Annotated in this window: 200 protein-coding genes and 9 tRNA genes (1 of these 209 cut by a window edge); 120 read left to right on the plus strand and 89 right to left on the minus strand. The window is 66.7% G+C overall.

Annotation, left to right across the window (positions count from 1 at the left end):
• The 29 genes from AC5P9F_RS10005 to AC5P9F_RS10145 all read left to right on the plus strand — a co-directional run.
• Positions 1-529, plus strand: the 3' portion of a protein-coding gene (locus AC5P9F_RS10005) for an isopenicillin N synthase family dioxygenase (protein ID WP_005410467.1). It extends 449 nt beyond the left edge of the window; 529 of the gene's 978 nt are visible here — the last part of the coding sequence; its start codon lies off the left edge, out of view; the stop codon is at positions 527-529.
• Positions 530-1,309: 780 nt separating this feature from the next.
• Positions 1,310-2,065 (plus strand): triose-phosphate isomerase, encoded by a 756-nt coding sequence (gene tpiA / locus AC5P9F_RS10010; protein WP_005410466.1) that lies wholly within the window; start codon positions 1,310-1,312, stop codon positions 2,063-2,065.
• 31 nt (positions 2,066-2,096) lie between these two features.
• On the plus strand, positions 2,097-2,534 hold the full coding sequence (gene secG / locus AC5P9F_RS10015) for a preprotein translocase subunit SecG (RefSeq protein WP_005410465.1): 438 nt from the start codon (positions 2,097-2,099) through the stop codon (positions 2,532-2,534).
• A 51-nt stretch (positions 2,535-2,585) separates the two neighbouring features.
• A tRNA-Leu gene (locus tag AC5P9F_RS10020) sits at positions 2,586-2,670 on the plus strand.
• A gap of 111 nt (positions 2,671-2,781) precedes the next feature.
• Entirely contained in the window at positions 2,782-3,138 is a 357-nt protein-coding gene (locus tag AC5P9F_RS10025; protein ID WP_005414075.1) for an NADH-quinone oxidoreductase subunit A, read from the plus strand.
• Positions 3,129-3,683: a NuoB/complex I 20 kDa subunit family protein gene (locus AC5P9F_RS10030; protein WP_005410463.1), complete on the plus strand. Its 555-nt coding sequence runs from the start codon at positions 3,129-3,131 to the stop codon at positions 3,681-3,683. Before AC5P9F_RS10025 ends, AC5P9F_RS10030 begins: the two co-directional genes overlap by 10 nt.
• Before the next feature lie 33 nt (positions 3,684-3,716).
• Positions 3,717-4,466 (plus strand): NADH-quinone oxidoreductase subunit C, encoded by a 750-nt coding sequence (locus AC5P9F_RS10035; RefSeq protein ID WP_005410462.1) that lies wholly within the window; start codon positions 3,717-3,719, stop codon positions 4,464-4,466.
• Positions 4,463-5,770 carry an NADH-quinone oxidoreductase subunit D gene (locus AC5P9F_RS10040; RefSeq protein WP_005410461.1) on the plus strand — a complete coding sequence of 436 codons (1,308 nt, stop codon included), beginning with the start codon at positions 4,463-4,465 and terminating at the stop codon, positions 5,768-5,770. Before AC5P9F_RS10035 ends, AC5P9F_RS10040 begins: the two co-directional genes overlap by 4 nt.
• 97 nt (positions 5,771-5,867) lie before the next feature.
• A complete protein-coding gene (gene nuoE / locus AC5P9F_RS10045) occupies positions 5,868-6,395 on the plus strand; it encodes an NADH-quinone oxidoreductase subunit NuoE (RefSeq protein ID WP_005410460.1) in 528 nt (175 codons plus the stop codon).
• 4 nt (positions 6,396-6,399) lie between these two features.
• On the plus strand, positions 6,400-7,740 hold the full coding sequence (nuoF, locus tag AC5P9F_RS10050; protein ID WP_010486436.1) for an NADH-quinone oxidoreductase subunit NuoF: 1,341 nt from the start codon (positions 6,400-6,402) through the stop codon (positions 7,738-7,740).
• The gene (gene nuoG / locus AC5P9F_RS10055) at positions 7,737-9,971 is read left to right on the plus strand and encodes an NADH-quinone oxidoreductase subunit NuoG (RefSeq protein ID WP_076739789.1); all 2,235 of its coding nucleotides are present in this window, start codon (positions 7,737-7,739) and stop codon (positions 9,969-9,971) included. The genes nuoF and nuoG overlap by 4 nt, the downstream gene beginning before the upstream one ends.
• Entirely contained in the window at positions 9,968-11,062 is a 1,095-nt protein-coding gene (gene nuoH / locus AC5P9F_RS10060; protein ID WP_005410457.1) for an NADH-quinone oxidoreductase subunit NuoH, read from the plus strand. The genes nuoG and nuoH overlap by 4 nt, the downstream gene beginning before the upstream one ends.
• Before the next feature lie 4 nt (positions 11,063-11,066).
• Positions 11,067-11,555: an NADH-quinone oxidoreductase subunit NuoI gene (nuoI, locus tag AC5P9F_RS10065; protein WP_005410456.1), complete on the plus strand. Its 489-nt coding sequence runs from the start codon at positions 11,067-11,069 to the stop codon at positions 11,553-11,555.
• Positions 11,556-11,564: 9 nt separating this feature from the next.
• Positions 11,565-12,221, plus strand: a complete 657-nt coding sequence (locus AC5P9F_RS10070) for an NADH-quinone oxidoreductase subunit J (RefSeq protein ID WP_010486441.1) — start codon at positions 11,565-11,567, stop codon at positions 12,219-12,221.
• Positions 12,218-12,523: an NADH-quinone oxidoreductase subunit NuoK gene (nuoK, locus tag AC5P9F_RS10075; RefSeq protein WP_005410454.1), complete on the plus strand. Its 306-nt coding sequence runs from the start codon at positions 12,218-12,220 to the stop codon at positions 12,521-12,523. The genes AC5P9F_RS10070 and nuoK overlap by 4 nt, the downstream gene beginning before the upstream one ends.
• A gap of 7 nt (positions 12,524-12,530) precedes the next feature.
• The gene (nuoL, locus tag AC5P9F_RS10080) at positions 12,531-14,690 is read left to right on the plus strand and encodes an NADH-quinone oxidoreductase subunit L (RefSeq protein WP_076739788.1); all 2,160 of its coding nucleotides are present in this window, start codon (positions 12,531-12,533) and stop codon (positions 14,688-14,690) included.
• 23 nt (positions 14,691-14,713) lie between these two features.
• Positions 14,714-16,222 carry an NADH-quinone oxidoreductase subunit M gene (locus AC5P9F_RS10085; protein ID WP_005410452.1) on the plus strand — a complete coding sequence of 503 codons (1,509 nt, stop codon included), beginning with the start codon at positions 14,714-14,716 and terminating at the stop codon, positions 16,220-16,222.
• 15 nt (positions 16,223-16,237) lie between these two features.
• Positions 16,238-17,698, plus strand: a complete 1,461-nt coding sequence (nuoN, locus tag AC5P9F_RS10090; RefSeq protein ID WP_005410451.1) for an NADH-quinone oxidoreductase subunit NuoN — start codon at positions 16,238-16,240, stop codon at positions 17,696-17,698.
• A gap of 129 nt (positions 17,699-17,827) precedes the next feature.
• Positions 17,828-17,904, plus strand: a tRNA-Met gene (locus AC5P9F_RS10095).
• 82 nt (positions 17,905-17,986) lie between these two features.
• Positions 17,987-18,063, plus strand: a tRNA-Met gene (locus AC5P9F_RS10100).
• Positions 18,064-18,429: 366 nt separating this feature from the next.
• Complete coding sequence (gene rimP, locus AC5P9F_RS10105) at positions 18,430-19,020, plus strand: ribosome maturation factor RimP (protein WP_005410450.1); 591 nt, start codon at positions 18,430-18,432, stop codon at positions 19,018-19,020.
• A gap of 4 nt (positions 19,021-19,024) precedes the next feature.
• Complete coding sequence (gene nusA / locus AC5P9F_RS10110; RefSeq protein ID WP_005410449.1) at positions 19,025-20,536, plus strand: transcription termination factor NusA; 1,512 nt, start codon at positions 19,025-19,027, stop codon at positions 20,534-20,536.
• 92 nt (positions 20,537-20,628) lie between these two features.
• Entirely contained in the window at positions 20,629-23,274 is a 2,646-nt protein-coding gene (gene infB / locus AC5P9F_RS10115) for a translation initiation factor IF-2 (RefSeq protein ID WP_062606468.1), read from the plus strand.
• Between the two features lie 132 nt (positions 23,275-23,406).
• Positions 23,407-23,790 (plus strand): 30S ribosome-binding factor RbfA, encoded by a 384-nt coding sequence (gene rbfA / locus AC5P9F_RS10120; RefSeq protein WP_495231937.1) that lies wholly within the window; start codon positions 23,407-23,409, stop codon positions 23,788-23,790.
• 107 nt (positions 23,791-23,897) lie between these two features.
• A complete protein-coding gene (gene truB / locus AC5P9F_RS10125; protein ID WP_308678889.1) occupies positions 23,898-24,806 on the plus strand; it encodes a tRNA pseudouridine(55) synthase TruB in 909 nt (302 codons plus the stop codon).
• A gap of 172 nt (positions 24,807-24,978) precedes the next feature.
• Positions 24,979-25,239: a 30S ribosomal protein S15 gene (gene rpsO / locus AC5P9F_RS10130; protein ID WP_005410445.1), complete on the plus strand. Its 261-nt coding sequence runs from the start codon at positions 24,979-24,981 to the stop codon at positions 25,237-25,239.
• A gap of 151 nt (positions 25,240-25,390) precedes the next feature.
• A complete protein-coding gene (pnp, locus tag AC5P9F_RS10135; RefSeq protein WP_076739785.1) occupies positions 25,391-27,499 on the plus strand; it encodes a polyribonucleotide nucleotidyltransferase in 2,109 nt (702 codons plus the stop codon).
• A 287-nt stretch (positions 27,500-27,786) separates the two neighbouring features.
• Entirely contained in the window at positions 27,787-28,977 is a 1,191-nt protein-coding gene (locus tag AC5P9F_RS10140; RefSeq protein ID WP_060380654.1) for a glycoside hydrolase family 18 protein, read from the plus strand.
• Between the two features lie 90 nt (positions 28,978-29,067).
• The gene (locus AC5P9F_RS10145; RefSeq protein ID WP_076739784.1) at positions 29,068-29,460 is read left to right on the plus strand and encodes a VOC family protein; all 393 of its coding nucleotides are present in this window, start codon (positions 29,068-29,070) and stop codon (positions 29,458-29,460) included.
• Positions 29,461-29,589: 129 nt separating this feature from the next.
• On the opposite strand, the gene AC5P9F_RS10150 is transcribed toward AC5P9F_RS10145, so the two are convergent.
• From AC5P9F_RS10150 to AC5P9F_RS10160, 3 genes are read right to left on the minus strand one after another with little or no spacing between them, the layout of a single operon-like run.
• On the minus strand, positions 29,590-31,149 hold the full coding sequence (locus tag AC5P9F_RS10150; protein ID WP_043035728.1) for a PepSY-associated TM helix domain-containing protein: 1,560 nt from the start codon (positions 31,147-31,149) through the stop codon (positions 29,590-29,592).
• Between the two features lie 10 nt (positions 31,150-31,159).
• The gene (locus tag AC5P9F_RS10155) at positions 31,160-31,423 is read right to left on the minus strand and encodes a hypothetical protein (RefSeq protein WP_033835141.1); all 264 of its coding nucleotides are present in this window, start codon (positions 31,421-31,423) and stop codon (positions 31,160-31,162) included.
• A complete protein-coding gene (locus AC5P9F_RS10160) occupies positions 31,423-31,713 on the minus strand; it encodes a hypothetical protein (protein ID WP_495231938.1) in 291 nt (96 codons plus the stop codon). Before AC5P9F_RS10160 ends, AC5P9F_RS10155 begins: the two co-directional genes overlap by 1 nt.
• 429 nt (positions 31,714-32,142) lie before the next feature.
• Here AC5P9F_RS10160 and thrS point away from each other — a divergent pair, with 429 nt between their 5' ends.
• The 9 genes from thrS (at position 32,143) to AC5P9F_RS10205 (ending at position 39,968) form a co-directional block, all read left to right on the plus strand.
• Positions 32,143-34,044 (plus strand): threonine--tRNA ligase, encoded by a 1,902-nt coding sequence (thrS, locus tag AC5P9F_RS10165; protein ID WP_005410438.1) that lies wholly within the window; start codon positions 32,143-32,145, stop codon positions 34,042-34,044.
• Between the two features lie 48 nt (positions 34,045-34,092).
• Complete coding sequence (infC, locus tag AC5P9F_RS10170) at positions 34,093-34,635, plus strand: translation initiation factor IF-3 (RefSeq protein ID WP_005410437.1); 543 nt, start codon at positions 34,093-34,095, stop codon at positions 34,633-34,635.
• Between the two features lie 265 nt (positions 34,636-34,900).
• Positions 34,901-35,098, plus strand: a complete 198-nt coding sequence (gene rpmI, locus AC5P9F_RS10175; protein ID WP_005410436.1) for a 50S ribosomal protein L35 — start codon at positions 34,901-34,903, stop codon at positions 35,096-35,098.
• A gap of 11 nt (positions 35,099-35,109) precedes the next feature.
• The gene (rplT, locus tag AC5P9F_RS10180; RefSeq protein WP_005410435.1) at positions 35,110-35,469 is read left to right on the plus strand and encodes a 50S ribosomal protein L20; all 360 of its coding nucleotides are present in this window, start codon (positions 35,110-35,112) and stop codon (positions 35,467-35,469) included.
• Between the two features lie 192 nt (positions 35,470-35,661).
• Complete coding sequence (locus tag AC5P9F_RS10185) at positions 35,662-36,657, plus strand: phenylalanine--tRNA ligase subunit alpha (protein WP_005410434.1); 996 nt, start codon at positions 35,662-35,664, stop codon at positions 36,655-36,657.
• A gap of 120 nt (positions 36,658-36,777) precedes the next feature.
• Complete coding sequence (gene pheT, locus AC5P9F_RS10190) at positions 36,778-39,159, plus strand: phenylalanine--tRNA ligase subunit beta (protein WP_099497999.1); 2,382 nt, start codon at positions 36,778-36,780, stop codon at positions 39,157-39,159.
• A 27-nt stretch (positions 39,160-39,186) separates the two neighbouring features.
• Positions 39,187-39,486 carry an integration host factor subunit alpha gene (locus AC5P9F_RS10195; RefSeq protein WP_005410432.1) on the plus strand — a complete coding sequence of 100 codons (300 nt, stop codon included), beginning with the start codon at positions 39,187-39,189 and terminating at the stop codon, positions 39,484-39,486.
• Entirely contained in the window at positions 39,467-39,823 is a 357-nt protein-coding gene (locus AC5P9F_RS10200) for a MerR family transcriptional regulator (RefSeq protein ID WP_005410431.1), read from the plus strand. Before AC5P9F_RS10195 ends, AC5P9F_RS10200 begins: the two co-directional genes overlap by 20 nt.
• Positions 39,824-39,891: 68 nt before the next feature.
• Positions 39,892-39,968: transfer RNA gene (locus AC5P9F_RS10205), tRNA-Pro, on the plus strand.
• Between the two features lie 64 nt (positions 39,969-40,032).
• On the opposite strand, the gene AC5P9F_RS10210 is transcribed toward AC5P9F_RS10205, so the two are convergent.
• The 3 genes from AC5P9F_RS10210 to AC5P9F_RS10220 are packed head-to-tail and all read right to left on the minus strand — an operon-like array spanning position 40,033 to position 41,419.
• The gene (locus AC5P9F_RS10210; RefSeq protein ID WP_005414059.1) at positions 40,033-40,473 is read right to left on the minus strand and encodes a GNAT family N-acetyltransferase; all 441 of its coding nucleotides are present in this window, start codon (positions 40,471-40,473) and stop codon (positions 40,033-40,035) included.
• Complete coding sequence (locus AC5P9F_RS10215; RefSeq protein ID WP_241899284.1) at positions 40,470-40,913, minus strand: DUF6713 family protein; 444 nt, start codon at positions 40,911-40,913, stop codon at positions 40,470-40,472. Before AC5P9F_RS10215 ends, AC5P9F_RS10210 begins: the two co-directional genes overlap by 4 nt.
• Positions 40,910-41,419, minus strand: a complete 510-nt coding sequence (locus tag AC5P9F_RS10220) for a DUF3011 domain-containing protein (RefSeq protein WP_005410428.1) — start codon at positions 41,417-41,419, stop codon at positions 40,910-40,912. Before AC5P9F_RS10220 ends, AC5P9F_RS10215 begins: the two co-directional genes overlap by 4 nt.
• A 243-nt stretch (positions 41,420-41,662) precedes the next feature.
• On the opposite strand from AC5P9F_RS10220, the gene AC5P9F_RS10225 reads away from it, so the two are divergent.
• A complete protein-coding gene (locus tag AC5P9F_RS10225) occupies positions 41,663-42,058 on the plus strand; it encodes a hypothetical protein (protein ID WP_099497996.1) in 396 nt (131 codons plus the stop codon).
• Positions 42,059-42,082: 24 nt separating this feature from the next.
• Here AC5P9F_RS10225 and AC5P9F_RS10230 read toward each other — a convergent pair whose 3' ends face one another.
• Complete coding sequence (locus AC5P9F_RS10230) at positions 42,083-42,775, minus strand: aspartate/glutamate racemase family protein (protein WP_308678881.1); 693 nt, start codon at positions 42,773-42,775, stop codon at positions 42,083-42,085.
• A 156-nt stretch (positions 42,776-42,931) separates the two neighbouring features.
• Here AC5P9F_RS10230 and AC5P9F_RS10235 point away from each other — a divergent pair, with 156 nt between their 5' ends.
• Together AC5P9F_RS10235 and AC5P9F_RS10240 are read left to right on the plus strand one after the other, a co-directional pair.
• Positions 42,932-43,573: a LysE family translocator gene (locus tag AC5P9F_RS10235; RefSeq protein WP_005410425.1), complete on the plus strand. Its 642-nt coding sequence runs from the start codon at positions 42,932-42,934 to the stop codon at positions 43,571-43,573.
• 94 nt (positions 43,574-43,667) lie between these two features.
• Positions 43,668-43,841, plus strand: a complete 174-nt coding sequence (locus tag AC5P9F_RS10240; protein WP_005410424.1) for a DUF1328 domain-containing protein — start codon at positions 43,668-43,670, stop codon at positions 43,839-43,841.
• A 22-nt stretch (positions 43,842-43,863) separates the two neighbouring features.
• Here AC5P9F_RS10240 and AC5P9F_RS10245 read toward each other — a convergent pair whose 3' ends face one another.
• The 4 genes from AC5P9F_RS10245 to AC5P9F_RS10260 all read right to left on the minus strand — a co-directional run bounded on the left by AC5P9F_RS10245 (position 43,864) and on the right by AC5P9F_RS10260 (position 45,401).
• Positions 43,864-44,196 carry an SMR family transporter gene (locus AC5P9F_RS10245; protein WP_005414055.1) on the minus strand — a complete coding sequence of 111 codons (333 nt, stop codon included), beginning with the start codon at positions 44,194-44,196 and terminating at the stop codon, positions 43,864-43,866.
• A 13-nt stretch (positions 44,197-44,209) separates the two neighbouring features.
• The gene (locus AC5P9F_RS10250) at positions 44,210-44,782 is read right to left on the minus strand and encodes a TetR/AcrR family transcriptional regulator (protein WP_012480869.1); all 573 of its coding nucleotides are present in this window, start codon (positions 44,780-44,782) and stop codon (positions 44,210-44,212) included.
• Between the two features lie 88 nt (positions 44,783-44,870).
• On the minus strand, positions 44,871-45,104 hold the full coding sequence (locus tag AC5P9F_RS10255; protein WP_005410421.1) for a DUF1653 domain-containing protein: 234 nt from the start codon (positions 45,102-45,104) through the stop codon (positions 44,871-44,873).
• A gap of 12 nt (positions 45,105-45,116) precedes the next feature.
• Positions 45,117-45,401 carry a hypothetical protein gene (locus AC5P9F_RS10260; protein WP_005410420.1) on the minus strand — a complete coding sequence of 95 codons (285 nt, stop codon included), beginning with the start codon at positions 45,399-45,401 and terminating at the stop codon, positions 45,117-45,119.
• A gap of 403 nt (positions 45,402-45,804) precedes the next feature.
• On the opposite strand from AC5P9F_RS10260, the gene AC5P9F_RS10265 reads away from it, so the two are divergent.
• The 3 genes from AC5P9F_RS10265 (at position 45,805) to AC5P9F_RS10275 (ending at position 47,074) form a co-directional block, all read left to right on the plus strand.
• On the plus strand, positions 45,805-46,011 hold the full coding sequence (locus AC5P9F_RS10265) for a hypothetical protein (RefSeq protein WP_005410418.1): 207 nt from the start codon (positions 45,805-45,807) through the stop codon (positions 46,009-46,011).
• Between the two features lie 130 nt (positions 46,012-46,141).
• A complete protein-coding gene (locus tag AC5P9F_RS10270) occupies positions 46,142-46,702 on the plus strand; it encodes a DUF3011 domain-containing protein (RefSeq protein ID WP_005410417.1) in 561 nt (186 codons plus the stop codon).
• 168 nt (positions 46,703-46,870) lie between these two features.
• Positions 46,871-47,074, plus strand: coding sequence for a hypothetical protein (locus tag AC5P9F_RS10275; RefSeq protein ID WP_005410416.1), 204 nt, complete (start codon positions 46,871-46,873; stop codon positions 47,072-47,074).
• Positions 47,075-47,169: 95 nt separating this feature from the next.
• Here AC5P9F_RS10275 and dxs read toward each other — a convergent pair whose 3' ends face one another.
• From dxs to AC5P9F_RS10310, 7 genes are all read right to left on the minus strand, one after another.
• Positions 47,170-49,077: a 1-deoxy-D-xylulose-5-phosphate synthase gene (gene dxs, locus AC5P9F_RS10280; RefSeq protein ID WP_012480865.1), complete on the minus strand. Its 1,908-nt coding sequence runs from the start codon at positions 49,075-49,077 to the stop codon at positions 47,170-47,172.
• Between the two features lie 105 nt (positions 49,078-49,182).
• Positions 49,183-49,848, minus strand: coding sequence for an HNH endonuclease (locus tag AC5P9F_RS10285; protein WP_005410414.1), 666 nt, complete (start codon positions 49,846-49,848; stop codon positions 49,183-49,185).
• A gap of 387 nt (positions 49,849-50,235) precedes the next feature.
• Positions 50,236-52,026: an acyl-CoA dehydrogenase C-terminal domain-containing protein gene (locus tag AC5P9F_RS10290; RefSeq protein ID WP_043035599.1), complete on the minus strand. Its 1,791-nt coding sequence runs from the start codon at positions 52,024-52,026 to the stop codon at positions 50,236-50,238.
• A 64-nt stretch (positions 52,027-52,090) separates the two neighbouring features.
• A complete protein-coding gene (locus AC5P9F_RS10295; RefSeq protein ID WP_043035600.1) occupies positions 52,091-52,567 on the minus strand; it encodes an LEA/WHy family protein in 477 nt (158 codons plus the stop codon).
• Positions 52,568-52,736: 169 nt separating this feature from the next.
• The gene (locus tag AC5P9F_RS10300) at positions 52,737-53,285 is read right to left on the minus strand and encodes a lipocalin family protein (protein ID WP_012480863.1); all 549 of its coding nucleotides are present in this window, start codon (positions 53,283-53,285) and stop codon (positions 52,737-52,739) included.
• Positions 53,286-53,479: 194 nt separating this feature from the next.
• Positions 53,480-53,555: transfer RNA gene (locus AC5P9F_RS10305), tRNA-Phe, on the minus strand.
• Positions 53,556-53,628: 73 nt separating this feature from the next.
• Positions 53,629-53,704: transfer RNA gene (locus tag AC5P9F_RS10310), tRNA-Phe, on the minus strand.
• Between the two features lie 336 nt (positions 53,705-54,040).
• On the opposite strand from AC5P9F_RS10310, the gene curA reads away from it, so the two are divergent.
• Entirely contained in the window at positions 54,041-55,066 is a 1,026-nt protein-coding gene (gene curA / locus AC5P9F_RS10315; protein WP_043035601.1) for an NADPH-dependent curcumin/dihydrocurcumin reductase, read from the plus strand.
• Positions 55,067-55,139: 73 nt separating this feature from the next.
• Here the strand turns inward: curA and AC5P9F_RS10320 are convergent, their stop codons facing one another.
• The gene (locus tag AC5P9F_RS10320) at positions 55,140-55,982 is read right to left on the minus strand and encodes a bifunctional transcriptional activator/DNA repair enzyme AdaA (RefSeq protein WP_005410409.1); all 843 of its coding nucleotides are present in this window, start codon (positions 55,980-55,982) and stop codon (positions 55,140-55,142) included.
• A gap of 132 nt (positions 55,983-56,114) precedes the next feature.
• Here AC5P9F_RS10320 and AC5P9F_RS10325 point away from each other — a divergent pair, with 132 nt between their 5' ends.
• Positions 56,115-56,876: an SDR family oxidoreductase gene (locus AC5P9F_RS10325; protein WP_005410408.1), complete on the plus strand. Its 762-nt coding sequence runs from the start codon at positions 56,115-56,117 to the stop codon at positions 56,874-56,876.
• Between the two features lie 6 nt (positions 56,877-56,882).
• On the opposite strand, the gene AC5P9F_RS10330 is transcribed toward AC5P9F_RS10325, so the two are convergent.
• A complete protein-coding gene (locus tag AC5P9F_RS10330; RefSeq protein WP_024958085.1) occupies positions 56,883-57,368 on the minus strand; it encodes a hypothetical protein in 486 nt (161 codons plus the stop codon).
• Between the two features lie 161 nt (positions 57,369-57,529).
• On the opposite strand from AC5P9F_RS10330, the gene AC5P9F_RS10335 reads away from it, so the two are divergent.
• Positions 57,530-57,700, plus strand: a complete 171-nt coding sequence (locus tag AC5P9F_RS10335) for a hypothetical protein (protein ID WP_005410406.1) — start codon at positions 57,530-57,532, stop codon at positions 57,698-57,700.
• Between the two features lie 61 nt (positions 57,701-57,761).
• Here the strand turns inward: AC5P9F_RS10335 and AC5P9F_RS10340 are convergent.
• A tRNA-Ala gene (locus AC5P9F_RS10340) sits at positions 57,762-57,837 on the minus strand.
• Between the two features lie 237 nt (positions 57,838-58,074).
• On the opposite strand from AC5P9F_RS10340, the gene AC5P9F_RS10345 reads away from it, so the two are divergent.
• The gene (locus AC5P9F_RS10345) at positions 58,075-60,405 is read left to right on the plus strand and encodes a TonB-dependent receptor (protein WP_164225469.1); all 2,331 of its coding nucleotides are present in this window, start codon (positions 58,075-58,077) and stop codon (positions 60,403-60,405) included.
• Positions 60,406-60,493: 88 nt separating this feature from the next.
• Here AC5P9F_RS10345 and AC5P9F_RS10350 read toward each other — a convergent pair whose 3' ends face one another.
• The 3 genes from AC5P9F_RS10350 to rnd all read right to left on the minus strand — a co-directional run bounded on the left by AC5P9F_RS10350 (position 60,494) and on the right by rnd (position 64,186).
• Entirely contained in the window at positions 60,494-62,566 is a 2,073-nt protein-coding gene (locus AC5P9F_RS10350) for a DUF4034 domain-containing protein (RefSeq protein WP_043035607.1), read from the minus strand.
• Between the two features lie 118 nt (positions 62,567-62,684).
• On the minus strand, positions 62,685-63,038 hold the full coding sequence (locus AC5P9F_RS10355) for a hypothetical protein (RefSeq protein WP_052504367.1): 354 nt from the start codon (positions 63,036-63,038) through the stop codon (positions 62,685-62,687).
• A gap of 68 nt (positions 63,039-63,106) precedes the next feature.
• On the minus strand, positions 63,107-64,186 hold the full coding sequence (rnd, locus tag AC5P9F_RS10360; protein WP_164225467.1) for a ribonuclease D: 1,080 nt from the start codon (positions 64,184-64,186) through the stop codon (positions 63,107-63,109).
• Positions 64,187-64,270: 84 nt separating this feature from the next.
• Here rnd and AC5P9F_RS10365 point away from each other — a divergent pair, with 84 nt between their 5' ends.
• Entirely contained in the window at positions 64,271-66,163 is a 1,893-nt protein-coding gene (locus tag AC5P9F_RS10365; protein WP_164225466.1) for a formylglycine-generating enzyme family protein, read from the plus strand.
• 88 nt (positions 66,164-66,251) lie between these two features.
• Positions 66,252-67,148, plus strand: a complete 897-nt coding sequence (locus AC5P9F_RS10370) for a M48 family metallopeptidase (RefSeq protein WP_005414033.1) — start codon at positions 66,252-66,254, stop codon at positions 67,146-67,148.
• Positions 67,149-67,672: 524 nt separating this feature from the next.
• Here AC5P9F_RS10370 and xseA read toward each other — a convergent pair.
• Together xseA and queG are read right to left on the minus strand one after the other, a co-directional pair.
• Positions 67,673-69,004: an exodeoxyribonuclease VII large subunit gene (gene xseA, locus AC5P9F_RS10375; RefSeq protein ID WP_114618889.1), complete on the minus strand. Its 1,332-nt coding sequence runs from the start codon at positions 69,002-69,004 to the stop codon at positions 67,673-67,675.
• Positions 69,005-69,048: 44 nt separating this feature from the next.
• Positions 69,049-70,119 (minus strand): tRNA epoxyqueuosine(34) reductase QueG, encoded by a 1,071-nt coding sequence (gene queG / locus AC5P9F_RS10380; protein WP_033834693.1) that lies wholly within the window; start codon positions 70,117-70,119, stop codon positions 69,049-69,051.
• Between the two features lie 23 nt (positions 70,120-70,142).
• On the opposite strand from queG, the gene AC5P9F_RS10385 reads away from it, so the two are divergent.
• The 6 genes from AC5P9F_RS10385 to AC5P9F_RS10410 all read left to right on the plus strand — a co-directional run bounded on the left by AC5P9F_RS10385 (position 70,143) and on the right by AC5P9F_RS10410 (position 77,720).
• A complete protein-coding gene (locus tag AC5P9F_RS10385; RefSeq protein ID WP_164225485.1) occupies positions 70,143-71,627 on the plus strand; it encodes an NAD(P)H-hydrate dehydratase in 1,485 nt (494 codons plus the stop codon).
• Positions 71,624-72,106 (plus strand): tRNA (adenosine(37)-N6)-threonylcarbamoyltransferase complex ATPase subunit type 1 TsaE, encoded by a 483-nt coding sequence (tsaE, locus tag AC5P9F_RS10390; RefSeq protein WP_024958295.1) that lies wholly within the window; start codon positions 71,624-71,626, stop codon positions 72,104-72,106. The genes AC5P9F_RS10385 and tsaE overlap by 4 nt, the downstream gene beginning before the upstream one ends.
• An 82-nt stretch (positions 72,107-72,188) precedes the next feature.
• Positions 72,189-73,751 carry an N-acetylmuramoyl-L-alanine amidase gene (locus tag AC5P9F_RS10395; protein ID WP_065183456.1) on the plus strand — a complete coding sequence of 521 codons (1,563 nt, stop codon included), beginning with the start codon at positions 72,189-72,191 and terminating at the stop codon, positions 73,749-73,751.
• A gap of 165 nt (positions 73,752-73,916) precedes the next feature.
• The gene (gene mutL / locus AC5P9F_RS10400; RefSeq protein WP_012480846.1) at positions 73,917-75,821 is read left to right on the plus strand and encodes a DNA mismatch repair endonuclease MutL; all 1,905 of its coding nucleotides are present in this window, start codon (positions 73,917-73,919) and stop codon (positions 75,819-75,821) included.
• An 11-nt stretch (positions 75,822-75,832) separates the two neighbouring features.
• Positions 75,833-76,762, plus strand: a complete 930-nt coding sequence (locus AC5P9F_RS10405; RefSeq protein ID WP_065183457.1) for a DUF1684 domain-containing protein — start codon at positions 75,833-75,835, stop codon at positions 76,760-76,762.
• 1 nt (position 76,763) lies between these two features.
• On the plus strand, positions 76,764-77,720 hold the full coding sequence (locus AC5P9F_RS10410; RefSeq protein WP_005410392.1) for a TraB/GumN family protein: 957 nt from the start codon (positions 76,764-76,766) through the stop codon (positions 77,718-77,720).
• A 73-nt stretch (positions 77,721-77,793) separates the two neighbouring features.
• Here the strand turns inward: AC5P9F_RS10410 and phaR are convergent, their stop codons facing one another.
• The 3 genes from phaR to gluQRS form a co-directional block, all read right to left on the minus strand.
• Positions 77,794-78,321, minus strand: a complete 528-nt coding sequence (gene phaR, locus AC5P9F_RS10415) for a polyhydroxyalkanoate synthesis repressor PhaR (protein WP_005410391.1) — start codon at positions 78,319-78,321, stop codon at positions 77,794-77,796.
• A gap of 194 nt (positions 78,322-78,515) precedes the next feature.
• A complete protein-coding gene (gene phbB / locus AC5P9F_RS10420) occupies positions 78,516-79,256 on the minus strand; it encodes an acetoacetyl-CoA reductase (RefSeq protein WP_005410389.1) in 741 nt (246 codons plus the stop codon).
• Positions 79,253-80,194 (minus strand): tRNA glutamyl-Q(34) synthetase GluQRS, encoded by a 942-nt coding sequence (gluQRS, locus tag AC5P9F_RS10425; RefSeq protein WP_065183458.1) that lies wholly within the window; start codon positions 80,192-80,194, stop codon positions 79,253-79,255. Before gluQRS ends, phbB begins: the two co-directional genes overlap by 4 nt.
• A 93-nt stretch (positions 80,195-80,287) precedes the next feature.
• Between gluQRS and htpX the strand changes: the two genes are divergently transcribed.
• Positions 80,288-81,154 carry a protease HtpX gene (gene htpX / locus AC5P9F_RS10430; RefSeq protein ID WP_005410387.1) on the plus strand — a complete coding sequence of 289 codons (867 nt, stop codon included), beginning with the start codon at positions 80,288-80,290 and terminating at the stop codon, positions 81,152-81,154.
• 667 nt (positions 81,155-81,821) lie between these two features.
• Here htpX and AC5P9F_RS10435 read toward each other — a convergent pair.
• Positions 81,822-82,649 (minus strand): inositol monophosphatase family protein, encoded by an 828-nt coding sequence (locus AC5P9F_RS10435; protein WP_005410386.1) that lies wholly within the window; start codon positions 82,647-82,649, stop codon positions 81,822-81,824.
• Between the two features lie 120 nt (positions 82,650-82,769).
• Between AC5P9F_RS10435 and AC5P9F_RS10440 the strand changes: the two genes are divergently transcribed.
• The 3 genes from AC5P9F_RS10440 to AC5P9F_RS10450 are packed head-to-tail and all read left to right on the plus strand — an operon-like array spanning position 82,770 to position 86,642.
• A complete protein-coding gene (locus tag AC5P9F_RS10440) occupies positions 82,770-83,540 on the plus strand; it encodes an RNA methyltransferase (protein WP_005414025.1) in 771 nt (256 codons plus the stop codon).
• Positions 83,541-83,586: 46 nt separating this feature from the next.
• On the plus strand, positions 83,587-84,519 hold the full coding sequence (locus tag AC5P9F_RS10445; protein ID WP_049404638.1) for a phosphate/phosphite/phosphonate ABC transporter substrate-binding protein: 933 nt from the start codon (positions 83,587-83,589) through the stop codon (positions 84,517-84,519).
• Entirely contained in the window at positions 84,516-86,642 is a 2,127-nt protein-coding gene (locus tag AC5P9F_RS10450) for a putative bifunctional diguanylate cyclase/phosphodiesterase (RefSeq protein WP_062607456.1), read from the plus strand. Before AC5P9F_RS10445 ends, AC5P9F_RS10450 begins: the two co-directional genes overlap by 4 nt.
• 65 nt (positions 86,643-86,707) lie before the next feature.
• Here the strand turns inward: AC5P9F_RS10450 and epmB are convergent, their stop codons facing one another.
• On the minus strand, positions 86,708-87,724 hold the full coding sequence (gene epmB / locus AC5P9F_RS10455) for an EF-P beta-lysylation protein EpmB (protein ID WP_044570623.1): 1,017 nt from the start codon (positions 87,722-87,724) through the stop codon (positions 86,708-86,710).
• A gap of 120 nt (positions 87,725-87,844) precedes the next feature.
• On the opposite strand from epmB, the gene efp reads away from it, so the two are divergent.
• The 5 genes from efp to AC5P9F_RS10480 all read left to right on the plus strand — a co-directional run bounded on the left by efp (position 87,845) and on the right by AC5P9F_RS10480 (position 92,105).
• A complete protein-coding gene (gene efp / locus AC5P9F_RS10460) occupies positions 87,845-88,411 on the plus strand; it encodes an elongation factor P (protein WP_005410381.1) in 567 nt (188 codons plus the stop codon).
• Between the two features lie 200 nt (positions 88,412-88,611).
• Positions 88,612-89,955: a TRZ/ATZ family hydrolase gene (locus AC5P9F_RS10465; RefSeq protein ID WP_062607452.1), complete on the plus strand. Its 1,344-nt coding sequence runs from the start codon at positions 88,612-88,614 to the stop codon at positions 89,953-89,955.
• Positions 89,956-89,980: 25 nt separating this feature from the next.
• Positions 89,981-90,697 (plus strand): bifunctional 2-polyprenyl-6-hydroxyphenol methylase/3-demethylubiquinol 3-O-methyltransferase UbiG, encoded by a 717-nt coding sequence (ubiG, locus tag AC5P9F_RS10470; RefSeq protein ID WP_005410379.1) that lies wholly within the window; start codon positions 89,981-89,983, stop codon positions 90,695-90,697.
• Positions 90,694-91,389, plus strand: a complete 696-nt coding sequence (locus AC5P9F_RS10475; RefSeq protein ID WP_005414020.1) for a phosphoglycolate phosphatase — start codon at positions 90,694-90,696, stop codon at positions 91,387-91,389. Before ubiG ends, AC5P9F_RS10475 begins: the two co-directional genes overlap by 4 nt.
• Positions 91,390-91,400: 11 nt before the next feature.
• The gene (locus AC5P9F_RS10480; protein ID WP_099484821.1) at positions 91,401-92,105 is read left to right on the plus strand and encodes a squalene/phytoene synthase family protein; all 705 of its coding nucleotides are present in this window, start codon (positions 91,401-91,403) and stop codon (positions 92,103-92,105) included.
• A 105-nt stretch (positions 92,106-92,210) separates the two neighbouring features.
• Here the strand turns inward: AC5P9F_RS10480 and AC5P9F_RS10485 are convergent, their stop codons facing one another.
• Genes AC5P9F_RS10485 through yidD form a run of 3 tightly spaced genes read right to left on the minus strand, consistent with a single transcriptional unit; the run spans position 92,211 to position 94,661 of the window.
• Entirely contained in the window at positions 92,211-93,059 is an 849-nt protein-coding gene (locus AC5P9F_RS10485; RefSeq protein WP_005414018.1) for a M23 family metallopeptidase, read from the minus strand.
• Positions 93,059-94,405: a dihydroorotase gene (locus AC5P9F_RS10490; RefSeq protein ID WP_099490348.1), complete on the minus strand. Its 1,347-nt coding sequence runs from the start codon at positions 94,403-94,405 to the stop codon at positions 93,059-93,061. The genes AC5P9F_RS10485 and AC5P9F_RS10490 overlap by 1 nt, the downstream gene beginning before the upstream one ends.
• 1 nt (position 94,406) lies before the next feature.
• The gene (yidD, locus tag AC5P9F_RS10495; RefSeq protein WP_005414016.1) at positions 94,407-94,661 is read right to left on the minus strand and encodes a membrane protein insertion efficiency factor YidD; all 255 of its coding nucleotides are present in this window, start codon (positions 94,659-94,661) and stop codon (positions 94,407-94,409) included.
• Between the two features lie 272 nt (positions 94,662-94,933).
• On the opposite strand from yidD, the gene dksA reads away from it, so the two are divergent.
• Positions 94,934-96,163, plus strand: a complete 1,230-nt coding sequence (gene dksA, locus AC5P9F_RS10500) for an RNA polymerase-binding protein DksA (protein ID WP_060380332.1) — start codon at positions 94,934-94,936, stop codon at positions 96,161-96,163.
• A gap of 396 nt (positions 96,164-96,559) precedes the next feature.
• Here dksA and AC5P9F_RS10505 read toward each other — a convergent pair whose 3' ends face one another.
• Genes AC5P9F_RS10505 through cysS form a run of 3 tightly spaced genes read right to left on the minus strand, consistent with a single transcriptional unit; the run spans position 96,560 to position 99,687 of the window.
• Positions 96,560-97,807: an MFS transporter gene (locus tag AC5P9F_RS10505; RefSeq protein ID WP_043035352.1), complete on the minus strand. Its 1,248-nt coding sequence runs from the start codon at positions 97,805-97,807 to the stop codon at positions 96,560-96,562.
• A complete protein-coding gene (locus AC5P9F_RS10510) occupies positions 97,804-98,256 on the minus strand; it encodes a SufE family protein (protein ID WP_005410372.1) in 453 nt (150 codons plus the stop codon). The genes AC5P9F_RS10505 and AC5P9F_RS10510 overlap by 4 nt, the downstream gene beginning before the upstream one ends.
• Positions 98,257-98,310: 54 nt before the next feature.
• Complete coding sequence (cysS, locus tag AC5P9F_RS10515; RefSeq protein ID WP_005414013.1) at positions 98,311-99,687, minus strand: cysteine--tRNA ligase; 1,377 nt, start codon at positions 99,685-99,687, stop codon at positions 98,311-98,313.
• Between the two features lie 187 nt (positions 99,688-99,874).
• Here cysS and AC5P9F_RS10520 point away from each other — a divergent pair, with 187 nt between their 5' ends.
• From AC5P9F_RS10520 to AC5P9F_RS10570, 11 genes are all read left to right on the plus strand, one after another.
• Positions 99,875-100,438, plus strand: coding sequence for a glycine zipper 2TM domain-containing protein (locus AC5P9F_RS10520; RefSeq protein ID WP_024958440.1), 564 nt, complete (start codon positions 99,875-99,877; stop codon positions 100,436-100,438).
• A 334-nt stretch (positions 100,439-100,772) separates the two neighbouring features.
• On the plus strand, positions 100,773-101,783 hold the full coding sequence (locus AC5P9F_RS10525; RefSeq protein WP_005410369.1) for an N-acetylornithine carbamoyltransferase: 1,011 nt from the start codon (positions 100,773-100,775) through the stop codon (positions 101,781-101,783).
• Between the two features lie 119 nt (positions 101,784-101,902).
• Complete coding sequence (locus AC5P9F_RS10530; RefSeq protein WP_005410368.1) at positions 101,903-103,099, plus strand: argininosuccinate synthase; 1,197 nt, start codon at positions 101,903-101,905, stop codon at positions 103,097-103,099.
• A gap of 151 nt (positions 103,100-103,250) precedes the next feature.
• Complete coding sequence (locus AC5P9F_RS10535; RefSeq protein WP_059034828.1) at positions 103,251-104,339, plus strand: acetylornithine deacetylase; 1,089 nt, start codon at positions 103,251-103,253, stop codon at positions 104,337-104,339.
• 25 nt (positions 104,340-104,364) lie between these two features.
• Positions 104,365-105,693: an acetylglutamate kinase gene (locus tag AC5P9F_RS10540; RefSeq protein ID WP_005410366.1), complete on the plus strand. Its 1,329-nt coding sequence runs from the start codon at positions 104,365-104,367 to the stop codon at positions 105,691-105,693.
• A 3-nt stretch (positions 105,694-105,696) separates the two neighbouring features.
• The gene (locus AC5P9F_RS10545) at positions 105,697-106,299 is read left to right on the plus strand and encodes a GNAT family N-acetyltransferase (protein WP_065183461.1); all 603 of its coding nucleotides are present in this window, start codon (positions 105,697-105,699) and stop codon (positions 106,297-106,299) included.
• Positions 106,296-107,249, plus strand: a complete 954-nt coding sequence (gene argC / locus AC5P9F_RS10550) for an N-acetyl-gamma-glutamyl-phosphate reductase (protein ID WP_005414005.1) — start codon at positions 106,296-106,298, stop codon at positions 107,247-107,249. Before AC5P9F_RS10545 ends, argC begins: the two co-directional genes overlap by 4 nt.
• Before the next feature lie 20 nt (positions 107,250-107,269).
• Complete coding sequence (argH, locus tag AC5P9F_RS10555) at positions 107,270-108,565, plus strand: argininosuccinate lyase (protein ID WP_049460530.1); 1,296 nt, start codon at positions 107,270-107,272, stop codon at positions 108,563-108,565.
• Positions 108,565-108,828, plus strand: coding sequence for a YciI family protein (locus AC5P9F_RS10560; protein WP_005414003.1), 264 nt, complete (start codon positions 108,565-108,567; stop codon positions 108,826-108,828). The genes argH and AC5P9F_RS10560 overlap by 1 nt, the downstream gene beginning before the upstream one ends.
• A gap of 11 nt (positions 108,829-108,839) precedes the next feature.
• On the plus strand, positions 108,840-109,997 hold the full coding sequence (gene proB, locus AC5P9F_RS10565) for a glutamate 5-kinase (protein ID WP_024958393.1): 1,158 nt from the start codon (positions 108,840-108,842) through the stop codon (positions 109,995-109,997).
• Entirely contained in the window at positions 109,994-111,265 is a 1,272-nt protein-coding gene (locus AC5P9F_RS10570; RefSeq protein WP_099497580.1) for a glutamate-5-semialdehyde dehydrogenase, read from the plus strand. The genes proB and AC5P9F_RS10570 overlap by 4 nt, the downstream gene beginning before the upstream one ends.
• A gap of 135 nt (positions 111,266-111,400) precedes the next feature.
• Here the strand turns inward: AC5P9F_RS10570 and pgaD are convergent, their stop codons facing one another.
• From pgaD to AC5P9F_RS10620, 10 genes are all read right to left on the minus strand, one after another.
• A complete protein-coding gene (pgaD, locus tag AC5P9F_RS10575; RefSeq protein ID WP_005410359.1) occupies positions 111,401-111,871 on the minus strand; it encodes a poly-beta-1,6-N-acetyl-D-glucosamine biosynthesis protein PgaD in 471 nt (156 codons plus the stop codon).
• Complete coding sequence (gene pgaC, locus AC5P9F_RS10580; RefSeq protein ID WP_049395393.1) at positions 111,868-113,124, minus strand: poly-beta-1,6-N-acetyl-D-glucosamine synthase; 1,257 nt, start codon at positions 113,122-113,124, stop codon at positions 111,868-111,870. Before pgaC ends, pgaD begins: the two co-directional genes overlap by 4 nt.
• A 1-nt stretch (position 113,125) precedes the next feature.
• A complete protein-coding gene (gene pgaB, locus AC5P9F_RS10585; protein ID WP_005413999.1) occupies positions 113,126-115,012 on the minus strand; it encodes a poly-beta-1,6-N-acetyl-D-glucosamine N-deacetylase PgaB in 1,887 nt (628 codons plus the stop codon).
• 1 nt (position 115,013) lies between these two features.
• A complete protein-coding gene (gene pgaA, locus AC5P9F_RS10590) occupies positions 115,014-117,041 on the minus strand; it encodes a poly-beta-1,6 N-acetyl-D-glucosamine export porin PgaA (protein WP_005410356.1) in 2,028 nt (675 codons plus the stop codon).
• Positions 117,042-117,385: 344 nt separating this feature from the next.
• The gene (locus AC5P9F_RS10595; RefSeq protein WP_495231939.1) at positions 117,386-118,591 is read right to left on the minus strand and encodes a CynX/NimT family MFS transporter; all 1,206 of its coding nucleotides are present in this window, start codon (positions 118,589-118,591) and stop codon (positions 117,386-117,388) included.
• 221 nt (positions 118,592-118,812) lie between these two features.
• Positions 118,813-118,889, minus strand: a tRNA-Pro gene (locus AC5P9F_RS10600).
• A gap of 140 nt (positions 118,890-119,029) precedes the next feature.
• Positions 119,030-119,106, minus strand: a tRNA-Pro gene (locus tag AC5P9F_RS10605).
• A 55-nt stretch (positions 119,107-119,161) separates the two neighbouring features.
• Complete coding sequence (gene cydX, locus AC5P9F_RS10610; protein WP_005410354.1) at positions 119,162-119,278, minus strand: cytochrome bd-I oxidase subunit CydX; 117 nt, start codon at positions 119,276-119,278, stop codon at positions 119,162-119,164.
• Positions 119,279-119,336: 58 nt separating this feature from the next.
• The gene (gene cydB, locus AC5P9F_RS10615; RefSeq protein WP_005410353.1) at positions 119,337-120,488 is read right to left on the minus strand and encodes a cytochrome d ubiquinol oxidase subunit II; all 1,152 of its coding nucleotides are present in this window, start codon (positions 120,486-120,488) and stop codon (positions 119,337-119,339) included.
• Between the two features lie 15 nt (positions 120,489-120,503).
• Positions 120,504-122,093: a cytochrome ubiquinol oxidase subunit I gene (locus tag AC5P9F_RS10620; RefSeq protein ID WP_005410352.1), complete on the minus strand. Its 1,590-nt coding sequence runs from the start codon at positions 122,091-122,093 to the stop codon at positions 120,504-120,506.
• 228 nt (positions 122,094-122,321) lie between these two features.
• On the opposite strand from AC5P9F_RS10620, the gene cydD reads away from it, so the two are divergent.
• Together cydD and cydC are read left to right on the plus strand one after the other, a co-directional pair.
• Complete coding sequence (gene cydD, locus AC5P9F_RS10625; RefSeq protein WP_088430011.1) at positions 122,322-124,067, plus strand: thiol reductant ABC exporter subunit CydD; 1,746 nt, start codon at positions 122,322-122,324, stop codon at positions 124,065-124,067.
• Positions 124,064-125,737, plus strand: a complete 1,674-nt coding sequence (cydC, locus tag AC5P9F_RS10630) for a thiol reductant ABC exporter subunit CydC (RefSeq protein WP_099497583.1) — start codon at positions 124,064-124,066, stop codon at positions 125,735-125,737. Before cydD ends, cydC begins: the two co-directional genes overlap by 4 nt.
• Positions 125,738-125,829: 92 nt before the next feature.
• Here the strand turns inward: cydC and AC5P9F_RS10635 are convergent, their stop codons facing one another.
• The 11 genes from AC5P9F_RS10635 to ccmA form a co-directional block, all read right to left on the minus strand.
• On the minus strand, positions 125,830-126,174 hold the full coding sequence (locus AC5P9F_RS10635; protein ID WP_053495341.1) for a DUF1294 domain-containing protein: 345 nt from the start codon (positions 126,172-126,174) through the stop codon (positions 125,830-125,832).
• Positions 126,175-127,287 carry a homoserine O-acetyltransferase MetX gene (gene metX / locus AC5P9F_RS10640; protein ID WP_059034820.1) on the minus strand — a complete coding sequence of 371 codons (1,113 nt, stop codon included), beginning with the start codon at positions 127,285-127,287 and terminating at the stop codon, positions 126,175-126,177.
• Positions 127,288-127,435: 148 nt separating this feature from the next.
• Entirely contained in the window at positions 127,436-128,425 is a 990-nt protein-coding gene (locus tag AC5P9F_RS10645; protein WP_180872242.1) for a tetratricopeptide repeat protein, read from the minus strand.
• Positions 128,419-128,868, minus strand: coding sequence for a cytochrome c-type biogenesis protein (locus AC5P9F_RS10650; protein ID WP_005413991.1), 450 nt, complete (start codon positions 128,866-128,868; stop codon positions 128,419-128,421). The genes AC5P9F_RS10645 and AC5P9F_RS10650 overlap by 7 nt, the downstream gene beginning before the upstream one ends.
• A gap of 4 nt (positions 128,869-128,872) precedes the next feature.
• Entirely contained in the window at positions 128,873-129,490 is a 618-nt protein-coding gene (locus AC5P9F_RS10655) for a DsbE family thiol:disulfide interchange protein (protein ID WP_005410345.1), read from the minus strand.
• A gap of 8 nt (positions 129,491-129,498) precedes the next feature.
• On the minus strand, positions 129,499-131,418 hold the full coding sequence (locus AC5P9F_RS10660) for a heme lyase CcmF/NrfE family subunit (protein ID WP_180872243.1): 1,920 nt from the start codon (positions 131,416-131,418) through the stop codon (positions 129,499-129,501).
• The gene (gene ccmE / locus AC5P9F_RS10665; RefSeq protein WP_005413989.1) at positions 131,419-131,880 is read right to left on the minus strand and encodes a cytochrome c maturation protein CcmE; all 462 of its coding nucleotides are present in this window, start codon (positions 131,878-131,880) and stop codon (positions 131,419-131,421) included.
• A complete protein-coding gene (gene ccmD, locus AC5P9F_RS10670; RefSeq protein ID WP_005413988.1) occupies positions 131,877-132,065 on the minus strand; it encodes a heme exporter protein CcmD in 189 nt (62 codons plus the stop codon). Before ccmD ends, ccmE begins: the two co-directional genes overlap by 4 nt.
• Entirely contained in the window at positions 132,062-132,832 is a 771-nt protein-coding gene (ccmC, locus tag AC5P9F_RS10675) for a heme ABC transporter permease CcmC (protein ID WP_024956621.1), read from the minus strand. The genes ccmD and ccmC overlap by 4 nt, the downstream gene beginning before the upstream one ends.
• A 43-nt stretch (positions 132,833-132,875) precedes the next feature.
• Positions 132,876-133,571: a heme exporter protein CcmB gene (ccmB, locus tag AC5P9F_RS10680; RefSeq protein WP_005410340.1), complete on the minus strand. Its 696-nt coding sequence runs from the start codon at positions 133,569-133,571 to the stop codon at positions 132,876-132,878.
• On the minus strand, positions 133,568-134,431 hold the full coding sequence (gene ccmA, locus AC5P9F_RS10685) for a heme ABC exporter ATP-binding protein CcmA (protein WP_414487307.1): 864 nt from the start codon (positions 134,429-134,431) through the stop codon (positions 133,568-133,570). The genes ccmB and ccmA overlap by 4 nt, the downstream gene beginning before the upstream one ends.
• Here ccmA and AC5P9F_RS10690 point away from each other — a divergent pair.
• The 3 genes from AC5P9F_RS10690 (at position 134,385) to AC5P9F_RS10700 (ending at position 136,892) form a co-directional block, all read left to right on the plus strand.
• The gene (locus tag AC5P9F_RS10690; RefSeq protein WP_005410338.1) at positions 134,385-135,533 is read left to right on the plus strand and encodes a pyridoxal phosphate-dependent aminotransferase; all 1,149 of its coding nucleotides are present in this window, start codon (positions 134,385-134,387) and stop codon (positions 135,531-135,533) included. The genes ccmA and AC5P9F_RS10690 overlap by 47 nt on opposite strands.
• A gap of 14 nt (positions 135,534-135,547) precedes the next feature.
• Complete coding sequence (locus tag AC5P9F_RS10695; protein ID WP_033832943.1) at positions 135,548-136,354, plus strand: amidohydrolase; 807 nt, start codon at positions 135,548-135,550, stop codon at positions 136,352-136,354.
• A gap of 103 nt (positions 136,355-136,457) precedes the next feature.
• Complete coding sequence (locus AC5P9F_RS10700; protein WP_024956624.1) at positions 136,458-136,892, plus strand: hypothetical protein; 435 nt, start codon at positions 136,458-136,460, stop codon at positions 136,890-136,892.
• Here AC5P9F_RS10700 and AC5P9F_RS10705 read toward each other — a convergent pair.
• On the minus strand, positions 136,879-137,172 hold the full coding sequence (locus AC5P9F_RS10705; RefSeq protein ID WP_005413984.1) for a hypothetical protein: 294 nt from the start codon (positions 137,170-137,172) through the stop codon (positions 136,879-136,881). The genes AC5P9F_RS10700 and AC5P9F_RS10705 overlap by 14 nt on opposite strands.
• A 95-nt stretch (positions 137,173-137,267) precedes the next feature.
• Positions 137,268-138,395 carry an MFS transporter gene (locus tag AC5P9F_RS10710; protein WP_049459786.1) on the minus strand — a complete coding sequence of 376 codons (1,128 nt, stop codon included), beginning with the start codon at positions 138,393-138,395 and terminating at the stop codon, positions 137,268-137,270.
• 90 nt (positions 138,396-138,485) lie between these two features.
• Between AC5P9F_RS10710 and AC5P9F_RS10715 the strand changes: the two genes are divergently transcribed.
• Positions 138,486-139,274, plus strand: a complete 789-nt coding sequence (locus AC5P9F_RS10715) for an AraC family transcriptional regulator (RefSeq protein WP_024956626.1) — start codon at positions 138,486-138,488, stop codon at positions 139,272-139,274.
• A gap of 116 nt (positions 139,275-139,390) precedes the next feature.
• Here AC5P9F_RS10715 and AC5P9F_RS10720 read toward each other — a convergent pair whose 3' ends face one another.
• The 3 genes from AC5P9F_RS10720 to AC5P9F_RS10730 are packed head-to-tail and all read right to left on the minus strand — an operon-like array spanning position 139,391 to position 142,806.
• Positions 139,391-141,019: a pseudouridine synthase gene (locus AC5P9F_RS10720; RefSeq protein WP_005413982.1), complete on the minus strand. Its 1,629-nt coding sequence runs from the start codon at positions 141,017-141,019 to the stop codon at positions 139,391-139,393.
• A complete protein-coding gene (gene scpB, locus AC5P9F_RS10725; protein ID WP_005410331.1) occupies positions 141,012-141,887 on the minus strand; it encodes an SMC-Scp complex subunit ScpB in 876 nt (291 codons plus the stop codon). The genes AC5P9F_RS10720 and scpB overlap by 8 nt, the downstream gene beginning before the upstream one ends.
• Positions 141,888-141,900: 13 nt before the next feature.
• The gene (locus AC5P9F_RS10730; RefSeq protein ID WP_005410330.1) at positions 141,901-142,806 is read right to left on the minus strand and encodes a segregation and condensation protein A; all 906 of its coding nucleotides are present in this window, start codon (positions 142,804-142,806) and stop codon (positions 141,901-141,903) included.
• A gap of 374 nt (positions 142,807-143,180) precedes the next feature.
• On the opposite strand from AC5P9F_RS10730, the gene AC5P9F_RS10735 reads away from it, so the two are divergent.
• The 10 genes from AC5P9F_RS10735 to AC5P9F_RS10780 all read left to right on the plus strand — a co-directional run bounded on the left by AC5P9F_RS10735 (position 143,181) and on the right by AC5P9F_RS10780 (position 157,031).
• On the plus strand, positions 143,181-143,480 hold the full coding sequence (locus tag AC5P9F_RS10735; RefSeq protein ID WP_049451704.1) for a YciI family protein: 300 nt from the start codon (positions 143,181-143,183) through the stop codon (positions 143,478-143,480).
• Positions 143,481-143,500: 20 nt separating this feature from the next.
• Positions 143,501-143,752: a BolA family protein gene (locus AC5P9F_RS10740; protein WP_032963317.1), complete on the plus strand. Its 252-nt coding sequence runs from the start codon at positions 143,501-143,503 to the stop codon at positions 143,750-143,752.
• A gap of 149 nt (positions 143,753-143,901) precedes the next feature.
• Positions 143,902-144,939, plus strand: coding sequence for a LacI family DNA-binding transcriptional regulator (locus AC5P9F_RS10745; RefSeq protein WP_012480808.1), 1,038 nt, complete (start codon positions 143,902-143,904; stop codon positions 144,937-144,939).
• Positions 144,940-145,015: 76 nt separating this feature from the next.
• Positions 145,016-148,072, plus strand: coding sequence for a TonB-dependent receptor (locus AC5P9F_RS10750; RefSeq protein ID WP_495231940.1), 3,057 nt, complete (start codon positions 145,016-145,018; stop codon positions 148,070-148,072).
• A 247-nt stretch (positions 148,073-148,319) separates the two neighbouring features.
• On the plus strand, positions 148,320-149,924 hold the full coding sequence (locus AC5P9F_RS10755) for a glucoamylase family protein (protein WP_024956629.1): 1,605 nt from the start codon (positions 148,320-148,322) through the stop codon (positions 149,922-149,924).
• 4 nt (positions 149,925-149,928) lie between these two features.
• Positions 149,929-151,269 carry a sugar ABC transporter substrate-binding protein gene (locus AC5P9F_RS10760; RefSeq protein ID WP_049459784.1) on the plus strand — a complete coding sequence of 447 codons (1,341 nt, stop codon included), beginning with the start codon at positions 149,929-149,931 and terminating at the stop codon, positions 151,267-151,269.
• Positions 151,266-152,147 (plus strand): carbohydrate ABC transporter permease, encoded by an 882-nt coding sequence (locus AC5P9F_RS10765; RefSeq protein ID WP_005410323.1) that lies wholly within the window; start codon positions 151,266-151,268, stop codon positions 152,145-152,147. The genes AC5P9F_RS10760 and AC5P9F_RS10765 overlap by 4 nt, the downstream gene beginning before the upstream one ends.
• Positions 152,144-152,980, plus strand: a complete 837-nt coding sequence (locus AC5P9F_RS10770; RefSeq protein WP_005410322.1) for a carbohydrate ABC transporter permease — start codon at positions 152,144-152,146, stop codon at positions 152,978-152,980. The genes AC5P9F_RS10765 and AC5P9F_RS10770 overlap by 4 nt, the downstream gene beginning before the upstream one ends.
• Positions 152,977-156,144 (plus strand): discoidin domain-containing protein, encoded by a 3,168-nt coding sequence (locus AC5P9F_RS10775; protein ID WP_495231941.1) that lies wholly within the window; start codon positions 152,977-152,979, stop codon positions 156,142-156,144. The genes AC5P9F_RS10770 and AC5P9F_RS10775 overlap by 4 nt, the downstream gene beginning before the upstream one ends.
• Before the next feature lie 2 nt (positions 156,145-156,146).
• Positions 156,147-157,031, plus strand: coding sequence for an endonuclease/exonuclease/phosphatase family protein (locus tag AC5P9F_RS10780; RefSeq protein ID WP_043034728.1), 885 nt, complete (start codon positions 156,147-156,149; stop codon positions 157,029-157,031).
• A 116-nt stretch (positions 157,032-157,147) separates the two neighbouring features.
• Here the strand turns inward: AC5P9F_RS10780 and AC5P9F_RS10785 are convergent, their stop codons facing one another.
• Positions 157,148-160,435, minus strand: a complete 3,288-nt coding sequence (locus AC5P9F_RS10785; RefSeq protein WP_180872245.1) for an Rne/Rng family ribonuclease — start codon at positions 160,433-160,435, stop codon at positions 157,148-157,150.
• A gap of 407 nt (positions 160,436-160,842) precedes the next feature.
• Here AC5P9F_RS10785 and AC5P9F_RS10790 point away from each other — a divergent pair, with 407 nt between their 5' ends.
• Entirely contained in the window at positions 160,843-161,817 is a 975-nt protein-coding gene (locus tag AC5P9F_RS10790) for an RluA family pseudouridine synthase (protein ID WP_012480803.1), read from the plus strand.
• An 87-nt stretch (positions 161,818-161,904) separates the two neighbouring features.
• Here the strand turns inward: AC5P9F_RS10790 and zupT are convergent, their stop codons facing one another.
• The 3 genes from zupT to AC5P9F_RS10805 form a co-directional block, all read right to left on the minus strand.
• Positions 161,905-162,714 (minus strand): zinc transporter ZupT, encoded by an 810-nt coding sequence (zupT, locus tag AC5P9F_RS10795; RefSeq protein WP_099473675.1) that lies wholly within the window; start codon positions 162,712-162,714, stop codon positions 161,905-161,907.
• A 98-nt stretch (positions 162,715-162,812) separates the two neighbouring features.
• Entirely contained in the window at positions 162,813-163,229 is a 417-nt protein-coding gene (locus AC5P9F_RS10800; RefSeq protein ID WP_024956635.1) for an energy transducer TonB, read from the minus strand.
• Positions 163,226-163,576, minus strand: a complete 351-nt coding sequence (locus tag AC5P9F_RS10805) for a 4a-hydroxytetrahydrobiopterin dehydratase (protein WP_005410315.1) — start codon at positions 163,574-163,576, stop codon at positions 163,226-163,228. The genes AC5P9F_RS10800 and AC5P9F_RS10805 overlap by 4 nt, the downstream gene beginning before the upstream one ends.
• Before the next feature lie 90 nt (positions 163,577-163,666).
• Between AC5P9F_RS10805 and AC5P9F_RS10810 the strand changes: the two genes are divergently transcribed.
• Together AC5P9F_RS10810 and AC5P9F_RS10815 are read left to right on the plus strand one after the other, a co-directional pair.
• On the plus strand, positions 163,667-164,266 hold the full coding sequence (locus tag AC5P9F_RS10810; protein WP_005410314.1) for an NfuA family Fe-S biogenesis protein: 600 nt from the start codon (positions 163,667-163,669) through the stop codon (positions 164,264-164,266).
• Between the two features lie 10 nt (positions 164,267-164,276).
• Positions 164,277-166,043, plus strand: coding sequence for a hypothetical protein (locus tag AC5P9F_RS10815; protein ID WP_262094598.1), 1,767 nt, complete (start codon positions 164,277-164,279; stop codon positions 166,041-166,043).
• 102 nt (positions 166,044-166,145) lie between these two features.
• Here AC5P9F_RS10815 and AC5P9F_RS10820 read toward each other — a convergent pair whose 3' ends face one another.
• Together AC5P9F_RS10820 and AC5P9F_RS10825 are read right to left on the minus strand one after the other, a co-directional pair.
• The gene (locus tag AC5P9F_RS10820; protein ID WP_005410312.1) at positions 166,146-166,559 is read right to left on the minus strand and encodes a barstar family protein; all 414 of its coding nucleotides are present in this window, start codon (positions 166,557-166,559) and stop codon (positions 166,146-166,148) included.
• A complete protein-coding gene (locus AC5P9F_RS10825; RefSeq protein WP_005410311.1) occupies positions 166,559-167,011 on the minus strand; it encodes a guanyl-specific ribonuclease in 453 nt (150 codons plus the stop codon). The genes AC5P9F_RS10820 and AC5P9F_RS10825 overlap by 1 nt, the downstream gene beginning before the upstream one ends.
• Before the next feature lie 221 nt (positions 167,012-167,232).
• Between AC5P9F_RS10825 and AC5P9F_RS10830 the strand changes: the two genes are divergently transcribed.
• A complete protein-coding gene (locus tag AC5P9F_RS10830; RefSeq protein WP_005410310.1) occupies positions 167,233-167,844 on the plus strand; it encodes a superoxide dismutase in 612 nt (203 codons plus the stop codon).
• A gap of 118 nt (positions 167,845-167,962) precedes the next feature.
• On the opposite strand, the gene AC5P9F_RS10835 is transcribed toward AC5P9F_RS10830, so the two are convergent.
• Positions 167,963-168,811 (minus strand): endonuclease/exonuclease/phosphatase family protein, encoded by an 849-nt coding sequence (locus AC5P9F_RS10835; protein WP_164225375.1) that lies wholly within the window; start codon positions 168,809-168,811, stop codon positions 167,963-167,965.
• A 163-nt stretch (positions 168,812-168,974) separates the two neighbouring features.
• Here AC5P9F_RS10835 and AC5P9F_RS10840 point away from each other — a divergent pair, with 163 nt between their 5' ends.
• Positions 168,975-170,540, plus strand: coding sequence for a POT-type proton-dependent oligopeptide transporter (locus tag AC5P9F_RS10840; RefSeq protein ID WP_033832923.1), 1,566 nt, complete (start codon positions 168,975-168,977; stop codon positions 170,538-170,540).
• A 7-nt stretch (positions 170,541-170,547) separates the two neighbouring features.
• Complete coding sequence (locus AC5P9F_RS10845) at positions 170,548-171,174, plus strand: rhomboid family intramembrane serine protease (RefSeq protein ID WP_005410307.1); 627 nt, start codon at positions 170,548-170,550, stop codon at positions 171,172-171,174.
• Positions 171,175-171,229: 55 nt separating this feature from the next.
• On the opposite strand, the gene AC5P9F_RS10850 is transcribed toward AC5P9F_RS10845, so the two are convergent.
• Positions 171,230-171,391, minus strand: coding sequence for a hypothetical protein (locus tag AC5P9F_RS10850; protein WP_005413966.1), 162 nt, complete (start codon positions 171,389-171,391; stop codon positions 171,230-171,232).
• A 209-nt stretch (positions 171,392-171,600) separates the two neighbouring features.
• Here AC5P9F_RS10850 and AC5P9F_RS10855 point away from each other — a divergent pair, with 209 nt between their 5' ends.
• From AC5P9F_RS10855 to AC5P9F_RS10870, 4 genes are all read left to right on the plus strand, one after another.
• Positions 171,601-171,903 (plus strand): GNAT family N-acetyltransferase, encoded by a 303-nt coding sequence (locus AC5P9F_RS10855; protein WP_005410305.1) that lies wholly within the window; start codon positions 171,601-171,603, stop codon positions 171,901-171,903.
• 37 nt (positions 171,904-171,940) lie between these two features.
• Positions 171,941-172,822, plus strand: a complete 882-nt coding sequence (locus AC5P9F_RS10860) for a DUF3298 and DUF4163 domain-containing protein (protein WP_005410304.1) — start codon at positions 171,941-171,943, stop codon at positions 172,820-172,822.
• A gap of 19 nt (positions 172,823-172,841) precedes the next feature.
• Positions 172,842-173,957 (plus strand): cyclopropane fatty acyl phospholipid synthase, encoded by a 1,116-nt coding sequence (cfa, locus tag AC5P9F_RS10865; protein ID WP_012480799.1) that lies wholly within the window; start codon positions 172,842-172,844, stop codon positions 173,955-173,957.
• A 142-nt stretch (positions 173,958-174,099) separates the two neighbouring features.
• Complete coding sequence (locus AC5P9F_RS10870; RefSeq protein ID WP_012480798.1) at positions 174,100-174,861, plus strand: hypothetical protein; 762 nt, start codon at positions 174,100-174,102, stop codon at positions 174,859-174,861.
• A 203-nt stretch (positions 174,862-175,064) separates the two neighbouring features.
• Here AC5P9F_RS10870 and AC5P9F_RS10875 read toward each other — a convergent pair whose 3' ends face one another.
• Positions 175,065-177,233: a M3 family metallopeptidase gene (locus tag AC5P9F_RS10875; RefSeq protein WP_495231942.1), complete on the minus strand. Its 2,169-nt coding sequence runs from the start codon at positions 177,231-177,233 to the stop codon at positions 175,065-175,067.
• A gap of 130 nt (positions 177,234-177,363) precedes the next feature.
• On the opposite strand from AC5P9F_RS10875, the gene AC5P9F_RS10880 reads away from it, so the two are divergent.
• The gene (locus AC5P9F_RS10880; RefSeq protein ID WP_005413962.1) at positions 177,364-177,843 is read left to right on the plus strand and encodes a glutathione peroxidase; all 480 of its coding nucleotides are present in this window, start codon (positions 177,364-177,366) and stop codon (positions 177,841-177,843) included.
• 76 nt (positions 177,844-177,919) lie between these two features.
• Here the strand turns inward: AC5P9F_RS10880 and AC5P9F_RS10885 are convergent, their stop codons facing one another.
• From AC5P9F_RS10885 to AC5P9F_RS10900, 4 genes are all read right to left on the minus strand, one after another.
• The gene (locus AC5P9F_RS10885; RefSeq protein ID WP_005410300.1) at positions 177,920-178,699 is read right to left on the minus strand and encodes a ferredoxin--NADP reductase; all 780 of its coding nucleotides are present in this window, start codon (positions 178,697-178,699) and stop codon (positions 177,920-177,922) included.
• A gap of 80 nt (positions 178,700-178,779) precedes the next feature.
• A complete protein-coding gene (locus tag AC5P9F_RS10890; RefSeq protein ID WP_165710667.1) occupies positions 178,780-180,651 on the minus strand; it encodes an ABC transporter ATP-binding protein in 1,872 nt (623 codons plus the stop codon).
• Between the two features lie 233 nt (positions 180,652-180,884).
• The gene (locus tag AC5P9F_RS10895; protein ID WP_076739322.1) at positions 180,885-181,337 is read right to left on the minus strand and encodes a carboxymuconolactone decarboxylase family protein; all 453 of its coding nucleotides are present in this window, start codon (positions 181,335-181,337) and stop codon (positions 180,885-180,887) included.
• A 36-nt stretch (positions 181,338-181,373) separates the two neighbouring features.
• The gene (locus AC5P9F_RS10900; RefSeq protein ID WP_099490325.1) at positions 181,374-182,270 is read right to left on the minus strand and encodes an RNA polymerase sigma-70 factor; all 897 of its coding nucleotides are present in this window, start codon (positions 182,268-182,270) and stop codon (positions 181,374-181,376) included.
• A 146-nt stretch (positions 182,271-182,416) separates the two neighbouring features.
• On the opposite strand from AC5P9F_RS10900, the gene AC5P9F_RS10905 reads away from it, so the two are divergent.
• From AC5P9F_RS10905 to AC5P9F_RS10915, 3 genes are all read left to right on the plus strand, one after another.
• A complete protein-coding gene (locus tag AC5P9F_RS10905) occupies positions 182,417-183,934 on the plus strand; it encodes a fumarate hydratase (RefSeq protein ID WP_005410296.1) in 1,518 nt (505 codons plus the stop codon).
• A gap of 126 nt (positions 183,935-184,060) precedes the next feature.
• Positions 184,061-184,399, plus strand: a complete 339-nt coding sequence (locus tag AC5P9F_RS10910; protein ID WP_282256424.1) for a hypothetical protein — start codon at positions 184,061-184,063, stop codon at positions 184,397-184,399.
• Between the two features lie 58 nt (positions 184,400-184,457).
• The gene (locus AC5P9F_RS10915; protein WP_012480793.1) at positions 184,458-185,093 is read left to right on the plus strand and encodes a glutathione S-transferase family protein; all 636 of its coding nucleotides are present in this window, start codon (positions 184,458-184,460) and stop codon (positions 185,091-185,093) included.
• 172 nt (positions 185,094-185,265) lie between these two features.
• Here the strand turns inward: AC5P9F_RS10915 and arsC are convergent, their stop codons facing one another.
• The 3 genes from arsC to AC5P9F_RS10930 all read right to left on the minus strand — a co-directional run bounded on the left by arsC (position 185,266) and on the right by AC5P9F_RS10930 (position 187,366).
• Positions 185,266-185,607: an arsenate reductase (glutaredoxin) gene (arsC, locus tag AC5P9F_RS10920; protein WP_062607409.1), complete on the minus strand. Its 342-nt coding sequence runs from the start codon at positions 185,605-185,607 to the stop codon at positions 185,266-185,268.
• A complete protein-coding gene (locus AC5P9F_RS10925; protein WP_005413953.1) occupies positions 185,607-186,761 on the minus strand; it encodes a phospholipase A in 1,155 nt (384 codons plus the stop codon). Before AC5P9F_RS10925 ends, arsC begins: the two co-directional genes overlap by 1 nt.
• Before the next feature lie 119 nt (positions 186,762-186,880).
• Complete coding sequence (locus AC5P9F_RS10930) at positions 186,881-187,366, minus strand: DUF456 domain-containing protein (protein WP_033835435.1); 486 nt, start codon at positions 187,364-187,366, stop codon at positions 186,881-186,883.
• A 236-nt stretch (positions 187,367-187,602) separates the two neighbouring features.
• On the opposite strand from AC5P9F_RS10930, the gene AC5P9F_RS10935 reads away from it, so the two are divergent.
• Entirely contained in the window at positions 187,603-187,812 is a 210-nt protein-coding gene (locus AC5P9F_RS10935; RefSeq protein ID WP_005410290.1) for a cold-shock protein, read from the plus strand.
• Positions 187,813-187,885: 73 nt separating this feature from the next.
• On the opposite strand, the gene AC5P9F_RS10940 is transcribed toward AC5P9F_RS10935, so the two are convergent.
• Both AC5P9F_RS10940 and AC5P9F_RS10945 read right to left on the minus strand, forming a co-directional pair.
• On the minus strand, positions 187,886-188,380 hold the full coding sequence (locus AC5P9F_RS10940; RefSeq protein ID WP_005410289.1) for a glycine zipper 2TM domain-containing protein: 495 nt from the start codon (positions 188,378-188,380) through the stop codon (positions 187,886-187,888).
• A 136-nt stretch (positions 188,381-188,516) separates the two neighbouring features.
• Positions 188,517-188,951, minus strand: a complete 435-nt coding sequence (locus AC5P9F_RS10945; protein ID WP_012480790.1) for a hypothetical protein — start codon at positions 188,949-188,951, stop codon at positions 188,517-188,519.
• An 80-nt stretch (positions 188,952-189,031) separates the two neighbouring features.
• Between AC5P9F_RS10945 and AC5P9F_RS10950 the strand changes: the two genes are divergently transcribed.
• Positions 189,032-189,856: a tRNA threonylcarbamoyladenosine dehydratase gene (locus tag AC5P9F_RS10950; protein WP_088431281.1), complete on the plus strand. Its 825-nt coding sequence runs from the start codon at positions 189,032-189,034 to the stop codon at positions 189,854-189,856.
• Between the two features lie 34 nt (positions 189,857-189,890).
• On the opposite strand, the gene AC5P9F_RS10955 is transcribed toward AC5P9F_RS10950, so the two are convergent.
• Both AC5P9F_RS10955 and AC5P9F_RS10960 read right to left on the minus strand, forming a co-directional pair.
• A complete protein-coding gene (locus tag AC5P9F_RS10955; RefSeq protein WP_005410286.1) occupies positions 189,891-190,664 on the minus strand; it encodes a TatD family hydrolase in 774 nt (257 codons plus the stop codon).
• A complete protein-coding gene (locus AC5P9F_RS10960) occupies positions 190,661-190,879 on the minus strand; it encodes a DUF6116 family protein (protein WP_005410285.1) in 219 nt (72 codons plus the stop codon). The genes AC5P9F_RS10955 and AC5P9F_RS10960 overlap by 4 nt, the downstream gene beginning before the upstream one ends.
• 163 nt (positions 190,880-191,042) lie before the next feature.
• Here AC5P9F_RS10960 and AC5P9F_RS10965 point away from each other — a divergent pair, with 163 nt between their 5' ends.
• From AC5P9F_RS10965 to AC5P9F_RS11015, 11 genes are all read left to right on the plus strand, one after another.
• Positions 191,043-191,885, plus strand: a complete 843-nt coding sequence (locus AC5P9F_RS10965; RefSeq protein WP_005410284.1) for a glycine zipper 2TM domain-containing protein — start codon at positions 191,043-191,045, stop codon at positions 191,883-191,885.
• A 123-nt stretch (positions 191,886-192,008) separates the two neighbouring features.
• Positions 192,009-192,551, plus strand: coding sequence for a GNAT family N-acetyltransferase (locus AC5P9F_RS10970; protein WP_005410283.1), 543 nt, complete (start codon positions 192,009-192,011; stop codon positions 192,549-192,551).
• Between the two features lie 176 nt (positions 192,552-192,727).
• Positions 192,728-193,384, plus strand: coding sequence for a glutathione S-transferase family protein (locus AC5P9F_RS10975; RefSeq protein ID WP_005410282.1), 657 nt, complete (start codon positions 192,728-192,730; stop codon positions 193,382-193,384).
• 62 nt (positions 193,385-193,446) lie between these two features.
• On the plus strand, positions 193,447-195,726 hold the full coding sequence (locus AC5P9F_RS10980; protein WP_012480788.1) for a transketolase C-terminal domain-containing protein: 2,280 nt from the start codon (positions 193,447-193,449) through the stop codon (positions 195,724-195,726).
• 3 nt (positions 195,727-195,729) lie between these two features.
• Complete coding sequence (gene asnB, locus AC5P9F_RS10985) at positions 195,730-197,673, plus strand: asparagine synthase (glutamine-hydrolyzing) (protein WP_024956651.1); 1,944 nt, start codon at positions 195,730-195,732, stop codon at positions 197,671-197,673.
• A gap of 66 nt (positions 197,674-197,739) precedes the next feature.
• The gene (locus tag AC5P9F_RS10990) at positions 197,740-198,300 is read left to right on the plus strand and encodes an NADPH-dependent FMN reductase (RefSeq protein WP_005410279.1); all 561 of its coding nucleotides are present in this window, start codon (positions 197,740-197,742) and stop codon (positions 198,298-198,300) included.
• 317 nt (positions 198,301-198,617) lie between these two features.
• Positions 198,618-200,048, plus strand: coding sequence for a replicative DNA helicase (locus tag AC5P9F_RS10995; protein WP_005410278.1), 1,431 nt, complete (start codon positions 198,618-198,620; stop codon positions 200,046-200,048).
• 173 nt (positions 200,049-200,221) lie between these two features.
• Positions 200,222-202,465 (plus strand): TonB-dependent receptor family protein, encoded by a 2,244-nt coding sequence (locus AC5P9F_RS11000; RefSeq protein WP_060380295.1) that lies wholly within the window; start codon positions 200,222-200,224, stop codon positions 202,463-202,465.
• Positions 202,465-204,054, plus strand: a complete 1,590-nt coding sequence (locus AC5P9F_RS11005) for an alkaline phosphatase D family protein (protein WP_099498128.1) — start codon at positions 202,465-202,467, stop codon at positions 204,052-204,054. Before AC5P9F_RS11000 ends, AC5P9F_RS11005 begins: the two co-directional genes overlap by 1 nt.
• 168 nt (positions 204,055-204,222) lie before the next feature.
• Positions 204,223-204,435 carry a hypothetical protein gene (locus AC5P9F_RS11010; protein ID WP_005410275.1) on the plus strand — a complete coding sequence of 71 codons (213 nt, stop codon included), beginning with the start codon at positions 204,223-204,225 and terminating at the stop codon, positions 204,433-204,435.
• Positions 204,432-204,677: a hypothetical protein gene (locus tag AC5P9F_RS11015; protein ID WP_005410274.1), complete on the plus strand. Its 246-nt coding sequence runs from the start codon at positions 204,432-204,434 to the stop codon at positions 204,675-204,677. The genes AC5P9F_RS11010 and AC5P9F_RS11015 overlap by 4 nt, the downstream gene beginning before the upstream one ends.
• Positions 204,678-204,838: 161 nt before the next feature.
• Here the strand turns inward: AC5P9F_RS11015 and lpdA are convergent, their stop codons facing one another.
• The 6 genes from lpdA to AC5P9F_RS11045 all read right to left on the minus strand — a co-directional run.
• The gene (gene lpdA, locus AC5P9F_RS11020) at positions 204,839-206,275 is read right to left on the minus strand and encodes a dihydrolipoyl dehydrogenase (RefSeq protein ID WP_005410273.1); all 1,437 of its coding nucleotides are present in this window, start codon (positions 206,273-206,275) and stop codon (positions 204,839-204,841) included.
• A 63-nt stretch (positions 206,276-206,338) separates the two neighbouring features.
• Positions 206,339-207,541, minus strand: a complete 1,203-nt coding sequence (gene sucB / locus AC5P9F_RS11025) for a dihydrolipoyllysine-residue succinyltransferase (protein ID WP_005410272.1) — start codon at positions 207,539-207,541, stop codon at positions 206,339-206,341.
• Positions 207,542-207,581: 40 nt separating this feature from the next.
• Positions 207,582-210,413, minus strand: coding sequence for a 2-oxoglutarate dehydrogenase E1 component (locus tag AC5P9F_RS11030; RefSeq protein WP_005413939.1), 2,832 nt, complete (start codon positions 210,411-210,413; stop codon positions 207,582-207,584).
• Between the two features lie 186 nt (positions 210,414-210,599).
• Complete coding sequence (locus AC5P9F_RS11035; RefSeq protein ID WP_043034712.1) at positions 210,600-211,496, minus strand: GNAT family N-acetyltransferase; 897 nt, start codon at positions 211,494-211,496, stop codon at positions 210,600-210,602.
• Positions 211,497-211,504: 8 nt separating this feature from the next.
• Positions 211,505-212,920 (minus strand): ribosomal protein uL16 3-hydroxylase, encoded by a 1,416-nt coding sequence (locus AC5P9F_RS11040; RefSeq protein ID WP_012480783.1) that lies wholly within the window; start codon positions 212,918-212,920, stop codon positions 211,505-211,507.
• Between the two features lie 546 nt (positions 212,921-213,466).
• On the minus strand, positions 213,467-213,579 hold a 113-nt coding region (locus AC5P9F_RS11045; RefSeq protein WP_495201421.1), incomplete at its 5' end, for an IS3 family transposase.

The following is a 213,579-nucleotide window of genomic DNA, read 5'->3' on the forward strand; positions in this document are numbered from 1 at the left end:
GGACAACCTGGGTTCGCGCGTGCTGTCCGCGCTGGCCCTGCACATCGGCCTGCCGGAAGACTTCTTCGCCGACAAGACCAACTTCGGCAACTCGATCCTGCGCCCGATCCACTACCCGCCGATCACCACCGACGACATCCCGAACGTGCGTGCCGGCGCGCATGGCGACATCAACTTCATCACCCTGCTGGTCGGCGCCAGCGCCGCGGGCCTGGAGGTGCAGTCGCATGAGGGCGAGTGGGTGCCGTTCACCTCGGACGCGGACACCATCGTGGTCAACATCGGCGACATGCTGCAGCGCCTGACCAACCATGTGTACCCGTCGACGATCCATCGCGTGGTCAACCCCCCGGGCGAGCTGGCCCGCCAGCCGCGCTACTCGGTGCCGTTCTTCCTGCACCCGAACCCGGATTTCCTGATCGACGTGCTGCCCTCGTGCATCACCCCGGAGAACCCGAGCCGGTACCCGGAGCCGATCACCGCCCACGGCTTCCTCGAGGAGCGCCTGCGCGAGATCAAGCTGAAGTAAAGAAAAGTGAGGCCGCCGAAAGGCGGCCTTTGTCTTTGCAGGGTTGCACCCTGCACCCGCGGCAGTGCCGGCCGCTGGCCGGCAAGTCCAAAGCCAAAGCGGCTCTGGGTTTCTGCGTGTTGGGCGGGGCGGTGTGGGTTGGCGGGACGCGCCGTGAACCCCCAGACCGGCCCAGCCGCTGGCGGCTGTGCGTTCGGGCGCTTGCGAAGCAGTGCTTCGCAAGCAAAGCGCCCCCACCCCTGGGGGCTCGATGGCGCCATCCATGGCGCCAATGGTCCTGCCAACCCACACCTCCCCGCCTTCAACAGTTTCCCGGTGACGGTTGGTGGGTGTCGACCTTGGTCGACACGGTAGATCCACGCCTTGCGTGGATGAGATCTGTCGGATCGAAGTGGGGTAGGGGTTGGTCCAGCCGGCAGCAACCCGGAATACAGCTTTTGCCTTTGCTCTTGCTCTTCTTTTTTCTTTCCGTGGCGGGCGGAACCGCCGGACTGTGTCAGAGGCCGGGTGGGTGGGGCTGCGCAGGGGCGTGAGCCGCATGGATGCGGCGATCGAGCTTACATGGACGTACTTGCAGCGTCCCCTGCGCAGTCCCACCCGCCCGGCCAAGCCCTGGATCTAGCCTGGCTCTCCGCGAGCAACCAAACCCCGCCCCCCGCCCCCCCCCGCCACGAGGGGCTGCGCCATTGGCTGAAAATCCATGTAACCGCTTACAAGGAAACGGATTTTTGCCGCAGCGGGTATCATGACCGGCTGACTTCACACAGGAGCCACCCGCTCATGCGCCGCAAGATCGTCGCCGGAAACTGGAAGCTGCATGGCAGCCGTCAATTCGCCAATGAACTGCTGGGGCAGGTGGCTGCCGGGCTGCCGCTGGAGGGGGTGGACGTGGTGATCCTGCCGCCGCTGCCGTACCTGGGCGAGCTGGTCGAGGACTTCGGCGAGACCGGCCTGGCCTTTGGCGCGCAGGACGTGAGCAGCAACGAGAAGGGCGCCTACACCGGCGAGGTCTGCGCGGCCATGCTGGTCGAGGTCGGGGCCCGCTATGGCCTGGTCGGCCATTCCGAGCGCCGCCAGTACCACCACGAGAGCAGCGAGCTGGTCGCGCGCAAGTTCGCCGCCGCCCAGCACGCCGGCCTGGTGCCGGTGCTGTGCGTGGGCGAGACCCTGGAACAGCGCGAGGCCGGGCAGACCGAAGCGGTCATCGCCAGCCAGCTGGCACCGGTGCTGGAGCTGGTTGGCGCGGCCGGTTTCGCCCAGGCTGTGGTCGCCTATGAGCCGGTCTGGGCCATCGGTACCGGCCGTACCGCCACCAAGGAGCAGGCACAGCAGGTGCACGCGTTCATCCGTGGCGAAGTCGCGCGTATCGATGCTAGAATCGCTGATTCACTGCCCATTGTTTACGGCGGTAGCGTGAAGCCCGACAATGCCGGGGAACTGTTCGCGCAGCCGGATGTCGATGGTGGGCTGGTCGGCGGCGCCTCCCTGGTGGCTGCGGACTTCCTGGCCATCGCAAGGGCGGCGGCCGCGAACTAATCCTAGAAGTATTGTCCGAGGGCGGTTTCCAATGCTGATGTTGATCCTCAATGTCGTCTACGTGCTGGTCGCTGTGGCCATGATCGCGCTGATCCTGATGCAGCGTGGCTCGGGTGCGGCGGCGGGTTCGGGCTTTGGTGCCGGCGCCTCGGGTACGGTGTTCGGTGCGCGTGGCGCCTCGAACTTCCTGTCCAAGTCGACCAAGTGGCTGGCCGTCGTGTTCTTCGGCATCAGCCTCTTCATGGCCTGGTATGCCGGTCATGGCAGTCGTCCGGCGGCCGACCAGGATCTGGGCTTGATGTCCGCCCCGGCGGCGGTCGCTCCGGCGGCTCCGGCAGGCGAATTGCCGGCCGTTCCGAAGGCTGATGCGGTCCCGGCCGCCCCGGTTCCGGCCGCGAATGTGCCGGCTCAGGCGGAATCTTCGGTTTCTGGTGAAGAAAAGCCTTCGGAAGGCTCCCAGAAACACTGAAGCCGGTTACAATACGCGGCGCATCGGGAAGATAGTCTGATGTGATCGTTTGCCCAGGTGGCGGAATTGGTAGACGCACTACCTTGAGGTGGTAGCGACTTAGGTCGTAGGGGTTCGAGTCCCCTCTTGGGCACCATTTGTAAGTAAAGCGGGTTCGCCTGGCGCGCAAGGCGCCAGGTAGATTCCCGTCCACTCCCCCATGCCAAAGCGCCTGCAGGCGCAGCGGCAGAGGCAAGAGAGAATCGCTGTGCTGGCCGAATATTTGCCGTCTCTGCTGTTTCTGATCGTTGCCACCGGTATCGGCATTACGCTGATGCTGGTTGGTCGATTCCTCGGTCCCCGCCGCCCCGATCTGGAAAAGCTGTCGCCGTACGAGTGCGGCTTCGAGGCCTTCGAAGACGCGCGCATGAAGTTCGACGTGCGCTACTACCTGATCGCGATCCAGTTCATCGTCTTCGACCTGGAAATCATCTTCATCGTGCCGTGGACCCAGGTCTTCATGGAGCTGGGCGCGCGTTCGCTCGTCACCATGGGCCTGTTCGTCGGCATGCTGTTCCTCGGTTTCATTTACGTCTGGAAGAAGGGAGCGCTGGAATGGGAGTGATTCAGACTCTCGATGGCCTCATGAACAACCCCACGCCGGAAGGCCGGGTTGATGACATCCTGCGGCCGGAAGGCGACAACCCGCTGCTGGAAAAGGGCTTCGTCACCACCAGCGTCGATGCACTGCTGAACTGGGCGCGCACCGGCTCGATGTGGCCGATGACCTTTGGTCTGGCCTGCTGCGCGGTCGAGATGATGCACGCCGGCGCCGCGCGCTTGGACCTTGACCGCTACGGCGTGGTGTTCCGCCCGTCGCCGCGCCAGTCCGACGTGATGATCGTGGCCGGTACCCTGGTCAACAAGATGGCCCCGGCGCTGCGCAAGGTCTACGACCAGATGCCGGACCCGAAGTGGGTCATCTCGATGGGTAGCTGCGCCAATGGTGGCGGCTATTACCACTACTCCTATTCTGTCGTGCGCGGCTGTGATCGCGTGGTGCCGGTGGACGTCTACGTCCCGGGTTGCCCGCCGACCGCCGAGGCGCTGGTGTACGGGATCCTGCAGCTGCAGAAGAAGATCTGGCGTACACAGACCATCGCCCGCTGACCCCTTCACCTGACAAGAGCGCGCCAAGCCCCCATGGCAGAGCAAGCATCCTTCATCGACCGACTCTCCGCACGTTTCGCTGGTGCGAAGGTCATCGTGGTCGAACCCCGCGGCGAAGTGACGCTGGAAGTGCCTGCCGCCGAGTGGCACGCCACCGCCCTGGCGCTGCGTGACGAGTTTGGTTTCGAGCAGGCCGTGGATCTCTGCGGCGTCGATTACCTGGGTTATGGCTCCGACGAATGGGACACCGCCGACGTGTCCTCGCAGGGCTTCAGCCGTGGCGTCGAAGGCAAGGCCCAGGGCCGTTTCGCGTGGGGTGAGTTCCCCACCGAGGAAAACGGTGCCGACGGTGCCCGCCCGCAGCACATGCCGACCCAGCGTTTCGCCGTGGTCGCCCAGCTGCGCTCGTACCAGCACAACCTGATGATGCACCTGCGCTGCTTCGCCCCTGACGAAGCACTGCCGGTGGTGTCCTCGCTGACCGGCATCTGGCCGGGCCTGAACTGGTTCGAGCGCGAAGCGTTCGACCTGTACGGCGTGATCTTCGAAGGCCACCCGGACCTGCGCCGGATCCTGACCGACTACGGTTTCGTCGGCCATCCGTTCCGCAAGGACTTCCCGCTGATCGGCAATGTCGAAGTCCGCTACGACGAAGAAAAGAAGCGCGTGATCTACGAACCGGTCACCTCGGTGGAGCCGCGTGTCGGCGTGCCGCGCGTGATCCGCGACGACGCCCGTCTGCAGACCGCAGAAGGTGAGCGCGCGCAGGAGGCAGTGAAGTGAGCCACGTACACCAGGCCGGCGAAGCATTCGCCAGCAACGCCGCCGAAAGTCGGCAGGAAATCCGCAACTACACCATGAACTTCGGCCCGCAGCATCCGGCCGCTCACGGTGTGCTGCGTCTGATCCTGGAAATGGACGGTGAAACCATCATGCGCGCCGACCCGCACGTGGGTCTGCTGCACCGTGGTACCGAAAAGCTGGCCGAGTCCAAGCCGTTCAACCAGTCGATCGGTTACATGGATCGACTGGATTACGTGTCGATGATGTGCAACGAGCACGCCTACGTGCGCGCGATCGAGACCCTGATGGGCATCGAGGCGCCGGAGCGTGCGCAGTACATCCGCACCATGTACGACGAGATCACCCGCATCCTCAACCACCTGATGTGGCTGGGCTCCAACGCGCTCGACCTGGGTGCGATGGCGGTGATGCTGTACGCCTTCCGCGAGCGCGAAGAGCTGATGGATTGCTATGAAGCAGTCTCCGGCGCACGCATGCACGCGGCGTACTACCGTCCGGGCGGTGTCTACCGCGACCTGCCGGACCACATGCCGAAGTACAAGGAGTCGCGCTGGCACAAGGGCAAGGCGCTGAAGCAGCTCAATGCTTCGCGCGAGGGCTCGCTGCTGGACTTCCTGGAGAACTTCACCGTCGAGTTCCCCAAGCGCATCGACGAATACGAAACCCTGCTGACCGACAACCGTATCTGGAAGCAGCGTACCGTCGGCATCGGCGTGGTGACGCCGGAACTGGCGCACCAGTGGGGCATGACCGGCGTGATGCTGCGTGGCTCGGGCGTGGCCTGGGACCTGCGCAAGAAGCGCCCGTACGCCAAGTACGATGCCGTCGATTTCGACATCCCGCTGGGCAAGGAAGGCGACTGCTACGACCGTTACCTGGTCCGCGTTGCCGAAATGCGCGAATCCAACCGCATCATCAAGCAGTGCGTGGCGTGGCTGAAGGCCAACCCGGGCCCGGTGATGGTGAAGAACTTCAAGGTCGCTCCGCCCAGGCGCGAGGACATGAAGGACGACATGGAAGCGCTGATCCACCACTTCAAGCTGTTCAGCGAAGGCTACTGCGTGCCGGCCGGCGAGACCTACTCGGCGGTGGAAGCCCCGAAGGGCGAATTCGGCTGCTACCTGGTCTCCGATGGCGCCAACAAGCCGTTCCGCGTGCACCTGCGTGCGCCGGGCTTCGCCCACCTGTCCTCGATCGATTCGATCGTGCGCGGCCACATGCTGGCCGACGTGGTGGCGATGATCGGTACCTACGACCTGGTGTTCGGCGAGGTTGACCGGTAATGCCGTCCGCCACGCCAACGCCCGCTGCAGGCAGCCGGCGCAAGCCGGCGCCGCAGTTTCTGGAATTTCACGTTATGCATTTCGCTGAGGTCGGCCGATGAAGGCGACAGGTAATTTCGAGGCGGCGCGCGACGTCGACCCGATGGTGGTGCTGAGCGACAAGACCCGCGCTCACATCGATCACTGGCTGTCCAAGTTCCCGCCGGACCGCAAGCGCTCTGCCGTGCTGCAGGGCCTGCATGCGGCCCAGGAGCAGAACCAGGGCTGGCTGACCGACGAACTGATCGCCGGCGTGGCCAAGTACCTGGACCTGCCGCCGGTGTGGGCCTACGAGGTCGCCAGCTTCTACTCGATGTTCGAGACCGAGAAGGTGGGCCGCAACAACGTGGCCATCTGCACCAACATCAGCTGCTGGCTCAATGGCGCCGAGGACATCGTGCGCCATTGCGAGAAGAAGCTGGGCATCAAGCACGGTGAATCGACCCCGGACGGCCGCGTCTACCTCAAGCGCGAGGAAGAGTGCCTGGCCGGTTGCGGTGGCGCGCCGATGATGGTCATCAACGGTCACTACCATGAGCGTCTGACCCTGGAAAAGGTCGACGAGCTGCTGGACGGGCTGGAGTAAGGGCATGGCACATCACCACGAATCCAAGGGTCCAGTCGGCCCCGCGCCGCTGCCGCACCAGGTGGTCTACACCACCCTGCATTACGACACCCCGTGGTCGTACGAAAGCTACCTGAAGACCGGTGGCTACGCCGCCCTGCGCAAGATCCTCGAAGAGAAGATCCCGCCGGAGCAGGTCATCGAGATGGTCAAGGCCTCGGGCCTGCGCGGCCGCGGTGGCGCAGGCTTCCCGACCGGCCTGAAGTGGTCCTTCATGCCCAAGGGCAACATGCAGAAGTACATCCTCTGCAACTCGGACGAATCCGAGCCGGGCACCTGCAAGGACCGCGACATCCTGCGCTACAACCCGCATTCGGTGGTGGAAGGCATGGCGATCGCCTGCTACGCCACCGGTTCGACCGTGGGTTACAACTACCTGCGCGGTGAGTTCCACCACGAGCCGTTCGAGCACTTCGAGCAGGCCCTGGCCGACGCCTATGCGAACGGCTGGCTGGGCAAGAACATCCTCGGCAGCGGCGTGGACATCGACATCTACGGCGCGCTGGGCGCCGGCGCGTACATCTGCGGCGAAGAAACCGCGCTGATGGAATCGCTGGAGGGCAAGAAGGGCCAGCCGCGCTACAAGCCGCCGTTCCCGGCCAATTTCGGCCTGTACGGCAAGCCGTCGACGATCAACAACACCGAAACCTATGGCTCGGTGCCGGCGATCATCCGCAACGGTCCGGAGTGGTTCAAGGGCCTGAGCCTGACCGCCAACGGCGGTCCGAAGTGCTTCTCGGTGTCCGGCTGCGTGCAGAATGGCGGCAACTTCGAAGTGCCGCTCGGCACCAAATTCCACGACCTGCTGGAAATGGCCGGTGGCCTGCGTCCGGGCCGCACGCTGAAGGGTGCGATCCCGGGCGGCGTGTCGATGCCGGTGCTGACCGCGGCCGAGCTGAAGGACTTGCCGATGGACTACGACACCATCCGTGCACTGGGCTCCGGCCTGGGTTCGGGCGCGATCGTGGTGCTCGACGACAGCGTCTGCTGCGTCAAGTTCGCCTGCCGTATCAGCCAGTTCTTCCACAAGGAATCCTGTGGCCAGTGCACCCCGTGCCGTGAGGGCACCGGCTGGATGCACCGCGTGCTGGAGCGCATCGTCGCCGGCAAGGCCACGATGGAAGACCTGCACCAGCTGAAGGCGGTGGCCGGCCAGATCGAAGGCCACACCATCTGTGCGTTCGGTGAAGCGGCTGCATGGCCCATCCAGGGCTTCCTGCGCCAGTTCTGGGACGAATTCGAGTACTACATCGTCAACGGTCATTCGATGGTTGACGGCAAGAAGGTGGAGGCAGCCGCCGCATGAGCGCGCAACCCGTAAACCCGAACGTGCCACCGGATCACGTGACCATCGAAATCGATGGCAAGTCGCTGGTCGTGCCCAAGGGTTCGATGATCATCCAGGCGGCCGACAAGGCCGGCATTTCGATTCCGCGCTTCTGCTACCACGAGAAGCTGCCGATCGCCGCCAACTGCCGCATGTGCCTGGTGGACGTGGAAAAGTCGCCGAAGCCGGCGCCGGCCTGCGCCACTCCGGTGATGGATGGCATGAAGGTCGCCACCCGCAGCGAGAAGGCACTGAAGTTCCAGCGCTCGGTGATGGAGTTCCTGCTCATCAACCACCCCCTCGACTGCCCGATCTGCGATCAGGGCGGCGAGTGCGAGCTGCAGGACGTGTCGCTGGGCTATGGCCGTTCGGTCAGCCGCTTCAACGAGCGCAAGCGCGTGGTGCCGGACGAGGACATGGGCCCGCTGGTCGCCACCGAGATGACCCGCTGCATCCAGTGCACCCGCTGCGTCCGCTTCACCGCCGACGTCGCCGGTACCTACGAACTGGGTGGCATGTACCGCGGTGAGAACCTGCAGATCGGTACCTTCGACGGCAAGCCGCTGACCACCGAACTGTCCGGCAACGTCGTCGACGTCTGCCCGGTCGGCGCACTGACCAACAAGGTGTTCCAGTTCCGCGCCCGCCCGTGGGAACTGACCGCGCGCGAGTCGCTGGGCTACCACGACGCGATGGGTTCGAACCTGTTCCTGCACGTGCGTCGCGGCGAAGTGCTGCGCACCGTGCCGCGCGACAACGAAGCGGTGAACGAGTGCTGGCTGTCCGACCGTGACCGCTACTCGCACCAGGGTCTGTACAGCGAAGACCGTGCGGTCAAGCCGCTGCGCAAGGTCAATGGCGAGTGGAAGGAAGTGAGCTGGGCCGAAGGCCTGGCCGCGGCCGTCGAGATCCTCAAGGCCAACCAGGGCGACAACCTGGGCGTGCTGGTGCATCCGTCCACCTCGAACGAGGAAGGCGCGCTGCTGGCCCGCCTGGCCAAGGGCCTGGGCTCGAGCAACATCGACCACCGCATCAACAACCGTGATTTCTCCGACGCTGCAACCGCCGAAGTGTTCGGCCTGCCGCTGGCCGAAATCGAAGGCGCCGACCGCATCGTCGTTCTGGGCAGCAACATCCGCCACGAACTGCCGCTGCTGCACGCCCGCCTGCGCAAGGCGCAGACCATCAAGGGCGCGAAGATCCACGTCGTCAATCCGGTGGACTTCGACTTCGCCTTCAGCATTGCCGGCAAGCAGATCGTTGCACCGTCGAAGTTCGTCGACGCGCTGGCCAACGCCGAGCTGCGTTCGGCGGTGCAGGGCGGCAACAACACCGTGCTGATCGTTGGTGGCATCGCCGAAAACCACCCGCAGGCTGCCGCCATCCGCGCCGCCGCGCGTGACTTCGCCGCCGCCACCGGTGCCAAGCTGTGCCGCATCCCGCAGGGCGCCAACGCCGTGGGCCTGACCCGCGCCGGCGTGCTGCCGGCCGGCAAGGACGTCGCCGCGATGCTGGCGCAGCCGCGCCAGGCCTACGTGGTGTACGGCCTGGAGCCGGGCCTGGATTTCGCCGATGCACCTGCCGCGCGCAAGGCGCTGGCCGGTGCCCAGGTGGTGGCCTTCAGCCAGTTCGCCTGTGCCTCGACCCGCGACGTCGCCGACGTGATCCTGCCGATCGGTGCGCTGCCGGAAATCGACGCCACCCTGACCAATCTCGATGGTCGCGAGCAGTCGGCCCGTGCCGGCGGCAAGCTGCCGGGCGAGGCCCGTGAAGGCTGGCGCGTGCTGCGCGCACTGGGCGGCGACATGGCGCTGGCCGGTTTCGACTTCACCGACCTGGCCGGCCTGCGTGCCAGCCTGGCCCCGGTGTCGGTCACCGTTGCCGCTTCGGCGCAGCCGGTGATTGCCGGCGAAGGCCTGGAAGTGGCTTCGACCGCCGCGATCTACCGCACCGATGCGGTGGTCCGTCGCGCCCCGGCACTGCAGTCGCATCCGCTCAACAACGCCCCGCGCATCGTGCTGAACGCTGAAGATGCCGCTCGCCTGCAGCTGCAGGAAGGGCAGATGGCCAAGGTCGGCACCGATGCCGGCAAGGCCACCCTGCCGGTGGTGGTCGACGCCCGCGTCGCTGCGGGTTCGGTCTGGATTGAATCGGGCCACGGCGCGACCGCGCCGCTGGGTGCTGCTCGCGTAACGGTGGTGGCTGCATGAACGAATTGCTGTTGAACGCGGTCGACCCGCTGCACCAGTGGCTGCTTGGCCTCGGTGACATCGGCGCGCTGATCTGGATCATCCTGAAGATCCTGGTGATCACCGTTCCGGTGATCATCTCGGTGGCCTTCTACGTGGTCTGGGAACGCAAGCTGATCGGCTGGATGCACGTCCGCCACGGCCCGATGTACGTGGGCATGGGCATCTTCCAGGCCTTCGCCGACGTCTTCAAGCTGCTGTTCAAGGAAGTGGTCCAGCCGAGCAGCGCCAACAAGGCGATCTACCTGCTGGCACCGCTGATCACCCTGGCCCCGGCCTTCGCGGCCTGGTCGGTGGTCCCCTTCGATTCGCAGATCGTGCTGTCCAATGCCAACGCCGGCCTGCTGTACCTGCTGGCGATGACCTCGCTGGGCATCTACGGCATCATCCTGGCCGGTTGGGCGTCCAACTCGAAGTACGCGTTCCTGGGTGCCATGCGCGCCTCGGCGCAGATGATCAGCTACGAAATCGCCATGGGCTTCGCCCTGGTCGGCGTGATGATCGCCGCTGGCAGCCTGAACCTGAGCAACATCGTGATGGCGCAGGCCGGCAGCTCCGGCTTCTTCGACTGGTTCCTGCTGCCGCTGTTCCCGCTGTTCGTCATCTACTGGGTGTCGGGCGTGGCTGAAACCAACCGCGCGCCGTTCGACGTGGTGGAAGGCGAATCGGAAATCGTCGCCGGCCACATGGTCGAATACTCCGGCGGTGCCTTCGCGCTGTTCTTCCTGGCCGAATACGCGAACATGATCCTGATCAGCTTCCTGATCTCGATCTTCTTCCTCGGCGGCTGGCTGAGCCCGGTCCAGGGCTGGGTCAACTTCGGCGATGTCTCGCCGCTGGTCGACTGGATCTGGAAGGGCGGTGCACCGTGGCTGTTCGTCAAGGTGTTCTTCTTCGCCAGTGCCTACATCTGGTTCCGTGCCAGCTTCCCGCGTTTCCGCTACGACCAGATCATGCGCCTGGGCTGGAAGGTCTTCATCCCGCTGGCCATTCTGTGGATCGCGGTTACCGCCGTCATGGTGTTCTTCGGCGTGATTCAAAAGGGCGTCTAAAGTGATGAACAGGATTACCCATTACTTCAAGAGCCTGCTGCTGCTCGAACTGCTGGCGGGCCTCTGGCTGACGCTGAAGTACAGCTTCAAGCCGAAGTACACGATGATGTACCCGATGGAGAAGTTCCCGCAGTCGCCGCGCTTCCGTGGCCTGCACGCGCTGCGCCGTTACCCCAACGGCGAAGAGCGCTGCATTGCCTGCAAGCTGTGCGAAGCGGTGTGCCCGGCCCTGGCCATCACCATCGACTCGGCCAAGCGCGAGGACGGCACCCGCCGCACCACCCGCTACGACATCGACCTGTTCAAGTGCATCTTCTGCGGCTTCTGCGAAGAAAGCTGCCCGGTGGACTCGATCGTCGAAACCCACATCCTCGAGTACCACTTCGAGAACCGTGGCGAAAACATCGTTACCAAGCCGCAGCTGCTGGCCCTTGGCGATCGTCTCGAAAACGAGATCGCCGAGCGTCGTGCCGCCGATGCCGCTTACCGCTGAGGTCGAGAGATGGATTGGGTAAATATCGCTTTCTGGGTGTTCGCCATCGCGGCAACGGTTTCGGCCGGTGCGGTGATCAGCGTGCGCAACCCGGTGCATGCAGTGCTGTGCCTGGTGCTGACCTTCTTCTCCATTGCCTGCGTGTGGCTGCTGGTGGGCGCCGAGTTCCTCGGCGTGGCGCTGGTGCTGGTCTACGTCGGCGCGGTGATGGTGCTGTTCCTGTTCGTGGTGATGATGCTGGACATCGATCCCACCAAGATGCGTGAGGGCTGGGTGCGCTACCTGCCGGTCGGCCTGATCGTGGCAGTGGCGATGCTGGTGCAGATGCTGATCCTGATCGGCGTGAAGGGCAGGGCGGTCACTCCGTTCCCGGCCGACAACGCCGCTGCGGTCGCTGCCGACAGCTCCAACGTCACCTGGCTGGCGCGCACGCTGTTCACCGAATACCTGCTGCCGTTCGAGTTCGCCGCCGTCATCCTGACCGTGGCCGTGGTCGCCGCCGTGATGCTGACCCTGCGTCGCCGTACCGGCGTGAAGAGCCAGAACCCGGGTGAGCAGACCATGGTCAAGGCCGGCCAGCGCCTGCGCATGGTCAAGATGGGCGCCGAAGCACCGGTCGTGCACAGCAACAGCAAGCCGGCCACCGGCGAGGAGACCCAGCCGTGATTACCCTTGGCCACATGCTTGCGCTTGGCGCGGTGCTGTTCGCCATCAGCCTGGCCGGCATCTTCCTCAACCGGAAGAACGTCATTGTCCTGCTGATGTCGATCGAGCTGATGCTGCTGTCGGTGAACATCAATTTCGTCGGCTTCTCGCGTCAGCTGGGCGATCCGTCCGGCCAGCTGTTCGTGTTCTTCATCCTGACCGTCGCCGCCGCGGAAGCCGCCATCGGCCTGGCGATCCTGGTGACCCTGTTCCGTACCCGCCGCACGATCAATGTCGGCGAAGTCGATTCGTTGAAGGGCTGATCCACAGATGGAAATCACTCTCTCCAAGAGTCTGTTGATCGCAGTGGTGCTTGCACCGCTGTTCGGCAGCATCATCGCCGGCCTGTTCGGTCGCCAGGTCAAGCGCTTCGGCGCGCAGACCATCACCATCCTCGGCGTCGCGGTAGCCTGCGGCCTGTCGATGTACACGTTCTACCAGCTGATGTGGGGCGGCGCGCAGCCGTTCAACCAGAACATCTACACGTTCTTCGAAGTCGGCCAGTATTCGGCGCACGTCGGCTTCATGGTCGACAAGCTGACCGCGATGATGATGGTGGTGGTGACCTTCGTATCGCTGCTGGTCCACATCTACACGATCGGCTACATGCAGGACGACCCGGGCTACCAGCGGTTCTTCAGCTACATCTCGCTGTTCACCTTCTCGATGCTCACCCTGGTGATGAGCAACAACTTCCTGCAGCTGTTCTTCGGCTGGGAAGCGGTGGGCCTGGTGTCGTACCTGCTGATCGGCTTCTGGTTCAAGCGCCCGACCGCGATCTTCGCCAACATGAAGGCGTTCCTGGTCAACCGCGTCGGTGACTTCGGCTTCCTGCTGGGCATCGCCGGCGTGCTGTGGGTGTTCGGCACCCTGGACTATTCGCAGGTGTTCTCGCAGGCCGGCATGCTGGCTGACCCGCGCGCCCAGCTGCAGATCTGGGACGGCACGATCCTGGGCATGCAGCTGCTGAACGAGCCGGTGATCTGGTCGATCGCCACCGTCATCTGCATCTGCCTGTTCATCGGCGCCATGGGCAAGTCGGCCCAGGTCCCGCTGCACGTGTGGCTGCCGGACTCGATGGAAGGCCCGACCCCGATCTCGGCACTGATCCACGCCGCGACGATGGTGACCGCCGGTATCTTCATGGTCACCCGCATGTCGCCGCTGTTCGAGCTGTCGCAGACGGCGCTGAACTTCGTGCTGTTCATCGGTGCCACCACCGCGTTCTTCACCGGCCTGATCGGCATCGTGCAGAACGACATCAAGCGCGTCGTCGCGTACTCCACGCTGTCGCAGCTGGGCTACATGACCGTCGCCCTGGGCGTGTCGGCCTACTCGGCCGCCGTGTTCCACCTGATGACCCACGCCTTCTTCAAGGCCCTGCTGTTCCTGGGCGCCGGCTCGGTCATCATCGCGATGCACCACGAGCAGGACATGCGCAAGATGGGCGGCCTGCGCAAGTACATGCCGATCACCTTCATCACCATGTGGATCGGTACGCTGGCCCTGGTTGGTACGCCGTTCTTCTCCGGCTTCTACTCGAAGGACACGATCATCGAGGCGGCCGAGATCCACGCCCACATGCAGAACAGCTGGGTGGCGACCTATGGCTACTGGGCGGTGCTGGGTGGCGTGCTGGTGACCAGCTTCTACAGCTTCCGACTGCTGTTCATGACCTTCCACGGCAAGGAGCGTTTCCGCGACGCGCACGACGATCATGGCCACGGCCATGACGATCACCACGCCGCCGATGCCCACCATGGCGATGCCCATGACGACCACGGCCATGGCCACGGTCCGCATGAGCCGCATGAAACCCCGTGGGTGGTGACCCTGCCGCTGATCCTGCTGGCCATCCCGTCGATCGCCATCGGTTTCTTCAGCATCGGTCCGATGCTGCACGGCACCGACTGGGCCGGCCACCATGCGCACGAGGCGATCAAGGGCCAGGCACAGACGTTCTTCACCGGCATCGTCGACTTCTACGATCCGGCCAAGAACACCGTCGCGTTCCTGGGTGAAGAGTTCCATGGCCCGGTCGCGTTCGCGCTGCACGGCATGATGCTGCCGCCGTTCTGGCTGACCCTGGCGGGCTTCCTGCTGGCTGCGCTGTTCTACCTGTGGAAGCCGGACCTCTCGGGCAAGGCACGCAAGACCTTCGCCCCGATCGTTTCGGTGCTGGAAAACAAGTACGGCTTCGACAAGCTGTGGATCGATGGCTTTGCCGGTGGCAGCGTCAAGCTGGGCAAGGTCTCGCGCTGGATCGACAGCAACATCGTCGACGGTGTGGTCAATCTCTCGGCACGTGTTGTGGACGTTGCAGCCGGCGTGCTGCGTCGTACCCAATCCGGTTTCCTCTATCACTACGCCTTCGCGATGATCATCGGCCTGATTGCCCTGCTGGGCGTGCTGATGCATTACCTGCGTTGATGACCTGTACGGAATAAGAAGACGTGTCGAACTGGCCTCTACTCAGTGTCCTCATCTGGCTGCCGATCATCGGTGGCGCCCTGATCCTTGCGATCCGTGATGCACAGACTGCCCGCTGGGCGTCGCTGGGCGTCGCGGTGCTCACCTTCGTTGCAAGCCTCTCGCTGCTGAGCGGCTACAACGCGGGCATCGACGGCCTGCAGTTCGTCGAGACCCATGCCTGGATCCCGGCGTACAAGATCGGCTACAACCTGGGCGTGGACGGCATTGCCGTGGCGCTGATCCTGCTGACGACCCTGGTCAGCGTGCTTGCCCTGATCGGCGCCTGGAGCGCCATCGACAAGCGCGTTAACCAGTACGTGGCGGCCTTCCTGATCCTGGAAGGCGTCACCGTCGGCATCTTCGCCGCGACGGACGCGATGCTGTTCTACGTGTTCTTCGAAGCCATGCTGATCCCGATGTTCCTGATCATCGGTGTCTGGGGTGGCCCGCGCCGCATCTACGCAGCACTGAAGTTCTTCCTGTACACCTTCCTCGGCTCGGTGCTGATGCTGGTGGCGCTGATCTACCTGTACATGAAGGGCGGCAGCTTCCAGCTGGCCGACCTGTACGCGCTGCCGCTGTCGGCCAAGGAACAGACCTGGATCTTCTTCGCCTTCCTGATCGCCTTCGCGGTCAAGGTGCCGATGTTCCCGGTCCACACCTGGCTGCCGGACGCCCACGTGGAAGCGCCGACCGCCGGTTCGGTGATCCTGGCCGCCATCGCCCTGAAGATCGGTGGCTACGGCTTCCTGCGCTTCAACCTGCCGATCGTCCCGGACGCGTCGCAGGAATGGGCCTGGCTGGTGATCGCGCTGTCGCTGATCGCGGTGATCTACGTCGGCCTGGTCGCCCTGGTGCAGGACGACATGAAGAAGCTGATCGCCTACTCGTCGATCGCGCACATGGGCTTCGTCACCCTGGGCACCTTCATCGCCCTGTGGCTGGTGCGTGAAGCCGGCAACGCCGATGCTGCCCGCCTGGGCCTGCAGGGCGCCATGGTGCAGATGATCTCGCACGGCTTCGTGTCCGGTGCGATGTTCTCCTGTGTCGGCGTGCTGTACGACCGCATGCACAGCCGCCGCATCGCCGATTACGGCGGCGTGGTCAACGTGATGCCGTGGTTCGCCACCTTCGCCATGCTGTTCTTCATGGCCAATGCGGGCCTGCCGGGCACCAGCGGTTTCGTCGGCGAGTTCATGGTCATCCTGTCGGCCTTCCAGCGTAATCCGTGGATCGCACTGGGCGCGGCCACCACCCTGATCATCGGCGCCGCCTACACCCTGTGGCTGTACAAGCGCATCTTCTTCGGCGAAGTGGCCAACAGCCACGTGGCCGAACTGAAGGACATCAACGGCCGCGAATGGCTGGTGCTGGGCGTGTTCGCCATCGGCGTGCTGGCCCTGGGCATCTACCCCAAGCCGCTGACCGACCTGATGGAGCCCTCGATCGCGAAGCTGGCGATGCAGATCGCATCCAGCAAGCTGCTGTAATTCCAGGATTTGATGATGACCACCTCGCCGCTGCTGCCATTGACCGCCGCTGACCTGCCACCGCTCGCTCCCGAGCTGGTGCTGATCGGCAGCGCCTTCGCCCTGATGATCCTCGACCTGTTCGTCAGCAACCGGAACAAGATCGTCACCCACCTGTTCTCGCTCGCTGCGCTGGCCGTGGTGCTGTTCATGCTGGCCACCGGCGTGGGCGGGCAGGGCGAGGTCTTCCATGGCATGTTCGTGCGCGATACCGCCGCGGACGTGATGAAGACCGGGATCGTGCTGCTCAGCGGCCTGACCCTGGTCTACGGCTGGCGCTACCTGCGTGACCGCAACCTGTTCCAGGGCGAGATCCCGGTGCTGATCCTGTTCGGCACCGCCGGCATGATGATTCTGGTCTCGGCCGGCAGCCTGCTGATGGTCTACCTGGGCCTGGAACTGCTGGCGCTGTGCTCCTACGCACTGGTTGCCAGCAACCGTGAGAACGGTCTGGCCTCGGAAGCGGCGATGAAGTACATCGTGCTGGGTTCGCTGGCCTCGGGCCTGCTGCTGTACGGCATGTCGCTGATCTACGGCGCCACCGGCAGCCTGCACCTGGACGTCATCCGTGACGCCATCCCGCACTCGGAAGAGCGCGTGCTGCTGATCACCGGTGCGGTGTTCATGATCGCCGGCGTCGCCTTCAAGCTGGGTGCCGCACCGTTCCACATGTGGCTGCCGGACGTGTACCAGGGTGCCCCGGCACCGATCGCGCTGTTCATCAGCTCGGCGCCGAAGCTGGCCGCCTTCGGCATGGCCTACCGCCTGCTGGAAATGGGCGTGGGTCCGCTGTCGACTGAACTGCAGCTGCTGATCGCCGGCCTGGCCGCGGTCTCGCTGGTCATCGGCAACCTGATGGCCATCGCGCAGAGCAACCTCAAGCGCATGCTGGCATTCTCCACCGTCTCGCACATCGGCTTCCTGCTGATGGGCATCGCCGGTGGTGGCGCGCAGGGCTATGCCGCCGCGCTGTTCTACGCACTGGCCTACGCCATCATGTCCACCGCCGCCTTCGGCGCGATCATCGCGCTGTCGCGTGCCGGTTTCGAAGCCGAGAACATCGAGGACTTCAAGGGCCTCAATGCCCGCAACCCGTGGATGGCCGGCCTGGTGCTGTGCATCATGGCGTCGCTGGCCGGCATTCCGCCGTTCCTGGGCTTCTGGACCAAGCTGGCGGTGCTGGGCGCGGCCGTCAACGGGGGCCTGCTGTGGCTGGCCATCCTCGGCGTGCTGTGTGCCGTGGTCGGCTGCTTCTACTACCTGCGCGTCATCAAGGTCATGTACTTCGATGAGCCGGTGGGCGAGGCCATGCCGCGCAGCAACGACCGCGTGCTGGGCCTGGTGCTGGGCGTGAACGCGCTGGCGCTGCTGGCGCTGGGCCTGGCCTGGAACCCGATCATGGTCTGGTGCCAGCAGGCATTTGCGCATCTTGCATAAAAGTTGACACAAAGCTGCGCGATTCGTGTAATATGCGCAGCCTGAGTTGTCACTGCAGCGGTTCAGCCAGAACATCGTTGCGGTAGCCCTCCTCGAAAGAGAGCAGGGCAGCAGTTCAAACACTTCCGGTGCGGGGTGGAGCAGTCTGGCAGCTCGTCGGGCTCATAACCCGAAGGTCGCAGGTTCAAATCCTGCCCCCGCTACCAACTTCAGATCGGCGCCAACCGGTTTGATGAATGAGGGAAAGCTTGCATTTTTTGGAGCCAACGCTCATAATTCCGCTTCTGATGCGGGGTGGAGCAGTCTGGCAGCTCGTCGGGCTCATAACCCGAAGGTCGCAGGTTCAAATCCTGCCCCCGCTACCAAGTAAAGAGATCGCCTTCGAAGTCCTGCTTCGAAGGCGTTTTTCTTTGGGTGGCTGCGTCGTTTCTGCGTGATCGGGGTCAGATCCCTTTTCCGCGGGAAAGGGATCTGACCCCAGGTCCGCACCTTGCACCAGCGCGGTGCAGCCGCTATCATCAGCGGCCTAGCAGTACCCCTGAAGGCGGCCTCCCGGCGGGAGTCCGGACCCGGAAGGAGGGCCGCAACCGGCAGGCACTGCAGGTTGCAACCGGAATCCAGTCACCGGAGTCTTTCCGGAAAAGGGGCCCAGCGGGCCCTTTGTCGTTTCCGGGGCGTCATGTTTTCACGCCGGCCAAAGCCGGCACCCAACCAAGAGATCAAGGCAGGCTGTGAGCGACAAGGCAACCGACATCGCGAATCTGCTCGCCCCGACCGTTGTGTCGCTGGGCCTGGAGCTGCTGGGCGTTGAGTATCTGCCGGCCCCCGGCGGTGCGACCCTGCGCCTTTACATCGACGTGCCGCTGGCTGAACAGCCCGAGCGCATCATCAATGTCGACGACTGTGAGCGGGTCAGTCGCGAAGTGTCGGCGCAGCTGGACGTCGAAGACCCGATCAGCGGCAATTACACGCTGGAAGTGTCCTCGCCGGGCGTGGATCGCCCGCTGTTCAACCTGGAGCAGTTCGCTCGCCACCAGGGGGAATCGGCCAAGGTCACGCTGAAGCTGCCGCAGGACAACCGTCGTCGCCTGCAGGGCCGTATCGAGGCAACCGACGAGGCTGCAGGCACCATCACCTTCATCGTCGACAAGACCGAAGTGGTGGTGTCGGCCGACAATATCGACAAGGCACGGATCATGCCCGACTGGGTGGCGCTGGGGCTGGCCCCGAGCAAGCCGACCGGTCCGGCGCCGAAGCGTCCGAAGCCGAACACGAATTCTTCTTCCAACGAGCCGGCGGCAAAGAAGCCGCGCGCGGAGTGAGCCAATGAGCAAGGAACTGTTGCTGGTAGTCGACGCGGTCGCCAACGAGAAGGGCGTGCCGCGTGAAGTGATCTTCGATGCCATCGAGGCCGCCCTGGCCTCGGCAGCGAAGAAGCGCTATCCCGACGAGGAAGTGCTGACCCGCGTGGTCATCGACCACAAGGATGGCAGCTACGAAACCTTCCGCCGCTGGGAAGTGGTGGCCGACGACGTGGTCATGGAATCGCCGGACCGCCAGATCCGCCTGATGGACGCCGTCGACGAAGCCGAAGGCGTGGACGTCGGCGACTACATCGAAGAGCAGATCGAGAACCCGGACTTCGGCCGCATCGCCGCCCAGGCCGCCAAGCAGGTCATCGTCCAGCGCGTGCGCGAAGCCGAGCGCCAGCAGGTCGTGGATGCGTGGAAGGATCGCGTCGGCGAACTGATCACCGGTGTGGTCAAGCGCGCCGAGCGCGGCAACATCTATGTCGACCTCGGTGGCAACGCCGAAGGCTTCATTCCGAAGGACAAGGGCATTCCGCGCGACGTGCTGCGCGCTGGTGACCGCGTGCGCGGCTACCTGGCCGAAGTCCGTTCGGAACCCCGTGGCCCGCAGCTGTTCATCAGCCGCGCCGCCCCGGAATTCATGATCGAGCTGTTCAAGCTGGAAGTGCCGGAAGTCGGCCAGGGCCTGGTGGAAATCAAGGCCTGCGCCCGTGATCCGGGCGACCGCGCCAAGATCGCCGTGCTCGCCCACGACCAGCGCACCGATCCGATCGGTGCCTGCATCGGCATGCGCGGTTCGCGCGTGCAGGCCGTGTCCAACGAGCTCAATGGCGAGCGCGTGGACATCGTGCTGTGGAACGACAACCCGGCCAACTTCGTCATCAACGCGATGGCGCCGGCCGAAGTGCAGTCGATCATCGTCGATGAAGACAAGCACTCGATGGACCTGGCCGTTGCCGAAGACCGCCTGGCCCAGGCGATCGGCAAGGGCGGCCAGAACGTGCGCCTGGCCAGCCGCCTGACCGGCTGGCAGCTCAACGTGATGACCCAGGACCAGGTCACCGCCAAGTCGGAGGCCGAGCAGGCTTCGGCCCGCCAGCTGTTCATGGACAAGCTGGAAGTGGACGAGGAAATCGCCGGCATCCTGGTCAGCGAAGGCTTCGGCACCGTCGAGGAAATCGCATATGTCCCGGTCGGCGAACTGCTGGCCGTGGAAGGTTTCGACGAAGACATCGTCGAAGAGCTGCGCGCTCGTGCCCGCGATGCGCTGCTCAATGAGGCCCTGGCAGTCGAAGAAGGCCTTGAAGACGGCCAGCCGGCGCAGGACCTGCTGTCCCTGAAGGGCATGGACGAAGCCACCGCATATGCGCTGGCCGGCCACGGCGTGCGTACCAGCGAGGACCTGTCCGACCTGGCCGCCGACGAGGTCATGGACTTCGGCATCGAAGGACTGGATCAGGCGCGCGCCGCTGCGCTGATCCTGGCCGCCCGTGCCGAAGAGATCGCCCGACTGGAACGCGGCGAATGAGCCGGCAATGAACAGGGCCCTGAGCCGCTCAGGGCGTAGAATCCGCGCCACCTCCAGATGCGGGGGGGCGCCCACAAGATCATAGGATCCGAATGTCGCAGCAAACCACCATCCGCAAGCTTGCCGAACTGGTCAACACGCCGGTCGAAAAACTGCTGGAACAGCTGGCCGGTGCCGGCATGAAGTTCAGCGGTCCCGACCAGGTCGTGACCAGCTCCGAGAAGGTGAAGCTCCTGGGCTTCCTTCGTCGTTCGCACGGCAAGCCCGAGCAGGCCCCGGAAGAGAGCGATCAGTCTGCAAAGAAGATCACGCTCAACCGCCGGAAGCAGCAGGAAGTGACGGTCAATTCCGGTCGCAGCAAGACGACCGTGAATGTCGAGGTGCGCCAGAAGCGCACCTACGTCAAGGATGGTGCGCGCGCCATGACGCCGGACGAAGAGCGCGCCGACATCCTGCGCAAGCTGGAAGAGTCGCGCGCCCGCAACCTCGCCGAACAGCAGGCCCTGGCCGAGAAGGATCGTCTGCGCGACGAAGCCATCGTCCGTGCCCGTGAGGAAGAGATTGCGGCCAAGGAACGCGCAGAGGCCGAGAAGAAGGCTGCCGAGGAAGCTGCGGCCGCCGCCAAGGCTGCCGAGGCACTGGCGGCCGCCAAGCCCAAGCGCGCTCCGATCGATGAAACCGCGCCGCGTCCGCCGCGCACGCCGGCCGGCGCTCCGGCTGCGCCGCGCAGTGCGCCGCCGCCGCCGCGCAACGACGACCGCAACAACCGCAGCGCGCCGCGCAACGAGCGTGGCCCGGGCGACCGTTTCGCCGGCCAGATGCACCTGTCGGCTGCCGACCGTGCGCGTCGTGGCAACAGCAACAACAGCAACACCCGTGGTCGGCCGGGTGGCCGTAACCAGGCTGGTGGCCGTCGCGACATGTCGCGCGGTGGCAACAATGCCGGCCCGCACGCCTTCGAGCGTCCGACTGCGCCGGTGGTGCGTGAAGTGGCGATCGGCGACACGATCACCGTGGCCGACCTGGCGCAGAAGCTCGCGCTGAAGGGCGGCGAGGTGGTCAAGGCGCTGTTCAAGATGGGCGTGATGGCCACCATCACCCAGTCCATCGACCACGACACCGCCGCGCTGGTGACCGAAGAACTCGGCCACAAGGCGATCCGTGCCAACGACAACGACGCCGAGGACGCACTGCTGGCCTCGACCGGTGAAAACCAGGGCGAAGCCACCCAGCGTCCGCCGGTGGTCACCATCATGGGCCACGTCGACCACGGCAAGACCTCGCTGCTGGATTACATCCGCCGCACCAAGGTCGCCACCGGCGAAGCCGGCGGCATCACCCAGCACATCGGTGCTTACCACGTGGATACGCCGAAGGGCGTGATCAGCTTCCTGGATACCCCGGGCCATGCTGCCTTCACCTCGATGCGTGCCCGCGGCGCCAAGCTGACCGATATCGTGGTGCTGGTCGTGGCCGCCGATGACGGCGTCATGCCGCAGACCAAGGAAGCGATCCAGCACGCCCGTTCGGCGGGTGTGCCGCTGATCGTGGCGATCAACAAGATCGACAAGTCCGACGCCGACCCGATGCGGGTCAAGAACGAACTGCTGTCCGAGCAGGTCGTGGCCGAAGATTTCGGTGGTGACACCCAGATGGTGGAGATCTCGGCCAAGACCGGCCTGGGCATCGACGATCTGCTGGACGCCATCTCGATCCAGGCAGAACTGCTGGAACTGAAGGCCGTCGACGAAGGCCGTGCCTCGGGCGTGGTGATCGAATCGTCGCTGGACAAGGGCCGCGGCCCGGTCGCTACCGTGCTGGTGCAGCAGGGCCGCCTGAAGAAGGGCGACTACCTGGTGTGCGGCATCCAGTACGGCCGCGTGCGTGCGCTGTTCGACGAAACCGGCAAGCAGCCGGAGTTCGCCGGCCCGTCCATCCCGGTGCAGGTCCTGGGTCTGTCCGGCGTGCCGGAAGCCGGTGACGACTTCGTGGTCGTTGAGGACGAGCGTCTGGCCAAGGACGTTGCCCAGCAGCGTGAGACCAAGCGCCGTGAATCGCGCCTGGTCGCCACCGCCGGCAGCCGCATGGAAGACATCATGGCGACCCTGGGCAAGGGCGAGGGCCAGCAGGTCCTCAACCTGGTCATCAAGGCCGACGTGCAGGGTTCGGTGCAGGCCCTCAGCCAGGCGCTGGTGGCGCTGTCCAACGAAGACATCCGCATCAACGTGATCCACTCCGGCGTGGGCGGCATCACCGAATCGGACGCCAACTCGGCGGCCGCTTCGAAGGCCACCGTCATCGGCTTCAACGTGCGTGCGGATGCTTCGGCCCGTCGCATCATCGAATCCAACGGCGTGGACCTGCGCTACTTCTCGATCATCTATGACGTGATCGATCAGGTGAAGCAGGTGGCCTCCGGTCTGCTGGGCGTGGAGATCCGCGAAGAGATCATCGGTATCGCCGAGGTCCGCGACGTGTTCCGCAGCTCCAAGCTGGGCGCCGTTGCCGGCTCGATGGTCATCGAGGGCGTGGTCAGGCGCAACAAGCCGATCCGCGTGCTGCGCGACAGCGTGGTGATCTTCGAGGGCGAGCTGGAATCGCTGCGTCGCTTCAAGGAGAACGTCGAGGAAGTCCGCAACGGTACCGAGTGCGGTATCGCGGTGAAGGCCTACAACGACGTCAAGCCGGGTGACCAGATCGAGTGCTTCGAGCGTATCGAAGTGCCGCGCACCCTGTAATGCTGCAAGGTGGCCCGACCAACGGTCGGGCCCCACCATGGACCTGTAGCGCCCGACGGTTGGTCGGGCGACAATCGAATCAAAGGTAGCGCCCGACCGTTGGTCGGGCGACAACTGAACGAAGAGCTCCTCGTGCCCAAGACTTTCCATCGAACCGACCGTGTCTCCGCCCAGCTGCGCCGTGAACTCGGCACCCTGGTGCACAACGCCGTGCGCGAGCATGGGTTGCCCTCGGTGAGCGTGTCCGACGTGGAAATCACCCGCGACATGGCCCATGCCAAGGTGTTCGTCACCGCGCTGATGCCGGAACGTTCGGCCGAAGCCGTGGCCGGCCTGAAGGAGCTGGGCTACCGCCTGCGCATGGACCTGGCACGCGCGATGAAGCTGCGCTACGTGCCGGAGCTGCATTTCCACTACGACGACTCGGTCGACCGTGGTGAGCACATCGACAACATCCTGCGCGACCTGCCCGATACGCTGGCCGCGGAGAAGCGTCGCGAGAGCGACGAAGAATAACCGCGTGGCGCCGGGCATGCCCGGCGTTGTTGCATTCCGGCTGCGCGATGTCTGATGCAGACCGCGCTGCGGCAGTCGAGCATGGCTCGACTCTACAAAATTCTGCCATGACCCGAATTCAGTTCCGCCGCCTGGATGGCATCCTGCTGCTCGACAAGTCGACCGGCATGAGTTCCAACGCCGCCCTGCAGGTAGCCCGCCGCCTGTTCCGCGCAGAGAAAGGGGGGCACACCGGCAGCCTTGACCCGCTGGCCACCGGCCTGCTGCCGCTGTGCTTCGGCGAGGCAACCAAGATCGCCGGCCTGCTGCTCGGCTCGGCCAAGGCCTACGACGCCGAGATCGTGCTGGGCCAGACCACCGATACCGACGATGCCGAAGGCCAGGTGCTGCTGCAGCGCCCGGTGCCGGCCATCAGTGCCGAAGCGCTGCAGGCCGCACTGGCGGCGCTGACCGGCAACATCCGCCAGCGTGCCCCGATCTATTCGGCGCTGAAGCAGGGCGGTGAGCCGCTGTATGTGAAGGCCCGCCGCGGCGATGTCATCGAAGCGCCCGAACGCGAGGTGCAGGTACACGCCATCGAGGTGCTGGAGCAGCAGCCGGAACGGTTGCGGCTGCGCGTGACCTGCGGCTCCGGCACCTACATCCGCAGCCTGGCCCGCGACCTGGGCGAGGCGCTGGGCTGTGGTGCCCACATCAGCGCACTGCGTCGGCTCTGGGTCGAGCCGTTCCGTGAGCCGGTGATGGTCACCCTGGACCAGTTGCGGGCGATGGTCGAGGTGGGTGACGAGGCGGGCATGGACGCGCTGCTGCTGCCGCTGGCGGCCGGCCTGGCCGAGTACCCGCGGGTCGACCTGGATGCCGACCAGGCCCACCGCTTCTGCGTCGGCCAGCGCCAGCGCGATCTGTCCTGGCCGCGTGGCCTGGTGGCGGTGTTTGGTCCGGACGACGCTGTCCAGGGCCTGGGCCAGGTCGACGAAAGCGGCCTGCTGGCCCCGCAGCGTCGTTTCAACCTCTGACCGGGCCCGGGCGGTTCAGCCCCGGTCCTTGTCCCGGAAGCCCCCGACCGTTACAATTTCGCGGCCGTTTTCCGGCAGCCTGCCTGGCGCAGGTTTCATCCTCGTAGTCCACGGCGAGCCTGGCGGTGCGCGAAGCGCGTTCCTGCCGGCCACGCATCACAGAGAAAAAGAAATGTCGATCGACACCCAGAAGGTCATTGAAGACAACAAGCGCAGCTCGGCTGACACCGGCTCCCCGGAAGTCCAGGTTGCGCTGCTGACCGCCCGCATCGAACTGCTGACCGGCCACTTCAAGACCCACAAGAAGGACCACCACAGCCGCCGCGGCCTGCTGCAGATGGTCAACCGCCGTCGCAGCCTGCTCGACTACCTGAAGAAGAAGGACGTCGAGCGCTACAAGGCCCTGATCGAGAAGCTTGGCCTGCGTCGCTAAGCAACGAATCCCCCGCGGCGCAGCGATGCGCCGCGGTTTTGTTTTGTAGTACCGCAATCCCCGATTCAGGCCGGAACGATCCGGCCACCCGCTGGCGGCAAGGGTCGCCGACGGTCCAAATTCGCAGACAGCATCCCCAAGGACACCCTCCGTGGCAAAAATCACCAAAACCTTCCAGTACGGCAAGCACACCGTCACGCTTGAGACCGGCGAAGTCGCCCGTCAGGCCAGCGGCGCCGTCATCGTCAAGATGGACGACACCGTACTGCTGGTCACCGCCGTCGCCGCCAAGAGCGCGCGCGAAGGCCAGGACTTCTTCCCGCTGACCGTCGATTATCAGGAAAAGTTCTACGCCGGCGGCCGTATCCCGGGTGGTTTCTTCAAGCGTGAAGGCCGTGCGACCGAGAAGGAAACCCTGATCTCGCGTCTGATCGACCGTCCGATCCGTCCGCTGTTCCCGGAAGACTACAAGAACGAAGTGCAGATCATCGCCACGGTCATGTCGTTGAACCCGGACGTGGACGGCGACATCCCGGCCCTGATCGGTGCCTCCGCTGCCCTGGCCCTGGCCGGCACCCCGTTCATGGGTCCGATCGGCGCTGCCAAGGTCGGTTACAAGAACGGCGAGTACATCCTGAACCCGACCGTCAGCGAACTGGCTGACTCGCAGCTGGAACTGGTCGTCGCCGGTACCTCCAACGCCGTGCTGATGGTTGAATCCGAAGCCGCGCTGCTGTCCGAAGAAGTGATGCTGGGCGCCGTGACCTTCGGTCACCGCGAAATGCAGAAGGTCATCAACGCGATCAACGAGCTGACCGTCGAAGCCGGCACCAAGCCGTCGACCTGGGAAGCCCCGGCCAAGAACGACGCGCTGATCTCCGCCCTGAAGGAAGCCATCGGCCCGCGTCTGGGCGAAGCCTTCCAGGTGCGTGACAAGCTGCAGCGCCGCGACGCCATCTCGGCAATCAAGAAGGACGTGTTCGAAACCCTGGCTGGCCGCATGGCTGCCGAAGGCTGGAACCCGGCCGAGCTGTCGAAGGAATTCGGCGAGCTGGAATACCGCACCATGCGTGACTCGGTGCTGGACACCAAGGTCCGTATCGACGGCCGTGCGCTGGACACCGTCCGCCCGATCGCCGTGAAGACCGGCGTGCTGCCGCGTACCCACGGTTCCTCGCTGTTCACCCGTGGCGAAACCCAGGCCATTGTGACCATCACCCTGGGCACCGCCCGTGACGGCCAGGTCATCGACGCCGTTGCCGGTGAGTACAAGGAAAACTTCCTGTTCCACTACAACTTCCCCCCGTTCTCGGTGGGTGAGTGCGGCCGCATGATGGGCCCGAAGCGCCGCGAAATCGGCCACGGTCGCCTGGCCAAGCGCGGCGTGCTGGCTGTCATGCCGTCGCTGGAAGCCTTCCCGTACACCATCCGTGTCGTCTCGGAAATCACCGAGTCGAACGGTTCCTCGTCGATGGCCTCGGTCTGCGGCTCGTCGCTGGCCCTGATGGACGCCGGCGTGCCGGTGAAGGCTCCGGTGGCCGGTATCGCCATGGGCCTGGTCAAGGAAGGCGAGCGCTTCGTCGTCCTGTCCGACATCCTGGGTGACGAAGATCACCTGGGCGACATGGACTTCAAGGTCGCCGGTACCGCTGAGGGCATTTCCGCCCTGCAGATGGACATCAAGATCGAAGGCATCACCGAAGAGATCATGAAGCAGGCCCTGCAGCAGGCCAAGGCTGGCCGTCTGCACATCCTGGGCGAAATGGCCCACGGCCTGACCGCTCCGCGTGAAGAGCTGTCGGACTACGCGCCGCGCCTGCTGACCATCAAGATCCACCCGGACAAGATCCGCGAAGTGATCGGCAAGGGTGGTTCGACCATCCAGGCCATCACCAAGGAAACCGGCACCCAGATCGACATCCAGGACGACGGCACCATCGTCATCGCTTCGGTCAACGCCATCGCTGCGCAGGCCGCCAAGGCCCGCATCGAGCAGATCACCTCGGACGTCGAACCGGGCCGCATCTATGAAGGCAAGGTCGCCAAGATCATGGACTTCGGTGCGTTCGTCACCATCCTGCCGGGCAAGGACGGTCTGGTCCACGTGTCGCAGATCTCCAGCGATCGCGTCGAGAAGGTCGGCGACGTGCTGAAGGAAGGCGATGTGGTCAAGGTCAAGGTGCTGGAAGTCGACAAGCAGGGCCGTATCCGCCTGTCGATGAAGGCCGTGGAAGAAGGCGACGCCGCCAGCGCCGAGTAATCGACCTCCGGTCGATTACGGTAGGTGTCAACCTTGGTTGACACGCTTCTGGAATCGCTGAATTGAAAAAGCGGGCTTCGGCCCGCTTTTTCTTTGCCTCGCTGTTATGAAGAACCGCGCATCCAGGTCGTTGCATGTCCTGCTGCAGTGCATGAGAGGCGCTACGCGGCCATCGTTCTGTCGCGGTTGCGCGGATCGCACCTGTCCACTGGACGACATGCCGCGACAACCATCCCGCAGCCCCATCCGTTTGCTAACGTGGCGGCGCCTTCGAACCGGGAGATCCCATGTTCCGCCAGACTGTGGCCGTCCTTGCCGTGCTGATTGCCGGCGCCCTGCCCATTGCCTCGCATGCCGCGCCCGCACAGCCGCCGATCTTCGGTGCCTACTACCCCGGCGGTTCGGCCGCGCGCTACCCGGTGTCGAGCATTCCGGCCGAGCGCCTCACCCACCTGTTCTACGCGTTCTCCACCATCGAGGACGGCCGCTGCACGGTCGGCGCCGAAGCGCCGAAGAATTTTGCTGCGCTGGCCGAGCTGAAGAAGGCGCACCCGCATCTGCGCACGCTGATCTCAATTGGCGGATGGGGCGCAGGTGGATTCTCCGATGCAGCGCTGACCGAGGCCAGCCGCAAGCGCCTGGTCGACTCGTGCATGGCGCTGTTTTTCGACCGTCATGCCGGCAGCTTCGATGGCGTGGACATCGACTGGGAGTTCCCGGTCAGTGGCGGACCGAAGGAGCTGGCGCACCGCCCGCAGGATCGCGCCAACCTGACCCGGCTCGCGCAGGCGTTCCGCGTGGCACTCGACGCGCACGGGCGCAAGGAGCGACAGCCGATGCTGCTGACCGCCGCGCTGGCCGCCGGTCGCCTGCAGACCGATGGCCCCTACGATCCAGCAGCGAGCTACGACCTGCCGGCGTTGGCCAAGGTGTTCGATTTCATCAACCTGATGAGCTACGACATGGGCACCGGTTTCTCGGCGGTGTCGACCTTCAATGCGCCGCTGCATGAAGTGCCGGCCGATCCGCTGGCCCCGGAGCTGCGGCGCTGGAACAACGTGGCCGGCGCGGTGCAGTACTACCGCGAGCACGGCGTGCCGGCCGATAAACTGGTGCTGGGCGTACCGTTCTACGGGCGCGGCTTCAAGGTCACCGGCGATGCCGCGGATGGGCTGTACCAGTCCTACAGTGCGCCGGCCGATGCCGGCGACTGGCGGGTGATCAAGGCGCGCTATCTCGATCAGCCGGGTTGGACGAAACACTGGCAGCCGCAGGCGCAGAGCCCGTGGCTGTACAACGCCTGGCAGAAGATCTTCATCAGCTATGAAGACCCGCGCTCGATCGGCCTGCGTGCGCAGTTCGCCCGCGAGCAGGGCCTGGCCGGGGTGTTCATGTGGGAGCTGACCGGCGACGACGAACAGGCCAGCCTGCTCAACGCCATGCTGGGCCCCTGGCAGAAGGCGCGCATCGGCGATTGAGCTGCATCAGGCGATGCCCGGCGCAATGCCGCAACGCCATTGGCCCAACCCCGCACAGCATCGCCACGCCCGCAGCGTTACGCTGCGGGCATGATCCATCTTGAACGCCTGGACCACCTGGTCCTCACCGTCGCCGACATCGACCGCAGCTGTGATTTCTACCAGCGCGTGCTCGGCATGCAGGTCGTGCGCTTCGGCGCGGGTCGTACCGCGCTGCAGTTCGGCCAGCAGAAGATCAATCTGCATGCGGCCAGTGCTCCGCTGAAGCCGCATGCGCTGCGGCCCACGCCGGGCAGTGCCGACCTGTGCCTGGTCACGCGCATGGCGACAGTCGATGTGCTGTCCCACCTGCAGGCGCAGTCCGTTGCAGTGGAGGAGGGGCCGGTTGCGCGCACCGGCGCGCTGGGGCCGATCGAATCGGTGTATTTCCGCGACCCGGATGGCAACCTGATCGAAGTGAGTCGTTACCCCGGCGAGGCATGATCCTGCTTGGGTAGCGTCGAGCTTGCTCGACGGTGCTTGGCGCGAAATCAACAGCTGTCGAGCAAGCTCGACGCTACAGGGGGCGTTGCGCGCAACGGTAGGTAGCGCCGGGGCATGCCCGGCGAAGGTTCAGTTGGCCCAGACGCTGTTGGGATCGCCGTTGCGGGCGCGGCGCTGGCTGGCCACTGCCAGGCGGGCAAAGCCGAAGGCCATGGCCAGCGCGATGGCGTCGACCCAGAACAGCGGCCAGTGGCCACGCGCGGCGGCGCGCCAGAGCCAGTCACCATTGAGTGCGCCGTGCAGCACCGGTACCAGCGCGGTACTGATCGCCGCCGCCCACAGCAACTCGCGTGCGGCCTGCGCCGGGCGTCGCAGCGCGGCCCACAGCGCACAGGCCGCCCAACTGCCGAAGCAGGCCCAGCGGATGCCGCGATCGACCGCCGTCGGCGCCAGCCGCTCCAGCACCAGCGCGGTGACGAACGCGACCGAGATCGCCACGCACAGGCCGATGCACACGCCGACCGTCGCCCGCGCCATGTTCACCCCGGCGCGCGGCTGCTGCGGCTGGCGACGCTTGCGCCGCGACTCGATCCACAGCAGGTTGCCCGAATAGAACAGGAACGCACCGCCAAGGCCGAGCAGGAAGTACAGCCAGACCACCACGCCGTTGCCGAATTCGCCGAAGTGCAGCGCGTAGGCGGCGCTGAGCGTGGCGTGGTTGGCGTCGCGCTGGCCCGGCAGCTGCGAGGCCAGAACGTCGCCGGTGGCCACGTCCAGCGCCACCGCGCCAAGCGGGCCGAGCGTACCGGTGGATTCGCCGGTGATCTCGATGGTGGCATTGGCATCGCCGGCATTGGCCAGCTTCAGGTAGGCCGGCTCGAAGTTGGCCACGCCCTGTGCGCGGGCGACTTCAAGCGCGCGCGCATGCAGCACGCGCAGGCTGCCCGGCGGTGCCGGAATGCCACTGGCATCGCGCACGGGCGCGGTGTCCATCGCCGTCGGCACCGCCTGCAGCGCCTTGCCGTCGTAGATCAACGGGTTGAGCAGGGCCATCTGCACGAACACCAGGCAGAGCAGGGCACCGGTCACCGCGAACATCAGGTGGAAAGGCAGGCTGAGCACGCCGATCACGTTGTGCGCGTCCTGCCACAGCTGCTTCAGGTTGCGGCCCGGACGCAGCGCGAACAGGTCGCCGAGCAGCTTCGGCAGATGGATCACCAGGCCGCTGAGCAGTGCCATGCTGTACAGCAGGCTGACAATGCCCATCACGTAGATCCCGGCCACGGGCAGGCCGAGGCTGTAATGGAGCTCGTTGACCAGTTCGGCCAGTCCGGTCTGCGGTGGTGTGGGGCTGCCGGCGATCTGGCCGGGCCAGGCATAGCGCCAGCTGCCGTCATCGGCCTGCCAGTACGCAAGCGGCTGCGGGTGTTCGGCGCCGGGGAAGGTCATGCCGACGTGGCGGCGTGCCTCCGGATGCGCAGCCAGCACGTCTTCCAGCAGGTACTGCGCATCGTCCAGCCCGGCGGGCAGTGCGGTGGCGGCTCCCGGGGTCTGCCACAGTGGCAGGTCGTGATGGAACAGGGTCAGCGCACCTGCGTAGAAGGCCACGAACAGGCCGAAGCCGGCCACCAGGCCGACCCAGGTATGCAGGGTGGTGAACGTGCGCAGGGTCTGCGAACTGAACTTCATGGGAGAGGTCTCATTGCACCGCGCCGGTCAGGCGCAGCAGCCCGAGCATGGCGAAGCCGGCAGCGGCGCTGCCACCCAGCACCAGCCAAGCGCGCAGCGCGCTGCGGAAACTGAACGCCCACAGGGCGGCCAGCATCCACAGCGGGATGAAAGCGATCAGGGTCGGCACCAGCGCCCGCTGCCAGGGGCCGGGCGGTACCCATGCCAGCAGGCCGGTCGCGGCTGCGGCCAGGAAGAAGCCGGCCACGACGCCAGCGAAGGCGCGCGGCCACATCAGGGCGACTCCGTGCCGGGACGGTGCCAGGCGGCCAGCGCCGGCAACAGCATCGCGGCCAGCATCCAGGTGCACAACATCGCCACCAGGCCGGCGGCAAAGCCGAGCTCGGCCATCCACAGCCACAGCGCGGCGGCAGCGGCGACCAGGCCGATCTGGCGGCCCAGGCGGCCGGCGCGGCGCAGGCGCGGCCAGCGGCAATGCGGCGAAGCGGCATAGAAGGCCAGCGCCGAGAACATCGCTGCCAGCATGCCCAGGCTGCAGAAGCCGAGCGTGGAAAGGCCGATCATTGCGGGCGGCCGGCGCGGCAGCGGGCCGGCGAACGCGGGGCACGGGCGGGGCCGGCGGAAGCCGGTCGGAGCGGGTGGCGCATCACGGGGTCCTGGGGGAAAGCGGGCAGGCTGGCACGGAGCGGCCTGCGCCGACATGGTAATCATTGCAATTTCACGCCGCCAGCGAGGCACATTCAGCCGACCGTACGGTAGTCCTTGGGCTTTCCGGTGCGCTGGTTTAAGATCATCGTAGAACCCTGACTGGAACAAGGTGGCCCGCGCCCAGCGCCGGCCGAGCGTGCGACATGAGCACTACCACCGCCCACTGTTGACCTGCCCCCGAAGGCCCTGTGTTCCAGGCGCCCTCGCGGCGCTTTTTTATTGCCCGGGCGCCGCCCCGGGAACGCTTTCCAGCCCGCCCAGCGGGCCCCGCACGAAGCCACTGCGATGATCAACATTACTCTTCCCGACGGCAGCCGCCGCGAATTTGAAAACCCCGTCAGCGTCATGGAGGTCGCCCAGTCGATCGGCGCCGGCCTGGCCAAGGCCACCATCGCCGGTGCCGTGGATGGCGTGCTGGTCGATGCCAGCGACGTCATCGACCACGATGCCAGCCTGCGCATCATCACCGCCAAGGACGAGGAGGGCGTGGAGATCATCCGCCACTCCTGCGCCCACCTGGTCGGCCACGCCGTCAAGCAGCTCTACCCGGACGTGAAGATGGTGATCGGCCCGGTGATCGCCGAAGGCTTCTATTACGACATCTACTCCGAGCGCCCGTTCACCCCGGACGACATGGCCGCGATCGAGAAGCGCATGGGCGAGCTGATCGCCCAGGACTACGACGTCATCAAGAAGATGACCCCGCGCGCCGAAGTGATCGAGATCTTCAAGGCCCGTGGCGAGGACTACAAGCTGCGCCTGATCGAGGACATGTCCGACGACATCCAGGCGATGGGCATGTACTACCACCAGGAATACGTGGACATGTGCCGTGGCCCGCACGTGCCGAACACGCGCTTCCTGAAGGCCTTCAAGCTGACCCGCATCTCCGGCGCCTACTGGCGCGGCGACGCGCAGAACGAGCAGCTGCAGCGCATCTACGGCACCGCCTGGGCCGACAAGAAGCAGCTCGAGGCGTACATCAAGCGCATCGAAGAAGCTGAAATGCGTGACCACCGCCGCATCGGCAAGCAGCAGGACCTGTTCCACCTGCAGGAAGAAGCACCGGGCCTGGTGTTCTGGCACCCGAAGGGCTGGGCGCTGTGGCAGGTGGTCGAGCAGTACATGCGCAAGGTCTACCGCAACAGCGGCTATGGCGAAGTGCGCTGCCCGCAGATCCTGGACGTGAGCCTGTGGAAGAAGTCCGGTCACTGGGACAACTACCAGGACAACATGTTCTTCACCGAATCGGAGAAGCGCACGTACGCGGTCAAGCCGATGAACTGCCCGGGCCACATCCAGGTGTTCAACCAGGGCCTGCACAGCTACCGCGACCTGCCGATCCGCTATGGTGAGTTCGGTTCGTGCCATCGCAACGAGCCGTCCGGCGCGCTGCACGGCATCCTGCGCGTGCGTGGCTTCACCCAGGACGACGGCCACGTGTTCTGCACGGAAAACCAGATCGAGTCGGAAGTGACGGCCTTCCACCAGCAGGCGCTGGCGGTCTACCAGCACTTCGGTTTCGACGAGATCCAGATCAAGATCGCGCTGCGCCCGGAATCGCGCCTGGGTGACGACGCCACCTGGGACAAGGCCGAAGGCGCGCTGCGCTCGGCGCTGACCGCCTGTGGCGTGGAATGGCAGGAGCTGCCGGGCGAGGGCGCCTTCTACGGCCCGAAGATCGAGTACCACCTGAAGGATGCCATCGGCCGTACCTGGCAGCTGGGCACCATGCAGGTGGACTTCATGATGCCGGGCCGCCTGGGCGCCGAGTACGTGGACGAGAACAGCCAGAAGAAGCACCCGGTCATGCTGCACCGCGCCATCGTCGGCTCGATGGAGCGCTTCCTGGGCATCCTGATCGAGCACCATGCCGGCCAGTTCCCGGCCTGGCTGGCGCCGACCCAGGTGGTGGTGGCCAACATCACCGACGCCCAGGCCGACTACGTCTCGGGCGTGACCAAAACCCTTGCGGAGCAAGGCTTCCGCGTCAGCTCGGATTTGCGTAACGAGAAGATCGGCTATAAAATCCGCGAGCATACGTTGCAGCGCGTGCCCTACCTGCTGGTCATCGGTGACCGCGAGAAGGAAAATGGGGCTGTGGCGGTGCGTACGCGTTCTGGCGAAGACCTGGGCAGCATGAGCCTGCAGGCCTTCATCGAGCGGCTCCACGCCGAGGGCGCGTAAGCAAAGGTCCGGTCCGGGCGCACAGGCACCCGGACCGGTTCGATACCCTTGGGAGAACGTAATATCAGCACCCCTGACAACAAACAGAACCGCAAGAATCAGGAAATCCGTGTGCCGCGCGTCCGCGTGATCGGCAGTGACGGAGAAATGATCGGCGTGTTGTCGCGCGACGAAGCGCTGTCCATGGCCGAAGATGAAGGCCTGGACCTGGTCGAGATCCAGCCGCAGGCCGATCCGCCGGTCTGCAAGATCATGGACTTCGGCAAGTTCAAGTTCGAAGCGCAGAAGAAGGCCAGCGAGGCCAAGAAGAAGACCAAGCAGGTCGAGATCAAGGAAGTGAAGTTCCGTCCGGTCACGGACGAGGGCGACTACCAGATCAAGCTGCGCAAGATGCGCGGGTTCCTCGAAGATGGTGACAAGATCAAGGTCAACATCCGTTTCCGTGGCCGTGAAATGAGCCACCAGGAACTGGGCCGCGAAATGGCCAACCGGATCGAGACCGATCTGGGCGAGGACATCGTCATTGAATCCCGTCCGCGCCTGGAAGGGCGTCAGATGGTCATGATGATCGCGCCGAAGAAGAAGACCTGAGGCCTGACGGGCCGCCTTCCGGGGCGCCTGGCTGAAGGGTTCAGGGTGAGGGGACGCCGCTGGCGTCCCTTTGCTTTTGCAGGACGCCGGTGAATCGCCGGTAAAGGGTTGCAGGGGCTGGTGGCAGGGCGGTTTTGCCTGTATCATGCCCGGCTCGACCCACCCAGGACGGGTCGTACGCCGATCATGGCAGGACGGAAAGAGCGGCCCAGGCCGCCGCCAGATCAGTCAGAAACCAGGGTCATATCCCATCAAGGACATTGCAATGCCCAAGATCAAGACCAACCGGGCAGCGGCCAAGCGTTTCCGCAAGACCGCCTCGGGCAAGTACAAGTGCGGCCACGCCAACCGTAGCCACATCCTCACGAAGAAAGCGACCAAGCGTAAGCGTAATCTGCGTCAGACGGGCCATGTCCGTGCAGAAGACGCAGGCCGTCTGGACCGCATGCTCCCTTACCTCTGAGGAACTGAAAAATGGCACGAGTTAAGCGTGGCGTACAGGCGCGTCGCCGCCACAAGAAAATCCTGGATCTCGCCAAGGGCTATTACAACGCCCGCCGCAAGGTCTTCCGCGTCGCCAAGCAGGCGGTCATCAAGGCACAGCAGTACGCCTACATCGGCCGTAAGCAGAAGAAGCGCAACTTCCGTTCGCTGTGGATCACCCGTATCAATGCGGCTGCCCGCATCAACGGCCTGAGCTACAGCCGCTTCATGAACGGTCTGCTGAAGGCCGGCATCACCCTGGATCGCAAGGTCCTGGCTGACATCGCCGTGCACGACGCAGCCGGTTTTGCTGCGCTGGCCGAAAAGGCCAAGGGCGCGCTGGCGGCATAAGTCCTTCCCGATGCCGTAACCGTTCACTCGGACGGTGTCAGGTCAAGGCAATGCATGGGGAAGGGCGCAAGTCCTTCCCCATTCTTTTTTGGGTCCCGGCGAGGCCACGACGGCAGCGCGGGGACGGCGGTGGCGACAGGGGTCGGCCCTTCGCGCATCGCGATGGCAGATCGACTGGAGTTCCAGCCCCCCATGAGCGACATCCAATCCCTCACCACCCAGGCGCTGGCCGATGTGGCCGCCGCACAGAGCCCCGACGTGCTGGAGCAGCTGCGCGTGGCCCTGCTTGGCAAGAGCGGCAGCATCACCTCGCAGCTCAAGCAGCTCGGTGCCCTGCCGGCCGACGAGCGCAAGGCCGCCGGTGAAGCGATCAACCAGGCCCGCGACGTGCTGACCCGCGCGCTGGGCGAGCGCAAGGCGCTGCTGGAAGACGCGGCACTGGATGCGCGCCTGGCCGCCGAAGCCATCGACATCACCCTGCCGGGCCGGAATGGCGACCGTGCCGGCCTGCACCCGATCACCCGCACCCTGGAGCGCATCACCGGCATCTTCGGCCGGCTGGGCTACGAGCTGTCGGAAGGGCCGGAGATCGAGGACGACTGGCACAACTTCGAGGCGCTGAACTTCCCGCCGCACCACCCGGCGCGCGCCATGCATGACACCTTCTACTTCGGCGACGGCCGCCTGCTGCGTACGCATACCTCCGGTGTGCAGGTGCGCTACATGGGCGACCACGCGCCGCCGCTGCGCATGATCGCCGCCGGCAAGGTGTACCGCAGCGACAGCGACCAGACCCACTCGCCGATGTTCCACCAGGTGGAAGGCCTGCTGGTCGACGAGCATTCGACCTTCGCCGACCTGAAGGGCACGCTGGCCGAGTTCGTGCGCGCGTTCTTCGAGCGCGACTTCGAGATGCGCTTCCGCCCCAGCTACTTCCCGTTCGTTGAACCGGGCGCGGAAGTGGACATCGCCTGGCAGCAGCCCGATGGCAGCACCCGCTGGCTGGAAGTGCTCGGCTGCGGCATGGTCCATCCGAACGTGCTGCGCAATGTCGGCATCGATCCGGAGCGCTACACCGGCTTCGCCTTCGGCATGGGCGTGGAGCGCTTTGCGATGCTGCGCTACGGCGTCAACGACCTGCGCGCGTTCTTCGAGAACGATGTGCGGTTCCTGAAGCAGTTCGCGTAAGCCGCAACCGTGTAGAGCCGAGCCACGCTCGGCTGCTTTCTGGATGGACGCCTGCTTGCGCATGCGCTGGGCGACCCCAAAAACCGCAACGGGAGGCACGCCTCCCACCAGGGTGACACCATGAAATTCTCCGAAAACTGGCTGCGCAGCCACGTCCCGACCTCCGCCTCGCGCGATGAGCTGAGCGCGGTGCTGACCGCCATCGGCCTGGAAGTGGAAGAAGTAACCGCGCTTGGCGAAGGCCTCGATCACGTGGTCGTGGCACGCATCGTTGAAGCCGTGCGCCATCCGGAAGCCGACCGCCTGCAGGTGTGCAGGGTCGATGCCGGGCAGGGCGAACTGCTGCAGATCGTGTGTGGCGCACCGAACGCACGCCCGGGCCTGGTCGCGCCGCTGGCGATGGTTGGTGCGCAGATCGGCGAGCTGAAGATCAAACCGGCCAAGCTGCGTGGCGTCGAGTCCAACGGCATGCTGTGCTCGGCCAAGGAGCTGGGCCTGGACAGCGATGCGTCCGGCCTGCTGGAACTGCCGGACGATGCCCCGATCGGCCAGACCCTGGTCGAGTACCTGGGCCTGCCGGACGCCAGCATCGAGATCAAGCTGACCCCGAACCGCGCCGACTGCTTCAGCCTGCGCGGCATCGCCTACGACGTCGCCGCCGCCACCCGCAGTGAAGTGCTGGATTTCGCCGCCGATGCCATCGTGCCGGTTGGCAACCGCGAACTGTCGATCCAGCTCGACGCCGGCGCCGAAGCGCCGCGTTACCTGGGCCGTGTCATCGAAGGCGTCAATGCTGCCGCCAGGACCCCGCTGTGGATGGCCGAGCGCCTGCGCCGCAGCGGCGTGCGTCCGGTCTCGCTGCTGGTCGACATCACCCAGTACGTGATGCTGGAGCTGGGCCAGCCGATGCACGCCTACGACCTGGGCACCCTGCAGGGCAGCATCGCCGTGCGCCGTTCGCGCGCGGGCGAGACGCTGAAGCTGCTGGACGGCCGCGATGCTGCGCTGGACGACAGCTTCCTGGTGGTCACCGATGCTGACCGTGCGGTCGGCCTGGCCGGCCTGATGGGCGGCTTCGACACCCGCGTCACCGACGCGACCACCGCCGTGTTCCTGGAAGCCGCGCACTTCGCGCCGGCCGCGATCATGGGCCGTGGCCGCAAGCTGGGCCTGCACACCGATGCCGGCCATCGCTTCGAGCGCGGCGTCGATCCGGCGCTGCCGCGCACCGCGATCGAGTACGCCACCCGCCTGGTGCTGGACCTGGCCGGCGGTACCCCGGCACCGGTCACCGAGGCCGTGCGTGAAGCCGATCTGCCGCAGCCGGCGACCATCGTGCTGCGCCGCGCCCGCATCACCCGCGTGCTCGGCATCAGCATCGACGATGCCGAAGTCGAGCGCATCCTGCGCGCGCTGGGCATGGACGTGGTTGCTACCGCCGAGGGCTGGCAGGTCACGGCGCCGAGCCGCCGCTTCGACATCGCCATCGAAGAAGACCTGATCGAAGAGCTGGCCCGCATCCACGGTTACGAGCAGATCCCGACCACGCTGCCGGGCGGTGCCTCACGCGTGGCGATGCCGAGCGAGACCCAGCTGGACGCGCTGAGCGTGCGCCGCCAGCTGATCGCCCGTGACCAGCAGGAAACCGTCAACTTCGCCTTCGTCGACGACGCGCTGCTGACCCAGTGGCAGCTGCGCGACGGTCTGGTGCCGCTGGCCAACCCGCTGTCGGCGGAACTGGCGGTGATGCGTCCGTCGCTGCTGCCGGGCCTGGTCGCCACGCTTGGCCGCAATGCCGCGCGCCAGCTGGGCCGCGTGCGCCTGTTCGAGATCGGCCGTGTGTTTGCCCAGCAGGGCGGAGACGGCCAACCGGCGCCGCTGGAAACCCCGCGCGTGGCCGCTGCGGTCTGCGGTGAGGCGCAGGCGGTGCAGTGGGGCCTGCCGACCCGCAAGGTCGATTTCCATGACCTGAAGGGCGACCTGGAATCGCTGGCGGCTGCCAGTGGCGCGCAGCTGGAGTTCCGTCCGTCGGCCCGCGCCTACGGCCACCCGGCGCGTTCGGCCGAGGTGTTCCGCGATGGCGTGGCCATCGGCTGGATCGGCCAGATCCATCCGCGCCTGGCGCGGGCGATGGAGATCGAGGCCGACGTGTACGCCTTCGAGCTGGACCTGGAGCCGCTGACCGCCCGTCGCCTGCCGCGTGCCGGCGAGCTGTCGCGCTTCCCGGCGGTGCGCCGCGACCTGGCGTTCCTGGTGCCTGAGCAGGTGGCCTGGGCCGACCTGGCGGCGACCGTCCGCCAGGCCGCCGGCCCGCTGCTGCGCGACCTGAACCTGTTCGACCGCTATGTTGGCCAGGGCGTCGAGCCGGGCTTCAAGAGTCTCGCTATGGGCTTGATTTTGCAGGACAAGTCGCGCACTCTGACGGACCGCGACGTGGATGCGGTGGTGGCCGAGGCGGTCACTGCCATCGAGCGTGAACACCACGCCCGGATCCGCGGCTGAGCGGGCAGCACTCGGGGGTAGTAGGCAATGGCATTGACCAAGGCGGAGATGGCGGAAAAGCTGTTCGACGAAGTCGGTCTGAACAAGCGTGAAGCCAAGGAATTCGTCGACGCGTTTTTCGATGTGCTGCGTGAAGCATTGGAACAGGGACGTCAGGTGAAGCTGTCGGGCTTCGGTAATTTCGATCTGCGGCGCAAGAACCAGCGCCCGGGTCGCAACCCCAAGACCGGCGAGGAAATTCCGATTTCCGCCCGTACGGTGGTCACCTTCCGTCCGGGCCAGAAGCTCAAGGAGAGGGTGGAGGCTTATGCTGGATCCGGGCAGTAACCGCGAACTACCGCCGATCCCGGCCAAGCGCTACTTCACCATTGGTGAGGTCAGCGAGCTGTGCGACGTCAAGCCGCACGTCCTGCGCTACTGGGAAACCGAGTTTCCCAGCCTTGAGCCGGCCAAGCGCCGAGGCAACCGCCGCTACTACCAGCGCCATGACGTGCTGATGGTGCGGCAGATCCGCAGCCTGCTGTACGAACAGGGCTACACCATCGGTGGTGCCCGCCTGCGCCTGGATGGCCCCGATGCCCGCGAGGAATCGGCGCTGAGCAACCAGATCATCAAGCAGGTGCGCATGGAGCTGGAAGAAGTGCTGCAGTTGTTGCGCCGCTGATCCCATTTCCATCGTAATCCGCTATACTTCACGGCCCGCCGCACTGGCGGGCACATCGCAGCATCAGTCGGGGCGTAGCGCAGCCTGGTAGCGCATCTGCCTGGGGGGCAGAGGGTCGTCGGTTCGAATCCGGCCGTCCCGACCACTGTGATGAATCAAGGAGCCTGCGCAGCAATGCGCGGGCTTTTTTGTGCGTTCTGCAGATCTGATCAGTCTTCCGCGAAGCGGTAGATGAGTTCCGGATCGCCTTCATCCAGGCCATGCACGATGCCGCTGCCCACGAAGCCGGCGGCAGCGAGCAGGCGTTGCATGCCCGTGTTGGAGGCATTGGTCGAGGTGAACAGCTTGCCGCCACCGCGCCACGTGATCGCGTGCCGCAGCAGGATGGCGCCGATGCCCTGGCTGCGCTGTTCGCGCGCCACCATCAACATTTCAATGAAGGCTTCGCCAAAGAAGTGGTGATGGATGACCAGGTAGCCGACGATCTTGCCGTCCTGCTCGGCGACCTGCACGACGCCGTGCGCCAGCCAGTCGGCAATCTGCATGATCCGCCGTGGATCAGTGGCTGCCACGCTGTCGAGCGCGATCAAGGCATCTGCGTCCTGCGGAATGCCGTCGCGCAGGTGCGGAGAAGAGGACGTCCGGTTCATCGCGGGCGCAGCTTCAGCAACAGGCCGCCACCCGACACAAAGCAGGCGAGCAGGACCGCAATCGACAGCGGCAGGTGGAATTCACTGCGACCGAACAGGGCAAAGGTCAGATGGATCAGTGCCGTGCCAATGCCGAGCCCCCCGCACGCCAGTGCATAGCTGCGCGCCGTGGATGTGCCCAGCACGATCTGGCGATAACCCCAAAGCACGGCGCCGACTGCGAACAGGTTGAACAGCAGGAAGCCCTGGATGCCACCGGGGACATGGAACATGGCCCATTCCTGCCAGAACGCAGCGTCGATCTGATGCAGGATCAACGCCAGCAGCGTCGCCAGATACCATCGTTCCATGTCGTGCTCCCTGCCGTGCAGGCCATAGTCTATCGACTCCGCCTGGCACGCACGCCTGCTCGATGCAGCCAGCGCGCGGCCGGCAGTCAATACACCCGGAACTCGGCACGGCAGCCGTCGCTGACCCACACCCCACGGCGGTCCCAGCCCCAGTTGCGGTCCTCGATGCAGGCTGTCACCGATTTCTGCCTGACCAGCCGTACCTCATGGCGCACGCGAATCCGGCACTCCTTGTCCTTGTTCTCGTAGGACTCGCAGACCAGGCGTTCGCCCTCGTTGTCGCGATCACGGCTGCGGCCACGTCCCGGCCAGCGGCCGTGTTCGTCGGCAACGAACTCGGCGCGGCAGCCGTCGGTCACCCACAGCATGCGCCGGCTCTGGCCCCAGTTCTGGTCTTCCACGCAACGGGTCACCGACAGCTGCCTGGCCAGGCGCATCGGTCCCTCGATGGGGCATTGCTCGGTCTTGTTGAACTGGGATTCGCAGCGCAGCGCTGGAATGTGATCAGTGTCGTAGTCCTGGGCGGCCACGGCGGTGGCGGCCAGCAGCAGGGCAAGGGCGGCGCCGGTGATCGGCAGCAGCGGGCGAAGGGTCATGGGGGAGCCTCGGGCGGGGATTCGGGCGGCAAGAATGACCCAGCACGGGGCCGTCGGAACGCATCGTTCCGGAAGCGGCTCAGGAGGGATTTAGTAGTGCGCACCAGCCCATGCAGAGGCTTACATCCCGTATCATCGCTGCACATCCGATCGCATCGGTTTACACCTTCTTACATGTCTTCCACGCCTGTCGGCGCAGCCTGTGGCTGCCGTCACTGGTGTGCGGGCGGCCTGCGGGGGAGGATGCGCGGACCACGACGACCACAGGGGGTTGCGTTGATCAGCAGTACCGTCATTCATCGCTCGGCCGACGCAGGTGGCGCCGAGGTGCGGGTCCTGGACACTACGTTCAAGGGCAAGCATGTGTTCGTTGCCTGGGGGCTGCGCGGGCCGGAACTGACCCGCAGCGCGGACCCGGCTGCCACTGTGGCTGCGCGCAAGGCATTGCATGCCGTTGCCGGGCATAGTGAAGGGCCGCGCAGCCCGGAAGTGTTCATCGCCAACCAGTCGGCGGTGGCGATCACGGTCTATCGGCTGCTTACCGACGCACGCTCCGGTGACGCCATCTTCTTCCTGTGCGATTCACAGGCGGTGGTCGAGTGGCTGATCACCGCGCTGGAAGTGCAGGGCGCGGACTGATTCCGCGCTCCGGCGCGCATTGATTCAAGCCAGGGCCGTGTCCACGGCGGCCCGCGCATGCAGGGCGGTGGTATCGAACAGCGGCACTGCACTGTCCTCCGGGCGTACCAGCAGCATGATCTCGGTGCAGCCAAGAATGATTGCTTCGGCACCGCGCGCCACCAGTCGCGCGATCACGCCGGCATAGACCTGCCGTGAGTGCTCGCTGACCACACCAGCGATCAACTCCTGGTAGATGATGTCGTGCACGCTGCGACGATCATCGGCTTCGGGTACCAGCACCTCCAGTCCGAAGCGATCCTGCAGCCGGCCGCGGTAGAAGTCCTGTTCCATGGTGAAGGCGGTGCCGAGCAGGCCCACCTTGCGTGCGCCTGCCTGCACGATGGCCTGGGCGGTGGGGTCGGCGATATGCAGCAGCGGCAGCGTGCAGGCCGCCTCGATGCGATCGGTCAGCTTGTGCATGGTATTGGTGCAGATCAGCAGCAGGTCAGCGCCGCCCGCCTGCAGGCGCCGCGCGCCATCGACCATGTGGTCACCCAGGGTGTCCCAGTCGCCTTTGTGCTGCAGCTGCTTGATGCCGGCGAAATCCACCGACCACAGCAGCAGCTGTGCCGAGTGCGCACCGCCGAGCCGCCGCCGTACCTCCTCGTTGATGAGCCGGTAGTACTGGGCCGAGCTTTCCCAGCTCATGCCACCGATCAGGCCAAGGGTCTTCATGCGCCGCTCCGTGCCAGGAGCCCTCATTGCAGCACAGATGGTGCCCGGTTGCCGATGGCGGCGATCTGTAACCACCACATCCATGCTGCGCTGTGTGTGCCGCGGCAGGCCCGGCGCACTCTATGCTGGTTGGATCTTCTGAAGTGGATGTGCGCTATGGCCCTGCATACCTGGTGGTGGTTCCTCGCCACGGTGTTCGTTCTGTGTGGTACGCCGGGGCCGAACATGCTGCATATCCTCGGTCGCAGCGTCGGGCTGGGGTTCCGTGGCAGTGTGCCGGCGATGGCCGGCTGCCTGCTGGCGATGCTGCTGGTGCTGGCGGCCTCCGCAGCAGGCCTGAGTGCGCTGCTGCATTCCTCGCCGATGCTGTTCGAGGTGCTGCGCTATCTGGGCGTGGCCTATCTGGCCTGGCTGGGCCTGAAGGCATGGCGTGACAGTTGCCGGCCGGCACCGCCGGTGACGGTCGATGCTACGCCGCCGGTTGCGGCCTCGCTGGGCGCGTGGAAGGTGTTCCGTGGTGGCCTTCTGGTGGGCCTGAGCAATCCCAAGCTGCTGCTGTTCGCGGCGGCGTTCCTGCCGCAGTTCGTCGACCCATCACGCGGCCAGGCGCTGCAGTACAGCGTGCTGGTGGCCACCTTCGCCGCGTGCGAACTGTTCTGGTACGTGATGTATGCGGCCGGTGGCCATGGCCTTCGCCGCTGGTTGGCCAAGCCGTTTGCGCGACGCTGGTTCGAGCGCCTGGTGGGCAGCGTGTTCCTGGCGTTTGCCGTCGCGCTGCTGCGCTTCCGTCCGCGCTGATTCACGCCGCGCACGCGGCCTGTTCACGATTGCCGCATCGGCCACGGCCTAGCCTGATCATCCAGTACGCAGTCCCCGCAGGGAAAGGTTTGACATGATCAAGTGGGCCATCATCTTCGCCGTCATCGGTGTGATCGCAGGCGTGCTCGGCTTCGGTGGCATTGCCGGTGCCGCGGTCGGTATCGCCAAGTTCCTGTTCTGGGCCGGCATCATCATCGCCGTGGTGCTGTTCCTGCTCGGCATGACCGTAGCGAAGAAGGTCAGCTAGCGTTGATCGCGCAGCAGCGTGCTCAGTGCGCGCTGCTGCGCGAGAACAGGTTGATCACCAGTACGCCGGCGCAGATCAGGCCGATGCCGGTCAACGCCGGTGCATCCAGGCGCTGCTTGAACACCACCAGCCCGATCAGTGAGATCAGCACGATGCCGACGCCGGACCAGATTGCGTAGGCGATGCCGGTCGGGATCGACTTCATGGTCATCGACAGCAGGTAGAAGCACAGCCCGTAGCCGACCAGTGCGCCCAGTGTCGGCGCCAGCCGGCTCATGCCGTCGGATGCCTTCAGCAGTGATGTGGCAATCACTTCCAGCACGATGGCAGCGGCAAGGTAGAGGTAGGGATTCATCGAGCGCTCCAGCTCACTGCGGGTCGCACAGTTTCAGGGCCTGCTCGGCCATGGCCAATGCATTGGCACGTTCTTCCTCGTCCAGCGGACGCCCATAGGCCGTGGCCCAGTAGCCATCGGCAGCGCAGCGCGCCGCGTACAGCCGTGGGTCGCCGGCTTCGCCAGGGAACTCGGCCAGCATCGCGCGCTTCCAGTTGCGCCAGTGCGCAAGCAGGCCCGGTTCCATCAGGTTGCCCAAGGTCAGGCCGATGTCGTTGTCCTGCTCCTGCTGCAGCAGATGCTCGAAGTTGGCCTGCACATAGGCGCGGCTGAAACGGCCATGGCCTTCGGGGTTTTCCTGCAGCAGGGCGCGCACGCGCGCTTCGAATTCTCCAATCAGCGCTCCGATGGCTTCATCCACCAGCACCTGCTTGCTGCTGAAATGATGGAACAACGCACCCTTGCTGACACCGGCGGCCTGCGCGACGTCCTGCACGGTCAGCGCGGCCAGGCCGTTACGGCCGATCACTTCAATGGTGGCCTGCAGCAGTGACTGGCGCACGCTGTCGGGCGCCTTGCGGCGCGAACGGGAGGGGGATGCGGACATGGCGGGAAGAAACCGACTGGACGGTACGATTGTAACGCAGGCCCGCCGCGTTACCGCGCGCTGCCGGCCATGGCCGGCAGCGGAACCCTCATGCGTCGACGCGGGCGAAACGCGGTTGCGGTCCGTGCTCGCCGGGCACCTGCTCGACGAACATGGCGTACGGGCGTACCCACAGGCCACCTTCGCCATACAGCGCGCGGTACAGCACCATCGGCTGCAGGGTCTCGCTGCTGCGGACGATGTCGAGCACTTCGTACTCGCCGCCCTTGAAGTGGCGGTAGCGGCCTGGGGCCAGGGTGGGGAGCGGACTCAGCTCAGCCATGGGCGGCGCGACTCACTTGCGCGCCGGGCTGGCCGGCTTCGCGCAGTAGGCATCGATGGCTTCGGCGGTGTTGGCCAGGCCCTGTGCCTGCGCCAGTTCCCACGGACGTTCGCAACGCTGGCTGTGCTCGCACCACTGATAGCCGGCCGAACCGATGCAACCGTGGGCATCGCGGTCGCCACCGACCTTCGGCGTGGCGGGCGAAGTGGCCGCCGTATCGGCACGCGCAGCGGCCTGATGCTGGTTGGCACAGGCGGACAGCACCAGCAGGGCTGGAATCAGAAGAAGCGCTTTCATCGGGCGGGCTCCGTGCCTAAAGCGACAGTGTCTGTCGCAAATAGCCCTGCAGCAAGCGCTCAGTGCATGGCGGCGCGGATCAGTTCCTCGATCAGCACGAGGTAGCTGGCCACGAAATAGAACTTCAGCAGCGTCCAACGCTGCTGCGAGAAGAAGGTGCGCATGTGGAAGGGGCCCCTGTTGATGACGGTAGTGTGAAGCCCAGCTGACTCCGTGACAAGAATCACGGAATGAACAGGCTAAATGGACTCAGGGATGTGAGGGCAGGCAAGGGCTGACCGGAGGGCGCGGCATTTTCGTACAAATCTGATGGGCCACCCCTGAGGTGATCGCTAGCCTGAAGGTGTACCGGCACGTGGACCGTCCGCCTGCCGTCGCATCCTTCCATCCACAGGAGCCCCTCATGGTCATTACCGTTCAACGCAACGCCCGGCACTGGTCCGTGCTGGATCCGCAGGTGCATGACGCAACCCGATATGCGCGGGGCGCCGAGGCTTTCGATGTCGCCGCGGCGCGGGCCCTCGAGCACCACCGTCGCACCGGCCAGCGCAGCACGGTGCGGGTCGAGGCGCTCGGCAGCGCGGTGGATGCCCTGCACGTAGGAGACTGACGCCGGTCGTTGCGTGCAGTCAGCTACGGTTGCGTTGTTTGAATGGGGAAAAACCGGCGTCACGCGCCCCCCTGTGCGCCGTGCCGGGAATCCCGGATGCTTGCGCCATCGTATTCATCTGGAGATCTCGATGGGCAAGGCACTCACCTGGCGTACCCTGGCCTGCACCCTGCTGCCGATGCTGGCGGCGGCGGGTGGCGCCCAGGCGCAGAGCTATGGCTACGGCTATGACGATGACCGCTACGGTGGCCGCGAAGGCAGCGGCATCGTGCGCTGCGAGTCGATCAAGAACCGTAGCAACGAGTGCCGTCTGGAGGGCCGCGCGCGGATGATCCGCCAGTTGTCCGGCTCGCCGTGCGTGGAAGGTGAGACCTGGGGCCAGTCGCGCTATGGCGTCTGGGTGACCCAGGGCTGCCGCGCCGAGTTCGTCGGCGAGTACCGTCGTGGTGGCGGCTGGGGCAATGGGGGTGGTTGGGGCAACGGCAACGGCAACGGTTGGGGCGGCGGTGAGGTGATCACCTGTCATTCCAATGGGCATCGCCAGGAGTACTGCGACGCCCGCATCCGCCGCGGCGTGCGCCTGGTTCGCCAGGATTCGCGCAGTGCCTGCATCGAGGGCCAGACCTGGGGCTGGGATCGTCGTGGCATCTGGGTCAGCGACGGCTGCCGGGCACAGTTCCAGGTGAACTGAGCGTGCCCCTCTAAAATCAGAAAAATCTGATACAGCTCACATTTTGAATTGCCGTATCTTCTGCGATCAGGGCATCTCTGTGTGTCCCTGATCTGTTGCGACGATGCCTGCCGTGATCGGCAGGAATGTCCCGCTACCGTCGATACGCTGCCTCAAGGAGTGAGCCGCATGTTGATCCGCCTGCAATGCGAACAGCGCCAATGGCGCGTGCTGCATCCGGACCGGCCGGAGCCGATCGATTTCCGCGACGGTGCCCGCGCCTTCGACTTCGCTGAAACCCTGGCGCGCCTGCACTTTGTCGATACCGGGCAGCGCGCCGCGGTGCGCGTGGAAGCCAGCGGCGCCTTCGTGGAAGCGGTCAGCTACGGCTGAGGGCGGGGGTGTCAGGCCAGATCCTGTTTCCGGGCCCCGCTATCCACGCAAGGTAGATACACGCCATGCGCGGATCCACTGGGTGGCAATCGGCCTCAGCCCGCCGCGCTCAGCGGCGGGGTACCTGTGACCAGCTGCGGCCAACGCTTGAGCACGGCCGCACGGATGCCCGCGGCGTCGATGCCTGCTTCGGCCAGCAGGTCCTCGCGGCTGGCATGGTGCTGGTAGCTGTCGGGCAGGCCCAGGTGCAGGATCGGGCGCAGCACGCCTTCGGCATTGAGCAGCTCGCCGACGCCTGAACCGGCGCCACCGGCCACCACGTTGTCTTCGATCGTCACCAGGCCCTCGTGCTGGGCGGCGACAGCCAGCACCAGCTCGCGGTCCAGCGGCTTGATGAAACGCATGTTGACCACGCTCAGGCCGAGTTCGCGGCCGACCTGCTCGGCGGCGGCCACGGTGCTGCCGAAGGCGAGCAGGGCAATGCGGCTGCCCTGCAGGCGCAGTTCGCCCTTGCCGATCGGCAGGGTGGACAGGTCGGTGCCGGCTGCAACGCCGGTGCCGGTGCCGCGCGGGTAGCGCACGGCGGCCGGGCCCGGGTGCTGCAGGCCGGTGCTGAGCATCTGCCGGCACTCGGCTTCGTTGGACGGTGCCATCACCACCAGGTTGGGCACGCAGCGCAGGAAGCTCAGGTCGAGGTTGCCGGCATGGGTCGCACCGTCCGGGCCGACCACGCCGGCGCGATCGATCGCGAACAGCACGTCCAGGTCCTGGATCGCCACGTCATGTACCAGCTGGTCGTACGCGCGCTGCAGGAAGGTCGAGTAGATCGCCACCACCGGCTTGCCACCCTGGGTGGCCATGCCGGCGGCGAGGGTGACCGCATGCTGTTCGGCAATCGCCACGTCGAAATAGCGCTGCGGGTATTCCTTGCTGAAACGCACCAGGCCGGAGCCTTCGCGCATCGCCGGGGTGATGCCGTACAGGCGGGGCTCGGCGGCGGCGGCATCGCACAGCCAGTCGCTGAACACATCGGTATAGGTCGGCTTCTTGGCACCGGCCTTGGCCACCAGGCCCTTGTCCGGATCGAACGGGCCCACGGCGTGGTAACCGATCTGGTCGCCTTCGGCCGGCTCGTAGCCCTTGCCCTTGGTGGTCATCACGTGCAGCAGCTTCGGGCCCTTGGAGGCGCGCAGCGTCTTCAGCGTGGACAGCAGGGCGGGCATGTCGTGGCCGTCGATCGGGCCGGTGTAGTGGAAGCCCATCTCCTCGAACATCGTGGACGGCACGAACATGCCCTTCCAGTGTTCTTCCCAGCGCTTCACGAAACGCGCCGGGTTGTTCTTCTTGTCACCGAGGATCTTCTTGCCGCCTTCGCGCAGCGCATTGAGCGTGCGGCTGCCGGTGGCACGGCCGAGCATCTTGGTCAGGCCGCCGACCGCCTCGGAGATCGACATGTTGTTGTCGTTGAGGATCACCAGTAGGTTCGGTTCCGGGTCCATGCCGCCGGCGTGCATCAGCGCTTCGAAGGCCATGCCGGCGGTCATCGCACCGTCACCGATCACCGCCACGATCTTGCGGTCGTCGCCTTCGGACTGGCGGGCAATGGCCATGCCGAGTGCCGCCGAGATCGAGGTGGAGGAGTGGCCGACGCCAAAGGTGTCGTATTCGCTCTCCTCGCGCTTCGGGAATGGCGCGACGCCGTCCTTCTGCTTGACGGTGTGGATCTGGTCGCGGCGCCCGGTCAGGATCTTGTGCGGGTAGGTCTGGTGACCGACGTCCCAGACCAGCTGGTCGACCGGAGTCTGGTACAGGTAGTGCAGGGCCACGGTGAGTTCGATCACGCCCAGGCCGGCGGCGAAGTGGCCACCGCTCTTGCCCACCGATTCGATGAGGTAGGCGCGCAGTTCGTCGGCAACCGCCCTCAGTTCGGATTCGTCGAACGTGCGCAGGTCATCCGGCGTCTGGATGCGCGCGAGGCGGGGATAGCGGGCAGAGTCGATCATCATGTTCGCACTTTTTCTGAATGCCCATTTTCGCCCTCAAACGGGGGTGGGGCAAGCAAACGCCGCCGTCCGTGACAGGACGGTGAGGGTTGCATTTTCAGGCGTTCAGGTGCTCAGTTTCGACCGCTTGGGCAATTGCGCCTTCAGGAAGGCCATCTGGTCGGCCAGGATGTTGCGGTTGGACAGGATCAGGTGCTCGATCCAGCTGGGCCGGTAGGGCACGGCCAGCAGCGGCATTCCGGCCTGCTGCGGGGTGCGGTCGCTCTTGCGCGAGTTGCAGTGGAAACAGGCGGTGACCACATTTTCCCAGCAGTCCAGGCCGCCCTTGGACAGTGGCACGACGTGGTCGCGGGTGAGCGTGGGGCGGTTGAACTGTTGGCCGCAGTACATGCACAGGTGGGCGTCGCGGGCGAACAGGGCCGGGTTGGTCAGGTTCGGCGTGGGGTCGATCGCGCGGGAGCGGGCATGGCCGCGCGCGGCGATGATCGGGTGCAGGTCCATGCCGCTCTGCAGGCCGCTGAAGCGATTGGTGCCGCCGTGGATGTGCAGGCAGGGATCGCCCAGCGTCCAGGCCACCGCTTCGCGGGCGTAGAGGCACGCCGCATCCTGCCAGGTGATCCAGTCCAGTACGCGTCCGTGGGCATCAAGCGAGAGCAGCCGGACCGAACCGGGGCGATGCAGCGTCGTGGCGTTGGGCGATGCTTCGGCGCCCGGAGCAGAAAACGGAGCTCCGGCTTCGATCAGACCCAAGCGTGTAGTGTCTGTCTCCATCGGGAGAACAGCTTATACCTGAATGTTGACGATTTGTGTATCGCCTGTCGGCGATACGCAAATCGCAACGATTCAGGTCCGCGCATTCCTCCTAATCCCCCGCACCTGTCGGTGCGCCCCCTTTAGCAACCCAGCCCGCCGTTGGCGCGCTGGGTTGCCCGCGCATTCTTCCTAATTCCCGCGCCTGTCGGCGCGCCCCCTTTAACAAAAGGGGGCACTGCTTCGCAAGCGCCCGAACGCACAGCCGCCAGCGGCTGGGCCGGGCGCCGGAGGGGGACTTGCGCCGTCCCCCGCAATTGGATCCGCCTCGCCATCCCGCAGGAAGCCAGCTGTTGCGGTTGCCGGCCAGCGGCCGGCACTACCGCGGGTGCCGGGCGGCAGCCCGGCTCAGGCGCCGAAGCGCTCGTCGTCCATCGCCATCAGCGGGGCGGCGCCGGCCTGGATCGCGGCGGCGTGGCTGAGGGTGCGCGGCAGCACACGGGCGAAGTAGAAGCGGGCGGTTTCGCGCTTGCCCTCGGCGAAGGCGGCGCCGTGCGCGCTGGCGTCGGCGGCGGCCACGCTGCGGGCCCACCAGTAGGCCAGTACCACGTAGCCCGAATAGAACAGGTAGTCGTAGCTGGCCGCACCCAGTTCGTCTGGATTGCCGGCCGCGCGCTGCAGCACGTCCAGGGTCAGCTTGCCCCATTCGGCGGCCTTGGCGCGCAGCGGGCCGATGAACTCGGCCAGCGCTTCGTTGCCTTCATGCTCCTTGGCGAAGGCTTCGATCTCGGCCAGCATCAGCTTCAGGCCGGCGCCCTGGCTGGAGGCGGTCTTGCGGCCGATCAGGTCCAGCGCCTGGATGCCGGTGGTGCCTTCATACAGCGTGGTGATGCGCGCATCGCGGGCCAGCTGCTCCATGCCGTGTTCGCGGATATAGCCGTGGCCACCGAAGCACTGCAGGGCGTTGTAGGTGTTCTCGATGCCCCATTCGGTCTGGCAGGCCTTGGAGATCGGGGTCAGGAAGCTCACCAGGGTGTCGGCGCGCTCGCGCTCGGCGGCGTCCTCGGCGTGATGGGCAACGTCGATCAGGGTGGCGGCGTGCAGGGCCAGCAGGCGGCTGCCCTCGACCAGCGACTTCACCGTCAGCAGCATGCGGCGCACATCCGGGTGCACCAGGATCGGGTCGGCCGGCTTGTCCGGGAATTTCGCACCGCTCAGGGCGCGCGACTGCAGGCGTTCACGGCTGTACTTCAGTGCGTTCTGGTAAGCGCGCTCGGACAGGCCGATGCCCTGAAGGCCGACGCCCAGGCGCGCGGTGTTCATCATGGTGAACATGGCCTGCAGGCCCTTGTGTGGCTGGCCGACCAGGTAACCCTGCGCACCGTCGAAGTTCATCACGCAGGTGACCGAACCCTTGATACCCATCTTGTGCTCGATCGAGCCGCAGCGCAGTGCGTTGCGCTCGCCGACATTGCCATCGCGGTCGACCTTGAACTTGGGCGTGACGAACAGCGAGATGCCCTTGGCGCCCGGAGGGGCGTCGGGCAGCTTGGCCAGCACCAGGTGCACGATGTTTTCGGTCAGGTCGTGCTCGCCGGCGGTGATGAAGATCTTGGTGCCGGTGATCGAGTAGCTGCCATCGGCGTTCGGCTCGGCCTTGGTCTTCAGCAGGCCCAGGTCGGTACCGCAGTGCGGCTCGGTCAGGCACATGGTGCCGGTCCAGCGGCCCTCGATCAGCGGCTTGAGGAAGGCCTCGTGCTGCCAGGCCTCGCCGTGCTGCTTCAGCGCTTCGATGGCGCCGTGCGAGAGCAGCGGGAAGTTGCCCCACGCCAGGTTGGCGGCGTTGATCATTTCGTTGAGCGGCACGCCGAGGGTGTGCGGCAGGCCCTGGCCACCCAGTTCCGGCGAGGCGGTCAGGCCGGTCCAGCCGCCATCGACGAACTGGTCGTAGGCCTGCTTGAAGCCGGGCGGGGTGGTCACTTCACCGGTGGCCTGGTCGAGCACGCAGCCGATCTCATCGCCAACGCTGTTGAGCGGGGCCAGCACGGTGGCGCTGAAACGGCCAGCTTCTTCCAGCACGGCATCGACCACGTCGGCGGTGGCGTCGGTGAAGCCCAGGCGGGCGAACAGGGGTTCGACCTTGAGCACGTCGTGCAGGGCGAAACGGAGGTCGGAAAGCGGGGCGGTGTAGCTGCTCATCGGTACGTCTCGATTTGATCAGGGCAGGGGAGAGCGGCGCCAGGCGCCGCGACGGAGGTGGAAATCAGCGCAGCACGCCCGGCAGGCCCGGGGCCTGGTTGAGGGTGCTGCGGCTGCTGATATCGAAGCTGCGCTGCTTCTTCTCCTGCGGCGTGGCCGCGACCGTTCCCTTCAGGCCATAGGCCAGGGTGCGGTTGCCGGCCAGTGCATCGGCCACCACCAGGCGTGCGGCCGAACTGGGCACCAGGTCGACATTGATGACATCCGCGGAGGTGCCGCCGATGGAGATACCGGGCTTGGCCCGCAGCGTGCCGGCGTCGCTGTCGCCGACGGTCAGTGCCAGCGAGACGTCATCGAAGGTCATCGGCATGGAGCTGTAGTTCTGCAGGCGCAGGGCCACGGTCCAGTTGCCGTCGGCGCGTACGGTCAGCTGCTGCAGGCTGGCCGCCGGTTCCGAAACACGCTTGACGATGCCGTTGCCGCAGGCGGCAAGGGCGAGGGTGCTCAGGACGATCAAGGCGATACGGAAACGGTGGAGCATGGGCGCAGGTCCTCTGGAGGCGGTGCGTTGGAATAAGCATACTACGGCGTATGGTCGTTTGGATCGCCTGTGGCGAGCCGTCGCAGAGGGTAGCGCGTGAAGATGGCGGCGGGGCGTGCGCAGCGCTGGATCTTCGGGCGCACGGTGCGCGTACGGATTGAACTGCGGCTCAATCGGCGGGCGTATCGCGAAGCGGGGCCATCAGGCGCAGCGGGCGCAGGTCGTAGCCCATGGCTTCGGCTTTTTCCTTCAACTGCTCGAACCGGGCGCGGTCCATTTCCGGCAGGCGCGAGAGGATCCACAGGTATTTCCGGTCCGGTTCACCAACCAGGGCCCACTGGTAGTCCGGGTCCAGCGCCAGCACCCAGTAGTCGGCCCAGACCAGTGGCACCCAGCTCAGCCAGTCCGGCACGAAGCGGACCTGCAGTTGGCCGGGATGGCCGGCCACCGGGCGTGCCACGCCTTCAGCAACCACACGTTCCCCGTCGCCGTTGCGGCAGGCATTGGTGACACTGATGCGGCCATCGCGGCGCAGCCCGTAGTTGGCGGTGATCTCGCCGACGCACTGCTTCTGGAACGACACCGGAAGATGCGCGATCTCGTGCCACTGGCCGGCATAGCGATCGATGTCCAGCGTATCGACTGCACGCACCGGTTCGGCGGCGATCACAGGGGCGGCCAGCAGCAGGCAGGCGAGCAGGGTGGGGCGCAATTGCATCGGCAGGCTCCGGCAGGAATCTGCAGCGTAGGTGCCGCGGCGGGTACCGGTGTAAATGTTTCGTCAACCAGACGGCGGTGGCCCGGCATGGATCGAGGGCATGGAAGGGGCCAGCGCCAGGTAGATCCACGCCATGCGTGGATGGCAGGCCGCACGCAAAAAAAAAGACCTGCATTTCTGCAGGTCTCTGAAGATGGTGGCCGAAGACGGAATCGAACCGCCGACACGGGGATTTTCAATCCCCTGCTCTACCAACTGAGCTACTCGGCCAAATTGTGTGGCAACCGTGATCAAACCCGGTTTCCGGAAAAAAAAGACCCGCATTTCTGCAGGCCTTCGAAAGTGGTGGCCGAAGACGGAATCGAACCGCCGACACGGGGATTTTCAATCCCCTGCTCTACCAACTGAGCTACTCGGCCACATGTTTCGTTGCAGCGAGGTCGCTGCCAAGGACGCGTATATTACGGAGGTCGGCTGCCTTCGGCAAGCGTTTTGCCAAGATTTCTTCACATTGCCGTCTGCGGGCTCGCAAGTGCTTGATCCTCCGTTGTGGGACGGGGGCGTGGTCAGTCGATCATCGTCTGCGGTGGAAATCAGCAGATCGCCGCGATCGCCAAAGCTGCAAGGCCAAGGGCTGCGCCGGACCCGCGCCGCGCCGGTCCATGGAACGCTGTTTTCATGGCCGTTGCCGGCGATCGTTGCGGCGTAGTGTCGGCATTCCTTTCCTGATGCTGGCAACAGCAGAGCCGGTCACCATGTCCGATTCCCTCGCTACCTCCCGTATCGTGCTGGCCTCGCGTCCGCAGGGCGCACCAAGCGCGGCCAACTTCCGCCTGGAACAGGCTGTGCTGCCGGCATTGGGGGATGGCGAAGTGCTGCTGCGCAACCGCTACCTGTCGCTGGACCCGTACATGCGTGGACGCATGGACGAGGGCCCGTCGTACGCCGCGCCGGTGGCGGTGGGCGCGGTGATGGAAGGGCAGACCGTGGCCGAAGTGCTGCGATCCAACGCCGAAGGTGTGGCGGTCGGAGATCTGCTGCTGGCGCCGGGCGGCTGGCAGACCCATGCGGTGCTGCCGGCCAAGGCGCTGGGGCGTCGGCTGGATCCGGCCGGACTGCCGCTGAGTACCGCGCTGGGGGTATATGGCATGCCCGGCTTCACCGCCTATTCCAGCCTGCACGAAATCGCCCGTTTGAAGCCGGGTGAGACGCTGGTGGTGGCTGCCGCGACCGGGCCGGTGGGCGCGACCGTCGCCCAGCTGGCCAAGCTGCAGGGCGCGCGCGTGGTCGCCATCGCCGGTGGCGAAGCCAAGCGTGCCTACCTGCAGACGCTGGGCGTGGACGTGGCGCTGGATCATCGCGCGGCTGATTTTGCCGATCAACTGCGCGCGGCAGTGCCCGCCGGCATCGACGTGTACTTCGAGAATGTCGGTGGCCATGTGCTGGATGCAGTGCTGCCGCTGCTCAACGACTTCGCCCGCATTCCGGTGTGCGGCACCATCGCCACCTACAACGAGCGGGGCATCGAGCAGCCCGGCCCGGACCGGTTGCCCGCACTGTTCAGCCAGATCCTGCGCCAGCGCCTGACCGTGCGTGGTTTCATCGTGCACGACTTCAACCACCTGTGGCCGGACTTCGAACGCGAGATGCGGCAGTGGCTGCGCGAAGGTCGCATCCAGTACCGCGAGGATGTGGTGGAAGGGCTGGAGAATGCGCCGGAGGCGTTCTTTGGGCTGTTGCAGGGGCGCAACTTCGGCAAGCTGGTGGTGAAGCTGGATTGAGGGCTTGGCGGCGTGCCGACCAAGGTCGGCACCTACCGGAAGCTGAGCGTGCCGATCAAGGTCGGCACCTGCTTCAGGCAGTCGAGGCCTTTTCCCGGCGCAGCAGTTCGCGCTTGCGCGCTACGCCCCACGCATAGCCGGACAGGTCGCCGTCGCGGCGCACCACGCGGTGGCAGGGCACCGCCACCGCCAGCGGGTTGCTCGCGCATGCGCGGGCCACCGCACGGCTCGAGCGCGGGGCGCCGATGCGCGCGGCGACATCCGCATATGAGGCGGTCTGCCCGCGCGGAATCTGCTGCAGTGCCTGCCACACCCGTTGCTGGAACGCGGTGCCGCGGATATCCAGCGGCAGCGTGGCGCCGCGCGAAGGATCCTCGACCAGGCCTACCACCTGTGCCACGAGTTGCTCATAGCCCTGGTCGGCACCGACCAGTTCGGCCTGGCGGAAGCGTTGCTGCAATGACTGCAGCAGTGTCTCCGGATCGTCGCCGAGCAGGATCGCAACCACGCCGGTGGCACTGCTGGCCACGAGCACGCTGCCCAGTGAGCTTTCGGCAAGCGCGAAGTGGATGACTTCGCCGCGGCCACCTGCGCGCCATTGCTTGGGCGTCATGCCCAGCAACTTCGGTGCGTTCTCGTAGAAGCGCCCACTGGAACCGAAGCCGGCATCGTGGAAGGCATCGGTGATGCGCTCCTGTTGTTCCAGTCCGGTGCGCAGGCGGTCGGCGCGCAGCGCGGCGGCGTACTGCTTGGGGGTCAGCCCGGTGGCCTGCTTGAACAGACGATGCAGGCGCGTCGGGCTGCAGCCGGCGATGTCGGCCAGCTCCTGCAGCGAAGGCTCGTCGAGGCTCGCCTGAAGGTGGCGGCAGACCCGTTCGACGCGGGCATCGAAGGCGGTGGTGGCGGTACTGTCCATGGCCGGATTCTGGCACGTGCCGGTGCTGCGGAAACTCCGTTTCCTGCACCGACGGGCCAGGCCCGGAAACGGAGTGTCGGCAGGGGAGATGCGCGGCATCGTGGCGGCCACTTCACAACCGGTACTGCCACCATGCGCCTGAACAACAAGATCGCCCTCATCACCGGAGCCAGCGCCGGCATCGGCCGCGCCAGCGCGCTGCGCTTCGCCGCCGAAGGGGCGAAGCTGGTGCTCAACGCACGGCGGCCGGAGCCGCTGCAGGCGCTGGCCGAGCAGATCCGTGCCGCCGGCGGCGAGGTGGTGGTGCATGCCGCCGACGTGGCGGATCCGGCCACGGCCCCGGCGCTGGTGGAACTGGCCCGGCAGTCCTTCGGTGGCCTGGACATCGCGCTCAACAATGCCGGCATGCTCGGGCCGGGCGTGCCGGCGGCGGAGTTCCCGGTGGACGCCTGGCGCGAGGTGATGGCGACCAATCTGGATGCGGCCTTCCATGCGGCACGCGCGCAGTTGCCGGCACTGTTGGCGCGCGGCGGCGGCTCGCTGGTGTTCGTTGGCACTTTTGTCGGCCACACCGTGGGCTTCCCCGGCATGGCGGCCTATGCGTCGAGCAAGGCCGGGGTGATCGGCCTGAGCCAGGTGATCGCCGCCGAATACGGTGCGCGCGGCGTGCGCAGCAACGTGCTGTTGCCCGGTGGTACCGATACCGAGATGGGCCGCCAGGCCGCACCCACCGGCGATGCCCGCGACTTCGTGCGCTCGCTGCACGCACTGAAGCGCATGGCCGAGCCGGAGGAGATCGCCAACGCGGCGCTGTTCCTGGCCAGCGATGAAAGCAGTTTCGTTACCGGAACCGCGATGCGTGTGGAGGGCGGGGTATCGATCACCCGCACCTGAGCACGGTCACCGACGTGGCCGGTAGCGGATACCGCTGCTGGCCATGAAGCCCTTCGGATCGAAGCGGGCCCATGCCTCGCCCCAGTCGAAGCGGGCGTGGCCGCCGGCCAGCTTGCGCCCCAGCGCCGCACCCAGCGTGCGGCGCATGAAGGTGACTTCGGCATCGATCGCGGCCTGGGTCGGCCAGCCGTCTTCCAACGTTGCACCGGGTAGATCGACGCCCATCGTCACCATGTCGAGCTGTTGCCCGTGGAAGCACAGGCTGATGCCAGCGGGCGCGCCGCCCAGGCTGAGCCGGTGCAGGCTGAGCCAGACGTAGCCGGTGCCGACATCGCGCTCGCCATGCATCAGCGTGACGAAGGCGACACGCGCCTCATCCCGTGCCAGGGTGGGGCCGATCAGAGTCGGCAGATTGCCGAGCTGGATGCTGCCGTCGGTCGCATCAATGATCATCGGCACGGCGTGTGCTGCGCGCTGGGCAGAAGAGGGCATGGCGTACCGGTGGGCGTTGTTCCTCGGATTCTGGCTGCGCGGGGGCAGTGGCGGCAAGCCAGTGCCTGCACATGACGTTGGCGCAGGACTGACCTGTGGATTACCCGCCAGCCTCTAGCGTGGTGCACAGCGTTGGCCTGCCGCCGACGAGGGAGTTTTCGATGAACGAGCGAGACAAGGATCAGGACCCGAAGCAGGGCGTCCAGGAAAGCCGCCAGGACAGGAAGCAGGACGATGTGGCCAAGCAGCGGCCCGGGCAGCGCGACCAACAGGTGCGCGATGCGCACTCACGCGGCCCGCAGCGCAAGGACGGCGACCAGGAGCCGGCCTGAGTTGCCGGCGCTGAAAAGAAAAACCCGCAGATCACGGAGATCTACGGGTTCTTCTGAATAGTGGTGGAGCCAAGGAGGATCGAACTCCTGACCTCGTCATTGCGAACGACGCGCTCTCCCAGCTGAGCTATGGCCCCACGGCAGGGCTTCAGTCTAGCCAAGCGCCTGCCGCTTGCCAAGCCGATCAAAGGAATTTCATGTCGAGGCGCGAGGCACATCAGCGGGTGACTGTGCCGAAACCGCTTGTTTCGCCGGGTTTGGGCGCCGCGCAACGAAATCGTAACAATTTGGGGGATAATGGCCGCTTGCGCAGTTTTCCCCCTTTTTGCCGCCCGGCCCGCGCAGGCCGCACGGACGCCTCCTCAGAGCATTGCATGCCCTCCCATACCGATTCCCGCCGCCTGTCGGGTCTGTCGTCTTCCCTTGTTTCCTTCCGCCGCCACCCGCTGGCCTTGGCCTGTGCCGGCCTGGCCCTGGTCGGCAGCTTCGGTGCCGCCGCGCAGGACAGCGCGCCGACCCCGACCGGGCTGGACACGATCACCGTGACCGCCGAACACCGCGAGCAGAACCTGCAGGAAGTGCCGGTCTCGGTCGGTGTGGTGCAGGGCGAGCGCATGCGCGATTTCACCGCCGGCGGCGACGACACCCTGCTGGCGCTGTCCGGCCGCGTGCCGAGCCTGTATGCGGAAACCACCACCGGCCGCATCTTCCCGCGCTTCTACATCCGTGGCCTGGGCAACATCGACTTCTACCTGGGTGCCTCGCAGCCGGTGTCGATCATCCAGGACGACGTGGTGCTGGAGCACGTGGTGCTGAAGTCCAACCCGGTCTATGACGTGGACCAGGTGGAAGTGCTGCGCGGCCCGCAGGGTTCGCTGTTCGGCCGCAACACCACCGCCGGCATCGTCAAGTTCGACACCCTGAAGCCGACCCAGGATTACACCGGCCGCGTCAGTGCCAGTTATGCGACCTATAACAGCGTGTCGATCGACGGCGGCTTCGGCGGCCCGATCAACGACATCGCCTCGTTCCGCGTGTCGGCCCTGTACCAGCACCGCGACGACTACGTCGACAACACCTACAAGGGCCCGAGCGCCGACGGCACGGTCAGCCCGAAGAAGAACGCCATGGGCGGCTTCGATGACCGCAACGTACGCGCGCAGCTGCTGCTGACCCCGAGCGACCAGTTCTCGATCCTGGCCTCGGCTCACGCCCGTGATTACGAGGGCACCTCGACCCTGTTCCTGCGCGGTGCGCTGACCAAGGGCTCGAACAAGACCGACGTGCCGCGCGACAAGGTCGCCTACGACGAAGCCGACAACAACCCGCAGGCGTACAAGACCTACGGCGGCTCGGTGAAGGCGCGTTATGACTTCGGCGCGATCGACTTCACTTCGATCACCGCCTACGAGACCACCTCCGGCTACAGCCGTGGCGACACCGACGGCGGCGCCGCGGTGAACTTCCCGGTGAACGGCGTGCCGAACGGTTACGGCCAGTCGATGGGCCGCATCCGTGACCTGGACCAGTGGACCCAGGAATTCCGCCTGGCCAGCCATGATGACAGCGCCCTGCAGTGGCAGGCCGGTGCGTTCTACTTCAACGGCAGCGACACCACCGACTTCTACCAGCGCGCGTGGTTCCTGCAGGGCGCGGCCCGCAACCCGAACAACTGGGTGCGCCTGCGCAACAAGAACACCTCGTGGGCCGGTTTCGGCCAGCTGAGCTACGCCTTCACCGACAAGTTCACCGTCACCGCCGGCCTGCGCCAGACCAAGGACGAGAAGCACACCCGCCTGCTGAAGACCGCGGATACCGCTGCCGGCGTGGTTACCTACAAGGGCCGCACCGACGTCAGGATGTCCGACACCACCCCGAGCTGGGATCTGAGCGCGATGTACCAGATCACGCCGGACGTGAGCGTCTACGCCAAGGTCGCGCGTGGCTTCCGTGGCCCGACCATCCAGGGCCGTTCGGCGGTGTTCAATGCCGATTTCACCACCGCCGATTCCGAGACGATCCTGTCCTGGGAAGCGGGCGTGAAGAGCAGCCTGTGGGACAACCGCCTGCGCCTGAACGCCACCGCGTTCACCTACACCGTCAACGACATCCAGCTCAACGGCAACGATTCGGACGGCAATGGCGTGCTGTTCAACGCCGACAAGGCCAAGGCCTACGGTTTCGAAGCGGACATGGAGCTGCGCCCGATCCCGAACCTGACCCTGAGCGCCGGCCTGAGCCTGCTGCACAGCGAGATCAAGGACAAGCGCGTGTATGCGCAGGTCTGCGGCCTCAACGGCCAGGTGGTGTGCACGGTGAATGACCCGACCATCAAGGTCGGTGCCAACACCTTCGCCCAGATCGACGGCAACCCGCTGCCGAACGCGCCGAAGTACAACGTCAACCTGGCCGCCCGCTACGACTTCCCGGTCAGCGATGCCGGCACCATGTTCGTGTCCACCGACTGGAACAAGCAGGGTTACACCAGCTTCGTGCTGTACGACAGCAAAGAGTTCAACTCCAAGGGCGACTTCGAGGGTGGCCTGAAGATCGGCTACTCGGGCAACTACGGTGCCTACGAAGTGGCGCTGTTCGCGCGCAACATCACCAACGAGAAGAACCTCAAGGGTGTGATCGAGAACTACATGGCCGCGGTCTACAACGAACCGCGTACCGTCGGTGTCTCGCTGAACATGAACTGGTAAGGCTCTGGCGCGGTGGCGGGTTCCCCCGTCATCGCACCGCTGGAATGCAAAGGGCGGCCCGGAGTTCCGGGCCGCCCTTTTCGTTGCTTCAGACTGCAGTGAGGTTGCTGTCCTGGCTGCGCTGGCCGAAGGTCAGGGCCCAAGTGGCGCTGTCCACCTGCTGCCGGTCCTGTTCCTGCTGCTTGCGTGCGCGGCTGGCACCGAACCAGCGGCCTTCGCCGTTGATCAGCGGTGCCATGCGTACCACGTCCACATACTCCGGATCGATCTCGCTGGCACGCTGCAGCCAGGTCAGAGCGAGGAATGCATTGGCCGGGACGCCGTTACCGAAGTGGTAGATGTCGGCCAGATAGCCTGCGGCCCACAGCTTGTCGTCGTCGTCGCCGCGCCACCACAGTGGAATCAAGGCGCGTTCGACCGCTTCGCGCTTGTGCGCGTCGTTCCGGCCATCGAAGGCCAGGCAGGCCAGGTTGCGGCAGGTTGGGCCCCACACGCGCTCGCCGGCCTCGGCCTCATCCAGGCAGCGCAGGTACAGCTCGCGCGCACGCGCTTCATTCTCCGCGCCGCCTGCGGCGACGAGGCGTACGGCCAGGTTGTAGGTGGCGATCAGGTCGCCGCCTTCCACCGCACGCTCCTGCCAGTAGGCGGCCTTTTCCACATCGGCGAACTGCGGTTGGTCGCGGCCACCGAGGCGGCCCTTGTACAGGTCGCACAGCGCCGACATCGCGCCGGCGTCGCCATCGTCCGCCATGCGCTGCAGCAGCGACAGGCCTGCGGCTTGCGAAACATCACAGAACAGATTGGCGGCGAACGTCACCGCCGAGGTGTCGTCCTGCTGCGCAAGCTTCAACGCGCGCTGCAGCAGGACACTGGCGCGTGTCGGGTCGCTGGCCTGGCCGAGCAGGCCATGCTCGATGGCGGTGGCGGCCCAGAGCAGGCCGATCGCCGAATCGCCTTCGCGCGCGGCATAGTCCACCACCTGTGCGAACAGTGCTTCGGCACCGTCGACATGGGCGAACCAGGTGCAGGCCTCCAGGTTGCCGAGCCCCTCATGCAGGACCACATCGCGGTCCAAGGTCCATGCCTGCTGCAGATCTTCAAGCACCGCCTGCATGTGGTCCGGATCCCACTGCACGACGCCTTCGCTGTCTTCAACGCGGCCAAGCCGGTAGCGCAGCCCGGCGCGCTGGGCCAGCACCTGCGCGCGCAGGTGGCGGTCCAGGTGCCAGTCGAGGATCTGCGTGTAGGCGCGCTCGTGCGCGGCCACGGCCTCAGCATCCTCACGGTGGGGCAGATCGCCCATCCAGTCCTGCTCCTTGTGCCACCGCAGCGCGTTGCTCTGCGCCAGTTCCAGGCCACGGCACCAGCCACCCTCGATGAAGTTCTCCATCGCCTCATGGCTGCCGCCCCAGCGCGGGTACAGGAAGTACAGGGTGTCTTCCAGCGTGGCCAGATCGTCCGGGCGCTGCTCCAGCACCAGGCGCATCCAGTACGCCAGTGGTGCGTCGAAATCGTCCTGGCTGCGCTCGCGCAGCAACGGGGGCAGCGTATCCGGCAGCGTCTGCAACGGCGTGCCGAAGCGCGACAGCAGCTGCAATGCCTTTGGCCAGGCTTGAGGGTAGTGCTCGGCCAGCGTGGCGTCATCGGATGCGGCGGGTTCCCCGGCCTGCAGCGCACGCAGCCAGTTCGGTTCGCGCAGGTAGCTGGTGATGCGCTTGATGCCATCCAGCGCCAACGCAGGTCGTGGCGACAGCGGCATCGCCTGCAGGTAGGCGTGCACGGCATGGTCGCGGGCCAGCTGCGCCGCCAGCCACTGGCTGTCTTCGACCAGTGCGGCAACATCGGCGCTGCGCAGTTCGCCGGCAGCGTCCTGCCAGCAGGCGCCCAGGCAAAGCCAGGCGTAGTAGCTGCCGGGGGCGGCCGAGGCCCACTGCTGGGCCTGTTGCAGGCGGGCTTCCAGCGTCAGCGTGGCGTCGTGCAGGTTGCGCAGCCGCCAGCGGATGCCGGGCAGCGCATTCTCTCCCTGCAGCCAGGCCAGCTCATGTGGAGCAAGCAACGCATCCAGTTCGGCATAGCGCCGTTCCTGCAGCGCAGTGCGCGCCTGCACGCGCCAGGCAAGGTCTTCGGGGGAAAGCCCGTCTTTTGCAAATCCGTTTGTCATTGCTGCAATCCAGCGAGTACGAGGCTGGACATTAGAAGCGCGGTCGTTAGCGGCGGCAAGCAGGACATGCGGCTGCCGTGTCGGTGGCATTCAGCAGGAGGCTTGAAGGTGAATCCCGTCACCCGGGACAGGCGTTCGCGTTGCGGATCGTCCATGTGCAGCGGAAAGGCAAGCAGCAGCTCGGGCCGGTAGGCGAGTGTGCCCTGGCCCTGTCTCTACGCCTCGATTCCGGGAAATAGCCGTGCATCAGGGCGTGCGGATGCAGCCAGGGTTCGAGCTTGTCCTGCTCGCTGGCAGCGGGGGCCTGTTCGATCAGGCGTGCCGAAAGCGCGAGGTAGTGAACCGAACGGGCCAGGTCCAGCCTGCCCGTCAGCGCCGCGTAGGCGTTGAGCTGGCCGCTGCGATCCATGCAGGAGTGTCGCCGGCCAGCAGCGTGACGATCGTCCATCGCAATATGCCGGAAGAGGGCCATGCAGGCATGCAGCAATGTCCTTGTCCAGCATTGGCAGGGCCGCCCCGTGAGGCGGCCGATGCGGGTTGCTAGTTCGCCGGCAGCAGCGCCTGCAGGCGCGACTCCAGTTCCTGCTGGCGCCAGCCGGCCAGTGCGGCGGGCCATTGGCGACGTTCCAGATAGCTTTCCAGGTGCTTGCGCGAGGCAAGGATGCCATCTGGCAGTCCCAGTTCGCGGCTGCGTTCGGCCACGGCATCCTGCAGCTTCTTCAGCGCCTGCTTGTTGCTGTCGTTGGCCGGCAGCGCCAGCGGCGCGTCGGCTTCGTCGGCCAGCGGCGTGGACAGCGCCTGCCACACGGCGCCGGCCAGTTTGCGCGGTGCCTTTGGGAACTGCTCGAACAGCTTGCCCAGCGCTGCCTCGTCGGCCGGAGGTGTGCGCGCCAGAGTGGCGGCCAGTTCGTTGTCCAGGATCCAGCTTCGCGGGCGGTCGCTGCTGCGTGCCTGCACATCACGCCAGCGCAGCAGGCGCAACAGGCGGTGCTGCGCGGCGGCATCAAGGAACTGTGCCGAGCGCATCGCCAGGTGCGGCCAGCGATCTTCATCGTTGGCGACGCTGGCCAGCAGGCGCTCGCCATCGTCGTGCAACCACTGCTGGCGGCCCAACGCCTGCAGCCTGGCATCAATGGCGTCGTGCAGCGCGAACAGGTGCTCGACATCGTCGGCGGCGTACTGCAGCTGCGATTCGGACAGCGGGCGGCGCATCCAGTCCGAGCGGGTCTCGCCCTTGGCCAGTGCCACTCCGGTGATCTCCGCGACCAGCTTCTGGTAGCCCATGCCGCCGCCGATGCCGGCCAGCGACGCCCCGATCTGGGTGTCGAACAGCGGTCGCGGCAGCACGCCGCAGGCCCACCTGAAGGCAACCAGGTCTTCGCTGGCGCTGTGCATTACCTTGGTGATGGATTCATCGGCCAGCCAATGCGCAAGCGCCTCGGTCATGCCGGGAATCAGCGGGTCGATGAGCAGGATGTCCTGCCCGACCGCCATCTGCACCAGGGCCAGCTGCGGCCAGAAGGTGCGTTCACGGATGAATTCGGTGTCCAGGCCGATGCGGGTCGGGCGCTGCTGGAAGTACGCATCCAGCTCGGCGGGGGTGGTGATCCAGGTTGCCACGGGTCAGGGCCTACTACTCGGGTTTGCTCAGGCAGGGGAGAATAGCCTAACGTCGGTCCGCGTCTGTGCCGAAGGAGGCTCTGCTTGCGTTTTCCGTTGTCGCCCGTGCTGTGCACCGCCCTGGCCGTGGCCCTGGCCGGCTGCACGCCGTCGCCGTCCGCGCCGGCGGAACGGGCCGCCAGCGAAGAGGCGCGCGCGGCCGAGGGCGCCGACACCGGCGCCAATGCCAGTTCGCAGGCCGGGCAGGGCAGCGTGACCATCGCCGGTGAAGATGCCGCCGAGGACGTACAGCAGTGGACGCCGCCACGTGTGGACCGCCAGGGCCGCAGCCTGGCCCAGTTGCGGCGCGCCGCCGAGCAGGCGTTCGCTGAAGGCCGGCTCTATGAAGATGCGGATGCCGCCATTCCGCTGTGGCTGGCGGTGCAGGAAGAAGACCCGGATGACCGCCAGGCCCGGCTGGGCCTGCAGCGTGCCCGCCAGCGACTGCAGCAGCTGGCCGATGCCCTGCTGGTGCGGCCGCTGAAGCAGCGCGAGGCGCTGGCCGAGGCCAGCCGCCAGGCACTGGTGCTGCTGACCCTGTCGCCGAAGGATGGGAAGGTGCGTGCGCTGCAGGCGCGGGTGGAGCTGGCGCAACGGGTGGTGGCCTACAACCGTGCTGGCGAGGAGGACCTGCGCTCGGACCGTATCGGTGAGGATGGCGACGGTGCCATCGGCAACTTCCGTGAGGCGCTGGCGCTGGATGAAGACAACAGCCGCGCACGGCAGGGCCTGGCCGCAGCCGAGAGCGGGTTGATCCGCCGTGCCGAGGACGCTGCACGCACGCGCGATTTCGCGAGCGCCGGCACCTGGCTGGCCGAAGCCAGCAAAGTGCGCGATTCGTCACCGACGATCGCCGACGCCTTCGAACGCATCGAGCAGATCCGCGCCGCCACGCTGCTGCAGCTGCGTGATGACGGACTGCGTGACCTTGCCACGCCACAAGGCCTGAAGCCGGCGCGCGAGAAGCTGGCCGAGGCGCTTCGCATCGCTCTGCCGGGTGATGCAGTGGTGGGCCAGCTTCGCGAGCGCATCGACCTGGCCACCCATTACGGGAGCTTCCGGCCGGGACAGGTGTTCAGTGATGCGATGCGCGATGGGGGGCGCGGACCGCAGATGGTGGTGGTGCCCCACGGTGGCTTCCAGATGGGTGCAGGCGATGCCGAGCCGGGCTCGAGTGATGCCGAGCGTCCGTCGCACTACGTGCGCTTCGATCGCGGCTTTGCCATGGCGATCACCGAGATCACCGTCAGCGATTTCGAGCGCTACGTGAAAGCCTCCAATGCGCGCCCGCGCGCGACCCGGCGTGGCCATTCGGTGGTCTACGACGAACGCAGCGGCAATTTCATCCGCCGCAGCGGCGTGGACTGGCGTTCCGACTACGACGGCGGTCGCGCGCTGGGCAACTCGCCGGTGATGCACGTCAGTGTGCGTGATGCCGAGAATTATGCGGCGTGGCTGTCCGAGCAGACTGGCCGCAGCTACCGGCTGCCCAGCGAAGCCGAGTTCGAGTACGCGCTGCGCGCTGGCAGCAGTGGCCGCTATCCGTGGGGCGATGCCGGCGTGCCGCCGCCAGGCAGCGGCAACTTCACCGGCAGCAAGGACGTTTCGCCTTCGGGACGGCACTGGCACAACGCGTTTATCGGGTACGGCGATGGCTGGTGGGGGCCGGCGCCGGTGGCCAGCTTCCAGGCCAATGCCTTCGGTCTGCACGATATGGGCGGCAACCTCAGCGAATGGGTGGCCGACTGCTGGCATGCCAGCTACCGCCGCGCACCGTCCGATGGCGTCGCCTGGTTCAACCCGGGCTGCCGGTCGCGGGTGATCCGCGGTGGCAACTGGGCCAATGCCCCCGAGCAGACCCGCGCGGCCTGGCGGCAGTCCCAGGATTCGGATACCACCAATGCCCGCATCGGCTTCCGCCTGGTGCGCGGCATCTGAGCGGCACCCGGCTTCACCCGCTGCGGGCAGCGGCGCACTAAGATTGCGCCGTGCCCGCCAGCCGGCGGGGCCAGCAGGAAGTCCCCCGATGCGCAACGATCCCTTCTCCCGCTCGTCGCAAGGCCCACAGCGGCGTGGCCTGTTCGGCAACATCCGCTGGTGGGTGCTGCTGCTGGCCGCCGGCTATGCGCTGTTCTACTGGTTCTCCAACCGCACGGTCGATCCGTACACCGGCGAGAAGGTGATGATCGACAGCAGCCTGGACGCGCGCCAGGAAACCGCGCTGGGGCTGCAGGCCTACCAGCAGATCCTGTCGCAGGAACGGCCGATGGACCCCAATGCACCGATCGCGCGCGATGTGCGCGATATCGCCCAGCGCCTGATTGCCAAGGTGGACGTGGTGGAGACCGCGCTGGCCCAGGAGCACGGCGTGCAGCCGGCGCATTTCGCGCGGGATTTCCAGTGGGAAGTGAATGTGATCCCGTCCGACCAGGCCAATGCGTTCTGCCTGCCGGGCGGCAAGATGGCGGTCTACACCGGGCTGGTGCCGGTAGCACGCACCCGCGATGCGATGGCGGTGGTGATGGGGCATGAGATCGCCCATGCGCTGCTGCGCCATGGTGCACAGCGCATGGCCCAGCAGAAGCTGACCCAGATCGGCCAGGTGGCCGGCGCCGCCAGCGGCATGGATGCGCAGCAGCAACAGATGATGATGTCGGCGATGGGCTATGGCTACCTGCTGCCGTATGCGCGCAGCCACGAGACACAGGCGGATGAAGTGGGGCTGATGCTGGCCGCAGCGGCGTGCTTCGATCCCCGCGAGGCGGTGCCGCTGTGGCAGCGCATGGGCCAGGCGAGTGGCGGCCAGGCACCGCCGGAGTTTGCCTCCACCCACCCGAACCCGGGCACCCGCATCCAGAACCTGCAGGCGCTGATGCCGAAGGCGCTCGAGTACCGGCAGAAGTTCTGCGAGCAGGCGAAGTAGGGTGGTGTTCGGCAGGGCTGCGCCCTGCACCTGCCGAAGCAACAGCAACAGCAACAGCGTGCATTCCGTGGGATGGCGGGGTGGGTCCGGTTGCGGGGGCCGCTGCAAGTACGTCCATGTAAGCTCGGTCGCCGCATCCATGCGGCTCACGCCCCCGCAACCGGACCCACCCCGCCTTCGACAGATTCTCGCGATCTGTCGGAATGGCGTGGGGTCAGATCCGTTTTCCTACGGAAAACGGATCTGACCCCGAATTGATTCGATATCTGACAGAGATTCATCCACGCATGGCGTGGATCTACCGACTGTCATCGGGAAACTGTCGAGGGTGGGGCGGTGTGGCTGTGCAGGACCGTTGGCGCCATGGATGGCGCCATCGAGCCCCCAGGGATGGGTTTACGGCGTGTCCTGCACAGCCACACCGCCCCGCCAAACCATCAGCAATCCAGAGCCGCTTTGGCTGTTGCTTCGGCCGTTGCTTGAAGCCTCTGCAGGTGCAGGGCGCAGCCCTGCCGAGCAACCCTCTACTTGACCTGCACGTCGATCACGCCGTCGCCAACGCGGGCCTGCAGCGCGTCACCGGGCTGCACCTGGTTGACCTTCCGTACCAGCGTGCCATCGTCAGTGCGGGTCAGGATGCTGTAGCCACGGGCCACGGTGGCCAACGGGCTGACCGCTTCCAGTGAACGCGCCAGTCCGCGCAGTCGCAGTGCATCGCGCTCCAGCAGGCGCTGCATCGCTGCCTGCGGCCGCCCGCGCAGGGCGGTCAGGCGGCGCTGCATCGCGTCGAGCTGGCGTTGCGGATGGTGCCCGCGCAGTACCGCGGCCGCATGGCGCAGGCGTGCGGCACGGCGCTCCTGCTGCTGGTTGAAGACCGCATGCAGGCGCCGGCCCAGATCGAGCTGACGGCGGCGCAACAGGTCCAGCCGCGCCTGCGGGCTCTGTGCGTTCAGGCGCAGCAGGGCGCGGTCGGCACGCTGCATCGCCTGCTGCATCGCATGCCGTTGCAGCTGCACCATGCGCGCGGCCGTACGGCGCAGGCGCAGGGCCAGTTCGCGCTGGTCCGGTACCAGCAGCTCGGCTGCCACCGACGGCGTTGGTGCGCGCAGGTCGGCGGCAAAATCGCTGAGGCTGAAGTCGGTTTCATGGCCCACCGCCGACACTACCGGGGTGCGGCTGGCGGCGATCGCGCGGGCCAGTGCTTCATCGTTGAAGGCCCACAGGTCTTCCAGTGAACCGCCGCCACGGGTCAGCAGGATCACGTCGTAGCGGCCACTGGCATCGGCGGCCTGCAGCAGGCGGGTGATCTGTGCAGCGGCGCTGCTGCCCTGCACCAAGGTCGGCAGCAGGTCCACTTCCAGCAGCGGGAAGCGGCGGCCGAGCACGCTCAGCACGTCGCGCACGGCGGCGCCGGTGGGCGAGGTGATCACCGCCAGGCGCTGCACGTGCGCCGGCAACGGCCGCTTGCGTGCCGGGTCGAACAGGCCTTCGGCTTCCAGGCGTGCCTTCAGCTCTTCGAACGCGCGGCGCAGCGCGCCTTCGCCGGCTTCCTCCATATGGTCCAGCACCATCTGGTACTCGCCACGGGCGTCGTACAGGGTCACCTTGCCGCGCACCAGCACGCGCATGCCTTCGCGCGGCACGAACTTCAGGTACTGCGCCTTCATCCGGAACATTGCCGCGCGCAGCTGCGCACGTGCATCCTTCAGGGTCAAATACAGATGCCCGGAGGCGGGACGCGCCACGCTGCCCAGTTCGGCCTCGACCCAGATCGCCGGGAAGCTGCCTTCCAGCAGGTCGCGGGCCAGGGTGTTGAGCTGGCTGGGGGTGAGGATGTCGTTGTTGCGTGGCTGCATGGGAACGGCGTGCTGCGGGCGGAACGGGGGCTCAGGATCGCACGTCAGCGCACCCTGTGCTGGTCCAGCGCCCATTGCACGTGTTCGCGCACCAGCGGCGAGGGATCATCGACGCGGGTATGCAACGCGGCCAACGCTTCGGCCGAGGACGGTGCATTGCCCAGTGCCACGGCGATGTTGCGCAGCCAGCGTTCATGGCCGCTGCGCCGGATCGGGCTGCCTTCGGTACGGCGCAGGAATTCAGCTTCGTCCCAGGCAAACAGCTGGTCCAGACGGGCAGTGTCGAGGTTGTTGCGCGCGCGGAAATCGGCTTCGTCGGTACGCTTGGCGAACTTGTTCCAGGGGCAGACCAACTGGCAGTCGTCACAGCCGTAGATGCGGTTGCCGATCAACGGCCGCATGTCTTCGGGGATGGCACCGTCGTGCTCGATGGTCAGGTAGGAAATACAGCGCCGCGCGTCCAGCCGCTGCGGGCCGGTGATGGCCTGGGTCGGGCAGACATCGATGCAGCGCGTGCAGGTGCCGCAGTGTGCCGTGGCCGGTGCATCGATCGGCAGCGGGATATCGATGTAGATCTCGCCGATGAAGAACCAGGAGCCGCCATGGCGGTCGATCAGGCAGGTGTGCTTGCCGATCCAGCCCAGGCCGGCATTGCGCGCCAGTGCGCGTTCCAGCACGGGCGCCGAATCGACGAACACGCGGTAGCCCAGCGGTGCCACTTCATCGTTGATCTGCGTGGCCAGCTTCTGCAGGCGGTTGCGCATCAGCTTGTGGTAGTCGCGGCCCAAGGCGTAACGGGCCACGTAGGCGCGGCCCGGGTCGGCCAGGGTTGCCCAGGCTTCGGTGTCGTCCTTGTGGCTGTAGTCCATGCCTACCGAGATCACCCGTACGGTGCCGGGCAGCAGCTCGGCCGGGCGCGCGCGCAGGGTGCCGTGGCGCGCCATCCAGTCCATCGTGCCGTACAGGCCCTGGCCCAGCCAGTCGGCCAGGTGCGCCTCATCCTCGCCCAGCTCGATGCCGGCGATACCGCAGCGCTGGAAGCCATGCGCACGCGCCAGTTCGCGGATGCGCTGCACGGCCTGGGCCGGATCGACAGGGATGGGGGCGGGGGACATGTGCACCAGTATAAAATCCCTGCATGGCCAACCTTGCCGATCTTTTCGATTCCGCTGCCGCGCGTGCGCTTGATGCGCAGGCTTCGGCGCTGGCCGCCGAGGGTGGTTGGGGCCTGATGGCGCAGGCCGGCCAGGCCGCCTGGCAGTGCCTGCTGCAGCATTGGCCGCAGGCGCAGCGGATCGGCGTGGTGGTCGGAGCAGGCAACAACGGCGGCGACGGCCTGGTGCTGGCCCGCCATGCACGGAAGGCCGGGCGCGCGGTGACGGTGATCGCCTTGCCGGGCAAGCCACCGGCGACGTCGCTGGCACAGCGTGCAGCATCGGAATTCACGTCCCACGGCGGCACCATCACCGATTTCGACGGCGGGCTGCCCGAGGCCGATATCTGGGTTGATGCCCTGTTCGGTCTGGGCTTCGACCGTGCGCCGGAAGGTGTGGCGCAGGCGCTGATCGCCGCCCTCAACGCGCAGACGGCACCGGTTCTGGCGCTGGACGTTCCCAGTGGCGTCGATGCCGACCGGGGCGCCGTACCGGGCGAGGCGGTGAAGGCTGCTTTGACCCTGCAGTTCATCGTGCCGCATCGCGGGCTGTATACCGGCGATGCGCTGGATCATTGCGGGCGGAAGGTGTTGGCGCCGCTGCAGCTACCCACGGCCGCATGGCAGGGCGTGTCACCCGCCGCAGAGCACTGGACCCAGGCTCGCTTGCCGGCACTGCTGCCGCCGCGTCGTGCCAATACCCACAAGGGCGAATCCGGGCACGTGCTGTGCGTCGGCGGCAACCATGGCAGCGGTGGGGCCATCGCGATGGCGGCCGAAGCGGCACTGCGTGCCGGCGCGGGACTGTTGAGCCTGGCCACCCGGCGCGATCACGTCGGCCCGTTGCTGGCCCGGCTTCCCGAGGCGATGACCCATGCGCTTGAAGATGGCGATGTGCTGCCGGCGCTGCTGGACAAGGCCAGGGTGGTGGCGATCGGCCCCGGCCTGGGCCAGGACGAATGGGCACGCGCAATGTTTGCGCAGCTGCTGGACAGCGACAAACCGCTGGTGGTTGATGCCGATGCGCTGAATCTGCTGGCGCAGGATCCGCGCGCGCTGCCGGAGGCGATCCTTACGCCACATCCGGGCGAGGCCGCGCGTCTGCTCGACTGCAGTACCACTGATATCCAGGCCGATCGCTACCGCTGTGCGCAGGCGTTGGCCGAGCGATTCCACGCCGTGGTGGTGCTGAAGGGCGCGGGCAGCATCGTGACGGCGCCCGGGCAGGTGCCACGGCTGATTGCTGCAGGCAACCCCGGCATGGCCGTGGGGGGCATGGGCGACCTGCTCACCGGCATCATTGCCAGCCTGCGCGCGCAGGGCCTGGCCGCCTTCGACGCTGCCGCCGCTGGCGCACTGCTGCACGCGCTCGCCGGCGACGCTGCGGCTGCCGACGGCGCGCGCGGCATGCTTCCCACTGATCTGCTGGTGCCGCTGCGGCAACTGGCCAACCCGGAACGCTCTTCATGACTGAATTCTTCCTTGCCGACAGCGATGCCACCGAACTGCTCGGGCAGTGGCTGGCGGCGACCCGACCGCCGCAGGCGCTGATCGAACTGCGCGGCGACCTCGGCGCTGGCAAGTCCACCACCGCACGCGCACTGCTGCGCGCACTGGGCGTGCAGGGCGCGATCCGCAGCCCGACCTATACCCTGGTCGAGCGCTATCCGCTTGCCAGCGGTGGCGAGGCCTGGCACCTGGACCTGTACCGGATCGGCCAGGCCGGCGAACTCGATTTCCTGGGCCTGGACGAGGGCAGCGCGATGTTGTGGCTGGTGGAATGGCCGGAACGCGGCGCTGGCGCGCTGCCGCCGACCGACCTGGTGGTGGCGTTGGAGATCGAGGGGCAGGGGCGCCGCGTCCGTCTCACCGGAGCCAGCGACGTCGGACATGAGTGGCTGAAGCGGCTTCCCCAAGGGGGCGACTTGCAGGCCATTTCTGTCGGCTGACGAGAACAAAGACCGGCAGGTTACGGATTATTAAGGAAAAAGGTGTTGCATTCCGTTCAGCGCGGTGATTGAATCCTGAGCCATGCGCCCGGGGAACCGTCTCATCGCTATCTGTGCCGCCGTCGGACTGGGTCTGGCGAGCGTCAGTGCGTGGGCCGGTGAAGTCCGCCAGGTCCTGCTGAATACCGGCGCCACCGGCACCCGTGCCGAGATCTCGCTGGTCGGCAGTGGCGGCTACAAGACGCTTTCTCTGGCCGGTCCGAACCGTCTGGTGGTCGACTTCCCTGACTCCAGCGCCATACGCAACCTGAAGATGCCGGCTGCGCAGGGTGTGGTCACGGCGGTGCGTACCGGACAGCCGGTGCCGGGCACCTTCCGTGTCGTTTTCGACCTCGCTGAATCGGTGGCGCCATTCCGCCCGCAGATGCAGCGGGAGGGCAATGAATCCAAGCTGGTGATCGAATGGCCCGGCGATGGCCCGGCCGTGGCCGCCAGCCGTCCGGCAGCGACACCGGCGGTGCAGCCGCAGGCACCGGTGGCCACGCCCGCGCCGACCCCGGCTGAAAGCGCACAGTCGCGTTCCGATGCCGCACGTGCGACCGCACTGCTGACCGCGCAGGTGCGGCAGCAGGCCAGTGCCACTGCCGCCGCACCGGCCACGCCGACCCCGGCGCCGTCCACCGCCCCGGCCCAGGTTGCGGCGGCCGGTACCGTGGCCAGCAGCTCACCTTCTTCCTCGCCGGCCGCGATCCTGGCCGGCCAGCGCACCGCCGCAGTGGTGACCACGCCGCCGGCTACCGTGCCTGCACCGGCGCCGACGCCGGTGGAACCGCCGCGCCCGGCCATGCCCAGCGATGCCTCGCGCATCCGCATGCAGGCCGGCATGCGTCATCTGGTGGTCGCCATCGATCCCGGCCATGGTGGCCAGGATCCCGGCGCGATCGGCCCGACCGGCAAGCGCGAAAAGGATGTCACCCTGGCGGTGGCGCGTGAGCTGGCCCGCCAGGTCAACGCGACGCCGGGCCTGAAGGCCTATCTGACCCGCGACAGCGACGTGTTCATCCCGCTGCCGATGCGTGCGCAGAAGGCACGTGCAAACAAGGCCGACATCTTCATTTCGATCCATGCCGACGCGGCCGAAAACCGTTCGGCCACTGGTTCGTCGGTATACGTGCTGTCGACCAAGGGCGCCTCTTCGCAGCGCGCCCGCTGGCTGGCGGACAAGGAAAACGCGGCCGACCTGGTGGGTGGCGTGCGCCTGCAGCAGACCGAAGGCACGCTTGCCAACGTGCTGCTGGACCTTGCCCAGAGCGGTTACATGAAGGCGTCTGAAGATGCCGCCGGCCACGTGCTGGGCGGCCTGAAGCGGATCGGCAACAACCACAAGCCGAACATCGAACGTGCGAACTTCGCCGTGCTGCGCACCTCGGACATGCCGGCGATGCTGGTGGAAACCGCGTTCATCTCCAACCCGGACGAAGAGCGCCGTCTGATCGACCCGGCCTACCAGCGCAAGATCGCCGGCGCCGTGCTCGATGGCGTGCACACCTTCTTCAGCCGCCAGCCACCGCCGGGCACGCTGTACGCAGCCCGTGCCCAGGCCGAGATCGACGCTGCCGGGACCATGGCCGGCGGCAGCAAGTAACCCGCCGAAGGCAGGTTACTGCTTTCTGTAGCGTCGACTGTCAGTCGACTACGCGCGCAGCGCGGGGTTTTCGCCGCCCGGCGGAGGGCAGTCGACTGACAGTCGACTCTACACGGGGCGGCTCCGCTATCATCAACCCATGAAGTCTGCTGCCCATCCTCTCCCATGAGCGCGCCCGGACCGCGCCCGATCCGGCCGTTGCCGGAAATCCTGATCAACCAGATCGCCGCCGGCGAAGTGGTCGAACGTCCTGCGTCAGTGGTCAAGGAGCTGGTCGAGAACGCGATCGATGCCGGTGCCAGCCGCGTTGATATCGATCTTGAAGAGGGTGGTGTCCGCCTGATCCGCATCCGCGACAATGGCAGTGGCATCGCGCCGGAACAGCTGCCGCTGGCGGTCTCGCGCCACGCCACCAGCAAGATCGCCGATCTGGACGACCTCGAATCGGTGGCCACGCTCGGGTTCCGTGGCGAAGCGCTGCCGTCGATCGCCTCGGTCAGCCGCTTTACCCTGTCCTCGCGTCGCGCGCATGACGAACACGGTTCGGCACTGCAGATCGAAGGCGGCAAGATCGGCGAAGTGACGCCACGTGCGCATGCACCGGGCACCACGGTGGAAGTGCGCGAGCTGTTCTACAACGTACCGGCGCGGCGCAAGTTCCTGCGCGCCGAGCGTACCGAACTGGGCCATATCGAAGAGTGGTTGCGTTCGCTGGCGCTTGCGCGACCGGATGTCGAGCTGCGCGTGTCGCACAACGGCAAGGCCTCGCGCCGCTACAAGCCGGGCGATCTGTATTCCGATGCGCGCCTGGCCGAAACGCTGGGCGAGGATTTCGCCAACCAGGCCGTGCGCGTCGACCACAGTGGTGCCGGCCTGCGCCTGCACGGCTGGATCGCGCAGCCGCATTATTCGCGCGCCAGCGCCGACCAGCAGTACCTGTACGTCAACGGCCGTTCGGTGCGCGACCGCAGCGTCGCCCATGCGGTGAAGATGGCTTACGGCGATGTGCTGTACCACGGCCGCCAGCCAGCCTATGTGCTGTTCCTCGAGCTCGACCCGACCCGCGTTGACGTCAACGTGCACCCGGCCAAGCACGAGGTTCGCTTCCGTGATTCGCGGCTGGTGCACGATTTCGTCTACCGCACGCTGAAGGACGCGCTGGCTGATACCCGCGCCGGCATGTCGGCGCAGGAGATCGGTGCGGGTCCGGTGCATCCGGTGGACGCCGCTGCTGCACCGATGGCATCGAGCGCGGGCGCATCGGGTTTCGGGCTGGCGCGTGGACCTGCGCCCGGTGCCGGCTCGGGTGGCGGTGGTGGTGGTTTTTCCGGCTGGCGCCCGCAGCAGCCCCTTGGACTGCAGGTGGCCGATGCACCGGCGGCCTATGCCGCACTGTATGCCGCACCGGCCGGTGCCGAACGCGGTGCTGCGCTGCCGCCGATGCCGGCCGAGAACGGACTGCCGGTGACCAGTGCCGACGCCGGCGTACCGCCGCTGGGCTACGCGATCGCGCAGCTGCACGGCATCTACATCCTGGCCGAGAACGCAGAAGGCCTGATCGTGGTCGACATGCATGCCGCGCACGAGCGCATCGGCTACGAGCGCCTGAAGAACGCGCACGACGGTATCGGCCTGCAGTCGCAGCCGCTGCTGGTGCCGATCACACTCGCCGTGGGCGAGCGCGAAGCCGACACCGCCGAAAGTGAAGCCGAAACGTTGGCGGCGCTCGGCTTCGAGGTGACCCGTGCCGGTCCCGGATCGCTGCACGTGCGCAGTATTCCAGCGCTGTTGGCGCATGCCGAACCGGAGGGGCTGCTGCGCGATGTGCTGACCGACCTGCGCGAGCACGGCCAGAGCCGCCGCGTGGCCAGCGCACGTGACGAACTGCTGTCGACCATGGCCTGTCACGGTGCGGTGCGTGCCAACCGGCGCCTGACCGTGCCGGAAATGAACGCGCTGCTGCGCGACATGGAAATCACCGAACGGTCTGGCCAGTGCAACCACGGCCGGCCGACCTGGGCCCGTTTTTCGCTGGCGGAGATCGACCGCTGGTTCCTGCGCGGACGTTGAGGGGAGCATCGATGCGTTATCGGGGAATGGGCGGCCTGCTGGCCGCCTTGCTGTTGGCCGCGTGCAGTCCGGCAACACCGCCGGCGCCGAAGGTTACCGAAGATCCGGCCTATGCGGCCGCGCAGCAGCAATGGCGGGTGGCCCGCTACCAGGACCTGACCCGGCCCGATGGCTGGACGGCCCTGGTCGGCCTGCACTGGCTGCAGAACAAATCACACTTCGTCGGCAGTGGTGCCACCAACGGCATCCGCCTGACGGTTGGCCCGGACAAGCTGGGCCTGCTGCGTCGCGAGGGCAGCCAGTGGTGGTTCACGCCCGAAGCCGGTGTGGATGTCAGCCATGATGGCCAGCCGGTGCGCGGCCGCATCCGCATCGACACCGACAAGGATCCGCAGCCAACCCTGTTGGCCTTCGACGGTGGCAGGGGCCAGCTCAGCATCATCCGGCGCGGGCCGCGCGATGCGCTGCGGGTCAAGCATGCCGATGCGCCGGCGCGCCGTGATTTCGCCGGGCTGGAGTACTGGCCGGGTGGCCCGGACTGGCAGGTGCAGGCACGCTTCATCCCGCATCCGGTGGGCAAGACCCTGCCCATTGTCGACATCACCGGCCTGACCACCGAGATGCCCAATGCGGGCGCGGTCGAATTCGAACGCGACGGCCGCACATGGCGGCTGGAGGCGATCGGAGCCACCGGGCAGCCGCTGTTCCTGATCTTTGCCGACCGCACCAGTGGCCGCGGCAGTTATCCGGCCGGGCGCTACCTGGATACCGATGCGCCGGCAGCCGACGGCACGCTACGCATCGATTTCAATCATGCCTACAACCCGCCGTGTGCATTCACCGCCTATGCCACGTGCCCGCTGGCGCCGCCGGAAAACCGGCTGGACCTGCGCATGGAAGCGGGCGAGAAGGCCTACCACCTGTCTGAAGGAGAGGGCTGAGATGCCGTTGAAGGGACTGTTCCGTGCAACGCTGCTGATGGCAGCGTTTGCAATCGCACCGCTGGCACCGGCGCGCAATGCACCGGCCACCGACGCCGCGGCCACGGCGGCGGCCAAGCCGCCGGTGCCGCTGCTGTGGAAGGTGACCGGCCCGGGTGATTCACGCGTATACCTGCTTGGATCCTTCCACCTGTTGAAACCGCAGGACTACCCGCTGTCGCCCGATGTCGAGCAGGCCTTCGAGGCCTCGCAGCGGGTCGTGTTCGAACTGTCGCCGGAGGACATGCAGTCGCCGCAGCTGGCCAGCCGCATGGTGCAGGCTGCCGTGCGCACCGATGGCAGCGAGCTCAAGCGCGATCTCGACGCGGCCACCTGGCAGAAGCTGCAGGCGTTCGCATCCGAGAACAAGCTTCCGTTGGCACAGATGCAGGGCATGAAGCCCTGGTTCGTCGGCCTGAGCATTTCGGTCGGGCAGATGCAGAAGATGGGCCTGGACCCGGCGCTGGGCCTGGACCGTCATTTCATGGAGCGCGCGCAGAAGACCGGCCGCAGGACCGCTGGGTTGGAAGACATCGATACCCAGATCGGCATGCTCGACGGCATGACCGTGCAGGAGCAGCGACAGATGCTGTCCGAGGCGCTGGATCAGGCGGGCAAGGGCGATGAGCAGGCGCGCCAGCTGCATGATGCCTGGCGGCGAGGCGATGAGCGCGTGTTGTGGACGAAGATGGCCGCGGAAATGCGCCAGCAGTACCCGCAGCTTTACCAGCGCATCAACACCGGGCGCAACGATGCGTGGGTACCGAAGCTGCTGCCGTACCTGCAGGCCGGGCAGGGTGGCACGCTGGTGGTGGTCGGTACGCTGCACCTTCTGGGCGGTGACGGCGTGGTCGAGAAGCTGAAGGCGAAGGGCTACAAGGCCGAACGCGTATGCACGGGGTGCAAAGCGAAACGTTGATGCTCCCCCGGGGGCACAAAACAAAGCGGCGCGCCATTGGGCGCGCCGTTTTCGTATCCGCCGGTACATCGGCTCAGCGGCGGGTCTTGCCGCCGGTGCCGGTACCGGGTTCGTTGGGCTTGTTGCCGGTGCCGGTACCGGTGCCACCCGGTCGCGGACCACCGAAACCGGTGCCCATGCTGCGCTGGAATTCCTGCCACAGCTCCAGGTTGCGCTCGGTCAACTGGTTCATCATCGCCCACGGGGTCTGGCCCAGCAGGTTGCCCATCTGCTGGCGGAACTGCTGCTGCTGGTCGAGGAAGACCTGCATGCTGCGCTCCAGGTAGTTGCCCATGAAGCCTTGCAGGGAATCGCCGTAGAAGCGGATCAGCTGGCTCAGCAGCTGGGTGGACAGCATCGGTTCGCCGTCCTGTTCCTGGTCGGCGATGATCTGCAGCAGGACCGAACGGGTGAGGTCGTCGCCGCTCTTGGCGTCACGGACTTCGAAGTCTTCACCGTCCAGGATCAGCTGGCGCACGTCCTCGATGGTGATGTAGCTGGAGATCTCGGTGTCGTAGAGACGGCGGTTCGGATACTTCTTGATGATGCGGGTCGCAGCCATTGAAGCGGTCACTCGTCACAGTAGATGCGAAGCATGGCGCAGTGCAGCAGCCGTTGCAACCGCCTCAGCCCCCGCCAGGCTTGGCTTTCACAGGGGATCATGTTGCGCAACAAGGGTTTGCGTGCTGCGCAGCATGACCATCGGCAGGGGCGGCGGGCGTGCGCCGCCGAGGCCGCCACGGCCGCCGGCGCGGCTTACCAACCCATATGGTGGCCGCCATTGATGTCCAGGTTGCTGCCGGTGATCCACGAGGCTTCCTCCGCCACCAGGAAGGACACCCCGTAAGCGATTTCCTCCGGCTTGCCGAGGCGCCCGGTGGGAATGTCGGCGACGATCTTGGCGCGCACTTCTTCCGGCACCGCCATCACCATGTCGGTCGCGACGTAGCCGGGCGAAATGGTGTTGACGGTAATGCCGAAGCCGGCGTTCTCGCGTGCCAGCGAGATGGTGAAGCCGTGCATGCCGGCCTTGGCCGCCGCGTAGTTGGCCTGGCCGTACTGGCCCTTCAGGCCGTTGATCGAACTGATCTGGATGACCCGGCCCCAGCCGCGGCGGCGCATGCCCTCGATGACCGGGCGGGTGACGTTGAACACCGAATTGAGGTTGGTGTTGATCACATCGTGCCACTGGTCCGCGCGCATGCGATGGAACGTGGTGTCGCGGGTGATGCCCGCGTTGTTGACCAGGATCTCGACCGGGCCCAGCTCGGCCTCGACGGCGCGCACCAGCGCTTCGGCGCTGCCTGGATCGGAGACATCGCCCGGGAAGATCGACACGCTGTAGCCGCGTTCGGTCATTGCCTGCTGCCAGGCGCGGGCCTTGGCCTCGTCGCGGTAGTTGGTGGCGACCCGGTGGCCCTGGTCGGCCAGGCGTTGGCAGATGGCGGTGCCGATGCCGCCGGTTCCGCCGGTGACCAGTGCGACGCGAGATGTCATGGAGTGTTGTCCGGGTGTCGGGTGGGGGAAGGGGGATTCTGCAACATCGGCGCGGAAAGTGCGCCGGCTGGCAACAGGATGTCGGTCCGCGGCAGTCGTGCCGGGTCGAAGGCCTGCCGAGCGGTGGCCAGCAGCGTATCCAGGTCGTGCGCAGGTTCCAGCGCCCCAGGTGCCTGGCCGAGCAGCTTCCAGAGCTGGCGCAGCACGGGCAGCGGGTGCGAACTGTCCACCGGCAGCGCCGCCAGCGACTTGGACAGTTTGTGGCCCGGCGCATCCAGCAGCAGCGGCAGGTGCCAGTAGCGCGGCACCGCCAGCCCCAATGCCTGCTGCAGCAGGATCTGCCGCGCCGTGGAGTCGAGCAGGTCGGCGCCGCGCACCACTTCGGTCACTCCTTGCGCGGCGTCATCGACCACCACCGCCAACTGGTAGGCCCAGCAGCCATCGGCGCGGCGCAGCACGAAGTCGCCGACTTCGGCGTGCACGTCCTGCTGCTGCGGGCCGCGCAGGCCATCGTCGAAGTGCACGATGCTGCCCGGTGGCACGCGGAAGCGGACGGCAGGGTCCGGTCGAAGTTGCCGGGCGACGCAACGATGGTGGATGCCGCCGTTGGCGGCCAGGTCGCTGCGGCTGCAGTGGCAGACAAAGGCCTGGTCGCTGGCCAGCAGCACGTCCAGCGCGGCCTGGTAGGCCTCGCCGCGGGTGCTCTGCCAGAGGATCGGGCCATCGTGGACCAGGCCGAACGCTGCCAGCGCCCGCAGCTGTGACTCGGCGGCGCCGGGCACGGTGCGTGGTGGATCGACGTCTTCGATGCGCAGCCGCCACAGGCCGCCGTTATGTCGCGCGAGCAGCCAGCTGCCGAAGGCGGCGAGCAGGGATCCGGGATGGAGCAGGCCGGTCGGCGAGGGCGCGAAACGACCGCAGGGAATAGGGGAGGTCATGCTGGCTGAATCGTCGGTCAGGTTGGCGCTTGAATTCAAGCTGACCACACCGCAAATTGACCGGTATCGACCCCTTCCGAGCCGGATTTTCCCATGTTTACCCGCATTGCCCTGTTCCTGGCGACCAACTTCGCGGTCCTGATTCTCGCCAGCATCGTGATGTCGTTGCTCGGGGTCAATCCAAGCCAGATGAGCGGCCTGCTGGTCATGGCCGCGATCTTCGGCTTCGGTGGCTCCTTCATCTCGCTGCTGCTCTCCAAGTGGATGGCCAAGCGCTCCACCGGTGCGGTGGTGATCACCGAGCCGCGCAACCAGACCGAGCGCTGGCTGCTGGCCACCGTCGAGCGCCAGGCCAAGGCGGCCGGTATCGGCATGCCCGAAGTAGCGGTGTACGAAGGCCCGGAGATCAACGCCTTCGCCACTGGCGCCAACCGCAACAACGCGCTGGTGGCGGTGTCCACCGGCCTGCTGCACAACATGAGCGAAGACGAGGCCGAAGCGGTGCTGGGCCACGAGATCGCCCACGTCGCCAACGGTGACATGATCACCATGGCGCTGCTGCAGGGCGTGCTGAACACCTTCGTGATCGTGCTGGCCCGCGTGGTCGGCGGCATCATCGACAGCGCGCTGTCGGGCAACCGCGAAGGCGGCGGCCGTGGCTTCGCCTATTACATCATCGTGTTCGTGCTGGAGATGGTGTTCGGCCTGTTCGCCACCATGATCTCGATGTGGTTCTCGCGCCACCGCGAGTTCCGCGCCGACGCCGGCGGTGCCTCGCTGGCCGGCCGCCAGAAGATGATCGCCGCGTTGGAGCGGCTGCAGCTGAACCACGGCCAGAGCACGCTGCCGACCCAGATTGCCGCTTTCGGTATTGCTGGTTCGACGGCGAAGAAGCTGTTCATGAGCCATCCGCCGCTGGAAGAGCGCATCGCCGCGCTGCGGGCGTCTACGGTGGCGTAAGCCTCCGCTTCCACGGTAGTGCAGGAACGCCCGGCCCCGCGCCGGGCGTTTTTGTTTGCGCGCGCACGCATCGGTGCGTCGGGCGATGCCCGGGATCATTTCCGCGACCGCGGAGGGGTGTCACTTTCTTTGCGCGCAAAGAAAGTAACCAAAGAAACGCTCCGCCGGCCGCGAGCCGACGTGCTACGCACGCCGGTGCCCTGCGCTTCTCGGCGAATCAGGGGGCGGCGCCGAACTCGCTGCGCTCAGACACCGGCGCCTCTTCGCCCCTGATTCCCCTGCGATGCTCGGCTCGCTCAAGGCGGACTGGAAGGTCAAGATCAAGGCCAACAGCATCCACGCGTGGCATGGATCAACCGGGTGCCGCTGTGGCATTTGACCTTGGGTCCGCCTTGAGCGAGCCGAGCACCGCAGGTCTGGCGAGGGCGAAGAGGTGCGGGTGTCTGAGCGCAGCGAGTTCCCGCACCGTCCCTCGACGGGCCGAGGAGCGCAGGGCACCGATGCGCAGCATCGGCTCGCGCCCTGGCGGCGTGTTTCTTTGGTTACTTTCTTTGCACGAGCAAAGAAAGTGACACCCCACCGCGGTCGCGGAAATGACTCTCCGTGCGCACAAACGAAAACGGCACCCTCGCAGGTGCCGTCTCCATGAACCGCATTACGCGAAACCTCAGAACTTCGCGTCGAACTCCGCCGCGTAGCCCGTGTTCACCAGCACCTTCTGCAGCGACTCGGCCACCTTCAGGTTGCCGGCAACGATCTGGTGGGTCTCCGGGCCACGGTTGTCCATGCGACCCAGGGTCGCGCCCTTGAAGTCGCAGACCTTGCCACCCGCCTCGCGGACCAGCAACAGCCCGGCAGCGATGTCCCACGCCTTCACGCCGGCTTCGAAATAGGCGTCGGCGCGGCCGCAGGCCACGTAGGCCAGGTCCAGCGCGGCCGAACCGGTGCGGCGGATGTCCTCAGCCTGGACCAGCAGGGTGTCGACCGACTTCAGCTGCGCGCTGGCGCGGCTGCGTTCGCGCGGGGCGAAGCCGGTGTGGATCATCGTGCCTTCCAGATCCTTGCGGTCGGCCACGCGGATGCGGCGGTCGTTCAGCACGGCGCCGGCGCCACGGCTGGCGGTGAACAGTTCATTGCGCAGCGGATCGAAGATGACGGCATCGGTCGGCTCGCCGTTCTCGACCAGGGCGATCGACACGCAGTAGTGCGGCACGCCGCGCAGGTAGTTGCTGGTGCCATCCAGCGGGTCGATGACCCACATCTGGCGGCGCTCGCCCTGCACGCCACCTTCTTCACCGAAGATGCCGTAATCCGGGTAGGCGCGCTTGAGTTCCTTGACGATGACCTTTTCCGCGTCCGCATCCACTTCGCTGGCGTAGTCCATCCGGCCCTTCTGCACCACGTTCAGTGCCTCGAGCTTGTTGATGTTGCGCAACAGGACGTTGCCGGCGAGGCGGGCGGCCTTGACCATGACGGTGACGGCGGGTTTCTGCATGGCGTGGGCTCCCGGAAAGGCAGAAGAGATGGACTGGCGGGGGAAAAGAGCGGGTCCGGCGCAGTGGCCGGCCGCACAGTTTACCATTGGTCATCGTCCAGCTCGACCTTTTCCCTGTTCATGTCCCAGTTTCCCGCCGCCACCCGCCTCCGATTCGTCCTGGTCGGTACCCAGCACCCCGGCAACATGGGGGCTGCCGCCCGCGCCCTGAAGACCATGGGCCTGGCCCGCCTGGTGCTGGTCGCCCCCGAAAAGCCGCTGGACGAGGAGGCCTTCCGCCGCTCGGCCGGTGCCGAAGACGTGCTGGGGGACGCTCCGGTGGTGGCCACCCTGGCCGAGGCCGTGGCGGATTGCCGCCTGGTACTGGGTTGCACGGCCCGTGCCCGCCGCGTCCAGCTGGAGGAATACCTGCCGGCCGACGCTGCCGCCCGTGCGGTGGCCAAGGCGGGCGAAGGTGCCGAGGTCGCACTGGTATTCGGCCGCGAGCGTACCGGCCTGACCAACGAGGAGCTGCAGCTCTGCCACGCCGCAGTGCACATCCCGTCAGACCCGGAGTTCAGCTCGCTCAACCTGGCCGCCGCCGTGCAGGTGCTGGCGTACGAAACGCGCATGCAGCTGCTGGGCGCGCAGCCGGCCGCCGACGCCGAGCCGGGCTTCCGCGAACAGGCCGCCAGCCATGAGCAGATGGAGAGCTTCTTCGCCCAGCTCGGCGACACCCTGGACGAGATCGATTTCCACAAGGGCCGCGCGCCGGAATCGGCGATGCGCAAGCTGCGCCGCCTGTTCCTGCGCAGCGAGCCGAGCGAGCAGGAAGTGCGCCTGTTGCGCGGCATCCTCGCCGATACCCAGCGCATGGCGCGTCTGGCCCAGGCCGGCAGCAAGGACAGCTGACGACGTTCTCATTTTTTCGGGTAGTCTGTCTGGATACCCAGGGGGGATGACGTCTGTGTCGGGTCTGCGAAAGGCAATGCAGGGGGGACTGCTGAGCCTGGCCATGGTCCTGCTGGCCGGAGCCGTGCATGCAGCACCGGATCCGGTGCTGGTGCTGGGCCGGATCAGCGATGACCCCCAGGCTCACTACGAGCAGCTGCAACCCCTGCTGGACTACGTGGTGGCGCGCATGCATGACGTCGGCATCCAGGAGGGGCGGGTACTGATGGCCCGCGACCCGCAGCAGATGGCCAGCTATCTGCGGCGGGGACGGGTCGACTGGGTCACGGAAACCTCCGGTACGGCGGTGGCACTGGGCCAGCGCAGTGGTGCGCGGCCGCTGCTGTTGACCGAGCGCAACGGGGTGCGCGAATACCAGACGGTGTTCTTCGTGCGCAGCGACAGTCCCATCCAGCGGGTGCAGGATCTGCGCGGCCATCGCCTGGCCCTGCAGAACACGGCATCCACCAGCGCCTACCTGGTGCCGGTGATGACCCTGCTGAACCATGGCCTGTCGCCGCAGATCCTGGCCGGGGTCTGGGACGTGCCAGGGCGTGACAGCGTGGGGTATGTGTTCGCGCGCAGCGAGTTGAACATCGCGACGTACGTGCACAAGGGGATGGCGGATGTGGGGGCGGTGAGCAGCGTGGACTGGAACGACGAGCGGCGGGTGCCGGCTGCATTCCGACGCGATTTCCGCGAACTGCTGCGTACCGAACCCTATCCGCGTGCGGTGGAGATGGTCCGCGCCGACCTCGATGCCCGGGTGCGCGACCGCCTGCAGGAAGTCCTGCTGCAGGCAGCCAGCGACCCGCAGGCACAGGGCGCGTTGCATCGGTTTTTTGGCACTTCCGGTTTCCACCGTGTCGATGCGCATGCGCAGCAGCGGTTGGATGAATTGAAACAAGGATTGACGCGCGTGCGGATGGAAGTGGAATGAAGTGGCTCGGCTCGGGGATGCAGGCCCGGTTCCTGCTGGCGATGGGCGGAGCGATGGTCGTGGTGGTCGCCATCCTGGCGGTGCTGCTGGGGCGCCAGACGGCGATGCAGAGCGAGGTGCGCACCCTCAGCGGTGGCGTCATCCATGAATTGTTCGACCGCAGCGTGCGCAGCCGCGGCGAGGCGATGGCGCGCGAGTTGTCCGATGCGCTGGCCAACCCGCTGTATTACCGCGACCTGGACCAGGTCGGCGTGCTGGTGCGCAGCACGGCGCGACAGCCGGTGGTGCGCTATGTACTGGTGTTCGACGAGCGCGGCCGGCTGGTGCACGACGGCTCGGTCGAGGTCCCGGGATTCGGCCAGCCGATGGGCGATCCCCTGGCACCCAAGGCTGCGGCGGCGCAGGCCTTGCTGGTGCAGGAATCGCCGAAGGTGCTGGACAACACGATGCCGATCATGGTCGGCAACCAGCGCATCGGCGGCGTCCGCGTCGGCATGGCGCTGGACGAAGTACAGCAACGCGAGCAGGCGGCCAACGCCACCCTTGGCGAGCGCCTGCAACTGGTCGGCAGCCGCCACCTGGGTTGGTTGCTGCTGATGCTGGGGTTGCTGGTGGTGATCGGCGTGGTGGTGATCCTGTACGTGCAGCGCACGCTGGTCGCGCCGATCCGCGATCTGGCCGCGGCCGCGCGCCGCATCGAGGCCGGTGACTACCAGACGCCCCTGGCCGAGAACACCCGTGACGACGAAGTGGGTGAGCTGGTGCGCGGCTTCGCCCGCATGCGCGATGCGATCGCCCGCCATGACCGTGAAGTGCGGCGCATGGCCTATACCGACGCGCTGACCGGGCTGACCAACCGGCTGGCATTCCGCGAAGCGCTGGACCATCGGCTGATGGCGGCGCGTGCCGCCAATCACCGGTTGGGCCTGCTGTTCGCCGACATCGACGATTTCAAGCGGGTCAACGACACGCTTGGCCATGAGGCCGGTGACGAGGCGTTGCTGCAGTTCGCACAGCGCATCGGCCGCGCCGTTGCGGAGGCAGGCGGCGACGAGGCCCTGCTGGCCCGCTTCGGCGGTGACGAGTTCGTGATCCTGGTGGGCGACGGTGATGTGGCCGCCAACGCGCGGCTGCTGGCCGAAGTGCTGGTGCGCGAGCTGGGCAGGCCGCTGGTGGTGCAGGGCAGGGAGCTGTTCCTGGGCACCTCGATCGGCGTGACCCTGTTCCCCGACGATGCGGCCGATGCGACCACCCTGTTGAAAAACGGCGACATCGCCATGTACCAGGCGAAGATGGCCGGCAAGAACTGCTATCGCTACTACAGCCGGGCGATGGACCACGCGGTCGAACGTCGCGTGCATATGGAACAGGAGCTGCGCGGGGCCTGGGAGCGCGGCGAACTGCGCCTGGCCTACCAGCCGATCTTCCGCATGCGCGACCGCCGCATGGTCGGCGTCGAAGTGCTGCTGCGCTGGCAGCATCCGACCCTGGGCACGATTCCGCCATCGGTGTTCATCGAGGTGGCCGAGCAGAGTGGTCTGATCGAGATCATCGGCCCGAAAGTACTGCGTGCGGCCTGCATGGAGGCCTCGCAGTGGCCGCGCGGGGCGGCCGGCGACGACCTGTTCGTGTCGGTGAACGTGTCACCGCGGCAGCTGCGCGGCGGCGAACTGCCGGCGCTGGTCGCGCAATGCCTGCATGAGTCCGGGCTGCCAGCGTCGCGCCTGCATCTGGAGCTGACCGAGACCGCGGTGATCGGTGACGAGATGGTCGCCGCGCAGCTGCTGGACAAGCTGCACCGCACCGGCGTGAAGGTATGGCTGGACGACTTCGGCACCGGCTTCTCCGGGCTCAGTCATCTGCGCCAGGTGCCGGTGGACGGCGTGAAGATCGACAAGAGCTTCGTGGCCGACATGCAGCGTGATCCCGACGACCTCGCATTGACCACGGCGATCATCGCCATGGCCCACGCGCTGGGCATCACGGTGGTGGCCGAGGGCATCGAGCAGCAGGCGCAGTTCGAACTGCTGGCGCAGCGCGGCTGCGATCTGGGGCAGGGCTACTGGCTGAGCCACCCGGTCACCGCCACCGAAGTGGTGCGGATGATCGAATCGGGCGTTTGACCGATTGACGTTGTGCCGTGGGTCATCCCTTTTCCGCAGTAAAAGGGATGACCCACGCTACGGAATTACACCGGGCGCTTGCTCGGGTCGCCGGGCAGTTCGCGCACCAGCTTCGGGACCAGATAGCCGGACAGGCGCGCGGTCAACCCGGCAATCAATGCCTTGGCCCGGGTGTCGTCCACTTCGAAGTGGGCCACGCCCTCGACCCGGTCCAGCTGGTGCAGGTAATAGGGCAGCACGCCGGCGGCGAAGCTGCGCTCGCTCAGGTCCTGCAGGGCCTGCACGCTGTCGTTGACCCCGCGCAGCAATACCGCCTGGTTCAGCAGCTGGGCGCCGATGCCGCGCAGGCGCGCCATCGCCGCGTCCACGCTGGCATCGAATTCATTGGCATGGTTGGCGTGGACCACGATGGCCAGCGGCCACGGCAGGCTGCCCAGCCAAGAGACCAGTTCATCGTCCACGCGCTCGGGCAGCACGATCGGCAGCCGGGTATGGATGCGCAGGCGGCGGATATGCGGGATCGCGCGCAGGGCGTCGGTCAGCTCGGCCAGCTTGTGCGTGGCCAGCGACAGCGGGTCACCGCCGGACAGGATCACCTCGTCGATGTCCGGGTCGGCGGCGATGGCGGCTACGGCCTCCTGCCAGCCACCCTTGGCGGCGTTCTCCGCGCCATAGTCGAAGTGGCGGCGGAAGCAGTAGCGGCAGTTGATCGCACAGCTGCCCGTCGCCACCAGCAGGGCGCGGCCACGGTACTTCTGGATGACGCCGGTGGCCTTCTTGGCGGCACCATCACCCACCGCATCGAAGCTGAACCCGGGCGCCGGGCGCATTTCCTCGTCGATCGGCAGCACCTGCCGCAGCAGCGGATCGGCCGGATCGCCCTTGCGCATGCGGGCCACGAACCCCTCCGGCACGCGCAGCGCGAACTGGGCCATGGCCGCTTCGGAGACGCCCAGTGCCGCCGGGTCCAGCTGCAGCCGGGCCAGCAGCGCCTGCGGGTCGCGCAGTGCCTGGCGCCAGAGCTGCTGCCAACGCGCGGGCGCGCCTGGCGACTGGGGCCGGGGGAAGGCGGAAAGCTGCATGGAGAGGGGGCCTGCGGTTATCATGGGGGCAGAAAAACAGTCGCCCACCGGCATCCGGTGGGCTTTCCATTCTAACGGCTCGCCGCACCCGCGGCGTTTTTGCCACTCAGGAGTTTACGCATGGCCAGCTACGGCATGAACGACGTCAAGAACGGGATGAAGATCCTGGTCAACAACCAACCGGCCGTCATCATCGACACCGAATACGTCAAGCCGGGCAAGGGCCAGGCCTTCACCCGCGTGAAGTACCGCCTGATCAAGGACGGCCGTACCCAGGAAGTGACCATGAAGTCGACCGACTCGCTGGATGCAGCCGACGTCGTCGATACCGACATGAACTTCATGTACAGCGACGGCGAGTACTGGCACTTCATGGACCCGGAATCCTTCGAGCAGGTCCAGGCCACCAAGGCCGGCATGGGCGGCGCCGAGAAGTGGCTGAAGGGCGAGGAGTCCTGCGTGGTCACCCTGTGGAACGGTGAGCCGATCTTCGTGCAGCCGCCGAACTTCGTCGAGCTGAAGATCACCGAAACCGATCCGGGCGTCCGTGGCGACACCTCGGGCGGCGGCGGCAAGCCGGCCACGCTGGAAACCGGCGCCGTGGTCCGCGTGCCGCTGTTCGTGAACCAGGACGAAGTGATCCGCGTCGACACCCGTTCGGGCGAATACTCCGCACGCGTCAAGTAATCCGGCGCAGCCGGATTACGATAGTGCCGGCCGCTGGCCGGATACGCGCCATCGCGTTCGCGCTGGCGCTCCCATGATCTGCTTCGGCAGATCATGGGCCCCGCTTCACGGGTCTCCAGACCCCGCCGCTTCGCGGCAGCCCCTGACTCAGGGGCGTGTCCCCCAGAAGTATCTCGCCGCCCCCCAGCCAGTGAGCCCGCATGAGCGATAGCCCGCACCTCCCCGAAGCCTGCGACCTGCTCATCGAAGCCGGTTACGTCGTTCCGATCGAGCCGCATGCGGTGGTGCTGGAAGACCATGCCGTTGCCGTGCGTGGCAGCGAGATCGTGGCCATCCTGTCGCGTGCCGAGGCGCGCGCACGGTTCCGCGCCACCCAGGTGGTCAGCCGCCCCGAGGCGGCGCTGATGCCGGGCCTGGTCAATGCGCACACGCACAACCCGATGACCCTGCTGCGCGGCGTCGCCGACGACCTGCCGCTGATGACCTGGCTGCAGCAGCACATCTGGCCGGTGGAAGCGGCGGTGATCGGCCCCGAATTCGTCGCCGACGGCACCACCCTGGCCATCGCCGAGATGCTGCGCGGCGGCACCACCTGCGCCAACGAGAACTACTTCTTCGGCGATGTGCAGGCCGCCGTCTACAAGAAGCATGGTTTCCGCGCGCTGGTCGGCGCGGTCATCATCGATTTCCCCACCGCCTGGGCCAAGACCGACGACGAGTACTTCGCCAAGGCCGGTGAACTGCATGACCAGTGGCGCACCGATCCGCTGATCGGCACCGCGTTCGCGCCGCATGCGCCGTATACGGTCAACGATGCCAACTTCGAGCGGGTGCGGATGCTGTCCGACCAGCTCGACATGCAGGTGCACCTGCACACCCACGAGACCGCGCAGGAGATCAACGATTCGATCAAGCTGCACGGCCAGCGCCCGCTGGCGCGGCTGGATCGCCTCGGCCTGGTCAACGACCGCCTGATCGCGGTGCACATGACCCAGCTGACCGATGCGGAAATCCACCTGTGCGCCGAGCGTGGCGTCAGCGTGGTGCATTGCCCGGAATCGAACCTGAAGCTCGCCTCCGGTTTCTGCCCGGCCTGCGCCCTGCAGCGCGCCGGCGTGAACCTGGCGATCGGCACCGACGGCTGCGCCAGCAACAACGACCTGGACATGTTCAGCGAGAACCGCACCGCGGCGATTCTGGCCAAGGCCGTGGCCGATGACGCCACCGCGCTGGACGCGGCAACCACGCTGCGCGCGTCCACCCTGGGCGGTGCCCGCGCGCTGGGCTTCGGCGAGCGCATCGGTTCGATCGAAGTCGGCAAGCAGGCCGACCTGGTCTGCGTCGACCTGTCCGCACTGGAAACCCAGCCGCTGCACAACGTGCTGTCGCAACTGGTGTACGCCACCGGCCGCCAGCAGGTCAGCGACGTCTGGATCGCCGGCAAGCCGAAGCTGGTGCAGCGCGAGCTGGTCGGCATGGACCTGCCGGGCATCATCGCCAACGCGCGCCAGTGGCGCGAGCGCATCCGTCATATCCGCGCCTGAACCCCGGCGCCGCAAGGACTCCCTCATGACTGCCCCCCACGCTTCCTCCAATTTCGATCAGGCCGAGCTGGACAAGTTCGCCGCGCTGGCCAACCGCTGGTGGGACGCTGACGGCCCGCAGAAGCCGCTGCATGCGCTGAACCCGGTGCGCCTGAAATACGTGGCCGACCGCGTTCCGCTGCGCGGCGCACGCGTACTCGACATCGGTTGCGGTGGCGGCCTGTTGAGCGAAGCGCTGGCCCAGGCCGGCGCCGACGTCACCGCCATCGACCTGGCCCCGGAGCTGGTCAAGGTCGCGCGCCTGCATGCGCTGGAAAGCGGCGCCAAGGTCGATTACCGGGTGCAGGCCGCCGAGGACCTGGCCGCCGAGCAGCCGGGCAGCTTCGATGTGGTGACCTGCATGGAAATGCTGGAGCACGTGCCGGACCCGGGCGCGATCATCGAGGCCTGCAAGCGCCTGCTGAAGCCGGGCGGCCACCTGTTCCTGTCGACCATCAACCGCACCGCTGCCGCCTTCGCAGTGGCGATTGTCGGTGCCGAGTACGTGGCGCGGCTGCTGCCCAAGGGCACGCACCACTACCAGGAATTCATCAAGCCGGCCGAGCTGGCGCGCTGGCTGCGCGAGGCCGACATGCAGCTGGTGGACGTCAGCGGCATGGCCTACGAGCCGTGGCGCAACCACGCCCGCCTGAGCAGCCGCACCGACATCAACTACCTGGCCTACGCGGTCAAGCCGGCATGACCTCCGCCCGCTTCCCGCGTGCGGTGCTGTTCGACCTGGATGGCACGTTGCTGGACAGCGCGCCGGACTTCGTCGCCACCTGCAACGCGATGCTGGCCGAACGTGGTCGTGCACCCATCGATCCGGCCGCACTGCGCCCGGTGGTGTCGAAGGGCTCGCGGGCGATGGTCTCGGCCGCGTTCCCGGACCTGGATGCCGCTGCGCGCGATGCACTGATCCCGGAATTCCTGCAGCGCTATGAAGCGTTGATCGGCCAGCACGCAGTGCTGTTCGACGGCGTGGCCGGCATGCTTGCCGCGCTGGATGAGGCCGGTACGGTGTGGGGCATCGTCACCAACAAACCCGAGTACCTGGCGCGCCTGATCCTGCCGCAGCATGGCTGGCAGCAGCGCTGCGCGGTGCTGGTCGGCGGTGACAGCCTGGCCGAACGCAAGCCGCACCCGCTGCCGCTGCTGTACGCTGCGCAGGCCATTGGCATTGCCGCCGAAGACTGCGTGTACGTGGGTGACGACGAGCGCGACATCATCGCCGCACGCGCTGCCGCCATGCCGTCGGTGGCGGCGCTGTGGGGCTACCGCCTGCACAGCGACGACCCGCTGGCCTGGCAGGCCGACGTGCTGGTCGAGAACGCCGAACTTCTGCAACTGGCCAGTCTCTGGCCGACCCGGCCGGCAGCCCCGGCCCAGCCGTAAGGAATCACGTAGTGAGCAGTACCGCGCTGGACAGTTTCCTCGACAAGTGGCGCAGCCGTTGGCCGGAATGGTCGGTGGCCGCCCCGTTCGTGGCCGAATCACAACGCGAGCTTGCCGTGGCGTGGTTCGCGCTGCTGCAGGAGTTCGACGACATGCTCAATACCGGCGGCGATCCGCTGCCGGCCGATGCCAAGCTGGCATGGTGGGGCGAGGAGCTGCGCAGCTGGGCCGGGCATCGTTCGCGCCATCCACTGGGCCGTCTGCTGGAGCCCGTGCGCGCGCCATGGGCGCAGCTGGCCGAGGCGCTGCCGGATCTGGTTGAAGCGCGCACCGTCGCACTGGATGCGGCCGGTGCCGAGCGTGCGCTGGCCAACTACGCCGAGGCCGTAGCTGCGGTGGAGGCGGCCTTGTTCGCGGACAAGCCGCGCACCGGTGCCGGCCGTGCGGTGCAGCTGCAGACCCTGGCCCAGCGCCTGCAGGATGCCGGCGTGGCCGGTGTGCCGCGCAGCTTGCTGGACGGTGATGCCAGTACGGCTGCACAGCGCTGGGCGCAGCATCTGTTGAAGGGCTGGGGCACGCGCGTGCCCGGCCCGCGCCCGCGCCGTGTGTGGTCCAGCCTGGCGCGCGCCCGCGTTGCCGCGCAGGCCGCAGGCAAGCCGATTGAAGCGACCCCAGTGCGCACCTTGTTGCGCGTGTGGTGGGCCGCGCGCGGTTGATCGATCGGCGCTGTTGACTGCTTCTGGTGGCTGCGGACCTTGGTCCGCACGCTCTGTGAGGTTGTGCCGACCAAGGTTGGCACCCACCAAAGCGCATTGCGCGCGTTACTTGCGTTCCAGCACCAGCAGCGGATCGATACGGGTATCGAACCAGTTCATGCCCCAATGCAGGTGCGGGCCGGTGGCACGGCCGGTGGCGCCGACCGCGGCGATCACCTGGCCTTGTTCCACACGGTCGCCAACTTTTACGTCGATGCGCGACAGGTGCAGGAAGTTGGAGCTGACCCCGAAACCGTGGTCGAGCAGCAGCGTACCGCCGGTCAGGTACAGGTCCGGCCCGGCGAAGGTGACGATGCCGGCGGCCGGTGCCTTCACCGGGGTGCCGGTCGGTACCGCGATGTCCATGCCGGAATGACCGGCACCGGGCTGCCCGTTGTACACGCGCGCATTGCCGAAGCGACCGCTGATGCGGCCCTGCACCGGCCAGATGAAGGTCTGGGTGAAGTCGGTGCGGTCGTCATCGCGAGCACGCGCGGCGGTCACCTGCGCCTGTTCGCGCTTGATCCGCTCGGCAATCGCCGGCGGCGGATTGACCGTCTTCGGCGGCACGCCGTTGACCCGCTCGGTGGGCCAGTCGCGCGGCGTCACCGCAATGGTCGCGGTCTCGCTGCCACCATCGGGGCGCTGCACCTGCACGCGCAATGGTCCCTTCTCGTCGCGGCCGATGCCGAACACCACGCTGCCGTAGCCGCTCACCCGCAGCTGGCGACCGGCGTACTGCACGCGGCTGCCGGCGGGCACCTTGCCGATCACCAGTGCGCCCTGCGACGCACTGGCCGGGAACACCACGCGGCTGTCGATCAGGCTGCCGATGGCATCCTGCGCGTGAGCCGACGGTACGCTGAGCAGGGGTGCCGCCAGCAGCAGCGCCCCGGTAAATAGAGCCGCGCGCATCAGCGGTCGTAGGTCATGCGCTGGCCGGCGGGCTCGCCCACCAGTTTGCTGCCGTCCCACACCAGCTGGCCGTTCACCCAGGTGGAGGCCACGCGCGAACGGAAGGTCGTGCCTTCGAACGGCGACCAGCCGCACTTGGACAGCACGTCCTCGCGCTTGACGGTGAACGGCACGTCTTCCACAAGCACCAGGTCGGCGAAGTAGCCTTCGCGCAGGAAGCCGCGTTCTTCCACGTCGAACAACTGTGCCGGCGCGTGGGCGAATTTCTGCACCACCTGTTCGCGGGTCAGCTTGCCTTCGTGCACGCGCTCCAGCGCGGCCACCAGCGCGTACTGCACCAGCGGCAGGCCCGACGGTGCCTGCACGTACGGCTTCTGCTTCTCTTCCCAGGTGTGCGGCGCGTGGTCGGTGGCCAGCACGTCCAGCACGTCGTCGGCCAGCGCAGCGGTGATCGCCTCGCGGTCGGACACTTCCTTGATGGCCGGGTTGCACTTGATCAGGTTGCCCTTGGTCGCATAGTCCGGGCGCGCGAAGTGCAGGAAGTGCACGCAGGTCTCGGCGGTGATCTGCTTGCGGCTGCCGTCGGCGCGGATCAGCGGGCCCTTCTCGAACAGCGCCAGCTCGTCGGCGGTGGAGATGTGCAGCACATGCAGGCGGGTGCCGTGCTTGCGCGCCAGCGACATCGCCAGCCGGGTCGACTTGATGCAGGCCTCGCGCGAACGGATGTCCGGATGCATGTCAGGGGTCAGCGCATCGCCGTACTTTTCCTGGAAGGCCTTCAGGTTGGCATCGATCATCGGCGTGTCTTCGCAGTGCGTGATGATCGGGGTCGGGCATTCGCGGAAGATCGCATCCAGCGTTTCCGGGTTGTCCACCAGCATGTTGCCGGTCGAAGCACCCATGAACACCTTCACGCCCGGGGCCTTCTTCGGATCCAGGGCACGGATCGCGTCGAGGTTGTCATTGCTGGCGCCGTGGTAGAAGCCATAGTTGGCCCAGGCGCGGCCGCGCGCGAGCTCGTACTTGGCTTCCAGGATGGTCGAATCCAGCGTCGGCGGGTTGGTGTTGGGCATGTCCATGAAGCTGGTCAGGCCACCGGCCACGGCCGCGGCCGATTCGCTGGCGATGTCGCCCTTGTGGGTCAGGCCCGGTTCGCGGAAGTGCACCTGGTCATCGATCATGCCGGGCAGCAGCCAGCGTCCGGCCGCATCCACCACCTGTTCGCCGTCGCGCGGCGCCAGCCCGCTGCCGATCTGCGCGATGCGGCCGTTCTCGATGCGCAGGTCGCCGTCGAAGGTGCGGCCTTCGTTGACCATCCGGGCGTTGGTGATGAGGGTGGAGGACATGTCAGTGTTTTCCTGTGCAACGGCAAGAGGGGGCGTTGGGAGACTCGGGCACGGGGTCGAAGCCGCCGGGATGGAACGGGTGGCAGCGACCGAGCCGGCGTGCAGCCAGCCAGCTGCCGCGCAGCGGGCCGTGCCGCGAGATGGCTTCCATCGCGTATTCAGAACAGCTCGGCACGAAACGGCAGCGTGGCCCCAGCAAGGGGCTGATGAAGCGCTTGTAGAAGCGCAGCAGGGCAATGAGCAGGCGCGAGATCACCCAGTCATCTTATGCCAGTTGGCATGAAGGCCGCATTTGTGCAGGATGGGCCGTTGGTCGCATGTCGCCGATGGCCTGCGACCGGTACCAGCACCTGCGGGTGCTGGCCAGGTTCCGTACCGCGCAAGGCGGTCCGTGTTCGTCGGACTGCCTCCAAGGGCGCCTTGACTCCAGGACTGAATGGAGCAGGGTGCCGAGGTTGCTGCTGCGGGTCGGGTAGGCTATAAAGGCCCGCTTTCCCGGGCCCCGGGGAATCCAAGGAAGAGCGTTTCGTGGCTGCTAAAAAAACTGCAAAGAAGGCCGCAACGGCCGCCAAGAAAACCGCCAAGCCTGTTGTGAAGAAGTTGGCGGCAAAGCCCGTTGCCAGGAAACCGGCCAGCAAGCCGGCGACCAAGGCAGCGTCCTCGCAACCGGCGGCCAGGAAGGCCACCGCAAAGAAAACGCCGGTCAAGGCAACCAAGCCGGTGGCGAAGAAGGCTGCTGCGCCCGCCAAGGCCAAGCCTGCCGCTGCCAGCAAGAAGGCGCCGGTGGTGAAGAAGGCCGCCAGCAAGGCCGCGCCGGTGAAGAAGGCTGCCGCCAAGCCAGTGGCGAAGAAGGCAGCAACCAAGCCGGCGCCGAAGGCGGTGGTGAAGAAGGCTGCAGCCAAGCCGGTCGCCAAGCCCGCAGTAAAGAAGGTCGCTGCGGCCAAGCCGGTCGCCACGCCTGCCGCTGTAAAGAAGGTTGCCAAGAATGTTGCCGCGCCGGCCGTAAAGCCGACCCCGGCCCCAGTAGTGAAGTCCGCACCGAAGCCTGCTGCCAAGCCGGCTCCGGCCAAGCCTGTCCCGGCCAAGACCGTGGCAGTGGCAGCAGCCCAACCGGCCTCCAAGCCGGCCCCGGCCGCCGCTCCTGCCGCCTCGAAGGCCCCGCAATCCAAGAATCCCGTGCCCGTTTCGAAATCGCCTGCCAAAACCGCCGTGAAATCCGATTCCGCCCCGAAGACCGTGTCGCGCCCTGTCGGCAAGGTTGCCGTGGCCGTCGCCGCCCGCTCGGCGGCACCGGCCCCGCGCAGCAAGTACAAGGTGGTCGAGTACAAGACCGACGAGGCCACCGGCCGCCCGATCCTGCCGGCTGGCTACAAGCCGTCCTCGGAAGAGGAATACATGAGCCCGCTGCAGCAGGAGTACTTCCGCCAGCGCCTGCAGAACTGGCGCGCGGACCTGGTGGAAGAGTCCAAGCAGACCATCGAGAACCTGCGCGAGGAAGTGCGTGACATCGGCGACGAAGCCGAGCGTGCGACCCGCGAGACCGAGAACTCGCTGGAACTGCGTACCCGCGACCGCTATCGCAAGCTGATCGGCAAGATCGACAGCACCCTGAAGCGCCTGGAAGCGGGCGACTACGGTTACTGCGTCGACACCGGCGAGGAAATCGGCCTGGAGCGCCTGGAAGCGCGCCTCACCGCCGAACGCACCATCGACGCCCAAGAGCGTTGGGAGCACCTGCAGAAGCAGCAGGGCGACTGATTCCCGCTCGTTGTATGGTCATGCAGAAAACCCGGCTTCGGCTGGGTTTTTTGTTGGGGGATCGTTGGTAAGCGACCGTGGCTGGCACGGGCAGTTGTGGCCGTTGACTTGGGTCCGCCTTGTAGCGAGCCGAGCACCGCAGGGGAATCGGGGGCGAAGAGGCGCCGCTGTTTGAGCGCAGCGAGTTCGGCGCCGTCCCCTGATTCACCGAGGAGCACAGGGCACCGGCGCGCAGCGCCGGCTCGCGGATGGCGGAGCGTTTCTTTGGTTACTTTCTTTTCGCGAAAAGAAAGTGACACCCCGCCGCGGTCGCGGAAAAGGGCCGCCGGGCATGGCCCGGCGCTACCAATGCGTCGGCGCACGTAAAGCGGCTGTCGCGGAAACGACGAGCCGACGCTACTGCAGATCACGCAAATTCAGTTTCCGCAGCGTCGGGTTCTTCCACGCGGTGATCCCGGCCACGCTCAGCACCGCAAACCCACCCAGCACCACTGCAGGCACCAGCCCCAGCAGACGGGCCATCGTGCCGGCATAGAACGCGCCCAGCTCGTTGGACGAACTGATGAAGATGCCGTTGATCGACGACACCCGTCCGCGCATTTCTTCCGGCGTGGCCAACTGCAGGATGGTCGAGCGGATCACCACCGAAACGCCATCGAAGGCCCCATAGAACAGCAGGATCAGCGCCGACAGCCAGAAGTGCTGCGACAGGCCGAAGCCGATCACGCACAGGCCGAACCCCGCCACCGCGAACAGCAACACGCGGCCGGCATTGCGGTGCAGCGGGTGGCGGGCCAGCCACAGGCCCACGCACACCGAACCGAGCGCCGGCATCGCGCGCAGTATGCCCAGGCCTTCGGGGCCGTGGTGCAGGATTTCGTGCAGGAAGGCCGGCAGCATCGCCACCACGCCGCCCAGCAGCACCGAGAACATGTCCAGCGCCATCGCGCCGACCATGATCCGGTTGCCGACCACGAATCGCGCGCCTTCGGCGATGCTCTTGAAGATCGGCGCGGCCGGACCGGTGTGCATCGGCTCCTCCACTTTCAGCGTGGCCAGGCAGGCCATCGCCACCAGGGCAAAGGCCGTAGCCACCGCGTAGGACAGGCCCTTGCCGCCGAAGCCGACCAGCACGCCGCCCAGCGCCGGGCCGGCCACCATGCCGGCCTGGAACACCACCGCGCCGAGGCCGGCGCCGCGCGCGAACTGATCGCGGGCCAGCACGCGGGCGAACAGTGCGTTGTAGATGGGCGAAAGAAACGCACGGACCATGCCGGTCAGGGCGATGGCCGCATAGATGGGCCACACGCCCTCGAACGGCAGCCAACCCGTCGCAACGCCGGTCAGCACCAGCGCCGTGGCGATCAGCCCGGAACAGGCGACCATGCCCAGCCGACGGCGCGGCAGGTGGTCGACCAGATAGCCGGCGAACGGCGCCACGCAGAAGAACGGCAGCACCTCGGCCAGGCCGACCAGGCCCAGCGAGAACGGATTGCGGGTGACTTCGTAGATGTGCCAGCCGACGGTGACCGCCACCACCTGGTAGGACAGCATCGCGAAGATGCGGTAGGCCAGCAGCTTGGCGAAACCGGGCCGGGACAGCAGGCCCAGCGCGGTGTCTTCGGCTGTGGCAGGCTCGCTCACGACGGGTCGCGCTGCAGCTGGGCCTGCGCGGTCTCGCGGATGAAGGCCAGCATCGCCGCCACGCCGTTGCTGCGGGTGGGGGAGAGGTGACGGGCCAGGCCGATGTCCTGGATGTAGCTGGGCTCGGTGTCCAGGATTTCCTGTGCCGAGCGCCCGGAGTACACGCGCAGGGCCAGGAAGATCAGTCCGGAAACGATGGCCGAATCACTGATGGCATGGAAGCGCAGCGACTGCGCGTTGCCTTCCGGCACGATCCAGACCATCGACTGGCAGCCGAGCAGGCGGTGCTCTTCGGTCTTCCATTCGTCCGGGAAGGCGGGCAGCTTGCGGCCGAGGTCGATCAGGTACTGGTAGCGCTCGGACCAGTCGCCGAAGAAGCCGAATTCCTCGGCGATGGCGGTCTGGGCCTCGGCGGCGGTAGGTTCAAGCGGGAACGGGGAGTCGGTCACAACAGTCTCTACAGTGGGGGCGTGGCCGGCGGGCCGGCCACGGGGCAGGGCAGGTCAGCCGCGCTTGCGCGACCAGCGCACGCCCTGCGGGGTGTCTTCCAGCACGATGCCTTCGGCGGCCAGCTGGTCGCGGATGGCATCGGAACGGGCGAAATCACGCGCTTTCTTGGCCGCAGCACGCTCGTCGATCAGGCCCTGGATGCGGGCATCGTCGCCGCCGTCGCCCGCAGCGGTACCGAACCACTGCGCCGGATCGGCCTGCAGCAGGCCCAGCGCCAGGCCGGCGCCGAGCAGCTCGCCCTTCAGCCGTGCCTGTTCGGCCGGGTCGGTGGCGCGGCGTGCATCGGCGGCGATGCGGGCCACTTCGGCCAGCGCCTGCGGGGTGTTCAGGTCGTCATCCAGGGTCGCCTCGACGCTGGCCGGGATCACCGCGCTGGCTTCGATCGACGCCAGCTCGCGCAGCGTGCCGTACAGGCGGTCCAGGGTGCGCACCGACTGCTCGATCAGGCCATCGGACCAGTCCAGCGGCTGCCGGTAATGGGCCGACAGCAGGGCCAGACGCAGCGCTTCCGGCGGATGCTGGCGCACCAGGTCGTGTACGCGCTCGATGTTGCCCAGCGACTTGCTCATCTTGGCGCCGCCGAAGTTGAGCATGCCGTTGTGCAGCCAGTAGCGGGCAAAGATCCTGCCGCCATGCGCGCATTCGCTCTGCGCGATCTCGTTCTCGTGGTGCGGGAACTGCAGGTCGACACCGCCGGCATGGATGTCGATGGTCTCGCCCAGATGGGCGGCCGCCATCGCCGAGCATTCGATGTGCCAGCCCGGGCGGCCGCGGCCCCAGGGCGATTCCCAGCCGGGCAGGTCGTCGCTGGACGGCTTCCACAGCACGAAATCGCCCGGATCACGCTTGTAGGGGGCGACATCGACGCGGGCGCCGGCCAGCATCTCTTCCGGATCGCGTCGCGAGAGCTTGCCGTAGCCGTCGAAGCTGGCCACCGCGAACAGCACATGGCCTTCGGCGGCATAGGCATGACCATTGGCGATCAGCTGCTCGATCATGGTGATGATCTGCGGCATGTGCGCAGTCACTTCCGGCTCGATGTCCGGCGGCACCACGCCCAGCGCGGCCATGTCTTCACGGTAGGCGGCGGCGAACCTGTCGGTGATGGTGCTGATCGGCACCCCCTGCTCGCGTGCAGCGGTGTTGATCTTGTCGTCCACGTCGGTGATGTTGCGCGCGTAGCGCAGGCCACCGAAACGCCGCCGCAGCAGATCGGCCAGCACCCCGAACACCACCGGGCCACGGGCGTTGCCGATGTGCACGTAGTTGTAGACCGTGGGGCCGCACACATACAGGGTCGGACAGGCCGGATCGAGCGGGGTGAACGGTTCGAGCTGGCGAGTCAGGTTGTTGTGCAGGCGCAGGGTCATGGGGCTGTGGCTGGGGGACAAGCCTGTGATTTTAGAACGTGTCGGCCCGCTTTGGGGCGCCGATTGCCACCGGTGGACGCCGGCTCCACCCAAGGTGGGGTGGGCAGGAGCGGCGTGGACGGGTAATGTTCAGCCCCTTGCGCTCGTCACTGCCTACACTATTGCCGTGTCCTTGCTCCCGTCGCCACTGAAATCCACCGCGTTGCTGACCCTGGCCTGCCTGTCGGCGACGGCCGCCGTGGCCCAGGCGCAGGAGGCCGAGCCGCGCAACCGGGTGGTGATCGTCGAGAACGTGAAGTTCGACTATGCGCAGGTGCTGAACGTCGAGCCGGTGTTCCAGACCCTGCGCGCGACCCGCACCGAGGAGCATTGCGAGCCGATCTCGACCCGCACCCTGGCCCCGGTCAACGTCACCGGTGAAGAGCCGGTCGAGGACAAGGGCCGGATCAGCCGCTTCTGGGACTCGGTGCGCTCGATGTTCAAGCGCAGCGATGAAGAGGTCTCCGAGGAGACCGCCGCCGAGACGCCTGCCCCGGCACCGGCCAACAACGGCCCGATGCTGACCCGCGACTGCCGCATCGTGCCGGTCGGGCGTGAATTCCGCCGGCCGATCGCCTATGACGTGGATTACGTCTACAAGGGCACCAAGTACCGGTCGCGCCTGCCGGAAGACCCCGGCAACCGGCTGAAGATCCGGGTTTCGATCACCCCCTGGGTCGGCCCCGAGCAGGGCGCCGCCGGTAATCCCTGATTCTGCGACCCCGGCCCCTTGCGTCGGCCCCGGCCGCATGCAAAGATTGGCGGCCATGAAGCTCACCGACTTCCAGCACGACAGCAGCGCAGCCCGACAGGCGTCGGGCATGACCTCGCGTGCGCGTCGACCGGAACCCCACATCCTCGCTGGGTAACCGGAGCTTTCTGCTGTTCGTCCGAAAAAAACCCAGCCCGCCGGCTGGGTTTTTTCGTTTCCGCGCTTCAAAAATGCATGTGCTGAAAGCTGCAACTGCAACCTTTTCGATCCACCTTTGCTTCCTGCTTTTCCCTTCCACCGCGTCGAACCCGGCGCCGCCACGCAAGGAAAGATGATGTCCCCCAAGCACTTCCTGAACACCCAGGACTGGAGCCGCAGCGATCTTGACGCGCTGCTGACCCAGGCCGCGCTGTTCAAGCGCAACAAGCTCGGCGACCAGCTCAAGGGCAAGTCGATCGCGCTGGTGTTCTTCAACCCCTCCATGCGCACCCGCACCAGCTTCGAACTGGGCGCGTTCCAGCTCGGCGCCCACGCGGTGGTGCTGCAGCCGGGCAAGGATGCGTGGCCGATCGAGTTCAACCTCGGCACGGTGATGGACGGCGATACCGAGGAGCACATTGCGGAAGTGGCCAAGGTGCTGGGCCGTTACTGCGACATCATCGCCGTGCGTGCGTTCCCCAAGTTCATCGACTGGGCCTACGACCGCCAGGACATCGTCCTCAACAGCTTCGCCAAGTATTCGCCGGTGCCGGTCATCAACATGGAGACCATCACCCACCCGTGCCAGGAACTGGCCCACGTCATGGCCCTGCAGGAGCACTTCGGCACCCAGGACCTGCGTGGCAAGAAGTATGTGCTGACCTGGACCTACCACCCCAAGCCGCTGAACACCGCCGTGGCCAACTCGGCACTGACCATCGCCACCCGCATGGGCATGGACGTGACCCTGCTGTGCCCGACCGCCGACTACATTCTCGACGATCGCTACATGGGCTGGGCCGAGCAGAACGTGGCCGAGAGCGGCGGTTCGCTGAAGATCAGCCATGACATCGACAGCGCCTACGCCGGCGCCGACGTGGTCTACGCCAAGAGCTGGGGCGCGCTGCCGTTCTTCGGCAACTGGGAGCCGGAGAAGCCGATCCGCGACCAGTTCAAGCACTTCATCGTGGACGAGCGGAAGATGGCACTGACCAACAACGGTGTGTTCAGCCACTGCCTGCCGCTGCGCCGGAACGTGAAGGCCACCGACGCGGTGATGGATTCGCCGCAGTGCATCGCCATCAACGAAGCCGAGAACCGCCTGCACGTGCAGAAGGCGATCATGGCGGCGGTTGCCGGGCGCTAGATCGAACAAGGGGTAGCGCCGACCGTTGGTCGGCTGCTCCCGCAGCGGCGCATCCAACATTCCAGCCGACCAACAGTCGGCTCTACCGAATTCCCATCCCCCAAGTGGACCTGACTCCCATGAGCAACAAAGACGTCGTTCTCGCCTTCTCCGGCGGCCTGGATACCAGCTTCTGCGTGCCGTACCTGCAGGAGCGCGGCTACAACGTGCACACCGTGTTCGCCGACACCGGCGGCGTGGATGATGAAGAGCGCGATTTCATCGAAAAGCGCGCCGCCGAACTGGGCGTGACCAGCCACGTCACCGTCAACGGTGGCCCGGCCATCTGGGAAGGCTTCGTCAAGCCGTTCGTGTGGGCCGGCGAAGGCTACCAGGGCCAGTACCCGCTGCTGGTCTCGGACCGCTACCTGATCGTCGATGCCGCGCTGAAGCGTGCCGCCGAACTGGGCACCAACATCATCGCCCACGGCTGCACCGGCATGGGCAACGACCAGGTCCGCTTCGACCTGGCCGTGAAGGCGCTGGGTGACTACCAGATCATCGCGCCGATCCGCGAGATCCAGAAGGAACACACCCAGACCCGCGCCTACGAGCAGAAGTACCTGGAAGAGCGCGGCTTCGGCGTGCGCGCCAAGCAGCAGGCCTACACCATCAACGAGAACCTGCTGGGCCTGACGATGTCCGGCGGCGAGATCGACCGTTGGGAAGCCCCGGGCGAGGGCGCCCGTGGCTGGTGCGCACCGCGCAGCGAGTGGCCGGAGCAGGCGCTGACCGTCACCCTGAAGTTCGTTGAAGGCGAAGCCGTTGAACTGAACGGCAAGGCGCTGCCGGGCGACCAGATCCTGGCCCAGCTCAACAAGCTGTTCGCCCCGTACGGCGTCGGTCGCGGCGTCTACACCGGCGACACCGTGATCGGCCTGAAGGGCCGCATCGTGTTCGAGGCCCCGGGCCTGGTTTCGCTGCTGGCCGCACACCGCGCGCTGGAAGATGCGGTGCTGACCAAGCAGCAGAACCGCTTCAAGCCAGACGTGGCGCGCAAGTGGGTGGAGCTGGTGTACGAAGGCTTCTACCACGATCCGCTGAAGACCGACATCGAAGCTTTCCTGAAGTCCTCGCAGGCCAAGGTCAACGGTGAAGTGGTGCTGGAAACCCGCGGTGGCCGCGTCGATGCAGTGGCGGTGAAGTCGCCGCACCTGCTCAACACCAAGGGTGCCACCTACGCGCAGTCGGCCGACTGGGGCGTGGAGGAGGCCGAAGGCTTCATCAAGCTGTTCGGCATGAGCTCCACTGTCTATGCGCAGGTCAATCGTGGTTGACCTGTGACGGGGTGCCGGCCGCTGGCCGGCGCCTCGCAACGTCGATGGAGGGTAGTGCCGGCCGCTGGCCGGCTCGTGGCACGGCTGGATCATTGCGGAGCCGGCCAGCGGCCGGCACTACCGATTTCGAACCCTACGGATATTCAGACACATGCTTGAACAGACGCTCGATCACCTGCAGGCCCTGGTGTCTTTCGACACCCGCAACCCGCCGCGTGCGATCACCACCGGTGGCATCTTCGATTACCTGCGCGCGAACCTGCCCGGCTTCAACGTCGAGGTGATCGACCATGGCGCGGGCGCGGTCAGCCTGTACGCCGTGCGTGGTACGCCGAAGTACCTGTTCAACGTGCACCTGGATACGGTGCCGGACTCGCCGCACTGGAGTGCCGACCCGCATGTGATGCGGCGCCTGGACGACCGCGTGGTCGGCCTGGGCGTGTGTGACATCAAGGGCGCGGCCGCTGCACTGGTGGCTGCGGCCAATGCCAGCGATGGTGATGCCGCGTTCCTGTTCTCCAGCGATGAAGAAGCCAACGATCCGCGCTGCATCGCCGCGTTCCTGGCCCGCGGCATTCCGTACGAAGCGGTGTTGGTGGCCGAGCCGACCATGAGCGAAGCGGTGCTGGCGCATCGCGGCATCAGCTCGGTGCTGATGCAGTTCGCCGGTCGTGCAGGGCACGCCTCGGGCAAGCAGGATGCGGCTGCCAGCGCGCTGCACCAGGCGATGCGCTGGGGCAACCGCGCGCTGGACCATGTGGAATCACTGGCTTCGGCGCGCTTCGGTGGGCTGACGGGCCTGCGCTTCAACATTGGCCGCGTCGAAGGCGGGATCAAGGCCAACATGATCGCGCCCGCTGCCGAAGTGCGCTTCGGCTTCCGGCCGCTGCCGTCGATGAACATCGACGCGTTGCTGGCCACCTTCGCCGGTTTCGCCGAGCCGGAAGCGGCGGTATTCACCGAAACCTTCCGTGGCCCCAGCCTGCCGGCCGGCGACATCGCCGAAGCCGAAAACCGCCGCCTGCTGGCACGTGACGTGGCCGATGCGCTGGAACTGCCGATCGGCAACGCGGTGGACTTCTGGACCGAGGCCTCGCTGTTCTCGGCCGGTGGTTACACCGCGCTGGTGTTCGGCCCGGGTGACATCGCCCAGGCCCACACCGCCGATGAGTTCGTGACGCTGGAGCAGTTGCAGCGCTACACCGACGCCGTGCACCGCATCATCGCCGCCGGCGCCTGATTCTTCCCTTTCCGACGAAACCGAAATGTCTCCTGCCCTCCAGCCCCATCGCCAGACCCGCCAGACCATCGTGCGCCTGCTTTCCAGCATGGCCAGCGCGAAGGAGATCAGCCAGTACCTCAAGCGCTTCTCGCAGCTGGATGCCAAGCGCTTCGCCGTGGTCAAGGTCGGCGGCGCGGTGCTGCGCGACGACCTCGACGCGCTGACCTCTTCGCTGTCGTTCCTGCAGGAAGTCGGGCTGACCCCGATCGTGCTGCACGGCGCCGGCCCGCAGCTGGATGCCGAACTGTCGGCCGCCGGCATCGAGAAGCAGACCGTGAACGGCCTGCGCGTGACCTCGCCGGAAGCGCTGGCGATCGTGCGCCGGGTGTTCCAGCAGTCCAACCTGCGGCTGGTCGAGGCGCTGCAGCAGAACGGCGCGCGCGCCACCTCGATCACCGGCGGCGTGTTCGAGGCCGAGTACCTGGATGTGGATACCTACGGCCTGGTCGGCGAGGTGAAGAAGGTCAACCTGGCACCGATCGAGGCCAGCCTGCGCGCTGGCTCGATCCCGGTCATCACCAGCCTGGGCGAGACCGCCGGCGGCCAGATCCTCAACGTCAACGCCGACTTCGCCGCCAACGAGCTGGTGCAGGAATTGCAGCCGTACAAGATCATCTTCCTGACCGGCACGGGCGGCCTGCTGGACGAGGCGGGCAACGTGATCGATTCGATCAACCTGTCCACCGAGTACGACCACCTGATCGCGCAGCCGTGGATCCACGGCGGCATGAAGGTGAAGATCGAACAGATCAAGGATCTGCTCGACCGCCTGCCGCTGGAATCGTCGGTGTCGATCACGCGCCCGGCCGACCTGGCCAAGGAACTGTTCACCCACAAGGGTTCGGGCACGCTGGTGCGCAAGGGTGAAAAGGTGCTGCGCGCCACCGCCTGGAACGAACTGGACCTGCCGCGCCTGAAGGGCCTGATCGAATCCAGCTTCGGCCGCGCGCTGGTGCCGGACTATTTCGAGAAGACCAAGCTGTTGCGTGCCTACGTCAGCGAGAACTACCGCACCGCGGTCATCCTCACCGACGAGGCAGAGGGCGTGTACCTGGACAAGTTCGCCGTGCTCGACGACGCGCAGGGCGAGGGTCTGGGCCGTGCGGTCTGGAACGTGATGCTGGAAGAGACGCCGCAGCTGTTCTGGCGCTCGCGCCATGGCAACCCGATCAATCACTTCTACTACGCCGAATCCGACGGCTGCTACAAGCAGGACCACTGGAAGGTATTCTGGTTCGGTGCCGATGGCATCGACCGGATCAAGACCTATGTCGATCATTGCGCGCAGCGCACCCCGAGCCTGCAGGGCTGAGCAATGAGCAACCTCGATGCCTGGAACACGGTTCCTACCCTGCGCGGCCAGCACGTAACCCTGCAGCCGCTGCAGATGGAACACGTGCCCGGCCTGCGCGATGCGCTTGAAGGCAGCGGCCTGGACCAGCTCTGGTACACCCAGGTGCCGTCGCCGGAACAGGCCGAGACCTATGTGCGGGCCGCGCTGCAGGCGCAGAGCGAAGGCAAGGTGCTGCCGTTCGTGATCCGTGATGCGGCTGGCGGAATCGTTGGCAGTACCCGTTTCTATGACATGGATGCCGGTGTGCCGAAACTCAGCCTCGGCTACACCTGGTATGCGCCGCGCGTGCAGCGTACCGGCGCCAACACCGAAGCCAAGCTGTTGCTGCTGCAGCACGCCTTCGAAACGCTGGGCTGTATCAGCGTGGTGCTGGAAACCAGCTGGTTCAACGCCACCTCGCGCACTGCCATCGCCCGCCTCGGCGCCAAGCAGGACGGCGTGCTGCGCAACCACAAGCGGCATGCCGACGGCACGCCGCGCGACACCGTCATCTTCTCCATCATCGATGCGGAATGGCAGGGCGTGAAGCGCCACCTGCAGTTCCGCCTGGACAGTCACGCATGAACGATTCGACCTTTACCCTTGGCATCGTCGGTGCCCGCGGCCATACCGGCGCCGAGCTGATCAAGCTGGTGGCCGCCCATCCGCGGCTGGAACTGGCTTTCGTCTCCTCGCGCGAGCGCGCCGGGCAGCGCCTGTCCGACCATCACCCGGAATTCCAGGGCGATCTGCAGTACGAGAACCTGGACGCCGACGCGGTGGCGGCCAAGGGTGTGGACGCAGTGATCCTGGCCCTGCCCAATGGCCTGGCCGCACCGTTCGTGGCTGCGCTGGAAGCGGCGAAGCCGGACACCGTCATCGTCGATCTCTCGGCCGACTATCGCTTCGACAACAGCTGGTACTACGGCCTGCCGGAGCTGACCCGCGGCCGCTACAACGGCCAGAAGCACATCAGCAACCCGGGCTGCTATGCCACGGCGATGCAGCTGGCGGTGCATCCGCTGCTGGACCTGCTGGCCGGTCCGCCGCAGTGCTTCGGTGTCTCCGGCTACTCCGGCGCCGGTACCACGCCGTCGGACAAGAACAACGTCGAACTGCTGGCCGACAACCTGATGCCCTACGCGCTGACCAACCACGTGCACGAGCGCGAGGTGTCGGTGCAGCTGGGCGTGGCTGTTGAATTCATGCCACATGTCGCGCCGCATTTCCGGGGCATCACGCTTACCGCCAACCTGTGGCTGAACCGCGTGCAGACCCGCGAACAGATCGTCGAGCGCTTCCAGCAGGCCTATGCCGGCGAACCCCTGATCGACGTGGTGGATGAAGCGCCGTGGGTCAGCCGCATCGCCGGCCGACACGGTGCCCAGGTCGGTGGCTTCACGCTCGCGCCGGGCGGCAAGCGGGTCGTCGTGGTGGCGACCCTGGACAACCTGCTCAAGGGCGCAGCCACCCAGGCCATGCAGAACCTCAACCTCGCGCTGGGCATCGATGAACTGATGTCCATCCCGCACTGAACACGCCTTCCGGAGCCCCCATGGCAGACCTTCTTTGGCAGAAGCCCGGCGTCGCTGTCGACGCCCAGATCCAGACCTTCCTCGCCGGCGACGACGTGATCCTCGACCGCGAGTTCTTCCTGCATGACATCGCCGCCAGCGCCGCACATGCACAAGGCCTGCAGCACATCGGCATCCTCAGTGCCGACGAGCTGGACGGCCTGCTGCGCGAACTGGAGGTGCTGGCGCAGGACTTCCGCGAAGGCCGCTTCGTGCTCGATACCCAGTATGAGGATGGCCACTCGGCGATCGAAGCCCGCCTGACCGAACGCCTCGGCGATGCCGGCCGCAAGATCCACACCGGCCGCAGCCGCAACGACCAGATCCTGGTCGCCACCCGCCTGTGGCTGAAGGAGAAGCTGCAGCGCGTGGCACAGCTCAGCGCCGAAGTGGCCAAGGTCGCGCTGGACCGCGCACAGGCCGAGAAGGACCTGCCGATTCCCGGCTACACCCACATCCAGCGCGCCGTAGTGTCCTCGGCCGGCATGTGGTGGGCGGGCTGGGCCGAGGCCTTCATCGACAATGCCATCCGCGCGCGTGACACCCATGCGCTGGTCGATGCCAATCCACTGGGCACGGCTGCCGGCTACGGCGTGAACCTGCCGCTGGACCGCGAGCACACCACGGCTGCGCTCGGTTTTGCGCGCATGCAGATCTCGCCGATCTACGCACAGCTGTCGCGCGGCAAATTCGAGCTGGCCGCGCTGGAAGCGCTCGGTGGTGCCACGCTGGACCTGCGCCGCATCGCCTGGGACCTGTCGCTGTTCACCAGCGCCGAGTTCGGCTTCGTCGCGCTGCCGGCGCAGTACACCACCGGCAGTTCGATCATGCCCAACAAGCGCAACCCGGACGTGATCGAGCTGATGCGTGCGACCCACGCCAGCGTCGCCGCAGCGCGCACCGAGATCGAGCAGCTGCTGTCGCTGCCGTCGGGCTACCACCGCGACCTGCAGTCGTCCAAGGGTGCCATCTTCCACGGCTTCGGCCGTGGCCTGGCCGCGCTGGAGCTGCTGCCGGCGCTGCTGGCCAACCTGGAATGGCGTGACGACAAGCTGCGTTCGGCCATCGATTCGGGCATGTATGCCACCGACGTGGCGGTGGAAGCGGCCGTGGCCGGCGTGCCGTTCCGTGAGGCTTACAAGGCCGCTGCGGCCGGTGCCGACAGTGCAGGGCAGGGGCGTACCCCGGAAGGCAGCCTCGCCGCGCGCGTGTCGCCGGGTTCGGCCGCCGACCTGCGCCTGGACGAACTGCGCGCGCGCTGGCAGGCGCTGTCCTGATGGCGGGCACTGTCTACCTGGTGATGGCGATGCGCCGGCCGGACTTCAACGATGCAGCGGTGCAGCCGCACCGCGATTTCCTCGATGCGTTGCAGGCGCAGGGCAAGCTGCAGCTGACTGGTGGTTTCGCCGACGGCAGTGGTGGCGCCTATGTGCTGTGCAACGTGGACAGCCTGGCGCAGGCGCAGGCCATCGTCGCCACCGATCCGCTGGTGACGATGCAGGCCTCCGAGCTGACCGTGCACGAATGGAACACCCGCTGAGACACTGACCGATGATCCAGCACGCTGCCAACGTCGCCTCGCCGTTCCCCGAACAAGCGCTGCCGCCATGGCGGCGTGCGGTGCTGAAGGTCGGCAGCAGCCTGCTGGCAGCCGATGGCGGCGGCCTGTCACCACGCCACGCGCTGGGCCTGGCGCAGTTCGTCTCGGCCAATGTCCTGGCCGGGCGCGAGGTGGTGATCGTGTCTTCCGGCGCGGTCGCTGCCGGGCGCGCGATCCTGCCGCGGGCCGATGAACCTGGCGCGGCGATGGCGGCGCGGCAGGCGCTGGCTGCGCTCGGCCAGGCCCAGCTGATCGGGCTCTGGCAGCGCTTCTTCGAGCGCCCGGTGGCGCAGGTGCTGCTGACCCATGACGACCTGCGCAACCGCCGCCGCTACCTCAACGCCCGCGCCACGCTCAACGAACTGCTGCGGCTGGGCGCGTTGCCGGTGGTCAACGAGAACGACACCGTGTCGGTGGACGAGCTCAAGCTTGGCGACAACGACAACCTGGCGGCGACGGTGGCGGCGTTGGTCGATGCCGATGCGCTGTTCATCGCCACCGATATCGACGGACTGTACAGCGCCGACCCGCGCACCGTGGCCGACGCGCGGCCGCTGCACGACGTGCCGGAACTGAGTGACGAGGTGCTGGCGATGGCCGGCGGCGCCGGCTCGCGCGCCGGTACCGGCGGCATGCGGACCAAGCTGGAAGCGGCAGCGAAGGCGGGTCGTCTCGGCATCGAAACCTATCTGTTCAATGGCCGCAGCGGTGACGTGGTACGCGCGCTGGCCCAGGACCGCCTGTTCGGTACCCGTATCCACGCCGCGCGCAGCCGTGAGGCGGCCCGCAAGCACTGGCTGCGGCACGCGCCGCTGGTCGAGGGTGCGATCGTGATCGATGCCGGCGCTGCGCAGGCGATGCGCGAGAAGGGCGCCTCGCTGCTGCCCGGCGGCATCACCGGCGCGGAGGGCATGTTCCGCCGTGGCGACATGGTGCAGGTGTGCTGGAACGCGCCACAGGGCCGCGTCTGCGTGGCGCGCGGTGTCAGCCAGTACGCGGCCGATGATGTGCGCCGGATCGCCGGCCGCCATTCGCGCGACATCGAGGCCGTGCTGGGCTACAACTACGGTGGCAGTGTCGTCCATCGCGACGATCTGGTGCTGCCATGACCGGTTTGAAGGACTCCCCGATGAGCGAAATCGAAGCGCAGGCGCGTGCCTGCCGTGACGCGGCCCAGATCGTTGCCGGCCTCGACAGTGCGGCGCGCCGCACGCTGCTGCTGGCGATGGCCCAGGCGCTGGAAGTGAATGCCGGGCTGATCCTGGCCGGTAATGCGCGCGACCTTGCCGCTGCGCGCGAGAAAGGCATTGGCAGTGCCATGCTCGACCGCCTGGCGCTGGACCCGGCACGCCTGTTCGCGATGGCCGAAGCCGTGCGTGAGGTCGCCGCGCTGCCCGATCCCGTCGGCCAGATCACCCGCGACGATGTGCGTCCAAACGGCATCCGCGTGCAGAAGGTGCGCGTGCCGCTGGGCGTGATCGCGATGATCTACGAGGCGCGCCCGAACGTGACCGCCGAAGCGGCTGCGCTGTGCCTGAAGGCCGGCAATGGCGTGATCCTGCGCGGTGGTTCCGAAGCGATCCACTCCAACACCGCCATCGCCCGGGCGCTGGCCGGCGCCCTGCAGGCCAATGGCGTACCGGCGGCGGCAGTGACCGTGCTGACCGACCTGCGCCGCGAAGCAATGCTGGAGCTGCTGCAGCTGCATGAACTGATCGATCTGGCGATTCCGCGCGGCGGCGAAGGCCTGATCCGCTTCGTTGCCGAGCATGCGCGGGTGCCGGTGATCAAGCACTACAAGGGTGTCTGCCACCTGTTCGTGGATGCCAGCGCCGACCTCGGCAAAGCCATCGACCTTCTGGTGGACGGCAAGTGCAGCCGTCCGTCGGCCTGCAACTCGCTGGAAACCCTGCTGGTGCATCGTGATGTGGCCGAAGCCTTCCTGCCGCGCGTGGCGCAGGCGCTAGGTGAGCGTGGCGTGGAGCTGCGCGCCGACACGAACGCGCAGCCGCTGCTGCCGGGCAGCACCGCCGCCAGCGAAGACGACTACGCTGCCGAGTTCCTCGACCTGGTGCTGGCCGTGCGGGTGGTCGACGACCTCGATGCGGCCATCGCGCATATCCGTGCCTATACCTCCGACCATACCGAAGTGATCGTCACCGAAGACGCCGGCCATGCCGAGCGCTTCGTCAACGCACTGCGCTCGGCGGTGGTGATGGTCAATGCCTCGTCGCGCTTCTCCGACGGTGGACAGCTGGGCCTGGGCAGCGAGATCGGCATTTCCACCACGCGCCTGCATGCGTACGGCCCAATGGGCCTGGAAGCACTCACCGTCGAACGATTCGTCGTGCGCGGTGAAGGGCAGACGCGCAAGTAGATCCACGCGATGCGCGGATGCCCTTCGCGGTAGACCCCGGTGCCGACCAAGGTCGGCGCCCACCAGGCCCAAGCGCCGACCAGGGTCGGCAGCTACCCAAGCAAGCGCCGACCCGGGTCGGCGACTACCGGGGCGTCACACCACCTCGCGGCGGATACCGATCGGCCGCGCGTGATCGTCCATGTGCAGCGTGGCGGCCTTGCAGCCCAGCAGGCGCTCGGCAAGGCCGGTGCTGGCACCCAGATCGGCCGCGACTTCATTGAGGCTGGCCAGCGGTCGCGGCAGGCGTCGCTCGTGGCCACGGAAGCGCGCGCGGTTGTACTCGGCCCAGCCGATCAGCAGCACGCTGGCACACAGCAGCATCAGCGGCAGTGCCACCAGCACATAGGGGTCGAACTGGCTTTGCCGTTCGTACAGCTGCTGCCAGGCCAGCTGGCCGCCGATCAGCCACGAGAACAGGGTCACCAACGGTGCCCACAGGTAGAAGTAGAACCCCCAGAACGCGAGGGTGACGAAGCCCCAGGCGGTGCGCTGGAAGCGTGGTTGGCGATGCGGCTTGCGAATCATCCGCGAGTCGAAGCGGTTGGACGGGCGTTGTGCGTTCATCGGATCCCCCGATCGGGACTGGTCCAGGTGGCGCGCTTGCTGCGACGGCGCAGCAGGGTCTTCGGCAACGCCACCAGGGTGGTGGAAAGACTGATCAGCCAGTACGCCATCGGGTACCAGATGACCCAGAAGTAGTTGCGTCCAATCTGTGTTTCGTAACGACGGTCGATGATCAGGCTGCTGGCGAACTGCATCAGGCAGACCAGGGCCAGGATCACGCCATGCCATTGCGGCAGCAGGCTGGCGATGTACAGCTGCGGCGGTACGTCGATGAGCTTGCCCAGCACCCACAGCACCACGATGAACAACATGGTGTAGGCCCAGATCACGCTCAGCACGTACTCCAGCAGTACGCCCCACATGCGCCGTTCCTTCCAGTGCAGCAGTGAACGCGCATGCCGCAGCATCACTTCCACGCCACCCTGCGCCCAGCGCAGCCGTTGCCGCCACAGACCCTTCAGCGTTTCCGGCATCAGGATGAAGCACAGCGCGTTGGGTTCGTAGCGGATGTCCCAATGCGCACGCTGCAGGCGCCAGCTGATGTCGATGTCCTCGGTCACCATGTCGTCCGACCACCAGCCGACCTGGTGCAGGGCGGTGCGGCGAAAGCCTGCGATCACTCCGGAGATGGTGAAGATGCGCCCGTACACGCGCTGCGCGCGCTTGATCATGCCGATGATCGAGGAGAATTCGGCCACCTGCAGGCGTCCAAGCAGGGTGGAACGGTTGCGGATGCGCGGGTTGCCGGTGACCGCACCGACGCGGTTGCCGCTGACCAGGTGCCAGACCATCCAGTGCAGGGCGTGTTCCTCCAGCATGGCATCGCCATCGATGCACACCAGGTACTCCGAGCGGGCCGCCAGCGCACCCATGCGCAGCGCGTTGGCCTTGCCGAGGTTGCGGTCCAGGTGCAGCACGCGCAGCCGCGGATGCTTCGCCGCCAGCACGTCGAGCCGGGCGCCGGTGTCATCACTGCTGCCATCGTCGATGGCGATCACCTCGTAGTCGGCCGGATAGCGCTGTGCCAGCGCCGCGCCGAGTGTGTCGTCGAGGTTCGCGGACTCGTTGTGGCAGGGAATCAACACGCTCGCGAACGGTGGATCGACCATCAGCGGCGGGTCGTTGCGTGGGCGCGAATGGCGTTCGCGCCGGAAGTAGTAATACAGGCCGCCCGACATCCAGAAGAACGCCATCACCATCGGGTAGTAGAAGGCGAACTGGAACAGGACCTGCAGCAGCGGGTGCATGTCCATGTCACTTCTCCGGGTACGGGAAGTTGCCGGCGGACATCGCCGCGCGGGCATCATGGGTGGAAGGCTGGCCGGCGATGAAGTCATCCGGGTACCAGGCGAAGTGGTGCACGCCCTGCGCCTGCAGCTGGCGGATCTGCGCGCGCAGCCGCTCGGCGGGAATCGGTTGCCCGCTGCGCCAATCGACGGTCTGCAGTTCGAACAGGGTGTGCTGCAACTGGGGATCGTGCGCACGCACCGCGGCCAGCAGCTGGTCGAGCCAGCGTTCCGGATGCCTGCTGCCTTCCATCCACGGCATCGCCATCAGTGCGGTCTGGTCGTAGGCCTTGTTGAACAGGTCCAGGCGCTGCGCGAACCAGGCTTCGCTCTGCGGACGCAGTACCGGCTCCGCGTACAGGTTGCGCACCGTGGCCAGCTTCGGCCGCCAACGCTGCGCACTGTCGCGCAGGGCCAGGGTGAAGTCGATCAGCGCCCGGGTGCGAGCGCTGCCATCGTCGCCGGCCGCCAGCGTGGGCAGTTCTGTGTCGCGCAGGTAGCCATCATCATGGAAGAGCAGGCCTTCGAAATACGAATTGACGGCCAGATCCTCGTAGATGTCGAGCATGATCTGGCGTGCCTTCGGATTGGTGAAGTCCAGCCGGTACATGCCGTCGGCATCGCCGTTGTGGATCGCCAGTGCCTTGCGCTGCACGGGGTCGGGCAGCTCGAAGCCGAGCACCGGCAGCCATGCGTAGACCTTCACCCCCGCGCGCGACTTCAGCTGCCAGGCGACCCGGCTGAACAGGTCCGCGCGCATCGGCATGTGCCGGTTGGGGAAGTACAGTGCATCGGCGGTGTTGTTGCCGTCCGGATCGGCGAACGCCTGCAGGTAGACGTGGGTGGGCGAGATGCGTTTGACCCGCTCGATCAGCGCATCGAGGTTGCGCCCCTGCTGCGCCGGGTCCGGGTCGTACACATCATCCAGGTCGACCTGCAACGCGCGGATGCCGTCGAGCGCAACGTCGCGCCGCAGCTCGTAGGCCAGGCCCTCCACGGTCGGGTTGTCGCTGACCAGGAAGCGCGCCAGCCCATGCAGGTCGCTGGCCACTGGTGTGCTGCGGCCTTCCAGATCGAAGGACACCGGCATGCCCAGCTGTTCGGCGATGTCGTTGCTCAACTGGTTGTAGGCCGCGTACGGCCAGACGATGGCGCGCGGGCGCACGCCCAGATGCTGCTGGATGCGCTGCACGCTGCGGCCGAGATCGGCGCGCAGGCGCTGCTCGTACTGCGCCTCGCTCTCGTAGCTGCGCGTGGCCGGCCGGTAGATGCGGGTGACCACCGCTGGCGTCGAATTGCCCTGCGGATTGGCAAGCACTCCGTGGTGCAGGTCGTCTGTATGGCTGGCCACTTCGATCAGGCCGCTGTCGTGCATCTGCTTCAGCTGCGCCCAGGTAACGAAGTCATCGTGGCCGAACGGCCGGTAGCCATAGTCGATCGTGCGCCCGGGCGCCATGTCCACGTAATCGGTGATCACTGCCACCAGCGCCGGGTAGCGGTACGCCTGCAGCAGCGGGAACGCCTTGTCGTAGACGCTGCGCAGGCCATCATCGAAGGTCAGCAGTACCGGTTTCGGTGGCAGCGTGGCGCGTCCCTGGGAGGCGTCGATCACCTGCGACAGCGACACCGGGTGGTAGCCGTGTGCCCCCAGCCAATCCAGGTGCGCGGCGAAGTTCTGCGTGCTCACCGCGTAGGTATCGGCGTCGCCCTTGGCCGCGACCCGGTCGCGGATGTCGTGGTAGCTGAGGATCAGCAGGCCGTTGTCAGTGGCATCGAGATGCAGGGCCTGCTGCGCGAACGCCGGCGGCGTGGCGGCCAGCAGCAGGAGCACGATCAGTCGCAGGATGCGGGCCATGTCACTCTCCCCAGCGCAGTGCGGCTTCGAAGCCGATATGACGCTCGCGGTGGCCGTCGTAGACCGGCCGCGACCAGCGCACGCCGTACTCGAACACGCGGCCCTGGCCCAGCTGCCATTCGTGCATGTAGGACACCGAAGGGACCAGAGCGCTGCCGAAGCCGTCCTGCCAGTAGTCACCGAGCGAGACCGTCAGGCGGTGCCGGAAGTGGCGCTCGTAGTGCCGCCACAGCTGCTGGTCGATGCGCAGCCCGATCTCGACCATGCGGTCGCGCTTCGGGTTGAAGTAGGGCGCGTCGTCGCGGCTGCCCCGGCTGGTGTAGGCACTGGCCAGGCCGTCGATCAACCAGCGCGGGCGGGTCAGCAGGCGCTGTTCGAGGCTGGTGCTGAACAGCTCGCGGTGGTTGCCGTCGTCGTAGCGGAAGCGGCTGGCGCCGAACATCCAGTGGGTCAGCTCGCTGCGCCGGTAGTCGACCTGCGCGCTCACGCTGTCAGCGCTGATGCCCGCCACGCGCGCCTGCATCGAGGCTTCCGGGTCATTGCGTGCGGCCACCAGCCCGGCATGCCAGTAATCGTTGAACTGCCAACCCACGCCGATGCGCAGGCCGGTATCGCCAATGTGGTCGTTGGCGCGCAGTACCGCCGCTTCCGCATCCAGCTGGCCAAAGCGGTAGCGTACGCCCGCGCCCAGCCACAGCGGGTCGATGCGCTGGTCCTGGAAGTCGACCGAGCGCCTGTCGGCGAAGGCGAACAACCGCCAGCGGTCGTCGAGCACCGGTGTCTGCACTTCCATGCCGTAGTGACGGTCGTTGTTGCCCAGCGGCGAGGTGCCGCCACCGCCGGAGCTGCGACCAATGTCGGTCCATGCCTTCAGCTGCCAACCGCGATGCGCGCGCCAGGCCTGGTCCATGCGTTCGACGGCGGGTTGGGTCGGGTAGCGTGCGACAAGATCGTCGTGCAGTGGCCTTGCCAGGTCATCGCGCTGCAGGGCGACGTAGGCCTCCTCCATGCCCAGCCGCGGCTCGATGTCGCGAGGGTCCAGCGCATGTGCCATCTGCTGGCGCTGCAGTGCCATGCGTGGCCATCCGCGCATCATGTACACGCTGCCCAGCGCGCTCTGCAGGCCGCCGTTGCCCGGTGCGATGTCGACCATCGATTCCAGGTCGTGCTGTGCGGTGCGCAGGTCGCCGCTATAGGCGCGTACCATCGCCAGATTCAGGTCGGCCTCGTAACGTGACCAGTTCGCGTACGGTGACTTGCCGTTGCTCCAGCGCCACGCCGGCTCCTTGTCACGCCAGGCCTGCAGCAGGTCGATCGCCTTTTCCTGCTGCTCGCTCTCCAGGTAGGCATAGGCCAGTTCCGAATGCGAGGCATCGCGTGTCGGGTCGCCGGCCACTGCCGCCTGCAGCACCGGTATGGCTTCTTCCGGATGCAGGGTGCCCATCAGCGAATCGCCGACCGCAGGCAGCACATAGTCGGGCAGGGCATGGCCTTCGGCCTGCAGTGCGCGGGCTTCCTCGCGCACCTGCGCATGGCGGCCCAGCCGGTTGAGCAGGATCAGCCGGTCCATGCGGACGCGAAGCGGCGCCTGCGCGGGCGGGGTGCCTTCGCTGCCCAGGTAGCGCTGCATGCGCGCCAGGGTCGATTCGGCTTCTTCCAGGCGGCTGTCTTCGCTGCTGCTGTAGGCCAGGCTCCAGACCACCAGCTTGGCCAGGTAGTCGCCTTCGATGCGTTGCTTCTGTGCAGCGTCGAACAGCTGCGGGCGCTGCTGGTACAGCTCCCAGGCGCGCCAGGCGTTGCCGATGTCGCCCAGGGTCAGTACGCGCAGCTTGAACAGCAGGTCGTCGTTGGGTTGCTCTTGGCTGGCGCGCTCGATCGCGCCGAGGGCATCCAGCCAGCGGGCCTGGTCGCGGTAGCGGCCGATCTCGGCCAGGGCCGCCTCGCGGTCAGGCGAGGCAGCGCTGCTGGCCCAGGCCAGGGCGGTACAGGCAAGGCCGACGCAGAGCGCCAGCCGGCGGTGGACAACCATTGGGGACCCCCTTGGCTTCCGAACCAGACAACCTGAGAAATGTGACGCACATCACATGCCAGCTGTTGGCGTGGCCGTGGCCCGCGTCACTCCCTTCGTGCATTCCCGTCCAGCAAGGACGGATACAAACCCGGACAGCGACCTGCAATGTCTTGTCTGAAACGAGAGTCCCCCGCACACCGAATGGTGGCCTGGGCGGCGCCGCCGCCCCCATGCCCGATGCCGGCACGCGGCAAGGATGGGCATTCGTGGGCACTATCCGCCCGGAATTGTCAGCCCGGCGTCAAAATGCGCAGACGGGCTGACGAGCGGTAGGTGGGGCCGGTTGCGAGGCCCTGCGCGGCTTACCAGAGGTCTTCCAGCTTGCGCGGCTTGCAGGCCACCCAGGAGGCGCACAGCATCAGGGTGGCGCAGCCGAACAGGAAGCTGAACGGGAGCGTCCAGCCGTTGCTGACCGTATGCAGCCAGCCGACCAGGAACGGCCCCAGACAGCTGAAGCTGTAACCCACGCCCTGCATGAAGCCGGACAGTGCCGCCGAGCCGGTGGGGGTGCGCGTGCGCAGGTTGATCAGGGTCAGCGCCAGCGGGAAGGTGGATGGACCGACGCCGAGCAGGCACGCCCACAGCAGGGGGGCCTTCATCGGTGCCAGCAGCAGGCCGGTGAAGGCGACCACGAACGAGAAGAAGCCGATCAGCACCAGCGGGAACGGGTTCTGCATGCGAACTGCCATGGATGGAATGACCAGCGACGGCAGCAGCCCGAGCGCCGAGAACACCGCCACCATCACGCCACCAAAGGCCGGTGTGCCGCCGGCCTCGACCACGATGCGTGGCAGCCAGGTGAACATCGAATAGGTCATCAGCGAAGTCATGCCGAACATCAGCGTCATGCTCCAGCCCAGTGAGGTGCGCCAGACTTTCCCATGCGGCTGTGCGGCCGGGTCGGTGGCATCTGCCTGCGGCTTCGGTGCGCGCCTGGCCAGAACCAGCCACGGCAATGCTGCGGCCAGTGCCAGCAGTGCCCACATGCCCAGCGACACGCGCCAGCCAGCGGCGTTGGCCATCGGCACCGCGAGCAATGCGGGCAGCATGGTGCCCAGCTGCAGCACGCTGATGTAGAGCGTGCTCATGGTGCCGACCTTGTTGGCGAAATAGCGCTTCACCAGCGGCGGCACCACCACGTTGCCGATGCCCATGCCGGCCAGTGCCAGCACCGAACCCAACAGCAGCGTGCCGACGTTGCCGGCGCTGGAACGCAGCAGCAGGCCGGCCATCGCCATCACCATCGCCAGCAGCGTGGTGCGCTCCAGGCCCAGGCGCCGCGCCAGCGCCGGCGTGGCCACACCGAACAGCGCGAACGACGCGGTCGGCAGCATGCCCAGCACGCCGGTCATGGTGGTACCGAAACCGAACTGCTGGCCGAGCACGTCCAGCAGCGGGGTGATCGAGGTGACCGCGGTGCGCAGGTTGATCGCTGCCAGCAGGATCGCGGCGAATGCGAGGACGCGGCCGTGCAGCAGCGACGGCGAATCGGAAGTGGAGGAACTCATCGGTGGTCCTTGCAGGTGTCGCACGCCGGGGCAATGGCATGCAGCGCCGGCATCGGTCTACGCCGAAGCGGCAGGTGGGGGAGGGGCTGCTGGCGGGCCGGCAGCGCGGCCATTGTACGTGCGGGCTCCGGCAAGGTCCCGTCATGCGGGCGGCCAGGTGCCTGATACAAAAAAACCCGGAGGACAGTGATGTCTTCCAGGCTTCTTGGTGACCACCGAAGTGGTCGGGGAGACAGGATTCGAACCTGCGACCTCTACGTCCCGAACGTAGCGCTCTACCAGACTGAGCTACACCCCGAAGGGAGCCGCCTATTCTAGCGATTCACCCCGATGGCGGCAAGGGGTGAATGCTGTTTTCTTCACACTGCCGAAGCAGTGCCACTTCAGGGAACAAAAAAGCCTGGACGACTTCACCAGGCTTCAATGCGACCACCGAAGTGGTCGGGGAGACAGGATTCGAACCTGCGACCTCTACGTCCCGAACGTAGCGCTCTACCAGACTGAGCTACACCCCGAAGGAGCCGCCTAAGATACCGTGTGAAGGCCAAGGCGGCAAGGCTTTTTTACAGCTCAGCGACGATTTTCCTTCTCGATGCGGTTCTGCTCGCGGGCTTCGAACCACATGCCGTTGAGGATGGCCACCGTCGAGGCGAGGCCGGCACCGAGAATCCAGGCGAAATACCACATGATCAGTCTCCTTCATTCCGGGTAGGTGCCGACCGTTGGTCGGCACACGTGCAAGCAATCAATACGCGTTCGGGTTGTTGCCCATCTCTTCGGTGGTGGTCTTGCCCTTCAGCACGCGGTACACCCAGGTGGTGTAGGCGAGGATGATCGGCAGGAACACCGCCGTGGCCAGCAGCATGATCCACAGGGTCAGGTGGCTGGACGAGGCGTCCCACACGGTCAGGCTGGAGGTGGGCTGGCTCGAGGACGGCAGCAGGAACGGGAAGATCGCAAAGCCGACGGTCAGGATGATGCCGGCGATGGCGGCCCCCGAGGCGATGAAGGCCAGGCCGCCGCGACGGGCCCGCAGCAGTACCGCACTGGCCAGCAGTCCGGCCAGGCCCAGCAGCGGCGCCAGGATCGTGGCCGGCATGGCGCTGTAGTTGCGCATCCAGCCACCGGCGGCGCCGAGTTCGGCGGTCTTCAGCAGCGGATTGGTGGCGCCGTCGGTGACCACCTGCGAGGTGATCTGGTAACCCGGCAGGCCGAAGGCCACCCAGGCACCGCCCACCGCGAACAGCACGAAGGCGATGATCGCGGCGATGCTGCCGAAACGGGCCGCACGTTCGGCCACCGGGCCGTCGGTCTTCAGCACCAGCATGGCGGCACCGTGGGCGACCAGCATCGACACGCTGAGCAGGCCGGCCAGCAGCGCGAAGGGCATCAGCAGGCCGAAGAACGAGCCGGTGTAGAAGATGCGCATGCTGTCATCGAAGTGGAACGGCACGCCCAGCACCACGTTGCCCACCGCCACGCCCATGATCAGCGCCGGGATGAAGCCACCGATGAACAGCGCCCAGTCCCAGGTGTTGCGCCAGCGCTCGCTGGGCATCTTGCTGCGGAACTTGAAGCCGACCGGTCGCAGGATCAGCGCGAACAGGATCACGAACATCGCCAGGTAGAACCCGGAGAAGCTGACCGCGTAGAGCGGCGGCCATGCGGCGAAGATCGCGCCGCCGCCCAGGATCAGCCACACCTGGTTGCCTTCCCATACCGGACCGATGGTATTGATCACCAGCCGGCGCTCAGCGTCGTTGCGGGCGACGAAGGGCAGCAGGGTGCCCACGCCCAGGTCGAAACCATCCATCACGGCGAAACCGATCAGCAGGATGCCGAGCAGCAGCCACCAGATCACGCGCAGCGTGGTGTAGTCCAGAAGAATGAAATCCATCTTGGTTCTCCTGCCTCAGGCCTGGCCGGCGGCCGGCGCCGAGGCATTGTGGGAAGCATGCGGCTGGGGCGACTGCAGTGACGGCAGCACCTCGTCCGGACCCTTGCGGATCGCCTTGAGCATCAGCTTGATCTCGACCACGATCAGCGCGGTGTAGATGGCAGTGAAGCCGGCCAGGGTCAGCACGATTTCATGCAGGGCCAGCCCCGATGCTGCATAGAAGGTCGGCAGCACGCCATCGACCGCCCACGGCTGGCGACCATACTCGGCCACGAACCAGCCGCACTCGATCGCGATCCACGGTGCCGGCAGCGTCCACAGGGCCAGCTTGAGGAACCAGCGCTTGTCCTGGAAATTGTTGCGGCAGGAGTAGTAGAAGGCCAGGGCGAAGAAAGCGATGAGGTAGAAGCCGAGGCCGGCCATCACGCGGAAGGTCCAGAACAACGGCATCACGCGCGGCACCGTGTCCATCGCCGCCTGCGAGATTTCCTGCGGGGTGGCGTTGAGGATGTCATCACGATAGCGCTTGAGCAGCAGGCCGTGGCCCAGGTCCTGCCAGTGACGGTCGAACATCTCGCGCGCTTCAACGTCGTTCTTGTTGGCGCGCAGGCGTTCCAATGCACCGTAGGCCAGCTGGCCGCCACGCACGCGGTGTTCGGCGCGCTCGACCAGTTCCAGGATGCCGGGAATCGGCTGGTTCAACGAGCGGGTGGCGATCAGGCCCATCAGGTAGGGGATCTTCACCGCGTAGTCGTTCTGGTGGGTCTCCTGGTTCGGGATGCCGAAGGCGGTGAAGTCGGCCGGCGCACGCTCGGTCTCCCACATCGCTTCGATCGCGGCCAGCTTCATCTTCTGGTGTTCGCTGGCGGCGTAACCGCTCTCGTCACCCAGCACGACCACCGACAGCGATGACAGCAGGCCGAACGCCGCGGCCACCGCAAACGAACGACGGGCCAGGTCCTTGTGCTTGTTGCGCAGCAGGAACAGCGCGCTGATCGCCATCACGAACACCGCACCGGTCACGTAGCCGGCGCTGACGGTGTGCACGAACTTGGCCTGCGCCACCGGGTTGAACACCACTGCCATGAAGTCGACCACTTCCATGCGCATGGTTTCCGGGTTGAACACCGCACCGGTCGGGTTCTGCATCCAGCCATTGGCCACCAGGATCCAGATCGCCGACAGGTTGGTCCCCAGCGCCATCAGCCAGGTCACCATCAGGTGCTTGACCTTGCTCAGGCGGTTCCAGCCGAAGAAGAACAGGCCGACGAAGGTCGCTTCCAGGAAGAACGCCATCAGGCCTTCGATGGCCAGTGGCGCACCGAAGATGTCACCCACGTAGTGGCTGTAGTAGGACCAGTTCATGCCGAACTGGAATTCCATGACGATGCCGGTGGCAACGCCCATGGCGAAGTTGATGCCGAACAGGACGCCCCAGAACAGGGTCATCCTGCGCCAGATCTCCTTGCCGGTCATCACATACACGCTCTCCATGATGGCCACCATGAAGGACAGGCCGAGGGTGAGCGGTACGAATAGGAAGTGGTACATCGCGGTCAGCGCGAATTGCAGCCGCGACAGTTCTACGACTGTCTGATCAATCATGGCCTGGCTACCTCGTTGGATAGTGCCGTTGCAGGTGGCGGGAAGGGTGGTCTACGACGTGAATGATGTGACCGACTACTTCAAACAGCCTTGATCCAGATCAATGTATGAACAGGTGCCCCGGTTGATCGTATGCCAACCTGATGAAGACTGCGACCGCCGGCCGCAGGGGCGGGCTATTGCCTGCGCCTACAATGCCGTGTCTCCCCCGTTGCCCGTGAAGACCTCTTGAGCGCTGCCGAAACGACCCCTGACGGCCTGTCCCCGGAAGCTGAAACCGCCCGCCAGCGGCGTGTGCGCACGGCCTGGCTGGCCGACCTGGCACGCTCCGCCCGGGGCCGCCAGCGCCTGGCCGCGCTGTGCATCAGCCTGTCCGGCGCACTGTTGATCGGCCAGGCTGCCGCCATCGCCTGGCTGGTGCAGCAGGTGCTGGTGGAGCGCGTGCCGCTGGCCTCTGGCCTGCCGGTGCTGGCGGGATTGGCGGTGATCCTGGTGCTGCGCACCCTGCTGGGCAGCGCCACCCAGGCCGCCGCCGGTGACGTGGCCGACGCCGCACGCCTGGCATTGCGCGAACGCGTGTTCGCACGCCTGCTGGGCCACGGCCCACTGTGGCTGCGGCAGCGCCGCACCGGCGAACTGGGCGAACTGATGCTGCATCACGGTGATGCGATCGAGAGCTATTACAGCGGCTTCCTGCCGGTGCGCACTGAAGTGGTGGTGGTGCCGCTGCTGATCCTGGCCGCTGTCGCCTGGGTCGACTGGGTGGTGGCGCTGATCCTGCTGTTCACTGCGCCGCTGGTGCCATTTTTCATGATGCTGGTGGGCTGGGGCGCCGAAGCGGCCGGCCGTGCGCAGCTGGGTGAGCTGGCACGCATGAGCGGCCATTTCGCCGACCGGATCAAGGGCCTGGGCCTGCTACGCCTGTATGGCCGCGGTGACGCCGAGCTGGAGGGTATCGAGGCCGCCGCTGAAGGCGTGCGCGTGCGCACGCTGAAGGTGCTGCGGATTGCCTTCCTGTCGTCCACGGTGCTGGAATTCTTCGCCTCGGTGAGCGTGGCGATGGTGGCGCTGTACCTGGGCCTGAGCTATCTGGGCATGATGTCGCTGCATGCAGCGGTGCCGACGCTGGGTGCGGGGCTGTTCTGCCTGCTGCTGGCACCGGAATTCTATGCGCCGCTGCGACGGCTGGCCGCGCACTACCATGATCGCGCCAATGCACTGGCCGCCGCCGCCGAAGTGGAGCGCCTGCTGCAGTCGCTGCCCGATGAGCAGGGCCTGATCGAGAACGAGGTTGCACCGCTGGCGGTGGAGCCGGCCGAGGCCGCCTTGCCGCCGCTGCAGGCACAAGGGCTGGTGCTGCGTCCGCTGGGCGCGCCGCAGGATGTGCTGCAGGATCTGGACCTGCGGCTGGAGCCGGGCCAGCGCCTGGCCCTGGTTGGTCCCAGCGGCTCCGGTAAAAGCACCCTGCTGGAAGCGCTGGCCGGCTGGCTGCCGCCGCGCGCCGGCAAGCTGCAGCTGCGGCCTGGCGTGCAGGTGGCTTATGCCAGCCAGCGTCCGTACCTGTTCCACGGCAGCATCGCCGACAACCTGCGCCTGGCTGATCCCGGTGCCAGCGATGCGCGGCTACGCGCGGTGGCCGAGGCCGCGCAGGTGCTGCAGTTCGCACAGCGCCTGCCACTGGGCCTGGACACGGTGATCGGCGAACGTGGCTTCGGCCTCTCCGGCGGCGAAGCCCGTCGTATCGGCCTTGCCCGGTTGTTGCTGCGCGACCCGCAGGTCCTGCTGCTGGACGAACCCACCGCGTTTCTCGACGCCGATACCGAGGCCGCACTGCTGCGCAGCCTGGCTGCCTATGCGCGGGGCCGCAGTGTGGTGGTCGCCACCCACAGCCCGGCGGTGATCGCCTGGGCCGACCGCTGCCTGCTGCTGCCGGAAGGGCGCCTGGTCGAACCGGCACAGGCGGTGCGCGCATGAGCCGTTCGCCTGATTCGCTGCGCGCGGTGTTCCTGCGCCATCGGCCGCGCCTGCTGCTGACCGTGCTGCTGCTGTGGACCACCATGCTGGCCGGCACCGCCTTGCTTGGCCTGTCCGGTGGCTTCCTCACCGCCGCCGCGTTGGCTGGCGCGGCCGGCCTCGGCCAAGGCTTCAACTTCTTCTCACCGTCCGCGGGTATACGCGGGCTGACGATGGCGCGCATCGTGTCGCGCTATTTCGAGAAGCTGGTCGGCCACGACGCCACGCTGCGCATCGCCCGCGACCTGCGCGTGTGGTTCTTCCGCCGCGCGTTGCCGCTGGCACCCGTACGGTTGGGGGCTACGCGCACCGGCGACCTTCTGGCGCGCCTGCTCGGCGACATCGGTGAAGTGGACGGCCTGCTGGTGCGTGCGATCGGGCCGCTGGTGGCGTTGGGCGGATTGTCGCTGGTCGCGATCGTTTCGGCAGCACTGATCCTGCGGTCGGCTGCGGTGCTGCTGGCGGTGCTGGCGCTGCTGATCGCCTTCGGCGTGCCGTGGCTGGGCGTGCGTGGCCATGACGACGAAGAGGCCGACCGTGCCGCGCATCGTGCCGCATTGCGTACCGCTGCATTCGAAGGGCTGGAAGGTGCGGGTGACCTGGCCGCGCTGCACGCCGATGCGGCCTGGCAGCTGAAGGTACGCGTAGCTGCCAAGCAGCTGGCCTCGCGGGATCGCCGCCGCCGCTGGCGCCTGATCGCGGCCTCGACCCTGCACGGCCTGGTGGCGGGGCTGGGCCTGGTGGCGATGCTGGCGTTGGCCCTGCACGCGGCCGAGCAGCAGCGCATCGCACCGGAAATGGCCGCAGGTTTGGTGTTCCTCACCGTGGCGTTGATCGAGCTGTGGGCCGGCATGGGCCTGGCCTGGCAGTCGCTGCAGTCCGGGCGCATTGCCGCCGATCGCCTGCAGGCGATCGTCGAGCAACCGCCGACGGTGGACGATCCCCAGGCGCCACAGGTGGTGCCGCCGGCTGCGCGCGTGCATTGGGATGACGTGCATTTCCAGTGGCCAGGCGGCGCGCGGCCGGTGTTGTCCGGCCTGCAGCTGACCCTGGCGCCAGGCGAACGCATCGCGATTCGCGGCGACAGCGGCAGCGGCAAGACCACGCTGTCGAGCCTGCTGCTGCGGTTGTGGGATCCGCAGCAGGGACGGCTGACCTACGGTGGCCGCGACCTGCGTGATTTCGCCCAGGCCGACTGGCACCGGCAACTGGCGTGGCTGCCGCAGAACGCGCCGGTGTTCGCCGGCAGCGTGGCCGAGAACCTGCGATTGGGTGATCCCGATGCCAGCGACGCCGCCTTGTGGGCGGTGCTGCGCCGCGTGCGCCTGGGCGAATGGGCCGAGCGCAACGGCGGCCTGCAGGCCTGGGTCGGCGAGAACGGTGCGACGATGTCGGCGGGCCAGGCACGACGCCTGGCGCTGGCGCGCGCGCTGCTGCGCAATGCGCCGATCCTGCTGCTCGACGAACCCACCGAAGGGCTGGACGTGGATACCGCACGTGCGCTGTTGCAGGACCTTTCCGGATTGCTGGACGGGCGCAGCCTGCTGATGATCACCCACGACGACCTGCCCGAAGGCGTGGTCGATGCGCAGTACCGGTTGCGCGACGGGACTCTGGTCCGCGAAGCGTGAACCGGTAGTGCCGGCCGCTGGCCGGCAACCTCATGGCGCCTGATACGGACACGGAATTGCCGGCCAGCGGCCGGCACCACCGATTGCGAGGGTTACCGCGAGAACTCGCGCAGCATCACCGCGATCGAGGCCACGTTGGCCAGCACGCACAGCCAGAACACCCACTGGAATGCGGCCTTGCGGTGCTTGTGGCGGAACAGCGCCTGGCCCAGCAGCGCGCCGGGCCAGCCTCCGGCGAAGGCCAGCAGCTGCAGGGTGCGCTCGGGAATGCGCCATCGCTTTCGCTGCGCCGCGCGCTTGTCATGGCCATAGAGGCCGAACGACACCGCACTGGCCAGCAGGCACCAGCCACCCAGCCACAGCGGCAGCACACCGCTGATCATCAAGGCGGTCAGCGCGCCGAAGGCGGCCAGCGCGAGGTTACGCCGCCACGCCACTTACAGCGCGTCGAGGAAGCCGCGCACGGCCGGGCCGAAACGCTCGAAATCGACGAGGAAGGCATCATGGCCCTGTGGCGATTCCAGGCCGATGAAGCGCGCATCGGCACCGCCGGCACGCAGGCCGTCGGCGACCTGTTGCTGCTGCTGCACCGGGAACAGGATGTCGGTGTTGGCGCCGATCGCCAGTGCCTTCTCCACCCGGATCTTCGCCAGCCCGGCCAGCACGTCGCCGTCGGCGTACTCGGCCATGTCGAACCAGTCCATCGAACGGCTGAGGTACAGATAGCAGTTGGGGTCGAAGAAACGCACGAAGCGCCGTGCGTGGCCTTCCAGGTAGCTTTCCACCTGGAATTCGAGGCCGAACGGATCGTCGTCGGTCTGGTCCGAATCCAGCCGCACGCGGCCAAAGCGGCCATCCCATTCCAGTGCCGAACGGTAGGTGATCACGCCCAGCTTGCGCGCCATGCGCATGCCGGACTCGGGATACGCGTCGTCGTCGTAGTGGCCACCATTCCAGCGTGGATCAAGGCGGATCGCTTCGCGCTGCAGCGAGCGGATCGCGATGGAGAACGGCAGCGCCTGCGCGCTGCCGGAAATGTTGACGTGGCTGCGCGCAATGCCCGGGTGCAGCATCAGCACGGCCAACGCGGTCATGCCGCCCATCGAATTGCCGACCACGCAGGCAAGCTGTTCGATGCCCAGGGCGCGCACGACTTCGATCGCGGCGCGCGCGCCGTCTTCGATCGACAGCTCGGGGAAGTCGAGACGATACGGTTGGCTGGTGGCCGGGTTGAGCGAGGCCGGACCGGTCGAGCCCTTGCAGCTGCCCAGCGAGTTCACGCAGACCACGAACCAGCGGTCGGTATCGATCGCCTTGCCGGGTCCGACCATGCCTTCCCACCAGCCCGCTGCCGGGTTGGCGTCGTTGGCTGCCGCGTGTGCATCCGGCGAGAGGCCGGTCACGATCAGGATCGCGTTGCTGGCGTCGGCCGCCAGTGTTCCCCAGGTCTCATAGGCCACGCGCGCGCCGTGCAGGGCGCCGCCGCGCTTGAACGGGAAGGGCGAGGGCAGGGCGTGGAAGCGGGTGCCGGGCGGGATGAATTCGGTCATGCAGGCATTCTAGCGGGGCCGCATGTGGAGCTGGCGACACGCTGGTTTCCATCGGCGATGCAGGTAGTGCCGGCCGCTGGCCGGCAACCTCGCAGGCGCATCACGATTCATGAGCTTGCCGGCCAGCGGCCGGCACTACCGCGGCGCGTTACGGGAAGCGCAGCTCCACAACACCGTCGTGGGGCAGGCTCACCTTCACCGGTACGCTCTGCAGGTCATCTTCGCTGCGGTTGGCGCTGCCGGTGCGCGAGATGCGTGCCAGCACTTCCACTTCGCGATGGGCCGACAGCGGTGCGGTTGGCATCGGGCTTTCAGCGTCACCCAGCCCGACCGTGGCCGGGAATCCTGCCAAGGGCAGCTTGCGTGCGGCCACCGGCATCGGCGGTCCACCCACGGCGCGGGCCAGCACGAATACCTGGGTGCTGGCCGGCCACTCGGTGCCCTTCAACGCAGGCAACTGCACGCGCACCTGCAACAGCGCCGGTGGCGCCGCAACGGCTGCATCGGACGGCTGACCGGCGGCTTCACGGGCGATGGCGATCTGCGCCTGCAGCGCCTGCGCGGCGCCGGGCTCAAGCCGTGGCAGCAGGCCGCTCCACACATCTGCGGCCTCGGCATTCTTTCCGCGCTGGCGCAGGGCGATCCCCAGCAGCCAGCTGGCACGCTCGGCATCGGGTGCCAGCGCACGCGCCTGCTGCAGCCAGGCCATCGCCGTGTCATCGAACTGCTTGCCGGCATCGGCCTGCGCACGTGCCTGCGCCGCTTCCACCAGCACGCCGGGGTCTTCCGGGGCGAGAGTGGCGGCCCGCGCGAACGCGTCCGCCGCGGCAGCGGCGTTGCCCAGTTCGGCTTGCGACCGGCCAAGCAGCGCCCAGCCATCGGCCCGCTGTGGGTCACGCTTCAGTGCATCCTGCAGGGCCTGCACGCCATCGCGCAGGGTGGCTACCGAAGGCGTCGGTTGCACCTGTGCGGCACGTGGATCACCGACCAGCAGGTACAGGCAGGCACCGGCCACGCCCAGTGCGAATACGCCGACCACGAAACCGCGGCGGCCAGAGTGGCGCAGCGGCCACAGCACCAGCGCTGCCATCAACGCAGCAACCAGACCGGCCAGCATCGGCAGCCAATGGCTCACCATCCGTCTCCTTCATCGGCCTTGCCGGCCGCTGCGGCGCCAACCGTACGGCCACGGCGGCGGACGATGCCCAGCACCACCAGAGCACCCGCACCGAGCATCAGCAGGGGACCGCCCCACAGCAGCCAGGTGCCCGGCTGCAACGGTGGCTGATAGAGCACGAACTCACCGTAGCGGGCGACCAGGAACTGCTTGATCTGCGCGTCGTCGTGGCCCTGCTGCATCAGCTGCAGCACCTCGCGGCGCAGGTCCTGCGCGATCTGCGCGTTGGAATCGGCCAGCGACTGGTTCTGGCACTGCACGCAGCGGAGCTGCGCGGCCAGGTCGTGGAAGCGGCGTTCTTCGGCGCCATCGCGGAACTGCAGCGGCTGCGGATCATGCAGCGGCTGCTGTGCCAGCGCGGCCAGCGGCAGCATCAGGAGCAGCAGCGCCAGCAGCCAGCGCATGGGCTCAGGGCGCCGTGTGCAACGTGCTGCCGGCATTGCCCTGGGCCTTCTCGATCTTCTCCAGCGCCGGGATCAGCTTCTCGTCGACCACGCGCTGGGTCATCGCACCGCTGTACTTCCAGCGCACGATGCCGCTGCCGTCGACAAGGAAGGTTTCCGGTGCGGCGGTCACGCCCCAGTCGATCGCGGTGCGGCCTTCCACGTCGCTGAGCACGACCATGAACGGGTTGCCCAGCTGTTCCAGCCAATGCAGGGCATCGGTCGGTTCATCCTTCCAGTTGTAGCCGATCACGCGCACGCGCTTGCTCTCGGCGAAACGGGTCAGCACCGGGTGTTCCTCGCGGCAGGCCGCGCACCAGCTGCCCCACACGTTCAACAGGTACGGCGCGCCACGCAGTTCGTCGCTGTGCACGATCATTTCCGGGTCGTGCAGCACCGGCAGCGCGAACGCTGGCGCCGGCTTGTCGATCAGCGCCGATGGCAGCACGTCGCGCTGCGGATCACCCGATTTCATAACCCCGTAGATCATCAGCCCGAGCAGGCCGAAGAAAAACAGCACGCCGATCACGATGGCTACCGGCGGCAGCGGGCGGGAGGGGCGCGGGGCGGGGGACTCGGACATGGAAACTCCTACGGACGACGGAAACGGCGGTCGGCGGCGGCGATGAATCCGCCCAGGGCCATCAACAGCGCGCCCAGCCAGATCCAGCGCACGAACGGCTTGATGTGCACCCGTACCGCCCATGCATTGTTGCCCAGCGGCTCGCCCAATGCCACGTAGACATCGCCGTCGAAGCGTGCATCGATGCCGGCCTCGGTCATCACCTGGCCGCCGCTGGCGTACTGGCGCTTCTCCGGGTGCAGCAGGGCCAGTTCGCGGCCGTCGCGGAACACCCGCAGGTGACCGCGGTCGGCGATGAAATTGGGGCCTTCGCGATGGTCCACGCCCTCGAAGCGCACTTCGTAGCGACCGACCACCAGCTGCTGGCCCGGGGCCAGCGCCACTTCGCGCTGCACGTTCAAGGCTTCCACCAGCAGCGCGCCGGCCAGGAACACGGCGATGCCGGCGTGGGCAACGATCATGCCGAGCATTTCGGCGGTGAAGCGGCCGTTGCCGCGCAGTCGCTGCCAGACGAAGCGTGCGGTACCGAGTGCGACCCAGGCCGCAGCGGCCACGCCGATGCCGGCCTTCCAGCCGTTCTGCGGCGCCTGCCACCAGGCCAGCGCGCCCAGCAGCAGCGCCAGGCCCAGCCACGGTGCCAGCAGCGCGAAGGCGCGCGAGGGCTGGTCACGCTGCCATTTCACCAGTGGGCCGAACGGCAGCAGCAGGATCATTGGCGCCATCAGCAGCAGGAACAGGCTGCCGAAGTAGGGCGGGCCGACCGAGATCTTGCCCAGCGACAGCGCATCGGCCAGCAACGGATACAGCGTGCCGAGCAGCACCATCGCGCAGGCCGTGGCCAGCAGCAGGTTGTTGGCCAGCAGCAGGGTCTCGCGCGAGATGGCGGTGAAGCCACGGCGCGGGTCGTCGGCGTCCACGCTCAGCTGGCTGGCGCGCAGCGCGTACAGCAGCAGGCTGCCGCCGACCAGCACCGACAGGAACACCAGGATGAACAGGCCGCGCGAGGGATCGGCAGCGAACGAATGCACGCTGGTCAGCACACCGGAGCGCACCAGGAAGGTGCCCAGCAGCGACAGCGCGAAGCCCGCGATCGCCAGCAGCAGGGTCCAACTGCCGAAGGTGCCGCGCTTTTCAGTGACGGCCTGCGAATGGATCAGTGCCGCGCCGACCAGCCAGGGCATGAAGCTGGCGTTCTCCACCGGGTCCCAGAACCACCAGCCGCCCCAGCCCAGCTCGTAGTAGGCCCACCAGCTGCCCAGCGCGATGCCCAGGGTCAGGAAGCCCCAGGCGACGTTGGTCCAGGGCCGCGTCCAGCGCAGCCAGCGCGCATCCACGCGACCTTCCACCAGCGCCGCCACCGCGAATGCGAACGGAACGGCGAAACCCACGTAACCGATGTACAGCATCGGTGGATGGATGATCAGCCCCGGGTCCTGCAGCAGTGGGTTGAGATCGCGCCCTTCCAGCGGCGCCGGATTCAGGCGCAGGAACGGGTTGGAAGTGAAGATCAGGAAGGCGAGGAAGCCGACGCTGACGATGCCCATCACCGCCAGTACACGCGCCTGCACCGGTGCCGGCAGGTGCCGGGAGAACAGCGCCACCGCGCCGGTCCACAATGCCAGCACCAGCGCCCACATCAGCAGTGAGCCTTCGTGCGCGCCCCAGACCGCCGAATAGCGGTAGATCATCGGCAGCAGCGAATTGGAGTTCTCGGCCACGTAGCGCACTGAGAAATCCTGCTGCACGAATGCGGCGGTCAGCACCGCGAACGCGCCGGCGAGCAGCAGCAGCTGCGCGAACGCGGCTGGCCGTGCGACCGCCATCCATGCCGTGTTGTTGCGATGTGCGCCGACCAGCGGCAGGCCGGCCTGCAGCAGCGAGGCCAGCAATGCGCACATCAGCAGGATCTGACCCAGTTCGGGCAGCACTCAGCGCACCTCGGGGGCCGTCACCGGCACATCGTGCTTGCGGTGGGCATCGCCCATCTTGTCGGCCACTTCCTTCGGCACGTACTTCTCATCGTGCTTGGCCAGCACTTCGTCGGCGACGAAGGTGCCGCCCTGCAGGCGGCCGCTGGCGACCACCGCCGTGCCTTCGGCGAACATGTCCGGCAGGATCCGCGAGGTGGTCACTGCCAGCTGCGCGTCGCCGTCGGTCACTTCGAAACGTGCTTCCAGCGAGCCGACCGGCCGATTGAAAGAGCCCTTCACCACCATGCCGCCCAAGCGGAAGCGCGACTGCGCATCGACATCACCGCGCAGCACTTCCGAAGGCGTGTACAGGTAGGCAATGTTGCGCTCCAGTGCCATCGCCACCAGCGCAGTGGCCAGGCCGGAGGCGAGCAGGGCCAGCAGCACCCATGCCAAGCGGCGACGCTGTACCGGGGTCATCGTTCCAGCTCCGTCGACAGCGGCACAGCTGCGTCCTGCCTGCCGGCGCGGGTCTGCTGACGCTGCTGGCGGGCCAGTGCCAGCCGGCGTGCCACGCGCAGGCGCAGCCACGAACCGATGGCGTCGGCGCCGAGCACCAGCACGAACACGGCGTAGGCGCCGATCACATAGGGAAGGTGGGTCATGGCTGGGCCTCCCGGACCGGGCGTTCGGCACCGACGCGTCCACCGACCCAGGCCTTGCCGGCCTCGCGGTCGAGATTGTCGGCGCGCGCCTTGGCCAGCACCGAACCGGCGAACCAGAACTTGGTGCCGATCACCATCCACCACAGCGGCGCGATCATCGCGCTGCTGATCGCCGATTCACCGAACACGTTGATCGACTGGCGCTGATGCAGGCCGCCCCACCAGTCCACCGAATAGCGGATCACCGGCAGCAGGCTGACGCCGACGATGGCCAGCAGTCCCGCCGCACGTGCGGCGCTGCGGCGGTCCTCGATGGCGTGGTAGAGGCCGATCACGCCCAGGTACAGGAACAGCAGCACCAGCTCGCTGGTCATGCGCGGGTCCCAGTCCCACCAGGTGCCCCAGGTGCCCTTGCCCCAGATGCTGCCGGTCAGCAGGGTGATCAGGGTGAAACCGGCGCCCATCGGCGCGCAGGCCATGGCCAGGATCTCGCAGACCTTGATCCGCCAGATCAGCGCGATGGCGGCATACAGCGCCATCAGCGCGAATACGAACAGGCTCATCCAGGCACTGGGCACGTGGATGTAAAGGATGCGGAAGCTGTCCAGCTGCTTGGCTTCCGGCGGCACCACCAGCAGCGCCTGCCACATGCCGACCAGCAGCACCGGCACAGCCGCGAGGTAGAGCACCCGCGACCAGCGGGCAGCGAAACGGTCGAACGTGGGAGGCGAACCGAGTTGGTGGAACCAGCGGACAATCGGATTCATGCGTGGCGGCTATCCAGCAGGGGTGGATTGGCTCTCAGCTCGGTCAACTCAGAGAAATACGTATTGCAGCGGCAGTGGCCAGCGGAGCCAGCACCAGCGCGAGCAGCAGGCCAGCGCCCAGCATCAGCAGCGCACCGACCGGATCCTGCCCGCGTCCGGCTGCCGCCAGGCTGCCGGCGCCGAACACAAGCACCGGCACGTACAGCGGCAGCGACAGCAGCGCCACGAGAATACCAGAGCGTCGGATGCCAACGGTCAGTGCGGCGACCACGCCACCGATCAGGCTCAGCAACGGCGTTCCCAGCAGCAACGATGCCAGCAACATCGGCAGCTGGTCATGCGGCAGATGCAGCATTTCGGCCAACAGCGGGCTGACCACGATCAGCGGCAGCGCAGTGGTCGCCCAGTGCAGGAGCACGCGCACCAGCACCAGCCAGGCCAGCGGCACCGGCGCCAGCAGCCACTGTTCCAGCGAGCCATCTTCGGCGTCGGAACGGAACAGTGAATCCAGCGACAGCTGTCCCGCCAGCAGCACGGCCAGCCACAGCACCGCGCCCGCGGTGGCGGCCAGCAGCTGTGGTTCGCGGCCTTGGGCCAGCGCGAACAGCACCACTACCAGCACCGCGAACAGCAGGGGTTGCAGCGCATCGCCGCGGCGGCGCCAGAGCAGGCGCAGGTCGCGCTTGAGCAGGGCGCCTGCGGTCTGCCACAGGCCTGGTTCGGTACCCGGCGCGATCATGCGGCACCGCCGAGGTCGAGCTGGCGGGTACGCACCGGCGGTGCGGCATAGGCGCCATGGGTGGTGACCAGCGCAGCGCCGCCGGCACGCAGGTGCGCCGAGATCATCCGGTTGACCAGGGTGATGCCCTCCAGGTCGAGGTTGGCATAGGGCTCGTCCAGCAGCCACAGCGGCGCCGGCGACAGCCAGATGCGTGCCAGTGCCAGCCGCCGCTTCTGCCCGGCGGACAGATGCCGAACGAGGGTGTCCTCATAACCGGCCAGGCCCACGATGGCCAGCGCGTTGCCGGGCATCTGCCGCGCACGCCGTCCATGCAGGCCGCACAGGAAGTGCAGGTTCTCCAGCGTGTCTAGGTCTGGCTTCAGGGCCGGCAGATGGCTGAGGTAGGCCACGTAGCGTGCACGTTCGGCATTGCTCGCCGGCTTGCCGTCGATCCGCACCTGGCCGGCGCCGGGCCGGGCCAGGCCGGCCAGCACGCGCAGCAGGGTGGTCTTGCCGGCGCCATTGCCACCCTGCACCAGCAGGGCTTCGCCGGCGTCCACATGGAAGTCCAGCGGGCCGAACACCGGCTCGTCATTGCGGGAGAAGCTCAGGCCGCTGGCGGCCAGCAATGCAGGGGTGTTCAAGGGGCAGGGGTCTTCATGCCGGAGTGCGATGGCAATTGTAGCGGTGAATGCCGATGGTAGTGCCGGCCGCTGGCCGGCAGATGCGACCCGGCGTCGCAGATCGTCCCAGGGGTGCCGGCCAGCGGCCGGCACTACCGACGCGCGGATTGCGTAAACTCGCAGGCCTGTTCCCCCACAGCCCAGGCCGATGCAACCGAACACCAAGCTGCCCAAGGTCGGTACCACGATCTTCACCGTGATGTCCCAGCTCGCCGCCGAACACGGCGCAGTCAACCTGGGCCAGGGTTTCCCGGACTTTTCGGCGCCGCAGCGCCTGATCGACGAGACCGCCAGGGCGATGGCCGCCGGGCTGAACCAGTACCCGCCGATGACCGGCGTGGCGCCGCTGCGCCAGGCCATCGCGCAGAAGGCGCTGGACTGCTACGGCGCGCAGGTCGATGCGGACAGCGAGATCACCGTCACCAGTGGCGGTACCGAGGCCATCTTCAACGCCATCCACGCCGTGGTGCGTGCCGGCGAGGAAGTGATCGTGCTCGACCCGGCGTATGACTGCTATGAACCGGCGATCGACCTGGCCGGTGCCAAGGCCGTGCATGTGTCGCTGGATCCGCAGACCTTCGCGGTCGACTGGGACCGCGTGCGTGCGGCGATCACCCCGCGCACCCGCATGCTGATCGTCAACACCCCGCACAACCCGTCCGGCGCGATGCTGTCGGCGCAGGACATGCAGGCACTGGCCGAGCTGCTGCGTGGCACGCAGATCTACCTGATCTCAGATGAGGTGTACGAACACATCATCTACGACGGCCGCCGCCATGAATCGGCGCTGCGCTACCCGGAACTGCGCGAGCGCGCGTTCGTCATCTCCAGCTTCGGCAAGACCTATCACTGCACCGGCTGGAAGATCGGCTATGCGATCGCACCGCCGGCACTGACCGCCGAGTTCCGCAAGGTGCACCAGTACAACACCTTCACCAGCTTCGGCCCGGCGCAGTACGGCTTCGCCGCGATGATCCGCGACGAACCCGAACACCACCTGGAGCTGGGCGCGTTCTACCAGGCCAAGCGCGACCGTTTCCGCGAGCAGCTGGCCGGCACCCGCCTGAAGGCGCTGCCGGTCCCCGGCGGCTACTTCCAGCTGGTCGACTACTCGGCCATCAGCGACCTGCCGGACCATGAGTTCGTGAAGTGGCTGACCATCGAGAAGGGCGTGACCGCGATCCCGCTGTCGCCGTTCTACGAAAACCCGCCGGCCGGCCAGCGCCTGGTGCGCCTGTGCTTTGCCAAGAACGAAGCAACGATGGACGCGGCGATCGAACGCCTGCGCCTGCTCTGAGCGGAGGCGTGAACATGCAGGACCTGCGCATTTCCCTCGTCCAGGGCGACACCCGCTGGCACGATCCGGCCGGCAACCGCGCCTACTACGGCGCGCTGCTGGCACCGCTGGCCGGCACTACCGACCTGGTGATCCTGCCGGAGACCTTCACCAGTGGTTTCTCCAACGACGCCATTGCCCAGGCCGAAGGCATGGACGGCCCGACCGTGGCCTGGGTGCGCGAACAGGCCAGGACCTTGAACGCGGCGGTGATCGGCAGCGTGCAGCTGCGCGACGGCGAGGGCGTCTACAACCGCCTGCTGTTCGCCACGCCCGATGGCGACCTGCAGTACTACGACAAGCGCCACCTGTTCCGTTACGGCGGCGAGCACGAGCGCTATGCCGCCGGTCGCGACCGCCTGAGCGTGGAATGGAAGGGCTGGCGGATCAATCCGCAGGTCTGTTACGACCTGCGTTTCCCGGTGTTCTGCCGCAACCGCTACAACGTGGAGCGTCCGCAGCAGCTGGATTTCGACCTGCAGATCTTCGTCGCCAACTGGCCGTCGGCACGCGCCTATGCGTGGAAGACCCTGCTGCGTGCACGTGCGATTGAAAACCTGTGCTTCGTGGCGGCGGTGAACCGCGTCGGCGTCGATGGCAACCAGCTGCACTACGCAGGCGACAGCGCGGTGCTGGATTTCCTCGGCCAGCCGCAGGTGGAGATCCGCGAACGCGAACAGGTGGTCACCACCACCATCTCGGCCGAGTCGCTGGCCGCACACCGCGCGCGTTTCCCGGCGATGCTCGATGCCGATGCCTTCCACCTGGACGAACAGGCCTGAGCACCGGCCTGAACACTGCTGCACCAGCGCGTGCGCCTGCATCCAACGTGCACGCGCGCGCTGCTAGATTCGCCGGCAGTCCGACCGAACTGGAAGTCCTGCCATGAACAAGCCCTTCGCCCTGCTGCTTGCCCTGTCTGCCGCATCGCTGGCCCCGGCCGCGCACGCCGCTGGCAACCTCGACTGCGAGCTGCGCTACAACCTCTCTGGCTGGTCGCTGATCTACAAGACTGCATCCGGCAATGGCACGCTCACCTGCAGCAATGGCGCCAGCATGCCGGTGCGCATCCAGATGAAGGGCGGCGGCCTGACCGTGGGCAAGTCGAAGATCACCAACGGACGTGGCAGCTTCACCGGCGCAGTCAGCGTCAACGAGCTGCTGGGTACTTACGCCTCGGTGGGCGCGCATGCCGGTGCGGTGAAGTCCAGCAACGCGCAGGTGATGACCAAGGGCGACATCTCGCTGGCCCTGTCCGGTACCGGCAAGGGCTGGGATCTGGGCGTGGACGGCACCGCGTTCACCCTCAGCCGGCGCTGAGGCGCGACGGCGCGGCAGTTCCCCAGCTGATGCGGATGTAGTGCTGTTCGGAATCGCTCAACAACCGTTCGACACCGAAACCATTCTTCAGCAGCTGTGCGACCACGTCTTCGACGAGCTGCTCGCTGGCCATCACCTGGCTGAAGCCGAACACGATGTAGCGGCGGCCATTTTCCGAGCCGATCTGGATGGCGTTGTCGAGGTCGCGGTAGAACAGTTCGATCGGGCGCTTGGCGGCATCGACGTTGGCGCGGGCCTGTTCGGCGGTGATGGTGATCATGAGCATCTGCCTTGTGTGGGAGCGCGCGCACGATAGCCGGGGAATCAAAGCCGTTCCCGGAAGGCCAGCACAGTGCGCTGCTTTTGCAGCAATTCCTAGGCTGCAGCGGGACGCCGCCGTTGCAGCCACAGGGCCAGCAGGCCACACGCGATAACGGTCGGTGCCAGCATCTGCACTGCACCGACCAGCGCCATTGCCGCACCGATCAACAGGTAGTAGAGCAGGCCGAACAGCGCGCCTGCGCTGCCGAGACAGTGTGGATAGCCGCGCAGGGCCTGGCCGAGCACATTGGGAATGGCAAGGCCGAAGCCCGTCACCACCGGCACCATCGCCGCGATCAGGGCAGGGTGATCATGCAGCAGCGCGGCCAGCAGGCCTCCCGTCAGGACCAGTCCTGCGGCGATGCGGATGCGCGTGGTTGCGGCAACGCCTGCACGCAGCAGGCGGCCATTGCCCCACGCGCCCAGTGCCGAGCCCAGTGCCAGCACCGCGCCGCTGGCGCCGAACCAGGTGACTGGCCAGTGCAGGCGCGCAAACACGAAGGGGCCGAGCACATACCAGCTGTACATCGCCACGTTGAAGGCCATCACCAGCAACGCGTGTGACCAGATCCAGCGATCGCGCAGCAGTTCCCGCAGCAGCGGCAGCATGGGCACGTGCGGGATCTGTGCAGGGCGGCTTTCGCGCAGGCCCGTCAGGCATGCGACTGCCAGCAGGGCAGCGATCAGCAGCAGGCCGGACTGTACGCCGACATAGCCATGGGCGGCGACCAGCAGCGTGCCCAGTGCAAGGCCGATGGCCGGGCTCAGGGCCAGGGCCATGCCGATCCAGGAGAACGCCTGCGCCAACGCGGGTCCCTGCAGGTGGTCGCGCAGTACGGTCTGGGTTACCACCGAGGCCGCCGCCGCACCCAGTGCGGCCAGTGCCTGTGCCAGCAGGACCTGGCCGAAGGTGCTGGCCAGCAGGCCGCCGCAGGCGGCCAGTGCGAACACGGCCAGGCCGCATAGCAGGGCAGGGCGACGACCGATACGATCGGCCAGGCGCCCCCACAGCAGCACGCCTGCGGCGAAGCCGAACAGGTACAGGCTCATGGCCTGGCTGGCGGCACTCGGCGGCAGGGCGAAGCGTTCGGCCAGATCGGCCAGGGCCGGGCTGTAAAGGGTCTGTGCCAACTGCGGGAACATCAGCAGTGCAATGGCGAGCAACAACAGGCGGCGCGACATGCGGGCGCTCCAGGAACAGGGCCGCGCATTGTGGTCGCGTCCGCAATGGCGCACTCTGTCTATCCTGTCATCGAATGTATGAAATAAGACATGGCCTGGTTGCAGCCGCACGCGCACTTCGACGCCGATGCCTGGAGTGCTCCGGTGCTGGGGATTGCAGCCTCACTGGCGGATCACGACTCGGGTTGGCACCAGCATGCACGCGCGCAGCTGCTGTACACCCGGCAGGGCTGCACGCGCCTGACCTACGGTGATCGCATCAGCCTGCTGCCGCCCGCGCGTGCCGCGTGGATTCCGGGCGGGCTGCGCCATCGCGCGCAGATGCGCCAGGCGGTCGACTACCGTTCGTTGTACTTCGACGCCGCGCTGTCGGCTCAGCTGCCCCGGCAGCCTGCGATCATCGGCGTGGGGCCGCTGCTGCAGGCCTTGCTGGAGCCGATCGCGCAGGCGCCGTTCGACCATGACTGGCAGTCGCCGCGCGCGCACCACCAACTGGCGTTGTGCGTGCTGGAAATCGCTGCTGCACCGGTGGCGCCGATGGACCTGCCTCTGCCTCGTGATCCGCGGATCGCACGGTGCCTCCCGGTGGCCGAACAGCTGCCGCCCGAACTGGGGGAGCTGGCCGCGCGCACGGGCCTGAGCGCGCGTACTGTCGGCCGGTTGATGCAGCGTGATACCGGCATGAGCTACCAGGCCTGGCGCCAGCAATGGCGCCTGATGCGGGCCATGGAGTTGCTGCTGCTGGGCCAACGCGTGGCGCACGTGGCGCAGGACACCGGCTTCTCCGCCGAGAGCCCGTTCATCGCCTTCTTCCGCGGCATGACCGGCACCACACCCGCCGCGTTCCAGCGCCACGCAAAAGGGGACGGAGGGGATTAAGTCGCTCTCGCCCCTTTGACACAGGCCGTGACAAAAACGACTTAATCCCCTCCGTCCCCTTTTCAACGAAAAACCCCGGCCTGCGCCGGGGTTTTTCATTTCAGGCGTGCCGGTGATCAGCCGCCGCGCGGGCCGCTGCGGCGCGGGCCGCCCGGACCGCGGTTGCCGCCGGGGCCACCCGGGCCACGGTTGCCACCCGGACCGCCGGGGCCGCGATTGCCGCCCGGACCACGGTTGCCACCACCCGGCCCGCGACCGCCCGGACGGGCGCCCTGCGCCGGCTTGGGGCTGCCATACGGGTTGAAGCCCGGCGTGGCGTGGTCGGACGGGAAGCTCGGGGCATTGCCCGGATGACCATACGGGTGCTTGTTGCCCTGGCCCTGCGAGCGGTTGCCGGCACCGGCCGGACGACCCTGGCCGCCTGCGCCGCCACGGCCTTCACCGCCGAAACCGCCACGGCCCTGTCCGCCACCGGCGCCCGGACCCTTCGGCTTGCCGTACGGACGGCCCTGGCCGCCTGCGCCCGGACCACGGGCACCCGGGCCGCGCGCGCCCGGACCGGCATTGCGATGGCCGCTCGGGCCCGTGCTCACGCCATCCGGCACGTACCAGGTGCGGAACGCGGCCGGGTTGCCTTCCGGCAGCGAACGGTCATTCTTCTGGGTGCGCTGCTTGAACGGCTTCTGCGACTGCTTGGCTGCTGCTTCACCGCTGACCGTCAGGCCACCCTTGAAACCGCCGCCCTTGCCGCCGCGGCCACGGCCGCGGTCTTCGCGGACGTTGTCGAAGCGACGCAGCTCGCGGCCTTCGTCTGCGGTGTTATGGCCGTTGACGTAGGCATTGCCACGGCCACCTTCGCGCACGCGCACGGTGGTCTTGGCGGCGCGGCGCTGGCCGATCACCGGCTGCAGGGTCAGAGCCGACGGCGCGCCTTCTTCCAGCTTCAGCTGCGCACGCAGGGCTTCAACCTGGGCGGTGCCCAGTTCCACCGAATGGCCACGGGCCAGTTCGCGCGGCAGGCTCACCTTGCCGTAGCGGGTGCGCTTCAGGCGGCTGACCTGGCAGCCCTGCGACTCCCACAGGCGGCGCACTTCGCGGTTGCGGCCTTCCTTCACCACGACGCGGAACCAGTCGTGCGAGTCGGTGCCGCCGATGCGTTCGATCTCGTCGAACTTGGCCGGGCCGTCTTCCAGTGCCACGCCGCGTGCGAGGCGGTCGACGATGGCGTCGGAGACCTTCTCCTCGCCTTCCGGGGCGCGCACGCGCACCACGTACTCGCGCTCGACCTCGAACGACGGGTGCATCATGGCGTTGGCCAGTTCACCGTCGGTGGTGGCCAGCAGCAGGCCGGTGGTGTTGATGTCCAGGCGGCCGATGGCGATCCAGCGCGCGCCCTTCAGCGGCGGCAGCGATTCGAACACGGTCGGGCGGCCTTCGGGGTCTTCGCGGGTGGTCACTTCGCCTTCCGGCTTGTTGTAGACCAGCACGCGCGACGGTTCGGCCAGGGCGGTGGCGACGAAGCCGCGGCCATCCAGCTCGATCTTGTCGCCGCTCTTGACCGACATGCCGGTCTGCGCGACTTCACCGTTGACCTTGACCAGGCCTTCGGCGATGCGCTGTTCCAGCGCGCGGCGCGAACCCAGGCCGGCCTGGGCCAGCACCTTGTGCAGGCGCTCTTCCAGCTTGAACTGTTCGGAGGTGGCTTCGCGCTTGAGCGAGAGCTTGTTACGGGGGGTGTCACTCATCAGTTTTGCTCCGGCCGACGGTTTCGGGGTCGGCCTCTGGTTCGGAATCGGCTTGGTCAACAGCCACGGTCGTCATCGCGACGGCGTTGTCTTCGCGTTCGTTCAGGGGCACCGCGCGCTCGCCCGGCGCGGAATCGGGGTGCCCATCATCAAGGGGCGAAGGTGCTTGCTCATCGGAAGCCGACGCAGACGCTGCGTCGGCGGAATCGGGGGTGTCGCTGCCGGCCAGGCCGGCGTCATCGTTGGCAGCAGCGCCATCGGCGCCAGCCGAAATGTCCGGACCCTCGGCACTGGCGGCGGCCGGTGCGTCGCGGTCCAGGGCCAGCTGGGGTTCCAGCTCGCCCAGGTCCTTCAGTTCCGACAGCGGCGGCAACTCGTCCAGGCGCTTCAGGCCGAAGTAGTCCAGGAAGCCCTTGGTGGTGCCGAACAGGGCAGGCTTGCCGGGCACGTCGCGGTGGCCGACCACGCGGATCCACTCGCGTTCCTCCAGCGCCTGGATGATGTTGCTGCTGACCGCCACGCCGCGCACCTGCTCGATCTCGCCACGAGTGATCGGCTGCCGGTAGGCGATCAGCGCCAGGGTTTCCAGGGTGGCACGGGTATAGCGGGTCTTGCGTTCGGTCCACAGCCGGCTGATCCAGCCATGCACTTCGCCGGTCACCTGGTAGCGGAAGCCGGAGGCGACCTCGACCAGTTCCACGCCACGGCCTTCGCAGGCTTCGCGCAGGCGCTCAAGCGCACGTTCGATGCTGCCCGGCGGTGCCGGCTCCTCTTCCGGGAACAGGTCTTTCAGCTGGGCCAGGGTGAGCGGCTGGCTGGAGGCCAGCAGGGCACCCTCGACAATGCGGTTGATCAGCGTTTGGTCCATCGGCAGTCAGCGCTCACTCGTTCTCGTTGGCGGCGTCGTTGTCGTCGAACTCGCTGCTGAACTGCAGCGGGGCATTGGTGTTGCCGGCGGCCAGGGACTTCACGTAGATCGGCGCCAGCGGCTCTTCCTGGACGATGTCCAGCAGCTGTTCCTTGGCCAGTTCCAGCACCGCCAGGAACGTGACCAGCACGCCCAGCTTGCCTTCTTCTGCGGTGAACAGCCCTTCAAAACGGTAGAACTTGCCATCTTCAAGCCGGCCCAGCACTTCGCCCATGCGTTGCCGCACGCTCAGCGCCTCGCGCTTGATGGCGTGGCCACTGAACAGCTCGGCGCGCTTGAGCACGTCGTGCAGGGCCAGCAGCATTTCCTTCAGGTCCACCGGCGGCGGCAGCTTCACCGCAGCACGTTCGGGCATGAAGGCGTGTGCCACCGTGGTGTCGCGGTCCTGGCGGGGCAGGGCGTCGATGTCCTCGGCGGCCTGCTTGAAGCGTTCGTACTCCTGCAGGCGGCGCACCAGTTCGGCGCGCGGGTCGGCCTCATCGCCTTCCTCGCTGACCGGGCGCGGCAGCAGCATGCGCGACTTCACCTCGGCCAGGATCGCGGCCATGACCAGGTACTCGGCGGCCAGCTCGAAGCGCAGCTCGCGCATCACGGTGATGTATTCCACGTACTGCCGGGTGATCTCGGCCACGGGAATGTCCAGTACGTCCAGGTTCTGGCGGCGGATCAGGTACAACAGCAGGTCCAGCGGGCCTTCGAAGGCATCCAGGATGACTTCCAGCGCGTCCGGCGGGATGTACAGGTCCTGCGGAATCTGCAGGACCGGTTGCCCATGCACCACGGCCAGCGGCATTTCCTGCTGCTGGGGGGCGGGCGGCCGGGTTGGCGGGTTCGCGTCGAGCGCGAGTTCGGAAGTCATCTAATGGACATCAGGATTGCATCGGACCAGTCGCGGCAGCGGGTTCACCGGGCCAACGCCACGGCGCCCCACGGCACCAGACACGCCGGGATCGGCGCGATTCCACACATATCAAACAGCAGGACGCGCCGCAGTAAACGGCAGCGACGGAACTACGGGGAGGTCGTCTACGTGGCCCGGCCAGGTGGTCCGGTTCGAAGCAGCGGGACGGTCGTCGGGGGCTGCGTTGGCCGCAAAAACCGACGGGCTGCTGCATCCAGCCACGTGCAATGGAGCCTAGGGTAAGCCTTTGTCGGGCCAGTGTCCAGCCGGGCCGGGGCGGGGGCCGCATTGGCTAGAATCTGCGCACCCGACAACGCAAGCGAGGAAATGCCGTGTGGTATGTGATTGAAGGCTATGACGGCCAGGACGTGCTGGCACAGCGACTGCAGGCACGTCCGGAACACCTGGCGCGCCTGTACGCGCTGCGCGACGAAGGCCGCCTGCTGCTGGCCGGACCGTGCCCGGCAGTAGACAGCGAGGACCCGGGCCCGGCCGGCTTCAGTGGTTCGGTGGTGATCGCGCAGTTCGAGTCGCTCGTGCAGGCCCAGGCCTGGGCTGATGCCGACCCTTACGTAGCCGCGGGCGTCTACACCCATGTACAGGTGCGTCCGTTCCGCAAGGTCCTGCCGTGAACGCGGAGCGGATCGAGCGGATGCGTGACGCACTGCAGCAGGCGCTGGCCCCGAGCGTGCTGGAAATCGAAGACGACAGTCATCGTCATGCAGGCCACGCCGGTGCGCGCGATGGCCGCGGCCATTTCAACGTGCATGTGGTCAGTGAACGCTTCGCCGGACTGGGTCCACTGGCCCGGCATCGCGCGGTCTATGCCGCGCTGGGCGCGATGATGGAGACCGACATCCACGCGCTGTCCATTCGTGCATTGACACCGTCAGAACAGGGCTGAGCCCTTGTCCCACACTGTCCTGGCGGGTCCGTCAGCGGGCCCGCCACAGACAGATTTCCATGTCCATTTCAGGACATTCGCCTAACGGACTGTTTACAAGCCCAGATGGAAACGCTTACATTCCGCGCCAATGCTGGTAGGTCCAAGCCGTGGAGGGCGGCTTCGTGAACAAGGCAGCTATCACAATCAAAGACGTCGCTCGCGAAGCCCGGGTCTCCGTGGCCACGGTTTCCCGCGCGCTCAACGGGCATGAAAATGTCGCCGAACCGGTCCGCCAGCTTGTGCTGGAGGTGGCCGCACGGCTGCGTTACACCCCGCACGCCGCCGCCCGCAGCCTCAGCAGCCGTCGCACCAATACGGTGGGCGTGGTACTGCCTGACCTGTACGGCGAATTCTTCTCCGAGCTGATGCGCGGCATCGACAACGTCGCCCGCAACCGCCGCCAGCACCTGCTGGTGTCCAGTTACCACGGTGACCAGGAGCAGCAGGGCGCGGCCCTGCGCGCCATGCGCGGCCGCGTCGACGGCCTGCTGGTGCTCTCGCCCTATGCGGAGAGCCCTGGATTCCTGACCGACAACCTGCCGCAGTCATTGCCAACGGTGCTGATCAACACCTATCTGCCCGGGCAGGACCACCCGGTGCTGAGCATCGATGACCATGCCGGTGCGATGGCGATGACCCGCCATCTGCTTGACGCGGGTCACCGCCGTATCGCTTTCATTTCTGGCCCGGACCTCAACTTCGACGCGCGCGAGCGCCTGCGTGGCTTCCGTGACGCGTTGGCGGCTTTCGGCAGTGACGCCGAAGGCATCGAGCTGCCCGGTGATTTCGACGAAGCTTCCGGCCATCGTGCCGGTCAGGAGTTGTTGGCAGCCGGAGCGCTGCCTGATGCCGTGTTCGCCGCCAACGACATGATGGCGCTGGGTTGCCTGTATGCGTTCACGCAGGCAGGTGTCCACGTTCCGTCCGACGTCGCCCTGGCCGGTTTCGATGACATTCCACTGGCGCGTTTCGTCCACCCGTCGCTGACCACCATGCAGGTCAGCATCGCCGAACTCGGCGATCGGGCCATGACGCGCCTGATGCAGTTGATGGACGGCACCTCCACGGATGGGACAGGGGACAAGCAGACCCTGGTTCCCCGCTTGATAGTTCGCGATTCCACCACTCCGCCATCCGGCCGTTGAAGCCGGAGGCGTTCCTTCTTTTTTGATTGATCGCAGGGACCGCGCAAGCGGTTACCGCCACCCGGAGATTGAGTTGATGATGCACACCACCTTCCGCACGCCGGCACGCCGGCTGCTGAGCACCGCACTGGTCAGCTGCCTGATGCTGGCTGCTGCTCCGAACGTCATGGCGCAGTCGGCCAATGCCAGCCTGCGCGGCCAGGTTTCCGGCGCGCAGGCCGGCGCTGAGGTGACCGCCACCAACGTGGCCACCGGCACCGTCCGTCGCGGTACCGTCCGTGCCGATGGAAGCTACTCGCTGATGGGCCTGGACCCGGGCACCTATGACGTGGTCGCCAACGGCCAGTCGCAGAAGGTCACCGTCACCGTGGCCTCGACCGCTACCCTGAACTTTGCCGGCGCTGCCAGCAGCACCCCGGGTACGACCGCAGCCACCAACCTGGACACTGTCAACGTCGTCGCGCCGACCCTGCTGCAGGAAGTGCGCACGTCCGAAGTCGGCAAGACCGTCAGCCTGCAGCAGATCCAGACCACCCCGCAGGTCTCGCGCAACTTCCTGGAGTTCGCCGACGCGGTGCCGGGCATGATCTTCACCCGCGACGCCAAGGGCAACACCTCGCTGCGCGGCGGTGCCACCAACTCCGACGGCACCAACGTGTACATCGACGGTGTGGGCCAGAAGAGCTACGTCAAGGGCGGCGGCGTGGCCGGTCAGTCCGGCAGTGCCGGTAACCCGTTCCCGCAGCTGGCCATCGGCGAGTACAAGGTCATCACCGGCAACTACAAGGCCGAGTACGGCCAGGTGTCCAGTGCAGCGGTCACGGCCGCGACCAAGTCGGGTACCAACGAGTTCAAGGGTGAAACCTTCTACCGTTATACCAACGACAGCATGCGCGCGATGACCCCGGCCGAGCGTCAGCCGGGCAAGGGCAAGGAGGATTCGGCCGAGAAGGAATACGGCTTCGCCCTGGGCGGCCCGATCGTCAAGGACAAGGCCCACTTCTTCGTGACCTATGAAGCCAAGCGCTTCGATCTGCCGGTGACCATCGCACCGCATGGTTCGGTGACCAACAAGGCCAACCGCGTCCCGGCTGATGCCCAGGCCGGCCTGGGCCCGGCCAGCCAGCCGTTCCAGCAGGACCTGATCTTCGCCAAGGTCGACTTCGAGCCGACCGACAACGATCGCCTGGAACTGACCTTCCAGGACCGTGATGAAACCCAGCAGCAGTTCTCGGACCAGACCGCGCCGATGCACGGCAAGGAAACCAAGAACACTGACCGCCGTTACGCGCTGCGCTGGAACCACAGCGGTGAGCGTTACTACAACGAGCTGATGGTTACCCACGAGGATTCGTTCAACAATCCCAAGTCGCTGAGCATGGGCAACGGTTTCAACTACACCGCGCCGGACGGCAAGAACGAGGAGCGCGCCATCGTCTCGATCGGTGGTTCCTCGGCAATGTCGTCGCAGGTGAAGGGCCAGAAGGGCTGGTCGGTCGAAGACAACCTGACCCTGGATGGCATCCAGTGGGCGGGCGACCACACCATCAAGATGGGTGCCAAGTACAAGCAGATCGACCTGTACGCCTCCGATGCGGCGCAGATCAATCCGCAGTTCTACTACACCATCGACAACCCGACCTTCCCGGACAGCGTCCCGTACAAGGCCCAGTTCGTGAAGCCGGTCACCGGCGTGTCCGGCGTGTCCGGCGAAGTGCGCTCGAAGGTGAAGCAGATCGGTCTGTTCATCCAGGATGACTGGCAGGTCAACGACCACCTGCAGCTGAACCTCGGCCTGCGCTGGGACTACGAGAAGAACCCGTCCTATCTGGACTTCGTGACCCCGCCGGAAGTGGTCAATGCGCTGTTCGCGCAGGATCCGCGTGCCGCCGCTGGCCAGAGCTACGCCGACACGCTGGCGCTGAGCGGCCTGAACATCAACGATTACATCAGCAACGGCCACAACCGCAAGGCATTCAAGAATGCCTGGCAGCCGCGTCTGGGTTTCTCGTATGACATCAATGCCGACGAGCAGCACGTGATCCACGGTGGTGCCGGTCGTTCCTACGACCGCGACCTGTTCGACTACCTGCAGCTGGAAACCACCAAGCTGGCCCTGCCGCAGCCGACGATCTACTTCCGCAATCCGGCAACCGGTCAGTGCTTCCAGGGCAACGCCGCGTGCTATGACTGGAACCCGAACCTGCTCAACGGTATCGGCAACCTCCAGAGCCTGGTCGGTTCGACCAGCAATGCCGGCCTGGAAGTCGACCTGCTGAACAACAATCTGAAGGTGCCCTACGCTGACCAGTTCAGCCTGGGCATGAGCAACCAGATCGGCGACTGGCTGACCGACGCCACCATCTCGCGCACGCTCACCTATGACGGCTTCGCCTTCACCCTGGGCAATCGCTACCCGACCGGCAACTTCTTCGACGATCCGCGTCTGTGCGGTGGCACCGAAGCCGGTCTGGGCCAGGCGTGGAGCTGCAACGTACCGGGCTTCGGCAGCCTGATCATCGGCCAGCAGGGCATCAAGACCCGTGCTACCCAGATCCTGTTGTCGGCGCAGAAGCCGTTCACCCAGGAAAGCGGCTGGGGCACCTCCATCGCCTATACCTGGACCACCGCCCGCCACAACCGTGACATCAACGAGCACTACGCGTTCGACCGTGGCGTGATCGGTGACTACCCGACCATCCGCTCCAACGGCGCGCCGCGTCACCGCCTGGTGGTGACCGGTTCGTATGCGGGCTTCTGGGGCATCACCTTCGGTGGCAAGATCACCCTGGCCACCCCGACCGCGATCAACGACTGGTACGGCGTGCCGCAGGCCAATGGCTTCGACCTGCCGACCCCGATGGCGGCGGTTCCGGGTGGCAACGGCAAGTTCCTGCTGGGTGGCAAGATCTTCGGTTATCGCTCGGTCGACCTGCAGGCGACGAAGACGTTCAAGATGCCGGGCGATACCGAGCTGTATGCGCGTATCGACATCATCAACGTGTTCAACTTCGACAATTTCTCGAACTACAACTACTACAAGAATGGCAAGTTGACCGCGAGCTACAACGAGACCGGCGACATCGTCGGTACGCCGCGCCAGGTCAAGGCCGAAGTGGGCTTCCGCTTCTAAGCCCGGATGGATGCATGACCCCGATGCCGCCGCTCCGCCGGCGGCATCGGGCGCGTGAAAACAGCAATGGCCGGCCCTGTGCCGGTCCATTGCCCATGCCGCTGCCGGTCAGGGGGCATCGGCATGGGCAATGATCGCGGTGTCAAACCACGTTTTTCGTGGTTTTTTAAGAACGCACCTTGTAAACGATTTCAGATCATTGGACGGTATGCTTTCCCATCGATCAGACCACCGGAGAAATCGCGCCATGCAGGCACGTCATCTGTTGTCCGCCGCAGCGTTGAGCCTGGCCGTGGCCGCCTGCCAGCCGGCCCAGCAGGAGCCTGCCAAGCCGCGGCCGCCGGTGATCCTGATCGAGGCCGATGCACCGCCGCGGCCGATGAAACCTGAGCTGCCGCCGCTGTTCGATGACATCGAGCGCCGCACCTTCCAGTTCTTCTGGGATACCACCAACGAGATCAATGGCCTGACCCCGGACCGCTATCCGTCGCGGCCGTTCGCCAGCATCGCCTCGGTCGGCTTCGCACTGACCGCGTATCCGATCGGCATCGAGAACGGCTGGGTCAGCCGCAACCAGGCGATCGACCGCACCCTGACTACCCTGAAATTCTTCCGCGACGTGCCGATGGGCCCGCAGCGTACCGGCAAGGCGGGTTACAAGGGCTTCTATTACCACTTCCTGGACATGCAGGAAGGTCGTCGCTACGACAGCTGGGTCGAACTGTCCTCGGTGGATACCGCGCTGCTGATGATGGGGGTGCTGTTCGCGCAGTCGTACTACGACGGTGACGATCCGCGCGAGAAGGAAATCCGCCAGATCGCCGACACGTTGTACAAGAAGGTCGACTGGCCCTGGCTGCAGCAGCGTGCGCCGCTGATCTCGATGGGCTGGTTCCCCGAGAGCGGTTTCATCGACCACGACTGGATGGGCTACAACGAGGCCATGATGGTCTACATCCTTGCCCTGGGTTCGCCGACGCACCCGGTCAGCCCGGATGCGTGGACGGTGTGGACGCGCACCTATGACAACGACTGGGGGGTCTACCAGGGCCAGGAATACCTGTCCTTCGGCCCGCTGTTCGGCCACCAGTACAGCCACGTCTGGATCGACTTCCGCGACATCCAGGACGCCTACATGCGCGAGCGCGGCAGCACCTACTTCCTCAACAGCCGCTCGGCCGCACTTGCCCAGCGTGAGTACGCCATCGCCAACCCGATGCAGTGGAAGGATTACGGCGAGAACGTCTGGGGCCTGACCGCCAGCGATGGTCCGCAGAACACCACGCAGGAATACCGTGGCGAGCAGCGCCAGTTCCGCCATTACTCTTCGCGCGGCGCTGGCCTGCGCGAGAACTTCGATGACGGCACCATCGCTCCGACCGCCGCGATCGCGTCGGTGGTGTTCGCGCCGGAACAGGTGATCCCGGCCACGCTGGAAATGCACAAGCGCTACGGCGATTACATCTATTCCAGCTACGGCTTCCTGGATTCGTTCAATCCCAGCTTCAACTACGACATCCCGATCAAGACCGGCCGCGTGGTGCCGGATCGTGGCTGGGTCGCCAGCGACTACATCGCCATCGACCAGGGGCCGATCCTGACCATGATCGCCAACTATCGCAATGATTTCGTCTGGGAAGTGATGAAGAAGAACCCGTACATCCGCAAGGGCCTGGAGCGGGCGGGGTTCAGTGGTGGCTGGCTGGCGCCGGAAGGTTCGTTCCAGCCGCTGGAACTGCAGAAAGACGAAAAGGCCGCGGCGGCACGCGCGGTGGGTATCGCCGAATCACGCGCGGCTGCCGCGCAGGAACAGAAGAACAATGCCAACCGCAACACAGGCCAGGGCAAGTAACCCGATGCCGAACTGGATCGACCGTCTGCGCCGCTGGACACTGCCAGCCCTGGCCGCACTGGCCGTGGCCGGCTGCGCCCGCACCGAACCGGACACGACCACTGTGCGCTTCTGGGCAATGGGCCGGGAAGCCGAGGTGGTCAGCGAACTGATCCATGAGTTCGAAGCCGAGAACCCGGGCATCAAGGTGGACGTGCAGAACATCCCGTGGACCGCTGCGCACGAAAAGCTGCTGACCGCGTTCGCCGCCGACGGCCTGCCGGACGTGTGCCAGCTCGGCAACACCTGGGTGCCGGAGTTCGCCGAGCTCGATGCGCTGACCCCGTTGCAGCCGTTCGTCGATCGCTCTGCCGTGGTCGATGAGAAGGATTATTTCCAGGGCATCTGGGACACCAACGTGATCCACGGCAAGCTGGTCGGCGTGCCGTGGTATGTCGATACGCGCCTGATCTACTACCGCAAGGACCTGCTGGCCAAGGCCGGCTACGACCACCCGCCGCGCACGTGGCAGGAGTGGGATGAGCAGATGGCAGCGATCAAGCGCATGCAGGGCCCGAACCGCTATGCGGTGCTGATGCCGATCAACGAGTTCGAGCAGCAGCTGTCGCTGGCACTGCAGCAGCCCGATCCGCTGCTGCGCGATGATGACACCCGCGGCAACTTCAGCAGCCCCGGCTTCCGCCGCACGCTGGCGTTCTACGCCAACATGTTCGAGCAGGGCTGGGCGCCGAAGATGTCCGAGACGCAGATATCAAACGTCTGGGATGAGTTCTTCCGCGGCTTCAACGTCTTCTACATTTCCGGCCCATGGAACATCCGCGAGTTCAAGAAGCTGCAGCCGAAGGAACTGGAAGGGCAGTGGGGCACCGCAGCGCTGCCGGGGCCGGAAGGTCCGGGCGCGGGCATCGCCGGTGGCACCAGCCTGGTGATCTTCCGCAAGTCGCAGCAGAAGGAGGCGTCGTGGAAGCTGATCGAGTTCCTGTCGCGCCCGCAGATCCAGGCACGTTTCCATTCGATCATCGGCGACCTGCCGCCACGCCGCAGCACGTGGAGTGCGCCGTCGCTGGCCAAAGATCCGCTGGCCGCAGCGTTCCGTGACCAGCTGGAGCGGGTCAAGCCGACGCCGAAGGTGCTCGAATGGGAGCGCATCGTGCAGGAAATGCGCATCGTCACCGAGAAGGTGGTGCGCGGTGGCCTGCCGCAGGACAAGGCCGTCGAAGAACTCGACCAGCGCGTGGACAAGGTGCTGGCAAAGCGCCGCTGGATGCATGAACAACAACGCCTGCAGCAGCGCGTTCCGTCGCCGCAATCGAGCAGTGCCGTGGCCGCCGGGAGCGCGCAATGAAACGTACTTCGCTTGCCGGCTGGATTTTCGCCGGTCCCTCGCTGATCGTGCTGGGCGTGTTCTTCGGCCTGCCGGTGGCTTCGGCGCTGGCGCTGAGCGTGACCGACTTCGACCTGTATGCCCTGGCTGACAGCAGCAACCTGCGCTTTGTCGGCCTCGGCAACTACATCGATCTGCTGCAGACACCGATGTTCTGGAAGTCGCTGTGGAATACCACTTACTTCGTGTTGATCGGCGTGCCCTTGTCGATCGGCGTATCGCTGGGCGCGGCAATGCTGCTGAATGCGCCGGCCGCGCGCTTCAAGGCGCTGTTCCGCACTGCGTTGTTCGCGCCGGTGGTGACCACGCTGGTGGCGGTGGCGGTGATCTGGCGCTACCTGTTCCATACCAGCTACGGCCTGGTGAACTACGGCCTGGGCCATCTGGGCATCAGCCCGATCGACTGGCTGGGCGATCCCAACTGGGCGATGCCAACCATCATGCTGTTCGCGGTGTGGAAGAACTTCGGCTACAACATGGTGATCTTCCTGGCCGGCCTGCAGGCGATCCCGCATGACCTGTACGAGGCCGCGCGCATCGACGGTGCCTCGCGCTGGAAGCAGTTCCTGCACATCACCCTGCCGATGCTCGGCCCGGTGCTGCTGGTGGTCGGCGTGATTACCGTGTCCGGCTACTTCCAGCTGTTCGCCGAACCCTACGTGATGACCCGCGGCGACCCACTGCAGAGCACCGTCAGCGTGCTGTATTTCATGTTCGAGGAAGGCTTCAAGTGGTGGAACCTGGGACGCGCCTCCGCCGTGGCGTTCCTGCTGTTCCTGATCATCCTGGCGGTGACCACCGTGATGCTGCGTTTCGGCCGCAAGAGGCAGTTGGTATGAGTCGTGAAATCGGCCAGTCGCGCTGGTACCCGTGGTTGATCAATGGTGCGTTGCTGGTGCTGGCCCTGGTCAGCCTGGCACCGCTGTTGTGGATGCTCTCGGTCTCGTTCATGCCGCAGGGCGAGGCCAGCCATTTCCCACCGCCGCTGCTGCCTTCCAGCATCACCACGCACAACTACCATGAGCTGTTCGCGCGCACTGGCATGGGCGGCAACTTCGCCAACAGCCTGCTGGTGTCGCTCGGCATCACGGTCGGTTCGCTGCTGCTCAACACCATGGCCGGCTACGCGTTCGCCAAGCTCAACTTCGTCGGCCGCGAGCGCCTGTTCCAGGTGCTGATGGCGGCGCTGGTGATTCCGGCGCAGGTGGCGATGCTGCCGCTGTTCCTGCTGATGAAGCAGCTGGGCCTGGTCAACAGCTTCGGTGGCGTGATCGTGCCAGCGCTGGCCAGCGTGTTCGGCATCTTCCTGGTACGCCAGTACGCGCGTTCCATCCCGGACGAACTGCTGGAAGCGGCGCGCATCGACGGGGCAGGGGAGCTGCGCATCTTCTTCCAGATCGTGCTGCCGATGCTCAAGCCGGTGCTGGTGACCCTGGCGATCTTCACCTTCATGGGCGCATGGAACGATTTCATGTGGCCGTTGATCGTGCTGACCGACCAGGAGCACTACACTTTGCCGGTGGCACTGGCCACCCTCTCGCGCGAGCACATCATGGACGTGGAAATGATGATGGCTGGCGCGGTGGTCACCGTGGTCCCGGTGCTGGCGTTGTTCTTGGTGCTGCAGCGGTACTACATCCAAGGTCTGTTGCTGGGGAGCGTCAAGGGATGAAGCGAGCGATCGCCGTTGGACTGGGCCTGTTGTGGACTTCCCTGGCGATCGGCGCACCACCGGCGCTGCCGGCACCGAAGGTGCTGGACGACTTCGACGACATCGCGGCCTGGACGCTGGTGCTGTCCGACCAGGTCAGCGGTTCGCTGCGCCCGGTCAGTGGTGCCGGTGGTGGCCGCGCGCTGTGCCTGGACTATGACTTCCACGATGTCTCCGGCTACGTCGGCATCCGCCGCGCGCTGAACATCGAATACCCGGTCAATTACCGCTTCGGATTCCAGCTGCGTGGCGAATCGCCGGGCAACGACCTGCAGTTCAAGTTGATCGATGCCAGCGGCGACAACGTCTGGTGGGTCAACCGGCCCGGCTACAGCTTCCCCAAGGCGTGGACGCCGGTCGAGTACCGCCGCCGCCAGATCGACAAGGCGTGGGGTCCCTCGCCCGAGAAGGAGATGGCACGAAGCGCCGCCGTCGAGTTCACGATCTACAGCAAGGTCGGTGGCCGCGGCACGGTGTGCTTCGACAAGCTGACCCTGCAGGGCCTGCCGCCGCAGGATGATTCGGCGTTGGTGCCATCGGTGATTGCCGATACGGCCACCGCGCTGCAGGACCGCATGATCGACGGCAAGAGCGACACGTTCTGGATCAGCGGTGGCGTCAAGCAGCAGACCATCAGCCTGGACCTGCACAAGAGCCGCGAGATCGGCGGTGTAGTGATCGATTGGCTGCCGAACCTGGAAGCCAATCGCTACACCGTGCGGACGTCCGAGGATGGCCGGGACTGGCGCACTGTGCGCGAGGTGACCGGCGGTGCGGGGGGGCGCGATTGGCTGGCGCTGCCGGATACCGACGCGCGCTACGTGCGTTTCGATCTGCGCGACGGCCCGAACTGGCGCTATGGCATCCGTGACATCGCACTCAAGCCGCTGGCGTTCGCCGCCACGCCCAATGCCTTCCTGTCCTCGGTGGCCGCCGATCTGCCGCGCGGTTCGTTGCCGCGTGCCTATGTGGGCGAACAGCCGTACTGGACCCTGCTCGGCCTCGATGGTGGCCAGGAGCAGGCGCTGATCAGCGAGGATGGCGCGCTGGAGCCGGCCAAGGGCAGCTTCAGCATCGAGCCGTTCATCCGCCTGGATGGCAAGCTGCTGGACTGGTCGAAGGTCGCCATCACCCAGTCGCTGCAGGATCACTACCTGCCGATCGCCACCGTCGACTGGGTGCATGAGAAGGCCGGGCTTTCGGTGACCAGTTTCGTGCAGGGCACGCCCGAGCGCGCGCAGCTGATCGGCCGCTACCGGCTGAGCAATCCGGACAAGGTCGCCCACGAGTACACCCTGGCGTTGGCAATCCGTCCGTGGCAGGTCAACCCGCCCACCCAGTTCCTCAACACCGTCGGTGGCTTCAGCCGCATCGATGCACTGGATGTGGGCGAACAGCTGGTTCGGGTCAACGGTGAGCCGCGCATCTATCCGCTGCAGGTGCCGGATGCGCGCTTTGCCAGTACGTTCGATGGCAAGCTCGATGCGATGCATCTGGAAAGCGGCAAGTACCCGGCCACGACCGCAGTGAAGGACAGCACCGGCATGGCGTCGGGTGCGCTGATGTACACGATCAAGCTCGAGCCCGGGCAGAGCCGCGAAGTGGCGGTGGTGCTGCCGCAGACCGGTGGCTGGGCGCCGCAGGCGCTGGACGTGGCCAAGGCGCAGGCGCAGGTGGCCGATCAATGGCGGCAGAAGCTGGGCGTGGTTTCGCTGCAGGTGCCGGCTGCGGGCCAGGCACTGGTCGATACCCTGCGCACGGCCGTCGCGCACATGCTGATCTCGCGGGTTGGCCCACGCCTGCAGCCGGGCACGCGCTCGTACGCGCGCAGCTGGATCCGCGATGGCGCGATGATTTCCGAGGGCCTGCTGCGCATGGGGCGCAGCGATGCCGTGCGTGACTACATCAACTGGTATGCGCCGTACCAGTTCGAGAACGGCAAGGTGCCGTGCTGCGTCGACGCGCGCGGCAGCGACCCGGTACCGGAGAACGACAGCCATGGCGAACTGATCTACAGCATTGCCGAGTATGGACGCTACACCGGCGACAGCACGTTCACCGAGCTGATGTGGCCGCACGTGCAGGGCGCCTACAACTACATGGAGCAGCTGCGCGCCAGCGAGCGCACCGAGGAAAACCGCGCACGCAATCCTGCCTTCTACGGGATGATGCCGGCCTCGATCAGCCACGAAGGCTATTCGGCCAAGCCGATGCATTCGTACTGGGATAATTTCTGGGCGTTGCGCGGCTACAAGGACGCGGCATCGCTGGCGGCCCAGCTGGGCAAGGTCGAGGCAATGCAGATCGCCGGATCGCGTGACCAGTTCCGTGATGACCTGCAGGCCTCGCTGCTGTCGGCGATGCAGCAGCACGACATCGACTACCTGCCGGGCTCGGCCGAGCTGGGCGATTTCGATGCGACCTCGACCACCATCGCGCTGGCGCCGGGCGGCGAGCAGGGCCGACTGCCGCAGCAGGCACTGGAGGCGACCTTCGAGCGCTACTGGAAGGAGTTCGTGGCCCGCCGTGACGGCAAGCGTGAGTGGAAGGACTACACCCCGTACGAGTGGCGCAACGTGGCGGCGTTCGTACGCCTGGGCTGGCGTGACCGCGCCTGGCAGGCCACCGAGTTCTTCTTCAGGGACCGTGCGCCGCAGGCCTGGAACCAGTGGGCCGAGGTGGTCTCGCGCACGCCGCGCAAGCCGTTCTTCGTCGGTGACCTGCCGCACGCCTGGGTAGCCTCGGACTTCGTGCGCTCGGCCTTGGACATGTTCGCGTACAGCCGTGACATGGACGATGCGCTGGTGCTGGCCGCCGGCATTCCGAGCGCCTGGCTTCAGGGCGAGGGCATCGCCGTGCAGGGCCTGCGCACGCCGCAGGGCCAGCTCAACTACCGCCTGCAGCGCAGCGACAAGCAGCTGGTGCTGGAGGTGCAGCCGGGCCTGATGCCACCGCTCGGTGGCGTGGTGTTGCCGTGGCCGTACGCCGGTGATCCGGGCGAGGCGACCATCAACGGCGAAGCGGCCGAATGGGTCAACAAGGAACTGCACGTGCACCAGCTGCCGGCGCGGGTCGAGATCGATGTACCGAGCGCGGTGCGCCGCGCCGAGCGCAAGGGGCAGTAACGATGAAGCAGCAGGGGGCAAGGGTGCGCACGATCGTGCGCGCCCTGGGGCTGGCCATTGCATTGGCACTGCCGGGCGCCGTGATGGCGGCCGATCCAGCCGCCGGGGCAGCGGCTGATGTCGCCACCGCGCCAGGCATGAGCATGGTCACCTTCAACCTGCATCATGACCGCGAGGACTGGCCACGCCGGCGCCGCACCATCCTGGCCGAACTCAAGCGCCTGCAGCCGGATGCGGTTGCCCTGCAGGAGGTGATCCAACGCCGCAACGTGCGAAACCAGGCGCAATGGCTGGCCAGCCAACTTGGTTACAGGTACGTGTTCGTGTCCACCGATGCGGTCGGCGCGCCCAAGCGCTACGGCAATGCGCTTCTGACCCGGCGGCCGATCCTTGCCCAGGGGGATCATCTGCTGCAGCCCTTGGACGACTACCGCACCGTGGCCCACCTGCGCATCGACGTCGATGGCACGCCGGTAAACGTCTACGCCACGCATCTGAACGAGCGCAGTGATGAGAGCGGACAACGCATCCGTCGCAGCCAGGTCGAGGACCTGCTGCGCTTCATCAGCGCGACGTCGGCGGGCGCGCCGGTGGTGATCGCAGGTGACTTCAATGCACTGGTGGATGCCGGCGATCTGAGCGAGCTGCGCAGCCATTACGGCGACAGTTACGGCAGCGTGCACGTCAACACCGATCTGTCCGGGGTCAGTACGCTCAACCGCCACTATTACCAGGCGCCGTCGCGGATCGACCACATCTTCTTCCAGCAGGACGAGATGGTCGCGCGCGAGGCGAAGATCCTGTTCGACCAGCCCGACGACAGCGGTCGCTGGGCCTCGGACCACTACGGCGTGTGGACCCGCCTGCAGTTCGCGCCGAAACCCTGACGGGACACGCCTGGGTAGGTGCCAACCTTGGTTGGCACGGTTCGGTCCGAAGCACAAACAGAAACGGCGGGGATCATTGATCTCCGCCGGTTCGTTTTCACGCTATCAAGGAGCGATCAGTTCGCCGGCGGCGTGCGCTTGGCGGCCTCTTCGTCTTCTTCATCAGCCTTGGCTTCTGCAGCCTGGGCTGCAGTGTCGGCATGGCCATCGGCGACCGGATCGATCGACGGCGTCACCACCGCATCAGCGCTCGGGGCGGCGGCTTCGATCGGTGCGGCTTCGACCGCCACCGGAGCGACCGGCTGTTCCACGATCGGCGCAGTCTCGACGACCGGCGTGGCTTCAACGGCCGGGGCGGCCTCCACCACCGGGGCACTCTCACTGGCCACCGGCTTGGTTTCAACCACCGGGGTTGCTTCAACCACCTGCGGCTTCGATTCCACGACCGGCGCGGCCTCGACTGCGACCGGCTTCGCTTCGATCACCGGAGCGGCTTCAACCACCGCGGCCGTTTCAGCCACAACCGGCTTTGCTTCGATGGCCGGCGCAGCAGCGTCCACCACCGGAGTGGCGTTGGCGACCGGTGCGGCAGCGGCGACCGGCTGGACCGGGGTCGCGGCGTCGATGGCATCGAGCATGCTGGTCTGCACCGGCGAGGACACCGCTTCGGTCTTCGCAGCTTCGACCGGTGCCTGCACTTCAGCCACGACCGGGGCGGCGGCTTCGACCACAGCGCTGCTCACCACGGCAACCGGCGCGGCGACAACAGCGGCGGCAGCACGGGCTGGCTTCTCGGCTTCGACAGCGACCGGCTCGGCTTCGTCATCGAAGTCGAACTCCGGCTGCGAACGCGTGGGCTGCACAGCCGCGACCGGCGCAGTGCCGGCAGTGCTGTCGATGTTCGGCTCGGCGCCGTCGGCGTCATCACCGTCATCACCCTCGTCCTGGTCATCACCCAGGGCGTCGCTGCCGGCGGCGTTTTCGGCGCCACCGCGGCGACGACGACGGCCACCACGACGGCCACGGCGACGGCGGGTTGCGCCTTCGCCAGCCTGCTCGCCATTGGCGTCGGTTGCAGCCTCTTCACCGGCAACTGCAACCACGTCGGTCGCACTGGCCGCATTGGCAGCGGTGTCGACCGGTGCGGCCGCTTCCACCGGGGCGACCGGGGCGACAGGCGCGGTGGCTTCCTGCGCGTTCACCCCATTGGCGGCGACGGCCGTAGCGGCTACGGCTGCAGCTGCGGTCACGGCTTCGGCAGGTGCTTCGGCGGCATTGCGCTGCGGCTTCTCGGCCGGCTTGTCACCGTCCTGCTGCTGCGGGCGCGGCTGCTTGGGCTGCTTCAGCTTCGGTTGCTGGTTCTGGTTCTGGCCCTGCTGCTCGTTGCGCGGCTTGTTCTGCTGCTGCGGCGGCTGCTGGCCATCCTTGTGCTGCGGCTCCTTCTGCTTGCCCTGCTGCGGCTGCTGCTGCGCATTGCCATTGTTGCCGTTGCGGCCGTCCTTGCGCTGCTCGCCGCGGTCCTTGCGGTTGCCGCCGTCCTTCTGCTGCTGCGCGTTGCCATTGCCACGATTGTCGTCGCGACGGTCCTTGCGGTCCTTGTTGCGATCCTTGTTGCGGTCCTTGCGACCGCCGTCCTGCTGCTGGCGTGCAGCCGGGGCGGCCGGTGCCGGCGCGGGCGCCGGTTCGCCACCGAACACGCGCTTGAGCCAACCGATCACGCCGCCCGCCGGGGCCGGCGCAACAGGCGCTGCAGCGACCGGGGCCGGAGCGGCCGCGACCGGCTCCACTTCCTCGCGCACCGGGGCCGGGGAGGTGTGCTTGACCTGGGTCACCGCCGGCGGCGGGATGTTCAGCTGGCCCTTGGTCAGCGCGTGCACCGGCAGCTTGCGCGGGGTGCCGCGCTGGTAGCTGGGCTTGCTGCTTTCTTCACCCAGCTCGTTCTCGCGCAGGCGGGTCACGGTGTAGTGCGGGGTGTGCAGCTGCTCGTCGGCGACGATCACGATCGGCGCCTCGTGGCGCTGTTCGATCTCGCGCAGGGCGCTGCGCTTCTCGTTCAGCAGGTAATTGGCGATCTCCACCGGGGCCTGCACCAGCACCTGCCCGGTGTTCTCCTTCATCGCATGCTCTTCAGCCACGCGGATGATCGACAGCGACAGCGACTCGACGCTGCGCATGCGGCCGTGGCCGTCACAACGCGGGCAGACGATCTGGCTGGACTCGCCCAGGCTCGGGCGCAGGCGCTGGCGGCTCATTTCCAGCAGGCCGAAGCGCGAAATGCGGCCCACCTGCACGCGCGCGCGGTCGTACTTCAGCGCGTTGGCGAGGCGGTTCTCGACTTCGCGCTGGTGCTTGTTGGAGGCCATGTCGATGAAGTCGATCACCACCAGGCCGCCCAGGTCACGCAGGCGCAGCTGGCGGGCCACTTCCTCGGCCGCTTCCAGGTTGGTCTGGAACGCGGTGTCCTCGATGTCGCTGCCCTTGGTGGCGCGCGAGGAGTTGACGTCGACGGCGGTCAGCGCTTCAGTCTGGTCGACCACGATCGAGCCGCCCGACGGCAGGCGCACGTTGCGCTCGTAGGCGCCTTCGATCTGCGATTCGATCTGGAAGCGGTTGAACAGCGGGATGTCGTCCTTGTAGTGCTTGAGCTTGCGCAGGGTCTGCGGCATCACCTGCTGCATGAATTCGCGGGCGTGCTCGTACATCTCCTCGGTGTCCACCAGGATCTCGCCGATGTCGGCGCGCAGGTAGTCACGCAGGGCGCGCACGATCAGGCGCGATTCCTGGTAGATCAGGAACGGGGCGGGCTTGCTCAGTGCCGCTTCGGCAATGGCGCGCCAGACATTGAGCAGGTAGTCCAGGTCCCACTGCAGTTCTTCCGCATCGCGGCCGACGCCGGCGGTACGGATGATCACGCCCATGTCGTCGGGGATGTTCAGCTTGTCCAGGGCGTCCTTCAGCGCGGCCCGGTCTTCGCCCTCGATGCGGCGCGACACACCGCCGGCGCTGGGCGAGTTCGGCATCAGCACCATGTAGCGGCCGGCCAGCGAAATGAACGTGGTCAGGGCGGCGCCCTTGTTGCCACGCTCTTCCTTGTCGACCTGGACGACGATCTCCTGGCCTTCCTTCAGCAGCTCGCGGATGCCGGCCTTGTTGTGGTCGACACCGGCCTGGAAGTAGTCGCGGGAGATTTCCTTCAGCGGCAGGAAGCCATGGCGGCCACCGCCGTACTCGACGAAGGCCGCTTCCAGCGAGGGCTCGATGCGGAAGATCCGGCCCTTGTAGATGTTGGACTTCTTCTGTTCCTTCGACGGCTGTTCGATGTCGATGTCATACAACGACTGGCCATCCACGATGGCAACACGCAGCTCTTCAGCCTGCGTGGCGTTGATCAGCATTCGCTTCATTGTTGCGTTCCTCGCAAGCGGCTACCGCGCGGAACGCCATGGGGTTTCGCCTCTGGACACGGCTCGCCGCCCATTCGCGCAAGCGCGGGGAGGGCGGCTTGGGTTTCCAGCGCTACGACACCACGGCAGGCCGCGGGAGCGCTTCACTCTTATGGTTTTTGGGTGTTGCAGGGCCGCAGGCAGCTGTCAGCCAGGCTGGAGCGCCACGCGGGACATGTTCAGCACGGTTGCGTGTCAGGCATCCGGCGATGGCCGGGAAGGCCGGTGAGCCGCTAACATGGCCGCCCCGCGGGCGGTGGTCGCGCACTGTGCCGGATTCGTCGGAAGCTGGGCTTCTGGCCCTGAGTAACTTCCAACGAAATCAATCCCTTATCTCGCCCCCCGAGTGTAACAGAATAAACAGCCTGATGACCGCCCAAGACCCCACCAAGCCCGCTGGCGACAAGCCTTCCGTGCGCATGATCACCGTTCCCGCCGACCGCGCCGGCCAGCGCTTGGACAACTTCCTGCTCGGCCAGCTGAAGGGGGCCCCGCGCAGCCTGGTCTACAAGCTGGTGCGCAGTGGCCAGGTGCGGGTCAACGGTGGCCGCGCCAAGGCCGAGCGCAAGCTGGAGGCGGGCGATGAAGTGCGCGTGCCGCCGGTTCGTCTCACCGAAGAGGGAGACAAGGTGGGTCCCCCGGAGGCATTCATGCGCCGGCTGGAGCAGGCCATCGTGTTCGAGGACGCGCGCCTGCTGGCCCTGAACAAGCCCACCGGCGTGGCCAGCCACGGCGGCAGCGGCATCAGCTTCGGCGCCATCGAGACCCTGCGCGCGCTGCGCCCGGGGCAGACCCTGGAGCTGGTCCACCGGCTGGATCGCGACACCTCGGGCCTGCTGATCGTGGCCAAGAAGCGCTCGGCGCTGAGCGAACTGCAGGCGCTGCTGCGTGAAGACCACGGTGCCGGCATCCGCAAGCGCTACCTGACCCTGCTGGCCGGACGCATGCCCGACGGGGTGATGACGGTCGATGCGCCGCTGCATGTCGGCCTGCGCCAGGGCGGCGAGCGCCATGTGCAGGTCAACGCGATCGGCAAGGAATCGATCAGCCACTTCCGGGTGCTGGAGCGCCGCGGCGGCCATTCCTATTGCGAGGTGCGCATCGAGACCGGCCGTACCCACCAGATCCGCGTGCATGCCCAGCACCTGGGGCATCCGGTGGCCGGCGACGACAAGTACGGCGATCCGGCGGTCAACAAGCGGCTTCGTGAGCAGATCGGGCTGAAGCGCCTGTTCCTGCACGCGGCCTCGCTGGAGTTCGCGCTGGACGACGGCAAGAGCCCGTATGTGCTGAACGCGCCGCTGGCCGATGAGCTGGTCGAGGCGCTGGACCGCCTGCGCTGACAATGACCGGGTAGCGCCGGGCCATGCCCGGCCGCTACCTTGTTCGGGTAGATCCACGCCATGCGTGGATGCGCCCTTCTGGGCCGTTCACCACTTGAACAGCACCAGGCTGATCGCCAGGGTGCCCATGCCGGCCACCAGGCCATATACCGTCTCGTGGCCCTTGGCATAGCGCTTGGCTGCCGGCAGCAGCTCGTCCAGCGCCAGGAATACCATCACGCCGGCGATCAGTCCGAACACCCAGCCGAAGGTGGCGTGCGACAGTGATCCGGACAGCAGCCAGTAGCCAAGTGTCGCGCCGACCGGTTCGGCCAGGCCGGACAGCAGGCTGGCGCTGAACGCATAGAACTTGTTCTGGGTGGCGAAGTACACCGGCACCGCGATCGCGATGCCCTCGGGAATGTTGTGGATGGCGATGGCGAAGGCCAGCGGCATGCCCACCGATGGGCTTTCCAGCGTAGCGAAGAAGGTCGCCAGGCCTTCCGGGAAATTGTGCGCGGTGATCGCCACCGAGGTCAGCAGCGCGACCCGCTTCAGGTACTCGCGGCTGTTCTCGCGGAACGCAGGGTCCTGTTTGTCCAGGCTGTCATGCGGATTGGGAATGAAGTGATCGATCAGCACGATCACGATCACGCCGGCCAGGAAGGCCAGCGTGCCGTAGGTGAAGCCGGTGCGCTCGCCATAGGCCAGGGCGAACGATGCGATGGATTTGTTGAGGATTTCCGATAGCGACACGTAGACCATCGCGCCGCCGGCGAAGGCCAGGCCGAACGCCAGCAGGCGCGGATTGGGGCGGCGCGAGAACAGCACCAGCAGGCTGCCGATGGCAGTGGCCAGGCCGGCCGCGAGGGTGACCGCCAGTGCGATCCAGACATTTTCGGGGGGAATCTGCAGCATGTACCGACGCGGTCCTGGTCAACAGACAGCCGCCCCGGATGAGCCCGGGGCGGGGAGGGCGAGGCGGGCGTCGGCTGGCCTCGTCGGGGCGCGCGCGATCAGCCGCCGCGGCGCAGGCGTTCTTCGATGGCGAAGCACTGATCGGGCTTCGGCTGCGGCGGGTTGAAGCTGACCGGCACCTGGATGGTGGCCGGCACGGCAGCGCCCTTGCGGGTGGCGGCCTTGAACTGCCAGCCCTGAACGGCCGTTTTGGCCAGTTCGTCCAGCTGCGGGTTGCCGGCGCCGGTCAACAGGGCGACCTCGCTTGGCTTGCCGTCGGTGCCGATGGTCACCTTGAAGGTGCTGGTGCCGCCTACGCCCATGCAGGCCAGTTCAAGCGGGTACTGCGGTGGCGGCGTCTTCACCGCGGCCACTTCGGTCGGCGGCGGCGGCGGTGGTGCCGGCGGTTCCGACGGGCCACAACCGGCCAGGCCGGTCGCAGCAATCAGGGACAGGCTCAGCAAGCGTACGTTCATGGCAGTTGCTCCGTCAGGGCCGAAGTCTTCGCAGCGCAGATGAAGTCGTTCTCGCTCAGGCCGCCCACGTCGTGGGTGGAAAAGCGCACCACAGCGCGGTCGTAGTGCACGCCCAGGTCCGGATGGTGGTCCTCGCGGTGGGCAATCCAGGCCAGCGCGTTCACGAAGGCCATGGTGGCGTAGTAATCCTTGAAGCGGAAGGTGCGCGTCAGGGCCTGTCCGCCCTCGCTCAGCTCCCAGCCGGGAATCTGCGGCAGCAGTTCGGCCAGGCGGGCTTCGCCGAGCTTGTGGTCGCTGCCTTTGCGCGGCACGCAACGGGCCTGGGCCAGTGGAATCAGGTCGGCCATGGGAATCTCCACCTCGTGTTGACTGAACAATGCGCCGGACGGTGTATAAATCGAATGAGCGGCTGACGCTTACTTGGCTAGAATAGCCTGATGATCCAGATCTCCGACACTGCCCAGACCCATTTCCGCAAGCTGATCGAACGCGAGGGCGTGCCCGGCATGGGTGTGCGCTTGAGCGCGGTCGATCCCGGCACCCCGCGCGCCGACGCCCGGCTGGAGTTCGCCGAACCGACCGACCTGCTCGGCGACGAGTGGGCGGTGGACTGCGATGGTTTCACGCTTTACGTTGATGCCGGCAGCGTCGGTTGGCTCGATGGCGCCGAGATCGACATCGTCGCCGGCAGTGCCGGTACCCAGCAGCTGACCATCAAGGCGCCGCGCATCAAGGGCGAAGCGCCCGGCGATGCCGCTTCGCTGGTCGAGCGCGTGCACTGGGTGGTGGAAAACGAAATCAATCCGCAGCTGGCCTCGCATGGCGGCAAGGTGGCCGTGCAGGAAGTTTCGGCCGAAGGCGTGGTGCTGCTGCGCTTCGGTGGCGGTTGCCAGGGCTGCGGCATGGCCGACGTGACCCTCAAGCAGGGCATTGAAAAGACCCTGATGGGCCGCGTGCCGGGCGTGACCGCCGTGCGCGACGCGACCGACCACGACAGTGGCCACGCGCCGTATATCCCTCGCGGCAACGCCGCCTGATCGCTGACGCGTGCCTCTGACCCGGGCCGAGCAGTTCATCGACCTGCTGCTGGCCCGCCAGCAGCCCAGGGCCGTCCTCGAGAAAACCACGCGCCTGCCGTATGGCTGGGCGCTGTGGCTGCGCTCGCTCGGTCCGTTGCCGCGGCCGCTGCACGCCAGCGAGTTGATCGCGGTGCTGCTGCCGCGTCCGCTGCCAGGGCCACCCGGGCAGTTGCCCCGGTTGTCACCCTGGCAAGCGTTGCGCCGTCTGTTCTGGCAGGACTGGGATGCTGCGCCGCGCGATCAGCGCTGGATGCGTTGGGTCTCGGCCTTGGCCAGTGCGCTGCTGCATCTGCTGTTCTTCATGCTGCTGCTATGGGTGGCAGTGATCCGCACCTCGGCACCGGAAGAACAAGGCGCCGAGGGCGAGCGTGTACAGGTGGAGTTCGTCGGTCGCGCTACCCAGGAGGGCGGTGGCGATCAGCCAGGTGCGGAAGCGGCGGCCGCTGCACCGCCGGGCCAGGTTGCAGCTGGCCAGAACGCAGGGGCCGCAACGGCGCCTGAGCCGCGTCCGGCGTCCGCGTCGGCAGCTGCGTCCGCACCCGCTCCGGCTGCAGTGGCCAGCGTGCCACCGCCGCCCGCCGAATCCGAGCCGGCGCCGGTCGCGGCACCGCCGCCGTCTCCGGTGCAGGCCACCGAAGTAGCCGAGGCCAGTGCGGATTTCGTGGTGCCACCTGTCAGCGTGCCGCGCACGGAGATCAGCATCGTGCCGCGCGACACGGTACCGACGGTGCGCGAGCGCGGCGTGCAGCCGGTGCAGGCGCCGCCGGCCCCGGCCGCACTGCGTGCGCCGGAGATCGCGGTGCGGACGCCGCAGCTGCGTGACATCCCGGTGCAGGAGCGTGAAATCAGTACGGTCGATGCACCGGCGATATCGCAGCCGCTGCGCACGGCCGATGTACAGGTCCGTGTGCCGCAGCGCGATGTGCAGGTGCGCGAGCGCGAAGTGCAGGCCGTGGTCGATCCGCAGGTACGGATGGCTGCTGTGGCCGGGCGCGAGCCGACCGTGCGTGCGCCGGCAGGCCGTGACCTGCAGGTGCGCGAGCGCGAAGTTGCGTCGGCACCCGCGGCGGCGCCTTCAACGTCCAGTGGCAGCGCGCCAGCGGCAACGCCCGCGCCTGCGGCCAGGAGCACTGCAACCCAGGCCAACAGCAGCACGCCACGGCCATCCGCCTCCAGCACGACACCGGCCCAGGCCGGCGCGCGTCCGGCTCCCAACCCGGGCAACTGGGCTACGCCTGCCAAGGGCGACGACTGGGGCGCGTCGAGCCGCAACCACGACGGCGCCAGCGGGGGCGCAAGCCAGGCCAGTGCCGCCGGCAAGGGCAATGGCCTGTTCAATGCCGACGGCAGCGTGCGCGTGCCGGGGCAGGAAGGTGGCGGTCACGCCGAACGTGGTGCCCCCGGTGGCGCCAACGATGGCTGGAGCAAGGAGCGCATCGCGCAGTCTGGCACCTGGTTGAAGCGACCGCCGTACGATTACACGCCGACCTCGTTCGACAAGTATTGGGTGCCGCAGGAATCACTGCTGGCCGAATGGGTGCGCAAGGGCATCAAGTCGATGGAGATTCCGTTGCCGGGCACCGGTACGAAGATCTCCTGCGTGATCTCGATCCTGCAGGCGGGTGGCGGCTGCGGCCTGACCAATCCGAACATGCAGGACCAGCCGGCGGTGGCACGGCCGCCGCCGGACATTCCGTTCAAGAAAGAGCTGCAGGAAGATAACGGGAGCCGGTAGGCGAGGGGCGCGCCACGCCCTGGCCGGCTCGCGTTTGGGTAGGTGCCAACCTTGGTTGGCACAGGAACGCCGACCAAGGTCGGCCTCTACCAGGGCATTGCCCTACGCGCTCTGCGACAGGAACACCCAGAACGGCACGTCGCGGCCGACCCAGTCGCGGCTGGCTTCGTCCATCACGTCCAGCAACGTGTCGAAATCCTTCTGTGTGGAGGCGCGCAACGTATCCACGTCGGCCAGGAACAGCGCGTAACCGTCGGCCGGCAGCCATTGCAGATCACGCAGGTTGTCCGACAGTGCATCCCAGTTGCCGCCGAAGCCAGCCGGGAAATCCAGCTGCGCCGCCAGCCGGGCGAGCAGGGTGCGTTTGTCGGCGACGCCTTCCAGGTCGATGCGGATCACCTTCAGGCCGGCATCGCGCATCGCTGCGGCCAGTGCGCCGATGTCGTCGCTGTCGATGGCGTAGACGCCGGCATTGTTGATGTCATGCAGGCCGAGGCCGAAATCGTCGTGGCTCATCACTGCGCTCCTTGGGCCGGTACGGTGAAGCTGCGGAACGATTCGTAGTGGTCGTCGGTGTAGTACCACGCCTCCGGCGGATCGCCGCCGGTGACGATGCGGCGCGTGCCACGGGTGCGCGCGCCGGGGGTGTCCACGGTGTATTCGCGGTAGTAACCGCGCGGACGCTGCGGCAGCTGCTGTTCGCGGTTACCGAAGGTGCTGCCATCCTGGCGGTGCGGGAACGGCCCGCCGCGCTGGATCAGCGCGATCGTCTGCAGGGCTTCGGCGGGCAGGAAGGCGGGCAGACCGTTGCCCTTGCCGGGCGTGGCCGTGGCCGGTGCGCGCGCGGCAGTCGCACCCTGCAGGTCCGGCGCGAACTGCGGCGCCGGCGGGCGCTGCATGAAATGGTTGACGACCAGGCCGAGCAGCAGCAGGGCGATGGCGGTGATCAGCAGCCGGGGGTTGCGCATGGGCAAGGAAGCGGGCGAGGGTGGTGCTCGCACTGTAGCGCCTGCGCGCTGCACGGTGCATGAGGACGGCGCCGCGTCACCGCTGCGTAACAATTGCCGTCGTGCTCACCGGCAGGACGCAATTTCCTTTACATCCCCCTTGGTAATCTGGCGGTCTGTCCCCATCATTCACCGCGCAACGCCCGACACCGTCGGGTGCCCTCGCAATCAGGAGATGCATCATGGCCTATACCCTGCCCAAGCTGTCCTACGCCTACGACGCGCTGGAACCGCATATCGATGCGGCGACGATGGAAATCCATCACACCAAGCATCACCAGACCTACATCAACAACGTCAACGCGGCGCTGGAAGGCACCGAGTACGCTGACCTGCCGGTCGAAGAACTGGTGAAGAAGCTCAAGTCGCTGCCGGAGAACCTGCAGGGTCCGGTGCGCAACAACGGTGGCGGCCATGCCAACCACTCGCTGTTCTGGACCGTGATGGCACCGAACGCGGGCGGTAACCCGGTGGGCGACGTGGCCAAGGCCATCGACAAGGACCTGGGCGGCTTCGACAAGTTCAAGGACGCCTTCACCAAGGCAGCGCTGACCCGTTTCGGCAGCGGCTGGGCCTGGCTGAGCGTGACTCCGGACAAGAAGGTGGTGGTCGAGAGCACCGGCAACCAGGACAGCCCGCTGATGGAAGGCAACACCCCCATCCTCGGCCTGGACGTGTGGGAACACGCGTACTACCTGAAGTACCAGAACCGCCGCCCGGAATACATCGGCGCGTTCTTCAACGTCATCGACTGGAACGAAGTCGAGCGCCGTTACCAGGAAGCGATTGCCTGATCGTGGTAACAGGATGAACAGAAGAGGCCGGGGGAGACCCCGGCCTTTTTGTTTTCCGCATTGGTAGTGCCGGCCGCTGGCCGGCAGCCCTGGAATGCCGGCCAGCGGCCGGCACTACCTATTCGGCCGTGGCCGTATCGCCCTGCAGGCGCAGGGTGGCCATTACGCCCAGACGCAGGCCCGGCAGGTCACCGTCGGCCGGCAGCAGGATCGGCTGCTGGCGGATGCCGCCGAAGTGCTTGACCTGGAACAGCACGTCCAGGCCATGACCACTGGCGCCACCGCCGCTGGCCGCCGGCGGCTCGGGGCGGCCGCCCGGATTGCGCCGGGCCGGCTGGAACCCCGGGGTACTGCGCACGAGCTCGACGGTGGTTGCCGAGAAATCACCGGCGATCAGGCTGGGCATGCCCTCGGCGGTGGCGCCGATCCAGGTCATCAGGTCGCTGGTCTGGTGCTGGCGGGCAGTGGCCTCGTCCGGGTTCGGGCGCAGCCGTGCCACATAGATGTTGACCAGCGCCTGGCCCAGCTTCAGCCGCATCATGCCGGCGGCGCTGAAGGTTCCGGGTGGGTGCAGCAGGGTCACGCCATCCTCGCTGACCGGCAGCCGGGTCAGCATCGCGTTGCCGTGCCGCAACGGCTGGCTGGGCGGATCGGCGGTAACGAAGTCGCAGCTGTAGCGCAGTCGGCTGGCCAGCCAGCAGGCCGGATTGCGGCCCTGCTGCTGCAGCACCTGCTGTACGGAGATCACGTCCGGCTGCAGCTCGGTGAGCAGGTGCGCCACCTGTTCGCGGCGCTGCTTCCACTGCGCATCATCGCGGCTGGGCAGTTCCAGCGCGGCCACGGTCAGCTGCCGGGGCTCGGCCTCACCGCTGGCGGCGGCCGGCGCCTGCGGCCGCGCCTGTGCCTGCAACGCCAGCAGCAGCACGAGACAGCTGAGCAGGAGACGGGCGTGGGAGAGGGGGCGCATAACGATAAGTTTACGCTTTTGTCGTGCAGGTGCCGTGACTTCCGGCATGTAGTGACGTTGCCTGCCATGGATTGGCACCGTTGTCATGCAGCCCTGCAGCGTGCTTCGCAAGCCCCGCTTCCGGTAACCTTGCGCCTTTCGCTTTGCAGGATTGCCTTACAGGATGAGCCACGACGCAGTTGCCCCCATCGCCGGCCAGGGAAAGATGCCGCGCCAGATCCCGTACATCATCGGCAATGAGGCCTGCGAGCGGTTCAGTTTCTACGGGATGCGCAACATCCTGGTGCAGTTCCTGATCACCTCGCTGCTGCTGCAGGAAATCACTGCGGAAGGCCGTGCCGGTGAAGCCAAGGACATCATGCACAGCTTCATGATCGGCGTGTATTTCTTCCCGCTGCTCGGAGGCTGGCTGGCCGACAGGTTCTTCGGCAAGTACCACACCATTCTCTGGTTCAGCCTGGTCTACTGTGCCGGCCATCTGTGCCTGGCGCTGTTCGAGAACAGCCGCGAAGGCTTCTTCCTCGGCCTGGGCCTGATCGCGCTGGGTGCCGGTGGCATCAAGCCGCTGGTGGCCTCGTTCATGGGCGACCAGTTCGACCAGAGCAACAAGCACCTGGCCAAGATCGTTTTCGACGCCTTCTACTGGATCATCAACTTCGGCTCGCTGTTCGCCTCGCTGCTGATCCCGCTGGTGCTGAAGAACTGGGGCCCGCAGTGGGCGTTCGGCATCCCGGGCATCCTGATGTTCATCGCCACCTTCGTGTTCTGGCTGGGCCGCAAGCGCTACGTGCTGGTGCCGCTGCCGCCGAAGGACCCGCATTCGTTCGCCAACGTGGTGCGTACCGCGCTGACCACTCGCGTGGCCGGCCAGGGCCGTCCGGGCCTGGTGATCGCCGTACTCGGCCTGGTGCTGGCAGTGGCCTCGTTCGGCCTGGTTGGCTCGCTGGGCATCGTCATCTGCCTGTGCCTGGCGCTGGTGTCGATCCTGGCCGGTATTGGCGGTGGCACCTGGATGCAGCTCGATCGCGCCCGTGGCCTGCACCCGACCGAAGCCGTGGAAGGTGTGCGCTCCGTGCTGCGCGTGCTGGTGATCTTCGCGCTGACCACGCCGTTCTTCTCGCTGTTCGACCAGAAGGCCTCGACCTGGGTCCTGCAGGGCCAGCAGATGCAGATGCCGAGCTGGTTCACCGCCTCGCAGATGCAGGCGCTGAATCCGCTGCTGGTGATGATCCTGATTCCGTTCAACAACCTGGTGCTTTACCCGGCCCTACGCCGCTTCGGCTTCGAGCCGACCGCACTGCGCCGCATGACCGCCGGCATCGCCTTCAGCGGCCTGGCCTGGATCGTGGTCGGCGGCATCCAGGTGGTGATGGATGGTGGCAATGCCATGTCGATTTTCTGGCAGATGCTGCCGTATGCGCTGCTGACCTTCGGTGAGGTGCTGGTCTCGGCCACCGGCCTGGAGTTCGCCTACAGCCAGGCGCCGCAGGCGATGAAGGGCGTGGTGATGAGCTTCTGGAACCTGACCACCACCATCGGCAACCTGTGGGTGCTGCTGTCCAACGCTGCCGTGCGCAACGATGCGGTGACCCACAAGATCGCCAGTACGGGCCTGAGCGAGGCGGCATTCCTGATGTTCTTCTTCGCCGGTTTCGCCTTCGTTGCGGCGTTGGCCTTCGGTTGGTACGCGAAACGCTATCGTATGGTCGACAACTACCGTAGCGCCTGAGCCTGACATGACCCCCGTCAATCTGCTGTTGATCGCCATCACCGCCCTCCTGTCGTGGATGGCGTTCAACAACCGCAAGCTGGCCGACCGCCTGATCCTGTGGCCGCCGGCCATCGACCGTCACCGCCAGTACGACCGGCTGGTGACCTATGGCTTCATCCACGCCGACTGGTCGCACCTGATCTTCAACATGATCACCCTGTTCTTCTTCGGGGGATTCATCGAGAGCGTGATGGTGCAGCTGACCGGCAGCTACCTGACCTACCCGGCGTTCTACATCGGTGCGCTGCTGGTCTCGATCCTGCCCAGCTACCTGAAGAACCAGAAGAACCCGAACTACCTCAGCCTGGGCGCGTCCGGAGCGGTGTCGGCGGTGTTGTTCGCCTTCATCCTGATCAAGCCGTGGTCGATCATCCTGGTGTTCTTCATCCCGGCACCGGCCATTGTCTATGCCGCGTTCTACGTGGGCTACAGCATCTGGATGGACAAGCGCGGTGGTGATCGCATCAACCACAGCGCCCACTTGGCGGGCGCGGCGTTCGGTGTGATCTTCATGCTGGCCATGCAGCCGAGCATCTTCACCCACTTCCTGCGCGAGCTTTCCAACCCGACCTTCCGCCTCGGCGGCGGTTGAGGGGCTGGGGTCGGATTCACTGGATCCGCCCCCGGGGGCAGGGACCCGCTCCTGGTCAGGCGCGGGTCTGCTGGCCGTAGGTGTCCAGCAGGCGGGCGAATACCTCTTCGCCGATGCGCTGGAAATCCTGATCTTCGGTCTGCCCTTCCACCGCCAGCTGCAGCAGGCCCTCCAGCAGGGCGCGGTCGGTGTCGGAATGGGAATCGCTGGGGTGCATCGGAGCCTCCGCGGTGGTGCGCATGATCAACGGTCGCAAGGGCCGTGCCAGCATGGCCGTACCCCTCCACAGGCGATAGCGGCCGTCCTCGCTCCAGCTTGAGGGTCGAAAACTGACGTGAATGGATTGGACTTGCCCCTGTTCAGGCTTCACGCGATCATGGCGCCCGGCTGCGCACCATCCACGCAGTCGCCGCAGGAGACAGTTCCATGGCTTCGGTCACGCCCCCCGGTCTGGCCTATGAGGTCGAACACGACCTGGCCAACCATCGCTTCACCGCCCGTGTGCGCGGACAGCTGGCGGTGCTCGATTACCAGATCAAACGCAGGCGCATGGTCATCACCCACACCGAGGTACCCGAGCCGATTGCCGGCCGTGGCATCGCAGGTGAGCTGACCCGCGTGGCACTGCGCTTTGCCCGCGAGCAGAAGTACAAGGTGGTGCCGGCATGTTCCTACGCCGAGGCCTTCCTGCAGCGGCACGAGGAGTACCACGACCTGCTCGCTGGCTGAATGCCAGCGGGCCACGCTTCAGCCATGGCAGGCGATGATGTACAAACATGAACAGGGGATCCCGATGAAGATTGGAAACAACCGGCCATTGCACGGCAGCGTGCTGGCCGGCGTGGTGGGCGTGCTGTTGCTGGCCGGTTGCCAGCGTGAAAGCGAGCCGGCACCGGCGACCGACGCGGCCCCCGCCGCCGAGGCCACTGCCGCAGGTGAAACGCCGGCCACGGAAGCGCCGCTGGACCTGCGCGACGTGATCGAGAACAACGAGCGCGAAGTGGTGGGCATCAGCTACCCGGCCGGCATCGATCGCTACCCGGGCCTGGCGCGCGCGCTGCAGAACTACGCAACCAGCGCACGCAGCGACCTGCAGCAGGCATTGGACGGGCTCGGCAATGACAAGCCGACCATGCCCTACGAACTGTCGCTGAGCTTCGAAAAGCTGCTGGAAACGCCGCAGCTGGTGGTGGTCAGTGCCGATGGCAGCCGCTATACCGGTGGCGCCCACGGCGAGCCGCTGGTGGCGCGTTTCGTGTGGCTGCCGGCGCAGCAGCAGATGCTCAGTGCCGACAAGCTGGTGGCCGATGCCAAGGGCTGGAAGGCGATCAGTGATTTCGTCGCCGACCAGCTGCGCGAACGCGTGGCCACCCGCCTCAGTGGCGAGGACATGGACCCGGCCCAGCTGCAGGAATCGCTGCGTAACGCATCGCGCATGATCGCCGACGGTACCGGCCCCCAGGCCGACAATTTCAGCCAGTTCCAGCCGCTGACCAACGACAAGGGGCAGATCACCGCGCTGCGCTTTGTTTTCCCGCCGTACCAGGTGGGTCCATACTCGGACGGCACCCAGACCGCCGACGTACCGGCGGCGGTGCTGTTGCCGCACGTGGCCAAGGACTACGTGGAGCTGTTCGCACGCGGTTGACCGCAGTCGAGGAGGTGGCGTGGATACAGGGTTGCAGGAGCGGGTCGCCGGCCTGCTGCAGGAAGCCGGGGTCCGCATCGGCGGCACCCAGCCACAGGACATCCAGGTGCATGACCCGCGTTTCTTCGCGCGGGTCATGGCGCACGGCTCGCTCGGCCTCGGCGAGAGCTACATGGACGGTTGGTGGGATGCCAACGTCCTCGATGAATTCCTCGTCCACCTGATGCAGGCACACCTGGATGAACGGGTGCACGGTTGGCGCGAAGTGGCCGATGCGCTGAAGGCGCGCCTGTTCAACCTGCAGGTCGGGCAGGGCAGCTACGAAGTGGGCCGCCGCCACTACGATCTTGGCAACGACCTCTACCAGGCCATGCTCGGCCAACGCCTGGTGTACAGCTGCGGCTACTGGCGCAATGCCGGTGATCTCGATGCCGCGCAGGAGGCCAAGCTGGACCTGGTCTGCCGCAAGCTGGGGCTGCGCCCCGGGCAGCGTGTGCTGGACATCGGCTGTGGCTGGGGTGAAGCCCTGAAGTTCGCAGCAGAGCGCTACGGCGTCACCGGCGTCGGCGTGACCATTTCGCAGGAACAGGCCGGGTTCGCACGCGAACTGTGCGCCGGCCTGCCGATCGAGATCCGCCTGCAGGACTATCGCGAACTGGATGAGCCGTTCGATGCGATCTTCTCGATCGGCATGTTCGAGCATGTCGGCGACAAGAACTACGCCAGTTTCTTCGAGGTGGCCAGGCGCTGCCTGTCTTCGCGCGGGTTGCTGCTGCTGCACACCATCGGCACCAACATCTCGCGGCATCGCACCGATCCGTGGATCGCGCGCTACATCTTCCCCAATTCAATGCTGCCGTCGGCGGTGCAGATCAGCAAGGCGTTCGAAGGGCGCTTCGTGCTGGAGGACTGGCACAACTTCGGCACCGACTACGACCTCACCCTGCAGGCTTGGCGACGCAACGTGGAAGCGGCGTGGCCGCAGCTGGACGCGCGCTACGACGAGCATTTCCGCCGCATGTGGCGGTTCTACCTGGCCGGATCGATGGCCACCTTCCGCTGCCGGCACGCGCAGCTGTGGCAGCTGGTGCTGTCGCCGGAAGGCGTACCGGGTGGGTACGTGGCGCCACGCTGAGGGTGCGCAGGGGTAGATCAGGCCGGATGCGATACTTACTGACGCCAAATCCGTGTGTTGCACGGTCAGCTCCGCGCGTGGGCGTCGTCGACGCTACGCTGTTGGGTCGGCGGGGTTACCGCATTCCTGAAGGCGTTGCAGCATGGGTTGGGACATCACCTACCATCCAGTCGCGGATTCGGAGATCCGTGACATCTATTTCCGTGCTCTGGAGGACGTGACGCTGGTCGAGGCGCTGCAACAGCGGTTCCGGATCGAGCCGTTCTACATGGAGCAGTTGCAGGAACGCATCGACGAGGCTCGCTCGATCAGCGCCGACGTGCCTTTCGAGAAGGGGCACGCTTTGTACCTGGCGATCGTGGCCGGCCACCTTCGGCGGTATCACTATCTCCGCGGGAGCGCCCTTTCGTTTTTCATCGACGATCCGGTGGTCGCCCGGTATTTCGCGGACTGGCGGCAACTGGTGCCGTTGCAGTGGGCGGATGCTGCCGCCGGCAACCATCTACGTGAAAACTATGGTGGTGGCGTGTTCATCACGCATGCCCGGCTGAAGCAATTACGCGCTGATTATGCAGTGGACAGCGCACTTGCTGCGCGCCTGGAGGAGCTGTTCTCCGATGGACGCCTGGTCGTTTTCTGGCGTGTTGTCGATGAAGCGATCGCCAGCGGATGCGGATTGCTGGAGGCCAGCGAGGTGGTCGAGCCGAACCCGATGGATCTCAATGCATCGACCAGCTTGAGCAATCTGCTGAACTGCGCGCCGGATGGCGCGATCCTTTATGCGGAAGCCGCGGCGGCCCAGCTGGCGGAGTTCGTGGCAGCGCACCCGGATATCGCATCGACTGCCGCTGCCGCGCCCGGTGCGCCGAAACGACGGTGGTGGGAGCGACTGTTTCGGCGCTGATCTGGAAGCGCATCCACGCATGGCGCGGATCTACTGGAGTGCGTCATGTGTGGATCGATGATGCCGGGGTTCGTGGCGCGAATGGATCGTGCCGACCAACGGTCGGCACCCACCAGTAGATCCACGCCATGCGTGGATGTCCCAACAAAAAAAACCGCCCGGTTTCCCGGGCGGTTTTTCGTTTCAGGCTACTGCGCGGGCGATCAGTTGCCGGCGCCGGTCAGGCCACGCTTTTCCAGCAGCGGTTCGATCTGCGGCTCGTGGCCGGCGAAATCGCGGAACAGCTGCATCGCGTCGACGCTGCCGCCCTTGGACAGCAGGGTGGCGCGGAAGTGGTCGCCGTTCTTGCGGCTCAGGCCGCCGTTGTCCTTGAACCACTTCTGGGTGTTGGCGTCGAGCACTTCCGACCAGATGTAGGCGTAGTAACCGGCCGAATAGCCGCCCATGATGTGGCTGAAGTACGGGGTCTTGTAGCGCGGCGGCACCGGCGCGTAGTAGATGCCGTCCTTCTCCAGCGCGGCGCGCTCGAAGGCCATCACGTCCTTGGCGGCCGGCACCTGGTCGGCGCCGATCTGGTGCCAGCGCTGGTCCAGCATGGCCGCACCCAGGTACTCGGTGGTAGCGAAGCCCTGGTTGAACTTGGCTGCCGCCAGCACCTTGTCCAGCAGTGCCTGCGGCATCGCCGAACCATTCTGGTAGTGCTTGGCGTAGTTCTTCAGGATGACCGGGTTGTCGGCCCACATCTCGTTGACCTGCGAGGGGAACTCGACGAAGTCACGCGGCACCGAGGTGCCCGAGAAGTACGGGTACTTCACGTTGGAGAACATGCCGTGCAGGGCGTGGCCGAACTCGTGGAACGTGGTGTTCACCTCGTCCCAGGTCAGCAGGGTCGGCTGGCCGGCCGGCGGCTTCGGAATGTTCAGGTGATTGGCGACCACCGGCTTGAAGCCGGTCAGCTTGGACTGCGAGACGTAGGAGTTCATCCACGCGCCACCGCGCTTGGAGGCGCGTGCATACGGGTCGAAGATGAAGATCGCCAGCTGGCTGCCGTCGGCGTCGAACACGTCGTAGACGGTGACGTCATCGTGGTAGACCGGCAGGTCGGTGCGCTGCTTGAAGGTCAGGCCGAATTCCTGGCCCGCGGCGTAGAACACGCCGTTCTCCAGCACGTTCTTCATTTCGAAGTACGGCTTCAGCTGCGACTCGTCGAAGTTGTACTTGGCCTGGCGCACCTTCTCGCTGTAGAAGGCCCAGTCCCACGGTTCCAGCTTGAACGTCGGCTTGCCAGCGGCCTTCTGTTCCTGGTCGATCATCGCCTGCAGGTCGGCGGCTTCACGCTTGGCGTTGGCCACCGCGGCCGGGGCCAGCTTGCCCAGCATCGCGTTGACCGCTTCGGGGGTCTTGGCGGTCTGGTTGGTCAGGTTGTAGGCGGCGAAGTTCGGGAAGCCCATCAGCTTGGCCTTGTCGGCGCGCAGCTGCATGATGCGCGAGACCAGCGCGGTGTTGTCGAACTCACCGCCGCGGCTGCTGCGGCTCACCGACGCTTCGTAGATCTTCTGGCGCAGGGCGCGGTTGGCCAGGTTGGTCAGCGGCGGCTGGCCGGTGGTGTTGAGCAGGGTGATCACGTACTTGCCGTCCTGGCCGCGGGCCTTGGCGGCTTCGGCGGCGGCGGCGATCTGCTCCTTGGACAGGCCGTCCAGTTGCTTGACGTCGTCGACGGTGATCGCCGAAGCGTTCACCTCCGACTGCACGTTCTGGCTGAACTTGGTACCCAGGTTGGCCAGCTCGGCGTTCATCTCCTTCAGCTTGGCCTTGTCGGCGTCGGACAGCTTGGCGCCTGCGCGCACGTAGTTGTCGTAGTACTTCTCGACCAGGCGCACGCCTTCGGCGTCCAGGCCCAGCTGGCTGCGGGTGTCATACAGCGCCTGGATGCGGGCGAACAGCTTGCCGTTCAGCGCGATCGCATCGCTGTGCGCGGCGAACTTCGCCGAGTAGTCGGCCTGCAGCTTCTTGCGGGTGTCGTTGGTGTCGGCACCGACCAGGCTGAAGAATACGGTGGTCGCACGATCGAGGATGTCACCGCTCTTTTCCAGGGCGATGATGGTGTTGTCGAAGGTCGGCTTGGCCTTGTTGTTGGCGATGGCCTCCACTTCCTTCAGCTGCTGCGCCATGCCGGCGTCGAAGGCCGGGGCGAAGTCGCTGTCCTTGATCTTGTCGAACTGCGGGAAGTGCAGCGGCAGCGGGCTTTCGGCGAAGAACGGATTGGCCTGCTGGGCGGTGCTGCTGGCGGCCGGGGTGGCGGCGCCGGCCGAGAAGGCGGGCAGGGCAAGGCCGAGGGACATGGCCACGGCAAGGGCAAGGCGGGTGGTCAAGGCAGGAACTCCGGTAAGGCAAACAAGGGCCCGAGGGTAACCCGGCCGGCGGCGCCCGCACTTGTGTCAAAAGGCATGTTGCCGCGGCCGGGCGCGGGTACCATGCATTCACCGCCCACGGTTCACCGCCATGACCACTGCCTACGATTTCAGCTTCCGCGACCTCGACGGCCAGCCACAGGCCCTCGCCGGGTACCGGGGTCACCCGCTGTTGCTGGTCAATGTCGCCAGCCGCTGTGGCTTCACCCCGCAGTACACCGGGCTGGAACAGCTGTGGCAGGAGTATCGCGAGCGTGGCCTGGTGGTGATCGGCTTCCCATGCAACCAGTTCGGCGCGCAGGAGCCGGGGGACGCCGCGCAGATCCGCCAGTTCTGTTCGCTGGATTATCCGGTCAGCTTCCCGCTTTCGGAGAAGATCGAGGTCAACGGCGAGGGGGCTGATCCGTTGTGGGCATGGCTGTCACGCGAGAAGCGCGGCCTGCTGGGTAGCGCCCGCATCAAGTGGAATTTCAGCAAGTTCCTGGTCGATCGCCAAGGGCGGGTGGCTGCGCGCTTTGCGCCAACCACCAGGCCGGAACAGCTGCGCAGCGCGATCGAAGCGCTGCTGTGAAGGGGGTAGTGCCGGCCGCTGGCCGGCAATCCCGGAGCGCACGGAGAGCCGGCCGGCGGCCGGCTGCCGTTGCAGATCATTTCTCGACGAACGCGCGCTCGAACACGTAGTGGCCCGGCTGGCCGATGCGCGGCGAGACCTGGAAGCCGCGGGCATCGAGCACGCTGCGCAGATCAGCCAGCATCTGCGGGCTGCCGCAGATCATCGCGCGGTCGTTTTCCGGGCTCAGCTCCGGCAGGCCGAGGGTGCGCTGCATCTGGCCGCTTTCCATCAGCTGGGTCAGGCGGCCCTGGTTGGCGAACGGCTCGCGGGTGACCGCGGGGTAGTACAGCAGCTTGTCGCCGATCATCTCGCCCAGGAACTCGTGCTCACGCAGTTCCTTCTCGAAGTAATCGCGGTAGGCCAGATCCTTCTCGTAGCGCACGCCGTGGCAGAGGATCACCTTCTCGAAGCGCTCGTAGGTCTCCGGGTCCTTGATGACCGACAGCCACGGCGCCATGCCGGTGCCCGTGCCCAGCAGGTACAGGTTCCTGCCCGGGTGCAGGTCGCTGATCAGCAGGGTGCCGGTGGGCTTCTTGCCGACCAGCACCTTGTCGCCCGGCTTGATGTGCTGCAGGCGCGAGGTCAGCGGGCCGTCCTGCACCTTGATGCTGAAGAACTCCAGGTGCTCTTCCCAGTTGGCGCTGGCGATGGAATAGGCGCGCAGCAGCGGCCGTGCCTCGGTTTCCAGGCCGATCATCACGAACTGGCCGTTCTCGAAGCGGAAGCCGCTGTCGCGGGTAGTGGTGAAACTGAAGTAGGCATCGGTCCAGTGACGGACCTCAAGCACCGTTTCGGCGCCGAAAGCGGAGGACATGGGCGTATCTATCGAAAGTCGTCGGGGGTGATTCTATCTCAAATGAGACGGGTTCTCATTGGGCGGAACGAGAGGCGTTCTCAGCGGTAACCCGCCGCCTGCAGCTCGAACAGCTCGGCGTACCGTCCTCCCTGGGCCATCAGCTGCGCATGGGTGCCGCTGGCCTCGATGCGGCCATCGGCCAGCACCAGGATGCGATCGGCCATGCGTACCGAAGAGAAACGGTGGGAAATCAGCACTGCCGTACGATTATCCGCCAGCTCCCTGAACCGCTGGAACACTTCGAACTCACTGCGCGCATCCAGCGCTGCCGTTGGCTCATCCAGGATCATCACCTGCGCATTGCGCATCCACGCGCGGGCAATGGCGATCTTCTGCCACTGGCCACCGGACAGGTCCACGCCCTGCTTGAAGCGGCGCCCGATCAGCTGGTCGTAGCCGCCGGGCAGGTCGTCGATTACTTCCTCGGCCATGCCTCGTCGCGCGGCATCGGCGATTCTTGCCTGGTCGTCCATCGCCTCGACCTGGCCGACGCCGATGTTCTCGCCGGCGCTGAGGTTGTAGCGCACGAAGTCCTGGAAGATCACCCCGAGGTTGGCGCGCAGGTCGTCCAGGTCGTAGTCGCGCAGGTCGCGGCCGTCGAGCAGGATGCGGCCTTCGTCGGGCTCGTACAGCCGTGCCAGCAGTTTCACCAGCGTGGTCTTGCCCGCGCCGTTCTCGCCGACCAGGGCCAGCACTTCGCCGGCCTGCAGCTGGAAATCGAGGTGGCGCACCGCCCACTGTTCGGCATCGGGATAGCAGAAACCGACGTTCTCGAACACGAAACCCTGCTGGATCGGCTGCGGCACGCGCACCGCACCTTCGCGCGAGTGGATTTCCGGCTCGATCTGGAAGAACGAGAACAGGTCGTCCAGGTACAGCGCCTGGCTGGCCACCTGCGAGAAGCCGATCAGCAGGCCTTCCAGCAGCTGGCGCAGGCGCAGGAAGCTGCCGGCAAGGAAGGTCAGGTCGCCGATCGAAAAGTCGCCGCGCACCGTGCGCCAGGCAATGTAGGCGTAGGCGGTGTAATACCCCAGCGTGCCCAGCGCAGCCAGCAGCGTGCCCCAGAACGCGCGGCGCCGGGCCAGTGCACGGTTGGCCTGGAACAGCGCCACCGACAGCCGCCGGTAGCGTTCCACCAGGAAGCGGTGCAGGTTGTAGATCTTCACTTCCTTGGCCGTTTCCACGCTGGCACCGAGCTGGCGCAGGTAGTCGAGCTGGCGGCGCTCGGGCGTCCACTGGAAGTTGAGGCTGTAACCGGCCGCATTGAAGTGCGATTCGCCGATGAAGGCCGGCACCAGTGCCAGCGCCAGCAGCAGGATCAGCCACGGCGCGTAGACCAGCAGGCCGACGGCGAGGCTGGCCACGGTGATCGCGTCCTGGACCTGGCCGAACAGCTGGCTCATCAGGTTCATCCGGCCCATGGTCTGGCGCCGCGCACGGTCCAGCTTGTCCTGCAGGTCCGGGTCCTCGAAGTCCTCCAGATCCAGCGTTGCCGCGTGTTCCATCAGCCGGATGCTGGTGACGTTGGCGAACAGCTCGGAGAGCAGGGCATCGGCGTAGCTGACCAGCCGGCCGAGCAGGTCCGAGGCGATGGCCAGGCCGAATTCCAGCGCCAGCAGGCCCAGCAGCGGATTCAGCACGCCGCTGGACAGCGCTTCGCCCAGCGGCGGGAAGCCCGCGTCGTGCTGGCTCAGGTGCAGGGCGCTGTCGATGATCAGCTTGCCGACGTACAGCATCGCCACCGGCAGCAGCGCGCGGATCAGGCGCAGCCCGAGGCTGGCCAGGGTGAGCGCGGGACTGGTCTTCCAGACCATGCGCAGGAACGGCGGCAGGTTGCGCATGGCCCTGAAGCGCTGGCGCAGGCTGGGTTTCTTCGCGGCGTCAGCGCCAGCGGTGGGGGTAGCAGGCATGCGCGTATTGTGCGCGCCTGATACGTGCAGAGGGGGTCAGTGCAGGCGTGTGGCCGGCACCGGGGTCAGATCCCTTTGCGCGGGCTCTGACCCCAGCGACCCACAGCGGGTCAGAGCCCTTCGCGAAGCGAAGGGATCCGACTCTCCCGCATCCACGCATGGCGTGGATCTACCGTGTCGACCAAGGTCGACACCTACCAGCAGCACCGATGAACTGTCGAAGGCGGGGTGGGTCAGGCCGGCAGCGGCGGCAGCAACCCCGCACCGAGGCGGTTCCAGGCATTGATCACCGCGATGCCCATGCTCAGGTCACTGATGCCCTTCTCATCGAAGTGCGGCGCCAATGCATCGAACGCCGCCTGCGACGGCGCGCCGTCGGTCAGCCGGGTCAGTGCCTCGGCCCAGCCCAGCGCCGCGCGCTCGCGTTCGTCGAAGAAGCGGCTCTCGTGCCATGCCGGCAGCGTGTCCAGCTTGCGCGGCTCGATGCCGCCCTTGCGCAGCGCCGTGCCGTGCATGTCCATGCAGTAGCCGCAGCCGTTGAGCTGCGACACGCGCAGGAACACCAGTTCCATCAGGGTCGGATCGATCGAGCTGTCATGCACCGCCTGGCTGATGGCCAGCAGGCCCTTGAAGGCCTCGGCGGCCAGGCGGGTGTAGGGGACGCGGGGAGAAGTGTGATTGGACATCGGGGGCTCCACGGCGGCCACGATGGCCGCCTTTCACTACCAGGACGCCGTAGCGTCGCCGCGCGTGACAACCCCCGGCAGCTTTTCCGGATTCAACACGCTGTACACGTTGGCGATGCGGCCATCGACCACCTCGATGGTGGTGACCGAGTGCAAGCGATCACCGACAAAGCGCAGGATCGCCGGCTCGCCGTTGACGTAGCCCAACTGCGCCGGATGCACCGCGCCGCGGCGGGCAATGGCCCAGAACAGGCGACCGATGCGCTCGGCGCCCAGCAGCGGGCGCACCGCTGCGGTGACCACACCGCCGCCGTCGGACACCAGCAACGCGTTGGTGTGCAACAGGGCCTGGATCGCCTCGCTGTCGCCGCGCTGCGAGGCATCCATGAAGCGCGCCAGCAGCTGCCGGTGCTGGCTGGCATCGGCGTTGAAGCGCGGCCGTCCGGCCTGCAGGCGCTGCCGGGCACGGTGCACCAGCTGCCGGCAGTTGGCCTCGCTGTGGCCGATCAGCTCGGCGATCTCGCGGTAGTCGTGGTCGAAGGCCTCCTTCAGCAGGAAGGCGGCGCGTTCCTCGGGGCCGAGCTGTTCAAGCAGGGTCAGGAAGGCGACCGAAACGTCGTCGGCCAGCGCATGCAGCTGGGCCGGGCCGGGCGCCGGGTCGGGCTCCAGGGTGACCGCCAGCGGCTCGGCCAGCCATGGGCCGACGTAGTGCACGCGCTCGCGCTTGGCCGCGCGCAGCCGGTCCAGGCCGAGCCGGGTGGTGGTGGTGACCAGCCAGGCTTCGGGGTCGCGGACGGCCGCCGGGTCGGCGCCGGACCAGCGCAGCCAGGCATCCTGGACCACGTCTTCGGCGTCGGCGCGGCTGCCAAGCAGGCGGTAGGCCAGGGCCATCAGGCGCGGGCGGTGGGTCTGGAAAGCGGTTTCGGCGTTCATGTGGGCAAGGACGCCGCAGTGGCGCGTGGCGTGACAGAGCGTCGGGGGGATCTTGCCGGCCAGCGGCCGGCACTACCACCCCGGGGCCGGGGGAGGGGGTAAAATGGGCGGATTACCCCCGCCAGCCTCGAGCAAGCGAGCAAGACGTGACATCGATCAAGCAGGAAGACCTCATCCAGTCCATCGCCGACGCGCTGCAGTACATCTCGTACTACCACCCGGTCGACTACATCAAGAACCTCGCCGCCGCCTACGAGCGCGAGGAGTCGCCGGCCGCGAAGGAAGCGATGGCCCAGATCCTGATCAATTCGCGGATGTGCGCCGAAGGCCACCGTCCGATCTGCCAGGACACCGGCATCGTCACCGTGTTCCTGGAAATCGGCATGGACGTGCGCTGGGACGACGCCACCATGGGCGTGGAAGACATGGCCAATGAAGGCGTGCGCCGTGCCTACATGCACCCGGACAACAAGCTGCGCGCTTCGGTGCTGGCTGATCCGGCCGGCAAGCGCATCAACACCAAGGACAACACCCCGGGCGTGGTCAACGTCAAGGTGGTGCCGGGCAACAAGGTCGACGTGATCGTCGCCGCCAAGGGCGGTGGTTCGGAAGCGAAGACCAAGTTCGCCATGCTCAACCCGTCCGACTCGATCGTCGACTGGGTGCTGAAGACCGTGCCGACCATGGGCGCCGGCTGGTGCCCGCCGGGCATGCTCGGCATCGGCATCGGTGGCACCGCCGAGAAGGCGATGCTGCTGGCCAAGGAAGCGCTGATGGAGCCGATCGACATCACCGAGCTGCAGGCCCGTGGTGCGTCCAACCGCATCGAAGAGCTGCGCCTGGAGCTGTACGAGAAGGTCAACGCGCTGGGCATCGGTGCGCAGGGCCTGGGTGGCCTGACCACCGTGCTCGACATCAAGATCAACGACTACCCGACCCACGCGGCCAACCTGCCGGTGGCGATGATCCCGAACTGCGCGGCCACCCGCCATGCGCACTTCACCCTCGATGGCAGCGGCCCGGTGATGCTGGATCCGCCGTCGCTGGAAGACTGGCCGAAGCTGACCTACGACGCGTCCAAGGGCACCCGCGTGGACCTGGACACGATCACGCCGGAAGACGTGGCCAGCTGGAAGCCGGGCCAGACCCTGCTGCTCAACGGCAAGCTGCTGACCGGCCGCGATGCCGCGCACAAGCGCATGGTCGACATGCTCAACAAGGGCGAGCAACTGCCGGTCGATCTGAAGGGCCGCTTCATCTACTACGTCGGCCCGGTAGATCCGGTGCGCGACGAAGTGGTGGGCCCGGCCGGCCCGACCACCGCCACCCGCATGGACAAGTTCACCGAGCAGGTGCTGGCACAGACCGGCCTGCTGGGCATGGTCGGCAAGGCCGAGCGCGGCCCGGCCGCGATCGAGGCGATCAAGAAGCACAAGTCGGCCTACCTGATGGCCGTCGGTGGCTCGGCCTACCTGGTGTCCAAGGCGATCAAGGCCGCCAAGGTGGTTGGTTTCGCTGACCTGGGCATGGAGGCGATCTACGAGTTCACCGTGCAGGACATGCCGGTGACCGTGGCAGTCGACTCCACCGGTGAATCGGTGCACAAGACCGGCCCGCGCGAATGGCAGGCCCGCATCGGCAAGATTCCGGTGGTGGTGGAGTAACTCCCCGCACGCTCCGGTCCAGACAACGGCGCCCGTGTGGCGCCGTTGTTGTATCCGGGGGGAGGATTAACGCGCCTGTAGCCCTTGCTCTGCTACGGTCGGCACACCCTCGCACAGGATGTGTCCATGGCCCTGCATCGATTCATCGTGGTAGGCATGCTGCTGGCGCTGGCCGGCTGCAACACCCCAGCGTCGTACGAAGGCGCGGATTTCCCTGCATCGGCGCAGTGCCGCGTGCAGTGCCAGGCCGGCTATCGCAGCTGCATGGCGCAGAATGACTCTCTCGGCAGCCGCCAGAGCAATTGCGAGCAGCGGATGGTGCCGGCGCCGGACAAGCGCTGCAAGGACGTGGACAACCCGGACCTGCGCCGTGCCTGCGAACTGAAGACGCATGACTGTACGATGCGCGCGCCGATGATGTCCTGTGGCGAACGCCGGGATTCCTGCATGAGCAGCTGCGGCTGAGCAACGATCGTGCGCGCGGGCGCATAATCGGCTGATCCACCTGTACAGGATCTTCTGCATGAGCACCACGCTGTATGGTTCGACCAGTACCGCCGCGCTGGTGGTGCACTGGCTGCTGATCGAGCTGGGCATCGAGCATGAACTGGTGCTGCTGGATTTCGACGCGCGCGAGCACAAGTCGGCGCAGTACCTGGCGCTGAATCCGGCCGGTGTGGTGCCGACACTGCTGATCGATGGCCTGGTACTGACCGAAGCGGCGGCCATTGCGTTGTACCTGGCTGATCGCCATCCGGACGCCAACCTGCTGCCCGCGCTGGGCACGCCGCAGCGCGCCGATGCCTACCGCTGGATGTTCTGGTGTGCCAATACGCTGCAGCCGGCCTATCGAGCCTGGTTCTATCCACACGAAATGGCGGGCGAGGCGAATATCGAGGCCAGCCGCGGCATGGCACGGCAGCGCCTGGAAGCGGCCTGGCAGCATGTGGCCGCGCACCTGCATGCACATGGCCCCTACCTGCTGGGCGCCACGCCCTGCGTGGTCGACTACATGCTGGTGATGCTGATGCGCTGGTCGCGCAACATGCCCAGGCCCACCGACACCTGGCCGGTACTGAAGGCGCACGCCACGTCGATGAAGGCGCGCCCGGCGTTCGCCGAGGTGTACCGCCGCGAAGGCATCACCGACTGGCTGTAAGCCAGCCGGGGGGGAGGGCATCCGGGTAGAAGAGGGCGCTGGGGTAGAGTCGACTGTCAGTCGACTATCGCACGCAGTGCGGGCTTTTCCGCGGATGCATATGAAGGGTGAGGAGGGAGTCGACTAACAGTCGACTCTACCAACACGCTCCGCTACGCGGCGGCGGTGCGGGTTACAGGATCTCCAGCACTGTTTCCGGTGGACGGCACAGGCGTGTGCCCTTGTCCGTGCGCACCACGGGGCGGTTGATCAGTCGCGGGTGTTCGGCCATCGCGGCCAGCAGCGTGGCCTCGTCCGCACCTTCCAGGCCCAGTTCGGCGAACTGCGCCTCCTTGCTGCGCACCAGATCACGTGCGCTCAATCCTGATTCGGCCAGCACCTGGCGCAGTGTAGCCACATCGGGTGGATTGCCGAGATACTCGATCACCGCTGGATCAAAGCCGGCATCACGTATCAGCTTCAATGCGCCGCGCGAGTTGCTGCAGGCCGGGTTGTGCCAGATCGTCACGGGCATCAGAACCACTCCAGCAGCGACACGCCCACGCCCACGTAGGTGGCCTTGTGGTTGTAGTCGATCAGGCTTTCGCCGTAACCGTCGAACACCTGCACATGCCCGCGCAGCAGGTTGCTGATCGGGAAACCGTAATCCAGCTGCAGGGCACCGTGCGAGCGGCTGCCGGTGCGCAGCGAATGGCGCGCCATCAGCGAGACTTCGTGGCCGTTGCGGTTCCAGGTCAGGGTCGCATCACCGCGGCCCATGTAATCCTCGATGTCCGGGTTGTTGTCGTCGCTGCGGGTCTCGGGAATGCGGTACCAGGGGCGCAGTACCAGCGCCCAGTTCTCGCGGTCCAGGCCGATGTTGAGCATCACCCGGTTCCAGCTGCGCGAAAGCGGGTCGGCGCGGCCGTTGGATTGGTGGTTCAGCGCGATGCCGGTCATGCGCCCGCGCCAGCCACCGATCGAGTAGCCGTTGCGGAACACCATCATCACTTCCGGCTCGTAATTGGTTTCGCGGAACGGGCGTGAATCCTCGCCGTTGTAGGCCTGCCAGCGCGAGCTCTGGGTGTAGCCGGCCCAGATGTCGCCGTTGTCGCCGAACAGGTTCTCGGCGATCTTGGTCTTGAAACTGATCTGGAACTTCAGCTCGGCACTGTCCAGCACCTGCGGCGTGGTGACCGTGTTGGCCGGGTTCGGCGAATGCGGCGTGGTGTTGCGATCGCTGGTCCAGAATGCCGGCAGCAGGTACACCGGCTTGTAGGCGCGCAGCTGGAACGGGCCCAGCTTGGAGTCCTCGGCCAGTTCCCAGCGGCTGTCCAGCAGCGAACCGCGGCCAGCATTGGCCAGTGCGCTGTCAGGGGCTGCTGGACGGAACAGATCGCTGACCCGCTCGCGCAGCTTCTCTTCGCCCTGGCTCACGCGTGCAGTCTGGCGTTCTTCGCGACGGGCCTGCGCGGCCGCCTCGGCCGCAGCGTCGGCCTCGGCAGTGGCCTGCGGGGTACGGCCGAACTGGCGGTCATAACAGGCCAGGCGGGCAGCATCGGTGGTAATCGCCGCGCACGCGGCCGGCGAGGCTTCGGCGCTGGGCGCGAACTCCTGCGCGGCCAGCGGCGCACTGGCCAGGGCCAGCGCCAGCGGCGCGAGACGGGGAAGCAGCGGAGACAGGGTCATTACAGCAGGCCCTTAGGTGAATACGGGAATCGCACAGTGTGGCGGCTGCACCGGTTCACGGCCAGCCCCCACGGTTTATGCACGGGCACCGCGTGCGCGCGGCGTGAAGGCAGTGCGGGTTACAGGAACCAGGCGAAGGCGAACAGGCCGAGCATCGCGATCACCACGGCCAGTTTCAGCGCCAGGCCGAGCAGGATACCGAGCCAGGTGGCCAGGCCTACCTTGGTCGAGCGCCCCAGTTCGCGGGTGTGCCAGTACTCGCCGGCCAGGGCGCCGATCAGGGGGCCTGCAAAGAGGCCGATCGGCATGAAGAACAGGCCGACGATGCTGCCGACGAACGTACCCCACAGCGCCTTGCGGCTGGCACCGACCCGCTGCGCACCCACCACCGTGGCCAGCACGTCCACCAGCAGCGAGAGGACGGTCAGTACGCCCAGCGCGACCAGGGTCGGCCAGCCGACGTGGGTGAAGCCGTCCGCCCAAGCCGCCAGCAGCAGTCCGATGAACACCAGCGGGATGCCGGGCAGGGCTGGCAGGATGATTCCGGCGATGCCGACAAGGACAAAAATGACCGCTAGCAGATATAAGATGAATGAGAGTCCCATGCTGTCCCGTATGGTCGCCGTTTTGGGGTTGACAGTGAAAGATTTTGCCAGTTGCTTTTTCGTTTTGGGCGGGTTAAGTTGCAGTCGCTGAGCTTGGCAAGGTCACCGTGGATCGTGGCCTGATGAAGCAAGATCTTCCCGATCCGCTGCATCGATGCACCTCGCTTCCCCCTTGCTTGTCAGCCGCCCACCAGGCGTTTCCAACAACAAGAGAGAGTCACCAGGGAGTTAGTGAGATGTCTGATCGCGAGACCGGTACCGTCAAGTGGTTCAACGATGCAAAGGGCTTCGGCTTCATCAGCCGTGAAAACGGCGAAGACGTGTTCGTGCACTTCCGTGCCATCCAGACCCAGGGCTTCAAGAGCCTGAAGGAAGGCCAGAAGGTCACCTTCACCGTCGTGCAGGGCCAGAAGGGCCTGCAGGCCGACGCCGTGCAGCCGACCTGATCGCGCTGCAAGCCGTCACATGAAAAAGGCCCGCGCAAGCGGGCCTTTTTCTTTGCCGCCGGCCCGGCGCAGGTCAGCGCAGGATGACCTTGCCGTTGACCACGCGCACGTAGGTGTTTTCGCGGATGCCGCCGAGGTCGCGCTGGTTGACCACGATGGTGCGGCCATCGTCCATGCGCACGCTGATGTCGTAGGTATCGCTGGTGACGTTCTTCTGGATCTGGTTGCCGGCCAGCGCGCCACCGACCGCACCTGCGGCCGCAGCGATGTTCTTGTTGCCACGGCTGCCACCGGTGTGATCGGAGATCTCATGGCCGGCCACGGCACCGACGATGCCGCCGAGGATGGCGCCGGTCGCGCTGGGCGCGGTGCGGCCCGACGGCACGGTGTTGATGCGGGTGACGATGCCACAGTCAGCGCAACGGCCCTGGTTGTAACCGCCGTTGTTGCCGTAGCCACCATTGTTGTAGCCGTTGTTGTAACCACCGCCACCGTAGCCGGGCGAGGTGGCACAGCCAGCCAGGGCGAGGGTAGCGATGGCGCTGGCGGCAATGAGCTGGATCTTCATGGAGCGTCTCCTGGCCGTGAAGGCGGGTGTGTTGGGTGGTACTGCGTCATGCAGCAGGGTGGACGAATCCTCTCCTTTCGAACGTGAACAAGGTGCCAACCAGGCGTGCCTTGCCCGGCTACAGGATGAATGCGCGTCAGCGGAAGTCCTGGTGGCAGGCACGGCAGTCGGCCTGCACGGTTTCCACGACCTTGGCCAGGGCGGTGCAGTCACTGGGCGGAGCCGCCAATGCGGCGTTGAGGTTGCCGCGCAGCTGGCTGGCGTGCTGCTGGAACCGGCCGTTGTCCTTCAGCCCGGGAAAGGCCAGGTCGAGGTCGTTGGACAGAAGGCGCAGGGCCTGCAGCCGCGGCACGCTGTCGGCCAGGCTGCAGCGGTTCTGCTGCTGGGCCTGCTGCAGCAGCTGCGCTTGCCGCTGCATCACCTGCATCAGGCTGTCCGGGAACGGGTCGCGGCGGGCCTGCAGGGCGCGGCCGACCATGACCGTGGCGACCAGGCCGATCAGCAGGCCCAGGCACAGCACGAACAGGTACCGCTGGGCAGTGGACGGGCGGCGGGGCGGGCTGGCGTTCATGGCGGGCTCTCCTGGCGTGCAACGGTGGGTTCGATGCCGGCGCGCTGTAGGCGCTGGCGCCTGCACGTTAAAATAGCCGCATGAACGAACAGGTCAAACAACGCTTCGCCGGCATCGAACGGCTGTATGGCGTAGGTGCGCTCGAGCGCCTGCAGGGCAGCCGCGTGGCGGTGGTGGGCATGGGCGGGGTCGGCTCGTGGGTGGTGGAAGCGCTGGCGCGTTCGGCGGTCGGCCACCTGACCCTGATCGACGCCGATGACATCTGCGTGTCCAACACCAACCGGCAGCTGCCGGCGATGGAAGGCAACTACGGCCGCAACAAGGCCGAGGCGATGGGCGAGCGTTGCCGTGCGATCAACCCGGACATCGAGGTCGATGCCGTGCAGGCATTCCTGACCGTGTCGAACATGGCCGAGTTGCTGGACCATGGCTTCGACCTGGTGATCGATGCCTGCGACAGCTTCCGGGTGAAGGTCGAGACGATCGCCTGGTGCCGCCGCCGCAAGCTGCCGCTGCTGACCGTGGGGGCTGCCGGTGGTCGCACCGATCCGACCCTGGTGCGCATCCGCGATGTCTCGCGCACCGAGCACGACGCCATGCTGGCGCTGATCCGCAAGAAGCTGCGCAGCGAGTTCAATTTCCCGAAGAATGCCAAGCGCTATTTTGGCGTACCGGCGGTGTACTCGCTGGAAAACGTGAAGTATCCGCAGGCCGATGGCAGCGTCTGCGGCATCCGCCCGAACCTCGGTGCGGATGCTGCATTGAAACTGGACTGTGGCGCAGGCCTCGGTGCGGCAACCCACATCACCGGTGCCTTCGCCTTCGCGGCGGTCGGCAAGGCGCTTGAAATGCTGCTGGAGCCGAAGAAGGTGAAGGCCGAAGTGGTCGAGTCCAGCGAGGTGTGATGGATCGTGCCGGCCAGCGGCCGGCACCTGCCCGTTACATTGCCGGCAGCGCGAACAGGCGCCGCGCATTCTCCGTCGTGGCCCGGGCCACCGCGTCCAGCTCCATCCCGCGCAGTGCAGCCACGTGGCGGGCGATGACTGCCAGTCGCGCTGGTTCGTTGCGCTGGCCGCGGATGCCGGCGTCAGGCTGGTCGGGCGCGTCGGTCTCCAGCAGCAGCTGTTCCAGCGGCATCCCGCGCACCAGGCGCTGCAGCCGTTGCGCGCGACCGTAGGTCAGCGGACCACCGAGACCGAGCAGGAAGCCTTGCCGGTGCAGTTGCGCGGCCTGTTCCGGGCTGCCGGAAAAGCTGTGCACCACGCCGCGCAGGCCGCCGACGCGACGGATCGCGGCAATGACCGCATCCACCGCGCGTCGCGCATGCACGATCACCGGCAGCTCGAACTCGCGGGCCAGTTGCAGCTGGCCGATGAAGTACGCCTGTTGCGCCTCTGCATCCAGTCCCTCGACGAAGAAGTCCAGCCCGCATTCGCCGATCGCGCACGGGCGTTCGCGAACGATCCATTCGCGCAGCAGCGGCAGATGGTCGGGCCGGTGCTCGGCCAGGAACATCGGATGCAGGCCGTAGGCCGGGTACAGCCCCGGTGCCTGCCGGCAGACCTCGCGCAGCTTCGGCCAGCTGGCGGCCGTGACGGCCGGTACCACCTGCTCGCGCACGCCCGCAGCGCCCGCGCGCTCGATCACCGCCGTGCGGTCAGCATCGAATTCACTGGCATCCAGATGGCAGTGGCTGTCGACCAGCGGGATCAACGCTGTTCCAGCGGCGGCGGGGCCGGGACCGTATTGCGGCTCTTCCAGTTGGCCAGCAGCAGGGTGCCGAAGCCCAGTACCAGCTCGTCGACGAACGGAATCGGGTCGGGAATGAACAGGGTCAGCACGAACAGGCCGGCGGTCAGCTTGAACAGGGTGGGGTAGCGCAGCCGGCGGGCCCATTGCAGTACCGGCAGCAGCATCGGGTTGGCCATGGCGTGGATCCTCGTGGGGAATATGCAAACGCTACCACGGGCCCAGCATTTCCCGATGCTGAATGGGTTACAGGAATGAGCAGGAAATGTGGAGATTCCGTTCAGGCAGTGCATGCTGCAATCTGGGCCGAGAACGTTGCGGATGGTCCGCAAGGAGCAGGTCATGAAAAGCACAACTACAACTGTCCTGGTCGCAGCGGGCGCGCTGCTGGTCGGTGGCATCGCCACCGCCGCCTTCATGAAGAGTGGCGACAAGTCGCCTGATTCCATCAGCGCCGGAACCCCCAACGGTGAATCGCGGCTGGTTGACGGCAATGCCGTTGACGATGGCGCGCGTGGTGACAAGCTCGACCCGTCTGCACCGCGCGGGCTGGAATACGCCGACGTGCTGAAGGTCGACCCGATCACCGAGAAGCAGAAGGCCTACGCCACCGTGATCGGCACCGATCCCGTGCGCGAGACCTCCACCACCCAGACCCCGCACGAGGTCTGCCAGGACGTGACCGTGCAGGAGCGCCTGCCGGAGCGTGACGGCAACGTCGGCGGCACCGTGGTCGGCGCGGTGGTCGGCGGCCTGCTCGGCAACCAGGTCGGCGGTGGCAACGGCAAGAAGGCCGCGACCGCAGCCGGTGCCGTGGCCGGTGGCTTCATCGGCAACCAGATCGACAAGCGCCATGTGGGTGGCCGCGTGGTCAACCGCACCGAGCGCCAGTGCCACACCGAGACCGCCACCTCCGAGTCGAGCCGTGTTACCGGCTACAACGTGACCTACCGCAACGAGGACGGCACCACCGGCACCATGCGCATGGCCAGCAAGCCGGGCAACCGCATCGCCATGGGCACCAATGACGTGGTGAAGGGCTACAACGTGACCTACCGCTACGACGGCGCCGAGAAGACCGTGCGCATGGACAACAAGCCGGCCAGTGATCGCCTGCCGGTGGTCGATGGCCAGCTGGTCACGCAGACCGCTGCTGCCGGCGCCACTGCGGCCACGCGCCAGTAATCCAGAATACGTGCTGTACCCGACGGGCCGGCGCATGCCGGCCCGTTTCGTTGTGAGCGCGGGCATTCATCCGTGTGGAGGCGGAATCCACCATCATGGTGGCCCCTTCGACATGGAGTCGGCATGAGCATCTTCGACCTGCGCCTGGAAACCGAGCGCCTGATCCTGCGTCCGCTGCTGCGCGAGGACTACGAACCCTATCTGGCGTTCTGCGCCGACGAGGAAACGATGCGCACGCTCGGTGGCGTGCAGCCGCCTTCGGTAGCCTGGCGCGGCTTCTGCAGCCTGGCTGGCGCCTGGCAGCTGTTCGGCTTCTCGATGTTCAGCGTGATCGAAAAATCCAGCGGGGACTGGATCGGGCGGATGGGCCCCTGGCAACCGCAGGACTGGCCGGGTACCGAGGTCGGCTGGGGCATCCGCCGCGCGAGCTGGGGCCGGGGCTATGCGCCGGAAGCGGCGGTCGCGGCGATCGACTGGGCCTTCGACACGCTGGGTTGGCACGAGGTGATCCATACCATCGCCGAGAACAACGACAACTCGCGGGCGGTCGCGCGCAAGCTGGGCAGCACGTTGCTGCGGATGGGCGAACTGCCGCCGCCGTACAACGACAAACCGATGCAGATCTGGGGCCAGTCGCGCGAACAGTGGCGGCAGCGTGCACGCTGAACGTGGCCCGGTAGTGCCGGCCGCTGGCCGGCAATCGCTTGGATCCAGCTGCATGGAGGATGCCGGCCAGCGGCCGGCACTACCGGGGTGCCATGCTGCATCCGCGCTTGGCATTCCCTGGCGCACTTGCCAGACTGCACGCAGCCGGCCGCCGGCCGGATCCGATGGAGCAGGCAATGGTGGAAGAGCGCGTCCCGCTGACGGTGCATGGCATGTCGGTCTCGGGCAATTGCCACAAGGTCCGGCTGCTGCTTGAGCAGCTCGGCAGCCGTTACCGCTGGGTGGAAGTGGACAGTGCCCATGGCCAGACCCACACGCCCGAATTCCTGGCGCTCAACCCGAATGCCAAGGTGCCGCTGATCGTCCGCGACGACGGCCGCGTGCTGACCGAATCCAACGCGATCCTGTTCTGGCTGGCCGAAGGCACGCCCTACCTGCCCAGCGATGGCTGGGAGCGTGCGCAGGCGTTGAGCTGGATGTTCTTCGAGCAGTACACGCACGAGCCGTGCGTGGCGGTAGCGCGCTTCATCCGGGGCTGGACGGCGCCCGACTCGCCACGCCGTGCCGAACTGCCACGCCTGCACGAGCGTGCCGCCACCGCGTTGGCGGTGATGGAGCAGCACCTGCGCGAAGCGCAGTGGTTCACCGGCAGCGGATACGGCATTGCCGATATCGCCCTGTTTGCCTATACCGATGTGGCGGGCGAGGGCGGCATCAGCCTGGAGCCGTTCCCGGAAGTTCGCGCCTGGCTGCAGCGCGTGCGTGCGCAGCCGCGCTTCCTGCCGATGCCGGCGGTGACCGCCGAGGTGCGCTCGCGCTTCGAGGCGGCTTGATGCCCACAGGGTAGCGCCCGGTATTGCCGGGCGGAACGCAACAACGACACGGAGGGTGTTCGATGTTCGCTGTGGTTCCGGATCCGATTCCCGCACGCATGCGGGGGCTCAACCGCGCCGAGGTGTGCGACGTCAATTTCCTTGAGGCGGTGCGCGGGTGGCGCGGGACGCCGCGCCCGCGACCCGCGGCAGATGCTCCGATCCTGCCGGGCAGTACGCTCACCGCTGCCGCCTTCGATGAACTGTTCGACTCGCAGCTGGCCAGCCGCCAGCTGGACCTGATGGCGCGCGTGCTGCGCGTGCAGAACAAGGTCTTCTACACCATCGGTTCGTCCGGCCATGAAGGCAACGCGCTGCTGGCGCGGGCCTGCCGGCACACCGATCCTGCCTTCCTGCACTATCGTTCCGGCGCCTTCATGGCCGAGCGTTCGCGGCAGGTGCCGGGCATCGACCCGCTGCGCGATGCGGCACTGTCCTTCGCCGCCAGCGCGGATGATCCGGCCAGCGGTGGCCGCCACAAGGTGTGGGGCAGCAAGCCATTGTGGGTGCTGCCGCAGACCTCGACGATTGCGTCGCACCTGCCCAAGGCGCTGGGTACCGCGCTGGCCATCGAGAGTGGCAAGCGGCTGGGGCAGGCGCTGCCCATTCCCACCGACAGCATCGTGCTGTGCTCGTTCGGCGATGCGTCGGCCAACCACGCCACCGCGCAGACCGCCTTCAATACCGCGATGTGGTCGGCCTACCAGAAACTACCGGCGCCGATCCTGTTCGTCTGCGAGGACAACGGCCTGGGCATCTCGGTGAAGACCCCCGATGGCTGGATCGCCGAGCGCTTCAGCCACCAGCCGGGGCTGGATTATTTCTTTGCCGATGGCCTCGACCTGGCCACCGGGCACGCCCAGGTGCAGGCGGCGGTGGAACACTGCCGGCGCACGCGGCGGCCGACCTTCCTGCATCTGCGCACCACGCGCCTGATGGGCCATGCCGGCACCGACTTTGAAGTGGAATGGCGCGCGCTGCCGGAACTGTGCGCGGCCGAGGCGCAGGATCCGCTGCTGCGCTCGGCGCAGATCGCGCTGGAATCAGGCTGGATGGATGCGGCCGCCATCGAAGTGGCCTACGAAACGATGCGCGCGCGTTGCATGGCCGCTGCCGCCGATGCCGAAGGCAGTGCGAAGCTGCAGTCGCTGCGGGAGGTGATGGCGCCGCTGGCACCGTACACCCCTGCAGCGGTGCAGGCCGAAGCGCAGCGCGAGGTCGCTGCCGAAGCACGCGAGGCACTCTATGGCGGTGCCGAGGCATTGCCGGAACGACAGGCGCCGCGGCATCTCGCAATCCAGATCAATCATGGTCTGCAGGAGCTGCTGGCCAAGTATCCGCAGAGCCTGCTGTTCGGCGAGGACGTGGCGCAGAAGGGCGGTGTCTACACCGTCACCAAGGATCTGCTGCGCCGCTTCGGGCCGCGCCGGGTCTTCAACACCCTGCTGGACGAGACCATGATCCTGGGCATGGCGCAGGGCCTGGCCAACATGGGCATGCTGCCGATCCCGGAGATCCAGTACCTGGCCTATCTGCACAACGCCATCGACCAGCTGCGTGGCGAAGCCTGTTCGCTGCAGTTCTTCTCCAACGACCAGTACCGCAACCCGATGCTGGTGCGGGTGGCCGGGCTGGGCTACCAGAAGGGTTTCGGCGGCCATTTCCACAACGACAACTCGGTCACCGCCCTGCGCGACATCCCCGGGCTGGTGGTCGGCTGCCCATCGCGCGGCGACGACGCGGTGATGATGCTGCGCACGCTGGCGGCGCTGGCCCGGGTGGATGGGCGCGTGGCGGTGTTCCTGGAGCCGATCGCGCTGTACATGAGCAAGGACCTGCATGAGCCGGGCGATGGCCAGTGGCTGTTCGACTACCCGGCCCAGGGCCGGGCACTGGTGCCGGGCGAAGGCCGTGTTTACGGGCCGGAGGCTGGCGACCTGGTGGTCTACACCTACGGCAATGGCGTGCCGATGGCGCTGCGCGCAGCGCGGGCCATCGAACAGCAACTGGGCTGGCAGGTACGGGTGGTCGACCTGCGCTGGCTGGTGCCGCTGGATGCCGGCTTCATCGCCAGCCAGGCCGCCAGCGCACGGCGCGTGCTGGTGCTGGACGAGGGCCGCCACAGTGGAGGGGTGGGCGAGGGTGTGGTCACCGCACTGGTCGAGGCCGGTTTCGGCCACCTGCCGCTGCGCCGGGTCTGCGGCGCCGATACCTATACCCCGCTGGCAGGGGCAGCAATGTTCGGGCTTCCAAGCGACAATGCGGTGATTGGCGCCGCCCTTGAACTGGCGCAGGAACCTTGATGCATGTGTGGATTGGCGGGAATGTTGTTGCCGGCGCCGGTGGCGTCGGCCGAGGTGCTGCAGGCGCAGGTCCTGGCCATGGGCGAGGCGCTGCACCACCGCGGGCCGGATGATGGCGGCAGCTGGGTCGATGCCGGGGCAGGCATCGCGCTGGCGCACCGTCGGCTGAGCATTCTCGATCTGTCGCCGCTGGGCCACCAGCCGATGGCCTCGTCCGATGGCCGCTACGTGATGGCCTACAACGGCGAGGTCTACAACTTCGCCGCCCTGCGTGCCGAACTGGAGCCGCTGGGGCATGCTTTCCGTGGCCATTCCGACACCGAAGTGCTGCTCGCGGCGATCCTGCAGTGGGGCATGGAAGAAACCCTGCAGCGTTGCAACGGCATGTTCGCCATCGCGCTGTGGGACCGCCAGGCGCAGTGCCTGTGGCTGGCACGCGACCGCGTTGGCAAGAAGCCGCTGTACTACGGCTGGGCCGGTGACACCCTGGTGTTCGGTTCCGAACTGAAAGCGCTGTGGCAGCACCCGGCGTTCGACAACGACATCGACCGCGACGCGCTGACCCTGTTGCTGCGGTTGGATTACATTCCGGCCCCGCACAGCATCCACCAGCGCTGCTACAAGCTGATGCCCGGCCGCATGCTGCGCCTGGACGCCGAAGCCGTAGCGGCGGGTGCATCGGCGCATCGCCCGGAGCAGGCGCAGCGCCCGTACTGGGATGCGCGTGCACGCATGCAGGCGGCACTGGCTGCGCCGTTCCAGGGCCGCATCGAGGAAGCAGAGGAGCAGCTGGACGGGCTGCTGCGCGACGCGGTGGCGCTGCGCATGGTGGCCGACGTGCCGGTGGGCGTGTTCCTGTCCGGCGGTACCGATTCGTCGCTGGTGGCGGCGCTGATGCAGGCGCAGAGCGGGCAGCCGGTGCACAGCTTCAGCATCGGCTTCACCGATTCGGGCCACGACGAGGCACCGCTGGCCAGGGAACTGGCCACGCATCTGGGCTGCGACCACACCGAGCTCTACGTCAGCGGCGCGGATGCACTGGCAGTCGTGCCGCAGCTGCCGGCAATGTTCGACGAACCCTTTGCCGATGCCTCGCAGGTGCCAACCGCGCTGGTCGCCCGGCTGGCGCGGCAGGGCGTGACCGTGGCGTTGTCTGGCGACGGCGGTGATGAGCTGTTCTTCGGCTATACCCGCTACGTGCGCGCGCTGCGCAACTGGCAGATGCTGGGCCGCGTGCCGGGCCCGCTGCGACGCTGGATGGGCGCGCGCGCGCAGCACCAGGGCGAGGCCTCGCGGACCGGCGGACTGGCCGCGCTGTTGGCCGAGTCCGGCGCGCGAGGCATTGGCGACGTGTACCGCAACCGCATCTCGCGCTGGCGCGACCCCGCCGCGGCAGTGCCCGGCGCACAGGCCGCCGGCAGCTTCTACGACCTGGCCGATCCGCTGCACGGTGCCGGCACGCCGGCCGACGCGATGATGCTGGCCGATTACGTGACCTACCTGCCGGATGACCTGCTCTGCAAGGTCGACCGCACCTCGATGGCGGTCAGCCTGGAGGCACGCGCGCCGCTGCTGGACTGGCGCGTGGCCGAGTTCGCCTGGTCGCTGCCGCTGGGCTTCAAGCGCAGCGAAACCACCAGCAAGGTGCTGCTCAAGCGCGTGCTTGGCCGCTACGTGCCGCAGTCAATGGTGCACCGGCCCAAGCGCGGGTTCGGCGCGCCGGTCAGCGACTGGCTGAAGGGCGACCTGCGGCCGTGGGCCGAGGATCTGTTGCAGCCGGCGCGCCTGGAGCGCGAAGGCGTGCTGTCGGCGGCGGCGGTGCAGCCGCTGTGGCAGCAGTTCCTGGGCGGCCAGCGCAAGTGGCATACCCACCTGTGGAACGTGCTGATGTTCCAGGCCTGGCAGGCGCATTGGCGGCAGGTGCGGGCCCGCGTGACCGGGGGCTGATCTTCACCGGACGGCACGGGCCCGGCGTCTAGGCTGGGCCTCCCGCACCGTGAGGAGTATGTCCCTATGTCCGTCCCCACCATCGCCGTGTTCGTCGGCAGCCTGCGCAAGGATTCCTGCAACCGCAAGCTGGCCCATGCGCTGGAGAAGATCGCTGGCGACCGCGCGCGCTTCCAGTACGTGCAGATTGGTGATCTACCGCTGTACGACCAGGATTTCGATGGCCAGTACCCGCCTCAGGGCACCCGGCTGAAGGATCAGGTGCGCGCCGCCGACGCGGTGCTGTTCGTGACCCCCGAATACAACCGGTCGGTGCCGGGCGTGCTGAAGAACGCCATCGACATCGGCTCGCGCCCCTACGGTGACAGTGCGTTTGCCGGCAAGCCGGCGGCGGTGATCGGCGCCTCCATCGGCCAGATCGGCACCGCCGTGGCCCAGCAGCACCTGCGCAACAGCCTGGCCTTCCTGGACATGCACGTGCTCGGCCAGCCCGAGGCGTTCATCCATTTCAAGGACGGCCTGATCGACGCCGACGGCACGATCCACAACGAGGGCACGCAGAAATTCCTGCAGGGCTACGTGGACCGGTTCCTGGCACTGATCGCGGTGCATGTGAAGGGCGACTGAGACCGATGGGGTAGCAGCAGCCAGGCCGCGGGTCGGATCCCGGCGCGCAGCGGCGGGCCCTGGCCCCACGTTCCGCTGAGCACCGGAGCCCTTGCGCTGCACGGAATCCGACCCTGGCCGCCTGATCTGCGATAATGACCCACCCGGGCGCCGCAACGGCGCCCGTCGCAGGCACTGCGACGCCCCCGCGCCAGAGTGGCCAGGCACTGGCGGATATCCCCCGTTTCTCCACGGCTTATCCACAGGCTTGTCCATGGCTGCCGGGGTCGGCGCATGCCTACACTCGTCCGGCCCACTTTTGCAGGAAACACCGCAGCATGTCCGCTCGTTCCGGCTTCCGTTCCAACCGCAGAGAGCGCGGTGATGGCTTTGATCGTGATCGCGATGAATCGCGTATCGACCAGTTGCGCGTTCCGCCGCATTCGGTGGAAGCCGAGCAGGCGGTGCTGGGTGGCCTGATGCTGGCGCCGGAGGCCTACGACCGGGTCAACGACCAGCTGACCGAGGGCGATTTCTACCGCCGCGATCACCAGATGATCTACCGCGCGATCCGTGAGCTGTCCGAGCGCGAGCGGCCGTTCGACGCGGTGACCCTGGGCGAGTGGTTCGAATCACAGGGCAAGCTGGAGCTGGTGGGCGATGGTGCCTACCTGATCGAGCTGGCGAGCACCACGCCGTCGGCGGCCAACATCGTGGCCTATGCCGAGATCGTGCGTGACAAGGCCGTGCTGCGGCAGCTGATCCAGGTCGGCACCGACATCGTCAACGATGGCTTCCAGCCTGAGGGCCGTGACAGCAGTGAGCTGCTGGCCTCTGCGGAGAAGAGCGTGTTCGCCATCGCTGAACAGGGTGCACGCGGCCGTACCGACTTCGTGGCGATGCCTGGCGCGCTGAAGGATGCCTTCGAGGAACTGCGCAACCGCTTCGAGAACGGCGGCAACATCACCGGCCTGCCGACCGGCTACAACGACTTCGATGCGATGACTGCCGGCCTGCAGCCGACCGACCTGATCATCCTCGCCGCGCGCCCGGCCATGGGCAAGACGACTTTTGCACTGAACATCGCCGAGTACGCGGCGATCAAGTCGAAGAAGGGCGTGGCGGTGTTCTCGATGGAAATGTCGGCCTCGCAGCTGGCGATGCGCCTGATCTCCTCCAACGGCCGCATCAACGCGCAGCGCCTGCGTACCGGCCAGCTGGAAGATGAAGACTGGAGCCGCGTCACCAGCGCAATCAAGATGCTGAAGGAAACCAAGATCTTCATCGACGATACGCCGGGCGTGTCGCCGGAAGTGCTGCGTTCCAAGTGCCGCCGGCTCAAGCGCGAGCACGACCTGGGCCTGGTGGTGATCGATTACCTGCAGCTGATGAGCGTGCCGGGCAACAGTGAAAACCGCGCCACCGAAATCTCGGAGATCTCGCGTTCGCTGAAGGGCCTGGCCAAGGAACTGCACGTGCCGGTGATCGCGCTGTCGCAGCTCAACCGCTCGCTGGAAACACGTACCGACAAGCGCCCGGTGATGGCCGACCTTCGCGAATCGGGCGCAATCGAGCAGGACGCGGACATGATCGTGTTCATCTACCGCGACGATTACTACAACAAGGAAAATTCGCCGGACAAGGGCCTGGCCGAGATCATCATCGGCAAGCACCGTGGTGGCCCGACCGGATCGTGCAAGCTGAAGTTCTTCGGTGAGTACACCCGCTTCGACAACCTGGCCCACGACTCGGTCGGCTCATTCGAATAACCGTAGTGCCGGCCGCTGGCCGGCAACCACCCCACGGCTGGCAAACCATTCAGAACGCCAATCTTCCGTACGTGGCGTGTAAATGACATGTAACGCGAGGCTTCTACGATTCCGCCGCTGCTGCTCTTCGACGCCGCCCTTCGGCGTCCAGCGTGCCCAAGGAATCCGCCTCCATGCCGTCCCACGCTCCGCTTCGCCGCAATCTGCTGGCCCTGCTGGTCTGTGCTTCGCTGCCGTCGCTGGCTGTCGCTGAAACCGCCCCGGCGACCGACGCGCAGTCGGCCACGACCCTCGATTCGATCTCGGTGATCGGCCGCGGCGAAGCCCGCCAGGTGCAGCGCGTGACCGCCGAGGACATGAAGGTCCTGCCGCCCGGTGCCAACCCGCTGAAGCTGCTGGCGGCCAAGCCGGGCGTGCATTTCGAATCGGCCGATGCCACCGGCGCCTACGAATGGTCCACCAGCATCAGCCTGCGTGGCTTCAACCAGAATCGCCTGGGCTACACCCTCGATGGCATTCCGCTGGGCAACATGGCCTACGGCAACAGCAACGGCCTGCACATCAGCCGCGCGGTGATCAGCGAGAACCTGGGCGGTGCGGAGGTCTCCACCGGCATTGGTGCGCTGGGTACGCCGTCCACCAGCAACCTCGGCGGCGTGTTCCAGTTCTACTCGATCGATCCGTCCACCGAATATGGGGTCGTGCTGGCACAGAGCTTCGGCAGCGACAATGCGCGCCGCAGCTATGCACGCCTCGATACCGGCGACCACCAGGGCTTTGCCGCTTACCTGTCCGGCGTGTATTCCGAAGGCGACAAGTGGAAGGGCAAGGGCTCGCAGGAACTGAAGCAGTTCAACGGCAAGGCCACCTACAACTTCGGCACGGACAGCAGGATCACCGCGCTGTTCAACGCTTCGCGCCGCGTCGAGGCCGACTACCAGGACCTGTCGCTGGAGATGATCGATCGCCTCGGCTGGGACTGGGACAACTACGCGCCGGACTGGGATCGCGCGGTGGCTGCTGCACGCGGAAAGTACAGTGGTGGCGTCAACAGCCCGTGGGACGCCTATTACTCCGGTCACGGCCTGCGCAATGACGATGTGTCCAGCATTGCCGGTGATTTCGGCCTGAACGAGTCGATGCGCCTGAAGGTCAACGTCTACAACCACAGCAACCGTGGCCAGGGCCACTGGTTCAGCCCGTCCAATCCGTCCAACCCGGGCACCAGCCGCGAGATCCCGATCTCGATCCGCACCACCGAGTATGCGATTGACCGCACCGGCGTGACCTCGGCGTTCACCTGGAACGTGGCGGGCCACGAACTGGAGGCGGGCCTGTGGTACGAAGACAACGGCCACAGCGTGCAGCGCAACTTCTACTACATCGACGGCCCGATCACCGACGACTTCTTCCTGCGCAATCCGGACCAGCGCGTGTGGCACCAGCGCTACACCACCATCACCCGCCAGTTCTACGTGCAGGACCGCTTCCGCCTGTTCGATGACCGCCTGACCATCGACATCGGCGCGAAGTCGCCGCACACCCGCACCCGCGTGCGCACGCCGCTGGGCAGCTATGCCAACAACAGCAGCCTGACCTCGAAGAAGGGCCTGCTCCCGCAGGCGGGCTTCAACTTCAAGCTCAACGAGGGCAACGAGATCTTCGGCTCGTTCGCCAAGAACGTGGCCGCCTACGCGCTGGGCGTGGGCAGCCCGTTCAACGTGCCGCAGGCCGCCTTCGATGCCAGCGCGAAGAACCTGAAACCGGAACAGTCGCGCACCATCGAGCTGGGCTGGCGCGGCTACGGCCAGGGCTATGAAGCCTCGGTAGCGGTGTACGACGTCAAGTTCGACAACCGTCTGCTGGCCATCGCGCAGTGCGTGGGCATCCTCGGTTGCCCGGCGCTGTTCTCCAACGTCGGTTCGGTAACCAGCCGCGGCGCCGAGGCGACCCTGCAGCTGAAGCCGATGCAGGACCTGTCCTGGTCCAACGCGCTGTCGTGGAATGACAGCACCTACGACAACGACTACGTCAACAACGGCGTGGTGCCGACCCGCGGCAAGAAGACCGTCGACACCCCGGAATGGATGTTCGCCAGCACCCTGGCCTGGACCCCGGGCCCGTGGGACCTGCGCCTGGCCGCCAACCATGTCGGCAAGCGTTACGTGACCTATACCAACGACGTGTCGGTGCCCAGCTACTGGCTGGTCAACGCTTCGGTGGCCTATGACTTCGGCAAGCTCGGCCCGGCGCAGAACCTGACCGTGGCGCTGAACCTGACCAACCTGACCGACAAGCGCTACCTGTCCTCGATCAACACCAACGGCACCTACGCCGCCGACCCGACCCGCAGCCTGGCGACCATGCAGGTTGGCGCGCCGCGGCAGGTGATGGCCACCGCCACCGTGCACTTCTGATGCGCGGCCCCGTCGATCCGGAAAGCCGTCGTCGCCTGTTGCGCATGGCGTGGCAGGGCACGGGGGCGGCGATCGCACTGGCGGCGATGCCGGGGCTGGCCACGGCCGGCCCACGCCCGCGGTTGGGGCGTGATCCGTTCACCCTGGGCGTCGCCGCCGGCGATCCGGATCCGCAGGGAGCCGTACTGTGGACGCGTCTGGCGCCGGACCCGCTCAACGGCGGCGGCATGCCATCGCGGGCGGTGCCGGTGCGCTGGTTCGTGGCCGAAGACCCGGGCATGCGCCGGCTGGTGCAGCGTGGCGTCGCCGCGGCGGTGCCCGAGCTGGCCCATTCGGTGCACGTGGAGGTCAATGGCCTGCGCCCAGGCCGCGACTACTACTACCGTTTTGCCTGCGACGGTGACGAGGAAAGCGCGGTCGGCCACTTCCGCACCGCGCCGCTGCCCGACACGCAGCTGCAGCAGCTGCGGCTGGCCCTGTGCACCTGCCAGGCCTGGAACAGTGGCTACTACCCGGTGCTGCGCGATATCGCAAAGAGTGATGTCGACCTGGTGCTGCATGCCGGTGACTACCTGTACGAGTACAGCCCACTGCAGAACGCGCGTGGTCTCACGCTGGATGCGGAACGCTTCAGTGGCGAGACCGTCGGCCTGGAGCGCTACCGCGACCAGTACGCGCTGTACAAGCTCGATCCCGATCTGCAGGCCGCGCACGCCGCCCACGCGTTCGCGGTGATCTGGGACGACCACGAAGTGCAGAACGATTACTCGGGCATCCATCCGGAGAAGCCCGGCGTCTCGACGGAGGACTTCATCGTTCGCCGCGCGGCGGCCTACCGCGCGTTCTACGAACACCTGCCGATGCGTAGTACGCCTGCGGGCAACGGTGGCCTGCGCGTGCATCGGCGCCTGCGTTACGGCGATCTGGCACAGCTTGCGCTGCTCGACTGCCGCCAGTTCCGTCCGGCCAATCCCTGCGGGGTGGGCGAGTCGCCGCGCTGCGACGCTGCGTTGGATCCACGCATTAGCATGCTGGGCGTGGGCCAGGAAGCCTGGTTCGCGCAGTCGATGGCGGCCGCACGCGGCACGCGCTGGAACGTGGTGGTGCAGCAGCTGCTGATGGCGCAGCTGCGGCTGGACGGCGGCACGGCGCGAGAGCGCTTCTGGAACGATGCCTGGGACGGCTATCCCGCCGCACGCAAGCGGTTGCTGCAGGCGATGCAGGCAGGCGGGCAGGGCAATGCCATCGTGCTCGGTGGTGACTGGCATTCCACCTTCGTCAACGACCTGAAGCTGGATTTCGACGCGGCCAGCGCGCCGGTCGTCGCCACCGAATTCATCGCGCCGGCGATCAGCAGCGGCGGCGACGACACACCGTACGGGCCGTACTATGGGCCGTCGATAGCGCAGAACCCGCACATCCGCTATTTCGACGGTGACCGCCGCGGCTGGTGGAAGCTGCAGCTGAACCGGCAGACCGTGGATGCGGAGCTGCGCTTCGCCGACAGCGTGCTGCGCGCGGATGCGCCGGTGCGCACTGCGGCGCGCTTCCAGGTCACCCACGGCCGCCCGGGCGCAGTGCCGGTGTGAATCCGTTCGGTCGTGCCGACCGCTGGCCGGCAACCTGATCAATCTTCGGTTTCCCCACCACCGGATTCATCGCCCCGAGCCGGGTTTCGTCGCAAACCGTTTGCGGGCGGCCAGAGCGGGGCGCCAAGGTGTCCGCAGGCGGCAAGGTGCCGCCACAAGGAGACCGTGATGAAGACCCTGTTCGCGCTCGGTGTGTGGTGCCTGCTGTTCGTGCTGTGCTGGCCGCTGGCGATCCTCGCCCTGATCGCCTGGCCGTTCGTGTGGCTGCTGAGCCTGCCGTTCCGCCTGGTCGGCATCACCTTCTCGGCGCTGTTTGCGTTCCTGCGCGCGCTGTTCATGCTGCCCGCGCGCCTGCTCGGCGGCGGCCCGGTGGCGGCATGAGGGCTGTGTTGCTGGTCGCGCTGGCATTGCTCGCGGGGCCGGCACTGGCCACACCGGTCCCGCCGTCCGCATGGCTGGAACGCCAGCAGGCCGCCGCTGCCGATGAGGCGGATGCGGCAGCGGCCAAGGCGGTCAAACCCAAGGAGCGCTGCCGGGTGGTGAAGGAGTGGAAGGCCGGTGAAACCGTGGCCCAGCACCGCATCTGTGACGATCCGCCGAAGAAGCCGGCTGGAAAGGTGTAGAACCGAGCCCACGCTCGGCTTCACCCTCCGCGGCTGCCGACCGGAGAGCCGAGCATGGGCTTGGCTCTGCAGGAAAACGGGCAACAAAAAACCCCGCCAAGGCGGGGTTTTTCGTCTGCAGGTGAGTGCCGACCAACGGTCGGCACCGACCATGATGCCGATCAGTTCGCCTTGTGGATGGCGCGCTTGCTGACCGCCATCGCCGCGTCGTGGATCACTTCCGACAGCGACGGGTGGGCGTGGCAGATGCGGGCCAGGTCATCGGCCGAGCCACTGAACTCCATGGTCAGCACGCCTTCGTGCACCAGCTCGGAGACGTTGGCGCCGACCAGGTGCATGCCGAGGATGCGATCGGTTTCGGCATGGGCCAGGATCTTCACGAAGCCCGCCGGCTCGATCATCGCCACGGCACGGCCGTTGGCGGCGAACGGGAAGCTGCCGGCCTTGTAAGGGATGCCTTCGGCCTTCAGCTGGGCTTCGGTCTTGCCGACCCACGCCAGTTCCGGCTCGGTGTAGATGACCCACGGGATGGTGTCGAAGTTGACGTGGCCCGGCAGGCCGGCGATCAGCTCAGCCACCGCGATGCCTTCCTCGAAGCCCTTGTGCGCCAGCATCGGGCCGCGCACGCAGTCGCCGACCGCCCACACGCCGTTGACGCCGGTGTGGCAGTGCGCGTCGACTTCGATCTGGCCGCGCTCGTTGATCTTGACGCCGGTGCCTTCGGCCAGCAGGCCCTTGGTGGCGGCGCGACGGCCAACGGCCACCAGCAGCTTGTCCACGGTCAGGGTCTTTTCGCCTTCAGCGTCGGTGTAGGTGACGATGACTTCCTTCTTCTTGCCCTTGCCGGTGATCTCGGTCTTGGAAACCTTGGCATTGAGCTTGATGTCCAGGCCCTGCTTCTTGAATTCCTTGGCAGCGGTCTTGGCCACTTCGGCGTCGGCAGCCGCCAGGAACTCCGGCATGGCTTCGAGGATGGTGACTTCCGCGCCCAGGCGCTTCCACACGCTGCCCAGTTCCAGGCCGATGACGCCGGCGCCGATCACCGCCAGGCGGTTCGGCACTTCGGTGAAGTCCAGGCCGCCGACGTTGTCGACGATGGTCTCGCCGTCGAACTTGGCGAACGGCAGCTCGATCGAATCCGAGCCGGCCGCGATGATGACGTTGGTGCCCTTCAGCTCGACGATGGAACCGTCATGCTGGGTGACCTTGACCACGTTGCCCGGCTGCAGTTCGCCAAAACCATAATAGGCAGCGACCTTGTTGGCCTTGAACAGCATGCCGATGCCGCCGGTGAACTGCTTGACGATCTTGTCCTTGCGGCCAACCATCGCCTCGACGTCGATCTTGGCATCCTTGAAGCTGATGCCGTGGTCGCCAAAGATGTGGCCCATGTTCCAGAACTGGCGCGAGGAATCCAGCAGCGCCTTGGACGGGATGCAGCCCACGCGCAGGCAGGTGCCGCCGAGGGCCGGCTTGCCGTCCTTGCCCAGCGCCGCGTCGATGCAGGCGGTCTTCAGGCCCAGCTGGGCCGCGCGGATGGCAGCGTGGTAACCGGCCGGGCCGGCACCGATGACGACGACGTCGAATTGTTCAGCCATTGAATTATTCCTTGATGCATTACCAGAACCCCTCCGCGCAGGCGCGGAGGGGCGGGAGGTGTCTTACAGGCCGAACAGCATGCGGCCCGGGTTTTCCAGCTGGTTCTTGATGTCCACCAGGAACTGCACCGAATCCTTGCCGTCGATGATGCGGTGGTCGTACGACAGCGCCAGGTACATCATCGGCGCGATCACGACCTGGCCGTTCTGGGCGATCGGACGCTCCTTGATGGCGTGCATGCCCAGGATGGCGCTCTGCGGCGGGTTGATGATCGGGGTCGACAGCAGCGAACCGAAGGTGCCGCCGTTGGTCACGGTGAAGGTGCCGCCCTGCAGTTCATCCAGGCCCAGCTTGCCGTCACGCGCCTTCTTGGCGTAGTCGGCGATGGTCTTCTCGATGTCGGCGAACGACATGCGCTCGACATTGCGCAGGACCGGGGTGACCAGGCCCTTTTCGGTCGAGACGGCGATCGAGATGTCCGAGTAGCCGTGGTAGATGATGTCGTCGCCGTCGATCGAGGCGTTGACCAGCGGGAAGCGCTGCAGCGCGTTGGCGGCGGCCTTCACGAAGAAGCTCATGAAGCCCAGCTTGATGCCGTGGGCCTTGACGAACTCGTCCTGCAGTTCCTTGCGCGCCGCCGACACCTTGGACAGGTCGACTTCGTTGAAGGTGGTCAGCATGGCGGTGGAGTTCTTCGACTCCATCAGGCGCTCGGCAATGCGCTTGCGGATGCGGGTCATCGGCACGCGCTCTTCCGGACGTGCACCACCGGCCTTGCCGGCGCCGCCGTTGCGGGCGAAGTTGACGATGTCTTCCTTGGTCACCGCGCCGCGACGGCCGGTGCCGTCGACGTCGGCCGGGTTCACGCCTTCGGTGATGGCGGTGAAGCGGGCGCCCGGCGGCAGCGCATCGGCGGCCGACTTGGCGGCCGGGGCCGGAGCGGCGGCAGCGGCCGGAGCAGCAGCGGCCGGGGCAGCGGCTGCAGCCGGAGCGGCTTCGGCAGCCGGAGCCGGGGCAGCAGCCACGGCGCCTTCTTCGATGATCGCCACGACCTGGCTGGAGGTCACGGTCGAGCCTTCGGCGAACTTGATTTCCTTCAGCACGCCGTCGACCGGCGACGGCACTTCCAGGACGACCTTGTCGGTTTCCAGGTCAAGCAGGTTTTCGTCGCGCTTGACGGCGTCGCCCACCTTCTTGTGCCAGGTGGCGATGGTGCCGTCGGCGACGGATTCGGGCAGTACCGGGGCTTTGACTTCGGTGGCCATTGCGGGAGCTTCCTGGTTTGTCTTCTAAATAGGGGGAGGATTATTCAGCGAACGTGTCGTTGAACGGGTTGACCAGCGCGTCGGCGATCAGCTGCTGCTGTTCGCGGACGTGGTCAGCCATGTGACCGGCAGCCGGCGACGCCGAACGTGCGCGACCGGCGTAGTGCAGGTTCTGGCCGTCGGCCAGGCAGAACTGCAGGTGGTGGCGGATCTGGTACCACGCACCCTGGTTCTGCGGTTCTTCCTGCGTCCACACCACGTCGGTGGCCTTGCCGTACTTCTTCAGCTCGGCAGCCAGCAGCGCACGCGGGAACGGATACAGCTGCTCCACGCGGATGATCGCCACGTCGTCCTGGCCACGCTTGGTCTGGTCTTCCAGCAGGTCGTAGTAGACCTTGCCCGAGCACAGCACCACGCGCTTGACCTTCTTGGCGTCCGCACTGGCGTCGCCGATCAGGTGCTGGAACTCGCCGTTGGCCAGTTCGTCCAGGGTCGACACGGCCAGCTTGTGGCGCAGCAGCGACTTCGGCGACATCACCACCAGCGGCTTGCGGGTGGTCAGGTGCAGCTGGCGGCGCAGCATGTGGAAGGCCTGTGCCGGGGTGGACGGAACCACCACCAGCATGTTCTCCAGTGCACACAGCTGCAGGAAGCGCTCCAGGCGCGCCGAGCTGTGCTCCGGACCTTGCCCTTCATAGCCATGCGGCAGCAGCAGGGTCAGGCCGGAAATGCGGCCCCACTTGGCTTCACCGGCGGCGATGAACTGGTCGATCACCACCTGGGCGCCGTTGGCGAAGTCGCCGAACTGGCCCTCCCAGATGCACAGCGTGTTCGGATCGGTGGTGGAGAAGCCGTACTCGTAGGCCATCACCGCTTCTTCGCTCAGCAGCGAATCGATGACGGTGGCCTTCTCCGGCGAATCCACCAGCTGCCGCAGCGGCATGTAGTAGTTGTCGGTCTTCTGGTCGTGCAGGATCGCGTGGCGGTGGGTGAACGTACCGCGACCGACGTCCTGGCCGACCAGGCGCAGTGCGTGGCCTTCGTCGAGCAGGGTGGCGTAGGCCAGGTTCTCGGCAAAGCCCCAGTCGCCCGGGATCTCGCCGGCGGCCATCTTGCGGCGGTCGTCATAGACCTTGGCCACGCGCGAGTGCAGCTGCACGTCTTCGGGAATGGTGTTGATCAGCTTGGCCAGTTCGACCAGCTTGTTCTTCTCGACCTTGGTCGAGACCGGGTCGGACAGCTTGCCTTCCAGCAGCTTCGGCCAATCGACGAACAGCGGGCTGGTCGGCGGGGTCTTCTCGACCTTGGCCAGCTCGGTGGTCACCTCACCGGCATCGAGCTTCTCGCGGTAGGCATCGACCATCGCCTTGCCGGCACCGGCAGCGATCACGCCTGCCTTTTCCAGCTGCTCGGCGTACATCTCGCGGGTGGTCGGGTGCTTGCGGATCACCTGGTACATCAGCGGCTGGGTGATCGCCGGCTCGTCGGCCTCGTTGTGGCCCCAACGGCGGTAGCACATCAGGTCGATGACCACGTCCTTGGCGAACTTCTGGCGGAACTCGAAGGCCAGCTGCGCGGCGAACACCACCGCTTCCGGATCATCGCCGTTCACGTGCAGCACCGGGGCGGCGATCATCTTCGCCACGTCGGTGGCGTAGCGCGTGGAGCGCGTGTCCAGCGGGTTGGAGGTGGTGAAGCCGACCTGGTTGTTGACCACGATGTGCACGGTGCCGCCGACGGCGAAGCCGCGGGCCTGCGACATCTGGAACAGCTCCATGACCACGCCCTGGCCCGAGAAGGCCGCATCGCCGTGGATCAGGATCGGCATGACCTGCTTGCGTGCGGTGTCCTTGCGGCGCTCCTGGCGCGAACGCACGGAACCGGCCACGACCGGGTCGGCGATTTCCAGGTGCGACGGGTTGAACGCCAGCGCCAGGTGCACCGGGCCGCCGTCGGTAGCCACGTCGGCCGAGAAGCCCATGTGGTACTTCACGTCGCCGGCAGAAGCGTGCTCGTCGTGCTCGAACTTGCCTTCGAACTCGTCGAACAGCTTGCGCGGGTTCTTGCCGAGGGTGTTGACCAGCACGTTCAGGCGGCCGCGGTGGGCCATGCCGATCACCACGTCCTTGACGCCATCCTTGCCGGCGTTGCGGATGATGGTGTCCATCATCGGGATCAGCGAGTCGCCGCCTTCCAGCGAGAAGCGCTTCTGGCCGACGTACTTGGTGTGCAGGTAGCGCTCCAGGCCTTCGGCCGCGGTCAGGCGCTCCAGGGTGCGGCGCTGGGTGTCAGCGTCCAGCTGGTAGTTGCCGCCGGCTGCTTCCAGCTTCTTGTAGATCCACTGGCGCTGCTCGACCTCGGAGATGTGCATGAACTCCGCACCGATCGAGCCGGTGTAGGTCGCCTTCAGGCGTGCCAGCAGGTCGCGCAGCTTCATGCGCGGCTGGCCACCGACGCCGCCGGTGCTGAACTCGCTGTTGAGGTCGGCATCGGACAGGCTGTGGAACGGCAGGCCCAGGTCCGGGGTGTTGACCGGCGCGGCCAGGCCCAGCGGATCGAGGCGGGCGTCCAGGTGGCCGCGCGAGCGGTAGGCGGTGATCAGACGACCGACATTGCGTTCACGCTCGTCGCCCGCACCGTTGCCGGTGCCGGCCTTCAGCGCTTCCTTGGCCGCGTCCGCAATGTGGGAGATGACGGCCGAGTGCGGAATGTCGCCTGCTTCGCGGCCCTTGAAGCCGTCGAAGTAGGTCTTCCATTTGGGATCGACACTGTCCGGGGAGACCAGGTACTGCTCGTACAGGTCCTCGACATAGGAGGCGTTGCCGCCGGCGAGCTGCGAAGATTGCGCAAACTGCTTCAGTTGATTGTCCACGATGGAGGGTGTTGATTCGCTTTGTGGGGTATGGCTTCAGAAGGACCCGGCAGGAAGATGAATAGCCCTGCGCGGGCGCGTTCAAACAGCCAAATTGTACCCCCATCCGGACAGGAAGGGGCACCAAAACGGGCATCCCGGGTCCCCCGGTGCCGCTTCCAGACAGGTTGAGTGGGCGGTACCCGCTCAGATGCCGAGCGCACGCAGTTCGCTGCAATCGCGCGAACGGTCCCAGACCCGCTGCAATTGCTGCTCGAACGGCTGCGAACGTGCAGGCAGTGCGACGCCTGCCTCGCCGTCGAGGCGATGACCGATCAGACGAAAGTAGAAGTCGCCGGCGTCGTTGAGCAGGCAGGCCGAGGCCAGCGCACGGTCGACCGGATCGGTGGCCTCGCGGAACTGGATCACACTGGGCAGGCGTTGAGCCAAGGCCAGCAGCGGCGCCCCGGCAGACGCGATGGCGGCGGCGTCGTGCACGATCACCCGCAGCTGCTTGTCGTGGCGGGCGGTGACGAAGCGGCGCAGGGCGGCCTGTACCGGCGGCGCGTCGAGCAGTCCCGGGTCCAGCTGACGGCTGTGCAGCCACACTTGGCGGCGGGCGCGGTGGACGATGGCCGTGGTGATGGCCACCGCCTGCTCGCGGCTGTCGATGGCACTGGCCGCGCCCAACCGGCGGCGCATCTGCTGGTGGCCGATGCCGGCCTCCTCGAATACCTCGCCTTCCGGCAGGAAGCCCTGGCGGGCATAGAAATCGCGGGCGGGCAGCTGGGCGTGCAGGTGCAGCTCGGCCAGGCCGAGCCTGCGCCCGGCATCGACCAGTGCCTCCAGCAGGGCCTCACCGACCCCGTGGCTGCGATGGCTGGCCAACACCGCCATGCGGCCGATGCGGCCGTCCGGGGCCAGCCGACCGGTGCCGACCGGCTGGTTGTCACTGTCCAGCGCCAGCACATGGGCGCTGAGCGGGTCCAGCGCATCGCGTTCCAGTTCGGCGGCGGTGCCCTGTTCCTGCACGAACACGCGTTGGCGCACGTCGTGGATGGCAACGTGGGCGTCGGCGTGGCTGACCTGCTGGACCCGGACCATGGCAGGGCTCAGGCGCGACCGTCGTCGCTGTCGTCTTCGTCGTGATCCTCGAAGTTGACGATGACCTCGATGCCGTCGTCGTGCACGGTCACGGTGTGGACATCGTCGGACACCGCCTCGGCGTCGATCGCGTCGACACGGTCACGGCCTTCGACCACTTCGCCGAGCACCACGGCGTCTTCGCCGTCATCCTCATCTTCAGCGTCATACACCTCGTTCGGATCGATCAGCTGGAACACGCCACCGACCAACAGCTGCTGGACCACCGCGCGGCCCTTGTCGGACAGGCCGCGATAGGCGGCGGCATCGAGCTGCTCGGCGCCGGCCAGGCGCTGCGCGTCCTTCACCGGCAGCGCGAAGTCCTGGCCACTGACGTACAGGCTGGCGCCGCGCTTGGCCCGGCGCCAGGCCAGGCGTGCCCACGGATGACGCTGCAGCAGCAGGCCCGAGGCCAGGGCCTGGACCACTTCCTCCGCTGCCGGTGCGGCCTGGTGAGCCATCACTTCGCCGGCCGCGCGGTAGGTGGTGATGAAACGGCCGAACCAGTCACCCAGCTTGTCCGGATCGTTCATGCGGATGGCGTTGAGCGCGGTGATCACCCGCGCCATCGCCACCGTGTCGATCTCGTTCGGGTCGGCCGGCACCTTCAGGTCGGCATCCTGGTAGCGGATGTTCTCGTCGGCGTCGGCGATCAGGGTGTCCAGGTAGTCGCTGATCAGCTCGGCCGAGGACGGCGCACGCATGCCGAAGGAGAAGGTCAGGCAGGGGTCTTCAGCGACGCCGTGGTGCGGCACGTTCGGCGGCAGGTACAGCATGTCGCCCGGCGCCAGCACCCAGTCGTGGGTCGGCTTGAACACCTTCAGCAGCTTCAGTTCCACGTCCGGGCGGAAGCCCAGCGGCGGCTGCCTGCCCTTGATCGATTCGCTGGCATCGATCTGCCAGCGGCGGTGGCCGTGGGCCTGCAGCAGGAATACGTCGTACTGGTCGACGTGGGCGCCGACCGAGCCGCCGGTGGCGGCGAAGCTGATCATCACGTCATCCATGCGCCAGCGCGGCAGGAAGCTGAAGTGCTCGATCAGGGCGCGCACGTCCGGGTCCCACTTGTCCACGTCCTGTACCAGCAGGGTCCAGTCATGGTCGGGCAGGGCGGGGAACACGTCTTCCTGGAACGGGCCGGTACGCACGCGCCAGCCGTCCTGGGTCTTGTCGTGCTCGATCAGGCGCGCCAGCACGCCTTCTTCGCAGGCCAGCCCGGCCAGGTCTTCCGGCTGCACCGGGGTCTGGAAGTCGGGGAAGGCGTTGCGGATCAGCAGCGGGCGCTTCTGCCAGAAGTCGCGCAGGAAGGTGGCCGGCGCCATGCCCAGCGGCTGGCCGGGGCGGGCGGTGACTTCGATGAGGGGGGCGGAGGACTTGCGGGCGGCCATGGGGGAATCCTTGCAGCGGAAAGCGGGAGGGGCGGCGCAGCGGGCCGCCTGAGATCTCCATTGTCCGCCGTTCGTGGGGATTGCGCACGTGCGCGGGATTGTCGCGGGGTGTCCGGCCAACGGCGGAGCCCCTCGTGGCGGGGTGGGTTCACAAGCAAAAGCCGCGCTTGGCCGGGCGGGTGGGCTGCGCGGGGGACGCTGCAAGTACGTCCCTGTAAGCTTGGCCGCCGCATCCATGCGGCGGACACCCCCGCGCAGCCCACCCGCCCGGCCCCTGGCAGTTTCCTGCGCGGCCCGCCACGGAATGGAAGAAGAAAAGCAAAAGCAACAGCGGGTCGCGCGCTGCGCTTGCTCGTGCCAAAACAAAAGAGGGACGCGGCGAAGCCGCGTCCCTCTTTCAAATTCCGTCCCGACAACCCAATGCTCTTCGATCCGTCACCGGGAATCTGTCAGAGGTGGGGCGGGTTGGGTTCGCGGGGGTGTCCGCGGCATGGATGCCGCGGCCAAGCCCCCAGGGATGAAGTGACCCCCGAGACTTGGACGGGGTCAGGCGGCCGATTGGGCCCGCTCCCGGTACTCTACCGGGCTCAGACCTTTCAGTTTCAGTTTGATGCGCTCCTGGTTGTAGTACTGGATGTATTCCACCAGCCCAGCCTCCA

The sequence above is a fragment of the Stenotrophomonas sp. YJH_SMC_4 genome (genome assembly GCF_059371575.1).

Excerpts from the sequence above, each read along its gene's own strand:
- ccmC (WP_024956621.1), bottom strand. The coding sequence starts at position 132,832 with ATGAATCCGATTGTCCGCTGGTTCCACCAACTCGGTTCGCCTCCCACG.
- AC5P9F_RS10810 (WP_005410314.1), top strand. The coding sequence starts at position 163,667 with ATGATCCAGATCTCCGACACTGCCCAGACCCATTTCCGCAAGCTGATC.
- AC5P9F_RS10715 (WP_024956626.1), top strand. The coding sequence starts at position 138,486 with ATGGCCTGGTTGCAGCCGCACGCGCACTTCGACGCCGATGCCTGGAGT.
- AC5P9F_RS10775 (WP_495231941.1), top strand. The coding sequence starts at position 152,977 with ATGAAGCGAGCGATCGCCGTTGGACTGGGCCTGTTGTGGACTTCCCTG.
- AC5P9F_RS10800 (WP_024956635.1), bottom strand. The coding sequence starts at position 163,229 with ATGAACGTACGCTTGCTGAGCCTGTCCCTGATTGCTGCGACCGGCCTG.
- AC5P9F_RS10440 (WP_005414025.1), top strand. The coding sequence starts at position 82,770 with ATGTCCCAGTTTCCCGCCGCCACCCGCCTCCGATTCGTCCTGGTCGGT.
- mutL (WP_012480846.1), top strand. The coding sequence starts at position 73,917 with ATGAGCGCGCCCGGACCGCGCCCGATCCGGCCGTTGCCGGAAATCCTG.
- AC5P9F_RS10300 (WP_012480863.1), bottom strand. The coding sequence starts at position 53,285 with ATGCAATTGCGCCCCACCCTGCTCGCCTGCCTGCTGCTGGCCGCCCCT.
- AC5P9F_RS10445 (WP_049404638.1), top strand. The coding sequence starts at position 83,587 with ATGACGTCTGTGTCGGGTCTGCGAAAGGCAATGCAGGGGGGACTGCTG.
- phbB (WP_005410389.1), bottom strand. The coding sequence starts at position 79,256 with ATGACATCTCGCGTCGCACTGGTCACCGGCGGAACCGGCGGCATCGGC.
- nuoG (WP_076739789.1), top strand. The coding sequence starts at position 7,737 with ATGAGCGCGCAACCCGTAAACCCGAACGTGCCACCGGATCACGTGACC.
- cydB (WP_005410353.1), bottom strand. The coding sequence starts at position 120,488 with ATGGATTTCATTCTTCTGGACTACACCACGCTGCGCGTGATCTGGTGG.
- AC5P9F_RS10945 (WP_012480790.1), bottom strand. The coding sequence starts at position 188,951 with ATGAACGCCAGCCCGCCCCGCCGCCCGTCCACTGCCCAGCGGTACCTG.
- AC5P9F_RS10740 (WP_032963317.1), top strand. The coding sequence starts at position 143,501 with ATGCGTGACGCACTGCAGCAGGCGCTGGCCCCGAGCGTGCTGGAAATC.
- rpsO (WP_005410445.1), top strand. The coding sequence starts at position 24,979 with ATGTCGATCGACACCCAGAAGGTCATTGAAGACAACAAGCGCAGCTCG.
- efp (WP_005410381.1), top strand. The coding sequence starts at position 87,845 with ATGGCCAGCTACGGCATGAACGACGTCAAGAACGGGATGAAGATCCTG.
- queG (WP_033834693.1), bottom strand. The coding sequence starts at position 70,119 with ATGTCCCCCGCCCCCATCCCTGTCGATCCGGCCCAGGCCGTGCAGCGC.
- nuoE (WP_005410460.1), top strand. The coding sequence starts at position 5,868 with ATGAAGGCGACAGGTAATTTCGAGGCGGCGCGCGACGTCGACCCGATG.
- AC5P9F_RS10530 (WP_005410368.1), top strand. The coding sequence starts at position 101,903 with ATGAGCAACAAAGACGTCGTTCTCGCCTTCTCCGGCGGCCTGGATACC.
- gluQRS (WP_065183458.1), bottom strand. The coding sequence starts at position 80,194 with ATGACCTCCCCTATTCCCTGCGGTCGTTTCGCGCCCTCGCCGACCGGC.
- arsC (WP_062607409.1), bottom strand. The coding sequence starts at position 185,607 with ATGCCCGTGACGATCTGGCACAACCCGGCCTGCAGCAACTCGCGCGGC.
- AC5P9F_RS10850 (WP_005413966.1), bottom strand. The coding sequence starts at position 171,391 with ATGCACCCCAGCGATTCCCATTCCGACACCGACCGCGCCCTGCTGGAG.
- AC5P9F_RS10570 (WP_099497580.1), top strand. The coding sequence starts at position 109,994 with ATGACCGGTTTGAAGGACTCCCCGATGAGCGAAATCGAAGCGCAGGCG.
- nusA (WP_005410449.1), top strand. The coding sequence starts at position 19,025 with ATGAGCAAGGAACTGTTGCTGGTAGTCGACGCGGTCGCCAACGAGAAG.
- AC5P9F_RS11035 (WP_043034712.1), bottom strand. The coding sequence starts at position 211,496 with ATGGTCCGGGTCCAGCAGGTCAGCCACGCCGACGCCCACGTTGCCATC.
- ccmE (WP_005413989.1), bottom strand. The coding sequence starts at position 131,880 with ATGACCCCGGTACAGCGTCGCCGCTTGGCATGGGTGCTGCTGGCCCTG.
- AC5P9F_RS10860 (WP_005410304.1), top strand. The coding sequence starts at position 171,941 with ATGTACAAACATGAACAGGGGATCCCGATGAAGATTGGAAACAACCGG.
- tsaE (WP_024958295.1), top strand. The coding sequence starts at position 71,624 with ATGACTGAATTCTTCCTTGCCGACAGCGATGCCACCGAACTGCTCGGG.
- AC5P9F_RS10540 (WP_005410366.1), top strand. The coding sequence starts at position 104,365 with ATGTCTCCTGCCCTCCAGCCCCATCGCCAGACCCGCCAGACCATCGTG.
- AC5P9F_RS10330 (WP_024958085.1), bottom strand. The coding sequence starts at position 57,368 with ATGCCCTCTTCTGCCCAGCGCGCAGCACACGCCGTGCCGATGATCATT.
- AC5P9F_RS10720 (WP_005413982.1), bottom strand. The coding sequence starts at position 141,019 with ATGAGTGACACCCCCCGTAACAAGCTCTCGCTCAAGCGCGAAGCCACC.
- AC5P9F_RS10805 (WP_005410315.1), bottom strand. The coding sequence starts at position 163,576 with ATGGCCGACCTGATTCCACTGGCCCAGGCCCGTTGCGTGCCGCGCAAA.
- pgaD (WP_005410359.1), bottom strand. The coding sequence starts at position 111,871 with ATGAACGCACAACGCCCGTCCAACCGCTTCGACTCGCGGATGATTCGC.
- AC5P9F_RS10890 (WP_165710667.1), bottom strand. The coding sequence starts at position 180,651 with ATGCCTGCTACCCCCACCGCTGGCGCTGACGCCGCGAAGAAACCCAGC.
- cydC (WP_099497583.1), top strand. The coding sequence starts at position 124,064 with ATGAGCCGTTCGCCTGATTCGCTGCGCGCGGTGTTCCTGCGCCATCGG.
- AC5P9F_RS10240 (WP_005410424.1), top strand. The coding sequence starts at position 43,668 with ATGATCAAGTGGGCCATCATCTTCGCCGTCATCGGTGTGATCGCAGGC.
- AC5P9F_RS10285 (WP_005410414.1), bottom strand. The coding sequence starts at position 49,848 with ATGGAGACAGACACTACACGCTTGGGTCTGATCGAAGCCGGAGCTCCG.
- curA (WP_043035601.1), top strand. The coding sequence starts at position 54,041 with ATGTCCGATTCCCTCGCTACCTCCCGTATCGTGCTGGCCTCGCGTCCG.
- AC5P9F_RS10595 (WP_495231939.1), bottom strand. The coding sequence starts at position 118,591 with ATGAGTTCCTCCACTTCCGATTCGCCGTCGCTGCTGCACGGCCGCGTC.
- AC5P9F_RS10335 (WP_005410406.1), top strand. The coding sequence starts at position 57,530 with ATGAACGAGCGAGACAAGGATCAGGACCCGAAGCAGGGCGTCCAGGAA.
- AC5P9F_RS10265 (WP_005410418.1), top strand. The coding sequence starts at position 45,805 with ATGGTCATTACCGTTCAACGCAACGCCCGGCACTGGTCCGTGCTGGAT.
- AC5P9F_RS10730 (WP_005410330.1), bottom strand. The coding sequence starts at position 142,806 with ATGACTTCCGAACTCGCGCTCGACGCGAACCCGCCAACCCGGCCGCCC.
- AC5P9F_RS11040 (WP_012480783.1), bottom strand. The coding sequence starts at position 212,920 with ATGGCCGCCCGCAAGTCCTCCGCCCCCCTCATCGAAGTCACCGCCCGC.
- nuoH (WP_005410457.1), top strand. The coding sequence starts at position 9,968 with ATGAACGAATTGCTGTTGAACGCGGTCGACCCGCTGCACCAGTGGCTG.
- AC5P9F_RS10410 (WP_005410392.1), top strand. The coding sequence starts at position 76,764 with ATGCCGTTGAAGGGACTGTTCCGTGCAACGCTGCTGATGGCAGCGTTT.
- AC5P9F_RS10965 (WP_005410284.1), top strand. The coding sequence starts at position 191,043 with ATGAAAAGCACAACTACAACTGTCCTGGTCGCAGCGGGCGCGCTGCTG.
- AC5P9F_RS10255 (WP_005410421.1), bottom strand. The coding sequence starts at position 45,104 with ATGGCTGAGCTGAGTCCGCTCCCCACCCTGGCCCCAGGCCGCTACCGC.
- AC5P9F_RS10995 (WP_005410278.1), top strand. The coding sequence starts at position 198,618 with ATGTCCGCTCGTTCCGGCTTCCGTTCCAACCGCAGAGAGCGCGGTGAT.
- nuoI (WP_005410456.1), top strand. The coding sequence starts at position 11,067 with ATGAACAGGATTACCCATTACTTCAAGAGCCTGCTGCTGCTCGAACTG.
- AC5P9F_RS11005 (WP_099498128.1), top strand. The coding sequence starts at position 202,465 with ATGCGCGGCCCCGTCGATCCGGAAAGCCGTCGTCGCCTGTTGCGCATG.
- AC5P9F_RS10770 (WP_005410322.1), top strand. The coding sequence starts at position 152,144 with ATGAGTCGTGAAATCGGCCAGTCGCGCTGGTACCCGTGGTTGATCAAT.
- proB (WP_024958393.1), top strand. The coding sequence starts at position 108,840 with ATGATCCAGCACGCTGCCAACGTCGCCTCGCCGTTCCCCGAACAAGCG.
- AC5P9F_RS10250 (WP_012480869.1), bottom strand. The coding sequence starts at position 44,782 with ATGTCCGCATCCCCCTCCCGTTCGCGCCGCAAGGCGCCCGACAGCGTG.
- AC5P9F_RS10345 (WP_164225469.1), top strand. The coding sequence starts at position 58,075 with ATGCCCTCCCATACCGATTCCCGCCGCCTGTCGGGTCTGTCGTCTTCC.
- rpmI (WP_005410436.1), top strand. The coding sequence starts at position 34,901 with ATGCCCAAGATCAAGACCAACCGGGCAGCGGCCAAGCGTTTCCGCAAG.
- AC5P9F_RS10690 (WP_005410338.1), top strand. The coding sequence starts at position 134,385 with ATGCAACCGAACACCAAGCTGCCCAAGGTCGGTACCACGATCTTCACC.
- AC5P9F_RS11010 (WP_005410275.1), top strand. The coding sequence starts at position 204,223 with ATGAAGACCCTGTTCGCGCTCGGTGTGTGGTGCCTGCTGTTCGTGCTG.
- secG (WP_005410465.1), top strand. The coding sequence starts at position 2,097 with ATGCTGATGTTGATCCTCAATGTCGTCTACGTGCTGGTCGCTGTGGCC.
- pheT (WP_099497999.1), top strand. The coding sequence starts at position 36,778 with ATGAAATTCTCCGAAAACTGGCTGCGCAGCCACGTCCCGACCTCCGCC.
- nuoL (WP_076739788.1), top strand. The coding sequence starts at position 12,531 with ATGGAAATCACTCTCTCCAAGAGTCTGTTGATCGCAGTGGTGCTTGCA.
- AC5P9F_RS10435 (WP_005410386.1), bottom strand. The coding sequence starts at position 82,649 with ATGCAGAAACCCGCCGTCACCGTCATGGTCAAGGCCGCCCGCCTCGCC.
- AC5P9F_RS10930 (WP_033835435.1), bottom strand. The coding sequence starts at position 187,366 with ATGGGACTCTCATTCATCTTATATCTGCTAGCGGTCATTTTTGTCCTT.
- AC5P9F_RS10880 (WP_005413962.1), top strand. The coding sequence starts at position 177,364 with ATGACCACTGCCTACGATTTCAGCTTCCGCGACCTCGACGGCCAGCCA.
- AC5P9F_RS10545 (WP_065183461.1), top strand. The coding sequence starts at position 105,697 with ATGAGCAACCTCGATGCCTGGAACACGGTTCCTACCCTGCGCGGCCAG.
- AC5P9F_RS10790 (WP_012480803.1), top strand. The coding sequence starts at position 160,843 with ATGACCGCCCAAGACCCCACCAAGCCCGCTGGCGACAAGCCTTCCGTG.
- AC5P9F_RS10870 (WP_012480798.1), top strand. The coding sequence starts at position 174,100 with ATGGGTTGGGACATCACCTACCATCCAGTCGCGGATTCGGAGATCCGT.
- ccmB (WP_005410340.1), bottom strand. The coding sequence starts at position 133,571 with ATGATCGCGCCGGGTACCGAACCAGGCCTGTGGCAGACCGCAGGCGCC.
- AC5P9F_RS10645 (WP_180872242.1), bottom strand. The coding sequence starts at position 128,425 with ATGGTGAGCCATTGGCTGCCGATGCTGGCCGGTCTGGTTGCTGCGTTG.
- AC5P9F_RS10160 (WP_495231938.1), bottom strand. The coding sequence starts at position 31,713 with ATGATCGGCCTTTCCACGCTCGGCTTCTGCAGCCTGGGCATGCTGGCA.
- AC5P9F_RS10230 (WP_308678881.1), bottom strand. The coding sequence starts at position 42,775 with ATGAAGACCCTTGGCCTGATCGGTGGCATGAGCTGGGAAAGCTCGGCC.
- AC5P9F_RS10035 (WP_005410462.1), top strand. The coding sequence starts at position 3,717 with ATGGCAGAGCAAGCATCCTTCATCGACCGACTCTCCGCACGTTTCGCT.
- AC5P9F_RS10030 (WP_005410463.1), top strand. The coding sequence starts at position 3,129 with ATGGGAGTGATTCAGACTCTCGATGGCCTCATGAACAACCCCACGCCG.
- AC5P9F_RS10980 (WP_012480788.1), top strand. The coding sequence starts at position 193,447 with ATGTTCGCTGTGGTTCCGGATCCGATTCCCGCACGCATGCGGGGGCTC.
- AC5P9F_RS10270 (WP_005410417.1), top strand. The coding sequence starts at position 46,142 with ATGGGCAAGGCACTCACCTGGCGTACCCTGGCCTGCACCCTGCTGCCG.
- AC5P9F_RS10915 (WP_012480793.1), top strand. The coding sequence starts at position 184,458 with ATGAGCACCACGCTGTATGGTTCGACCAGTACCGCCGCGCTGGTGGTG.
- nuoN (WP_005410451.1), top strand. The coding sequence starts at position 16,238 with ATGACCACCTCGCCGCTGCTGCCATTGACCGCCGCTGACCTGCCACCG.
- AC5P9F_RS10140 (WP_060380654.1), top strand. The coding sequence starts at position 27,787 with ATGTTCCGCCAGACTGTGGCCGTCCTTGCCGTGCTGATTGCCGGCGCC.
- AC5P9F_RS10655 (WP_005410345.1), bottom strand. The coding sequence starts at position 129,490 with ATGTCCGAGTCCCCCGCCCCGCGCCCCTCCCGCCCGCTGCCGCCGGTA.
- argH (WP_049460530.1), top strand. The coding sequence starts at position 107,270 with ATGGCAGACCTTCTTTGGCAGAAGCCCGGCGTCGCTGTCGACGCCCAG.
- infB (WP_062606468.1), top strand. The coding sequence starts at position 20,629 with ATGTCGCAGCAAACCACCATCCGCAAGCTTGCCGAACTGGTCAACACG.
- AC5P9F_RS10765 (WP_005410323.1), top strand. The coding sequence starts at position 151,266 with ATGAAACGTACTTCGCTTGCCGGCTGGATTTTCGCCGGTCCCTCGCTG.
- AC5P9F_RS10990 (WP_005410279.1), top strand. The coding sequence starts at position 197,740 with ATGTCCGTCCCCACCATCGCCGTGTTCGTCGGCAGCCTGCGCAAGGAT.
- AC5P9F_RS10405 (WP_065183457.1), top strand. The coding sequence starts at position 75,833 with ATGCGTTATCGGGGAATGGGCGGCCTGCTGGCCGCCTTGCTGTTGGCC.
- AC5P9F_RS10785 (WP_180872245.1), bottom strand. The coding sequence starts at position 160,435 with ATGAAGCGAATGCTGATCAACGCCACGCAGGCTGAAGAGCTGCGTGTT.
- AC5P9F_RS10350 (WP_043035607.1), bottom strand. The coding sequence starts at position 62,566 with ATGACAAACGGATTTGCAAAAGACGGGCTTTCCCCCGAAGACCTTGCC.
- AC5P9F_RS10900 (WP_099490325.1), bottom strand. The coding sequence starts at position 182,270 with ATGAACGCCGAAACCGCTTTCCAGACCCACCGCCCGCGCCTGATGGCC.
- AC5P9F_RS10910 (WP_282256424.1), top strand. The coding sequence starts at position 184,061 with ATGGCCCTGCATCGATTCATCGTGGTAGGCATGCTGCTGGCGCTGGCC.
- AC5P9F_RS10295 (WP_043035600.1), bottom strand. The coding sequence starts at position 52,567 with ATGCTCCACCGTTTCCGTATCGCCTTGATCGTCCTGAGCACCCTCGCC.
- AC5P9F_RS10465 (WP_062607452.1), top strand. The coding sequence starts at position 88,612 with ATGAGCGATAGCCCGCACCTCCCCGAAGCCTGCGACCTGCTCATCGAA.
- AC5P9F_RS10070 (WP_010486441.1), top strand. The coding sequence starts at position 11,565 with ATGGATTGGGTAAATATCGCTTTCTGGGTGTTCGCCATCGCGGCAACG.
- xseA (WP_114618889.1), bottom strand. The coding sequence starts at position 69,004 with ATGCAGCCACGCAACAACGACATCCTCACCCCCAGCCAGCTCAACACC.
- AC5P9F_RS10325 (WP_005410408.1), top strand. The coding sequence starts at position 56,115 with ATGCGCCTGAACAACAAGATCGCCCTCATCACCGGAGCCAGCGCCGGC.
- AC5P9F_RS10210 (WP_005414059.1), bottom strand. The coding sequence starts at position 40,473 with ATGAACCGGACGTCCTCTTCTCCGCACCTGCGCGACGGCATTCCGCAG.
- AC5P9F_RS10845 (WP_005410307.1), top strand. The coding sequence starts at position 170,548 with ATGACCCCCGTCAATCTGCTGTTGATCGCCATCACCGCCCTCCTGTCG.
- AC5P9F_RS10755 (WP_024956629.1), top strand. The coding sequence starts at position 148,320 with ATGCAGGCACGTCATCTGTTGTCCGCCGCAGCGTTGAGCCTGGCCGTG.
- pgaC (WP_049395393.1), bottom strand. The coding sequence starts at position 113,124 with ATGGACATGCACCCGCTGCTGCAGGTCCTGTTCCAGTTCGCCTTCTAC.
- nuoF (WP_010486436.1), top strand. The coding sequence starts at position 6,400 with ATGGCACATCACCACGAATCCAAGGGTCCAGTCGGCCCCGCGCCGCTG.
- dxs (WP_012480865.1), bottom strand. The coding sequence starts at position 49,077 with ATGATCGACTCTGCCCGCTATCCCCGCCTCGCGCGCATCCAGACGCCG.
- AC5P9F_RS10750 (WP_495231940.1), top strand. The coding sequence starts at position 145,016 with ATGATGCACACCACCTTCCGCACGCCGGCACGCCGGCTGCTGAGCACC.
- AC5P9F_RS10225 (WP_099497996.1), top strand. The coding sequence starts at position 41,663 with ATGCGCGGACCACGACGACCACAGGGGGTTGCGTTGATCAGCAGTACC.
- AC5P9F_RS10885 (WP_005410300.1), bottom strand. The coding sequence starts at position 178,699 with ATGTCCTCCGCTTTCGGCGCCGAAACGGTGCTTGAGGTCCGTCACTGG.
- AC5P9F_RS10260 (WP_005410420.1), bottom strand. The coding sequence starts at position 45,401 with ATGAAAGCGCTTCTTCTGATTCCAGCCCTGCTGGTGCTGTCCGCCTGT.
- AC5P9F_RS10150 (WP_043035728.1), bottom strand. The coding sequence starts at position 31,149 with ATGAAGTTCAGTTCGCAGACCCTGCGCACGTTCACCACCCTGCATACC.
- AC5P9F_RS10355 (WP_052504367.1), bottom strand. The coding sequence starts at position 63,038 with ATGGCCCTCTTCCGGCATATTGCGATGGACGATCGTCACGCTGCTGGC.
- AC5P9F_RS10485 (WP_005414018.1), bottom strand. The coding sequence starts at position 93,059 with ATGCGCGCGGCTCTATTTACCGGGGCGCTGCTGCTGGCGGCACCCCTG.
- AC5P9F_RS10840 (WP_033832923.1), top strand. The coding sequence starts at position 168,975 with ATGAGCCACGACGCAGTTGCCCCCATCGCCGGCCAGGGAAAGATGCCG.
- AC5P9F_RS10525 (WP_005410369.1), top strand. The coding sequence starts at position 100,773 with ATGTCCCCCAAGCACTTCCTGAACACCCAGGACTGGAGCCGCAGCGAT.
- AC5P9F_RS10760 (WP_049459784.1), top strand. The coding sequence starts at position 149,929 with ATGCCGAACTGGATCGACCGTCTGCGCCGCTGGACACTGCCAGCCCTG.
- AC5P9F_RS10835 (WP_164225375.1), bottom strand. The coding sequence starts at position 168,811 with ATGCGCCCCCTCTCCCACGCCCGTCTCCTGCTCAGCTGTCTCGTGCTG.
- asnB (WP_024956651.1), top strand. The coding sequence starts at position 195,730 with ATGTGTGGATTGGCGGGAATGTTGTTGCCGGCGCCGGTGGCGTCGGCC.
- AC5P9F_RS10220 (WP_005410428.1), bottom strand. The coding sequence starts at position 41,419 with ATGACCCTTCGCCCGCTGCTGCCGATCACCGGCGCCGCCCTTGCCCTG.
- AC5P9F_RS10290 (WP_043035599.1), bottom strand. The coding sequence starts at position 52,026 with ATGAGCAGCTACACCGCCCCGCTTTCCGACCTCCGTTTCGCCCTGCAC.
- AC5P9F_RS10395 (WP_065183456.1), top strand. The coding sequence starts at position 72,189 with ATGCGCCCGGGGAACCGTCTCATCGCTATCTGTGCCGCCGTCGGACTG.
- scpB (WP_005410331.1), bottom strand. The coding sequence starts at position 141,887 with ATGGACCAAACGCTGATCAACCGCATTGTCGAGGGTGCCCTGCTGGCC.
- AC5P9F_RS10385 (WP_164225485.1), top strand. The coding sequence starts at position 70,143 with ATGGCCAACCTTGCCGATCTTTTCGATTCCGCTGCCGCGCGTGCGCTT.
- htpX (WP_005410387.1), top strand. The coding sequence starts at position 80,288 with ATGTTTACCCGCATTGCCCTGTTCCTGGCGACCAACTTCGCGGTCCTG.
- AC5P9F_RS10960 (WP_005410285.1), bottom strand. The coding sequence starts at position 190,879 with ATGGCCAACCCGATGCTGCTGCCGGTACTGCAATGGGCCCGCCGGCTG.
- zupT (WP_099473675.1), bottom strand. The coding sequence starts at position 162,714 with ATGCTGCAGATTCCCCCCGAAAATGTCTGGATCGCACTGGCGGTCACC.
- AC5P9F_RS10710 (WP_049459786.1), bottom strand. The coding sequence starts at position 138,395 with ATGTCGCGCCGCCTGTTGTTGCTCGCCATTGCACTGCTGATGTTCCCG.
- phaR (WP_005410391.1), bottom strand. The coding sequence starts at position 78,321 with ATGGCTGCGACCCGCATCATCAAGAAGTATCCGAACCGCCGTCTCTAC.
- sucB (WP_005410272.1), bottom strand. The coding sequence starts at position 207,541 with ATGGCCACCGAAGTCAAAGCCCCGGTACTGCCCGAATCCGTCGCCGAC.
- AC5P9F_RS10275 (WP_005410416.1), top strand. The coding sequence starts at position 46,871 with ATGTTGATCCGCCTGCAATGCGAACAGCGCCAATGGCGCGTGCTGCAT.
- AC5P9F_RS10245 (WP_005414055.1), bottom strand. The coding sequence starts at position 44,196 with ATGAATCCCTACCTCTACCTTGCCGCTGCCATCGTGCTGGAAGTGATT.
- AC5P9F_RS10370 (WP_005414033.1), top strand. The coding sequence starts at position 66,252 with ATGCGCAACGATCCCTTCTCCCGCTCGTCGCAAGGCCCACAGCGGCGT.
- AC5P9F_RS10235 (WP_005410425.1), top strand. The coding sequence starts at position 42,932 with ATGGCCCTGCATACCTGGTGGTGGTTCCTCGCCACGGTGTTCGTTCTG.
- AC5P9F_RS10490 (WP_099490348.1), bottom strand. The coding sequence starts at position 94,405 with ATGTCCTCCACCCTCATCACCAACGCCCGGATGGTCAACGAAGGCCGC.
- metX (WP_059034820.1), bottom strand. The coding sequence starts at position 127,287 with ATGACCGAATTCATCCCGCCCGGCACCCGCTTCCACGCCCTGCCCTCG.
- argC (WP_005414005.1), top strand. The coding sequence starts at position 106,296 with ATGAACGATTCGACCTTTACCCTTGGCATCGTCGGTGCCCGCGGCCAT.
- AC5P9F_RS10620 (WP_005410352.1), bottom strand. The coding sequence starts at position 122,093 with ATGATTGATCAGACAGTCGTAGAACTGTCGCGGCTGCAATTCGCGCTG.
- AC5P9F_RS10820 (WP_005410312.1), bottom strand. The coding sequence starts at position 166,559 with ATGAGCCACGACGATTTCGGCCTCGGCCTGCATGACATCAACAATGCC.
- tpiA (WP_005410466.1), top strand. The coding sequence starts at position 1,310 with ATGCGCCGCAAGATCGTCGCCGGAAACTGGAAGCTGCATGGCAGCCGT.
- AC5P9F_RS10145 (WP_076739784.1), top strand. The coding sequence starts at position 29,068 with ATGATCCATCTTGAACGCCTGGACCACCTGGTCCTCACCGTCGCCGAC.
- AC5P9F_RS10650 (WP_005413991.1), bottom strand. The coding sequence starts at position 128,868 with ATGCGCTGGCTGCTGGCGCTGCTGCTCCTGATGCTGCCGCTGGCCGCG.
- AC5P9F_RS10780 (WP_043034728.1), top strand. The coding sequence starts at position 156,147 with ATGAAGCAGCAGGGGGCAAGGGTGCGCACGATCGTGCGCGCCCTGGGG.
- AC5P9F_RS11000 (WP_060380295.1), top strand. The coding sequence starts at position 200,222 with ATGCCGTCCCACGCTCCGCTTCGCCGCAATCTGCTGGCCCTGCTGGTC.
- epmB (WP_044570623.1), bottom strand. The coding sequence starts at position 87,724 with ATGCAGCTTTCCGCCTTCCCCCGGCCCCAGTCGCCAGGCGCGCCCGCG.
- AC5P9F_RS10705 (WP_005413984.1), bottom strand. The coding sequence starts at position 137,172 with ATGATCACCATCACCGCCGAACAGGCCCGCGCCAACGTCGATGCCGCC.
- AC5P9F_RS10320 (WP_005410409.1), bottom strand. The coding sequence starts at position 55,982 with ATGGACAGTACCGCCACCACCGCCTTCGATGCCCGCGTCGAACGGGTC.
- AC5P9F_RS10695 (WP_033832943.1), top strand. The coding sequence starts at position 135,548 with ATGCAGGACCTGCGCATTTCCCTCGTCCAGGGCGACACCCGCTGGCAC.
- AC5P9F_RS10185 (WP_005410434.1), top strand. The coding sequence starts at position 35,662 with ATGAGCGACATCCAATCCCTCACCACCCAGGCGCTGGCCGATGTGGCC.
- AC5P9F_RS10450 (WP_062607456.1), top strand. The coding sequence starts at position 84,516 with ATGAAGTGGCTCGGCTCGGGGATGCAGGCCCGGTTCCTGCTGGCGATG.
- pgaA (WP_005410356.1), bottom strand. The coding sequence starts at position 117,041 with ATGGTTGTCCACCGCCGGCTGGCGCTCTGCGTCGGCCTTGCCTGTACC.
- AC5P9F_RS10560 (WP_005414003.1), top strand. The coding sequence starts at position 108,565 with ATGGCGGGCACTGTCTACCTGGTGATGGCGATGCGCCGGCCGGACTTC.
- AC5P9F_RS10855 (WP_005410305.1), top strand. The coding sequence starts at position 171,601 with ATGGCTTCGGTCACGCCCCCCGGTCTGGCCTATGAGGTCGAACACGAC.
- AC5P9F_RS10935 (WP_005410290.1), top strand. The coding sequence starts at position 187,603 with ATGTCTGATCGCGAGACCGGTACCGTCAAGTGGTTCAACGATGCAAAG.
- AC5P9F_RS10895 (WP_076739322.1), bottom strand. The coding sequence starts at position 181,337 with ATGTCCAATCACACTTCTCCCCGCGTCCCCTACACCCGCCTGGCCGCC.
- truB (WP_308678889.1), top strand. The coding sequence starts at position 23,898 with ATGACCCGAATTCAGTTCCGCCGCCTGGATGGCATCCTGCTGCTCGAC.
- ubiG (WP_005410379.1), top strand. The coding sequence starts at position 89,981 with ATGACTGCCCCCCACGCTTCCTCCAATTTCGATCAGGCCGAGCTGGAC.
- AC5P9F_RS10940 (WP_005410289.1), bottom strand. The coding sequence starts at position 188,380 with ATGAAGATCCAGCTCATTGCCGCCAGCGCCATCGCTACCCTCGCCCTG.
- AC5P9F_RS10475 (WP_005414020.1), top strand. The coding sequence starts at position 90,694 with ATGACCTCCGCCCGCTTCCCGCGTGCGGTGCTGTTCGACCTGGATGGC.
- cysS (WP_005414013.1), bottom strand. The coding sequence starts at position 99,687 with ATGACCCTGCGCCTGCACAACAACCTGACTCGCCAGCTCGAACCGTTC.
- thrS (WP_005410438.1), top strand. The coding sequence starts at position 32,143 with ATGATCAACATTACTCTTCCCGACGGCAGCCGCCGCGAATTTGAAAAC.
- AC5P9F_RS10195 (WP_005410432.1), top strand. The coding sequence starts at position 39,187 with ATGGCATTGACCAAGGCGGAGATGGCGGAAAAGCTGTTCGACGAAGTC.
- rplT (WP_005410435.1), top strand. The coding sequence starts at position 35,110 with ATGGCACGAGTTAAGCGTGGCGTACAGGCGCGTCGCCGCCACAAGAAA.
- AC5P9F_RS10950 (WP_088431281.1), top strand. The coding sequence starts at position 189,032 with ATGAACGAACAGGTCAAACAACGCTTCGCCGGCATCGAACGGCTGTAT.
- AC5P9F_RS10830 (WP_005410310.1), top strand. The coding sequence starts at position 167,233 with ATGGCCTATACCCTGCCCAAGCTGTCCTACGCCTACGACGCGCTGGAA.
- lpdA (WP_005410273.1), bottom strand. The coding sequence starts at position 206,275 with ATGGCTGAACAATTCGACGTCGTCGTCATCGGTGCCGGCCCGGCCGGT.
- cydX (WP_005410354.1), bottom strand. The coding sequence starts at position 119,278 with ATGTGGTATTTCGCCTGGATTCTCGGTGCCGGCCTCGCCTCGACGGTG.
- AC5P9F_RS10975 (WP_005410282.1), top strand. The coding sequence starts at position 192,728 with ATGGTGGAAGAGCGCGTCCCGCTGACGGTGCATGGCATGTCGGTCTCG.
- ccmD (WP_005413988.1), bottom strand. The coding sequence starts at position 132,065 with ATGACCCACCTTCCCTATGTGATCGGCGCCTACGCCGTGTTCGTGCTG.
- AC5P9F_RS10155 (WP_033835141.1), bottom strand. The coding sequence starts at position 31,423 with ATGTGGCCGCGCGCCTTCGCTGGCGTCGTGGCCGGCTTCTTCCTGGCC.
- AC5P9F_RS10925 (WP_005413953.1), bottom strand. The coding sequence starts at position 186,761 with ATGACCCTGTCTCCGCTGCTTCCCCGTCTCGCGCCGCTGGCGCTGGCC.
- AC5P9F_RS10825 (WP_005410311.1), bottom strand. The coding sequence starts at position 167,011 with ATGCGCAACCCCCGGCTGCTGATCACCGCCATCGCCCTGCTGCTGCTC.
- AC5P9F_RS10200 (WP_005410431.1), top strand. The coding sequence starts at position 39,467 with ATGCTGGATCCGGGCAGTAACCGCGAACTACCGCCGATCCCGGCCAAG.
- AC5P9F_RS10700 (WP_024956624.1), top strand. The coding sequence starts at position 136,458 with ATGAACAAGCCCTTCGCCCTGCTGCTTGCCCTGTCTGCCGCATCGCTG.
- AC5P9F_RS11015 (WP_005410274.1), top strand. The coding sequence starts at position 204,432 with ATGAGGGCTGTGTTGCTGGTCGCGCTGGCATTGCTCGCGGGGCCGGCA.
- AC5P9F_RS10970 (WP_005410283.1), top strand. The coding sequence starts at position 192,009 with ATGAGCATCTTCGACCTGCGCCTGGAAACCGAGCGCCTGATCCTGCGT.
- AC5P9F_RS10535 (WP_059034828.1), top strand. The coding sequence starts at position 103,251 with ATGCTTGAACAGACGCTCGATCACCTGCAGGCCCTGGTGTCTTTCGAC.
- pgaB (WP_005413999.1), bottom strand. The coding sequence starts at position 115,012 with ATGGCCCGCATCCTGCGACTGATCGTGCTCCTGCTGCTGGCCGCCACG.